221 protein-coding genes, 3 tRNA genes, 1 other RNA gene, 3 riboswitches and 1 other annotated feature (1 of these 229 cut by a window edge) are annotated in these 230,686 nt (G+C 36.6%); of the genes, 85 read left to right on the forward strand and 140 right to left on the reverse strand.

Features of this window, described 5'->3' with window-relative positions; genetic code table 11:
* Positions 1-255: 255 nt before the first annotated feature.
* From ACNTMY_RS04050 to ACNTMY_RS04075, 6 genes are all read left to right on the forward strand, one after another.
* Positions 256-1,278: a branched-chain amino acid aminotransferase gene (locus tag ACNTMY_RS04050; protein WP_423216745.1), complete on the forward strand. Its 1,023-nt coding sequence runs from the start codon at positions 256-258 to the stop codon at positions 1,276-1,278.
* Between the two features lie 64 nt (positions 1,279-1,342).
* Entirely contained in the window at positions 1,343-1,573 is a 231-nt protein-coding gene (locus ACNTMY_RS04055; protein WP_423216746.1) for a DUF2969 domain-containing protein, read from the forward strand.
* Between the two features lie 61 nt (positions 1,574-1,634).
* A tRNA-Tyr gene (locus tag ACNTMY_RS04060) sits at positions 1,635-1,715 on the forward strand.
* Positions 1,716-1,755: 40 nt separating this feature from the next.
* Positions 1,756-1,827, forward strand: a tRNA-Gln gene (locus ACNTMY_RS04065).
* Positions 1,828-1,954: 127 nt separating this feature from the next.
* Positions 1,955-3,151: a 30S ribosomal protein S1 gene (gene rpsA / locus ACNTMY_RS04070; protein ID WP_423216747.1), complete on the forward strand. Its 1,197-nt coding sequence runs from the start codon at positions 1,955-1,957 to the stop codon at positions 3,149-3,151.
* Between the two features lie 71 nt (positions 3,152-3,222).
* Positions 3,223-3,294: transfer RNA gene (locus tag ACNTMY_RS04075), tRNA-Arg, on the forward strand.
* A gap of 192 nt (positions 3,295-3,486) precedes the next feature.
* Here the strand turns inward: ACNTMY_RS04075 and ACNTMY_RS04080 are convergent.
* The 3 genes from ACNTMY_RS04080 to ACNTMY_RS04090 all read right to left on the reverse strand — a co-directional run bounded on the left by ACNTMY_RS04080 (position 3,487) and on the right by ACNTMY_RS04090 (position 5,304).
* Positions 3,487-4,182, reverse strand: coding sequence for an LrgB family protein (locus ACNTMY_RS04080; protein WP_423216748.1), 696 nt, complete (start codon positions 4,180-4,182; stop codon positions 3,487-3,489).
* Complete coding sequence (locus ACNTMY_RS04085; protein ID WP_074628757.1) at positions 4,175-4,555, reverse strand: CidA/LrgA family protein; 381 nt, start codon at positions 4,553-4,555, stop codon at positions 4,175-4,177. Before ACNTMY_RS04085 ends, ACNTMY_RS04080 begins: the two co-directional genes overlap by 8 nt.
* 134 nt (positions 4,556-4,689) lie before the next feature.
* A complete protein-coding gene (locus ACNTMY_RS04090) occupies positions 4,690-5,304 on the reverse strand; it encodes a TVP38/TMEM64 family protein (RefSeq protein ID WP_423216749.1) in 615 nt (204 codons plus the stop codon).
* 176 nt (positions 5,305-5,480) lie between these two features.
* Here ACNTMY_RS04090 and ssrA point away from each other — a divergent pair.
* Positions 5,481-5,831: a transfer-messenger RNA gene (gene ssrA / locus ACNTMY_RS04095) on the forward strand.
* A 236-nt stretch (positions 5,832-6,067) separates the two neighbouring features.
* Here the strand turns inward: ssrA and ACNTMY_RS04100 are convergent.
* The 3 genes from ACNTMY_RS04100 to ACNTMY_RS04110 are packed head-to-tail and all read right to left on the reverse strand — an operon-like array spanning position 6,068 to position 7,912.
* Complete coding sequence (locus ACNTMY_RS04100) at positions 6,068-6,835, reverse strand: ABC transporter permease (RefSeq protein WP_423216750.1); 768 nt, start codon at positions 6,833-6,835, stop codon at positions 6,068-6,070.
* Positions 6,836-6,843: 8 nt separating this feature from the next.
* Entirely contained in the window at positions 6,844-7,542 is a 699-nt protein-coding gene (locus tag ACNTMY_RS04105) for an ABC transporter ATP-binding protein (RefSeq protein ID WP_423216751.1), read from the reverse strand.
* A 1-nt stretch (position 7,543) separates the two neighbouring features.
* On the reverse strand, positions 7,544-7,912 hold the full coding sequence (locus ACNTMY_RS04110) for a GntR family transcriptional regulator (protein WP_423216752.1): 369 nt from the start codon (positions 7,910-7,912) through the stop codon (positions 7,544-7,546).
* Between the two features lie 183 nt (positions 7,913-8,095).
* Here ACNTMY_RS04110 and ACNTMY_RS04115 point away from each other — a divergent pair, with 183 nt between their 5' ends.
* From ACNTMY_RS04115 to ACNTMY_RS04155, 9 genes are all read left to right on the forward strand, one after another.
* Complete coding sequence (locus ACNTMY_RS04115; RefSeq protein ID WP_423216753.1) at positions 8,096-11,203, forward strand: DNA polymerase III subunit alpha; 3,108 nt, start codon at positions 8,096-8,098, stop codon at positions 11,201-11,203.
* Between the two features lie 90 nt (positions 11,204-11,293).
* Positions 11,294-12,310: a 6-phosphofructokinase gene (gene pfkA / locus ACNTMY_RS04120; RefSeq protein ID WP_039690839.1), complete on the forward strand. Its 1,017-nt coding sequence runs from the start codon at positions 11,294-11,296 to the stop codon at positions 12,308-12,310.
* A gap of 79 nt (positions 12,311-12,389) precedes the next feature.
* Entirely contained in the window at positions 12,390-13,892 is a 1,503-nt protein-coding gene (gene pyk / locus ACNTMY_RS04125) for a pyruvate kinase (RefSeq protein ID WP_423214585.1), read from the forward strand.
* 295 nt (positions 13,893-14,187) lie between these two features.
* Entirely contained in the window at positions 14,188-14,745 is a 558-nt protein-coding gene (gene lepB, locus ACNTMY_RS04130) for a signal peptidase I (protein WP_021142186.1), read from the forward strand.
* Positions 14,746-14,941: 196 nt separating this feature from the next.
* Positions 14,942-16,756 carry a glutamine--fructose-6-phosphate transaminase (isomerizing) gene (glmS, locus tag ACNTMY_RS04135; protein WP_423216754.1) on the forward strand — a complete coding sequence of 605 codons (1,815 nt, stop codon included), beginning with the start codon at positions 14,942-14,944 and terminating at the stop codon, positions 16,754-16,756.
* Between the two features lie 100 nt (positions 16,757-16,856).
* Positions 16,857-17,192 carry a zinc ribbon domain-containing protein YjdM gene (locus ACNTMY_RS04140; RefSeq protein WP_021142189.1) on the forward strand — a complete coding sequence of 112 codons (336 nt, stop codon included), beginning with the start codon at positions 16,857-16,859 and terminating at the stop codon, positions 17,190-17,192.
* Positions 17,193-17,376: 184 nt separating this feature from the next.
* On the forward strand, positions 17,377-18,018 hold the full coding sequence (locus tag ACNTMY_RS04145; RefSeq protein WP_004231457.1) for an amino acid ABC transporter permease: 642 nt from the start codon (positions 17,377-17,379) through the stop codon (positions 18,016-18,018).
* Positions 18,019-18,029: 11 nt separating this feature from the next.
* Positions 18,030-18,659 carry an amino acid ABC transporter ATP-binding protein gene (locus ACNTMY_RS04150; RefSeq protein WP_423216755.1) on the forward strand — a complete coding sequence of 210 codons (630 nt, stop codon included), beginning with the start codon at positions 18,030-18,032 and terminating at the stop codon, positions 18,657-18,659.
* 23 nt (positions 18,660-18,682) lie between these two features.
* Positions 18,683-19,525 carry an amino acid ABC transporter substrate-binding protein gene (locus ACNTMY_RS04155; protein ID WP_423216756.1) on the forward strand — a complete coding sequence of 281 codons (843 nt, stop codon included), beginning with the start codon at positions 18,683-18,685 and terminating at the stop codon, positions 19,523-19,525.
* A gap of 38 nt (positions 19,526-19,563) precedes the next feature.
* On the opposite strand, the gene ACNTMY_RS04160 is transcribed toward ACNTMY_RS04155, so the two are convergent.
* Together ACNTMY_RS04160 and ACNTMY_RS04165 are read right to left on the reverse strand one after the other, a co-directional pair.
* Entirely contained in the window at positions 19,564-20,769 is a 1,206-nt protein-coding gene (locus ACNTMY_RS04160) for a cation diffusion facilitator family transporter (protein WP_423216757.1), read from the reverse strand.
* Between the two features lie 162 nt (positions 20,770-20,931).
* Positions 20,932-22,272: an alanine/glycine:cation symporter family protein gene (locus tag ACNTMY_RS04165; RefSeq protein WP_423216758.1), complete on the reverse strand. Its 1,341-nt coding sequence runs from the start codon at positions 22,270-22,272 to the stop codon at positions 20,932-20,934.
* 377 nt (positions 22,273-22,649) lie between these two features.
* Between ACNTMY_RS04165 and ACNTMY_RS04170 the strand changes: the two genes are divergently transcribed.
* Positions 22,650-24,113: a glycoside hydrolase family 1 protein gene (locus ACNTMY_RS04170; RefSeq protein WP_423216759.1), complete on the forward strand. Its 1,464-nt coding sequence runs from the start codon at positions 22,650-22,652 to the stop codon at positions 24,111-24,113.
* Positions 24,114-24,169: 56 nt separating this feature from the next.
* Complete coding sequence (locus tag ACNTMY_RS04175; protein WP_423216760.1) at positions 24,170-24,778, forward strand: histidine phosphatase family protein; 609 nt, start codon at positions 24,170-24,172, stop codon at positions 24,776-24,778.
* 46 nt (positions 24,779-24,824) lie between these two features.
* Here ACNTMY_RS04175 and ACNTMY_RS04180 read toward each other — a convergent pair whose 3' ends face one another.
* The gene (locus tag ACNTMY_RS04180) at positions 24,825-25,481 is read right to left on the reverse strand and encodes a hypothetical protein (protein ID WP_423216761.1); all 657 of its coding nucleotides are present in this window, start codon (positions 25,479-25,481) and stop codon (positions 24,825-24,827) included.
* A 300-nt stretch (positions 25,482-25,781) separates the two neighbouring features.
* Between ACNTMY_RS04180 and ACNTMY_RS04185 the strand changes: the two genes are divergently transcribed.
* Positions 25,782-26,897, forward strand: a complete 1,116-nt coding sequence (locus tag ACNTMY_RS04185; protein WP_423216762.1) for an AI-2E family transporter — start codon at positions 25,782-25,784, stop codon at positions 26,895-26,897.
* 55 nt (positions 26,898-26,952) lie between these two features.
* Positions 26,953-27,633: a RadC family protein gene (radC, locus tag ACNTMY_RS04190; RefSeq protein WP_423216763.1), complete on the forward strand. Its 681-nt coding sequence runs from the start codon at positions 26,953-26,955 to the stop codon at positions 27,631-27,633.
* Positions 27,634-27,708: 75 nt separating this feature from the next.
* Here the strand turns inward: radC and ACNTMY_RS04195 are convergent, their stop codons facing one another.
* The 5 genes from ACNTMY_RS04195 to ACNTMY_RS04215 all read right to left on the reverse strand — a co-directional run bounded on the left by ACNTMY_RS04195 (position 27,709) and on the right by ACNTMY_RS04215 (position 31,580).
* A complete protein-coding gene (locus ACNTMY_RS04195) occupies positions 27,709-28,350 on the reverse strand; it encodes a redox-sensing transcriptional repressor Rex (RefSeq protein ID WP_004231474.1) in 642 nt (213 codons plus the stop codon).
* Positions 28,351-28,478: 128 nt separating this feature from the next.
* Positions 28,479-28,829 (reverse strand): DUF1831 domain-containing protein, encoded by a 351-nt coding sequence (locus ACNTMY_RS04200; protein ID WP_423214591.1) that lies wholly within the window; start codon positions 28,827-28,829, stop codon positions 28,479-28,481.
* A gap of 1 nt (position 28,830) precedes the next feature.
* On the reverse strand, positions 28,831-29,946 hold the full coding sequence (locus ACNTMY_RS04205) for a cysteine desulfurase family protein (RefSeq protein WP_423216764.1): 1,116 nt from the start codon (positions 29,944-29,946) through the stop codon (positions 28,831-28,833).
* A gap of 7 nt (positions 29,947-29,953) precedes the next feature.
* Positions 29,954-30,925 carry a ribose-phosphate diphosphokinase gene (locus tag ACNTMY_RS04210; protein ID WP_423216765.1) on the reverse strand — a complete coding sequence of 324 codons (972 nt, stop codon included), beginning with the start codon at positions 30,923-30,925 and terminating at the stop codon, positions 29,954-29,956.
* Positions 30,926-31,010: 85 nt separating this feature from the next.
* Entirely contained in the window at positions 31,011-31,580 is a 570-nt protein-coding gene (locus ACNTMY_RS04215) for a CYTH domain-containing protein (RefSeq protein WP_024344164.1), read from the reverse strand.
* A gap of 137 nt (positions 31,581-31,717) precedes the next feature.
* Between ACNTMY_RS04215 and ACNTMY_RS04220 the strand changes: the two genes are divergently transcribed.
* From ACNTMY_RS04220 to ACNTMY_RS04250, 7 genes are all read left to right on the forward strand, one after another.
* Positions 31,718-32,383 carry a GTP pyrophosphokinase gene (locus ACNTMY_RS04220; RefSeq protein WP_134775192.1) on the forward strand — a complete coding sequence of 222 codons (666 nt, stop codon included), beginning with the start codon at positions 31,718-31,720 and terminating at the stop codon, positions 32,381-32,383.
* Entirely contained in the window at positions 32,358-33,194 is an 837-nt protein-coding gene (locus ACNTMY_RS04225) for an NAD kinase (RefSeq protein WP_024344162.1), read from the forward strand. The genes ACNTMY_RS04220 and ACNTMY_RS04225 overlap by 26 nt, the downstream gene beginning before the upstream one ends.
* Complete coding sequence (locus ACNTMY_RS04230) at positions 33,191-34,081, forward strand: RluA family pseudouridine synthase (protein ID WP_423216766.1); 891 nt, start codon at positions 33,191-33,193, stop codon at positions 34,079-34,081. Before ACNTMY_RS04225 ends, ACNTMY_RS04230 begins: the two co-directional genes overlap by 4 nt.
* 17 nt (positions 34,082-34,098) lie before the next feature.
* Entirely contained in the window at positions 34,099-35,094 is a 996-nt protein-coding gene (gene pta, locus ACNTMY_RS04235; RefSeq protein WP_423216767.1) for a phosphate acetyltransferase, read from the forward strand.
* Positions 35,095-35,157: 63 nt separating this feature from the next.
* On the forward strand, positions 35,158-35,913 hold the full coding sequence (locus ACNTMY_RS04240; RefSeq protein ID WP_423216768.1) for an SDR family oxidoreductase: 756 nt from the start codon (positions 35,158-35,160) through the stop codon (positions 35,911-35,913).
* A 177-nt stretch (positions 35,914-36,090) separates the two neighbouring features.
* On the forward strand, positions 36,091-36,930 hold the full coding sequence (locus tag ACNTMY_RS04245; protein WP_423216769.1) for a Cof-type HAD-IIB family hydrolase: 840 nt from the start codon (positions 36,091-36,093) through the stop codon (positions 36,928-36,930).
* A gap of 161 nt (positions 36,931-37,091) precedes the next feature.
* Positions 37,092-38,510 carry a glycoside hydrolase family 1 protein gene (locus ACNTMY_RS04250; protein ID WP_423216770.1) on the forward strand — a complete coding sequence of 473 codons (1,419 nt, stop codon included), beginning with the start codon at positions 37,092-37,094 and terminating at the stop codon, positions 38,508-38,510.
* A gap of 39 nt (positions 38,511-38,549) precedes the next feature.
* Here ACNTMY_RS04250 and ACNTMY_RS04255 read toward each other — a convergent pair whose 3' ends face one another.
* A complete protein-coding gene (locus ACNTMY_RS04255) occupies positions 38,550-39,206 on the reverse strand; it encodes an ABC transporter ATP-binding protein (protein WP_423216771.1) in 657 nt (218 codons plus the stop codon).
* Between the two features lie 13 nt (positions 39,207-39,219).
* Positions 39,220-40,758, reverse strand: coding sequence for an ABC transporter permease (locus ACNTMY_RS04260; protein ID WP_423216772.1), 1,539 nt, complete (start codon positions 40,756-40,758; stop codon positions 39,220-39,222).
* 366 nt (positions 40,759-41,124) lie between these two features.
* On the opposite strand from ACNTMY_RS04260, the gene guaC reads away from it, so the two are divergent.
* The 3 genes from guaC to ACNTMY_RS04275 all read left to right on the forward strand — a co-directional run bounded on the left by guaC (position 41,125) and on the right by ACNTMY_RS04275 (position 44,341).
* Positions 41,125-42,108 (forward strand): GMP reductase, encoded by a 984-nt coding sequence (guaC, locus tag ACNTMY_RS04265; protein WP_039690816.1) that lies wholly within the window; start codon positions 41,125-41,127, stop codon positions 42,106-42,108.
* A 107-nt stretch (positions 42,109-42,215) separates the two neighbouring features.
* A riboswitch (purine riboswitch) is annotated at positions 42,216-42,311 on the forward strand.
* A 178-nt stretch (positions 42,312-42,489) separates the two neighbouring features.
* Positions 42,490-43,071: a xanthine phosphoribosyltransferase gene (locus tag ACNTMY_RS04270; RefSeq protein ID WP_423216773.1), complete on the forward strand. Its 582-nt coding sequence runs from the start codon at positions 42,490-42,492 to the stop codon at positions 43,069-43,071.
* Positions 43,064-44,341, forward strand: a complete 1,278-nt coding sequence (locus tag ACNTMY_RS04275) for a nucleobase:cation symporter-2 family protein (RefSeq protein WP_420544010.1) — start codon at positions 43,064-43,066, stop codon at positions 44,339-44,341. Before ACNTMY_RS04270 ends, ACNTMY_RS04275 begins: the two co-directional genes overlap by 8 nt.
* Positions 44,342-44,391: 50 nt before the next feature.
* On the opposite strand, the gene ACNTMY_RS04280 is transcribed toward ACNTMY_RS04275, so the two are convergent.
* From ACNTMY_RS04280 to ACNTMY_RS04290, 3 genes are all read right to left on the reverse strand, one after another.
* Positions 44,392-45,327: an FAD:protein FMN transferase gene (locus ACNTMY_RS04280; RefSeq protein WP_423216774.1), complete on the reverse strand. Its 936-nt coding sequence runs from the start codon at positions 45,325-45,327 to the stop codon at positions 44,392-44,394.
* Positions 45,328-45,446: 119 nt separating this feature from the next.
* The gene (locus tag ACNTMY_RS04285; RefSeq protein WP_002888803.1) at positions 45,447-45,632 is read right to left on the reverse strand and encodes a 4-oxalocrotonate tautomerase; all 186 of its coding nucleotides are present in this window, start codon (positions 45,630-45,632) and stop codon (positions 45,447-45,449) included.
* A gap of 95 nt (positions 45,633-45,727) precedes the next feature.
* A complete protein-coding gene (locus tag ACNTMY_RS04290; RefSeq protein ID WP_423216775.1) occupies positions 45,728-45,937 on the reverse strand; it encodes a hypothetical protein in 210 nt (69 codons plus the stop codon).
* A 550-nt stretch (positions 45,938-46,487) separates the two neighbouring features.
* Here ACNTMY_RS04290 and ACNTMY_RS04295 point away from each other — a divergent pair.
* The 9 genes from ACNTMY_RS04295 to ACNTMY_RS04335 all read left to right on the forward strand — a co-directional run bounded on the left by ACNTMY_RS04295 (position 46,488) and on the right by ACNTMY_RS04335 (position 56,075).
* Positions 46,488-47,069 carry a thymidine kinase gene (locus tag ACNTMY_RS04295; protein ID WP_039698428.1) on the forward strand — a complete coding sequence of 194 codons (582 nt, stop codon included), beginning with the start codon at positions 46,488-46,490 and terminating at the stop codon, positions 47,067-47,069.
* 40 nt (positions 47,070-47,109) lie between these two features.
* The gene (gene prfA / locus ACNTMY_RS04300) at positions 47,110-48,189 is read left to right on the forward strand and encodes a peptide chain release factor 1 (protein ID WP_039698280.1); all 1,080 of its coding nucleotides are present in this window, start codon (positions 47,110-47,112) and stop codon (positions 48,187-48,189) included.
* Entirely contained in the window at positions 48,189-49,019 is an 831-nt protein-coding gene (prmC, locus tag ACNTMY_RS04305; RefSeq protein WP_423216776.1) for a peptide chain release factor N(5)-glutamine methyltransferase, read from the forward strand. The genes prfA and prmC overlap by 1 nt, the downstream gene beginning before the upstream one ends.
* Positions 49,012-49,608 (forward strand): L-threonylcarbamoyladenylate synthase, encoded by a 597-nt coding sequence (locus ACNTMY_RS04310; protein ID WP_423216777.1) that lies wholly within the window; start codon positions 49,012-49,014, stop codon positions 49,606-49,608. The genes prmC and ACNTMY_RS04310 overlap by 8 nt, the downstream gene beginning before the upstream one ends.
* A gap of 108 nt (positions 49,609-49,716) precedes the next feature.
* Positions 49,717-50,967, forward strand: coding sequence for a serine hydroxymethyltransferase (gene glyA / locus ACNTMY_RS04315; protein ID WP_423216778.1), 1,251 nt, complete (start codon positions 49,717-49,719; stop codon positions 50,965-50,967).
* A 42-nt stretch (positions 50,968-51,009) separates the two neighbouring features.
* Entirely contained in the window at positions 51,010-51,987 is a 978-nt protein-coding gene (locus ACNTMY_RS04320; RefSeq protein WP_423216779.1) for a nucleoid-associated protein, read from the forward strand.
* Positions 51,987-52,589, forward strand: a complete 603-nt coding sequence (locus ACNTMY_RS04325; protein ID WP_074639139.1) for a lysozyme family protein — start codon at positions 51,987-51,989, stop codon at positions 52,587-52,589. Before ACNTMY_RS04320 ends, ACNTMY_RS04325 begins: the two co-directional genes overlap by 1 nt.
* Positions 52,590-52,613: 24 nt before the next feature.
* Positions 52,614-54,335 (forward strand): ABC transporter ATP-binding protein, encoded by a 1,722-nt coding sequence (locus tag ACNTMY_RS04330; RefSeq protein WP_423216780.1) that lies wholly within the window; start codon positions 52,614-52,616, stop codon positions 54,333-54,335.
* A gap of 3 nt (positions 54,336-54,338) precedes the next feature.
* Positions 54,339-56,075 (forward strand): ABC transporter ATP-binding protein, encoded by a 1,737-nt coding sequence (locus ACNTMY_RS04335; protein ID WP_423216781.1) that lies wholly within the window; start codon positions 54,339-54,341, stop codon positions 56,073-56,075.
* A gap of 72 nt (positions 56,076-56,147) precedes the next feature.
* Here ACNTMY_RS04335 and ACNTMY_RS04340 read toward each other — a convergent pair whose 3' ends face one another.
* Together ACNTMY_RS04340 and ACNTMY_RS04345 are read right to left on the reverse strand one after the other, a co-directional pair.
* Entirely contained in the window at positions 56,148-57,605 is a 1,458-nt protein-coding gene (locus tag ACNTMY_RS04340; RefSeq protein WP_423216782.1) for an alpha-amylase, read from the reverse strand.
* 111 nt (positions 57,606-57,716) lie between these two features.
* The gene (locus ACNTMY_RS04345; RefSeq protein WP_423216783.1) at positions 57,717-58,211 is read right to left on the reverse strand and encodes a TVP38/TMEM64 family protein; all 495 of its coding nucleotides are present in this window, start codon (positions 58,209-58,211) and stop codon (positions 57,717-57,719) included.
* Positions 58,212-58,617: 406 nt separating this feature from the next.
* Between ACNTMY_RS04345 and guaA the strand changes: the two genes are divergently transcribed.
* The 25 genes from guaA to xerS all read left to right on the forward strand — a co-directional run bounded on the left by guaA (position 58,618) and on the right by xerS (position 84,836).
* Positions 58,618-60,180: a glutamine-hydrolyzing GMP synthase gene (guaA, locus tag ACNTMY_RS04350; protein WP_024344141.1), complete on the forward strand. Its 1,563-nt coding sequence runs from the start codon at positions 58,618-58,620 to the stop codon at positions 60,178-60,180.
* Positions 60,181-60,576: 396 nt separating this feature from the next.
* A complete protein-coding gene (locus ACNTMY_RS04355; RefSeq protein WP_423215495.1) occupies positions 60,577-61,062 on the forward strand; it encodes an NUDIX hydrolase in 486 nt (161 codons plus the stop codon).
* 22 nt (positions 61,063-61,084) lie between these two features.
* The gene (locus ACNTMY_RS04360; RefSeq protein ID WP_423216784.1) at positions 61,085-61,585 is read left to right on the forward strand and encodes a GNAT family N-acetyltransferase; all 501 of its coding nucleotides are present in this window, start codon (positions 61,085-61,087) and stop codon (positions 61,583-61,585) included.
* 139 nt (positions 61,586-61,724) lie between these two features.
* Positions 61,725-62,186 (forward strand): LytTR family DNA-binding domain-containing protein, encoded by a 462-nt coding sequence (locus ACNTMY_RS04365; protein ID WP_420544021.1) that lies wholly within the window; start codon positions 61,725-61,727, stop codon positions 62,184-62,186.
* The gene (locus ACNTMY_RS04370) at positions 62,183-62,911 is read left to right on the forward strand and encodes a hypothetical protein (RefSeq protein ID WP_423216785.1); all 729 of its coding nucleotides are present in this window, start codon (positions 62,183-62,185) and stop codon (positions 62,909-62,911) included. The genes ACNTMY_RS04365 and ACNTMY_RS04370 overlap by 4 nt, the downstream gene beginning before the upstream one ends.
* Positions 62,912-63,036: 125 nt before the next feature.
* Entirely contained in the window at positions 63,037-63,858 is an 822-nt protein-coding gene (locus ACNTMY_RS04375) for a type II CAAX prenyl endopeptidase Rce1 family protein (RefSeq protein ID WP_423216786.1), read from the forward strand.
* A 15-nt stretch (positions 63,859-63,873) separates the two neighbouring features.
* Positions 63,874-64,617, forward strand: coding sequence for an alpha/beta fold hydrolase (locus ACNTMY_RS04380; protein WP_423216787.1), 744 nt, complete (start codon positions 63,874-63,876; stop codon positions 64,615-64,617).
* Positions 64,618-64,667: 50 nt separating this feature from the next.
* On the forward strand, positions 64,668-65,339 hold the full coding sequence (locus tag ACNTMY_RS04385; RefSeq protein ID WP_423216788.1) for a methyltransferase family protein: 672 nt from the start codon (positions 64,668-64,670) through the stop codon (positions 65,337-65,339).
* 198 nt (positions 65,340-65,537) lie between these two features.
* On the forward strand, positions 65,538-66,434 hold the full coding sequence (locus tag ACNTMY_RS04390) for a helix-turn-helix domain-containing protein (RefSeq protein ID WP_423216789.1): 897 nt from the start codon (positions 65,538-65,540) through the stop codon (positions 66,432-66,434).
* Between the two features lie 54 nt (positions 66,435-66,488).
* Entirely contained in the window at positions 66,489-70,820 is a 4,332-nt protein-coding gene (locus ACNTMY_RS04395; RefSeq protein ID WP_423216790.1) for a glycoside hydrolase family 70 protein, read from the forward strand.
* A gap of 198 nt (positions 70,821-71,018) precedes the next feature.
* On the forward strand, positions 71,019-71,654 hold the full coding sequence (locus tag ACNTMY_RS04400) for a type II CAAX prenyl endopeptidase Rce1 family protein (protein ID WP_423216791.1): 636 nt from the start codon (positions 71,019-71,021) through the stop codon (positions 71,652-71,654).
* 138 nt (positions 71,655-71,792) lie between these two features.
* Entirely contained in the window at positions 71,793-73,118 is a 1,326-nt protein-coding gene (locus ACNTMY_RS04405) for an MATE family efflux transporter (protein ID WP_423216792.1), read from the forward strand.
* Positions 73,119-73,265: 147 nt separating this feature from the next.
* Entirely contained in the window at positions 73,266-73,856 is a 591-nt protein-coding gene (gene dhaL / locus ACNTMY_RS04410; protein WP_423216793.1) for a dihydroxyacetone kinase subunit DhaL, read from the forward strand.
* Positions 73,849-74,226: a dihydroxyacetone kinase phosphoryl donor subunit DhaM gene (gene dhaM / locus ACNTMY_RS04415; protein ID WP_423216794.1), complete on the forward strand. Its 378-nt coding sequence runs from the start codon at positions 73,849-73,851 to the stop codon at positions 74,224-74,226. Before dhaL ends, dhaM begins: the two co-directional genes overlap by 8 nt.
* A 126-nt stretch (positions 74,227-74,352) precedes the next feature.
* Positions 74,353-75,039, forward strand: coding sequence for a LexA family transcriptional regulator (locus tag ACNTMY_RS04420; protein ID WP_423216795.1), 687 nt, complete (start codon positions 74,353-74,355; stop codon positions 75,037-75,039).
* A 1-nt stretch (position 75,040) separates the two neighbouring features.
* Positions 75,041-75,244: a hypothetical protein gene (locus ACNTMY_RS04425; RefSeq protein ID WP_021142260.1), complete on the forward strand. Its 204-nt coding sequence runs from the start codon at positions 75,041-75,043 to the stop codon at positions 75,242-75,244.
* The gene (locus ACNTMY_RS04430) at positions 75,245-76,660 is read left to right on the forward strand and encodes a Y-family DNA polymerase (protein WP_423216796.1); all 1,416 of its coding nucleotides are present in this window, start codon (positions 75,245-75,247) and stop codon (positions 76,658-76,660) included.
* Between the two features lie 4 nt (positions 76,661-76,664).
* Complete coding sequence (locus tag ACNTMY_RS04435) at positions 76,665-77,024, forward strand: hypothetical protein (RefSeq protein WP_423215509.1); 360 nt, start codon at positions 76,665-76,667, stop codon at positions 77,022-77,024.
* A 10-nt stretch (positions 77,025-77,034) separates the two neighbouring features.
* Positions 77,035-77,199 carry a hypothetical protein gene (locus tag ACNTMY_RS04440; RefSeq protein ID WP_423216797.1) on the forward strand — a complete coding sequence of 55 codons (165 nt, stop codon included), beginning with the start codon at positions 77,035-77,037 and terminating at the stop codon, positions 77,197-77,199.
* A 148-nt stretch (positions 77,200-77,347) separates the two neighbouring features.
* Entirely contained in the window at positions 77,348-79,081 is a 1,734-nt protein-coding gene (locus tag ACNTMY_RS04445) for a DUF2075 domain-containing protein (protein WP_423216798.1), read from the forward strand.
* Between the two features lie 15 nt (positions 79,082-79,096).
* On the forward strand, positions 79,097-79,885 hold the full coding sequence (locus ACNTMY_RS04450; protein ID WP_423216799.1) for a DUF4393 domain-containing protein: 789 nt from the start codon (positions 79,097-79,099) through the stop codon (positions 79,883-79,885).
* 349 nt (positions 79,886-80,234) lie between these two features.
* Entirely contained in the window at positions 80,235-80,933 is a 699-nt protein-coding gene (locus ACNTMY_RS04455) for a GntR family transcriptional regulator (RefSeq protein WP_014334717.1), read from the forward strand.
* A gap of 301 nt (positions 80,934-81,234) precedes the next feature.
* Positions 81,235-81,567, forward strand: a complete 333-nt coding sequence (locus ACNTMY_RS04460) for a putative DNA-binding protein (RefSeq protein ID WP_004231629.1) — start codon at positions 81,235-81,237, stop codon at positions 81,565-81,567.
* Positions 81,568-81,613: 46 nt separating this feature from the next.
* Positions 81,614-83,185: a signal recognition particle protein gene (gene ffh / locus ACNTMY_RS04465; protein WP_423216800.1), complete on the forward strand. Its 1,572-nt coding sequence runs from the start codon at positions 81,614-81,616 to the stop codon at positions 83,183-83,185.
* A 580-nt stretch (positions 83,186-83,765) separates the two neighbouring features.
* Positions 83,766-84,836 (forward strand): tyrosine recombinase XerS, encoded by a 1,071-nt coding sequence (gene xerS / locus ACNTMY_RS04470; RefSeq protein ID WP_423216801.1) that lies wholly within the window; start codon positions 83,766-83,768, stop codon positions 84,834-84,836.
* A 180-nt stretch (positions 84,837-85,016) separates the two neighbouring features.
* Here xerS and ACNTMY_RS04475 read toward each other — a convergent pair whose 3' ends face one another.
* The 12 genes from ACNTMY_RS04475 to ylqF form a co-directional block, all read right to left on the reverse strand.
* Positions 85,017-85,961 carry a sensor histidine kinase gene (locus tag ACNTMY_RS04475; RefSeq protein WP_423216802.1) on the reverse strand — a complete coding sequence of 315 codons (945 nt, stop codon included), beginning with the start codon at positions 85,959-85,961 and terminating at the stop codon, positions 85,017-85,019.
* Positions 85,958-86,620: a DNA-binding response regulator gene (locus ACNTMY_RS04480; protein WP_423216803.1), complete on the reverse strand. Its 663-nt coding sequence runs from the start codon at positions 86,618-86,620 to the stop codon at positions 85,958-85,960. The genes ACNTMY_RS04475 and ACNTMY_RS04480 overlap by 4 nt, the downstream gene beginning before the upstream one ends.
* 88 nt (positions 86,621-86,708) lie before the next feature.
* A complete protein-coding gene (locus ACNTMY_RS04485; protein ID WP_423216804.1) occupies positions 86,709-88,694 on the reverse strand; it encodes an FtsX-like permease family protein in 1,986 nt (661 codons plus the stop codon).
* Position 88,695: 1 nt separating this feature from the next.
* A complete protein-coding gene (locus ACNTMY_RS04490; protein WP_423216805.1) occupies positions 88,696-89,448 on the reverse strand; it encodes an ABC transporter ATP-binding protein in 753 nt (250 codons plus the stop codon).
* 435 nt (positions 89,449-89,883) lie between these two features.
* Positions 89,884-90,705 carry a TIM barrel protein gene (locus ACNTMY_RS04495; protein WP_423216806.1) on the reverse strand — a complete coding sequence of 274 codons (822 nt, stop codon included), beginning with the start codon at positions 90,703-90,705 and terminating at the stop codon, positions 89,884-89,886.
* 26 nt (positions 90,706-90,731) lie between these two features.
* Complete coding sequence (gene trmFO / locus ACNTMY_RS04500; RefSeq protein WP_423216807.1) at positions 90,732-92,069, reverse strand: methylenetetrahydrofolate--tRNA-(uracil(54)-C(5))-methyltransferase (FADH(2)-oxidizing) TrmFO; 1,338 nt, start codon at positions 92,067-92,069, stop codon at positions 90,732-90,734.
* Between the two features lie 184 nt (positions 92,070-92,253).
* A complete protein-coding gene (locus tag ACNTMY_RS04505) occupies positions 92,254-92,973 on the reverse strand; it encodes a DUF3307 domain-containing protein (protein ID WP_423216808.1) in 720 nt (239 codons plus the stop codon).
* A complete protein-coding gene (locus ACNTMY_RS04510; RefSeq protein WP_423216809.1) occupies positions 92,973-93,638 on the reverse strand; it encodes a SatD family protein in 666 nt (221 codons plus the stop codon). Before ACNTMY_RS04510 ends, ACNTMY_RS04505 begins: the two co-directional genes overlap by 1 nt.
* Before the next feature lie 140 nt (positions 93,639-93,778).
* Positions 93,779-95,917, reverse strand: a complete 2,139-nt coding sequence (topA, locus tag ACNTMY_RS04515) for a type I DNA topoisomerase (protein ID WP_423216810.1) — start codon at positions 95,915-95,917, stop codon at positions 93,779-93,781.
* Positions 95,918-96,169: 252 nt separating this feature from the next.
* Complete coding sequence (gene dprA, locus ACNTMY_RS04520; protein ID WP_423216811.1) at positions 96,170-97,012, reverse strand: DNA-processing protein DprA; 843 nt, start codon at positions 97,010-97,012, stop codon at positions 96,170-96,172.
* A 101-nt stretch (positions 97,013-97,113) separates the two neighbouring features.
* Complete coding sequence (locus ACNTMY_RS04525) at positions 97,114-97,893, reverse strand: ribonuclease HII (RefSeq protein WP_423216812.1); 780 nt, start codon at positions 97,891-97,893, stop codon at positions 97,114-97,116.
* Positions 97,880-98,734, reverse strand: a complete 855-nt coding sequence (gene ylqF / locus ACNTMY_RS04530) for a ribosome biogenesis GTPase YlqF (RefSeq protein WP_423216813.1) — start codon at positions 98,732-98,734, stop codon at positions 97,880-97,882. The genes ACNTMY_RS04525 and ylqF overlap by 14 nt, the downstream gene beginning before the upstream one ends.
* A 213-nt stretch (positions 98,735-98,947) precedes the next feature.
* On the opposite strand from ylqF, the gene ACNTMY_RS04535 reads away from it, so the two are divergent.
* On the forward strand, positions 98,948-99,355 hold the full coding sequence (locus ACNTMY_RS04535; protein ID WP_423216814.1) for a DUF4231 domain-containing protein: 408 nt from the start codon (positions 98,948-98,950) through the stop codon (positions 99,353-99,355).
* 206 nt (positions 99,356-99,561) lie between these two features.
* Here ACNTMY_RS04535 and ACNTMY_RS04540 read toward each other — a convergent pair whose 3' ends face one another.
* The 4 genes from ACNTMY_RS04540 to ACNTMY_RS04555 all read right to left on the reverse strand — a co-directional run bounded on the left by ACNTMY_RS04540 (position 99,562) and on the right by ACNTMY_RS04555 (position 103,329).
* Entirely contained in the window at positions 99,562-99,885 is a 324-nt protein-coding gene (locus tag ACNTMY_RS04540; protein WP_423216815.1) for a hypothetical protein, read from the reverse strand.
* A 330-nt stretch (positions 99,886-100,215) separates the two neighbouring features.
* Complete coding sequence (locus tag ACNTMY_RS04545) at positions 100,216-101,754, reverse strand: ABC-F family ATP-binding cassette domain-containing protein (RefSeq protein WP_423216816.1); 1,539 nt, start codon at positions 101,752-101,754, stop codon at positions 100,216-100,218.
* A gap of 160 nt (positions 101,755-101,914) precedes the next feature.
* Complete coding sequence (locus ACNTMY_RS04550; protein WP_423216817.1) at positions 101,915-102,472, reverse strand: ECF transporter S component; 558 nt, start codon at positions 102,470-102,472, stop codon at positions 101,915-101,917.
* A complete protein-coding gene (locus ACNTMY_RS04555) occupies positions 102,469-103,329 on the reverse strand; it encodes a pyridoxamine kinase (RefSeq protein ID WP_423216818.1) in 861 nt (286 codons plus the stop codon). Before ACNTMY_RS04555 ends, ACNTMY_RS04550 begins: the two co-directional genes overlap by 4 nt.
* Before the next feature lie 136 nt (positions 103,330-103,465).
* On the opposite strand from ACNTMY_RS04555, the gene ACNTMY_RS04560 reads away from it, so the two are divergent.
* The gene (locus ACNTMY_RS04560; protein WP_423216819.1) at positions 103,466-104,731 is read left to right on the forward strand and encodes a PLP-dependent aminotransferase family protein; all 1,266 of its coding nucleotides are present in this window, start codon (positions 103,466-103,468) and stop codon (positions 104,729-104,731) included.
* A 43-nt stretch (positions 104,732-104,774) separates the two neighbouring features.
* Here ACNTMY_RS04560 and dapA read toward each other — a convergent pair whose 3' ends face one another.
* The 4 genes from dapA to ACNTMY_RS04580 form a co-directional block, all read right to left on the reverse strand.
* Positions 104,775-105,710, reverse strand: a complete 936-nt coding sequence (dapA, locus tag ACNTMY_RS04565; protein ID WP_423216820.1) for a 4-hydroxy-tetrahydrodipicolinate synthase — start codon at positions 105,708-105,710, stop codon at positions 104,775-104,777.
* A gap of 86 nt (positions 105,711-105,796) precedes the next feature.
* Positions 105,797-106,873: an aspartate-semialdehyde dehydrogenase gene (locus ACNTMY_RS04570; RefSeq protein WP_423216821.1), complete on the reverse strand. Its 1,077-nt coding sequence runs from the start codon at positions 106,871-106,873 to the stop codon at positions 105,797-105,799.
* Positions 106,874-107,237: 364 nt separating this feature from the next.
* Complete coding sequence (cls, locus tag ACNTMY_RS04575; protein WP_423216859.1) at positions 107,238-108,836, reverse strand: cardiolipin synthase; 1,599 nt, start codon at positions 108,834-108,836, stop codon at positions 107,238-107,240.
* A gap of 106 nt (positions 108,837-108,942) precedes the next feature.
* Complete coding sequence (locus ACNTMY_RS04580; protein ID WP_423216822.1) at positions 108,943-110,613, reverse strand: formate--tetrahydrofolate ligase; 1,671 nt, start codon at positions 110,611-110,613, stop codon at positions 108,943-108,945.
* A gap of 345 nt (positions 110,614-110,958) precedes the next feature.
* Here ACNTMY_RS04580 and ACNTMY_RS04585 point away from each other — a divergent pair, with 345 nt between their 5' ends.
* The 4 genes from ACNTMY_RS04585 (at position 110,959) to ACNTMY_RS04600 (ending at position 114,787) form a co-directional block, all read left to right on the forward strand.
* On the forward strand, positions 110,959-111,645 hold the full coding sequence (locus ACNTMY_RS04585; RefSeq protein ID WP_423216823.1) for a phosphopantothenate--cysteine ligase: 687 nt from the start codon (positions 110,959-110,961) through the stop codon (positions 111,643-111,645).
* Complete coding sequence (gene coaC / locus ACNTMY_RS04590; RefSeq protein ID WP_423216824.1) at positions 111,638-112,177, forward strand: phosphopantothenoylcysteine decarboxylase; 540 nt, start codon at positions 111,638-111,640, stop codon at positions 112,175-112,177. The genes ACNTMY_RS04585 and coaC overlap by 8 nt, the downstream gene beginning before the upstream one ends.
* Before the next feature lie 102 nt (positions 112,178-112,279).
* Entirely contained in the window at positions 112,280-112,852 is a 573-nt protein-coding gene (locus ACNTMY_RS04595; RefSeq protein ID WP_423216825.1) for an ECF transporter S component, read from the forward strand.
* A 219-nt stretch (positions 112,853-113,071) separates the two neighbouring features.
* Positions 113,072-114,787 (forward strand): phospho-sugar mutase, encoded by a 1,716-nt coding sequence (locus ACNTMY_RS04600; RefSeq protein WP_074628665.1) that lies wholly within the window; start codon positions 113,072-113,074, stop codon positions 114,785-114,787.
* 169 nt (positions 114,788-114,956) lie between these two features.
* Here ACNTMY_RS04600 and ACNTMY_RS04605 read toward each other — a convergent pair whose 3' ends face one another.
* The 5 genes from ACNTMY_RS04605 to gyrA all read right to left on the reverse strand — a co-directional run bounded on the left by ACNTMY_RS04605 (position 114,957) and on the right by gyrA (position 121,151).
* Complete coding sequence (locus ACNTMY_RS04605; protein ID WP_423216826.1) at positions 114,957-116,216, reverse strand: NRAMP family divalent metal transporter; 1,260 nt, start codon at positions 116,214-116,216, stop codon at positions 114,957-114,959.
* 192 nt (positions 116,217-116,408) lie between these two features.
* Positions 116,409-117,377, reverse strand: coding sequence for a DUF1002 domain-containing protein (locus tag ACNTMY_RS04610; RefSeq protein WP_423216827.1), 969 nt, complete (start codon positions 117,375-117,377; stop codon positions 116,409-116,411).
* 79 nt (positions 117,378-117,456) lie between these two features.
* On the reverse strand, positions 117,457-117,870 hold the full coding sequence (locus ACNTMY_RS04615; RefSeq protein WP_423216828.1) for a VOC family protein: 414 nt from the start codon (positions 117,868-117,870) through the stop codon (positions 117,457-117,459).
* A 73-nt stretch (positions 117,871-117,943) separates the two neighbouring features.
* Positions 117,944-118,690: a class A sortase gene (locus ACNTMY_RS04620; RefSeq protein WP_074483526.1), complete on the reverse strand. Its 747-nt coding sequence runs from the start codon at positions 118,688-118,690 to the stop codon at positions 117,944-117,946.
* A gap of 7 nt (positions 118,691-118,697) precedes the next feature.
* Complete coding sequence (gyrA, locus tag ACNTMY_RS04625) at positions 118,698-121,151, reverse strand: DNA gyrase subunit A (protein ID WP_423216829.1); 2,454 nt, start codon at positions 121,149-121,151, stop codon at positions 118,698-118,700.
* Between the two features lie 274 nt (positions 121,152-121,425).
* On the opposite strand from gyrA, the gene ACNTMY_RS04630 reads away from it, so the two are divergent.
* Complete coding sequence (locus ACNTMY_RS04630) at positions 121,426-122,415, forward strand: L-lactate dehydrogenase (RefSeq protein ID WP_024344063.1); 990 nt, start codon at positions 121,426-121,428, stop codon at positions 122,413-122,415.
* A gap of 60 nt (positions 122,416-122,475) precedes the next feature.
* Here the strand turns inward: ACNTMY_RS04630 and nox are convergent, their stop codons facing one another.
* The 7 genes from nox to ACNTMY_RS04665 all read right to left on the reverse strand — a co-directional run bounded on the left by nox (position 122,476) and on the right by ACNTMY_RS04665 (position 130,639).
* Positions 122,476-123,843: a H2O-forming NADH oxidase gene (gene nox / locus ACNTMY_RS04635; RefSeq protein WP_423216830.1), complete on the reverse strand. Its 1,368-nt coding sequence runs from the start codon at positions 123,841-123,843 to the stop codon at positions 122,476-122,478.
* Positions 123,844-123,944: 101 nt separating this feature from the next.
* Entirely contained in the window at positions 123,945-124,901 is a 957-nt protein-coding gene (locus tag ACNTMY_RS04640) for an ABC transporter permease (RefSeq protein ID WP_423216831.1), read from the reverse strand.
* 1 nt (position 124,902) lies between these two features.
* On the reverse strand, positions 124,903-125,955 hold the full coding sequence (locus ACNTMY_RS04645; RefSeq protein WP_024344061.1) for an ABC transporter permease: 1,053 nt from the start codon (positions 125,953-125,955) through the stop codon (positions 124,903-124,905).
* On the reverse strand, positions 125,948-127,492 hold the full coding sequence (locus ACNTMY_RS04650) for an ABC transporter ATP-binding protein (RefSeq protein ID WP_423216832.1): 1,545 nt from the start codon (positions 127,490-127,492) through the stop codon (positions 125,948-125,950). Before ACNTMY_RS04650 ends, ACNTMY_RS04645 begins: the two co-directional genes overlap by 8 nt.
* Before the next feature lie 145 nt (positions 127,493-127,637).
* Complete coding sequence (locus ACNTMY_RS04655; RefSeq protein WP_423214639.1) at positions 127,638-128,693, reverse strand: BMP family lipoprotein; 1,056 nt, start codon at positions 128,691-128,693, stop codon at positions 127,638-127,640.
* Between the two features lie 187 nt (positions 128,694-128,880).
* A complete protein-coding gene (gene deoC / locus ACNTMY_RS04660) occupies positions 128,881-129,546 on the reverse strand; it encodes a deoxyribose-phosphate aldolase (RefSeq protein ID WP_423216833.1) in 666 nt (221 codons plus the stop codon).
* Between the two features lie 502 nt (positions 129,547-130,048).
* Complete coding sequence (locus ACNTMY_RS04665) at positions 130,049-130,639, reverse strand: class I SAM-dependent methyltransferase (protein ID WP_423216834.1); 591 nt, start codon at positions 130,637-130,639, stop codon at positions 130,049-130,051.
* Positions 130,640-130,752: 113 nt separating this feature from the next.
* Here ACNTMY_RS04665 and coaA point away from each other — a divergent pair, with 113 nt between their 5' ends.
* On the forward strand, positions 130,753-131,673 hold the full coding sequence (gene coaA, locus ACNTMY_RS04670) for a type I pantothenate kinase (RefSeq protein WP_423216835.1): 921 nt from the start codon (positions 130,753-130,755) through the stop codon (positions 131,671-131,673).
* A 75-nt stretch (positions 131,674-131,748) separates the two neighbouring features.
* Positions 131,749-132,000 carry a 30S ribosomal protein S20 gene (gene rpsT / locus ACNTMY_RS04675; protein WP_004231769.1) on the forward strand — a complete coding sequence of 84 codons (252 nt, stop codon included), beginning with the start codon at positions 131,749-131,751 and terminating at the stop codon, positions 131,998-132,000.
* Positions 132,001-132,084: 84 nt separating this feature from the next.
* On the opposite strand, the gene ACNTMY_RS04680 is transcribed toward rpsT, so the two are convergent.
* From ACNTMY_RS04680 to pdxS, 34 genes are all read right to left on the reverse strand, one after another.
* On the reverse strand, positions 132,085-133,410 hold the full coding sequence (locus tag ACNTMY_RS04680; RefSeq protein WP_423216836.1) for a sensor histidine kinase: 1,326 nt from the start codon (positions 133,408-133,410) through the stop codon (positions 132,085-132,087).
* Complete coding sequence (locus tag ACNTMY_RS04685; RefSeq protein WP_024344055.1) at positions 133,400-134,074, reverse strand: response regulator transcription factor; 675 nt, start codon at positions 134,072-134,074, stop codon at positions 133,400-133,402. The genes ACNTMY_RS04680 and ACNTMY_RS04685 overlap by 11 nt, the downstream gene beginning before the upstream one ends.
* 153 nt (positions 134,075-134,227) lie before the next feature.
* Positions 134,228-136,771 carry a M1 family metallopeptidase gene (locus ACNTMY_RS04690; RefSeq protein ID WP_423216837.1) on the reverse strand — a complete coding sequence of 848 codons (2,544 nt, stop codon included), beginning with the start codon at positions 136,769-136,771 and terminating at the stop codon, positions 134,228-134,230.
* Between the two features lie 202 nt (positions 136,772-136,973).
* Positions 136,974-137,627, reverse strand: a complete 654-nt coding sequence (gene phoU, locus ACNTMY_RS04695; RefSeq protein ID WP_423216838.1) for a phosphate signaling complex protein PhoU — start codon at positions 137,625-137,627, stop codon at positions 136,974-136,976.
* 31 nt (positions 137,628-137,658) lie between these two features.
* On the reverse strand, positions 137,659-138,417 hold the full coding sequence (gene pstB, locus ACNTMY_RS04700; protein WP_423216839.1) for a phosphate ABC transporter ATP-binding protein PstB: 759 nt from the start codon (positions 138,415-138,417) through the stop codon (positions 137,659-137,661).
* Between the two features lie 11 nt (positions 138,418-138,428).
* Positions 138,429-139,232, reverse strand: coding sequence for a phosphate ABC transporter ATP-binding protein PstB (pstB, locus tag ACNTMY_RS04705; RefSeq protein ID WP_134775268.1), 804 nt, complete (start codon positions 139,230-139,232; stop codon positions 138,429-138,431).
* A gap of 10 nt (positions 139,233-139,242) precedes the next feature.
* The gene (gene pstA, locus ACNTMY_RS04710; RefSeq protein ID WP_134775269.1) at positions 139,243-140,130 is read right to left on the reverse strand and encodes a phosphate ABC transporter permease PstA; all 888 of its coding nucleotides are present in this window, start codon (positions 140,128-140,130) and stop codon (positions 139,243-139,245) included.
* A complete protein-coding gene (pstC, locus tag ACNTMY_RS04715) occupies positions 140,120-141,037 on the reverse strand; it encodes a phosphate ABC transporter permease subunit PstC (protein WP_134775270.1) in 918 nt (305 codons plus the stop codon). Before pstC ends, pstA begins: the two co-directional genes overlap by 11 nt.
* A 10-nt stretch (positions 141,038-141,047) precedes the next feature.
* On the reverse strand, positions 141,048-141,914 hold the full coding sequence (locus ACNTMY_RS04720; RefSeq protein WP_423216840.1) for a phosphate ABC transporter substrate-binding protein PstS family protein: 867 nt from the start codon (positions 141,912-141,914) through the stop codon (positions 141,048-141,050).
* A 142-nt stretch (positions 141,915-142,056) separates the two neighbouring features.
* Positions 142,057-143,367, reverse strand: coding sequence for an RsmF rRNA methyltransferase first C-terminal domain-containing protein (locus ACNTMY_RS04725; protein ID WP_423216841.1), 1,311 nt, complete (start codon positions 143,365-143,367; stop codon positions 142,057-142,059).
* A 104-nt stretch (positions 143,368-143,471) separates the two neighbouring features.
* Positions 143,472-144,827 carry a glutathione-disulfide reductase gene (gene gorA, locus ACNTMY_RS04730; protein WP_423216842.1) on the reverse strand — a complete coding sequence of 452 codons (1,356 nt, stop codon included), beginning with the start codon at positions 144,825-144,827 and terminating at the stop codon, positions 143,472-143,474.
* Positions 144,828-144,840: 13 nt separating this feature from the next.
* Complete coding sequence (locus ACNTMY_RS04735; RefSeq protein WP_423215578.1) at positions 144,841-145,173, reverse strand: thioredoxin domain-containing protein; 333 nt, start codon at positions 145,171-145,173, stop codon at positions 144,841-144,843.
* Between the two features lie 13 nt (positions 145,174-145,186).
* Positions 145,187-145,510, reverse strand: a complete 324-nt coding sequence (locus ACNTMY_RS04740; RefSeq protein WP_033152672.1) for a putative quinol monooxygenase — start codon at positions 145,508-145,510, stop codon at positions 145,187-145,189.
* A gap of 105 nt (positions 145,511-145,615) precedes the next feature.
* Positions 145,616-146,440 carry a ZIP family metal transporter gene (locus tag ACNTMY_RS04745; protein ID WP_423215579.1) on the reverse strand — a complete coding sequence of 275 codons (825 nt, stop codon included), beginning with the start codon at positions 146,438-146,440 and terminating at the stop codon, positions 145,616-145,618.
* A gap of 101 nt (positions 146,441-146,541) precedes the next feature.
* The gene (locus ACNTMY_RS04750) at positions 146,542-147,306 is read right to left on the reverse strand and encodes an inositol monophosphatase family protein (protein WP_423215580.1); all 765 of its coding nucleotides are present in this window, start codon (positions 147,304-147,306) and stop codon (positions 146,542-146,544) included.
* Positions 147,296-147,571 (reverse strand): UPF0223 family protein, encoded by a 276-nt coding sequence (locus ACNTMY_RS04755; RefSeq protein ID WP_021142350.1) that lies wholly within the window; start codon positions 147,569-147,571, stop codon positions 147,296-147,298. The genes ACNTMY_RS04750 and ACNTMY_RS04755 overlap by 11 nt, the downstream gene beginning before the upstream one ends.
* A gap of 68 nt (positions 147,572-147,639) precedes the next feature.
* Positions 147,640-148,044 (reverse strand): Spx/MgsR family RNA polymerase-binding regulatory protein, encoded by a 405-nt coding sequence (locus tag ACNTMY_RS04760; protein WP_024344044.1) that lies wholly within the window; start codon positions 148,042-148,044, stop codon positions 147,640-147,642.
* 42 nt (positions 148,045-148,086) lie between these two features.
* Positions 148,087-149,019, reverse strand: a complete 933-nt coding sequence (locus tag ACNTMY_RS04765; protein ID WP_423215581.1) for a bifunctional riboflavin kinase/FAD synthetase — start codon at positions 149,017-149,019, stop codon at positions 148,087-148,089.
* Between the two features lie 13 nt (positions 149,020-149,032).
* Complete coding sequence (truB, locus tag ACNTMY_RS04770; protein WP_423215582.1) at positions 149,033-149,911, reverse strand: tRNA pseudouridine(55) synthase TruB; 879 nt, start codon at positions 149,909-149,911, stop codon at positions 149,033-149,035.
* 91 nt (positions 149,912-150,002) lie between these two features.
* Positions 150,003-151,340 (reverse strand): DUF2130 domain-containing protein, encoded by a 1,338-nt coding sequence (locus ACNTMY_RS04775; protein ID WP_423215583.1) that lies wholly within the window; start codon positions 151,338-151,340, stop codon positions 150,003-150,005.
* A 134-nt stretch (positions 151,341-151,474) separates the two neighbouring features.
* Positions 151,475-152,071 (reverse strand): restriction endonuclease subunit S, encoded by a 597-nt coding sequence (locus ACNTMY_RS04780; RefSeq protein ID WP_423215584.1) that lies wholly within the window; start codon positions 152,069-152,071, stop codon positions 151,475-151,477.
* Between the two features lie 105 nt (positions 152,072-152,176).
* The gene (locus ACNTMY_RS04785) at positions 152,177-154,813 is read right to left on the reverse strand and encodes an FtsX-like permease family protein (RefSeq protein WP_423215585.1); all 2,637 of its coding nucleotides are present in this window, start codon (positions 154,811-154,813) and stop codon (positions 152,177-152,179) included.
* A gap of 10 nt (positions 154,814-154,823) precedes the next feature.
* Positions 154,824-155,525 (reverse strand): ABC transporter ATP-binding protein, encoded by a 702-nt coding sequence (locus ACNTMY_RS04790; protein ID WP_423215586.1) that lies wholly within the window; start codon positions 155,523-155,525, stop codon positions 154,824-154,826.
* Positions 155,526-155,613: 88 nt separating this feature from the next.
* Entirely contained in the window at positions 155,614-156,273 is a 660-nt protein-coding gene (locus tag ACNTMY_RS04795) for a DNA alkylation repair protein (protein WP_423215587.1), read from the reverse strand.
* A gap of 110 nt (positions 156,274-156,383) precedes the next feature.
* The gene (locus tag ACNTMY_RS04800) at positions 156,384-157,664 is read right to left on the reverse strand and encodes an O-acetylhomoserine aminocarboxypropyltransferase/cysteine synthase family protein (protein ID WP_423215588.1); all 1,281 of its coding nucleotides are present in this window, start codon (positions 157,662-157,664) and stop codon (positions 156,384-156,386) included.
* Positions 157,665-157,776: 112 nt separating this feature from the next.
* Entirely contained in the window at positions 157,777-158,409 is a 633-nt protein-coding gene (gene thiE, locus ACNTMY_RS04805) for a thiamine phosphate synthase (RefSeq protein ID WP_423215589.1), read from the reverse strand.
* The gene (thiM, locus tag ACNTMY_RS04810) at positions 158,402-159,196 is read right to left on the reverse strand and encodes a hydroxyethylthiazole kinase (protein WP_423215590.1); all 795 of its coding nucleotides are present in this window, start codon (positions 159,194-159,196) and stop codon (positions 158,402-158,404) included. Before thiM ends, thiE begins: the two co-directional genes overlap by 8 nt.
* Entirely contained in the window at positions 159,197-159,994 is a 798-nt protein-coding gene (gene thiD, locus ACNTMY_RS04815; protein ID WP_423215591.1) for a bifunctional hydroxymethylpyrimidine kinase/phosphomethylpyrimidine kinase, read from the reverse strand.
* On the reverse strand, positions 159,987-160,667 hold the full coding sequence (tenA, locus tag ACNTMY_RS04820; RefSeq protein WP_423215592.1) for a thiaminase II: 681 nt from the start codon (positions 160,665-160,667) through the stop codon (positions 159,987-159,989). Before tenA ends, thiD begins: the two co-directional genes overlap by 8 nt.
* The gene (locus tag ACNTMY_RS04825) at positions 160,668-161,354 is read right to left on the reverse strand and encodes an HAD family hydrolase (protein WP_423215593.1); all 687 of its coding nucleotides are present in this window, start codon (positions 161,352-161,354) and stop codon (positions 160,668-160,670) included. It lies immediately after the preceding gene.
* Positions 161,354-161,932, reverse strand: a complete 579-nt coding sequence (thiW, locus tag ACNTMY_RS04830) for an energy coupling factor transporter S component ThiW (protein ID WP_423215594.1) — start codon at positions 161,930-161,932, stop codon at positions 161,354-161,356. Before thiW ends, ACNTMY_RS04825 begins: the two co-directional genes overlap by 1 nt.
* Before the next feature lie 162 nt (positions 161,933-162,094).
* Positions 162,095-162,184, reverse strand: a riboswitch (TPP riboswitch).
* Positions 162,185-162,274: 90 nt separating this feature from the next.
* Entirely contained in the window at positions 162,275-164,593 is a 2,319-nt protein-coding gene (gene pcrA / locus ACNTMY_RS04835; RefSeq protein ID WP_423215595.1) for a DNA helicase PcrA, read from the reverse strand.
* Between the two features lie 135 nt (positions 164,594-164,728).
* A complete protein-coding gene (pdxT, locus tag ACNTMY_RS04840; RefSeq protein ID WP_423215596.1) occupies positions 164,729-165,304 on the reverse strand; it encodes a pyridoxal 5'-phosphate synthase glutaminase subunit PdxT in 576 nt (191 codons plus the stop codon).
* An 8-nt stretch (positions 165,305-165,312) separates the two neighbouring features.
* On the reverse strand, positions 165,313-166,188 hold the full coding sequence (gene pdxS / locus ACNTMY_RS04845; RefSeq protein WP_423215597.1) for a pyridoxal 5'-phosphate synthase lyase subunit PdxS: 876 nt from the start codon (positions 166,186-166,188) through the stop codon (positions 165,313-165,315).
* Positions 166,189-166,294: 106 nt separating this feature from the next.
* Here pdxS and ACNTMY_RS04850 point away from each other — a divergent pair, with 106 nt between their 5' ends.
* A complete protein-coding gene (locus ACNTMY_RS04850) occupies positions 166,295-167,695 on the forward strand; it encodes a PLP-dependent aminotransferase family protein (protein ID WP_423215598.1) in 1,401 nt (466 codons plus the stop codon).
* A 181-nt stretch (positions 167,696-167,876) separates the two neighbouring features.
* A riboswitch (glycine riboswitch) is annotated at positions 167,877-168,052 on the forward strand.
* Between the two features lie 131 nt (positions 168,053-168,183).
* On the forward strand, positions 168,184-169,515 hold the full coding sequence (locus ACNTMY_RS04855) for an alanine/glycine:cation symporter family protein (protein ID WP_423215599.1): 1,332 nt from the start codon (positions 168,184-168,186) through the stop codon (positions 169,513-169,515).
* A gap of 34 nt (positions 169,516-169,549) precedes the next feature.
* Here the strand turns inward: ACNTMY_RS04855 and ACNTMY_RS04860 are convergent, their stop codons facing one another.
* From ACNTMY_RS04860 to ACNTMY_RS04945, 18 genes are all read right to left on the reverse strand, one after another.
* Complete coding sequence (locus ACNTMY_RS04860; protein ID WP_423215600.1) at positions 169,550-170,371, reverse strand: Cof-type HAD-IIB family hydrolase; 822 nt, start codon at positions 170,369-170,371, stop codon at positions 169,550-169,552.
* Positions 170,372-170,471: 100 nt separating this feature from the next.
* Positions 170,472-173,822, reverse strand: coding sequence for a GBS Bsp-like repeat-containing protein (locus tag ACNTMY_RS04865; protein WP_423215601.1), 3,351 nt, complete (start codon positions 173,820-173,822; stop codon positions 170,472-170,474).
* Between the two features lie 127 nt (positions 173,823-173,949).
* Complete coding sequence (locus ACNTMY_RS04870; RefSeq protein WP_423215602.1) at positions 173,950-175,452, reverse strand: glycoside hydrolase family 1 protein; 1,503 nt, start codon at positions 175,450-175,452, stop codon at positions 173,950-173,952.
* 95 nt (positions 175,453-175,547) lie between these two features.
* Positions 175,548-176,201 (reverse strand): SGNH/GDSL hydrolase family protein, encoded by a 654-nt coding sequence (locus ACNTMY_RS04875; protein ID WP_423215603.1) that lies wholly within the window; start codon positions 176,199-176,201, stop codon positions 175,548-175,550.
* Entirely contained in the window at positions 176,201-177,025 is an 825-nt protein-coding gene (locus tag ACNTMY_RS04880; protein ID WP_423215604.1) for a Cof-type HAD-IIB family hydrolase, read from the reverse strand. Before ACNTMY_RS04880 ends, ACNTMY_RS04875 begins: the two co-directional genes overlap by 1 nt.
* A complete protein-coding gene (locus tag ACNTMY_RS04885; RefSeq protein WP_423215605.1) occupies positions 177,022-177,840 on the reverse strand; it encodes a Cof-type HAD-IIB family hydrolase in 819 nt (272 codons plus the stop codon). The genes ACNTMY_RS04880 and ACNTMY_RS04885 overlap by 4 nt, the downstream gene beginning before the upstream one ends.
* A 149-nt stretch (positions 177,841-177,989) precedes the next feature.
* Positions 177,990-179,315, reverse strand: a complete 1,326-nt coding sequence (gene celB, locus ACNTMY_RS04890) for a PTS cellobiose transporter subunit IIC (RefSeq protein WP_423215606.1) — start codon at positions 179,313-179,315, stop codon at positions 177,990-177,992.
* 38 nt (positions 179,316-179,353) lie between these two features.
* A complete protein-coding gene (locus ACNTMY_RS04895) occupies positions 179,354-179,866 on the reverse strand; it encodes a hypothetical protein (protein ID WP_423215607.1) in 513 nt (170 codons plus the stop codon).
* A 22-nt stretch (positions 179,867-179,888) separates the two neighbouring features.
* A complete protein-coding gene (locus ACNTMY_RS04900) occupies positions 179,889-180,203 on the reverse strand; it encodes a PTS cellobiose transporter subunit IIA (RefSeq protein WP_004231937.1) in 315 nt (104 codons plus the stop codon).
* A 17-nt stretch (positions 180,204-180,220) separates the two neighbouring features.
* Complete coding sequence (locus ACNTMY_RS04905) at positions 180,221-182,194, reverse strand: BglG family transcription antiterminator (RefSeq protein ID WP_423215608.1); 1,974 nt, start codon at positions 182,192-182,194, stop codon at positions 180,221-180,223.
* Between the two features lie 50 nt (positions 182,195-182,244).
* A complete protein-coding gene (locus tag ACNTMY_RS04910) occupies positions 182,245-182,562 on the reverse strand; it encodes a PTS cellobiose transporter subunit IIB (RefSeq protein ID WP_021142392.1) in 318 nt (105 codons plus the stop codon).
* 219 nt (positions 182,563-182,781) lie between these two features.
* The gene (locus ACNTMY_RS04915) at positions 182,782-183,120 is read right to left on the reverse strand and encodes a hypothetical protein (RefSeq protein ID WP_423215609.1); all 339 of its coding nucleotides are present in this window, start codon (positions 183,118-183,120) and stop codon (positions 182,782-182,784) included.
* Between the two features lie 11 nt (positions 183,121-183,131).
* Entirely contained in the window at positions 183,132-183,458 is a 327-nt protein-coding gene (locus ACNTMY_RS04920) for a hypothetical protein (RefSeq protein ID WP_423215610.1), read from the reverse strand.
* A gap of 120 nt (positions 183,459-183,578) precedes the next feature.
* Positions 183,579-183,884 carry a hypothetical protein gene (locus ACNTMY_RS04925; RefSeq protein WP_423215611.1) on the reverse strand — a complete coding sequence of 102 codons (306 nt, stop codon included), beginning with the start codon at positions 183,882-183,884 and terminating at the stop codon, positions 183,579-183,581.
* 193 nt (positions 183,885-184,077) lie between these two features.
* The gene (locus ACNTMY_RS04930) at positions 184,078-184,317 is read right to left on the reverse strand and encodes a SemiSWEET transporter (RefSeq protein ID WP_004231953.1); all 240 of its coding nucleotides are present in this window, start codon (positions 184,315-184,317) and stop codon (positions 184,078-184,080) included.
* Between the two features lie 87 nt (positions 184,318-184,404).
* Positions 184,405-185,838: a 6-phospho-beta-glucosidase gene (locus ACNTMY_RS04935; protein WP_423215612.1), complete on the reverse strand. Its 1,434-nt coding sequence runs from the start codon at positions 185,836-185,838 to the stop codon at positions 184,405-184,407.
* 109 nt (positions 185,839-185,947) lie between these two features.
* Entirely contained in the window at positions 185,948-187,516 is a 1,569-nt protein-coding gene (locus ACNTMY_RS04940) for an ABC1 kinase family protein (RefSeq protein WP_423215613.1), read from the reverse strand.
* Between the two features lie 12 nt (positions 187,517-187,528).
* Positions 187,529-187,816 (reverse strand): phasin family protein, encoded by a 288-nt coding sequence (locus ACNTMY_RS04945; protein ID WP_024344011.1) that lies wholly within the window; start codon positions 187,814-187,816, stop codon positions 187,529-187,531.
* Positions 187,817-188,074: 258 nt separating this feature from the next.
* Between ACNTMY_RS04945 and ACNTMY_RS04950 the strand changes: the two genes are divergently transcribed.
* Entirely contained in the window at positions 188,075-189,001 is a 927-nt protein-coding gene (locus ACNTMY_RS04950) for an AraC family transcriptional regulator (RefSeq protein WP_423215614.1), read from the forward strand.
* An 84-nt stretch (positions 189,002-189,085) separates the two neighbouring features.
* Here the strand turns inward: ACNTMY_RS04950 and ACNTMY_RS04955 are convergent, their stop codons facing one another.
* From ACNTMY_RS04955 to ACNTMY_RS05025, 15 genes are all read right to left on the reverse strand, one after another.
* Positions 189,086-190,999: a beta-glucoside-specific PTS transporter subunit IIABC gene (locus ACNTMY_RS04955; protein WP_423215615.1), complete on the reverse strand. Its 1,914-nt coding sequence runs from the start codon at positions 190,997-190,999 to the stop codon at positions 189,086-189,088.
* Positions 191,000-191,335: 336 nt separating this feature from the next.
* The gene (gene licT / locus ACNTMY_RS04960; protein ID WP_423215616.1) at positions 191,336-192,175 is read right to left on the reverse strand and encodes a BglG family transcription antiterminator LicT; all 840 of its coding nucleotides are present in this window, start codon (positions 192,173-192,175) and stop codon (positions 191,336-191,338) included.
* A gap of 194 nt (positions 192,176-192,369) precedes the next feature.
* Positions 192,370-193,902 carry a chloride channel protein gene (locus ACNTMY_RS04965; protein ID WP_423215617.1) on the reverse strand — a complete coding sequence of 511 codons (1,533 nt, stop codon included), beginning with the start codon at positions 193,900-193,902 and terminating at the stop codon, positions 192,370-192,372.
* Positions 193,903-194,041: 139 nt separating this feature from the next.
* Positions 194,042-195,115 (reverse strand): ABC transporter substrate-binding protein, encoded by a 1,074-nt coding sequence (locus ACNTMY_RS04970; protein ID WP_423215618.1) that lies wholly within the window; start codon positions 195,113-195,115, stop codon positions 194,042-194,044.
* On the reverse strand, positions 195,108-195,899 hold the full coding sequence (locus ACNTMY_RS04975; RefSeq protein WP_423215619.1) for an ABC transporter permease: 792 nt from the start codon (positions 195,897-195,899) through the stop codon (positions 195,108-195,110). The genes ACNTMY_RS04970 and ACNTMY_RS04975 overlap by 8 nt, the downstream gene beginning before the upstream one ends.
* Complete coding sequence (locus tag ACNTMY_RS04980) at positions 195,896-196,687, reverse strand: ABC transporter permease (RefSeq protein WP_021142407.1); 792 nt, start codon at positions 196,685-196,687, stop codon at positions 195,896-195,898. The genes ACNTMY_RS04975 and ACNTMY_RS04980 overlap by 4 nt, the downstream gene beginning before the upstream one ends.
* Entirely contained in the window at positions 196,674-197,825 is a 1,152-nt protein-coding gene (locus ACNTMY_RS04985) for an ABC transporter ATP-binding protein (RefSeq protein ID WP_021142408.1), read from the reverse strand. Before ACNTMY_RS04985 ends, ACNTMY_RS04980 begins: the two co-directional genes overlap by 14 nt.
* A 27-nt stretch (positions 197,826-197,852) precedes the next feature.
* Positions 197,853-198,755, reverse strand: coding sequence for a UDP-N-acetylmuramate dehydrogenase (murB, locus tag ACNTMY_RS04990; protein ID WP_423215620.1), 903 nt, complete (start codon positions 198,753-198,755; stop codon positions 197,853-197,855).
* 173 nt (positions 198,756-198,928) lie between these two features.
* Complete coding sequence (gene folK / locus ACNTMY_RS04995) at positions 198,929-199,408, reverse strand: 2-amino-4-hydroxy-6-hydroxymethyldihydropteridine diphosphokinase (protein ID WP_423215621.1); 480 nt, start codon at positions 199,406-199,408, stop codon at positions 198,929-198,931.
* Entirely contained in the window at positions 199,408-199,767 is a 360-nt protein-coding gene (folB, locus tag ACNTMY_RS05000; RefSeq protein ID WP_423215622.1) for a dihydroneopterin aldolase, read from the reverse strand. Before folB ends, folK begins: the two co-directional genes overlap by 1 nt.
* Before the next feature lie 59 nt (positions 199,768-199,826).
* Positions 199,827-200,627 (reverse strand): dihydropteroate synthase, encoded by an 801-nt coding sequence (gene folP / locus ACNTMY_RS05005; RefSeq protein WP_423216860.1) that lies wholly within the window; start codon positions 200,625-200,627, stop codon positions 199,827-199,829.
* A gap of 33 nt (positions 200,628-200,660) precedes the next feature.
* The gene (gene folE, locus ACNTMY_RS05010) at positions 200,661-201,224 is read right to left on the reverse strand and encodes a GTP cyclohydrolase I FolE (protein WP_021142413.1); all 564 of its coding nucleotides are present in this window, start codon (positions 201,222-201,224) and stop codon (positions 200,661-200,663) included.
* A gap of 38 nt (positions 201,225-201,262) precedes the next feature.
* Positions 201,263-202,516 (reverse strand): bifunctional folylpolyglutamate synthase/dihydrofolate synthase, encoded by a 1,254-nt coding sequence (locus ACNTMY_RS05015; protein ID WP_423215623.1) that lies wholly within the window; start codon positions 202,514-202,516, stop codon positions 201,263-201,265.
* 196 nt (positions 202,517-202,712) lie between these two features.
* Entirely contained in the window at positions 202,713-203,573 is an 861-nt protein-coding gene (gene thrB, locus ACNTMY_RS05020; protein WP_423216861.1) for a homoserine kinase, read from the reverse strand.
* Positions 203,574-203,627: 54 nt separating this feature from the next.
* Complete coding sequence (locus ACNTMY_RS05025) at positions 203,628-204,914, reverse strand: homoserine dehydrogenase (protein ID WP_021142420.1); 1,287 nt, start codon at positions 204,912-204,914, stop codon at positions 203,628-203,630.
* 220 nt (positions 204,915-205,134) lie between these two features.
* Here ACNTMY_RS05025 and ACNTMY_RS05030 point away from each other — a divergent pair, with 220 nt between their 5' ends.
* Both ACNTMY_RS05030 and ACNTMY_RS05035 read left to right on the forward strand, forming a co-directional pair.
* Positions 205,135-206,067 carry a polysaccharide deacetylase family protein gene (locus ACNTMY_RS05030; RefSeq protein ID WP_423215624.1) on the forward strand — a complete coding sequence of 311 codons (933 nt, stop codon included), beginning with the start codon at positions 205,135-205,137 and terminating at the stop codon, positions 206,065-206,067.
* 207 nt (positions 206,068-206,274) lie between these two features.
* Positions 206,275-206,898 (forward strand): TetR/AcrR family transcriptional regulator, encoded by a 624-nt coding sequence (locus ACNTMY_RS05035; protein WP_423215625.1) that lies wholly within the window; start codon positions 206,275-206,277, stop codon positions 206,896-206,898.
* 29 nt (positions 206,899-206,927) lie between these two features.
* Here the strand turns inward: ACNTMY_RS05035 and ACNTMY_RS05040 are convergent, their stop codons facing one another.
* The 3 genes from ACNTMY_RS05040 to rplJ all read right to left on the reverse strand — a co-directional run bounded on the left by ACNTMY_RS05040 (position 206,928) and on the right by rplJ (position 208,353).
* Complete coding sequence (locus ACNTMY_RS05040) at positions 206,928-207,254, reverse strand: hypothetical protein (protein WP_423215626.1); 327 nt, start codon at positions 207,252-207,254, stop codon at positions 206,928-206,930.
* 158 nt (positions 207,255-207,412) lie between these two features.
* Complete coding sequence (gene rplL, locus ACNTMY_RS05045; RefSeq protein ID WP_004232036.1) at positions 207,413-207,781, reverse strand: 50S ribosomal protein L7/L12; 369 nt, start codon at positions 207,779-207,781, stop codon at positions 207,413-207,415.
* 68 nt (positions 207,782-207,849) lie between these two features.
* On the reverse strand, positions 207,850-208,353 hold the full coding sequence (rplJ, locus tag ACNTMY_RS05050; RefSeq protein ID WP_021142424.1) for a 50S ribosomal protein L10: 504 nt from the start codon (positions 208,351-208,353) through the stop codon (positions 207,850-207,852).
* A gap of 29 nt (positions 208,354-208,382) precedes the next feature.
* Positions 208,383-208,518 (reverse strand) — a sequence feature (ribosomal protein L10 leader region).
* A 393-nt stretch (positions 208,519-208,911) separates the two neighbouring features.
* On the opposite strand from rplJ, the gene ACNTMY_RS05055 reads away from it, so the two are divergent.
* From ACNTMY_RS05055 to ACNTMY_RS05065, 3 genes are all read left to right on the forward strand, one after another.
* The gene (locus ACNTMY_RS05055; protein WP_423215627.1) at positions 208,912-211,020 is read left to right on the forward strand and encodes an AAA family ATPase; all 2,109 of its coding nucleotides are present in this window, start codon (positions 208,912-208,914) and stop codon (positions 211,018-211,020) included.
* A 113-nt stretch (positions 211,021-211,133) separates the two neighbouring features.
* The gene (locus ACNTMY_RS05060; protein WP_423215628.1) at positions 211,134-211,781 is read left to right on the forward strand and encodes an endonuclease III domain-containing protein; all 648 of its coding nucleotides are present in this window, start codon (positions 211,134-211,136) and stop codon (positions 211,779-211,781) included.
* A 101-nt stretch (positions 211,782-211,882) separates the two neighbouring features.
* Positions 211,883-212,551, forward strand: coding sequence for a DUF1275 family protein (locus ACNTMY_RS05065; RefSeq protein ID WP_423216862.1), 669 nt, complete (start codon positions 211,883-211,885; stop codon positions 212,549-212,551).
* 35 nt (positions 212,552-212,586) lie between these two features.
* Here ACNTMY_RS05065 and mmuM read toward each other — a convergent pair whose 3' ends face one another.
* The 7 genes from mmuM to ACNTMY_RS05100 form a co-directional block, all read right to left on the reverse strand.
* Positions 212,587-213,531, reverse strand: coding sequence for a homocysteine S-methyltransferase (mmuM, locus tag ACNTMY_RS05070; RefSeq protein ID WP_423215629.1), 945 nt, complete (start codon positions 213,529-213,531; stop codon positions 212,587-212,589).
* Between the two features lie 12 nt (positions 213,532-213,543).
* Positions 213,544-214,920: an amino acid permease gene (locus ACNTMY_RS05075; RefSeq protein WP_423215630.1), complete on the reverse strand. Its 1,377-nt coding sequence runs from the start codon at positions 214,918-214,920 to the stop codon at positions 213,544-213,546.
* Between the two features lie 136 nt (positions 214,921-215,056).
* A complete protein-coding gene (yihA, locus tag ACNTMY_RS05080; protein ID WP_004232043.1) occupies positions 215,057-215,650 on the reverse strand; it encodes a ribosome biogenesis GTP-binding protein YihA/YsxC in 594 nt (197 codons plus the stop codon).
* Positions 215,651-215,659: 9 nt separating this feature from the next.
* Positions 215,660-216,889 carry an ATP-dependent Clp protease ATP-binding subunit ClpX gene (clpX, locus tag ACNTMY_RS05085; protein WP_423215631.1) on the reverse strand — a complete coding sequence of 410 codons (1,230 nt, stop codon included), beginning with the start codon at positions 216,887-216,889 and terminating at the stop codon, positions 215,660-215,662.
* 34 nt (positions 216,890-216,923) lie between these two features.
* Positions 216,924-217,094, reverse strand: coding sequence for a hypothetical protein (locus ACNTMY_RS05090; RefSeq protein ID WP_004232045.1), 171 nt, complete (start codon positions 217,092-217,094; stop codon positions 216,924-216,926).
* Positions 217,095-217,109: 15 nt separating this feature from the next.
* Entirely contained in the window at positions 217,110-217,604 is a 495-nt protein-coding gene (locus ACNTMY_RS05095) for a dihydrofolate reductase (RefSeq protein WP_423215632.1), read from the reverse strand.
* Positions 217,605-217,687: 83 nt separating this feature from the next.
* Positions 217,688-218,527: a thymidylate synthase gene (locus ACNTMY_RS05100; RefSeq protein WP_423213835.1), complete on the reverse strand. Its 840-nt coding sequence runs from the start codon at positions 218,525-218,527 to the stop codon at positions 217,688-217,690.
* A gap of 328 nt (positions 218,528-218,855) precedes the next feature.
* Here ACNTMY_RS05100 and ACNTMY_RS05105 point away from each other — a divergent pair, with 328 nt between their 5' ends.
* The 4 genes from ACNTMY_RS05105 to trhA all read left to right on the forward strand — a co-directional run bounded on the left by ACNTMY_RS05105 (position 218,856) and on the right by trhA (position 222,655).
* On the forward strand, positions 218,856-220,034 hold the full coding sequence (locus ACNTMY_RS05105; protein ID WP_423215633.1) for a hydroxymethylglutaryl-CoA synthase: 1,179 nt from the start codon (positions 218,856-218,858) through the stop codon (positions 220,032-220,034).
* Positions 220,021-221,295, forward strand: coding sequence for a hydroxymethylglutaryl-CoA reductase, degradative (locus tag ACNTMY_RS05110; RefSeq protein WP_423215634.1), 1,275 nt, complete (start codon positions 220,021-220,023; stop codon positions 221,293-221,295). Before ACNTMY_RS05105 ends, ACNTMY_RS05110 begins: the two co-directional genes overlap by 14 nt.
* 270 nt (positions 221,296-221,565) lie before the next feature.
* Positions 221,566-222,009 carry a DUF1836 domain-containing protein gene (locus ACNTMY_RS05115; protein ID WP_423215635.1) on the forward strand — a complete coding sequence of 148 codons (444 nt, stop codon included), beginning with the start codon at positions 221,566-221,568 and terminating at the stop codon, positions 222,007-222,009.
* Positions 221,999-222,655: a PAQR family membrane homeostasis protein TrhA gene (gene trhA, locus ACNTMY_RS05120; RefSeq protein ID WP_423215636.1), complete on the forward strand. Its 657-nt coding sequence runs from the start codon at positions 221,999-222,001 to the stop codon at positions 222,653-222,655. The genes ACNTMY_RS05115 and trhA overlap by 11 nt, the downstream gene beginning before the upstream one ends.
* Before the next feature lie 24 nt (positions 222,656-222,679).
* Here trhA and fni read toward each other — a convergent pair whose 3' ends face one another.
* From fni to ACNTMY_RS05170, 10 genes are all read right to left on the reverse strand, one after another.
* A complete protein-coding gene (gene fni, locus ACNTMY_RS05125; protein ID WP_423215637.1) occupies positions 222,680-223,678 on the reverse strand; it encodes a type 2 isopentenyl-diphosphate Delta-isomerase in 999 nt (332 codons plus the stop codon).
* Entirely contained in the window at positions 223,675-224,673 is a 999-nt protein-coding gene (locus tag ACNTMY_RS05130; protein ID WP_423215638.1) for a phosphomevalonate kinase, read from the reverse strand. The genes fni and ACNTMY_RS05130 overlap by 4 nt, the downstream gene beginning before the upstream one ends.
* Positions 224,660-225,610 carry a diphosphomevalonate decarboxylase gene (gene mvaD / locus ACNTMY_RS05135; protein WP_423215639.1) on the reverse strand — a complete coding sequence of 317 codons (951 nt, stop codon included), beginning with the start codon at positions 225,608-225,610 and terminating at the stop codon, positions 224,660-224,662. The genes ACNTMY_RS05130 and mvaD overlap by 14 nt, the downstream gene beginning before the upstream one ends.
* Entirely contained in the window at positions 225,592-226,470 is an 879-nt protein-coding gene (gene mvk, locus ACNTMY_RS05140) for a mevalonate kinase (RefSeq protein WP_423215640.1), read from the reverse strand. The genes mvaD and mvk overlap by 19 nt, the downstream gene beginning before the upstream one ends.
* Positions 226,471-226,624: 154 nt before the next feature.
* Positions 226,625-227,497 (reverse strand): cysteine ABC transporter substrate-binding protein, encoded by an 873-nt coding sequence (locus tag ACNTMY_RS05145; protein WP_423215641.1) that lies wholly within the window; start codon positions 227,495-227,497, stop codon positions 226,625-226,627.
* Between the two features lie 28 nt (positions 227,498-227,525).
* On the reverse strand, positions 227,526-228,281 hold the full coding sequence (locus ACNTMY_RS05150; RefSeq protein WP_423216863.1) for an amino acid ABC transporter ATP-binding protein: 756 nt from the start codon (positions 228,279-228,281) through the stop codon (positions 227,526-227,528).
* Entirely contained in the window at positions 228,278-228,955 is a 678-nt protein-coding gene (locus ACNTMY_RS05155; protein ID WP_423215642.1) for an amino acid ABC transporter permease, read from the reverse strand. The genes ACNTMY_RS05150 and ACNTMY_RS05155 overlap by 4 nt, the downstream gene beginning before the upstream one ends.
* Complete coding sequence (locus tag ACNTMY_RS05160) at positions 228,915-229,598, reverse strand: amino acid ABC transporter permease (RefSeq protein ID WP_423215643.1); 684 nt, start codon at positions 229,596-229,598, stop codon at positions 228,915-228,917. Before ACNTMY_RS05160 ends, ACNTMY_RS05155 begins: the two co-directional genes overlap by 41 nt.
* A gap of 220 nt (positions 229,599-229,818) precedes the next feature.
* Entirely contained in the window at positions 229,819-230,577 is a 759-nt protein-coding gene (locus tag ACNTMY_RS05165) for an amino acid ABC transporter ATP-binding protein (RefSeq protein ID WP_423215644.1), read from the reverse strand.
* A 20-nt stretch (positions 230,578-230,597) separates the two neighbouring features.
* Positions 230,598-230,686, reverse strand: partial view of an amino acid ABC transporter permease gene (locus tag ACNTMY_RS05170; RefSeq protein WP_423215645.1) — the 3' end only. Its footprint extends 592 nt past the window's final position; 89 of the gene's 681 nt are visible here — the last part of the coding sequence; the start codon falls outside the window, past its right edge — the gene reads right to left on this strand; its stop codon occupies positions 230,598-230,600.

Here is a 230,686-nt window from a genome sequence, read left to right on the forward strand (position 1 = left end):
TTAGGTACTTTTTGATACTTGCTTTGCAGGCTAGATTTCCAACCTCAAATAATTCTTAATTATTTGAGCAATCAATCTCTTTTCTACGAAACTACAGGTTCGCTTTCCAGTTTTGAGATTCATGAATAAAGTCTCTAGCCGAGACTTTATTTGTCTCATTCTTTTTGAATAAATTTTCAGAATTTTGTGAAAAAGTACTTGAAAAAAGTTTTAAAAAGCGTACAATAGGATAAAAATAAAGAAAGAGGAATCGTTATGACAGTAGATTTAGACTGGGAAAATCTAGGCTTTGCCTATCGCAAATTACCATTTCGTTATATTTCATATTACAAAGACGGTAAATGGGATGAAGGAAAATTAACAGAAGATTCAATGCTCCATATTTCAGAAGCTTCACCAGCTTTGCATTATGGACAACAAGCTTTTGAAGGGTTGAAAGCTTATCGTACAAAAGATGGCTCTGTTCAATTGTTCCGTCCAAATATGAACGCAGAACGCTTGCAACGTACAGCAGATCGCCTTTTGATGCCACAAGTACCAACAGACAAATTTATTGATGCTGCAAAACAAGTCGTTCGTGCTAATGAAGAATTTGTTCCACCTTACGGAACAGGTGCGACACTTTATCTACGTCCTCTTTTGATTGGTGTTGGTGACATCATTGGTGTTCACCCAGCAGACGAATATATTTTCACGATTTTTGCAATGCCTGTTGGAAATTACTTCAAAGGTGGCTTGGTTCCAACAAACTTCTTGATTCAAGATGAATTTGACCGCGCTGCGCCACATGGAACAGGAGCTGCTAAGGTTGGTGGTAACTACGCCTCAAGTCTTCTTCCAGGTAAGATGGCTCATGAACGTAAATTTTCTGATGTCATTTACTTAGACCCAGCGACACATACTAAGATCGAGGAAGTCGGTTCAGCAAACTTCTTTGGTATTACAAAAGATAATGAATTTATCACACCGCTTAGTCCTTCTATTTTGCCATCAATTACAAAATATTCACTTCTTTATTTGGCTGAACATCGTTTTGGCATGAAAGCTATTCAAGGTGACGTTAAACTTGATGAATTGGATAAATTTGTCGAAGCAGGTGCCTGCGGTACAGCAGCAGTCATTTCACCAATTGGTGGTGTCCAACATGGTGATGATTTCCATGTTTTCTATAGTGAAACAGAAGTAGGACCAGTGACACGTAAATTGTACGATGAACTTGTAGGCATTCAATTCGGTGATGTGGAAGCACCTGAAGGATGGATTTACAAAGTTGACTAATATTTTAAAGCTTGCTCTTGCAAGCTTTTTTGTTTTTCGGTAAAATATAGCGTGAGGTGGAAAAATGAGCAAAAAAGATAAAAAAATCGAAATTCAACTTGCTGATGCAAAAGTTGCTATTAACAACGCTAATGTTGATGGTTACAACTTGGCTGCCGGTAAAAAAGTTATCGGTGAAATTGCTGAGCTTGACAACAAGTTTGCAGTTGTAAAAAATGGTGAAGTTGAGTCACTTTTCAAGACATTAGAGCAAGCAATTGAAAGTATTATTGAAAATTACAACTTAAATCGCTAAAAAATCGCGAAAAGTACTTGTCAGAGAACAAAAACTATGCTAGAATAGTTTTTGTCGTAACGGAAGGGTAGCGAAGAGGCTAAACGCGGCGGACTGTAAATCCGCTCCTTCGGGTTCGGGGGTTCGAATCCCTCCCCTTCCATTCTAAGATTTAATTCTTAGATTAATTGAACATTCTTTTTTGGGGTATAGCCAAGCGGTAAGGCAAGGGACTTTGACTCCCTCATGCGTTGGTTCGAATCCAGCTACCCCAGTCAAAGGTATCGAGTTTCGGCTTGACACCGTCAAAGATAAAAGTTGTTGTCGTTGCGGGTTACCTTGAGAAATATTATTGTTGTCAAAAGCTAGCTTAAGCTAGCTTTTGTTGGAGGATTTTTTAGAATGAATGAATTTGAAGATTTGCTAAACAGTGTTAGCGAAGTAAACCCTGGTGATGTTGTCACTGCGGAAGTTTTAACTGTTGATAATGATCAAGCAAACGTTGTTATCGAAGGAACAGGTGTTGAAGGTGTTCTTACACTTCGTGAATTGACTAACGATCGTGATGCTGATATTAACGATTTCGTTAAAACTGGCGACACAGTTGAAGTTCTTGTTCTTCGTCAAGTTGTAGGTAAAGATACTGATACAGTTACTTTCCTTGTCTCTAAAAAACGCTTGGAAGCTCGCAAAGCTTGGGATAAACTTGTTGGTCGCGAAGGCGAAGTTGTTACTGTTAAAGGTACACGTGCTGTTAAAGGTGGTCTTTCAGTTGAATTTGAAGGACTTCGTGGTTTCATCCCTGCTTCAATGATCGATACACGTTTCGTACGTAATACTGAAAAATTTGTTGGTCAAGAATTTGAAGCTAAAATCAAAGAAGTTGTTCCAGCTGAAAACCGCTTCATCCTTTCACGTCGTGAAGTAGTTGAAGAAAAAGCTGCTGCAGCTCGTAAAGAAGTCTTCTCTAAACTTGAAGAAGGTTCAATCGTTAAAGGTAAAGTTGCTCGTTTGACAAGCTTCGGTGCTTTCGTTGACCTTGGTGGTGTTGATGGACTTGTTCACGTGACTGAATTGTCTCACGAACGTAACGTTTCACCTAAATCAGTTGTTTCTGTTGGTGAAGAAATCGAAGTTAAAGTTCTTGCAATCGATGAAGAAGCTGGTCGCGTATCACTTTCACTTAAAGCTACAACACCTGGACCATGGGATGGTGTAGAACAAAAACTTGCTGCTGGCGATGTTGTTGAAGGTAAAGTTAAACGTTTGACTGACTTCGGTGCTTTCGTTGAAGTATTGCCTGGTATCGATGGACTTGTTCACATCTCACAAATTTCACACAAACGTGTTGAAAATCCTAAAGATGTTCTTTCAGTTGGTCAAGAAGTTAAAGTTAAAGTTCTTGATGTTAACGCTGATGCAGAACGTGTATCACTTTCAATCAAAGCTCTTGAAGAACGTCCAGCACAAGCTGAAAACGAAGAAAAACGTCAATCTCGTCCACGTCGTCCAAAACGTGAAGCTAAACGTGATTACGAACTTCCAGAAACTCAAACTGGATTCTCAATGGCTGACCTATTCGGCGATATTGAATTGTAATTATAAATCATGAAAAGACTTACATTGTAAGTCTTTTCTTTTTGTTTTGATATGGTATAATAGAATAGTTGCCACCCTTAGTGTAATGGATATCACGCAAGATTCCGGTTCTTGAAATAGGGGTTCGATTCCCTTAGGGTGGAGTTATTGAGTGTAAAAAGAAAGCCATTTCTGGCTTTTTTCTTTGCGATAAAATCGATTCTAATTGCCTTGTAGCTGTTTTTATGAGGAAGTAGTGGTTTATCAGGATAAAATGTAAAAAGTGCTTTAAAAAGCTATTCTGTAGTGATTAGGGCGTAAAAAAGCAGTCTATAATTATTAGACTGCTTAATACATTATTTTAAGATAATTTGTGCGATAATTGGGCTAACGATAACATACATAATTCCGGTAACACCAATAGCAAGACCTGCCATAGCACCTTCAACTAGGCCATATTTCAGAGCTGTTCCAGTACCGATAGCGTGGCCTGTTCCACCAAGACTGAGTCCGATGGCGACCGGATCTTCAATTTTTAAAAGTTTTAAGAATACTGGGCCAAGTACACTGGTTAAAATTCCTGTGATAACAACAACAACTAGAGTTACAGTTGTAATTCCTCCCATTTTATCAGTAATACCGACTGCCATAGCAGTTGTAACTGATTTAGGGAATAATGAAATAGCTAGCAAATATTTAATACCAAAACTTTTAGCAACGATTGCTGTAAAAGTAGTATTTACCACACAGGCAATTAGAATTCCAGATAGAATACTTCTAATATGGTGTTTCATTAAATGAAATGAGCGATAGAGTGGAATACCAAGTGCAACCGTCGATGGAACGATAAGTGTATTTAGATAACTTCCTCCGACATAATAGTCTGAGTATGAAATTTTTGTGATTTTTAAAAATGCAATAATGAAAAATGTTGCAAGAAGTAAAGGGGTAGTAATAGGGTGTGGAAATCTTCGGTAAATCAACATTCCTATTAGATAGGCTAGAATCGATAACATGATACCAAAGATTGGATTAGATAGAATATTAGTCATGGTGTCCTCCTTTATCGACATAATCTCCTTCAAAACGTGTTTTGATGAATTGCACAACAAAACCGATTGTAGCGACGTTTAAAAAGATTGCTACTAGGATGATAATGGTGATTGGAAGCAGATAATCTTTGATATCATTAAATCTGTCCATAATACCAACGGCCGCTGGTAAAAATAGGATTGTCATATTATTGAGCAGAAAATTTCCGACTATATCAATATGCCTCAGACGAATGATTTTGAATTCGAGAGCAAGAAAAAGTAGCACTAATCCAATAATGCTACCAGGAACAGGCAAATTGAGTAAATTAGAAATCGCCTCTCCTATAAATGAAAAGATGAGAATAATCATAAATTGAACGTATAATTTCATTAGTAAACTCCTTCGTTATAAGTCTACTACTATAGATATTTTTTTCAAGACTATGAAACGTTTACATGTAAATTTTTTGAAAAATTACAAATGTCATCTTTTTTTAACATAAAAAAACTGAGTTAAACTCAGTCTTAATGATTTAATATCAATTTTAGGACGTTCCCTCCAAAAATCCAAATGTAGCTATATGAGATAATTGAAATGGGTTTTGTAAGTAAGATAATTAAGATGAAACGCTTCAGAGAAATTCTCGAAAGACCAGTAATCATAACGACAATATCTGCTGGAGAGACCGGCGATAACATACAAAGGATAAAGAAATTTTCGTAATTTTGTGTATCGAGTTTTTCTTCATACTTGTAAAATGTTTTTTCGTCAATAAACAGTAGAATGAATCTTCGACCGTATTGTCTAACGAGAAGGAAAAGTATGATACTACCAATAACGATTCCAAGGTAGTTATAAATGAATGCTAAAACAGGGTTAAAAATTAAAAATCCAGCTACGGTTGTAACTCCACCTGGAATAACCGGGAAAACAACTTGAAAAATTTGCACCAAAATAAAAACCAAGGGGCCGCAGAATCGGTGTTGGTTGACGAAATCTTTAAGGGTATTACTGTCATTTAAAATTCCTAAGTGGTAGAACCAGATAACTAAGGCAAAGGTTCCTAATAATGCTAGGATACCTAGGAATTGAATCAGTCGCTGGCAAAAAGCATAGCTGTCAAACTTCTTCATTTTCATATTTTTATGATAACATAAGACGTTATTTTTTTGAAATACAAACTGTAAAATGAAGATTTTTGAACAAAAATACTAGCTTATAGCTGTATAACAATCTATTTCAAAATTATTTTTTGCTATTTTGCATATTATTTGCTATAATAATTTTCGTAGCTTTTGATTACTTTATAATTTCTGGGGTCGTTACGGATTCGACAGGCATTATGAGGTACATTCTGCGACTCATCGGCAGATGTAAAAATGCCAGTTAAATATAACTGCAAAAAATACAAATTCTTACGCTGTAGCTGCCTAAAAACCAGCTCGCGTGATCTCTACAGGATTGCTTGTGTTTTGCTAGAGGTTTCATTGATTAACAAGCTACGTTTGACTATTGCCTAGCTAGTCAAAAAGAGATTTATAGGCTCGCTTAATCTAGGTTTGAGTTATGTATCGAGCTTGAGTTAAAATAAAGACATAACCTATGGTTGTAGACGAATGTATTGGCAGGTGTTTGGACGTGGGTTCGACTCCCACCGGCTCCATAAAAGCTTTTCATAGTTTAGCAAAGTTACGCAAAACGTTGATATATCAACGTTTTTTATTTTTACGTTTTGCTTAGTTTTGCCTTTTAGAGAAACACAAAAAGAGACCCAAAAACAGGTCTCTTTATCAAAAATCTATATAATCAGAAAATTGTTTCCCAATATCATCAATGATCGGTAGTTATTTTTGCGTATCAAAATTCTTAAAAACTCCCTTACCAATTGGTAGGGAGTTTTTATTATTGAATATTAATTTTGTTTTTTAGTAAGTAGTGGGTAGCAAGGTAGAAGATAATGCCTTCAATGAGATTTTCAACAATTGATAATGGAAGTAAGTCCCAGCTTAAATTGTTATCAATCAATTGTCCACTAGTTAGTTCAGAAATAATAATTAAAATAATGCTTAGAACACAGTATGAGATAAAAGCCACTAAACCTCGTTTGTTAGCGAACAGCTGTCCGATTGAAATAGCTAGATAAATCATCAATATTCCAGATAGTACTGATGTAATTTCAAGAAGAAGTAGCAAGAACCAATCTTTAAGTGTGAGCATTTTTCCAATTTGTGGGAGTATTGCTAAGAAATGTCCTAATCCAGAAATTGGTAGGATTAGTATTGTAATACCAATCAGCACAATCAAGAGATTAAAAGCAGTCCAAATCCCTGATGCGACAAGTTTAGATAAAATGATTTGGTGTGTTGATACAGGTAATGTCAGAGTGAGATAACCTTCTCGACCAAAGAGATTTTTATAGAAACGTCTAACGATGATAACTACAGTAGCAATACAAGCACTTGCAACTAGCACTCCAAAAATCAAAGCTAAAATGATTGGAATTAATTGTGCAAAGTTATTGGAGCTAATGTTTGAATGTTCTTCAGCAAAGTTTGTTAGAGATTTAATACTGAAGCCAAGGAAGAATGACATAGCAATGATTGAAGCATTAAGAGCAAAATACCACTTACCAACGGATTTTAGTTCATATTTTAAAAGTTTTGAAAACATAACTCCCCCTAAGCTTTGTAAGTTTCACGGAAAAGAGAATCGATAGATTTTCCGTGTTCTTCACGAATATCATCAGTATTGCCTTGTAAAATGATTTTACCGTCTTTTAGGAAAATAATCTCATCAAGAATTGGTTCAATTTCTGAGATTAAGTGCGTTGAAATAATGACAGAGGCATCTTCGCAATAATTATTGATGATAGTGCGCAAAATATAATCACGAGCAGCAGGATCAACCCCGCCAATTGGTTCATCGAGAATATATAGTTTTGCTTGGCGGCTCATGACTAAAATTAATTGGACTTTTTCCTTGTTCCCTTTTGATAAGTTTTTAAGAATATCCTCAGGATTAAGATTTAAATCTTTTAAAAGATGTTCGGCTTTTTCACGAGAAAAATCTTCATAAAAATCTTCGAAAAAAGTTAATGCATCTTTGATTTTCATATCATCTCTGAGATATGAAGTGTCAGGTAGGTATGAAATAATTTTTTTAGTATCAGCAGAAGGACGGTAGCCGTCAACAACGATTTCTCCACTTGTTGGGTGAAGAAGCCCGTTAATTAGCTTAATAAGCGTAGTCTTTCCGCTTCCGTTTGGTCCAAGTAACCCAATAATTTTTCCAGCAGGTAAACTAAGGGTCACATCATCAACAGCTACATGTTTTTTATATTTTTTAGTAACATGATGTAGTTGGAGTAATTGACTCATCCTATTTTATCTCCTTAATATACGATTCTAATACAGTCACAATGTCGTCGATATTATATCCCATTTTTTGCATGTTATTAACAAATGATTGAAGTTCTGCTTCAGCAACTTCACGACGTTTTTGCATAATCAAGTCTTTATCATCGGTAACAAAACGCCCAGAAGTTCGTTGGGAGTAAACCATTCCTTCGCGTTCTAACTCTGAAAAGGCACGTTGCATAGTGTTGGGATTGACGCCAGCTTCTTCAGCTAATTCGCGAACTGTTGGGAGTTGATCACCGCTTTTTATTTCTTGGCTAATAATTTGCATTTTAATGTGCTGTGCAATTTGGACATAAATAGGTGATTTTTCATCAAATTTCCAGGACATACGATAACCCCTTTCTATATTAAAATTAAAGAAGTCTTGTACTACATTCATGGTACAAAAATAAGTTTGAAATGTCAAGGAATCAGAAGCTCTCAACAATGATTTGGACTAAATCACAAATATGCTTTCATTTTTAGTGTATAATAGGATAGAAGAAGTAAATCGAGGAAAGGAGAGCACCTTATGTTTGCCCAATTAGACACCAAGACAGTCTATTCTTTTATGGACAGTTTAATTGACTTAGAAGGCTATGTTAAAGAAGCAAAAGTATTAGGCTACCAAACTGTTGGGATTATGGACAAAGATAATCTCTATGCCGCCTTTCATTTTATTGAAATAGCTAAACAGCAGGGACTGCGTCCAATTCTAGGTCTAGAATTGACTCTTGATGTTCAAGAAAATCTTTCAATGACGTTCTATTTGATTGCGCGTGATACTCAAGGTTATAAAAACTTGATGAAGGTATCCAGTCGTCAAATGACAACAGGAATTCAACTTGAAGATTTAAATGATTATTTGCAAGGGCTAGCAGTTGTCATTCCTTATTTTGAGGATTTAGAAAGTATTAGCATACCATTTGAATATTATATTGGTGTCAATGTTCATTCTGAGCAAAGAGAATATAATAAACCAATTCTTCCTTTACACACAGTTCGGTATTTCAATACTAACGAAGTAGAAACGCTGCATATGCTACATGCCATTCGAGATAATGTTAGTTTAAAGGATGCTCCGTTAGCACCACAAAACCAACATTTGGTAGCTTGTGATATTCTAACACAGGCTTTTGAACAGAGATTTCCAAAGGCATTAAAAAATCTTGAAGAGCTTGTTTCTACTATTCAGTACGATTTTAATAGTGAGTTGAAATTGCCAAGGTTTAACCGTCAAAAGCCTGCTCAAGAAGAGTTAGTCGAGTTGACTCAATCAGGACTTAAAGAAAAAGGACTTTGGCTACCAGAGTATCAAGAACGATTATCAAAAGAGTTATCTGTCATTCACAAAATGGGATTTGACGACTATTTCTTAATTGTTTGGGATTTATTGCGTTTTGGTCGTAGTCGTGGCTATTATATGGGAATGGGACGTGGTTCTGCAGCAGGAAGTTTAGTTTCTTACGCTCTTGATATTACAGGGATTGATCCAGTTAAAAATAACTTGCTTTTTGAACGTTTCCTAAACGAAGAACGTTATAGTATGCCGGATATTGATATTGACCTACCAGACGTTTATCGTAGTGAATTCCTTCATTATGTGCGCAATCGTTATGGAAGTCTTCACTCAGCTCAGATTGTGACTTTTTCGACATTTGGTGCCAAGCAGTCTATCCGTGATGTTTTTAAACGTTTTGGAGCGCCTGAACACGAACTGACTAATATTACTAAAAAAATCAGCTTTAGAGATAATTTGACGACAGTTTATGAAAAAAATCTTTCTTTCCGTCAGATTATTAATTCAAAAATTGAGTACCAAAAAGCGTTTGCGATTGCTAAGCGAATTGAAGGTAACCCACGTCAAACTTCTATCCACGCAGCCGGTGTCGTTATGAGCGATGACAATCTGACAGAACATATTCCACTAAAAGCTGGTGAGGATATGATGATAACTCAGTATGATGCTTCTGCAGTTGAGGCTAATGGTCTTCTTAAAATGGACTTCTTGGGCTTACGTAATCTTACCTTTGTTCAACGAATGCAAGAAAAAGTAGCAAAAGATTATGGTGCTAATATTGACATTAAATCCATTGATTTAGAGGATGAGAAGACACTTGCTCTTTTTGCAGCTGGAAGAACAAAAGGAATCTTTCAGTTTGAGCAAGCTGGGGCAATCAATTTGCTAAAACGTATTAAACCACGTAAATTTGAAGATATTGTTGCAACTACGAGTTTAAATCGTCCAGGTGCTAGTGATTATACTGAGAATTTTATTAAACGACGTTTTGGAAAAGAAGCAGTTGATTTGATTGATCCGCTAGTTGCTCAAATCTTAGAGCCAACTTACGGCATTATGCTATATCAGGAACAAGTTATGCAGATTGCTCAGGTATATGCTGGCTTTACTCTCGGAAAAGCGGATTTGTTGCGTCGTGCTATGTCTAAGAAAAAAGTTGAAGACATGAAAAAAATGGAAAGTGAATTTTTAGAGGGGGCACAAGCTCTAGGTCGTCCGCTTGATGTCGCAAAAGATTTATTTTCTCGTATGGCAAAATTTGCTGGGTATGGATTCAATAGAAGTCATGCCTTTGCCTACTCAGCATTAGCTTTCCAACTTGCCTACTTTAAGGCTCACTATCCTGCGGTCTTTTATGATGTCATGCTCAATTATTCAAGTGCAGACTATATAACTGATGCGCTTGAATCAGAGTTTAATGTCAATAAGATTGATATAAATACTGTTCCGTATAATGACAAGATTTCAGATGGACGTATTTACCTTGGATTGAAGAATCTTAAAGGTGTTCCACGTGACATGTGTTATTGGATTATTGAAAATCGTCCATTTTCAAGTATTGAAGACTTTTTAACTCGGCTACCTGAGAACTATCAGAAAAAAGAGTTTGTCATTCCATTGATTGAAATTGGTGCCTTTGATATTTTTGAAAACAATCGTCGTAAGATTATTGAAAATTTAGAACCATTATCTATGTTTGTAAATGAGCTAGGAAGTTTATTTGCAGAAGCTTCTTACAATTGGATTGAAGTAGAAGATTTTCCAAGTGCAGAGAAGTATCGTCAAGAACAAGGACTGCTTGGTGTTGGTATCAGCCCGCATCCCCTTTTGGAGATTGCCAAAAAATCATCAATTCCATTTACTACTCTAGCTGATGTGCATGAAAATACTGAGGCAACAATTCTTGTTGAGTTGAGCCAAATTCGTGTGATTCGAACAAAAACTAAAGGGGAACAAATGGCGTTTTTAAATGTTTCTGATACTAAGAAAAAATTTGATGTTACACTGTTCCCAGAAGTATTTGCCCACTATAAAGATAAGCTCCAAGAAGGTAGATTTTATTATTTGACTGGTAAAATCCAAAAGCGTAATGACAGATTGCAAATGATATTGAACCGTGTTCAAGAAGCAAGCAGTGAACGTTTATGGTTGCTGGTAGAAAATCATTTACACGACACAGAAATATCGCAAATTTTATCTCAGTTTCCTGGTAATATTCCCGTCATTTTGCACTATCAGGATAGTAAACAGACATTGCAGAGTCAAAAGCATCTAGTTCGCAAGGACGCTGAATTAGCACAGGCATTAGAACCATATACACTGAAAACGATTTATCAATAATTTTTTAGTAAAAATAAAATAAAGTAAAGCATTTTACAAAGTAATGTGCTATAATAAGAACGTTAGATTAATAAAAGGAGTATTAGCAAAATGAAACGTATTGCTGTTTTGACTAGTGGCGGCGACGCTCCTGGTATGAATGCTGCTGTTCGTGCAGTTGTTCGTAAAGCAATTAAAGAAGGAATGGAAGTCTTCGGAATCAACCGCGGTTATGCTGGTATGGTCGATGGCGACATTTTCCCATTGGACGCTCAAAGTGTTTCAAACATTTTGTCTCGTGGTGGTACGTTCCTTCAATCAGCTCGTTACCCTGAGTTTGCAACTCTTGAAGGACAACTTGCTGGTATCGAACAACTTAAAAAACACGGCATCGAAGGTGTCGTTGTTATCGGTGGTGACGGTTCTTATCACGGCGCTATGCGCTTGACAGAACACGGATTCCCAGCAGTTGGTATCCCAGGTACAATCGATAACGATATCGCTGGTACAGATTACACACTAGGGTTTGACACAGCTGTTAACACAGCTATGGAAGCTCTTGACAAAATCCGTGATACATCTTACAGTCACAAACGTACTTTCGTTGTTGAAGTAATGGGACGTAACGCTGGTGATATCGCTCTTTGGGCAGGTATTGCTTCTGGTGCTGACCAAATCATCATTCCTGAAGAAGAATATGATATCAACGAAGTTGTTGCAAAAGTTAAAGATGGTTACGAAAACAAAGGTAAAGAACGTCACCTTATCGTTCTTGCTGAAGGTGTAATGCATGCAGAAAAATTTGCAGAGTTGATGAAAGAAGCTGGTGATACTAGCGACCTTCGTGCAACAAACCTTGGTCACATCCTTCGTGGTGGTGCACCATCACCTCGTGATCGTGTTCTCGCTTCTTGGATGGGTGCTCACGCTGTTGAATTGCTTCAACAAGGTCGTGGTGGACTTGCCGTTGGTATCCACAACGAAGAATTAGTAGAAAGCCCAATTCTTGGTACAAAAGAAGAAGGTGCTCTATTCTCATTGGCAGAAGATGGTAGCATTATCGTCAACATGCCACACAAAGCACGTCTTGACTTCGCTAAATTGAATCGAGACATCGCTCATTTATAGTATAGTATTTATAGATTAAAAATTATTGTTATTAATAGTCGTTCATTCGGCTTAAAAATAAAGGGAGTTTCATATTATCATGAATAAACGCGTAAAAATCGTTGCAACACTTGGTCCTGCGGTAGAACTCCGCGGTGGTAAAAAATTCGGTGAAGACGGATATTGGGGTGAAAGCCTTGATGTTGAAGCATCAGCACAAAAAATCGCTCAATTGATTAAAGAAGGTGCAAACGTCTTCCGTTTCAACTTCTCACACGGTGACCACGCAGAACAAGGTGCTCGTATGGCTACAGTTCGTCGTGCAGAAGAAATCGCTGGTCAAAAAGTTGGTTTCCTTCTTGATACTAAAGGTCCTGAAATCCGTACAGAACTTTTTGAAGGCGAAGCTAAAGAATATTCATACAAAACTGGTGAACAAATCCGCGTTGCTACTAAACAAGGTATCAAATCAACTCGTGAAGTTATCGCTTTGAACGTTGCTGGTGGTCTTGACATCTTTGACGACGTTGAAGTTGGTAAACAAGTCCTTGTTGACGATGGTAAACTTGGTCTTCGCGTTGTAGCTAAAGATGACGCAACTCGTGAATTTGTTGTTGAAGTTGAAAACGATGGTATTATCGCTAAACAAAAAGGTGTAAACATTCCTTACACTAAAATCCCATTCCCAGCTCTTGCTGAACGTGATAACGCTGATATCCGTTTTGGTCTTGAACAAGGTCTTAACTTCATCGCTATCTCATTCGTACGTACTGCAAAAGACGTTGAAGAAGTTCGTGCAATCTGTGAAGAAACTGGTAACGGACACGTTCGTTTGTTCGCTAAAATCGAAAACCAACAAGGTATCGAAAACATTGACGAAATCATCGAAGCTGCTGATGGTATCATGATCGCTCGTGGTGACATGGGTATCGAAGTTCCATTTGAAATGGTTCCAGTTTACCAAAAAATGATCATCACTAAAGTTAACGCAGCTGGTAAAGCAGTTATCACAGCAACAAACATGCTTGAATCAATGACTGAAAAACCACGTGCAACTCGTTCAGAAGTATCTGACGTGTTCAACGCTGTTATCGATGGTACTGACGCAACAATGCTTTCTGGTGAATCTGCAAACGGTAAATACCCAGTTGAAGCTGTTCGTGCGATGGCTACAATCGATAAAAACGCTCAAACTCTTCTTAACGAATACGGACGTCTTGATTCATCATCATTCGCTCGTACTTCTAAAACAGAAGTTGTAGCTTCAGCAGTTAAAGATGCTACAAGCTCAATGGATATCAAACTTGTAGTAGCTCTTACTGAATCTGGTAACACTGCTCGTCTTATCTCTAAATACCGTCCAGATGCTGACATCTTGGCTGTAACATTTGACGAAAAAACTCAAAAATCATTGATGATTAACTGGGGTGTTATTCCAGTTGTAACTGAAAAACCTGCATCAACTGATGACATGTTTGAAGTTGCTGAAAAAGCTGCTCTTGAATCTGGATTGGTTCAATCAGGTGATAACATCGTTATCGTCGCTGGTGTTCCTGTTGGTTCAGGTGGTACAAACACAATGCGTATCCGCACTGTAAAATAAGGTGGTAAGTCAGAAATCTTTGATTTCGTTGACGCACCCCCGTCAGGAATGCTAGGATGGTCACAGTTCTTTGAACGAAGAGCATCCAGCAGTCTACGACGAAAATAAGGAGTCCTATCATATCAAGCTTTACAGCCTGTTTGATAGGGCTTTTTTTATGCCAAAATAGTAGCAAGGGGCACAAAAGGGGCAAAAGAGTTCTACATAATTTCGGTTTAGCTCTGTGTTAAAATTCACATGCATACTTTTTTTATACTTCAAAACATGTTATAATAGAAAAAGAATAGGAGAAATTATGGTTAAACGCGATTTTATACGAAATATTATTATAGTTTTAATTGCCATTTTGGTACTCTTTCTGTTGCGAATTTTTGTATTTTCAACATTTAAGGTGCATAAAGATGCTGCTAATTCTTATTTGTCGAATGGCGATGTAGTAGTAGTTAATCGCAATCGTGAGCCGCGTTATAAAGACTTTATCGTTTATAAGAAAGATGATATCTTTTATATCAGTCGTGTTGTTGCGACAGCTGGACAAAGCGTGACCGTAATGGATGATATTCTTTATGTTAATAATGAAGTTAAAGAAGAACCTTACATTGGTAAAATTAAATCTGAGTATTCTTCAACATCAGATACTCAGCAGCCATTTACTTCTGATTTTTCTGTAAGTACTATTACCAACGGTAAATATGATAAAATTCCTAAAGGTTATTATTTGGTATTAAATGACGATCGTCAAAATACAAATGATAGTCGTGATTTTGGTTTAATTAAAGAAAGTCAGATTCGTGGTGTTGTAACGTTTAAGATTTTGCCACTTAATAAATTTGGATTTATTACAACAGAGTAGTTTAGCTGCTCTGTTTTTTGTAACTTGTACCAATCTATAATTGGTATAGTTAAAATCATACCAATTAAATTATTGACAATGTTATATCAAAGTTATATACTGTTCCTGTAAGGTTTTGGAGAGTCTTTATTAGACTATACCAATTCAATTTTTTAAGAAAGAGATAGCAAGATTTTTCTTGCTAAAGGTAATAAATATGTGTGGTATTGTTGGTGTTGTTGGAAATAAAAATGCAACAGACATCTTAATGCAAGGTCTTGAAAAACTTGAATATCGTGGCTATGATTCAGCAGGAATCTACGTAACTAACGGTTCAAATCAAGGACGTTTAATTAAATCAGTCGGACGTATTGCTGACCTACGTGCTAAAATCGGGATTGACATGGCAGGTTATACTGGAATTGGTCATACTCGTTGGGCAACTCATGGTCAACCAACTGAATCAAATGCTCACCCACATACATCTGAAACTGGACGTTTTGTCTTGGTTCACAATGGTGTTATTGAAAACTATCTACAAATTAAAGAAACATATCTTTCAAATCACCATCTAAAAGGTGAAACTGACACTGAAATTGCGGTTCACTTGGTTGGTGAATTTGTTGATCAAGGTCTTTCAGTTCTTGAAGCTTTCAAAAAAGCTTTGAACATTATTGAAGGTTCATATGCTTTTGCGCTTATTGACGCTGAAGATTCTGATACTATTTACGTTGCTAAGAACAAATCACCACTTTTGATTGGTTTAGGTGATGGCTATAACATGGTATGTTCTGATGCTATGGCGATGATTCGCGAAACAAGTGAATTTATGGAAATCCATGATAAAGAGTTGGTTGTTTTAACAAAAGATTCTGTATCAGTTATGGATTATGATGGAAATGCTGTAGAACGTGATTCTTATACAGCTGAGCTTGATTTGTCTGACATCGGTAAAGGAACATATCCTTACTACATGTTAAAAGAAATTGACGAACAGCCAACTGTTATGCGTAAATTGATTACAGCTTACACAGATGAAAATAGCAACGTTACTGTTGATCCTGAAATCATCAAAGCAGTTCAAGAAGCTGACCGTATCTATATTTTAGCTGCTGGTACTTCTTACCACGCTGGTTTTGCATCAAAATCATTCCTTGAAACATTGACAGATACTCCAGTTGAGCTTGGTATTGCTTCAGAATGGGGTTATAACATGCCATTGTTGAGTAAAAAACCACTGTTTGTGATGATTTCTCAATCAGGTGAAACTGCTGATAGCCGTCAAGTTTTGGTTAAAGCTAACCAAATGGGAATTCCAAGTTTAACAATTACAAACGTTCCTGGGTCTACCTTGTCACGTGAAGCAACTTACACAATGCTTTTACATGCTGGCCCTGAAATCGCTGTTGCATCAACAAAAGCTTATACAGCTCAAATTGCTACACTGGCTATTTTGGCTAAAGCAGTTGGTGATGCTAATGGAAATAAAGCTGCTGCAGAATTTGATTTGGTACACGAACTTTCAATCGTTGCGCAATCTATCGAAGCCACGCTTTCTGAAAAAGATAAAATTGCTGAAAAAGCAGAAGCACTTCTTAAAGAAACACGCAATGCGTTCTACATTGGACGTGGTTCTGATTACTATGTTGCTATGGAAGCAAGCTTGAAACTAAAAGAAATTTCTTATATTCAATGTGAAGGTTTTGCTGCTGGTGAGTTGAAACACGGTACAATTTCATTGATTGAAGAAGGTGTTCCTGTTATTGCTCTTATTTCTAGTAATCCTGTCCTTGCTTCACACACTCGTGGTAATATCCAAGAAGTCGCAGCACGTGGAGCAAGTGTTCTTACAATTGTTGATGAAAGTCAAGCTCGTGAAGGTGATGATATTATTGTTACGACAGTTCACCCATTCTTGTCTGCTATCGCCATGGTTGTGCCAGCTCAATTGATTGCTTACTATGCAACACTTCAACGTGGTTTGGATGTTGATAAACCACGTAACCTCGCAAAATCTGTAACCGTTGAATAAAGTTCTTGCCAAATTTTACTTTCTAAGGTAGAATGGATAATGTAACTTTTTGCTAAAGGACAGCTAAGAAAGTTATAGCTATTTTTGATAAGGAGAAATTATGTCTTTACCAAATTGTCCAAAATGTAACTCTGAGTATGTTTACGAAGATGGATTAATGTTAGTTTGCCCAGAGTGTGCTTATGAATGGAACCCAAGTGATTCAGTTGAAGAAGAAGATGGCTTGGTTGTTCTTGATAGCAACGGTACTCGTCTTGCTGATGGTGATAGTGTTACTATCGTTAAAAACTTGAAAGTAAAAGGTGCACCAAAAGACCTTAAACAAGGAACACGCGTGAAAAACATTCGTCTTGTTGAAGGTGATCACAATATTGATTGTAAAATCGATGGCTTTGGTGCAATGAAATTAAAATCAGAGTTTGTCAAAAAACTATAATGAATTTTAAAGCTACGAGCTTCTCTGCTCGTAGCTTTTTTATAAATATGTATCTACATAGATATATTTATGTAAAATCTTTTTATTTTTATTAGATGTAGTGAGAAATTATTCTTGATTACTCCCAATTTACTGTAAAATCTGATATAATAAGAAGTACTATCAATTCTTTTTAGGAGAAAATATGTCATATATTTCACAAATTCTGCCTAGCTTGTTAGATGGTGCAGCAGTGACATTGCAAGTTTTTTGTATTGTTATTGTGTTATCAATTCCATTTGGTGCTATCTTAGCTTTTTTGATGCAGATTAAATTTAAACCGTTGCAATGGTTGTTGACTCTCTACGTGTGGATCATGCGTGGAACTCCATTGTTACTACAATTAATTTTCTTTTATTACGTTTTGCCAAGTGTAGGCGTTGTTATGGATAGACTTCCTGCAGCTATTTTGGCTTTCACGTTGAATTATGCAGCTTATTTTGCTGAGATTTTCCGTGGTGGTATTTCAGCTATCCCTAAAGGGCAATATGAAGCTGCTAAAGTTTTGAAATTAAATCAACTTCAAACGATTCATTACATCATTTTGCCACAAGTTTTCAAAATTGTTTTGCCAAGTGTTTTCAATGAAATCATTAATCTCGTTAAGGATTCTTCACTTGTTTACGTGCTTGGTGTTGGTGATTTGTTGCTTGCTAGTAAAACAGCAGCCAATCGTGATGCTTCTTTAGCACCTATGTTTGTAGCGGGAGCTATTTACTTATTGATGATTGGTATTGTAACACTAATTTCAAAACAAACTGAGAAAAAATTTGATTATTACAAATAAGAGGTGACCAGATGTTAGAATTAAAAAATATTTCAAAACAATTTGGTCAAAAAAAGATTTTTGATCAATTTAATTTGACCATTGAAGATGGGAAAATTTTGTCATTAGTAGGTCCTTCAGGTGGTGGTAAAACAACTTTGTTGCGCATGCTTGCTGGTCTTGAAACAATTGATTCAGGTGAAATCATTTATAATGGAGAAGTTGTTCCAATTGATCACTTGGAGACGCTTAACTTATTAGGATTTGTTTTCCAAGACTTTCAATTGTTCCCACATTTATCTGTATTAGATAACTTGATTTTATCACCTGTAAAAACAATGGGAATGTCAAAAGAAGAAGCAAAAGAAAAAGCTTTAGGTCTTCTTAAACGTCTTGGCTTAGGTGAACATGCGGATGCTTATCCTTATTCATTGTCTGGTGGTCAAAAACAACGTGTGGCTCTAGCACGTGCGATGATGATTGATCCTCAGATTATCGGATATGACGAACCGACTTCAGCGCTGGATCCTGAATTGCGCCAAGAAGTTGAAAAATTGATTTTACAAAATCGTGAAGCAGGAATGACACAAATTGTGGTTACCCATGATTTGCAATTTGCTGAAACAATTTCAGATCACATTTTAAAAATTAATCCAAAATAACAGAAAGTTTATTAGGTGTGTTTATGAAAATCAAAAAAATTCTTTTAAGTGCTTTGGTGCTAGTTTCGACTGTAGCGCTAGCTGCTTGTGGTTCATCGACTTCTAAAAAAACTGCTAAAACAGATCAATGGAGTACTTACGAAAAAGACGGTAAGATTACAATTGGTTTTGATAATACCTTCGTTCCTATGGGATATGAAGACGAAGATGGTAAAAATGTAGGTTTTGATATCGATCTTGCAAATGCTGTATTTGCTGAATATGGCATTAAAGTCAAATGGCAATCAATCAATTGGGATATGAAAGAAACTGAATTAAACAATGGGACAATTGATTTAATTTGGAATGGTTATTCAATCACAGATGAGCGTGCTGAAAAAGTTCTTTTTACAAAACCATATATGGTTAACGAACAAGTTCTTGTAACGAAGAAATCTTCAGGAATTACTGATTTTAAAGGCATGAAAGATAAAGTTCTTGGTGCTCAATCAGGTTCATCAGGTTACGATGCTTTTAACGCTAACCCTAAAGTTCTGAAAGATATTGTTTCTGGCGGGGATGCAACACAATATGAAACGTTCACACAAGCATTGATTGATCTAAAAAATGGTCGTATCGATGGTTTGTTGATTGATAAAGTTTATGCTAATTACTATCTTGAACAAGAAGGAGATCTTGACAAGTATAATATTATTTCAAGTGAGTTTGAAGGTGAAGACTTTGCTGTTGGAGCTAGAAAAGCTGATAAAACACTTGTTAAGAAAATCAATCAAGCATTCCAAAAACTTTATAAAGACGGTAAATTCCAAGAAATTTCAAATAAATGGTTTGGAGAAGATGTCGCAACTGATGCCGTCAAAAATTAAAAAAGAAAGTTCTAAGTTTTTACACTTAGAACTTTTTCTTATTGTTGTTGAGAATCATTTTGCGGTGTGATTTGATGGAAAACAAGGAACCAATTTTCCTTACGTCTCCAAATACTTGTATGGGTTTGTCCATCAAGTTTATAGGTGATGAGTTTTGTTTTTTGGCTAATTGAAGTCATCTCAAAGCCTTCAAAATTACTCATGTAATGTTTGGCACGTGAAACCATTTCATATTTTGTATAAGATTGCCCATCAGCATCAACGAGTTTGAAGTTATCTGAAATCAATTCTTCGTAATCAGGGATTTTTGCAAGAATGGTTTTCTCTGCTTTAAATAGTTTTCGATAGACATTATCCCAAATTTCATCTTCTGGGATAGAACCAGGCTCAACGTGAACATCAGTATCATAAACTGAAAATTCTTTTCGAAGAATATCTTCGATTTGTTCAGTGACTTCATGGCTTTCATAAACTGATAAATCTGGGTTCATTTCAACAACGATGTCAAGGTAGATATTGCTTCCGTATGAGCGACCGCGTTGAGATTTTACATTTGAAACTTTTGGAAGTTTTAAAATTGCTTCCTTGTATTTTTTTAGTTCTTTTTGATCAAAACCATCTGATAAACTAAAGGCACTTTCCATAAAGATATCGTAGGCTGTTTTCAAAATGAAGTAGGTAATAACGATAGCAGCCAGTCTATCAATGATAACTAGATTAAATGAAGCGGCTAGAATAGCGATAGAAGTACCGATTGATGTTACGGCATCAGATAAGTTATCTTTTGAAGCGGCGAGAAGAGCGCTTGATTTGACACGTTGAGAGAGGCGCTTATTGTGGAGATAAACACCATACATGATTAAAGCAGAGATGACTCCGATAATGGCACCTTCTGGATCAAGTGGTGTTAGGCTGCCTGTGATAATTTTTTCGATGGTTTGAAAGAGAACTTTAAAACCAATGTAAAACATGATAAAGGAAGTGATTAAGCTTGAAAGATCTTCGATTTTCCAATGTCCAAAACGATGGTCTTCATCAGCGGGTTTACTAGCTAAATGCAAACCGATTAAAAGGACAACATTTCCTAAAATATCAGACAAGTTGTTAAAACCATCAGCGATTAAAGAAGATGAATTTAGAAAATAACCAGTGATTAATTTTAATAAAGTAATGACAAAGTATGCGACAATACTGACAATTGGTCCACGCTTAGCTAAGCGAAGATTTTCTTCTGGTGTTGACATATAATGCCTCCTTTGCTTGAAATGGCGGTATGTATATTAAATTAAGGCTACCTTCTATTATATCACTAAAAGTAGTTCATGGGACAAAAGAATACTGTCAAGAAGCGCTTTCTTAACAGTATTCTTCTGAATTTGAATAGAATAAAAGACTAGGTTTTATTCCTAGTCTTTATTTTGGAAATTACTAAAATATTGTTTAGTTTCTTTGATAATAATTGGTGAGAGAGCAAGTAGGGCAATCAAGTTTGGAATGGCCATCAAACCATTAACGATATCAGCGATAACCCAGATTGTTTCAAGACTAATGTATCCACCCAAAGCAACCATGATAATAAAAATAATACGGTAAATTAAAATTGCTTTTGTACCAAAAAGAAATTCGAAACAACGTTCTCCGTAGTAGCCCCATCCAAGAATTGTCGTAAATGCAAAGAGAATCAAACTAATTGTCAATGCATAAACACCAAAGTTTCCAAAGACAGTAGAGAAAGCTGATTGCGTTAGAGTTGCTCCATTGAGGTTGCTTGTCCAGCCACCAGTAACGATGATTGATAGACCTGTTAGTGTACAAATAATGATGGTATCAATGAAAGTACCAGTCATAGAAACAAGACCTTGTTCAACGGGTTCTTCGGTTTTGGCAGCAGCAGCAGCAATTGGTGCAGAACCAAGACCAGATTCATTTGAGAAGATACCACGCGCAATACCAGCTTGGATTGCTGTAATAACAGTAGCTCCTGCAAAACCACCTGTGGCAGCTCTACCAGTAAATGCTGATTTCATTACTAAAGCAATACTTGGAATGATTTGGTCGTAGTGAAAAGCAAGGATAGTAATAGTTGCAAGAATGTAAATAATTGCCATGAATGGTACAATTTTTTCAGCAACTTTTGAAATTGATTGAATACCACCAAAGATAATAATACTAACTAAAACAGCTAGAACTAAGCTAATGATTTTTGGTGACCAACCAACAGTATTACTGAGAGAATCGGTAATTGAGTTAACCTGAGTAAATGTACCTGAACCAAATAGTGCAACCATGACACCAAAGATTGAAAAGGCAATTGCTAGAGGTTTCCAGTGTTTTCCCATACCATTAACGATATAATGCATTGGACCACCAGCAATCTCACCATTTGCGTCTGTTGTACGGTATTTAATCGCCAAGACACCTTCTGAGTATTTAGTTGCCATACCGAAGAAAGCGGCTATCCACATCCATAGAAGCGCACCAGGACCACCAAGTTTAATAGCTGTTGCTACACCTACGATATTTCCGGTACCAACTGTAGCGGCAAGAGCTGTAGCAAGGGCTGCAAAACTTGAAATATCACCTTTTCCTTTCGCTTCAGATGCGAAAATAAGTTTTAGAGCTTTTGGAAGTCGAAAAACTTGCAGCAGGCCTAAGCGAATAGATAGATAGATTCCTGTTCCGACAAGCAGAACAAGAAGAGGCGGTCCCCAGACTAGACTGTCTAAAGACGATAGAAAATTATACATAATCAAACTCCTAAGTCAGTCATAGTACTATAATCATTGGTTAAAGGGTAAATCTTCAAATGATTCTTTATCTTTTAGCCATTAAATAAGTACTACTTAATTAAAATTTTCTTCCCATTTTCAGAAAAAATAGAATAATTTCAACTAATTAATTATATAGATAGAATGGGGTTTTGTCAAATTTTCTTCTATAGAATGTGTCAAAAATGGGTCTATTTTACTGCTATTTTGGACAATTTCAAGAAAAAGTTTCAGATAAACTGAGATTATTTCGCTGATATTTTGTTATAGTATCAGTTATTAAGATTATAGTGATAGAAAACACTTACATTTCCAGTTATAATACAAGAGTAAACTAAAGTATGAGGTGAAATAATATGACAAAACAATTTCCAAAAGATTTTTTGTGGGGCGGTGCAACAGCTGCTAATCAATTTGAAGGAGCATGGAATGTTGATGGACGTGGGCCAGCAACCTCTGATACTTCACGCGCTGTAGCTCCAGAAGAACGAAAATCAATGGGAAGTGAATTTAATACACCAATGAATCGTGCAAAATTGGATGCTGCCTTAAATGATAAAGAAGGTCTTTATCCAAAACGTTGGGGTTCTGATTTTTATCACCGTTATAAAGAAGACATTGCTCTTTATGCAGAAATGGGCTTCAAGACTTTTCGTATGTCAATTGCTTGGTCACGTATTTTCCCAAATGGTGATGATGCAACACCAAATGAAGCTGGTTTAGCTTTTTATGATAAAGTTTTCGATGAGTTAAATAAATATGGTATTGAACCACTTGTAACACTTTCTCATTATGAATTTCCAATTCATTTAATTACAGAATACGGCGGTTGGAAGAATCGTAAGGTGATTGATTTCTTTGTTCGCTACGCAGAAACTGTTTTTAATCGTTACAAAGATAAAGTTAAATATTGGTTAACGTTCAATGAAATTAACATCATTGGAATGACTGGTTACCTTTCTGGTGGACTTTTGTTTGAAGATGGAAAATTAAATCTTCAAGAAATGTATCAAGCAGCACACCACCAATTTGTGGCATCAAGTCTTGCTACAAAAGTTGGTCATGAGATTAATCCTGACTTTAAGATTGGTTGTATGTTAGCTCGTATGCAAGCTTATCCTGCAACATGTAATCCTGACGATGTCATGGAAGAAATTAAAAAAGACCATGAAAATCTATTCTTCTCTGATGTTCAAGTTCGTGGTAAATACCCTTCATACGCAAAACGTTTCTTCAAAGAAAATAATATTAAACTTGATATTGCTGAAGGTGATCTTGAAATCCTTGAAAAATACCCTGTTGATTTCATGTCATTCTCATATTATATGAGTTCAATTGCTCGTAAACAAAAAACTGGTGAAGCAACAGCTGGGAATTTAATCTTAAGCGAACCAAATCCATATCTAGAAGCATCTGATTGGGGTTGGCAAATCGATCCAGTTGGTCTTCGCATTACACTTAATAAACTTTATGATCGCTATCAAGTGCCACTTATGGTTGTCGAAAATGGCCTTGGTGCCCTTGATAAAGTCGAAGAAGATGGTTCAATTCACGACCAATACCGTATTGATTACCTTCAATCACACGTTAAACAAATGTATGAAGCAATTGAAGATGGTGTTGATTTGATGGGTTACACTTGGTGGGGTTGTACAGACCTTGTTTCGGCATCAACTTCTGAAATGTCAAAACGTTACGGATTTGTTTATGTCGATGCGGATGACCAAGGAAATGGTAGCTTTGACCGCTCACGTAAGGATTCATTCTTCTTCTATAAAGATTTGATTGCGTCACGTGCTGCCAATATTTTAAATGATTAATAAAGTTAAACTCAGCTGCGAACGTCAGCTGAGTTACTTTGCTGTAAGGAGTAGAAATGGTAAAAACATTTTATTTAATGCGACATGGACAAACGCGTTTTAATGTACAGGGACGAATTCAAGGAGCGTGTGATTCTCCTTTGACAGAACTTGGTATTGAGCAAGCAAAAGCAGCAAGGCTTCATTTTGAGGAAGAAGGAATTACCTTTACTCGAATTTATTCTTCAACGCAGGAGCGTGCTTGTGATACCGCAGAGCTTGCAACTGGAAGAGATGATTACATTCGTTTAAAAGGAATTAAAGAAATGGATTTTGGCTCTTATGAAGCTCATCAAGAGTATTTAAATCCACCTGTTCATCGTGAAGATGGTTCTGGTTATCGTGATTTCTTTGTGCGTTATGGTGGTGAGTCAAATATTCAGGTTTACGAACGTATGAATCGGACGATTCGTGACGTATTAGAGCAAAGCAATGATGATGAGACACTCTTATTTGTCAGTCATGGTGGAGCTATTACGCAGTTTTATCTTCATGCAACAAAAAATCCGCCTGTTTTAAAGAAACGCATGTCAAATTGTGCAATTCTGGAGATTGCTTACGATGGCACAGACATGGAAGTTAAATCGATTTACGACCCAGTTGAACGTGAGTATATTTTTAGATAGAAAAAGAGCCCTTGTTATTCAAGGGCTTATTATTTATTTAAATGATTTATAATGTTTTCCAAGTTGCATTTTGATATCTTAAGGTAAAGTCTTCGGTTTCTGATAGGAATGAGTTAGAGCCGAAAACAACAGTGAAATTACCTTTTGAATTTGGATTAACTGTGATTAGTGACCCAGTATTTGATAGCGTACTGTCTGAAGCAAAAACAGAATCATATGCCAATGAGTTTTGTTTTGAGTCATATAAAAAGAATTCCTTAGTGTCTATGGTCACAGGTGTTGCGCTGTTGTTAGTTACAGAAATTGTTACCGTTGCATTATAGTTACTAGTGCTTTTTGTAACAATCATATCAGTATGTTTTACATCAGGTTCATTAGCAAAAAGAACCAGTGGAAGTGAAGTCACTTTGTCTTCAAAATAAGAAATTTCATCATCACGGTTTGCCCAGAAGTTAACGGCATGTTTTGTGATGCTATCATTTCCAAGCCTTTGAGAATATTGGAATAATGTTTGGTACATAGAGCGATTGTTCTTTTCCTCTATGAGTGTGTTATTTTCATTTCTCAAGGTTAAAATTTCTTTTCTTAAACCAGAGACAGTTTGATGAACTTGGAAAGCATTAAATGAAAAAGCAAGCAAAGCTATGCTTAGTATTGTAATGATAGTTGGATAATGTTTTTTCTGAAAAGACTTTTTAAACATGTAAAAAGCATTCCTCCTAGTTTTTGATGATAATGCTACTAGTAGAAGCATTATGAGGAAGTCATCTCGCATGGCTTAACATCAATTAGTTTTGGGGCAAATGATGTTGCTTTAGAGATAACTCAAATGTGCTACATTTTGCGGCAAAAAATTTACCTTCTGCAACAGAAAGTATTCTATCACAATACTATAGACAGTACAATATGATAAAAATTAGAATTTTCTAATCATGACGGTCAATAAACAAGAATGACTTACTTTTTGGTATAATTAATTAAAATAAAACTAGTAGGAGGCGCTATGAAAATTGAGAAAAAACATGTTTATTATATAGTGATTGCTTTTGCAATTTGTTATGCAATTCAGGCCTATTGGAACGCTGGTGCATCAATTATTTCTACGATTTTTAAGGCAAGTCAACCCTTTATGATTGGCGCAGGTATTGCGTATATTGTCAATATTGTGATGAGCCTTTATGAGATGATTTTTACATATCTGATTAAAAATAAGCACCTATTAAAATTAAAACGTGCAGTTTCGATGATTCTAGCTTATCTCACGTTCATCTTGCTTATTAGCTGGCTATTTTCAATTGTATTACCTGATTTGATTGCAAGTATCAATTCTCTTTTGAAGATTGACACTAGTGGTTTTTCAAAATTTATCAAGGAAACAAGTGACAATAAAGCTGTACAAGATTTTCTTGCTTATTTCGGGTCTTCATCAGATATTACGGAAACCATATCAGATTACAGCAAGCAAATTTTGAATCAGGTTTTAGCTGTTCTAACAAATATTTTAACTTCGGTGAGCACCATTGCATCGACTTTGTTAAATGTCTTCATTAGTTTTGTCTTTTCAATTTATGTTTTGGCAAGTAAGGAGCAGTTAGGACGTCAGTTTAATCTTTTGATTGATTCTTACCTTGGAAAATACGCTAAAACTGTGCATTATGTTTTGGATATTTTGCATAAGAGATTTCATGGTTTCTTTGTCGGTCAGACTTTAGAGGCTATGATTCTTGGAAGTTTAACGGCTATTGGTATGTTTTTGTTTAAATTGCCATATGCAGCCACAATTGGTATTTTAGTATCTTTTACGGCGCTAATTCCAGTTGTAGGAGCCTATATTGGTGTGACAATCGGATTTATCCTTATTGCGACACAAGACGTGTCACAGGCGATATTCTTTGTTATTTACCTGGTTGTTCTACAGCAATTCGAAGGAAACGTAATCTACCCACGCGTGGTGGGTGGTTCAATTGGATTACCTGGTATGTGGGTACTGATGGCAATTACCATTGGTGCGTCACTATGGGGAGTTCTAGGAATGCTTGTTGCAGTACCGTTAGCAGCAAGCTTATATCAAATGATTAAAGATAACGTCGCAAAACGTCAGAAAAATCGGCTACAATAACTAAAAATAAAAGGAAATACCTTCAACTTACGAATAAATAAGTGGAGGTATTTTTATGTACACAATTGAGATGAAAGCAGATGCCATGCTACCGCGTGAGCGTTTGAGAGATTTGGGTGCAGAGCAATTAAGTAATCAGGAATTATTGTCGATTTTATTACGTACAGGCACAAAGACCAGACCTGTTTTAGAAGTAGCAAATGATATTTTAAAACATATTGATAGTTTGGCTGATTTTCAGCATCTATCCTTACAAGAATTGCAAAAAATTAAGGGAATTGGTCACGTTAAATCTATTGAAATTAAGGCAATGCTTGAATTAGCTAAGCGTATCAGTAAGGCTGAATATATTCAAAAAGAGCGTATTATGAGCAGTGAACGCTTAGCTAGAAAAATGATGCTAGAGCTTAGCGATCAAAAGCAAGAGCACTTAGTGGCAATCTATTTAGACACTCAAAATCGAATTATTGAACAACGCACTATCTTTATTGGGTCTGTTCGACGTTCGATTGCTGAACCACGTGAGATTTTGTATTATGCTTGTAAAAATATGGCAACTTCAGTTATTATTGTCCATAATCACCCCTCTGGTTCGCCAGAGCCAAGTGAAAATGATTTGCGTTTTACTGAAAAAATTAAGCGTTCTTGTGAAGATCTTGGTCTTATTTGTTTAGATCATATCATAGTAGGTAAATACCAATATTATAGCTTTAGAGAAGAAACCGATGTTTTATAGACAAATAAAAGAGCCTGAGAAAAACTCTCAGACTTTGAAAAAAGTATTTAAATACTAAATTTCTTAGGCAACATACTATTGATTTGATTGACTCATAAAATAAAGAAGTGTTTGTAGTTCGCTAGTCAAATCAACATATTGAACGATAACATCTTTAGGGACATTGAGGTGTACAGGTGAAAAACTTAGAATTCCATGGATTCCAGCTTCAACCAAAATATCGGCAACTTCTTGAGCTTTAGTACTTGGTACGGTTAAAATTGCTGTTTCGATCCCTGCTTCTTGAGCATGTTCTTTAAGAGAAGAGATGCCATAGATTGGAATACCGTCAGAAGTTTGATGTCCGACAATCTCGTTATCATCTGTATCAAAAGCCATTGCAATTTGCATTTTATTACGGTCATGGAAACGGTAATGAAGTAGTGCACGTCCGATATTTCCGCATCCTACCAAAAGCACATTTGTTGTAGAATGGTCATTTAAAATATCAGCAAAGAAATTCATTAATTTTTTGACGTCATAGCCAAAGCCGCGTCGTCCGAGTTCACCGAAATATGAAAAATCTCGACGAACTGTTGCAGAATCAATTCCCATAGCATCCGCAATTTGTTTTGAACTTGCTTTTTCAACATTATCAGTATTAAAACGTTTGAAAATACGATAATAAAGCGAGAGTCGCTTAGCTGTTGCTTTAGGAATAGATTTCTCAGTAGTCACAATACCATCTCCCTTTCACTTACTACATCTATTGTAACAAAAACTTTGTGAAATTAAAAACAAATTTTTGAAATAATTAAAAAAACAACTCTTTATCTACTCGGAAGCAGATGAAGAGCTGTTCTTTTTTATTTAACTTCTTTTTTTGTGAAAATATCACGTTCAACGAGACTATCCATCAAGAAGTAGAATTTTTCTTGGAGGATTTTGTTGTCTTCAGATTTGAAGATGTTGACAAAACGTAGTCCAGATTTATCGGTAATGCTTAATTTAAATCCTGTTAAATCTTTGTTGATTGTGATTTTCAACGGAAAACCATCGCCTGAGTTGGGAACTTTTTCCAATAGGCGAGTTAATTCGTAATTTCCGATACGGTTTTGAGTAAAGGTTGTATCACGAAGTGTATATTTTTTGATGTTATTGCTAATAGCATAGCTGTAAAGACAGTCTTGTAATGTGATTTCTTTTTCAAATGCCATCCTAGTTTCCTACGATTTCTTTTAATTTTTTTGCGAGTTCTTGAACTTCTTCGATAGTATTGAGTTCTGAGAAGCTAACTCGGATTGATTCAGTTAAACGATGTGAGTCGTCACCGTATAAGCTTGCCAAAACATGACTTGGATCAACGGTACCAGCGGTACAAGCAGAACCTGTCGAAACGGCAATTCCTTCTAAGTCAAGACGTGTTAGAAGCATACCGTTGTTTTGATTTGGAAAACCAATGTTAAGCACGTGTGGCATTTTATTTTGGCTACCATTGATATAGTAATCTAATCCAGAAATGCCATCAAGAAAGGCTTGATTAAGCTCTTCAACGTGCTCAAAGTTTTTGTCTTTGTTAGCAACGGCATCTGATAAGGCTTGTGCCATACCAGTAATACCAATCATATTTTCAGTGCTGGCTCTTCGTTTGTCTTCTTGTTCACCACCATGGAGTAAGTTATCAAAATGTTGGGGTGTTGTGTAAAGGATACCGACACCTTTTGGTCCATGGAATTTGTGAGCAGAAGCAGAAAGAAAGTCAGCTTTAATGTCTTCAGGGAAAACATCAATTTTTCCGATAGCTTGAACAGCATCAACGTGAAAGGCTGCTTGGTGGTCTTGAAGGAGTTCACCAATTTCTTTAACTGGAAGTAAATCACCAGTTTCATTATTTGCAAACATTGTGCTGACTAAGATTGTGTCATCACGCAAAGCGTCAGCAACTTGTTTAGCAGTAATCTGGTTATTTTCAGGTTTCAAATAAGTGACTTCAAAACCAAAGCGTTCTTTCAAGTACTCCACTGTATGAAGTACAGAGTGATGTTCAATAGAAGTTGTAATAATGTGCTTACCTTTAGCTTGATTAGCAAGGGCATAACCCTTGATAGCTGTATTGTTGCTTTCAGTAGCACCTGATGTAAAGATAATGCGGCGTGGGTCAGTTTTTAAAGCTGAGGCAATGGCTTGGCGAGCTGAACGAAGACGCTGATTAGCGCGACGTCCAATGCCATGAATGCTTGATGGATTACCAAAGTCATTCGCCATAATTTCTGTCATTGCATCAATAACAGAAGGAGTGAGAGGGGTAGTTGCAGCATTATCAAGATATATCATATATTATTTAGTCCTTTTTAGCGTTATATGAGAATAGTGGGCTGAGCGGAGCTTTTTCGTGGATACGAGTAATCGCGTCAGCAATCAATTGGCTTGCAGAAAGGTATTTAATATTTTTAGGCAAGCGTTCTTTAGTATCGACAGAGTCAGTTACTAAGATTTCTTTGATTGGAGCAGCATCAAGGCTATCAGCAGCAGCGCCAGCAAATAGTCCGTGACTTGCTACTGCATAGATTTCTGTTGCGCCACCACGTTCAACGATTTTCGCTGCTTCAGCAAATGTTTTACCTGTATTTAGGATATCATCGATAAGGATTGCTTTTTTACCAGCAACATCACCAATGATGTAACCTTCTTCGCGGTGTGAGTCATCTTCAGCGTAGTCGATGATAGCGATTGGTGAATCAAGAGTTTGAGCTAAGCTACGAGCACGTTTGATACCAGAGTTTTTAGGGCTGACAACAACAACGTCTTCACCTTTCAAACCTTGTTCGCAGTAGTATTTAGCAAACAATGGAACAGTAAAGAGGTTATCAACTGGGACATCAAAGAAACCTTGTACTTGGACAGCGTGAAGGTCAAGAGTCAAAAGACGGTCAACACCAGCTTTTACTAGCATGTTTGCAATAAGTTTAGCTGTGATTGGTTCACGTGATGCAGCGATGCGGTCTTGACGTGAGTATCCGAAGTAAGGGATAACGACATTGACAGTGTGTGCGCTGGCACGTTTACAAGCGTCTACCATAATCAATAGTTCCCAAAGGTTATCATTAACAGGGTAGCTAGTTGATTGGATGATGTAGATATCATCTCCACGAACTGTTTCTTCGATGTTAATCATGATTTCGCCGTCTGAAAACTTGCGTGTTGATACTTTTCCAAGAGGGACACCTAAAGAATCCGCAATTTTTTGTGCAATCTCTACGTTAGAAGATAGAGAAAAAAGCTTGAATTGTTTGTCGGCGTAAAGTTCTGCCATGATATAAATAAACTCCTTTAAAATTAATACTTATATTTTACCAAAAAAAATGAAATAATTCAGCATTTTCTAAGGAAAAGCGTGTTTAATTTCGCTTAAGTGTTGCACTAAAGCGAGCGACTTTGCTTTTAGCATACTTGAAATCAATGTCATGCTGAGCTAGAAACTCATCAAAGTCTTTTTTGCCTTTTTCGGCATTTTCAACTTCGAGTTCAAGTTCATAGTCTTTGATATCAGCATATTGGTTGCTATCAAGTGCCATAAGGCCAATGTTTGTCATCGTTTCTCGACGTGTTGTTGTAAGGCTACCGAAGTTTTTTAAGCTTGATAATTTTACACCGTTTTCTTCGATAAGCTTAAGAAAGTCAACGTCAGGAAATTTTCCAGACTTAATAATACTTTTTGCTTCTTCGACGCTTAAATCATAGTTGTATTCCAAATTTCCGACTTCTTTTGGAATTTTTAGGGTGATTTCAGCACGATTTGGCAATGTCCGGATACGAAGTGACATGCGGTGAGCTTTCATGTCAAAATTATCTGAATCAAAGTAATAGTTAGTCTGCGTTACAGGTGTAACATGAGACAATTGACTGTTGAGACGATTGAATTCGTCTTTAGTGAGTAACGTTTTGTACTCAATTTCAAGGTGTGTCATAAAAATTTTTTCCTTTTTTCACCATTAGGTTTTATGTTATAATAAGTTCGTTATATTAATTCTATACAAAAGTCAATTTTTTGACAAGGATTGGTTATGTCAACGTGACAAGCCCATCCCATTAGGAAGGAAATGTGATGGACTGGGAGAAATTTTTAGATCCTTACATACAAACAGTTGGGGAGTTGAAGATTAAACTTCGCGGAATTCGTAAGCAATTTCGTAAACAAAATCGACATTCACCAATTGAATTTGTAACTGGTCGCGTAAAATCTGTTGAGAGTATCAAAGAAAAAATGGTACTGCGCGGAATTAAGCCAGAAAATATTGAACAAGATTTGCAAGATATAGCAGGTCTTCGTATTATGGTTCAATTTGTTGATGACGTTGATGAAGTTTTAGCACTTTTGCGTAGTCGACAAGATATGAAAATCGTTCAAGAACGTGATTATATCACTCACATGAAAGCAAGTGGTTATCGTTCTTATCACGTGATTATCGAATATCCTGTTGACACAATTGATGGTCAAAAAGTAGTTCTAGCTGAGATTCAAATTAGAACACTTGCGATGAACTTCTGGGCAACAATCGAACATTCATTGAACTATAAATATAAAGGCGAGTTTCCAGATGAGATTAAAAAACGTTTGGAAACAACAGCCAAAATCGCTCTTGAGTTAGATGAAGAAATGCGAAAAATTCGCGAGGATATTAGGGAAGCACAGCTTTTGTTTGATCCCGCAAGTCGGAAATTAAATGATGGTGTAGGAAATAGTGATGACACAGACGAATATTACAGATAAGGCGACGCGTGTCGCTATCATAGCAAACGGGAAATATCAGAGTAGACGAGTAGCTTCAAAGTTATTTGCAGCTTTCAAGGAAGATAAGGATTTTTATTTATCTAAGAAAGATCCAGATATTGTCATTTCCATTGGTGGTGATGGCATGCTTTTATCTGCTTTTCATACTTACGAAAAAATCCTTGATAGAGTTCGTTTTGTAGGAATTCATACAGGTCATCTTGGTTTTTACACTGATTATCGAGATTTTGAAGTTGAAAAGTTGATAGAGAATTTGCGTGCTGATAAGGGGAGAAAAGCTTCTTATCCGGTTTTACGTGCTAAGATAACACTTGATGATGGACGTGTTGTTAAGGCGCGTGCGCTTAATGAAGTAGCCATTAAACGTATTGAAAAGACAATGGTTGCTGATGTGATTATTGATAAAGTAAAATTAGAACGTTTCCGTGGTGATGGTATTTCGGTATCAACACCGACAGGAAGTACAGCTTATAATAAATCTTTGGGCGGAGCTATTTTGCATCCAACGATGGAAGCAATGCAACTGACCGAGATTTCTAGCTTGAACAATCGCGTTTATCGCACTTTGGGATCTTCAGTGATTGTTCCTAAAAAGGATAAAATTGAAATTATTCCTAAGCGCCAAGGCGTTTATACTGTGTCAATCGATAACAAGACGATGCACTATAAAAATGTGTCGAAAATTGAATATTGCATTGACAATAAAAAAATTAGTTTTGTGGCAACTCCCTTCCATACAAGTTTTTGGGAGCGCGTGAGAGATGCCTTTATAGGAGAAGTAGATTCGTGAGATTTGATTTTGTTGCGGACCGACGAACAAAAGTAAAAACATTTTTAAAGGGACATGATGTCTCAAAAGGCTTACTTGCAAAAGTAAAGTTTAAAGGTGGAAATATTTGGGTAAATGGCGTTGAGCAAAATGCCATTTATTTATTGGATGAGGGAGATGTCGTAACGATTGAAATCCCTGATGAGCAAGAACATGAGACTCTGATTCCAGTCAAACATGATTTGAATATTGCTTATGAAGATGAGCATTTTTTGATTTTGAATAAGCCGCATGGCTACGCTAGTATCCCAAGTATTCTACACTCAAATACCATTGCTAACTTTGTAAAAAATTACTATCTTGAGCAGAATTATCCTAACAAACAAGTTCACATTGTAACGCGTTTGGACAAGGATACAAGTGGTTTGATGCTTTTTGCCAAACACGGCTATGCGCATGCAAGACTTGATAAGCAACTACAAAATAAAACAATTGAAAAGCGCTACTATGCTTTGGTTTCTGGGCAAGGTGAATTAGCAGATGAAGGTGAAATTATTGCACCGATTGCTCGAGACGAAGATAGCATTATCACACGTCGTGTGCACCCTTCAGGGAAATATGCTCACACAAGTTATAAAGTTGTTGAGAGATTTGGTGATGTGGCTTTAGTAGATATTCGCTTGCATACTGGACGTACACACCAAATTCGAGTGCATTTCTCTCATATTGGTTTCCCGCTTTTGGGAGATGATTTGTATGGTGGTCGTATGGATCTTGGTATTACTCGTCAGGCACTGCATTGCCATTATCTACGTTTTGTTAACCCTTACACAAATGAGGAGATAATTCAAAGCACAAACTTGACAGATGACTTTGATAGCGTTATCATGGAGCTACAACATAATTAGATGGAAGGTTAATTTATATGGGAATTCGATCTTTATTTGGTAGCTTGAGGGAAAAAATTATTGGTAAAAACCTTAAAATTGTTTTTCCTGAAGGAAATGACGAACGTGTCCTTCGTGCCGCTGCTCGTTTGAAATTTGAAGGTTTGATTGAACCGATTATTCTTGGTGATGCTACAGAAGTTCGAGAGTTATTGGCTAAGTTTGGTTTTGCTGATCAAAATTATATTGTCATCAATCCCCAAAATTACGATAAACTTGATGAAATGAAAGAAGCTTTTCTTGAAATTCGTAAAGGAAAAGCTACTCCAGAAGATGCTGATCGTTTATTACAAGATGTTAACTACTTTGGTGTAATGCTTGTTAAGTTGGGCTTGGCTGATGGTATGGTTTCTGGAGCGATTCATTCGACAGCTGATACTGTTCGTCCAGCCCTTCAAATCATTAAAACAAAACCTGGCATCTCTAGAACATCTGGTGTTTTCTTGATGAACCGTGAAAGTACAGATCACCGTTTGATTTTTGCTGACTGTGCTATCAATATTAATCCGAATGCTCAAGAATTATCTGAAATTGCTCTAAATACAGCTGAAACAGCTAGAATTTTTGATATTGATCCTAAAATTGCTATGTTGAGTTTTTCAACTAAGGGGAGTGCAAATGCTCCTGAGGTTGAAAAAGTTCGTGAAGCAACTCAATTGGCAAAAGGTCGTCAACCTGAATTAGCTATCGATGGTGAATTACAGTTTGATGCGGCATTTGTACCAAGTACTGCAGCTGTTAAAGCACCAGGTAGTAAAGTAGCTGGACAAGCAAACGTCTTTATTTTCCCAGACCTTCAGTCAGGAAATATTGGGTATAAGATTGCACAACGTCTTGGTATGTTTGAAGCAATCGGTCCAATTCTTCAAGGACTTAACAAACCTGTGAATGATTTGTCACGTGGTTCAAGTGCTGAAGATATTTATAAATTAGCTATTATTACAGCAGCACAGGCTGTAGATGACATTAAATAAAAGAAAATCAGTTGGTTAATTGCCAACTGACTTTCTTATATAGAGTTTTAGAAAGAGAATAGAATGACAAAAATTGCATTAGTAACAGGAGCTTCGGCTGGATTCGGTAAAGCTATCGTTAAAAAGTTAGTATCAGATGGTTATCGAGTTATCGCTAGCGCTCGTCGTTTGGAAAAATTGCAGAGCTTACAAGCTGAATTAGGTGAAGGCAAGGTTTATCCGCTACAGATGGATGTTTCACAGACTGACTTGATTGACAAAGCTTTAGCAAGTCTTCCAGAAGACTGGCAGACAATTGACCTTTTAGTCAATAATGCTGGTTTAGCACTTGGTTTAGATAAAGCATATGAGGCTGAAATTTCAGACTGGATGACGATGATTAATACAAACATCGTAGGTCTTGTTTATTTAACACGCCAAATTTTGCCAAGCATGGTTAAACGCAATTCAGGTATGATTATCAATCTTGGTTCAACAGCTGGAACAATTCCATATCCAGGTGCGAATATTTACGGTGCTTCAAAAGCATTCGTGAAACAATTCTCATTGAACTTGCGTGCTGACCTTGCTGGTACTAAGATTCGTGTGACAAATATCGAACCAGGGCTTTGCGAAGGAACAGAGTTTTCAAATGTACGCTTTAAAGGTGACGACGAGCGTGCTGAAAAACTTTACGAAGGAGCGCATGCCATTACGCCAGAAGATATCGCAAACACTGTCTCATGGGTGGCTAGCCAACCAGAACACGTAAATTTCAATCGTATTGAAATGATGCCAGTGTCTCAAACATATGGAGCACAGCCAGTTTACCGTGATTAATCTTTATATGAGTTAAAGAGCCAAAAGGCTCTTTTTTATTTTTATGAAATTTTGAAAAAACTTGAAAACAAGACTTAGAAATAGAAGAGAAAAGTATCACTTTTTCATAAGATACAACTATCGTTTTTAAAAAGTTCTTAGTAAAATGGAGAAAATAAGATTGAAGAGGGTATTGTTGTGTGTAAAATTGTGTTTTTAGATGTTGATGGAACTTTGGTTGATTATCACAATCGTATTCCAGAATCTGCGGTAAAAGCAATCCGCAAAGCGCGTGAAAATGGGCATAAAGTATTTGTGTGTACAGGGCGTAGCCGTGCAGAAATGCAGCCTGAACTTTGGGAGATTGGTCTTGACGGCATGATTGGTGGAAATGGTTCATATGTCGAATATGATAATCAAGTTATCATGCATCAGATGCTTTCAGAAGAAGATTCAAAAGCAATTGTGGATTGGTTACATGAACGTGGCTTAGAGTTTTATTTGGAGTCAAATAATGGCTTGTTTGCTTCAGAAAATTTTAAAGAAACAGCGCGACCAATCATGAGACAATACGCTCTTCAAAAAGGTAAAACAGCAGCAGAAGTTGAAGGCATGGAAGCTGAAGATGCCCTTCATGGCTTGGTTTATGGTGAAGAATTATATCGCAACGACCTCAATAAAGTTAGTTTCATCTTGAATTCTTACCAAGACCATTTGGATTCTGCCACAGCTTTTCCAAATCTTAAAGCAGGAACTTGGGGCGGACGTGGTGAGACGGCACTTTTTGGCGATTTAGGTGTTAAAGATATCACTAAGGCGCATGCGATTGAGGTTTTACTTGAACATTTGCAGGCTAGTCAAAAAGATACCATTGCTTTTGGAGATGCAAAAGTCGATATTCCGATGCTTGAGTATTGTGATTTTGGAGTTTCTATGGGAAATGGTGGCCCTGAAATCTTGGCAATGGCTGATATGGTGACTGACGATGTTGAAGAAGATGGCATTTATAATGCCTTTGGAAAATTAGGTCTGATTTAGTAAAAGAGTGCTTGGCAGATGTGCTGAGCATTTTTTTGATATTTTTATCTGCTTTTTAATATTGAATCATATGATAGTATAAAGAATGCATTGGATAACATTAGTATTTCATAAATGATAGCGCTATAATGAAGTCAATGAAAAGTGAAAGGGAGATTTACATGTTACACAAAACTTTAAAACCATTTCCAGAACATTTCTTGTGGGGTGCATCAACTTCAGCATATCAAGTTGAAGGCGCAGCTTTAGAAGATGGTAAAGGACCTTCTTGTCAAGATGTCAAAGAACTACCTGCAGGAACTGCAGATTTGTCAGTTTCGGTGGACCATTACCATCACTACAAAGAAGACATTGCCTTGATGGCAGAAATGGGATTTAAATCATATCGTTTTTCAATTTCGTGGTCACGTATTTTGCCAAATGGGACATGCGAAGTGAATCCAAAAGGAATTGAATTCTATAATAACTTGATTGATGAATGCTTGAAATATAATATTCAACCAATCGTGACAATGTTCCACTTTGATATGCCAGCAGCGCTTGATGAACGTGGTTCTTGGTCAACACATGAGTCAGTAGATTGGTTTGCCGAATACGCGCGTGTTTTGTTTGAAAACTTTGGTGACCGTGTCAAATATTGGTTAACCATTAACGAACAAAATATGCTAACTTTGGTTGGTCCAGTTATCGGTACACTTCATGTGCCAGAAGGAACAACAAATCTCACTAAAGAAATTTACCAACAAAACCATCACCAATTGGTTGCGCAAGCAAAAGCAATGCAACTTTGTCATGAAATGTTGCCAGATGCTAAAATTGGTCCTGCTCCAAATATTTCTTTGGTCTATCCAGCGTCATCAAAACCAGAAGATGTTATTGCTGCTCAAAACTTCAACGCGCTTCGTAATTGGCTTTATTTAGATGCTTATGTTTTCGGTGAATACAATAACCTAGCTTGGGCATATTTGGAAGAAAATGATGCTTTGCCAACGGTTACTGATGAGGACCGTGCTATCATGAAAGCAGCTAAGCCTGATTTTATCGGATTTAACTACTACAATACCGCAACCGTTGAAGCTTCTGACGGTAGCGAGGCAGCAGGAGCAAATGGTGATCAACAATCAAATCAAACTTTCCCTGGTTTTGCCAAAAGCGTTGATAATCCAAACCTTGTCAAAACAGAATTTGGTTGGGAAATTGACCCTGTTGGATTCCGTGCGACAGTTCGTGAAATGTACAGTCGCTACCGTTTGCCACTCTTAGTTACTGAAAATGGCCTTGGAGCGTATGATACCTTAACAGAAGATGGCAAAATTCATGATGACTATCGTATTGAGTATCTTCGTCAACACATTGCTCAAATTCATTTAGCAATTTCTGATGGTGTTGATATGCTTGGTTATAATCCTTGGTCAGCAATCGACCTTATCTCAACACATGAAGGTATCCGCAAACGTTACGGCTTTATCTACGTAGATCGCACAGATGAAGAAATTGGAAGTCTTAAACGTTATCGCAAAGATTCATTCTTCTGGTACAAGAAAGTTATTGCCACAAACGGTCAAGATTTATCTGATTAATAATATTAGAAGCACTCAGCTAATTGCTGAGTGCTTCTTTTAAATTTGTGTGAATTGTTTTTTCTTGAGTTCGAAAATAACATCAGTTTCTTTAGCGACGGCTGTTTCGTGAGTGACGATAATGACTGTTTTATTTTGCTGATGTGCGATTTCTTTGAAAATTGAAACGATATCTTGCGTGGTTTCTTCGTCCAAATTTCCTGTCGGTTCATCTGCGATAATTAAATCATGTCCAGTTGCTAAGGCGCGTACGATAGCAACACGTTGCTGTTGACCTCCAGAAAGTTTGAGAACTGGCTTATCAATCATTTCTTTAGGAATGCCAACGAGTTCGAAGAGCTCTTCGATTTTAGCATTATCAACGGATTTATTAGCAATTTCTAGCGCCGTTTGCACATTTTGACGAGCAGTCATGTAGGTCATTAGATTATAGGCTTGGAAAATAGTCGATACTGCATTTCGACGATAGTTGGTCAAGCCTGATTTGTTAATATCTGCGTCATCTAAGTAGATTTGTCCAGTTTTAGGACTGTCAAGTCCAGCTAGTAGTGAAAGGAAAGTTGTTTTTCCGCTTCCTGACTGACCAAGGATTGAATAAACTTTTCCCTTTTCAAAAGTTAGATTCACATCTTTAAAAAGATAATCGTCGGGATTATTGGTGTACCAGTAGCCGATATTTTTAGTTTGTAACGTCATGTAATTGTCCTTTCTAGTTAGAAGTCAAGATATCTTTAGGTTTCATTCGGATAATACCGATACTTGCTAAAATCGTTGACACAAATGAAATAAGAAGAGCAATGCCACCAAGTTTTGCAACATCTGTTCCTGTTAATTTGATATCAAGATCGTCAATTTCTTGGCTAGAAGATGTAGCCATAGCAACCATGTTGCCCATGCCACGACCTCCACCGTTTTCTGGCTCAGATGGCTTTTGATTAGAATTAGTGTCTGTGTCGTTGCCAGATGATTTAGTATCTTGTCCAGGTCCGCCAGCCCCAGGTCCAGCATTTTGAGTTGTTTGTTCAGTAGAAGTTGATGACGATAGCAATTGATTTCCAAGGGCATTACCAACAAAATTACCTGCAAATGAAGCAATGACAAGCGAAACCACAGTTACCATAAGAAGTTCTGTGAAGAATTGACCGATAATCTTCAAACGATTTTCACCGAGACTCATCAAGACACCAATCTCATAGCGGCGTTCACGGATGCTTAAGATGACGATAAGTGTCAAAATAACGGCACCTGCAACAGCAACTAAAATCACGATGTTTTGTGCGATTGATGAAATGTTATTTAATGGTGAAAGCATTTGTTCATAGATTTCATCACTTGAAGTTACTGAGTAAGAATCTGTGTCGATGTCAGACTTGATTTCTTTGACGAAAGCATCCATATTTTTAGGATTTGAAAGTGTGTAAACAGCTGAATCAAGCGTGTCAGTTTCACCTTTCATGGTATTTGCAGTTGTAAGATTTGTGTAGATGTTATTTTGCGGATTGGACGCATTTGACATCATTTGTGCTGTTGTGGCAGTAGATGAATTGTCATAAATACCGACAACGGTAAGTGTGTAGCTTGTTTCAGTATCGTCTACAGTTGTTGATACTGTAAAAGTATCTCCAACACTCAAATCATTTTCGTCTGCTAAATCTGCTGAAATAACAGCTGAATTGTCTGTGGTATCACTTGTAATACCTACACCTTTTTTAACCTCACTTGTGCCTGATGTAAAATCAGCAACGTAATCTGTATTGTTGACACCAGTAATCGTAAAGTCTCCTGATGCCATCATACCACCGCGGTCAGGTTGATTAGAGTCTGTTGAAGCGCTATCGCTTGCGTCATCAGAAGATGAAGAAGTTGAAATTGCTGAGATTCCATCACCGGCAGTTGCTGTTGTAGTTGTTGTGAAGAGATAAGAAGCAACATCATCTTTTTCTGCGATTGATTTGGCTATTGCGAGATCGACAGAAGTTATTGTTGAGCTATCGTCACTTGATTCGCTGCTGTCTGAACTGTTTTCGCTATCAGGTTTGAAAGCTTTCATCATTGCTTCTCGGTTAACTGATAAAGTGACAGTAGCGCCAGCTTTACTTTTTGCGGACTCCACAGCAGCATTTGCTGCATTTTTAATGGTTAGACCAGCTAACACAAAAATCAATATAGCACTAGTTACTAGAACCAGTAATCCAGTTCGTCCTTTTTTAGCTTTGGTCACAAGCCAAGCTCTTTTAAAAAAATTCATATAAAACTCCTTTGCGTTTGTTACAAAAAAGTTTAGGTAAAATTACTTAACAGAAACTGAAAGAAAACTAAAATAAAACTTAAAGTTATAAAATTCAGACATTAGACAATGTACGTAAATAACGAACGTTGCAAAAATGTATTTTAAAAAGAGTTGACATAAAACGAATAAAGATATAAAATAACAATGGAAGGGTAAGGAATTACCTAGCGATGCTCTGCTATTTAACAGGAGTAGGAGAGTTATAGGAAGGTCATTTTTTAATGAAAGAGTCGATGTATTTTTGGCTACTCTATTAAGTGAAAAGTGATTGCTATTATTCCTAAACTGAGTTGCCAATGATACAAAGACTATGGAGAAACTTATATGTATAATGAAATGCCTGTCTTTGATTACGAAGATATCCAATTGATTCCTAACAAATGTATCATTAAGAGTCGCTCAGAAGCTGATACGCATGTGACACTCGGTGATTATACTTTTAAGTTGCCAGTTGTGCCAGCAAATATGCAAACGATTATCGATGAAGATATTGCTGAACAGCTTGCTAAGGATGGCTATTTTTACATCATGCACCGTTTTGACGAAGCTTCTCGTAAGCCATTTGTTAAACGTATGCATGACCAAGATTTGATTGCTTCAATCTCAGTAGGTGTTAAAGATTATGAGTACGATTTTGTCTCAAGTTTAAAAGATGACGCTCCAGAATTTATTACTATTGATATTGCTCATGGACATTCTGACAGCGTGATTAACATGATTAAGCATATTAAAAAAGAATTACCAGATACTTTTGTTATTGCTGGTAATGTTGGAACACCTGAGGCTGTTCGTGAGTTAGAAAATGCTGGTGCAGATGCTACAAAAGTCGGTATCGGTCCAGGTAAAGTTTGTATCACAAAAGTGAAAACTGGTTTTGGTACAGGTGGTTGGCAATTAGCTGCGCTTCGTTGGTGTGCAAAAGCAGCACGTAAACCGATTATTGCTGATGGCGGCATCCGCACACACGGTGACATTGCAAAATCAATTCGATTCGGTGCCACAATGGTTATGATTGGTTCACTTTTTGCTGGTCATTTAGAAAGCCCAGGAAAATTGGTAGAAGTAGATGGCAAACAGTACAAAGAATATTATGGCTCTGCTTCTGAATACCAAAAAGGTGAGCACAAAAACGTTGAAGGTAAAAAAATCTTGCTACCTGTTAAAGGTCATTTGAAAGATACGCTTGTGGAAATGAAAGAAGATCTTCAAAGTTCGATTTCATACGCTGGCGGACGTGATCTTCATGCCCTAACACGAGTAGATTATGTTATCGTTAAAAATTCAATTTGGAACGGTGACTCGATTTAAAGGAGGAAGATGTCAGTATCTTCAGAAAATTACTTCTTTAATAAACAGAGCGATTTCATCTTGAAATCCCAAATTAAAATGATACAATATCTATAATATTAAAGTGATAGTTAAAATTTAATAAAGCTTATTTATGCTACGAATGGGCGTAGCGTTTCTACAAGACACCGTAATGTCTAACAATAAGTCAATTCTCAGTAAGTCACTGAGAAGCGTTTTTACGTAACTGTAAAAGCGAGACCGAGTTTTACAAAAGGTGTTTACATACATTGTAAACACCTTTTTTATATATTTGTCTTCGTTTAGATTGCCCTTAAAAGCTTCATAGTAAGTTGTTAGTTTTGACAATCCATTTTTAAATAAGATTTAAAAGGAGAATCCATGAAATTATTGGAAGAGCGCATCTTAAATGATGGGAATGTTTTGGGTGAGGATATCTTAAAAGTAGATAGTTTCCTTACACACCAAGTTGATTTTGAACTAATGCAAGAAATTGGTAAAGTTTTTGCTGAGGCTTATAAAGAAGCTGGTATCACAAAAGTTGTTACAATCGAAGCATCAGGTATCGCGCCAGCTCTTTATGCAGCACAAGCTCTGGGGGTTCCGATGATTTTTGCTAAAAAAGCTAAAAACATCACAATGACAGAAGGCATTCTAACTGCAGAAGTTTATTCATTTACTAAGCGCGTGACAAGTACAGTTTCAATTGCAAGTAAATTCTTGTCAGAGGATGATAATGTTCTTATCGTTGATGATTTCTTGGCAAATGGTCAAGCAGCTAAAGGTCTTCTTGAAATCATTGGTCAAGCAGGTGCCAAAGTTGCTGGTATTGGTATCGTTATCGAAAAATCTTTCCAAACAGGTCGTCAATTGCTTGAAGAAGCAGGAGTTCCTGTAACATCACTTGCTCGTATTCAAGAATTTAAAGATGGAAAAGTCATCTTTACGGAGGCAGATGCATAAAATGGAAATGAATGAACAAAAACACTCACAAGCAGCTATTCTAGGTTTGCAACACTTACTTGCTATGTATGCAGGATCAATCCTCGTACCGATTATGATTGCAAGTGCACTTAATTATTCAGCTGAACAATTAACTTACTTAATCTCAACTGATATTTTTATGTGTGGAGTTGCCACTTTCTTACAGCTTCAATTGCGTAAGCATTTTGGAGTAGGGCTTCCAGTTGTTCTTGGTTGTGCCTTCCAATCTGTAGCACCACTATCAATCATCGGTGCAAAACAAGGTTCGGGTTACATGTTTGGTGCTTTGATCGTTTCTGGTATCTATGTAATTTTGATTTCAGGTATTTTTTCAAAAATCGCTGATTTCTTCCCACCTGTTGTAACAGGATCAGTAATCACTACAATTGGTTTGACATTGATTCCAGTTGCGATTGGTAATATGGGTGATAACTCTGATAAGCCAACAGCTCAATCTTTGATTTTAGCACTTGTGACAATTGCTATTGTGCTTGTGGTTAATATCTTTGCTAAAGGTTTTATTAAATCAATTTCTATCTTGATTGGTTTAATTGGTGGTACGATTGTAGCAGCATTTATGGGCTTAGTTGATACTTCAGTTGTTGCTAACGCACCGCTTGTTCATATTCCACAACCATTTTACTTTGGTGCACCAAAATTTGAAATCACATCAATCATTATGATGTGTATCATTGCAACAGTTTCAATGGTAGAATCAACAGGTGTTTACCTTGCTTTGTCAGATTTGACTGGCGAAAAATTGGACAGTAAACGTCTTCGTAACGGTTATCGCGCAGAAGGTGCAGCTGTTCTTCTCGGTGGTATTTTTAATACTTTCCCTTATACAGGATTCTCTCAAAACGTTGGTTTGGTTCGTATTTCTGGAATCAAAACACGCCGTCCAATTTATTACACTGCATTGTTCCTTGTTATCCTTGGTCTTCTTCCAAAATTTGGTGCAATGGCACAAATGATTCCAAGCCCAGTTCTTGGTGGTGCTATGATTGTCTTATTTGGTATGGTTGCCCTTCAAGGGATTCAAATGTTAAATAAAGTTGATTTTGAAAATAACGAATATAACTTTATCATTGCTGCAGTCTCAATCGCTTGTGGTGTTGGTTTTAACGGAACAAATCTCTTTGTTAGCCTTCCAAACACAGTTCAAATGTTCCTAACAAACGGTATCGTCATTGCCGCATTATTCGCTGTTGTTCTTAATTTGATTTTAAACGGGAAACCAAAAAAATAAGCGTTTAGATATAAATAAGCCATTCTAGAATTATCTAGGATGGCTTTTAATTATCGTAGTAACTGAAAATGCGATTTTAATCCGCTGGTAATGGCTAGGCGATTGTCTTTTGTGATGAGAATGCCTTCGATATTTGGCGTACTTTGAATAGTGGTTAGAGCTTGCATGATTGGTAGCCCAAAGAGTTTTGTCGTCCATATTTCACAGTCAACAGACAAATCTGAAACAATGGTTAGACTTGCCATGTCAGTTTCAATTGGATAGCCAGTTTTCCGATCAAAAATGTGGTGATAATCTTTGTGACCAACTTTCAAATGTCGTTCGTAGATGCCTGAAGTGACAACTGACTTATTTTTCAGAGATAAAATACCGATGTTATTACCACGAGTGGTTTTCGGATTTTGGATACCAATTCGCCAAATGCCGTTTTCTTGTTTTGGATTGTCACCGTAAACGAGAACATTGCCACCGAGGTTAATCATGGCAGAAGTGACCTTTTCAGATTTTAGATAATCCATGACTTTATCAGAGATATAACCTTTGGCTAGAGCACCGAGGTCAATTTTCATTCCTTTTTGGTTGAGGAAAATACTCTTCGTGTCAGGATTTAGAATAATATTATTAGGATTTGACAAAGCTAGCGCTTTTTGAATTTTTTCAGGATTTGGGACATTCGCATCGTCAAAACCAATGCGCCAGCTTTGCACCAATGGACCAATAGCAATATTGAGATTTCCTGGATAAGCGAGGCTGTGCATTTTACCAAGCTGCGTTAGCTCAAATAAATCTGGGTGAACACTGACAGGAGCGATACCAGAGTTGTTATTAATCACCATAAGCTCAGAATCATCGTCATTTGCGCTGAAACGATTTTTATAGATGGTTAATAGTTGGCAGACGTCATTGATATGCTTTTCAGGAGTATCAGACTCAATAAGGATATCGATGATTGTTCCCATCATTTTTATGCTATGACTTAATTGCACGTGTTCACCTCCAAAAATCTTTCTTAGTTTAGCATAATGTTTTCTAGTTTAAAAAGCAATTATTTAATGATGATAAAAAAACCACCTATAAAAGGTGGCTCGTTAGTTATAATGAAAAATTAGTTTTTCTTTTTCATTTCGCCGTGTGGGTAGTAAGTACCTTCAGGCATATCGTTGATGAAAACGTGGATAGCTTCTTTTGGAGCTTTAGCGATACGTGAAACAACTTCAGTTACTTCGCGAGCAAGTTCAACTTTTTGTTCTTGAGTACGACCTTCGAATAAATCGATTTTTACGAATGGCATAAGAATCTCCTTTAAAATAAATTAACACTACAATTTTAGCACATTTAGCAGTAAAATTCAGTGTTTATCAGGAAAATAAGGAATGTTTTTTTATTCTATTTAAAAAGTTTTAAAATATCAGATAAGCTAAATGTTGTTTTATGATAAACCTTATTGTAGGCTGCTTTTTTAGGATTTTTAATCCAGCCAGATCCTTTTTTGCCATATCCTGGAATAATAGCCTTTTTGGCTTGCCTTTTCCATTTAGCAGTAGTGCGAGCTTTCAAGCTCTTTTTTAAACTTGGTTTTCTAAATCCGATTTTCATGATTTAAACTCTCCTAGCTGATTTCTTTTTCAATTTTGATGTCATAGAAAACTTCTAATTATTGTCTCCTGCATATAGAGCAATAAATATTGCTAGCATTGCAACGATTACAATTGGTTTCATTTTTTCCTCTTCTTAATTAGATAATTATTTACATGATATACGATACTTCAAACTTCTTTTTCCGTCAATAAGTTTTGAAAATTTGTATACACATTCTCGTAATACAATTGTGATTCTTTTAATGAAATGTTATCTAATTTACATGGGTGCTATGCTATAATATAACCAAGCTTTAACAACTTAACCGCAGGATGGGTGACGTTTTGTCGCTCTTTAATGCGTTAGGTATTTTTTTGTGTTGGTTACTGATTTTTTATGAGTAATAAGGGCTAGTAGTGTGTTGCTACTAGCTTTTTTTGTGCTTTCAAATGTTACTCGTGTCGCGTTTATTAAGCAGATACTTTTTGAATTGCTGGTTACCTGGTTTAATCCACGGTGATTTTATGGTAAAATAGTAAAATATTAGTAGAAGGTAGGATTGTCACTTTTGGCTCAACTCTATTATAAGTATGGAACCATGAATTCTGGTAAAACCATCGAAATTTTAAAAGTAGCTCATAACTATGAAGAACAAGGAAAACCTGTTGTTATCATGACATCAGCTCTTGATACACGTGACGGGTATGGTATTGTTTCAAGTCGTATCGGTATGCGTCGTGAAGCTATTGCAATTACAAATGAGATGGATGTTTTTGAATACGTCAAAGCTTTGCCAGAAAAACCTTATTGTGTTTTGATTGATGAATGTCAGTTTTTAACGAAAAAGCACGTTTATGAATTGGCACGTGTTGTTGATGAATTGGAAGTCCCAGTAATGGCTTTTGGGTTAAAAAATGATTTTCAGAATGAATTATTCGAAGGTTCAAAATATCTACTTTTATTAGCAGATAAAATTGATGAAATTAAAACTATTTGCCAATTTTGTTCTAAAAAGGCAACTATGGTATTGCGAACTGAAAATGGAAAACCTGTTTACGAAGGTGACCAGATTCAAATCGGTGGAAATGAAACTTACATTCCAGTGTGTCGCAAGCACTATTTTAAACCAATGATTTCAAACGAAGATTAAGAAATTAAACGTATTTTAAAGAGAGGATAATCAAAAAAAGATGAACATTTATGATCAGCTACAAGCGGTTGAAGACCGTTATGAAGAATTGGGAGAATTGCTAAGTGACCCAGATGTCGTTAGTGACACAAAACGCTTCATGGCTTTGTCTAAAGAAGAAGCAAGCACACGTGAAACTGTAGCCGTTTACCGTGAATACAAAAAAGTTCTTCAAAACATTGAAGATGCCGAAGAAATGATTAAAGATGCTGGTGGTGATCCAGAACTTGAAGAAATGGCAAAAGAAGAGCTTAAAGAATCTAAAGCAGCAAAAGAAGAGTACGAAGAAAAACTAAAAATCCTTCTATTGCCAAAAGATCCTAATGATGATAAAAACATCATCTTGGAAATTCGCGGTGCCGCTGGTGGTGATGAAGCTGCTCTATTTGCTGGAGACCTTCTTCAAATGTATCAAAAATATGCTGAAAGCCAAGGTTGGAAATTTGACGTCATGGAAGCTTCTTACAATGGTGTCGGAGGTATCAAAGAAGTTGTTGTTATGGTTTCAGGTCAGTCAGTTTACTCTAAATTGAAATATGAATCAGGTGCTCACCGTGTTCAACGTGTCCCTGTAACTGAAAGCCAAGGTCGTGTTCACACATCAACAGCTACTGTCCTTGTTATGCCTGAAGTAGAAGAAGTTGAATACGAAATCGATCCAAAAGATTTGCGTGTAGATATTTACCACGCATCTGGTGCTGGTGGACAAAACGTCAACAAAGTTGCGACTGCCGTTCGTATGGTCCACATTCCAACTGGTATCAAAGTTGAAATGCAAGAAGAACGTACACAACAAAAGAACCGCGATAAAGCCATGAAAGTTATCCGTGCGCGTGTTGCTGACCACTTTGCTCAAATCGCTCAAGATGAACAAGATGCAGAACGTAAATCAACAGTCGGAACTGGTGATCGTTCAGAACGTATCCGTACATATAACTTCCCACAAAACCGTGTGACTGACCACCGTATTGGCTTGACATTACAAAAACTTGACAGCATTTTGTCTGGTAAACTAGACGAAGTTATCGATGCGCTTATTTTGTTTGATCAAACTAAGAAACTAGAAGAGTTGAATAAATAATGAATTACGCTGAAACAATCAGCCAATTGGAAAAACAATTACAAGAAATTGGTGAGGATCCAGAAAATTTGGCTTACGTTTTTCGTGAGCTAAAGGGCTGGAGTCTGCTCGATTTCATCTTGCATCAAAATAAAGAAGTTTCTGCTCAAGATCAAGCTCTGATAGACGACATCATGAGCCAGTTAAAAGAGCATCGTTCGCCTCAGTACATCACTGGAAAAGCTTATTTTCGTGACTTAGAACTCGCTGTTGATGAGCGTGTTTTGATTCCGCGACCTGAGACAGAAGAGCTAGTTGATTTGGTTTTGAAGGAAAATAGCAAAGCTGACTTGCAGATTTTAGATATTGGTACGGGTAGCGGAGCAATTGCGATTTCACTTAAGTCTGCGCGTCCTGATTGGCACGTGACAGCATCAGATATCTCACCAGAAGCTCTGCAATTGGCAAAAGAAAACAGTGAGAAAAATCAAGCACCCCTTGATTTTATTGAGTCAGATGTTTTTAATCAGATTTCAGGAAAATTTGATGTAATTATCTCAAACCCTCCTTACATCGCTTATGATGACGAGGATGAGGTTGGTGTCAATGTTCTTGCTTCTGAACCACATTTGGCGCTTTTTGCGGATGAAGATGGTTTTGCGATTTATCGTCGTATTATCGAAGGTGCAAGTAGTCACTTGACTGAGAATGGAAAACTTTATTTTGAAATTGGATACAAGCAGGGAGATGGTATGCGTCGTTTGTTAGCGCAGCATTTTCCTGAAAAACGTGTCCGTGTTTTACAAGATATATTTGGTAAAGATAGAATGGTCGTGATGGATAATGGCTAATTTGGAAGAAATTCTTCAGTCAGGTGGGGCAGTGATTCTGCCGACAGAGACTGTTTATGGATTATTTGCTCAGGCGATGAATGAGGGGGCGGTAGATCATGTTTACCAACTCAAGCGTCGTCCAAAGGAAAAAGCCATGAATTTAAACGTGGCAGATTACGAAACCATCTTGGAGTTTTCGAAAAATCAACCTAGCTATTTAAAAAAACTATACAAAACTTTTTTACCTGGTCCGCTGACGATTATCTTACAAGCAAATGACCGTGTGCCAGCTTGGATCAATTCTGGCTTATCAACAATTGGTTTTAGAATTCCAAAACATCCACAGACTCTAGAATTGATTAAAAAGACAGGTCCACTGATTGGTCCGTCAGCTAATATTTCTGGACAAGAAAGTGGAAAAATATTTGCTGATATTAAAAAGCAATTTGGTAATAATGTAACAGGGATTTCTGACGATGCGGCGCTTACAGGTGTTGATTCGACGATTCTTGATTTATCTGGTGAGTCTGCTCGTATTCTTCGTCAAGGTGCTATCACTAAGGAAGAACTTCTAGCTTGTGTGCCAGATTTGACTTTTGTAGATTAGATATTTTTGGATAATTCTTCATTTACTGTTTCGGCTTTTACAGACTTTAAAGAGTGATTTTTACGATTTAAGGAATGTGACGTGATCTTATCAAAAGGAGATAAGGATATGATTTTTGACAAGGAAAACTACGAAGCATTTGACCCAGAACTTTGGGCGGCAATTTCTGCTGAAGAAGTTCGTCAACAAAATAATATTGAGCTAATTGCCTCAGAAAATGTTGTCTCTAAAGCTGTTATGGCAGCACAAGGAAGTTTACTAACAAATAAATACGCTGAAGGTTACCCTGGTAAACGCTACTATGGAGGAACCGACTGCGTGGATGTTGTCGAAAATTTGGCTATCGAACGCGCAAAGCAACTATTTGGAGCTAAATTTGCTAATGTTCAACCGCACTCAGGAAGTCAAGCTAATGCCGCTGCTTATATGGCTTTAATCCAACCAGGTGATACTGTGATGGGGATGGATTTAGCAGCAGGTGGACATTTGACACACGGTGCTGCTGTGAGCTTTTCAGGAAAAACGTATCATTTTGTCTCTTACACAGTTGATCCTGTCACAGAATGTATTGACTATGATAAGTTAGCTGAGCAAGCAAAAGAAGTGAAGCCAAAACTTATCGTTGCAGGCGCGTCAGCTTATTCACGTATCATTGATTTCAAACGTTTCCGCGAAATCGCAGATAGTGTCGGTGCGTACTTGATGGTTGATATGGCACACATTGCTGGTTTAGTTGCAGCAGGTCTTCATCCAAGTCCAGTTCCTTATGCGCATGTCACAACGACAACTACTCACAAGACTCTTCGAGGTCCTCGTGGCGGTTTGATTCTGACAAATGACGAAGCTATCGCTAAAAAAATTAATTCCGCTGTCTTTCCAGGACTTCAAGGGGGTCCGTTGATGCATGTCATTGCAGGGAAGGCTATCGCTTTGAAAGAGGCCCTAGACCCAGCATTTAAAGAATATGGCAAACATGTGATAAAAAATGCTGCAGCTATGGCTGAAGTGTTTGCAAACCACTCTGATTTTCGTGTCATTTCAGGTGGAACAGATAACCATGTCTTTCTTGTAGATGTGACAAAAGTAGTTGAAAATGGGAAATTAGCCCAAAATATCCTTGAGTCTGTAAATATCACACTTAATAAGAATTCAATTCCATTTGAAACACTTTCTCCATTTAAAACTTCTGGTATCCGTATCGGGACACCGGCTATCACAAGCCGTGGTATGGGAGAAAAAGAATCACGAGCTATCGCTGAGTTGATTGTTAAAACTCTTGAAAATTATCAAAATGAAACTATTTTAGAGGAGGTTCGTCGTGAGGTTAAAGCATTGACTGATGCTTTCCCACTTTATTAACGAACAGCTGAGCCTAACTTTTAGGCTCGCTCGCAAATAACCATGATTGATTTATATATAAAACGTATCGTTATCCATCAATTTACTCCGAATGATACTGAGCTAATTTTGTCAGATCAGTTATTGACAATTACACCTCGTATTGATGAGTATTTTCGTAAAAAATTAAGCAAAGTTTTTTCTGATGAAGCTAAACGTGGAACTTTTTCAGAAGACAATGTCTTTCTTAGTTATTTGAGTGATGATTTGATGGAATCATCAGTTAAGATTGCACAGCTTTGGAAAGAAGAATTTGTTATTTCTGATAACCAAAAGACAAATGATTTGGTTTTTATCCAATTTGATAAAGACGGTGTTGAACATTTTGCTTTTCTTCGTGTGGCATTGAGAGAGAACTTTACTCACATTTCAAGTGATAGCGAAAGTCCAATCAAAGTGACACAAAATAATTTTCCATCAGCAGCGCAAACACCTGATGAAGCTTTAGTCATTAATCGTAGCAATCACAATTATTATCTGATTGAAAAACGTATTAAGCATAATGGAAACTTTGCTAATTATTTTTCAGAGAATCTGTTGCAAGTTCAACCAGAGCAATCCGTCAAAAAATCGATTAAGATGGTTGAACAAACCGCACAAAAAATCGCTGAAAACTTCCAGCAAGATGACTTTGCTTTTCAATCTAAAATGAAAGCAGCCATTTACAAAAATCTGGAAGAAGAGCAAGAATTGTCACCTGAAAAATTGGCTGATCAGCTTTTCGACAATAATTTAACGGCTCGTTTGACTTTTGTCGATGAATTGAAAGAAAGTATTCCAGAGCCTATTCAGGTATCGGATATCGACCATTCACGTCAGACAAAAAAATTAGAGAACCAGAAACTTTCTCTGTCAAATGGGATTCAGTTGATTGTTCCTAATAATGTTTATGAGGATGCCGAATCGGTAGAGTTCATTCAAAATCCAAATGGAACTTATTCCATCTTGATAAAAAACATAGAGGATATTCAAAATAAATAATGTTTAAGTTCTTAAAACGTCTGATTGTCCTTGCTTTTGTTCTTTTCTGTGGCTACCAAGTTTATGTCACACACGAAAATGTCAAAAACGTTTTGCAGTACAAAAGCATGGTTAAAGAGATTTTAGATGACAATGACACAACAGCAAATGTCGAGCTGGTTTTAGCTATGATTTATACGGAAACTAAAGGAAATGATGGTGACGTGATGCAATCAAGCGAAAGCTCTGATGGGGTTGTCAATTCCATTTCTGATAGTAAAACCAGCATTCGTCAAGGTGTCACTGTTCTTTCGGAAAATCTTTCCCTGGCTGATGAGGCAGGAGTTGATGTTTGGACTGCTGTTCAGGCATACAACTTTGGAACATCATACATTGATTATGTTGCAAAACATGGTAGTAAAAATACAATTGCTTTAGCTAAAACTTACTCGCGCGAAGTAGTAGCCCCAAGTCTTGGTAATACGACTGGTGAATCTTATTTTTACTATCATCCACTTGCGTTGATTTCAGGCGGACAATTATATCGAAATGGTGGGAATATCTACTACTCGCGTGAAGTTCATTTTAATCTTTACTTGATTGAATTAATGAGCTTATTCTAACTAGTAAGGTTTAGAGATAGAAGTATGAGAGAATTAAGTCGTTATTTTAAAGGGTACCTTAAGGAGACAATCCTAGGTCCCCTTTTCAAATTGTTTGAAGCATCTTTAGAACTATTAGTCCCAATTATTATTGCAAGGATTGTTGATACAATCATTCCAAGTGAGAATAAAGGCAGTCTTGTTTTGATGATTGGACTTTTGTTCTTGTTTGCGATTATTGGTGTCATTGTTGCACTTACTGCACAATATTTTTCTTCAAAGGCCGCAGTTGGCTACACTCGTCAACTGATAAAGGATTTGTTCAAAAAAATCATGGGCTTGAGTAAAGAAGACCGAGATAAGTTGACAACATCAAGTTTGGTGACGCGTCTAACTAGTGATACCTATCAGATTCAAACTGGAATTAATCAGTTCTTGCGTTTGTTTTTACGAGCACCGATTATTGTTTTTGGTGCTATCGTTATGGCATTTAACATCAGTCCAAAGATGACCATTGACTTTTTAGTTATGGTTGTGATTTTGTTTGCTATTGTTTTTGCCATGTCACATCTATTGAATCCAATTTATGCTAAGATTCGTCAGGCAACGGATAAAATTGTTAATATGACTCGCCAACAATTAGAAGGTGTTCGCGTCATTCGTGCCTTTGGTCAAGTTGATAAAGAGGAAAAAGAATTTGCTGTTGCCAACCAAGATTATACAGATTTGCAGTTAAAAGCAGGGCGTCTATCAAGTCTAGTAACGCCGCTAACCTATCTTGTTGTTAATAGCACGCTTATCCTAGTTATCTGGCAAGGAAATCTTCAAATTGGAAAAGGTTTGTTATCTCAAGGGATGTTAATTGCCCTGGTTAATTATCTTTTACAAATTCTGACAGAGTTGCTTAAGATGACGATGCTTGTGACATCTTTGAATCAATCGTTCATCAGTGCAAAACGTATTACTGAAGTTTTTGAGAAAGAGTCTGAAGATTTAGCGATGGATTTAGAGCGAGTGTCATCTGATTATGCGGTTTGTGTTGATGATATGAGTTTTACTTACCCAACAGCAGCAGAGCCATCATTGTCACATATTGATTTTAAATTAAATCCTGGTGACTTTTTAGGCGTTATCGGTGGAACAGGTTCAGGGAAATCTACCTTGGTTGATTTACTTGTACACCTTTATACACCACAAGCTGGTAGCTTAGCTATTTTCCAAAATCATAAATCTCCTAAAACACTTGGTCAGTGGCGTTCTTGGGTTAATGTCGTGCCGCAAAAAGCAGAGCTTTTCCAAGGAACAATTCGTTCTAACTTGATGTTAGGAATCACTCGTGAAGTCAGTGATGATGAGCTTTGGCGTGCTTTGGATATTGCGCAAGCGAGTGATTTTGTTTCAGAAAAAGAAGGGCAGTTGGATGCAGTGGTTGAAGCTTTTGGGCGCAATTTTTCTGGCGGGCAGCGTCAACGTTTGACGATTGCGCGTGCTTTGGTTCAAAAAGCTCCACTATTGATTTTAGATGACTCAACTTCAGCACTTGATTATTTGACAGAAGCAAAGCTGTTGTCTGCTATTCATGAAAACCTCAGTGATGTGACGCTTATTTTGATTTCACAACGTACTAATAGTCTAAAAGCAGCTGATAACATTTTGCTTTTAGATAAAGGACAACAACTTGGTTTTGCAAGTCATGAAGAATTGTTAGCTGACAACGATGTTTATCGAGCAATTCACTATTCGCAACACCAAAAAGAGGAGGTCTAGAGCATGAAAGCAAGAAATCAATCAACTACAACTCGTCGCTTGTTTAAAGACCTCTTTTCTCAAAAAGGACTTGTTATTGGAGCAACGCTTGGTACGATTGCCCAAGTCGCATTGACTGTTTACCTTCCTGTTTTGATTGGTAACGCAGTCGATGTCGTTCTTTCTCCAAAATCACTGACTTTGATTTTACCAATCATCTTGAAAATGATTATCGTTGTCGCGCTTAATACCTTAATTCAATGGCTTAATCCTTTGATTTACAATCGTTTAACCTTTGGTTACATTTACGGTTTGCGCCAAAGAGTGATGGAAAAATTAAATCAAATGCCGATTGCTTACCTTGATAAGAAAAGCTCTGGAGATTTGGTTAGTCGTGTGACGACTGATGCAGAGCAATTAAGTAATGGTCTTTTGATGGTCTTCAATCAGTTTTTCATTGGTGTTTTGACCATTATCATTACCATTATTACGATGGCTGATATTGATCTTCTGATGCTTGGTTTGGTATTGGTTTTAACACCACTTTCTCTTTTCTTGGCACGATTTATTGCTAATAAGAGTTATCACCTTTACCAAAAGCAAACCAAATCTCGTGGTCGTCAGACACAATATATCGAAGAGATGATTCGTCAAGAGAGCTTATTGCATGTCTTTAACGCACAAGAAGCAGCGATTGATACTTTCACTGAAATCAATGATACCTACGCAGATTATTCACAAGGTGCAATTTTCTACTCATCAACCGTCAATCCTTCAACGCGTTTTATCAATAGCTTGATTTATGCGTTGCTTGCAGGAGTGGGAGCGTTGCGCATCATGTCAGGTGCCTTTACGGTTGGTCAGTTAACAACATTTTTAAACTATGTTAACCAATATACTAAACCTTTCAATGATATTTCATCAGTCTTGTCAGAATTACAAGGAGCTATCGCCTGTGCAGATCGGCTGTATGCTATTTTGGACGAAGAAAATGAGCCACTTCCAGTGACCGCACAGCTTGATGAGGACAAGATTCAAGGACAAATTGAATTTAAAGACGTGTCATTTGGTTACACTCCTCAGAAAACATTGATTAATCACTTGAGTTTGTCTATTCCAGCAGCTTCAAAAGTGGCTATTGTAGGTCCGACAGGAGCAGGAAAATCAACGTTGATTAATCTCTTGATGCGTTTTTATGAAGTAAATAGTGGAGCCATTTATTTGGATGGTGTATCGATGGCTGATTATTCTGTTGAGGAACTTCGCAAGCAAATTGGTATGGTTCTGCAGGAGACTTGGCTAAAAGTTGGAACAATCCATGACAATATTGCTTATGGTAATCCTCAAGCAACACGAGAAGAAGTTATCCAAGCAGCAAAAGCAGCTAACGCAGATTTCTTCATCCGTCAATTACCAAATGGCTATGACACATATCTTGCTGATGCTGGAGCTTCACTATCTCAAGGACAACGTCAGCTTTTGACGATTGCACGTATTTTTGTGAAATTACCAAAAATTTTGATACTTGATGAAGCAACGTCATCTATTGATACACGTACAGAAGTGCTAGTTCAAGAAGCCTTCGAAAAATTGATGCAAGGCCGTACAAGCTTTATCATTGCTCACCGCTTATCAACTATCCAATCAGCTGACTGTATTCTAGTTATGGTTGATGGAGATATTGTTGAACATGGCACACACGCAGAATTAATGGCAAAACAAGGTGTCTACTATCAAATGCAAACAGCACAAGCTGGATGATCTAATACATAAAAATAATTATGTAAAAACGATTAGATTTAAAGTCTAATCGTTTTTTTGTTTTATAAGATTTTATTGATCTTGTGGAATATAAGCAGAGACAGATTCTGCGCCAACTGGAAAACTGCCGTAACCTTCTTCGTCGATAGTGATAGTAGCAGTTTGATTTCCGAGATAATCTGTAAAAGTTTTTCCTGCCCATTTTTTGCCAACAAACATTCGTTTTGCTGTAGAATGAGCGTTGTTGATTAAAACAGCAAGAGAAGTAGGATGCTCTTCATTTCCAAGATAAGTCCAACCAACACAATTTGGATTGTCAAAATAGTTCATTTCTTTACCATAAACAGCCGTTTGTCTTAAGAAAAGTAATTTATCAATATCATCTTGAAAGTTTTGTTTCGCAAATTCACCTGAAATGCCGTAGTAGTCACCGTAGAAGATGCATGGAAGACCAGTTTGGCGAAGTAAGATGAGAGCGTAAGCTGCAGGCTTAAACCATTCTTCAATTGTAGATTCAAGTGCTTGCCCTCGTTGGGTATCATGATTGTCAACGAAAGTAACAGCAGAGTTAGGCTGATTTTTCACCAAAGTATGATTAAAAATTTGTCGCAAGTCGTAATAAGCTTTTTCTTTGCTTGCTTCAAAAAGATTTTGGTGGAGTCGAACGTCGATTAGGTCAAAGCGGTGTCCAGTCGTTGCGAGGTAGTCATTGTTAATTTTTTCATCACCATTCCAGAATTCGCCAAAAACATAAAAGTCTTTACCGTATTTTTCCTTCATATCGCGGATGAAATTGCTCATAAAGAATGAATCGATGTGTTTGATAGCATCCAAGCGAAAACCACAAACCCCTGTTGTTTTGACGAACCATTCTGCCCAGTCATAGATATTTTTGATAACTTCTGGGTGTTTAAAATCAAGGTCAGCATACATAAGATAGTCGTAATTGCCATTTTCGCCATCAACCAAATCTTGATTTGCCCAGCCTTTGTTGTCACCCTGAATTTGGAAAATACCGTTTTTACCAGTTTTTACATCATAATCCGTTCCAGTAAAGTGGTACCAATGCCATTCAAAATCATTGTAAGCTTTATGTCGACCATCAAAAGTGAAGTTTGTCCAGCCTTCAATGTCAAAAGGTTTACTGATGATTTTTGTACGGTCATCGGGGGCAACTTCGACAACGGAAAAAGTTTCAGTATGGTCAGCAGCAGCTTTGTGATTTAAGACAACATCAGCTAAAGGCGCAATATGATTTTCTTTTAAAGCAGAAATTGCATGTAGATAGTCAGCTTTTGTTCCGTATTTTGTTCGGATAGTCCCTTTTTGGTCAAATTCACCGAGGTCAAAAAGGTCATAGACGCCATAACCAACGTCGCCATCATGCGTAGCCTTAAACGCTGGGGGCATCCAAATTTTTGTGATACCTTTTTGAGCAAGTGTAGGAGCATCAGCCGCTAATCGCTTCCAGTGTTTACCGTCGTTTGGCAGATACCATTCAAAGTATTGCATTAAAGTTTCATTTGTCATTAAAAACACCTCAAAAGGAAAGTTCTTTCTATCATTTTACCAAAAAAAGGAAATTATGCAAACGTTTGCGCCACAAAAAAATAAAATAAGCCTGAGATTTTTCTCAGACTTTTACATAATATGTAAAAACCATTCACCACCATAAAAAAGAAGTAGAATGTGGCCAATGATTGAAATAGGTTTGCAGATGACAATGATTTTTGAAAATGTTTTGAGTGACATATTACTCAAAGCTGCTAACATGACAAGTAAATCTGCTGGCGCAAAAGGCAATGTCATACCAATAATAAAGATTACTGTAAATGACTTATGTTGTTCGATTAAATCTTCGTATTTTTTTAGTGTGCTTTCTTTAATAAAGAGAAGACAGAAGCGTTTGCCGTACCAACGAGTGAGTAAGAATAAGATTGTTGATCCTAGGATAATACCAATGCAACTTGTTAAAACACCAATTACGGGGTGGAATGTCATAACGGCAAGCATCATGGTCAAGCTAGCAGGAACAATAGGGACGACGACTTGCATCATCTGAAAAACAGTAAAGAAAATTGCGCCCCAAACTTTGTCTTGACCGATAAGCATTTGTATTTTTTCTTGGTTAGTCAAATAGCCGTGCTGATAAAGCCAGAAAATACAGACACATGATATGATAAAAATAGCTGCTGACAAAATATGAATTAGCTTTTGAATAAGTTTATAATGTTGAAACAGAAAGCGCCATCTCCAATCTATTTTTCATGATATTATTGTAAAACTTTTTCTAAAGATATGCTAATGATTTTTTCAAAATAGGTCTTAAGACGGATGAAGATGAAAATGAAAAATCATATAATATAATCATCCTAAAAACTTTTCATATAACTCCTAAGCAAGTGGTTTTCCCGGTCACTTGCTTTTTGTGCTTTAAATTTTAATAAGATGCCTAAAATCTACTGCCAAATGTGTAAATTTATGCTACAATTAAAGTGAATACTGTTAGCCAAAGGGGCTGACGTTAATAGAAAGGGTAATAATGACTGACAATTCTACTTTGAACGATGTTCAAAAAATCATTGTTCTTGACTATGGTAGCCAGTACAACCAATTGATTGCTCGTCGTATTCGTGAGTTCGGTGTCTTCTCAGAATTACGAAGCCACAAAATCACAGCAGACGAAGTTCGTGAAATCAACCCAATTGGTATCGTACTTTCAGGTGGTCCAAATTCAGTTTATGCTGATAATGCTTTTGGCATTGACGAAGAAATTTTTGAATTGGGTATTCCAATTCTTGGTATCTGCTATGGTATGCAATTGTTGACTGATAAACTCGGTGGTAAAGTTGTCCCTGCTGGACAAACTGGTCACAGTGAGTATGGCCAATCAACACTTCGCTTGAAAGCAAAATCAGAACTTTTTGCTGAAACACCAGAAGAGCAAACTGTTTTGATGAGCCACGGTGACGCCGTTACTGAAATTCCTGCAGGCTTCCACTTGGTTGGGGACTCTGCCGATTGCCCTTACGCAGCAATTGAAAATACTGAGAAAAACATCTACGGTATCCAATTCCACCCAGAAGTTCGCCACTCAGTATATGGTAACGATATTTTACGTAACTTTGCTTTCCGAATCTGTGGTGCTAAAGGCGATTGGTCAATGGATAACTTCATTGATTTGCAAATTAATGAAATCCGTCAAAAAGTTGGTGACCGTAAAGTTCTTCTTGGACTTTCAGGTGGTGTTGACTCATCAGTTGTAGGTGTTCTTTTGCAACGCGCTATCGGTGATCAATTGACATGTATCTTTGTTGACCACGGTCTTCTTCGTAAAGGAGAAGGTGACCAAGTTATGAACATGCTTGGTGGTAAATTCGGTTTGAACATCATTCGTGTTGATGCTTCAAAACGTTTCTTAGACCTTCTTGCTGGCGTTGATGATCCAGAGAAAAAACGTAAAATCATCGGTAATGAATTTGTCAGTGTATTTGACGACGAAGCAAGCAAACTTAAAGGTGTTGACTTCTTAGCACAAGGTACTCTTTACACAGACGTTATCGAATCAGGTACTGATACAGCACAAACAATCAAATCACACCACAACGTTGGTGGTCTTCCAGAAGACATGCAATTTGAATTGATTGAACCACTTAACACACTTTTCAAAGACGAAGTTCGTGCTCTTGGTACAGCTCTTGGTATGCCAGATGAAATCGTTTGGCGCCAACCATTCCCAGGACCAGGTCTTGCTATCCGTGTTATGGGTGAAATCACAGCAGAACGTCTTGAAACTGTTCGTGAATCTGATGCTATTCTTCGTGAAGAAATTGCTAAAGCAGGTCTTGACCGTGATATCTGGCAATACTTCACAGTTAACACAGGTGTTCGTTCAGTTGGTGTTATGGGTGACGGACGTACTTACGATTACACAATCGCTATCCGTGCTATCACATCAATTGACGGTATGACTGCAGACTTTGCTCGCATCCCATGGGATGTCCTTCAAAAAATCTCAGTACGTATCGTAAATGAAGTTGACCACGTTAACCGCATCGTCTACGATATTACAAGTAAACCACCAGCAACGGTTGAGTGGGAGTAGTACTAGATTTTTAGCGACAAAGTCGCAATAAAAATCTTTAGTGCTACCCCTGCGATAGCTGTCTCAGAGCAAGGAGCGGAAGCGACGATGTGATGAGGTAACAGCGAACCGCTGGAGATAAAGAAAGCTAGTCAGATTAGACTAGCTTTTTTAGTTTAAAAATCCAAGTACACGAGAACTGATGCATTACCCCTGCAATAGTGGCCTAAGAGCGAGGAGTGAAAAAGACGGAACGATTAGCTAGCCACGAACTGCAGGAGGTTTAAATGATAAAAGCATTTAGAAGTAAAACTTCTAGGTGGTTTTTATGTTTTTCACTGCATAAAATTTTCTTGTATGATATAATGTTTTAACGATTTTGTACTTTTTATTTTCGCTTTTTAAAGGAGTGGTGAGATGGAACTGTGGGATGCTTATGATGCGCATTTGAATATTATTGATGGTCAAACTTTGATTCGTGGGGAGAAGATTCCAAATGGAATTTATCATTTGGTTAGTGAGATTATCGTTAGACATCAAGATGGAACATTTCTGCTGACACAAAGGGATGATCGGAAAAATTTTGGTGGCATGTGGGAAGCAACTGCAGGTGGTTCAGCTCTTCAAGGCGAGAGTCCTCTGGATTGTGCAAAGCGAGAATTGTATGAAGAAACAGGTATTTCATCAGATGATTTTATTGAAGTCGGTCGAATTTTACATAAAGACTATCAGACTTATTATGTTGAGTATCTATGTCTAACAGACATTGATAAGAATGATATTGTTTTACAAGATGGGGAAACATCAGCTTTCAAATGGGCTACTTCAGATGAATTACGTCAGATGTCTAGAGACGAATTAACCACGCAACGAATACAAAATTTTATTGAGGATTTGCGCTAAAACTTTATCACATGGAGAAAAGATGAGAATACGAAAAACAGAAGAAAAAGATTTAGTACGTCTTATGGAATTGTATGCCAGTGCGAGAGAATTTATGGCTAAAAATGGAAATCCCAATCAGTGGGGGCCTACGAATTGGCCACCGAAAGATTTAATCTGTGATGACATAAAAAATGGTAGAAGTTACGTTTGTGTAAACGATGGGGGACGAGTTGTAGGAACTTTTGTTTACGTTTATGGAGAAGACATTGAACCAACTTATCAGGTCATTTCAGATGGGCAGTGGATTGGAGAGAACAGGTACGGCGTCATTCACCGATTAGCTGGGGATAGTTCAGAAAAAGGTATCGGTACTTTTTGTATTAATTGGGCACTTAATCAAAGTGGGCATCTTCGTATTGATACACATCAAGATAATGTTATCATGCAAAGACTTTTGCAGAAATTAGGATTTTCATATTGTGGTACTATCTATGTAGAAGAGGATGATTATCCACGCTTAGCCTACGAAAAAATTATTTAATAAGCAAGCTGGCTCTTTAGCTGGCTTTTTTATTAGATAAATTCCGCACCACTTATCACGTCATTTTTACCTCTTATCCCAAACTATTGCGAATTAATGTTGAGTATGGTTTACTATAATCAAAAGGAGGGTTAGGGGATTGAAAATTACTATTGATGTGGATGATTCTTTGGAGCAGGATTACATAACCATTCATTGTAAAGAATTGACAGATGATATATTAGAGCTTCAAAAAAGCTTGATTGGCAAATCGTCGAGCGATTTACGCATTTCAGCGTTTCAAGATGATGTTGAGCATTTTTTGGAGCTTAGAGCAATCATTTTTATGGAATCTGATGGCAATTATATCCTGATTCATACAGAAAAGGATATTTACAGAACCAGGCGAAAACTTTATGAGCTAGAAGAGCTTCTTCCGCGGGATTTTATCAGAGTTTCACGTTCGACTATTGTAAATACAATACGTATTTCTGGTATAAAGAAAAACATTACGGGAGCAAGTGAAATCTCATTTGGAAATTCTAATAAAAAGGCTTACGCTTCAAGAAATTATATTAAATTGCTTATTGAAATTATGGATGAAAAGAGGTTAAAGAGATGAAAAAATACAGAATTAATTCAGTTATCACAGGGCTTTTATTAATCACCTTTGCAGTAATGTTGTTGCTTAATAAAATGGGACTCTTTACAGAATTTCCAGTGATGAAGTACACGATGAAACTTATTTTAACTGCCGTAATGCTTTATATTATGGTATTTAGTGGTTTTCTTAAAAAGAATTTTTTAGGTGTGACAGTCCCTCTTGGAATTATTGCTTGCTTGTTCTCTGATTGGCTTGGTACTAGCATGGTTTCACCGTTTATCATTATTTTGGTCTCAGTTTTGATAGGGATTGGCTTATCGTTGGTTTTTGGCTTTGGTAAGCAATCAAGTGTTAGGCATTATTTTGGAGGTAAATACGCTTCAAGTACTAAAGAGTATTCGGATGTTGACGGGACTTTTAGCATAGAAAATAGTCTTGCTGAAAGAACGGCTTATATGTCTGTTAACGACTTAAGATATGGTGAAATTGAAAATGGTTTAGGTAGTTTAACAGTTTATCTTAATGGAACAACACTGGACTCAGAAGGTGCAACTATTGATATCGATAATGGCTTAGGTAGACTTCAACTTTATGTACCAAAAGAATTTAGAGTTGTGCAAAATATTGACAACGGTCTTGGTAGTGTTAATACACATGGAACGTCATCAACGGACGCCAACTCACCATTATTGAAACTTGATATCGATAACGGTTTAGGAACAGTTGATATTTATTTTGAGTAAAAGATGAGAGCTCTGAAGAATTTCTTTGGGGCTTTTTGATTTTCTCTTGAAATGCTTTTTTGGGTGACGTATAATAAAAATGTTTTGAAAATTTAATGAAATACTAAAAAATAGAAAGAGTCGTGATGGAAAATAATCGTGAAAATGTTAAATTAGGTTTCGTTTGGTTGTCTTTTATCATTTATTTGGCCTTGTTTTGGCTTGGTAGTGTCATACTAGAACAAAAACAACTTGTTTGGTTACTTTTAGAAATTTATGTTTTAGGGATTGATGCTTTTATTCTTTATAAGTATCGTTTCCCAAAACAAAATAGTTTGCTAGTGGCTGTGGTTCTAAGCGGGATTTACGCAGTGTCAGAAATAATTCATTTGAATCCCTTGTCAATTTTTAATATTGGTCTTGTCTTTTTATCGATTTGCGCAGTGAATGTCACTTTTGAACGATTTCCAAATAGCGCTTTGAAATGGTTTAAAGAATTTTCAAAAAATGGTATTTTAAAAAGTATTAGTATTGGAATACTATTTGGCTTAATCTGGGGTGCTATCAATTATTTATTGATGGTAAGTAGTAATCAACTTCAGCCTGCAAATGTTTTAAAAGCATTTGTGTTGTCGCTGAGTCCGGCGATAATTGAAGAAATTGCCTATCGTACGGTTTTCTATGCTTTCTGCTTAATCGAGCTTTGTGGTCGAGTACAGACAAAATGGCAGACATTTACGATTTATGTGATGATGACTATTCCACATATTTTGCCGCACACTGTGGATTGTTTTAAAAATGGTTTCTTGTCTGGTTTGATTGAGTGGGTGATAACGACAATTTTATATTTGTTAGTCTTTGGTCTTGTTTTTGCGATGCTGCAGAGAAAGCGTGATATTAGTTCAGCAATGATTGCACATGGGGCAGTTGATTTTATGAGATTTTGTTTGTTCGGTTTACCGTTTTAGCTTAAGGAGATTTTTATGTATTTTCATGAATTTGGTGATTCTTCACAACCTAAAATTATTCTTTTGGCACCGATGATGATTTCTGGAGAGAACCTTTATCATCTTGTAAAACCTTATCTTAAGGGTGAGTATTGTATTATTGCACCTGATCAAGGTGGTCACGGACAAGCTGGAAAATACATCAGTGTCGATGATGAATACAGGCAGTTGAAAGCTTACTTGGAAGAAAAAAAGTATTTTAATATCAAATTGGTTTATGGTGCTTCGCTGGGCGTAGCGCTTGGATGGCGTCTTTTCATGGATAAGTCTTTTAATGTTGAGCACGCTTGGTTCGATGGAGTAGCTTTGAAGAAAAATGCTTGGTTGACAGAAGTTTTCACGCGCGTGCTTTTTAGAATTAAAAAGAGAATGCTCCAAAAATCAAAAGAATCTGCCTCACAAAGTCTCGTTAAGTGGTACGGCAAGGATTTAGCAGAATTAATGACTAAAAATTTTGAGAGAATATCGCATCAAGAAATCGATGCAATCTGCCATGCTTGTTGCCACTACGATTTGCATGTTTTGACAGATGAACAACAAGCAAAACTTCATTTGGAGTATGGCGAAAAAGATTTTGATTTAGGTATTTCGAAAAAAGCTTTTAAAAAATATTTGCCAAAAGTTGATGTGATTATCCGAGAAGGGTATCCTCATTGTGGTTATTTTTCAGCTAATACTAAGGCTTACATCGAAGAGTTAGAAGCATTTATGAGCAATTAAATCATGCTATAATGATACTGTAAGAATAACTGTAAAAAAGGAGTTGTCAGATGTCAAAAAAACTCTTTATTCAAGCTATTGCGAAATTTTTATTAGGATTTTTACTGGTCTTTTTACTCTTATTTTTGCCTGCTGGAACCTTAAAGTATTGGAATGCTTGGCTTTTGTTAGCGATTCTTTTTATTCCGATGTTCTTGGCAGGGCTTGTCATGATGATTTTTAGTCCAGAATTGCTTAAAAAGCGTCTTAATGCTAAAGAAAGTGAGAAAGAGCAGCAGCAGGTAATTAAGTTCAGCGCGTTGATGTTTATAGCGGCTTTCTTGTCAGCTGGCTTTAGTTTTCGTTTTCATTGGCTACGCTTATCACCTAGTATCAGTTATATTGCAGCAGTTATTTTTCTGTTAGCTTATTGCATGTATGCTGAGGTTTTGCGTGAAAATACTTATCTTGCTCGGACAATCGGCGTAGAAGAAGGGCAGAAGGTGATTGATACAGGTTTGTATGGTGTGATTCGCCACCCAATGTATACGGCAACTCTATTTTTATTTTTATCAATGGGATTAGTTTTAGGGTCATGGCTTTCTTTTATCGTTTTACTTTGCTACCTTCCGCTAATCATCAAGCGCATTCGCAATGAAGAAACAGTGCTAGAAAAAGATTTAGATGGCTATTTGGCGTATGAGAAAAAAGTTCCGTACAGATTGTTTCCATTTATTTGGTAAGTCATTTCTTTTGAAATGGCTTTTTTAATAACCAAAAGTCGTTTGATTAATCAAAGTAAGACTTTGCAAAGCTGCAAATTCCGAATGATAATTGAATTTTTCTGAAATTTTCTTGAAAATATCCAAAAATTACTTTTCACAATTCAAAAAATGGAGTAATATAGTTACTGTTCTATTTTTATGGGAAAGGGATACAACATGGAAAACAATTTAGGAAAATGCTTTAAACTTTTAAGGGAGTCAAAAGGTTTATCGCAAAAGGAAATAGCCGGGGAAGTTATTTCGATTGCACAATTGTCGCGCTTTGAGCGTGGTGTAAGCAACATAAACGCTGATACACTTTATCACTGCTTAGAGAATATGAATGTCTCTATTGCCGAATTTCAGTGCGTTTGTCGCAATTACTCACAAAATCAAAAACTCCTTTTTCAAGACGAGGTAGCTAAAGCCTATCTTGAAAAAAATATACTGACTTTGAAACATTATTTGGTTAAATGTCATCAGCTAGAAGCAATTTTTCCAAGTCAAAAATTTTATAAACTCAATACGATTATTGTCAGAGCGCTGATTTATCAATGTAATCAACAAGAAAAGGTTGCTAAAAAAGATGTCCAATTTTTGGTTGATTATCTGTTTTCTGTTGATGAATGGGGGCGTTATGAACTATGGCTATTCACTTACGGCGCTTCTTTGATGACTAACAGTATGGTGGAAACTTTTGCTTGCGAGATGATTAGCAGAACGCAGTTTTATCAAGAAATCCCAGAAAATCGACATTTGGTGAACCAAATGTTATTCAATATCATTAACGTTTGTATTGAAAGAAGTCACTTTTCACTGGCTTTCAAGCTGTTAAATTACGCTGATAATTTAAAACAGAATGAAACAGATTTATTCATGCGAAATGCCATAAAATATTGTCGTGGTTATTACTTGTTCAAAACTGGTAATTTATCAGGTTTGCAGGTCATGGAAAAATGCGCTGAAGTCATGATTTTTTTGGATTGCCACAGCATTGCTCAGCAAATGCTAGATAGAATTTCACAATTAAAACCAGAAACATCACATATGCAAAAAGAATTAACCCATTTATAATTTTGAGTAAACTAATAGCTGTAATCTTTTTATGGAATTTATTTAGGAGGATTTATGGAAAAAAAGATTCGCTATAAGCTACACAAAGTTAAAAAGCAATGGGTAACTATTGCCGTTACAAGTTTGGCACTTGTTGCAGGAGTAGGCGTGGGAGTTGCTAGCTCAACACAACAAGTATCTGCCGATGAGTATGCTGTCACAAGAGGAAGTGACATGCCAAGAACAAGCAGTAGTCAAACTCAAACAAGTAGCACAGCTGTCGACACTCAAGAGTCATCAACAGAAGCTAGTTCAACAGTAAAAGAAGAGCCAAATACTGAAACTACAACTGAAGATGCTACTCAAGAAACAACTGAAAGTTCAGTAGAAAAAGCAGAAACTACAGAAACTTCAACAGAAGAAACTCAAACAGAAGCTGAATCAACTGAACAATCAGAAACAACTGATGTTGAAGATGTTGCAGACGACAGTCAAAAAACATCTGAAACTGATGTTCGTGATGACAAAACAACAAAAGCAGCTGAAGATGAAACTCAAAAAGCTGAAGATGAACAATTGAGTTTGGACAACATCAAAAAAATTGATGGTAAATATTACTATGTTCAAGAAGATGGTACTATTAAGAAAAACTTCGCCATCACTGTAAATGGTCAATTGCTTTACTTTGATGCTGAAACTGGTGCTTTGTCATCAACTTCAACTTACTCATTTACAGAAGGTTTGACAAATCTTGTCGATAACTTCTCAAAAAATAACCAAGCTTACGATTCAACAGAAAAAAGCTTTGAATTGGTTGATGGGTATTTGACTGCAAATTCTTGGTATCGTCCTACTAAAGTTTTGGAAAATGGTGAAAAATGGATTGATTCAACAGAAGACACTTATCGTCCATTGGTAATGGCATGGTGGCCTGACGTTGATACACAAGTCAACTACCTTAACCATATGTCTGAATACTTTGGTATGGGTAAAAAATACTCAGCAACTGACAAACAATCAACATTGAATGTTGCAGCAGAAGCTATTCAAATTAAAATTGAACAAGAAATTGCACGTCGTGGTAATGTTGCTTGGTTACGCGATATCATTGCTTCATTTGTAGCTACACAAGACAAATGGAATATGAATTCTGAAGACCGTGACACTGACCACTTGCAAGGTGGTGCACTTCTTTATGTTAACAGTGATTTGACTGAATGGGCTAATTCAGATTACCGTCTTCTTAACCGCGCACCGACTTACCAAAACGGTCAAACAAATTACCACAAAGCTGACCGCACAGGTGGTTATGACTTCTTGCTTGCAAATGACGTCGATAACTCAAACCCAGTTGTTCAAGCAGAACAATTGAACCAACTTTATTACCTTATGAACTGGGGTAAAGTTGTCTTTGGTGATGCTGAAGCTAACTTTGATGGTGTTCGTGTTGATGCTGTAGATAACGTAGATGCTGACCTTCTTCAACTTTATACAGACTTGTTTGAAGCAGCTTACGGGGTTAATAAAACAGAAGCACAAGCTCTTGCTCACATTTCTATTCTTGAAGCTTGGAGTTTCAATGACCCTGATTATAACCATGATACAAATGGTGCAGCCCTTGCTATCGACAATGGTCTTCGTATGGCTTTCCTTGATGTTTTGACACGTCCAGAAGGTAGCCGTTCAAACTTGGAATCATTGATTCATAATTCTCTTGGTATGACTGACCGTACGGTAGATAGTGCTTATGGTGATACTATGCCATCATATGCCTTCGTTCGTGCACACGATAGTGAAGTACAAGGTATTATCGCATCAATTATCGCTGGTCAAATCAATCCGAAAACAGATGGTTTCACATTCACACTTGAAGAATTGCAAAAAGCCTTTGAAATCTATAATGCTGATATGAACAGTGTTCACAAAAAATACACTCATTTCAATATTCCAGCAGCTTATGCTCTTCTTTTGACAAATATGGAATCTGTTCCACGTGTTTACTATGGTGATTTGTTCACTGACAATGGTCAATACATGGCAGTTAAATCTCCATATTACAACCAAATCGTTGCACTTCTAAAATCTCGTATTAAATACGCAGCTGGTGGTCAAGCAATGAACGTTCAATACCCAGCAGGAGCAAATGGTGGTATTTTAACATCAGTTCGTTTCGGTAAAGGTATCATGACTGCTGACCAAAAAGCAACAAACGAATCTGTTCCAACTTCAGGTATTGTCACAATCATCTCTAACAATCCAAATCTTAAATTAAATGGTTCTGATGTGATTGCAGTACAAGTTGGTATCGCACATGCTGGTCAATACTACCGTCCATTGCTTTCACCAACTGAAAATGGCTTGCAAGCTTATCTCAACGATTCAGATACTAATATTACTAAACTCGTTGATGAAAATGGATTTATCTACTTCACAGGTGATGAAATCAAAGGTTTCCAAACAGTTGATATGAATGGTTTCCTTACTGTTTGGGTACCAGTTGGTGCAGCTGCTGACCAAGATATTCGCGTGAAACCAAGCACAGAAGCTAAAGAAGCAGGTAAATTGACTTACGAAACTTCAGCAGCTCTTGATTCACAAGTTATCTTTGAAGGATTCTCAAACTTCCAAGACTTTGTAAAAGATCCTTCACAATACACTAATAAAGTTATTGCTGAAAATGCTGATCTCTTTGCATCATGGGGAATTACATCATTTGAATTGGCACCACAATACGTGTCATCAACTGACGGTACATTCCTTGACTCAATCATCCAAAATGGTTATGCCTTTAGCGACCGTTATGACTTAGCAATGAGTAAAAACAATAAATACGGTTCAGCAGAAGATTTGCGAAATGCTATCAAAGCTCTTCACAAACGTGGTATCCAAGTTATTGCTGACTGGGTTCCAGACCAAATCTACGCTCTTCCAGGTGAAGAAATCGTAACAGCAACTCGTGTTAACGACTACGGTGAAGAACGCGAAGGCGCTCAAATTAAGAATAAACCATATGCCGCAAACACTAAAAGTAGTGGTAAAGACTACCAAGCACAGTATGGTGGTGAATTCTTAGAATACCTTCAAAAAAATTACCCATCAATCTTTGAACGTGTCATGATTTCTAACGGTCAAAAAATCGACCCATCAACTAAGATTAAAGTTTGGAAAGCTGAATACTTCAACGGAACAAATATTCTTGGTAAAGGTTCAGATTACGTTCTTAATGACCAAGCAACAGGCACTTACTTCACAGTCACTGAAAATGGTGCCTTCCTTCCAAAACAAATGACATCAGATGATGCCAAAACTGGTTTCTACTATGATGGTAAAGGTATGACATACTTCTCAACAAGTGGATATCAAGCTAAATCATCATTTATCGTGTACAACGGAAATCGTTATTACTTTGACGAAGAAGGTCACATGGTGACAGGTATGCGTGAAATCAATGGCGAAACTTACTTCTTCTTGCCAAATGGTATCGAACTTCGCGACGCTATCTATGAAGATGCTAACGGAAATCAATATTACTTCGGCAAATCAGGTAGTTGTTATGCAGGTGGTCACTATTATGCCTTTGATTCAACTGAAACAGTTGACGGTGTGACTAAGAAAGTTACTAACTGGCGTTACTTTGGTAAAGATGGTGTTATGGCGCGTGGTCTTGTCAACATCGGCGGAAGCTATCAATACTATGATGAAAATGGTAACCAAGTTAAAGGTCAACTTGTCAAAGATAAAGATGGTAACACTCGTTACTTCAAAGGTGATTCAGGTGCAATGGTTGCCGGTGAATTTGCCCTCATCAATGGCGGATGGTATTACTTCAATGAAGATGGTGTAGCAGTTAAAGGTGCCCAAACAATCAACGGTCAACAATTGTACTTTGACGAAATGGGTGTCCAAGCCAAAGGTATTTTTGTAACAACCGAAGACGGTACACGTAGTTACTATGATGCTAAATCAGGTGAAAAACGTGTTGGTGGTTTCTTCACAACAGGTGACAACCACTGGTATTACGCTGATGAAAATGGTAACTTGGCAACTGGTTCACAAGTTATCAATGGTCAAAAACTTTACTTTGCTGAAGATGGTCTCCAAGCTAAAGGTATCTTTGTGACTGATGCAGAAGGAAATCGCCACTTTTATGATCCAGATTCAGGTGATCTTGCCACAAATAAATTTATCGCTGACGGTAATGATTGGTATTACTTTGACGAAAATGGTCAAGTGGTGACTGGTGACCAAGAAATTAATGGTCAAACATTGCACTTTGATGAAAACGGTGTTCAAACCAAAGGCGACTTTGCAACAGACGTTAACGGAAATGAACATTACTATGATGCCGAATCAGGTGACATGTTAGATGACTCAGAACTTAGTATTGTAGCCAAAGCAGAAGCTTAACTACACATTTTATAACTTTGGTATTTAAATACTAAGTGTCAGTACAGTCGTTAAAATGCATTAACTCCATAATATAAAGAAAGCTTGCTAGTCTTAGTATTCTAATACTAAGACTTGGCAGGCTTTTTTATGCTGTATTTTTCGTTATATTGTTATATAATTTTCTTATATATAAAGTTTTAGGAGAAGAAAAAGGATATGTTTTTAAAATACATCAAAGCAAATAGAATCCCGCTTATTATCGAGATTCTATTTATCATCTCATACTATATTGTTCCGAAAGATGATTTTGTTTATGCGAATGCCTTTTTTTATATTTTGCTGTTTGTTTATTTTCTTATCTCTAAAGATCTTAATCTGAAAGAATGGTTTTTGAGTTTTAAAAGTGGTAAGAAGTATTGGACTCAGGTCTTGCTTACTTTTTTAGGATTTATGCTGGCTTTTATTCTTACGACGATTTTGGAAGGTATTTTTCCTGGACTTGAGACTGGGACTATTAATCTAAGAAGAGATACTTGGCTGACCCTAGGTGTGTTTGCCATTTCAACGATTTTATTTCCTGCAGTTACTGAAGAAACATTTTATCGAAAAAATTTGATTCTTTTTGATAGCAAAAAAGCACTCATCATTACAACGATTTTGAGCATGTTTTTATATGCCTGTGAGCACTCGTTAGCGCCGTGGGGAATTTTTCTGACTATGATTTGGGCGCTGCCGTTGAGCCTTTCTTATATTAAAACTAGAAATATTTATGTTGTTATGACGGCGCATTTTCTTGGAAATCTTCTTGGAAATGGAGTAGATGTGATATTAACTCTGATTCATTGGCTGTAGTCTAAAAAGCACCTCTAGCTAGAATAGCTAGGGGGATTTTTATGTTCTAAATGCCTAAAATAATTGTGCAGACTTACTACTAGCTTTATGCAAGCGCTTGCGATATAATTCAATTATCATATTTTACGGAGAATGCTCATGAAGAAGAGAGAAGGATTTTTAAAAGAGGCAATGATGATTGCCATACCAGTAGCGCTGCAGGCGATGCTTCAGTCATCGTTTTCGATGATTGATCAGCTGATGGTTGGACAGCTTGGAAAGACAGCCATAGCAGCTGTAGAAGTCGGTGGAAAGCCGCAATTTGTCTTTGCTTTTGTCAGCGGAGCTATTGCCACGGTTACGGGTATCATGGTTTCCCAATACATGGGGAAAAATGACCAGAAAAAGATTAATACCAGCATGTCTGTCAATCTCTTAGTGATGCTAGTATTGGCAGCATTTACTATGGGGCTTTGTTTGCTGTTGCCAGGTGAGTTGGCAGGAATCTTCACCAAGGATACTAGGGTTATTCACGCTGCAAGACCTTACGTGCAACTGTTAGCTTGGGTTTATCCGCTATCTGGGATTTCCTCGTTGTTAGCAGTTCAATTGCGCTGTCGAAATCGAGCAAAATATCCTCTTTACATTAGTGCGATTGCTGCTGTGGTCAATACTGTATTGAACTATACCTTGATTTTCGGGCATTTTGGAGTTAGTCCAATGGGGATTAAAGGTGCTGCACTTGCTAGCTTGTCATCTCAAGTGGTGAATCTGCTCTTAATGGTTTATTTTTACCAAAAAATGTGTCGATTTACTTTTGACTTACATCTACCAAAAGCAGAGATTTGGCAATATATTTTCATGCTGTCACCAATTGTTGTTAATGAGTTATTGTGGACTTTAGGGCAAAATGTCAATACTTACATTTATGGGCATATGGGAACGAGCGAACTCGCTGGTATGTCTCTAACTGGTCCAATCCAAGGGCTTTTTATCGGAGCTTTATCAGGTTTATCTCAAGCAGCGGGAATCTTGATTGGTCGACGTCTTGGTGAGCACGATTACGAAAGTGCCTATCGAGATTCAAAAAGGCTTTGTTTGTATGGATTTGTTGGTTCTTTGATTTTATCTGTGATTCTTATTTTGGGAGAACGTTTCTATATTGGTCTGTACAATGTTGGTGCAGATGTTAGTCTAGTGGGCACGCAGTTGCTGCTAGCTTTTGCGATTTTAGCACCTGTTAAAGTGCAAAATATGATTTTAGGCGGAGGCATTATTAGAAGTGGTGGTAGAACCAAGTACATCATGATAATTGATATTATTGGGACATGGTGTATTGGTGTGCCTCTAGGACTTTTGACTGGTTTAGTTTTAAAACTTCCGATTGTCTGGGTGTATTTCATCCTTTCTCAAGAAGAACTTTTCCGTTTTATCGTTTCAGTCTTTATGTTCCGCAGTAAAAAATGGATGAATACGATTCATTAACTAACTTAGAGATACTTTTTGCGAAAAAATATATCTTTTTCAACTTTCTTTTAGAACTTTTATTAAAAAAGTTTTATAATTAAGGAGAAGGAGATTTTGATAGCGTTTTCTATATAGCAGTGTTTAGGATATAAAAGGGGTGCTTATATGAAATTAGAGACTGCAAAAAGGTGGCTCATCTTGTTTTATGAAAAAATCCAGGAAAATGAGAAGGTTTTAGCTGAATTGGATTCTTTCATGGGTGGTGATGGTGATCACGGTGAAAACATGCTGCGCGGTATGACAGCCGTCGTCAACGAAGTCGAACCGAGAGAATTTGAATCAACAGCTGATTTATTTAAGAATGCGGGAATGCTTCTTTTGACAAAAGTCGGAGGTGTCTCCGGAACCCTATACGGCTCAGCATTTTTTGGAATTGCGCACGCTGAAAAAGAAGATGGTACGCTTTACCAAGATATTAAAGAAGGTCTAGAAATGATTCAAAGACGTGGTCAAGCAAAAGTCGGCGATAAAACCATGGTTGATGTTTGGGCACCTGTCGTAGATGATTTAAAAGAAAATCAGCTAACACCTGAACGTATCGACGAGTACGTTTTAGCGACAGCTCTTTTACGAGCAGCCAAGGGACGTCAAGCGTATCTAGCAGATGGTTCATCTGGTCTTGTCGATCCGGGTTCATTTTCATCGGGGTTGTTATTTAAAGCTTTAATAGAAGCGGAGGAAGTAGAACATGGCTAAAAAAGTTGGTATTGTTATTGCATCACATTCAAAAGACATTGCTAAAGGAACAGCAGAATTCATCTCTCAAGTTGCTTCAAATGTGCCAATTACATTTGCTGGAGGAACGGACGATGATAGAATCGGAACAAGTTTTGAACGCATCAAAGATGCTATTGACGAAAATGAAGGTGAACTTCTTTTGGGATTTTATGACCTTGGTTCTTCAAAAATGAACCTTGAAATGGCTGCTGAAATGTCTGAAAAAGACGTGCTTTTACAAAAAGTTCCAATCGTTGAAGGTGCTTATACAGCAGGCGCATTGCTACAAGCCGGACTTCCTTTCGAAGCTGTTCTTGAACAATTAAAAGATCTTGAAATCGACAAATAAGCATAAATTATAGTCGTATCATTTTAAAGTGGACATCAGTCCACTTTTTTTATATAATAAAGTCAGTTATATAACTGACTAATAAAATCAGCAGTTATTATCTAAGATAAAAAAGAGGTGAGTTTGATGTATTATCCTGAAAAATTGAAGAATCGTCGTTTGGAGCTTGGACTAAAACAGACCGAGTTAGCGAAGAAATTAGGCATTTCAAAGCAATCTTACTTTGCTTGGGAGAAGGGAACATCACAGCCAACAAAGGCTAATTTACTAAAGTTAGAAGAGCTTTTGCAGGTGTCGCATGGCTATTTTAGTGAGCTTGAGATTGCGACTTTATACAAGCAGCTAACTGAGCAAAATCAAGAACATGCATTGACTTACGTTAGAGATTTGTTGGAACAGCAATCAAAAGTTGTCTCTATCGTGCCAGAGCCACGTTTTGCCTATAAGGTTTACGAGCGTTTGTCAGCTGGTGTCGGGACTAATATCTATGACGATATGGACTATGATACGGTTTATTTTGATAAGGATTTGGCGCATGATTTTGCATCGTGGATTGACGGAGATTCGATGGAGCCTACTTATCAGAATGGTTCTGTAGCTCTTATTCGTGAGACCGGTTTTGACTACGACGGTGCAGTTTATGCGGTCGTTTGGAACTCACAGACTTACATTAAAAAGGTCTATCGCGAGGAAAATGGGCTGCGCTTAGTATCAATTAATAAAGATTATGATGATAAGTTTGCGCCATATGATGAAAATCCACGTATTGTTGGAAAAATTGTTGGCAACTTCATGCCAATCATAGGAGGATAAGATGCATTTAAAAGATATTTTAGATTTGGATTCATATGATTTAGCACCAGATAGTAAGGTTGAGATTTTTGATATGGATGATTTTGCGGATTCTGTCATGCACCAGCGTTTTACTAGAGTTTATTTACCAGAGGATAAAGAAAGTGAACTCTCACCCTATGCTTTCTTGGTTAATGATTCAATTTTAATTACTATGGAGGCTTAGATGGGCTATTTTGATTATTCACGAGAGCCGCGTTCTGATATCGCCTTTGTGGATATGAAGTCCTTTTATGCTAGTGTGGAGTGCGTGGACCGTGGCTTGCATCCTTTGAAGACTTCGCTTTGCGTTATGAGCCGTGCTGAAAATGCTAGTGGCTTGATTTTAGCATCTTCACCGACATTTAAGAAAGTTTTTGGAACGTCAAACGTTAGCCGTGCTTATGATTTGCCGTTTGATGTTCACACGCGCAAGTTTTCTTATTATAATGCCAAACGTCAAGGTTTGCCTACAACGCCTGAATATGTCGCTTACATCGAAAATTGGGCAAAGGCAACTTGGATTGTGCCGCCGCGAATGGACCGTTACATTGAGAAAAATCTAGAAATTCAGCATATCTTTCAAAACTATGGCAGCATCGAAGACATCCTGCCTTACTCTATCGACGAAGGTTTTATTGATTTAACTTCATCGCTGAACTATTTTATCCCAGATAAGACCCTAGGTAAGAAAGAAAAGCTGGATAAGGTTTCTGCTATGATTCAGCGAGAAATTTGGCAAAAGACAGGCATCTACTCAACAGTTGGTATGTCAAATGCCAATCCATTACTTGCAAAGCTTGCTCTTGATAACGAAGCCAAGCACAATCAGAACATGCGTGCCAATTGGTCTTATGAGGATGTCGAGACTAAGGTTTGGGCGATTCCTAAGATGACTGACTTTTGGGGGATTGGCAGCCGTATGGAAAAGCGTCTTAATAAGCTTGGTATTTTTACCATCAAAGAACTCGCTAATTTCAATCCTGATGTTCTTAAGAAAGAGCTTGGTATCGTTGGGGTTGACCTCTTCTTTCATGCTAACGGCATTGATGAAAGCAACGTTCACCAGCCCTACAAGCCTAAGTCTAAGAGCATTGGCAATTCTCAGGTTTTGCCACGCGATTATCGCAAAAAAGCCGATATCGAGTTAGTTTTTAGGGAAATGGCAGAGCAGGTTGCCATTCGCTTGAGAAGAGCTCACAAGAAGGCGACAAATGTGTCGATTTATGTCGGCTTTTCAAAGCAAGAGAAAAAGCATCGCATTCAGGCGCAGATGAAAATCGAGCCTAGCAATAACACCAAGCAACTGACTGAGCACGTTTTAACTCTGCTACGCAAAAAATACGATTCAGGTGCTGTCAGACATATCGCGGTATCTTATTCAGGCTTAGTCGATGAATCGTACACTACGTTTTCTTTATTTGATGACATTGAAAAAATAGAAAAAGAAGAAAGGCTCCAATCAGCCATTGATGCCATCCGAGACCAGTTTGGCTTTACAACTATTCAAAAGGCTAATGCTCTGCAGGAAGCCTCACGCAGTTTAGAGCGCAGCAAATTGGTCGGAGGGCATTCAGCAGGTGGATTGGATGGATTAAGTTAAGAAGATGATTGACCGTAGTTATTTACCATTTCAAGCGGCGCGTGAGCACTACGACAGAGGCATGGAAAAATGGATGGGCTTTTTCTTATCAGAACACACCAGCTCACTAAAAGCTGACAAAACCAAAGAACTCCTACACACCAACCTTACCAAAGACCAAAAAGCCCTTCTCCTAAGCCAACTCTACACCAGCCACCTCACTGGTGTTTTTACAACCGCAAAAGACAAAGACCACAGCCAACAACTCAGAGGTAAAATCACCGAAATCACACCACAAGAAATCACTATCAAAACAAAATCCCACTACCACCTCATCAAAGTCAAGGACATTCTAGCAATCGGCGTCGAAGTCGAGGGAGTGTGAGGAGACTACAATGACCACAAAGGTAGAAGTAAAAAGAATAGTTGATAAATATAACGAAAGCTTTTCAGAGTTATCTAACAACGGCACTGCAAAAGAATTTACAACTGTTATGAATACAATCGCAGACCAAGCCAGCAAACGCCAACGACAGTTAGTGGGGTGGAAGACTAAGTAAATAAAAAAATAAGACAGTGCACGCTACCTAGACATTATTGTTAGATAGAGTGCTTTTTTGTTTGATTAATCAAGATTTTTTGATTTTAAGTGATATATAAGTGATATAATAGAAAGCAACGAAACGTTTTCAGAAAAGGATTGAGATTATGCCACTTAAAGATAATATTTCACCAATCATTGAAAAGGTGAGTTATAATTCTTTCTCGGTAAAAGCTATTAAGGATAAGAACCTCTCTGAGAAAGAGGAACAATTACTTTTAGATTATCCAACGGTTTATATCATTGATGATGAACTACCTAATAAAAAACACAATTACAGTGTTTACGTCGGGGAAACTTCTGATATTAAACGTCGGACAAAACAACATTTAAATGACGAGACTCGTGAAGATTTTAAAAAATTAAAAGGGTCAACAACTTCTGAGATGTATATCATAGGTCATCGTTATTTTAATAAATCGCTGACGCTAGATATTGAAAACAAACTCCTACAATACTTATTAAGTTCAGAATCTGTAAAAAATGTTAGTAATAGAAGAGGAAATCCTCAAAATGATTATTATACAGCTGACATGATGGATTCAATTTTTTCAAAGGTATGGCGTAAGTTACATTCGTTAAATAGTGTACTTTTTCCATTAGAATCTGTTATTCGTGATTCGGCACTGTTTAAGGCATCACCTTTTCATAAATTAACAAGGGAACAAGACGATGCTAAAAATAATATCCTTCTTCAAATAATTTCAATTCTAGGTAAAAAACTTGAAGGAAAATTAATCTTAGTCGAGGGAGAAGCTGGGTCTGGGAAGACTGTTCTAATGAGCAGTTTGCTTTATGAATTGTTTAATTCAGACGAGCTTCCTATTGATAAAGATAAGGTGTCTGTCCATCTTTTGGTTAACCATGAGCAGCAATTAACGGTTTATCAGCAATTGGCTAAGAAATTAGGATTGAAGAATAAAAATGGCGTTGATGTTGTTATGAAACCAACAAGCTTTATTAATTCACAGTCTAAAACTAATTCAAAAGCTGATATTGTTATTGTTGATGAGGCGCACTTATTATTAACTCAGGGGAAACAATCATATCGAGGAAAAAATCATTTAAAAGATTTATTAGCAAACGCCAAAGTTGTTGTAGCTGTTTTTGATGAAAATCAGATTTTGACAACTGAACAAGTTTGGGAAAGTGATGATTTTGCAGTAATCAAATTAAATGCTGAATATGTAGTATCGTTACGTAATCAAATGCGAATTAATGCCCAACAATCAACTATTGATTGGATTAGAAGCTTAGTGGATAAGCAAGTTATTTATCCATTCAGAAAAGATGATAAATATGATTTTAGAGTATTTGATTCTCCACAGGAAATGTATGATGCCATCAAGGAGAAAAATCAACATCAAGAAAATGGTATTTCACGAATGTTAGCAACTTATGATTGGAAATATAAGCAAAATGCTAAACCAGAAGATGACCAATATTGGAATGTGACAATTGGGAAATTTTCAATGCCTTGGAATTTACAGTTACCAAAAGATAAAGCAACAAAAAATCTTTCTTGGGCAGAACAGAAACAAACAATTGCTGAAGTTGGTTCAACGTATACCATCCAAGGATTTGACTTAAACTATGCTGCAGTTATTATTGGGCCATCAGTAAAATATCGTGATGGAAAAATCATTTTTGATCCAAGTGCTAGCTGTAACGAAAAAGCCATTCGCAACAGAACACTAGCCGATGGAACTAAAATGAAATTCGGTGAAACATTATTAAAAAACGAATTAAATGTCTTGTTAACACGAGGAGTAAATGGATTGTATCTGTTTGCTGTCGATGAAGAATTGCAAAAAGTGTTGAAAGAGATGATGAGAAAATAGAATAAGGAGAATTGAATGGAAATTGACGATTTGAAATTAATGACAGAAGCAACTAAAGAGGTAGCTCCAGAGGCTTATAAAGATGGCTTGAAGCCCACTGTTCAGGAAATTGGAAAATTTTTTGGGCGTATTCCTAGAGCTATAAATAGTATATTTTTACCTATTGATATTTGGCTAACTAAAAGAGAATATAAGTTAGAAGAAGTTAAGGCTATTTTAGCGAAAAAATTGGGAGATATTTCTGAAGAAAAATTAACTACTCCGGAGCCGTATATCGCAGTTCCAGCTTTAGAAGCAATATCATATTCAATGGATAATGAACAATTGAAGAATATGTATGCCAATCTATTAGCTAGAGCTATGTTAAAGTCAGAGCAAAGTAAAGTTCATCCATCATTTGTAGAAATAATCAAGCAACTAAGTCCAAATGATGCTCTTCTATTCAAAGAAATTATGGAGCGTGAAGCTTCTCCAATAATTCATTTGTCTGTTGTTCAAGATATAGGTAATAATGAATATCATTATAATCTTAATTGGAAAGACAATTATAATGAGTCTAATGTCTCTCTATCAAATCTTCAAAGATTGGGGCTGATTGAAATTCCAAACAATAAAAAGGCTTACTCTCCTGATGATGTATATAATATTGTTCGTGAGTCAAAAGGATATAAAGAAGTCTATCGAGAATTAAAAGAAAAATATCCACAAAATGATATCCATGAAGATAAAAGTTTTGTAAATACTAATGCACTATCACGGTCATTTTATGAAGTTTGTTTAGATGATGATATAAGGTATTATTAAAAAATCTAGATCTGACATGCTGAAGGGAGGAATGTGAACGAATTACATTGAAATCTTGATGAATTTCATCAGGCAGAGCGTTATTGTAATTTGTATGCGTAATTAGTGTAATCAACTGTATAGAAAAAGTACTAACCTAACAGTTAGTACTTTTTCTTTTTCTCCCCAATTCTTCCAGCGCTAGCTAATTTTATCCACACTTACAAAAATTCAAAACAAGCATTGTTCTCTCAAAATCTTTTATACAGCTCCGCCATTTTCCAAAAGAAATGATACCGTGACTAAAAACTTCCTTGATTTTATGCTAAAATAGAGCTAAGTTATTTAGAACAGAACGGGAGTAGAGGTTATGATTCCAGCGTATATTAGAATTCATGATGCGTTAAAGAAAAAGATTGACGATGGTTTTTGGGAGATTGGTCAGCGTTTGCCGAGTGAGCGTGATTTGGCGGATGATTACGAGGTGAGTCGTATGACGCTTCGTCAGGCGATTACGCTTTTGGTGGAAGAAGGGATTCTTGAGCGCCGTGTGGGTAGCGGGACTTATGTGGCGAGTCATCGTGTGCAAGAGAAGATGCGCGGGACAACGAGTTTCACAGAGATTGTGCGTTCGCAAGGCAAGACCCCGTCATCTCAGGTGGTTTCTTATCAGCGTAAGCCTGCCAACGAGACTGAGATTCAGCAGTTGCAACTGAAGCCTAGTGATTATGTGGTTCGCATGGAGCGCGTGCGTTATGCGGATAATATGCCGCTTGTTTTTGAGGTGGCGTCAATACCAGAGAAGTTGATTCGTGAGTTTAAGCGTGAGGATATCACGGAGCATTTCTTCCAGACTTTGACGGATAATGGCTATGAGATTGGTAAGAGTCAGCAAACCATTTATGCCAAAAATGCGAGTGAGCGCGTGGCTAACTACCTTAAGGTTCCAAAAAATCATGCCGTACTTGCTTTGACACAGGTCTCATATTTCACAGACGGCAGACCATTTGAGTACGTACACAGTCAGTATGTCGGCGACCGCTTCGAATTTTATTTGGAGAATAATTAAAAATAAGAGAGCAAGTTTTCTTGCTCTCTTTTGTCATCAAATATAAAAAGGTTGAGAACCCTCGGGGATTTTCCTTGAAAAAATCAAGGTGGCAGCACCTTTAGCTAGTGCAAATGCACTCTTCGGATAAATCGTCACCGATTTAAACTCAGTCTCAACCTTGCTTTATTGTATCATTTTAAAGAAAGTTACACTAATTTTTACTTCTGAAATGATATCGCTTACGATTTTTGTGACTTATTGGGTGAGATTAACTAATTCTGACTATTAAAATTAGCTAAAATATGGTAAAATAAAGGCTATGGAAATTGAAAAAACCAATCGTATGAATGCTCTTTTTGAGTTTTATGCTGCGCTTTTGACAGATAAGCAGATGAATTATATCGAACTGTATTATGCGGATGACTATAGCTTGGCTGAGATTGCTGAGGAATTTGGTGTTAGCCGTCAGGCAGTTTATGATAATATCAAACGTACTGAAAAGATTTTAGAAGCTTATGAGATGAAGCTGCACATGTATTCGGATTATATTGTTCGCAGTCAGATTTTTGATGAGATTTTGGATAAATACCCATCAGATGATTTCTTGAAAGAAAAGATTGCCATTTTGAGCAGTATTGATAACCGAGATTAATTTACAGATAATTGATAATTTATAGATTTAGGTAGGAGAATTTATTATGGCTTTTGAAAGTTTGACAGAACGCCTGCAAGGGGTTTTTAAAAATATTCGCGGAAAGAAAAAGCTATCTGAAAAAGATGTTCAAGAAGTAACTAAAGAGATTCGTTTAGCTTTGCTTGAAGCTGACGTTGCTCTTCCGGTCGTTAAAACATTTATCAAACGCGTTCGTGAACGTGCTGTTGGTCATGAAATCATCGATACACTTGACCCAACACAACAAATCGTTAAAATCGTTAACGAAGAATTAACAGAAATCCTTGGTTCTGAAACAGCTGAGCTTGAAAAATCACCTAAAATTCCTACAATCATTATGATGGTCGGTCTTCAAGGTGCTGGTAAAACGACATTTGCTGGTAAATTGGCTAACAAGCTGATTAAAGAAGAAAATGCACGTCCAATGATGATTGCGGCTGATATCTATCGTCCAGCAGCCATCGACCAATTGAAGACTCTTGGTAGCCAAATCAACGTTCCAGTCTTTGATATGGGAACTGACCACTCAGCCGTTGAAATCGTAACAAACGGTCTTGCACAAGCTAAAGAAAACCACAACGACTACGTTATCATCGATACAGCCGGTCGTCTGCAAATCGATGAAGCTTTGATGCAAGAACTTCGTGATGTCAAAGCTCTTGCTAAACCAAATGAAATTCTTTTGGTTGTTGATAGCATGATTGGTCAAGAAGCTGCCAATGTCGCTGACGAATTCAACAAACAATTGGATATCACAGGGGTTGTCTTGACTAAGATTGATGGTGATACACGTGGTGGTGCGGCGCTTTCTATCCGTGAAATCACTGGTAAGCCAATCAAATTCACTGGTACTGGTGAAAAAATCACTGATATCGAAACATTCCACCCAGACCGTATGTCAAGCCGTATCCTCGGCATGGGTGATTTGCTCACATTGATTGAAAAAGCAAGTCAAGAGTATGATGAAAAACGCTCAATGGAACTCGCTGAAAAAATGCGTGAAAACACCTTTGACTTTAACGATTTCATCGAACAACTTGATCAAGTGCAAAATATGGGACCAATGGAAGATCTTCTTAAGATGATTCCTGGTATGGCTAATAACCCTGCACTTAAAAACTTTAAAGTTGATGAAAAAGCTGTCGCTCGTAAACGTGCTATCGTGTCATCAATGACACCTGAAGAACGTGAAAATCCTGATTTGCTAACACCTAGCCGCCGTCGTCGTATTGCAGCTGGTTCAGGAAACAGCTTTGTAGATGTCAACAAATTCATCAAAGATTTCAACCAAGCAAAACAAATGATGCAAGGTGTTATGTCTGGTGACATGGACAAAATGATGAAAAAAATGGGTATTAACCCAAATAACTTGCCTAAAAATATGCCTAACATGAATGGTATGGATATGTCAGCACTTGAAGGAATGATGGGCGGAAACGGTATGCCAGACCTTTCAGGACTTGGTGGAGATATGGATCTTAGCCAAATGATGGGTGGCGGATTAAAAGGTAAAATCGGAGAATTTGCCATGAAGCAATCTATGAAACGCATGGCAAATAAAATGAAAAAAGCCAAGAAAAAACGTAATAAAAAATAATAAAGTAAAAAAGTCACGATAATTCGTGGCTTTTTATGTTCTTAAACATCAGCAATTATAAATAGCAAGGGTTCAAACGAAGTATCCGCTTACATTGATGAAAAACAGTTTGAAATGACTAATAGAAGGTCATTTTAGAACGTTTTTACGGATAATTAGCCATAAAATATTCTAAAAAAGTGTCAGAAAGGTGAATATAAACAATAATTTCAGAAAAACACGGAAAAATTATTGAAAATCACCTAAAAGTAGATAAAATAAGGATTTATGTAAAAAATTAATAAATGCCATGATTTAAGATTTTTGCTAAATGATTTATTGTTTATCTGTCATAAAAAAAGAAAAAATTTTTTCGAAAAAAGATTTTTTAAATAAAGAAATTGAAGAATAAGTAGTTGCTAAAAATTATTAGTAGCAAAAAATGCATGAAATCGGGTGTTTGAGATAAATATAAAAATCAATATAAAGTACTTGTTCCTAAAATTTACCATTACATCTTTCCGAAAAACTGTAATTTTCTTGAAAAACAAATCAGTCTATGATAAACTACTATTATAAAGACATCTGTGGAGATTTTTAGATGAAACGCGAAAAATTACTTGAAAAAATTGATGAATTAAAAAAAATAATGCCTTGGTATGTCCTTGACTATTACCAATCAAAACTTTCTGTGCCATATAGTTTTACGACTTTATACGAATACCTCAAGGAATATCGACGATTTTTTGAATGGATTCTTGAATCAGGGATTTCAAATGCTGAAAAAATTGCTGACATTGAACTAACAACTTTAGAGCATTTGTCTAAAAAAGACATGGAATCCTTCGTTCTCTATTTGCGTGAACGTCCTTCGCTCAATACCTATTCAACTAAGCAAGGGGCTTCTCAGACTACTATCAATCGCACATTATCAGCGCTTTCAAGCCTTTTTAAGTATCTGACAGAAGAGGTCGAGGATGAAAATGGTGACCCCTACTTCTATCGAAATGTCATGAAAAAGATTGCAACTAAGAAAAAGAAAGAAACTTTAGCTGCACGTGCGGAAAACATCAAAGGCAAGCTATTTTTGGGTGATGAAACAATGGCCTTCATCGAATATATTGACAAAGAGTACCAAAACAAGCTCTCTCACCGTGCCCTCTCCTCCTTCCAGAAGAATAAGGAGCGAGATTTAGCTATTATTGCACTTCTTCTTGCTTCTGGTGTTCGTCTTTCTGAAGCAGTTAATCTTGATTTAAAAGATTTAAACCTTAATATGATGGTTATCGAAGTCACTCGTAAAGGTGGAAAACGAGACTCTGTTAATGTTGCTGGTTTTGCTAAACCATATCTCGAAGAATACTTAAAAATTCGTGCACCTCGGTATAAAGCAGAAAAACAAGATCAAGCATTATTTTTGACAGAGTATCGTGGTGTTCCAAATCGAATTGATGCATCAAGTATTGAAAAATTAGTAGCTAAATACTCACAAGACTTTAAAGTTCGAGTGACACCCCACAAGCTACGTCACACGTTAGCAACAAGATTGTATGGTGCTACTAAATCACAAGTGCTTGTTAGTCACCAGCTTGGTCATGCAAGTACACAAGTTACTGACCTGTATACTCACATCGTCAACGATGAGCAGAAAAACGCTTTGGATAAATTGTAATATTAAACCTGGTCAATCAAGGGCCAGGTATTTTGTAGAAATATAAAGCTAGAATTTAGATTTTACATAAATAGAAATATGTATTAATCTATAGTTTTTTAGAAACTTATAATTGTAATTACATCTTCGAAACATCAACACTATCAATAATGTTAAAAACCAAGACATTTTGTCTTGGTTTTATTTTTGAGGTGTAATGAAAACTTGAGTCCCTTGGTCGATTTGACTTTTGATAGAAATATTTAAATTAAGACTATCTAAGACTTGTTTTGTCATGTAAAGACCAAGACCAGTAGCTTTTTGATGTTCGTGACCATTAAAACCAGTAAAACCTTCTTCAAAAATTCGTGGCAAATCTTCTTCTAGTATGCCAATACCATTGTCTGATATTTCAATACAACCTTTAGATATTTGAATAGAAATCTTTCCACCATCTTTTGAATACTTAATGGCATTATCAATAAGCTGTGTCAGAGCAAAATTTACCCATTTACGGTCTGAGTTAAGTAGCCAATCACCACTAACTTCTACTGAAAGATGTTTTAGTAGGCATGAAACTCGGTATTTTTTTACAATTTCAGTTACACAATCTTTAACTGAAATTTTTTCAAAACGAAAATCATCTTTATTCTGATTAAACTTCAAATAGTTTAATAGAGTGTCTAAATAATTTTGGAGTCGATTTAGTTGCTGTTCAACCTCTTTTTGGTGGAGTTGATTTGTTTGAGCCATAAGAGATAATGCTGACAAAGGAACTTTCATCTGATGTGACCACATTTTAATCAGATTTTGGGTGTTTTCGATTTGTGTTTTAAGATTTAAAACCTCAGTAGCCTGTTCTTCTTTTTGCTTAAAAATAATGTTTTTAAATGCTTCTTCAGATGGTAAGTTAAAGTCGTCTAACTCTTTTACATAAATAAATTGTTGTAAAATTAATTGTTTCTTCTTAAATTTGTTGTATTGCCAGATGCTAATAAAAATTAGTATTGTAATATTAAGACTTAAACTTACTTCAAAATATGCAAGTGGCAAATGAAATAGGAAAAATGTTATTAGAAATAGACTGGCTAATATAGCATAAGTTAAATACCAAATACTGTATTCTTTAAAAAAATTTCGAATCATTTTAGAAGGTACCCTACTCCTCTCACGGTATGGATGCGATCAAAGCCAATTGGTTGCACTTTTTTACGTAGGCGTGTCATATTAACACTTAGAGTATTTTGATCGATAAAACTTTCATTCTCCCATAGTTTTTCTAGCAATTCTTCTTTTGGGACGACTTGATTTTGACGCTCAAACAAGATGCTTAGGATTTTATTTTCTGTTGGAGAAAGATTAATTTGCTCGCTTCCATTTGACAAAATACCATCACGTGACAGTGAAAATTCATCAAGTTGATAGTTGTCAGAAGTGAACTGGTATGCTCTACGCAAAAATGCTGAAATCTTGGCATCCAAAATAGTTAGAGAGAATGGCTTAGAAATAAAGTCGTCTCCGCCCATGTTAAGTGCCATGACAGTATCCATTTCATCATCACTTGAAGAGATAAAGATAATAGGTAAAGTCATAGTTTTACGGATTTCAGTCGTCCAGTAAAAGCCATTAAAGTAAGGCAGTGTTATATCCATCAAGATGAGATCTGGCTTTATTTCTTCAATCTCTTGCTTAATAGCACGAAAATTATTAACGCTAAAAACGTCGTAAGATTTAGTCAAGTGCTGTTTTAGTAAAGTCACGATAGTTTTATCGTCCTCGACAATGTAAATTTTTCCTTGTTTCATATTTTTAATTGTAGCAAAAAATGGTCATTACGACCATTTTCAGCTGAACTTTCTTATCAAATTTTTGTAGTTTAGAGTAGTTTTATAACTAGCGTTCGATTGCTTTATAGTATGTTCGGCTAGTAAATTTATAGATTAGGAAGTAAACGATAATGAGGGTTAGTATTGTAATACCACTCACTACAATCATACTTGAGCCAGTAACCCCGAAAAGTAATAGCATTTGTTTTAACATTGTTAATGCAAAGATAAAGTGTACAATTGCAACTCCAAGTGGCATGAAGAAAACAAGTAATGTTTGCGAATTGATGGCTTTTTTCACAGCTTCTTTGCTCATACCTACTTCTTGTAGAATCTTGTATGATTTTTTATCTTCGATACCTTCTGTTAATTGTTTGTAGTAGATAATTAAAGCTGCTCCAAGTAGGAAACTAAGTCCAAGTAAAAATCCTGTAAAGAGAAATCCTCCAGTGATAGCATACATTTCATTTCGGAAGTTTTCTTTAGTTTCGATAGTACCTTGAACTTCTTTATGGATTTGATCCTCAGGCAATACCATATCATTTGAAATGCTATTAATTTCATTTTCTGTCAAATTACCATAAGCGATCAAATTTTCCTGTATTTGCATATTATGTTCTTTAAAAAGAGTTTCAACTTCTGTCATTACAGAATCATCGCTAAAGACAATGACGCAGGGATTATATGAATTTCCAAATTCCGGGAATGTTGCTGACTTGAAGTTTTTCACATTTTTAAATGTCTTATCAAATAAAGTTAATTCTTCAAGTTGGCTATCTCCTTTTTGTTTATAAAAAGCAATTTCATTGTCTTTTAGTATTGGAATATCATTTCCTAGTGCTCTGAAATCATCTTGTGTTGTCATATAAACGGATCCAAATGCACTAACGTTTGGGTGTTTAACATCATGGTCTGTAAGTGTCATTGTTTTTTCTGTTGGAACAGAGAAAGCTGCCATATCGGATTGATAAGTTAGAAAATCATCATTTGATTTTCCGAGTTTATCACTAACTTGTCTTTTGAGAATATCAGTGAAATCGCCCTCAGTGAGCGTTTTTGAATCGTCATTTGAGTTAATGTAATTAGTCAACGTAATCTGTGTGTGTTCAGGAAACAAGGTATCAAGTTGATTTTGTCCACTGACGTACAATGACGTTGTTGTCGCAATCGCTACAAAAGACATGATGGCAAGTAACGTGATATTAGCTAGACCAACTGCATTTTGTTTCATTCTGAAAATCATTTGTGAAGTTGTTACAAAATGTTCGGGCGTGTAAAAATATTTTTTATTCTTGCGACGGCGTTTTAAGAACCATGTTATAAAACTAATGTAAAAGAAATAGGTACCAACAATGACTAATACTACTGCGATAAAGAATCGATATACCACGACTAGCGCAGATATTTTTTCAGAAGTCACTGATAAATAATAACCAGAACCAAGGCAGATAAGGCTTAGTAAGGCAAGAATGATATTACCTCGAGGTTCTTTTTCACCTTTTTCTTGACGTTTAAATAAGTTAAGCGGTGATGAACGAAAAATGGTAACGAGATTGACAATCTCTAGGAAAACAAATATTACGGCAAATGCAACGATATTTAGAATAAATGCTATCGGAGTTAAAGATAAAATGAGTTTATCATAATGTAAAAGATTAACAAAAATGAGGTAGAAAAGCTGAGAAAAAATTGCTGATAACACACTACCTAGTATGACAATACCAAGAAATGCCAGAATCAATTCAATCGTTGATACTAAGCTAACCTGCTTGCGATTCATTCCTAAAATGTTATACAGACCAAACTCTTTACTTCGTTGTTTAAGTAAGAAATTATAGCTGTATATTTCCATAATGATTGTGAAAATCATTAAGATAATGATAGCAAGTCCAAGAACGGTATTGCTATACATCATGTCTTCAGAGATTGGACTATACAGTATCAATAGTGTGGAACAATCTAGAATAAATAGTACAATACTTGCTAGTAAAAATGGCGCAAAGATGTTAAATGATTTTTTTAGATTTGACCAAGCTAATTTAGCATAGAGCATTTTACTCACCTCCTAGAAGGGCTGTCATAGCAAGTGAAATGTCTTTACTGAATTCTTGATTGGTTTTATTTCCACGATAAATCTGATGGAAAATACGACCGTCTTTGATGAACAGCACACGCTTTGCATGACTTGCTGCATTTGCTGAGTGAGTTACCATAAGAAGTGTTTGACCATCGTTATTAATTTCTTCAAAAAGATTTAAAATGTCTTCTGAATTTTTGTAATCTAGCGCTGCTGTCGGTTCATCAGCTAAAAGTATTTGTGGATGTGTGATCAAGCTACGAGCGATAGCAACACGTTGCTTTTGACCACCAGATAGTTCAAATGGACGTTTTTCAAGCAACTCTTCAATGTGTAATTTAGGAGCGAGTGTTGCAATGCGCTTTTCCATTTCTTGATAGTTAATACGACCAAGCACCAAAGGTAAAAAGATATTATCCTTAACAGACAATGTATCAAGCAGATTAAAATCTTGGAAAACAAATCCCAGATTTTTCAAGCGGAAATCAGCTAACTTACTTTCTTTTATTTTTGTAATTTCTTGACCGTTTAGAAACACAGAGCCGTTTGTTGGCTTTTCAAGCGTTGCCAAAATATTTAGCAAAGTTGTTTTACCTGATCCTGATTCTCCCATGATTGCGATGAACTCTTTTTCATCGACCTTAAAATCAACATCTTGCAGTGCGCGTGTCACTTCTTTTGAAAAGCGCGTGCGAAATACTTTTTCTAAGTGATTGATTTCTAGTAACATAATTTCTCCTTTGTTTCATTATATCTTTTTTGGTTTTGAAACTCTACTTCTGCTTTTATTTTTCAAGTCTTTTTTAGTGGTCTTCTACCGCTCCAGTACCAAAGAGCTAAGCTAACTACTCCTCCTACAATGACCGATAGAATTGTTACTAAACTATAGAATTCAACCATAATAACCTCCCCCTTCTACCTTTTAATGCCAAGTACATAGAAAATGATGTAAATAATCGAACCTAAAAAGAGCAACATAAGCCAAACGATAAAAGTATTTCCTAAAGTGATGTACCTTTTAATATTATTAGTCACTTTGCTACTCCTTTCTTCTTGACATCTTTATTCTATCGAAAACAAAGTCTTTTATTCTTACACTTTTCGGGAGAAAACTTACAAAAATGTAAGAAAAAAGTCCAAGACTTTAATAGTCCTGGACTTGTCATTATAGCTGACTAGCGATTTTCTTGAGATAGTCATGACTTTCTAGTTGTTCAACTGGGTTTGTCAAATCTTTTAGATTAATTTCATATATGCTACTTGCCTTTTCATTAAAGAATGGCAGAGCTTTCGCCCAATCAATTTTTCCATGTCCGAGCGTCAAGCTGTCGTGCGTTTTTCCAAATGAATCTACTAAATGATAATGAACAATATTATTTTTCAATACTCTTAGAGATTCTTGCAAGGCTTTGTTGTCACCATGAAGAAAGATAAAAGCATGAGAAATATCGTAAGCAAGTTGGTAGCCCTTTTTAGCAATGATTTGGTCTAACTCTGGATTACCATATGAATATAGTATTGAAATACCATTTTCAAAAATAATGTGTTCATGCCCAATCTTGTAAAAATAATCCATACGAGAAAATAGATATTCTCTTGCTCCTTCAATGGTTTTAAATGGTTCTAACAAATCTTTTTCTTGAAGTTCGTACGAACCATGAACTAAAACTTTACAATCGTATTTTTCAGCGATTTCCAACAATTTTTCTGTCGAAAAATCAATAAAATCAACTAATTCAGCGTTATTTGAAGGGTGGGCAACAAGTTCTAAAAAGCGTCCATGATATTTCATTGGATGGTGAAGTACGATTGTTTTAACACAAGTATCTCTTACGGTATGAACAGCATTTTCAAGTTGTACAAGTCCTTCAGGTGTAAAATCATCCTCACTTGTGAAAAATTCAAAAACATCTGGCTGATATTTCAAACGTGTCATCATTTGTTCTGGATTGCAACTTGCTTTTAGTCCTAATTGAATTGGAAACATTGTGCACCTCTTCTTTGATCAATAGGTTATACGTTAAGGTATTCTTCTAAGTCTTTCAAAGCACGTTCAGCAACTTTTTCATAACGTTCTTTTTTATCGCGGATACGTGGTCCTTCAAGTTCTTTAACGATACCAAAGTTAACATTCATTGGTTGGAAATGTTTGCTTTCAGCATGAGTGATGTAGTGTGGCAATGCACCAATAGCTGTTGTTTGAGGGAAGATAACAGGTTCTTCACCTTTGAAACGACGCACAGCATTGATACCAGCTACAAGACCTGATGCAGCAGATTCTACATAACCTTCAACACCAGTCATTTGTCCAGCGAAGAAAAGATTTGGATTTTGACGTGTAGCAAATGTTTCTGTCAAAAGATTTGGAGAATCCATGTATGAGTTACGGTGCATAACGCCGTAACGGACAAATTCAGCATTTTCTAGACCTGGAATCATGCGGAAAACACGTTTTTGTTCACCCCATTTAAGGTGAGTTTGGAAACCAACAATGTTAAATAAGCTGCCAGCAGCGTTATCTTGACGCAATTGAACAACGGCATATGGTGTTTTAAATTCACCATCACGTGGACCTTTGTAGTCGTCTGGATACTCAAGACCAACTGGTTTCATTGGACCATAAAGCATTGTTTTAATGCCACGTTTTGCCATAACTTCAATTGGCATACAACCTTCGAAGTATTTTTCTTTTTCAAATGAATTAAGCGGAGCTTCTTCAGCGTTGACAAGAGCTTCATGGAAAGCCATGAATTCTTCTTTTGTCATTGGGCAGTTAAGATAAGCAGCTTCCCCTTTATCGTAACGTGATTTAAGATAAACTTTGTCCATGTCGATAGAACTTTTATCAACGATTGGTGCTGCCGCGTCGTAGAAATAGAAGCCGTCTCCACCATTTAATTCGTGGATTTTTGCAGCCAAGGCATCTGAAGTAAGTGGTCCACTAGCGATGACTGTGATAGCATCGTCAGGAATTTCAGTGATTTCTTCACGGATAACTTCGATAAGTGGGTGGTTTGTAACTTCATCAGTTACCATTTGTGAAAATCCGTCACGGTCAACAGCAAGAGCACCGCCAGCTGGTACACGAGTGCTTTCAGCAGCTCTCATGATGACAGAATCCAAGCGACGCATTTCTTCTTTCAAAAGACCAACAGCATTTGTTAAACTGTCACCACGAAGTGAATTTGAGCAGACAAGCTCAGCGAATTTATCAGTTTTATGCTGAGGAGTTGGTTTAACGCCACGCATTTCGTAAAGTTTAACTGGAATACCGCGCTTAGCAATCTGATAAGCTGCTTCAGAGCCAGCTAAACCAGCTCCAATAACGTTAATGTATGATGATTGAGACAATATACTAATACCTCCAAAACGACGTCAAAATGGCTAAATAAGCCAATCTGCCATCGCTTCCAGACATGGGGATTTCCCATATCTGAATCTTTCTATTTTTAATACTTGACTATCATAACATAAAATCATTGAAATACAAACAAATATTTAAAGTTGTAAACATAATTAAAGTTATGTAAAAACGCTAAAACAAACAAATCCAAGCAGCTAGCAAAACACTTAAAATACTAAATAATGATCCAATCAAATAATATTCTGCAAATGTTGGACTTTCTGAAATTTTGTTATAACGTGCAATAGATTTTGCTGTAAAGACTAAGCCAATTGAGGCGAACTGATTAAAAATGATACAAATACTCATTACAATACGTTCTAAAAGACCAATAGTAGCTCCTGCTCCCGGGATAGTATCCATTTTTTGATTGTCTTGTGGCTGATATTTTTGAAAGAAAATCTTAAAAAAGACATTAGTCGGTTTAGTAATCAATACAAGAAACAAAATCATATTGAAGCATTGCCCTATTTGTTCGCTTGCTATGAAGCTGATAGGGGGATTTTTCATTAGAAAAAGGATAATTACTATATGAAGTATCTGGTCAAAAAGAAAAGTTACCATGTCACTTAAGCTCAACCACTGGGCTACATAAGATTTCCCAAAATCAATAAGAGCGTGACTAAGGAGAATAGTCATGCTAATCACCCAGAGGTTTGGTAAAAGACAAGTCACAAGAATTAGCGGAAATGCAACGCCAAACAAGTGAATCATAAGGTATTTTATATCCGAATTTTTACGGTCTGCGACAGTTTGACTTTGAAGTTGAAAATCAGATAAAAAGTGACAAATCAATAGTAAAGTCAGTGTAGGATTTTGGATTAAATAGTGTGACAGTCCTATAATTGGCATTAATATAGCTCCTCTCCGATGTGTTTTAGTGCCTGTAGTGCAGCATTTCGAGCACGTAAGTATATTTTGATGTTGCTGCTTTTTAAGCGTTTTGAAAGAGCACTAGTTGACAATTCTAGACGTTTAGCTAATTGTTTTTGGTCAAAGTGTTCATCATATATTCCCATGCTTAGAAGTTCTTTTAAAACCACTTTCTGACTTGCTCGCCAGTCAGATTTGATAGCTTCGCTGCTTGCAATTAAGGTGTTGATGATACTAATTTTCTCTTCATTATCAGAATAAACAGCGATTTGCGTATTACCATAATCATTTTTCTGGTGAATATAATTAATCGCTTTTCTAGCATGCCAATACGCCGGACCATCTGCACCAATACTTAGTTCTGGGTTGATATCCGTTAGAATCTTTCCTACGCCAACTCCAAACCGTACTTGATAAGGTTGCATAGCTAGATTGATACGGTCAATGATTTGAAATACTGGAGCATCAAGACTAAGTAATCCTTGGAATTCATCACCAAGTGTGATGGAGAATTTGGATACTAAAACGGCTTGATATTCATTATTTAAATCATTTAAGCAAGTTTCTAACGTTTTTTGGACTTGATAGCGGTTATCGATTTTCTTTGAATCAATAATATCGCCAATTACTGCAAAATAATTCATAGGCTACCTCTCTTATAGGTCTATTATAACAGACTTATCAAAAAAAGTCTGTTATAACGGAAATTATTTAAAAAGTCTATTATAACAGCAATGAAATATGTATAAAAAACCTTGCAAAAGAAATTGCAAGGTTGATTGTTTTATTTAACTTTTGCTTCTTCGTAGTCACATTCTTCATTGCTGCAGACGACTTGTTTACCGCCGCCACGAATTTTCTTCTCAACAAGGAATTGACCACATTTTGGACAAGAACGTCCGACTGGTTTGTCCCATGAAGTGAATTCACATTCTGGATATTTGTCGCAACCATAGAAGATACGGTTACGTTTGGTTTTACGTTCGATAACTTGACCTTCACCACAAGTTGGACAAGTAACACCAATTTCTTTGGTAATTGCTTTTGTGTTGTGGCACTCAGGGAAATTACTACAAGCGTAGAATTTACCGTAGCGCCCCAACTTGATAACCATTGGGTGTCCGCAGAGGTCACAATCAAAACCAGCAGGTTCGTCTTTGATTTGAATTTTTTCGATTTCTGTTTCAGCTTTTGCTAGTTCTTTTTCAAATGGTTTGTAGAAAGCGTCAATAACTTTTTGCCATTGTTCTTTACCTTCTTCGACTTCATCAAGCTTACCTTCCATATCGGCTGTAAATTTGACATCAACGATATCAGGGAAGAATTCAACGATTAGATTATTGACAATTTCACCGAGTTCAGTTGGCTCAAAACGTTTTGAAACCAAACGAACATAGTAACGTCTTTGGATGACATCAAGCGTTGGCGCATAAGTTGATGGACGACCAACACCATTTTCTTCCAATGTCTTGATAAGAGTTGCTTCAGAATAACGTGCTGGTGGTTGAGTGAAGTGTTGTTCAGGATTTGTAGAAACTTTCTTAACAACATCGCCTTCAACCATATCAGGTAGCATCTTGTTTTTATCAGAGTCGTTGTAAACGGCTAAATAACCATCGAACTTGACTTTACTACCATTTGCTGTAAAGCGAACACCATTTTGCTCTAAATTAACTTTCATGGTATCAAAGATAGCTGCAGTCATTTGACTTGCAACAAATCGATTCCAAATCAGTGTGTAAAGTTTTAACTGGTCTTTATCTAAGTGTTTTGCAATTGATTCAGGTGTTAAATTAACATTTGAAGGACGAATTGCTTCGTGGGCGTCTTGTGCACCAGATGCGTTCTTAACGCGACTACCGTGTTTAGAATAGTTTTCGCCGAAACGTTCAGTAATAAAGCTTGCAGCATCATTTTGAGCTACAGGACTGATACGTGTAGAGTCAGTACGCATATAAGTGATTAAACCTTGAGTACCACTCTTACCGAGACTAATTCCTTCGTACAATTGTTGAGCGACCATCATAGTCTTACGTGTACGGAAGTTGATTTTGTTAGCAGCATCTTGTTGAAGAGATGATGTTGTATATGGAAGTGGTGCATTACGACGACGTTCTTTCTTTTCAACTTTGGCTACATTGAATTCATCACTAGTAAGTCGAGCAAGAACTTCTTGAACTTCTTCGTTAGTGTTAAGTTTTAATTTTTTGCCGTCAATGCCATAAAAAGCGGCTTGAAATTTTTTAGTTCCTTTTTTGAAGAAACCATCGATTGTCCAGTATTCTTCAGGTTTAAAGGCTTTAATTTCATTTTCACGGTCAATAATCAATTTCAGTGCAACAGATTGTACACGTCCTGCTGAAAGACCTTTTTTAACTTTTTTCCAAAGTAGTGGTGAAATAGAATAACCAACAATACGGTCAAGTACACGACGAGCTTGTTGTGCATCCACTAAATCCATGTCAATTTGACGTGGTTCGACAAAGGCATTTTTGACAGCATCTTTAGTGATTTCGTTGAAAACAACACGGTTTTTATCATTTTCATCAAGACCTAAAATATGTGCTAAATGCCATGAAATTGCTTCTCCCTCACGGTCCGGGTCACTTGCGAGATAAACTTTTTTAGATTTTTTAGCCTCTTTTTTCAAATCATTGATTAAAGGACCTTTACCACGGATGTTGATGTATTGCGGTTCATAATTGTTCTCAAAATCAATAGACATACTTGATTTTTTCAAATCGCGGATATGACCAACCGAAGCGACAACTTTATAGTTGCGTCCTAGATATTTCTCAATTGTTTTTGCTTTAGCTGGTGATTCCACAATAACCAAGTTTTTCTTGGCAGCTGTTTTTTTCTTTGTTGTTTTTTTACTAGTTTTTTTAACAGCTGTTTGGGCTTTTGTAGTAGTCGTTGCCATAAGCTCACTTCCTATCAGTAATAAACTTATAACATGATACCCCGCTTTTTTAAAACTGTCAATAAAAAAGTTGTATTTAATAGAAAAGATTTTAAAAAATTCAAATAAAATAATTCTCTAAACCCTTGCTATGACAGCGCTTAGCTAATTATCTGAAAAATCCATATTTTTCTATATAACAGAGTGAAAATAAAGAAATCTCTGTAGCAAAAAAGCACCAAATAAGGTGCTTAATATCTAGTGCTTAAAAAATTATAATTGGTATTCTGATAGGACATCCATGCCTGAGGTGATGCATTTTGCTCCTTCTTTTATCAGATGATGACAGCCATCGGATTTACCATCTAAGATATTTCCTGGAATTGCAAAAACATCTCGTCCTTCTTCTAATGCTCTCTCACAAGTAATCAAACTCCCTGAACGCATTTTTGCTTCTGCTACGATAACACCTTGAGACAATCCTGCAATAATGCGATTGCGCTCTGGAAAATGGAATTTTAGTGGAGCCTCTCCTACAGCATACTCACTTAGGATTAGGTGGTTTTTACCCAAATATTCTTGCAGTAACTTGTTCTCTTTAGGGTAATGAACGTCTAAGCCACAGCCAATCACAGCTATAGTCGCTCCACCATTTTTTAACGCTGAAATGTGTGCACTTGTGTCAATGCCACGCGCCAACCCACTAACAATGACAAATTGATTTCCGAGTTCACTAACAATCTTTTGAACAGATTTTGTCCCCGTTTGAGATGCTGTCCTCGCTCCTACTACTGCCATTTTAGGACGCTTAAGTAAATCTACGTTTCCTTGGTAAAAGAGCAAAACAGGTGGATTATAACAATTCTTTAATTCCATTGGGTACTCATCATCTAGTATTGAAATACTAGGGTACTGATTAAAAATTTTGCGCAACGACTTGCTATCAAGAGATTTGTATTTTTCCAAGAAAAGAATTGGATTCTTACACTTTGAAGCTACAGCCATATCTCTCAGGGACAAAGATTTTTCTTGTTTACTCTGATAATCCAAAAGAGCTAAAATATTAAGATTAGTCAGTCCAGCTTGTTTTAATTTAAATAATTCAAAATTGTTCATTTTATACCTCACTACTTTATTATTCGAAAAAAAGCCCTGAAAACAGGACTTTGTGAGATATTTTTGATTTTTATAGGGTTACTTGCCGGTTTTGATTAGTGCTAGTTTTCCTTTAACATAGACTTAATCGGTTCAAATGTTTTACGATGAATTGGTGTAACACCCAGTTTTTTGAGACCTTCAAGGTGGTCTTTTGTTCCGTAGCCAACATTTTTTTCAAAGGCATACCCTGGGTATTCTTTAGCGTAATCTGCCATCATGCGGTCACGTGTTACCTTAGCGACAATAGATGCGGCAGCAATTGACAAAGAATTAGCGTCTCCTTTAATAAGAGATTCTTGCGGAATATCTGTATCTAAGTGCATAGCGTCGATGAGGAGATAGTCTGGTCTTGTAACCTCTCCCTTTAATTGGTCGATTGCCTGTAACATACCGACTTTAGTAGCTTCGTAGATATTGATGTCATCAATGACATTATTATCAATAACACCAATCCCTACTCCTAAAGCACGCGCAAGTACTTCTTCATAGATTTCCTTATGGTGCTTTTTAGGGATTTTTTTAGAGTCGTTAAGATGCTTGATTTTACAATTTTTCGGAAGAATAACACAAGCTGTCACTACTGGTCCTGCTAGCGGGCCTCGACCAACTTCATCAATTCCGCCAATAGCTTGATAGCCTTGCTTGTAAAGTTCTTTTTCATAGCGCAGCATATTTTCCAAACGCAAATCTTCATCAATATCAGCTTGAATAGCTTTTTTTCGCTGTACTATCGCTTTTTGAACCCCTGCACGGCTATCTGATTCATAATCAATCCAACGACTGTCATCAAGGCTATCGATAGCTGCTAGTGCTTCTTTTACTTCTTTAACGGTCGCCATTTTCGATTTCTCCTACGACATCTAAAGTATAACGACCAAGTTTACCTTCACGCACGTCTTTAACAAATAAAGCATAGAAACGGTCGTAGTCATCACGGAAACCTAGTTTTTGTGTCATTGCCATAATAATTTCAGGTGCTTCTTCTTCTAGGTCAATTCCTTTATAACGCTCAATCAAACGTTCTGGATAGTGTTCTTTGAAGAAATTAAGCCCGAAGATAGTTACTTCATCCATTGGTAATAGTTGGTCTTTAATAGCACCTGTAAGAGCAAGTTTTAAACCAACGACTTCGTCTTCAAATTTTGGCCAAAGAATCCCAGGTGTGTCAAGGATTTCTAGGTCTTTATTAGATTTTAGCCATTGTTGGCCTTTAGTAACGCCTGGTTTATTACCAACGACAGCAATTTTCTTACCAGCCAAACGGTTCATGAGTGTAGATTTACCAGCGTTTGGAATTCCAATAATCATAGTACGTAGTGTTTCTTTTTGAATACCACGCTCACGTAATTTTGCTAACTTATCAGCCATTAATGATTTTGCGGCTTCAGTTACTAATTTAACCGTTGATTGCTCTTTTGAGTTAACAGCTAGTGTTTTAATGCCTTGGCTTTCAAAATATTTGCGCCACTCATTTGTACGATTGCTGTCAGCAAGATCTGCTTTGTTTAAAATCATTAGTTTTGGTTTATCACCAACAATTTTAGTCAACATTGGATTTTGACTTGAAAGTGGCAAACGTGCATCCACTAAAATAGTCACGAAGTCAACGTGCTTAATATTTTCTTGAACTTGTCTACGGGCTTTTGACATATGCCCTGGAAACCATTGAATAGTTGCCATAAAATCTCTCCTCTATTAATGAATCTATATTTTAGTATTTAACAATTAATTTCTATTCACAATTGTGAAAATCCATCACGTAATATTATATCATAAGTCTTTTTATTATGGGAAAAAGCTGAATAATCATAGAACTTACTCTATTCTTGACTATCATATCTTAAGGCGATACAATGATATCAAATACGAAAAGGCTTACCTCAAGGAGATTATATGATTGATTATAACGAAATGTCAGTAGAAACATATGTAAAAGAACGTTTAGAAAAAGCTATCGATACTTATAGCAAAAAAGCAAAATTCCATCGTGCATGGTTTATTGTATTTAAGGTAATTCAAATCATTGCACTTGCGCTAATTCCTATTTTAGCCAGTTTACCCATTCCTTGTTTTAAACTTTTGGTTGTGATTATTTCGTCTATTGTACTTGTTCTTGAGGCTCTTATCGCTCTTTCAAGTCATAAAGAAAAATGGCAACTTTATCAAGAAATCTCAAAAATGATTACTTCAGAGAAATTTGCTTTTCAAACTAAAGCTGGTCTTTATCAAAATAAAGATGATGATAATTGCTTTTCACTTCTTGTTGAACGTTGTGAAGCTATGATTAAATATCGTGATTAAAAAGAACCCCGTGTTTATAAACATGGGGTTAATCTTTTTTATGCGAAAATAGTATTGGAATACTCAGCATCACAAAATAATAAGGTAAAAAATGCCAATACTGTGTTCTATGTGGATCTAAATAGGTGATTATTAAAATAAATAAGCACCAAGATATCCAAAGTATGGTTACTAATTTACGCTTTTTCAGAATAAAATCTTTGAATTTATTTTTCAATAACCTGATACTCTTTATGAAATCTTTTCTCAGAAATAATACGATGGTTGGTGCAATCAAGATAATCTCCTAAATAGCCAATCTGATACATGCCATAACCAGCAAAGCCTCCACCAAGACTTCCAACTGCACCAAGTTTAAGGTTTCTTGCTGTGGAAGGATTTAATCCTGCCATTAAAATACGTAAATGATTGTCTAACCAATACAAATAATTCTTCTCGAAAGCTTCCTTTACCCAATTTGGATAGCTTTCAACATTTTCTTTACTGATTTTCCAAACATCAGCCGCTTTTTCTTTATAAATTGCTTTCATACCTCTCCTTTAACTCCCTTATAACTAAAAAATAAGTGCCACTACTAAGCGTGTCAAAATAGTAATGACCAATAGTTTTTGAATACAACATTTAGTATCTGCGGGCCAGTCTGTTATTTGAACAATGCAGACACATAGTATCAAAATACTAATAAAACTAAAAAATAACATTTTTCCTTTCCTTCAAAATCCATGCATGCAATGCATGAAACTGTACGACATCAGTATACCAGATTTTTGAGCAAATTTTCGAAAATGTCGTAAACGGTCGTTTTTTTGTCGTAAACGGTAAAAAAATAAGAGCCTTTTAACAAGACTCTTATTTTTATCTTACATTAGTTCGTTAAAATCCCAAACTTCTGTCCAACCTTCATAGAAGTCAGGTTCGTGGCAAACCATCAAAATACTTCCTTTGTAGGCTTTCAAAGCACGTTTGAGTTCTTCTTTAGCATCAACATCCAAGTGGTTAGTTGGTTCGTCAAGAACAAGAACGTTGTTTTCACGGTTCATAAGCAAGCAGAAACGGACTTTAGCCTGTTCTCCACCTGAAAGCACTTGAATTTGACTTTCAATATGTTTTGATGTTAAACCGCAACGAGCAAGAGCGGCACGTACTTCTGCTTGGTTAAGAGCAGGGAAAGCATCCCAGACAGCTTCAAGTGGCGTTTGGCGGTTGCCAGCAGCAACTTCTTGTTCAAAGTAACCAAGCTCGATGTAATCACCACGTTCAACACTACCTGCTAGTGGCGGAATGATTCCTAAAAGACTCTTAAGAAGAGTTGTTTTACCAATACCATTGGCACCGATGATAGCAACTTTTTGATTTCGTTCAAAAGTTAGGTTAAGTGGTTTTGTCAATGGACGGTCGTAACCAATTTCTAAGTCTTGAGTTTGGAAGATGAAACGACTTGGTGTACGAGATTCTTTGAATTCAAATGATGGTTTTGGTTTTTCAGCCTGCAATTCAATGCGATCCATCTTGTCTAATTTTTTCTGACGTGACATAGCCATATTACGTGTTGCAACACGCGCTTTGTTTCGGTTAACGAAATCTTGCAAGTCAGCAATTTCTTTTTGTTGACGTTCGTACGCTGCCTCAAGTTGTGCTTTTTTCATAGCATAAACAGCTTGGAAATTATCATAATCACCAGTGTAACGAACCAAGTCATGATTTTCTACGTGGTAAACAATATTAATAACATCATTTAAGAATGGAATATCGTGTGAAATCAAGACAAAGGCATTTTCATAGTTTTGAAGATAACGTTTCAACCATTCAATGTGTTCAGCATCAAGGTAGTTAGTTGGCTCGTCAAGAAGTAAGATATCTGGTTTTTCAAGCAAAAGTTTTGCTAAAAGGACTTTTGTACGTTGACCACCTGACAATTCGGTAACATCAGAATCCATCCCAAAATCCATAACACCAAGGGCGCGTGCGACTTCATCAATCTTGGCATCTAGCGTGTAAAAATCACGTGACTCTAGACGGTCTTGTAGTTCACCAACTTCTTCCATAAGTGCATCCATATCAGCACCTTCATCTGCCATTGACATGTAAATATCATTGATACGAGCTTCTGTTTTGAAGAGTTCGTCAAAAGCTGTACGCAAGACGTCACGGACTGTCATACCTGCTTCAAGTACAGTGTGTTGATCAAGGTAACCTGCTGTTACATATTTTGACCATTCAACTTTTCCATCATCAGGTTGTAAATGTCCTGTAACGATGCTCATGAAGGTAGATTTTCCTTCACCGTTTGCCCCAACAAGACCGATGTGCTCACCTTTTAATAGTCGGAAAGACACATCTTCGAAAATTGTACGTTCACCAAAACCATGGCTTAAATGTTTAACTTCTAAAATACTCATTCTTTATTTACTTTCATTATTTTTTTTGAAAAAATAGCAGAGCTTTATAGCCTGCTTCATACATAATCTTTTCAATTATAGCATGACTTTAAGAAGTAAAGCAATGACTTTATACCATTGAAAGCGCAAAATAAAAAGCTCTTGTCAAAGAGCCAATTATTTATTCAGAAATGGTTTTGGTATGAGCGTGCTCATAATCAAAAACTTGTTTTAAAATCGGGTAAAGAATTGGAACTGAGATGATTGTCACTAATGCAGAGCCAAATGTTCCGCCAATTTTAACCAAGGCTGTCAAAAATGCAACATTCAATTGTAGACTACCAACCACGCTGTTGATGATAGTATATTTAACCAAATTGCTGATGATTTTAGTAATAGCAGCTACAACACCAACAATAATGACGTTGTGTGGTTTAGTTTCAGAATGCATCAGCTTTTCAAAAACTAAATGAAGAACCAAGCATACAATCAAAGATTCTAAAATAGTAATCCAAACCTCAGCAGCGTACCCATTAATGACATCAAATAGCCCAAGACCAATTGAAGCTACCAAAGCTGCAATCTTTGAACCGAATAATAGTACAGCAACTACTACCAATGCATTTCCAAAATGGACAAACTGTGCGCCCAGCGGAATTCGTAAGAATTGTACACTGATAAAAATCAAGGCTGAATAAAAACTAAGTTCAACAAGTTGACGTGTCGTAAGATTGTTCATGCTTTTTCCTCCATTAATCGTGTAATGTTATTTGTTAATTCTGGCAAAAATGGCTCGAAAGATAGTCCAAATCGCAAATCACGGTTTAGGACTTGAGTTCGTTGAAGCGTTTTATCAATAAAGTCTAGCGCAACTTCTGCCACATCATCTAAAGATAAATCATGAAAATAACCAGCTCCGAGAATTGCAGTTATTAAATCGCCAGTTCCAAAAAAGTGGTACGGGTAAGCTTTTGAAAAATGGTAAGTAATGTTGCCGCTCTTACGATTAAAATGGGCAAGCCCGATTTTACCATCCTCAAAAGAGATACCAGTCAAAATAATGTGTTTATTATTGAACCTCACTAATGCTTGACACAGCTGCTCGATATCTGTCTTTGAATAATTCTCACCCAAGTAAGGTAAGTCAGCTAACAAGCAAGCCTCAGTTAGATTAGGAGTAATAACGTCAGCGTCTTTGCAAAATAGCTTCATTTTTTCAACAAATAACTCTTGGTACCCAGCGTATAAGTGACCATTATCAGCCATAATCGGGTCAACAAAGCGTGGCAATTGGTGTGCATGAGCATATTCAGTTAGTATTTCCAACTGTTTCTGTGTTTTAAAATACCCTGTAATGATACCTTGGCAAGGAAAATCTAAGGTGTTCCATTGTTTAACGAAGCCTTCTGTTACTTGAGTCAAGTCAGTAATGTGAATATCATTAAAACCACCTGTATGAGACGATAACAGTACAGTCGGCATCGGAATAACTTCGATTAGGCACGATGATAATACCGGTAAAGCACTAGATAAGGCTACTTTTCCTAAACCAACAATATCGTTAGCAACGATTACAGATTTTGTGAGTTCTTCCATAATAAACAACTTTCTAATCTCATATAAAAACAAATCAGCCTGCTTGAAAAGGTTTTATATGAAAGTTTAAAAATATTGTAAGAAAATTCAATTTATTATACAATAGGTATTATCTAAAACTGTATGGGGACAGAATATGGCAAGTAAATATCAAGAAATTATCACGTCACTCATTAATCAAATTGAAACTGGAAAGTTATCAAAAGGTGATAGAATTCCTTCTATCCGTAGCTTGAGTCAAACCTTTCACTGTAGTAAAGATACTGCTCAGCGCGCTTTGTTAGAATTAAAATATCAAAATTATATTTATGCTGTTGAAAAAAGTGGCTATTATGTCTTAGAAAATAAACAGCAGAAAGAAGCGCCTTTAAATCTCAGTTTAAGCGATTATAACAATATGGCATACGAAGATTTTACGACTTGCTTGACAGAAACGCTAGTTAATCGCGAAAATTATCTGTTTAACTACTACTATCAACAAGAAGGACTCCAAGAACTTATTGACTCATTGCAAAAATACTTAGAAAAAAGTGCTATTTATGCCAAGAAGGAAGATATTTTGGTCACTTCAGGGACTCAACAGGCCCTTTACATTCTCTCGCAAGTGATTTTCCCAAATCAGAAAAAAACGATTCTGTTAGAGCAGCCAACTTATCATCGTATGATTGATTTAGTGCGGTCGCTTAACCTTCCCTACCAGACGATTAAACGCCATTTTAATGGCATTGATTTAGATGAACTCGAAGAATTATTTAAAAGCGGCGACATTAAATTTTTCTATACAATTTCTCGCTTTTCAAATCCACTTGGTCTGTCTTATTCAAATGCTGAGAAGCAAAAGATTGTTGAGCTAGCAAAACGTTATGATGTTTACATCATTGAAGATGATTATATGGGCGATTTTGCAAAAACTACTGATTTGCCCTTGCACTACTATGATACTTCAGACCATATTATTTACTTAAAGTCGTTTTCAATGACTATTTTTCCAGCTTTACGTTTAGGGACGATTATCCTGCCACGAACGCTGACAAAAGCCTTTTTGAACCTTAAAAAAATGATTGATTACGATACTAATTTAATCATGCAAAAAGCTTTATCGCTTTATTTAGACAGTGGGTTATTTGAAAAGAATGTCACATATTTGAAGCAAGTATTTCAAAAACAAATTTCCAAATCTCATGAAGTACTTGAACAATTTCCTAATTTTCAGCATTACAACACATCGTTTCATGGAGTTGTTCTTGAATTACCAGAAAATCATCACCTCGGTAGCTTAACTTTTACTGAGGATATCAACTATTTAGAAGATAATTATATCGATATGTGCGAAAAACATTTTATCCGAATTCCAAATGATGACAACCTTCAAAATCATCTCACCTTGATTGCTGATAAATAAACATAAAAGCCACGGAATTTCTTCTGTGGCTTTTTATTTCTGATTAATAGTCTGGACGTAGAACACCTGTAACAGTTTCTTTAGTTGCTTTTACATCACCGTCGATAACAACGTCAATGATACGTTTAGCATCTTCTGGCGGACAGCAAACAAGCGGCAAACGTAAAGGACCAGTTTCAAACCCAAGATAATTGAGTACAGCTTTGACAGGAGCTGGACTAGGATATGAGAATAGAGCATTAACTTTTGGAATAAATTGACGCTGAATAGCTGCTGCTTTCTTAATATCATTATTTTCAATGGCAGTAAGCATTTCATGCATTTCATCACCATTGACATGTGATGCTACAGAAATAACACCATCTGCACCAAGGTTCATAGCATGGAAAGCATCACCATCTTCACCAGTGTAAATCAAGAAATTGTCAGGCTTGTGCTCGATAAGATAGGCCATATTAGCAAGACTTGTACACTCTTTAACACCAATGATATTTGGATGTTCGGCGAGACGTAGCATTGTTTCTGGTGTCATTTCAACGACGACACGACCTGGAATGTTATAAATAATAATCGGTAAATCACTCGCATCAGCGATTGCTTTAAAATGCTGATACATGCCTTCTTGTGATGGTTTGTTGTAATAAGGGACGATTGCAAGCCCTGCAGCAAAACCTCCAAAGGCGGCAACTTCACGCGCAAATTCGATTGAATCTCGTGTATCATTTGTACCTACACCTGCAATCAAAGGTACGCGACCTTTAACAATCTTTTGGACAGCTGCAAATAATTGCAATTCTTCGTCGTGAGTTAACGTTGGACTTTCTGCTGTTGTTCCTGCTAACAAAAGGGCATCTGTATGGTGTGCTAACAAATGCTCGATAAGTTTTGGAAGAGCATCAAAATTAATTGAACCGTCTGCGTTAAAAGGCGTAACCATCGCAGTAATAATTTTAACATCTTTTAAATCTTCAATAGACATAATAAACCTCTCTCTTTGTCTAAGATTTCAATACACAATACAAATATGGCTCAAACCAGCTTCATGAGAAACTGGCTTGAGAATCATTATTTAAGTTCGAATTTTAGCTCTTTTGTTGGATGAACAAGACCACGTTCGTGAAGTGTTTCTGCAATTTGCACGGAGTTCCATGCAGCACCTTTTAGAAGGTTATCAGAAACGACCCACATGTGAATACCGTTTTTGACATCCAAGTCTTTGCGGATACGTCCAACAAATGTTTCTCGTTTTCCGACAGCATTTGCAGCTTGAGGATAGACTTGGTTAGCTACATCATCCTCTAGTACTGCACCTGGGAAGGCTGCGATAGCTGCTTTCACTTCTTCGATTGGAGCTACTTCTTTTGTTTCAATGTAAACTGATTCTGAGTGTGAGAAAAGAACTGGCACACGAACACATGTTGCTGAAACAGGAAGTTCAGGTTCTTCCATAATTTTCTTAGTTTCGTTTGTCATTTTCATTTCTTCATATGTGTAGTCGTTATCAGTGAAGACATCGATTTGCGCAAGAGCATTAAATGCAATTGGAAAGTGTTTTTTATCACCGCCACATGGCAAAATATCTGCATGAACATCTTTAGGAGCTACACCATCATTGACAACTTCTTTAATTTCTCGAAGTGTTTCATTGATAGCTGATTGACCTGCTCCAGATACAGCTTGATAAGTTGATACAATGATACGACTCAAGCCCCATTTTTGACGAACTGGTTCTAAAGCAACCATCATCTGAATAGTTGAACAGTTTGGACAAGCAATGATACCATTATGAGCATCTAATGCATGAGCATTAACTTCTGGTACAACAAGTGGTACATCAGGATTTTGACGGAAATAAGATGTGTTATCAACGACGACAGCACCTGCTTTAACAGCGTAAGGAGCGAATTTTGCTGAAACAGAACCTCCAGCAGAGAAAAGTGCGATATCAACGCCTTCAAAAGAATCTTCTGTTGTTAACTCAACGGTAACATCTTGTCCCTTATACTTTAATATTTTCCCGGCAGAACGTGAAGATGACAAAAGACGTACTTTGTCAATAGGGAGTGTTGATTGTTCTAATTGTTGAATCATACGTGTTCCAACGGCACCTGTGGCGCCAACGACAGCGACTGTATAGCCCATTTCAATACCTCTTCCTGGAAAATAGTATAATCTATTCTCAATTTTCTAAAAATTTTATAGTAGCTACATTATACAATTTTTTAAAGTAAAAGAAAAGACTCAATTTTGTGAAATTTTAAAATATTTAAAAGAATTTTTGCAATTTTTTGACAAACAAAAAATCCCTACCAAAATGGTAGGGATAGAGGCACTCAAGAAAGAGTGTGGCAAAAAGGTTCACACAGATTGCCAAAGTCCGCTCCTGCGTTTCTAGTCGAACTAGAATGACCTCCTCTTGCGCAAATAAACTCTCAAATCGAGTTAATTCGGCTCATCGCATGTAATTAGTATACCATAGAAAGTAAGATTTGCAAACACTTCTTTTCTACATCAACGGTGCGATGGTTTTAACAAGTAGTCCGATGAGTTTTTCGTGAGTTGGACGTTCATCAAGCATTTCTTGAGTTACACGTTCACTTTTTCGCATTGTTTGGATGCAATCATCATAAATATCACGAATTGCTGCAACTTTGTATAGGTAGGTCGCACATTCGAAATGATGATACAAGCTACGATAATCAAGATTAATGGTTCCAACAACTGCTTTGCTATCGTCACTGATAAAGACTTTAGCATGGATAAATCCAGGAGTGTAATAATAAATCTTGACCCCTGATCGCATGAGTTTTCTAAAATAAGTTTTAGCAAGCATATAAGGTACTTTTTTATCTGGAATACCTGGCATAATGATTCTAACATCTACACCACGCTCCGCCGCAAAACAAAGTGCATGCTCCATTTCACTATCTAAAATCAAGTAAGGTGTCATAATATAGACGTACTCTCTTGCGTGATTGAGAATATCAATGTAGACATTTTCCCCAATTTTATCTGTATCAAGTGGTGAGTCGCCATACGGTATAACGTACCCTTTAGCTTTTCTCTCCTTGTCATGTTTTGCAAGATAGGGTTTTACAACCATCTGTCTTTCAGTGATTGACCACATTTGTAAGAAAAGCACCAAGAAACTATCTACTGCTTCACCTTCAAGCATAACCGCAGTATCTTTCCAATGACCAAAGCGTTCATACTTATTGATATATTCATCAGCTAAGTTAACACCACCTGTGAAGCCAACTTTACCATCGATTACTATAATTTTGCGGTGATCTCGATAGTTATAATAAGTTGAAATAAATGGTGAAATTGGCGAGAATGCTTTAGCTTTAATGCCAATTTTTTCAAGGCGTTTGGTATAGTCAAACGACAACGTAGAAAATTCAATCATGCCATCGTAAAGGACACGAACTTCTACTCCTTCTCTGACCTTCTGTTCCAAGATGCGTAGAATTTCACCCCACATAACACCTTCAGCAATGATGAAAAATTCCATGAAAATGTATTTTTCTGCTTTAAGCAGTTGCTTTTTCAACTCTTCGAAAAATTCTTCCCCTGTTGGGAAATAAGTGACTTCAGTATTTTGGTAGGCTGGGAAATCTCCTCGGCTACGGTCAAAATATTGAACCAAATGGTAGGTTGTCGAAGTATTTCCTTTTAAAACTCTCAAAGTCTCAAGATTATCTTGCAAGTATCTGCTACTAGCGTCCATCAAAAAATTCATTCGCTGCTTCAGACCACGATATCCCCAATCAAGTTTTGTATAAATGAGGAAAAGTGACCCAAGCAAGGGTGCAATCATTACCAAAATCAACCATGTGACACGTGATAGAGCATCCATTTCACTGTTAACCAAATAAAGGACAGCAGCTATTGCTAATGCTCGTTCAACGATAGCCACCCAAATTCGATACTGGTCTAACCAAACAAATGAAGCGATAATAAAGAGCAATTGTAGGATTAAAAGAATCGAAATAACAGTCGTTCGACTAAAAATTCCTCGAAGAAAACTGCGTCGGCTTTTATCTAATAAGCTTAGTGCTTTTATTTTATTAATATTTTTGTTACTGATAAGCTTGACCTCCACATAAACTTTTTTCTTCAATCGCTACTATTATATCATAAGTTGTGGTAAACTCTCTTGTTTGACGAATACGAAAAAAAGCCAGCTACTAAGCTGACTTTTGTATTAATTAGAATAATCCGATAGCTGTACCGTCTTCAGCAACATCCATATTAAGCGCAGCTGGTTTCTTAGGAAGACCAGGCATTGTCATCACATCACCAGTTAGAGCAACGATGAATCCTGCACCAGTTTTTGGAACGAATTCACGAATTGTGATATCAAATCCCTCAGGAGCACCGAGCAATGTTGGGTTATCAGAGAAACTGTATTGAGTTTTAGCCATACATACAGGCAATTTATCCCATCCAAATTGAGCAAATTGTTTTAATTGGTTTTTAGCTTTTTTACCGAAAATAACTTTGTTACCACCGTAAATTTCAGTAACAATTTTAGTGACTTTTTCTTCAAGTGAGTCATCATCAGAGTAAAGGCGTTTGTAGTTTGCATTTCCGTTTTCAACAGCGTTTACGACAGCTTTAGCAAGGTCAACACCGCCATCAGCACCGTTTGCCCATACGCTAGCAAGTTCAACAGGAACATCGATTTCTGCACAAAGCTCTTTAAGGGCTGCGATTTCAGCTTCAGTATCAGCTACGAATTCATTAATTGCTACGACTGCTGGAATACCGAATTTGCGGATATTTTCGATGTGACGTTTAAGGTTAGCAAATCCTGCACGCACAGCTTCAACATTTTCTTCACCAAGATCAGTCTTAGCCACACCACCGTGCATTTTAAGTGCGCGAATTGTTGCAACGATAACAACAGCGTCCGGTGTTGTTGGAAGGTTTGGTGTTTTAATATCAAGGAATTTTTCAGCACCAAGGTCAGCACCGAATCCAGCTTCTGTAATTGTGTAATCAGCTAAATGAAGTGCTGTTGTTGTGGCAAGAACTGAGTTACATCCGTGTGCGATATTTGCAAATGGTCCGCCGTGAACAAAAGCAGGTGTACCATAGATTGTTTGGACAAGGTTTGGTTTGATAGCATCTTTAAGAATAAGTGTCAAAGCACCTTCTACTTTGAGGTCACGCACATAAACCGGTGTACGGTCATAACGATAAGCAACGACAATGTTTGCTAAACGTTCTTTCAAATCTTTGATGTCAGTTGCAAGACAAAGAATTGCCATGATTTCTGATGCAACAGTGATATCAAAACCATCTTCGCGTGGAATACCATTAACTGGGCTACCAAGACCGACTGTTACATGACGAAGAGCACGGTCGTTAAGGTCAACGACACGTTTCCAAATGATACGACGTTGGTCAATACCAAGTTCATTACCTTGGTGCATGTGATTATCGATAATTGCTGAAAGAGCGTTGTTAGCTGTTGTGATTGCGTGCATATCGCCTGTGAAGTGAAGGTTGATATCTTCCATTGGAAGAACTTGCGCATAACCACCACCAGCAGCACCGCCTTTGATTCCCATAACAGGACCAAGCGAAGGCTCACGCAAAGCTAACATTGTTTTCTTACCGATTTTATTAAGAGCATCAGCAAGACCGATTGACATTGTTGATTTACCTTCACCTGCAGGTGTTGGGTTGATTGCTGTTACAAGAACTAATTTACCAGGTTTGTTTTCTTGAACTGATTTGATTTTATCAAAAGATAATTTTGCTTTGTATTTGCCATAGAGTTCAATATCATCAAATGTGATACCAACTTTTTCGACAATTTCTGTAATTGGTTTAAGCTCGACGCTTTGTGCAATTTCGATATCTGATTTCACGGGAAACTCTCCTCTGATAATTTTTGATTGATAAAAACATTATAACACACTTTTTTAAAAACGCACGATTTTTCTTAAAATATTTGTCAATGTTCGTGTTTAGTGTTTGGACTGGATTCTTTTTTATTACAAAATATAGTTTAAAACTATATCAAACAACAACTGTCATAGCAGCGTTTTTAGCAACCCAACTAAACATTTCAAGATCATAAAATCTTTTTGTTAGATAAAAAATAATAAATAAACGTTCGCTTTTTACATCTGTATTCAGTGAAAAGTCCTCTCTTTATTTTCAAAACAATGCAAACAATTTACGAATTTTTTGTTTTTGTGTACAATAAATCTATGAAAATTTTAATTACATCCGGTGGAACAACCGAAAAAATTGATTCTGTCCGTGGTATTACAAATCACGCAACAGGGTCCCTTGGAAAATATATTGCTGAAATCTTTCTAGAAAATGGTCACGAAGTGACTTTGGTTACTACCAAAGAAGCTGTTAAACCAGACAACCATCCTAACTTGGCTGTTTGTCTAATCACAAATGTTGAAAGTCTAATATCGACACTTGAGCCACTTGTAAAAACTAGCGATGTTTTTATTCATAGTATGGCTGTGTCTGACTATACTCCTGTTTATATGACAGATTTACATGAGGTTGAACAAGCTGAGCACGTTTCTGATTTGTTAAAACGTCAAAATGTGGAATCTAAAATCTCTTCTAAAGAAGATTATCAAGTGCTTTTTCTGAAAAAAACGCCTAAAGTGATTTCTCTGGTTAAATCATGGAATCCTGATATCACGTTAATTGGTTTTAAACTTCTTGTTAATGTTTCAAGAGAAGAATTGTTTGCAGTGGCGCGTGACAGTCTTCGAAAAAATAAAGCACGATATATTGTTGCAAATGACTTAACAGAGATTAACGGAATGCAGCACCATGCTTATTTGCTTGATGCTGAGCACAGTTATGAAGCAAATGACAAGAAAGAAATTGCCAATTTGATTTATGAAAGGGTGGTAAATTATGACTAAAACAATCTTATTAGCTGTATCAGGCAGTATCTCTGCCTATAAATCAGCTGATTTAGCTAACGAATTAACAAAATCTGGTTATGATGTCCATATCCTAATGACAAAAGCTGCGACGGATTTTATCACACCACTAACACTTCAAGTACTATCTAAAAATGCTGTGCATCTTGATGTTATGAAAGAAGATGATCCAAAAATCGTTAATCACATTGAATTAGCTAAAAAAGCTGACCTCTTCGTTCTTGCCCCTGCTTCTGCCAATACATTAGCTAAACTTGCACATGGGATGGCTGATAACATTGTCACAGCTACTGCTCTGGCTCTTCCAGCAGAAACACCTAAGTTGATTGCTCCAGCAATGAACACAAAAATGTATGACAACCCATTAACACAGCGTAATATTAGTATCTTAAAAGAAGTAGGTTATCAGGAAATCGAACCACGTTCTAGCCTTCTAGCCTGCGGTGATGTCGGTCGCGGTGCCTTAGCTGAGCAAGATACCATTTTAGAGCGTATTATAAAATCGCTTTAAATTTTACACTTGTCAAGACACCTGCAAACATGTATAATGTATTGGGTTTTTATAGAGAGAACTAAAGCTCTTTAACCAAAATATCATCCTTTAGGAGGAGTTATGAAAAAAAATAAAGCAGCAAGTAATATTGCAACTATCGCAATTTTCTTTGCTATCATGATTGTCATTAACTTTTTAACAAGTCTTGTATTCAATCTTTGGCCTGTGCCAATCAAACCAACGCTTATTCACATTCCAGTTATCATTGCATCAATTGTCTACGGTCCAAAAATCGGTGCGACACTAGGAACTTTGATGGGGGTAATCAGTGTAACAGTTAACACTCTGACTTTACTTCCAACAAGTTACCTCTTCTCTCCATTTGTTGAAAATGGTAATCTTTCATCATTAATTATCGCTATGGTTCCACGTATTTTAATTGGTATCACACCATACTTTGTTTACAAATGGCTTCATAATAAGACTGGTATTGTGATTGCTGGTGCTGTAGGTTCAATGACAAATACGATCTTTGTTTTAGGAGGAATTTTCTTTTTATTTGCAAATGTCTATAGCGGAGACATTAAAGCGTTACTTGCGGTTGTTTTCGGTACTAACGCTATTGCGGAAATGATTATTTCAGCAATTTTAACACTTGCAATTGTTCCAAGTTTACAGAAAATCAAAGCATAAAATAATGAAAGGCACGTGAAAAAGCGTGTCTTTTTTGTTCACATGAAGTTAAAAATGAGTTAAAATTTTACTTTACGCAAACGTTTGAGTAGAAACCGAAAAAGTCCTAAAAACCTTGATTTAACAGCATTTTCAACAATGTTAAGTTTTTACTAGAATTTTTTTTAACAAAGTGGTATAATGAAAGCGTTTATAAGATCATAAAAAGGAGTTCCATTAATGACTTACACTGAAAACTATCAAAAATGGCTTGATTTTGCAGGTCTTCCGGACTATCTTCGTGAAGAATTGCTTGCCATGGATGAAAAGACAAAAGAAGATGCTTTCTACACAAACCTTGAGTTTGGTACAGCTGGTATGCGTGGCGTTATCGGCGCTGGTACTAACCGTATCAACATTTACGTTGTACGTCAAGCAACTGAAGGTCTTGCTAAACTTATCGAAACTAAAGGTGAAGATGTTAAAAAACGCGGTGTTGCAATCGCTTATGACTCTCGCCACTTCTCACCTGAATTTGCATTTGAATCAGCTCAAGTGTTAGCAAAACACGGCATTAAAGCTTATGTTTTCGAATCACTTCGTCCAACTCCAGAATTGTCATTTGCTGTTCGTCACCTTGGCACTTTCGCAGGTATCATGGTAACAGCAAGTCACAACCCTGCTCCATTTAACGGATACAAAGTTTATGGTGAAGACGGTGGACAAATGCCACCTGCTGATGCTGATGCTTTGACTGACTTTATCCGTGCAATCGAAGATCCATTCTCAATCGAGTTAGCTGATCTTGAAGAAAGCAAAGCTTCAGGTCTTATCGAAGTTATCGGTGAAAATGTCGATGCTGAATACCTTAAAGAAGTTAAAGATGTTAACATCAACCAAAAATTGATTGATGAATACGGTAAAGACATGAAAATTGTCTACACTCCACTTCACGGTACTGGTGAAATGCTTGCACGTCGTGCACTTGCTCAAGCTGGTTTTGAATCAGTTGAAGTTGTTGAAGCTCAAGCTGTTCCAGATCCAGACTTCTCAACTGTAAAATCACCAAACCCTGAAAACCAAGAAGCATTCGCTCTTGCTGAAGAACTTGGACGTAAAGTTGATGCAGATGTTCTTGTTGCAACTGACCCTGATGCTGACCGTCTTGGTGTTGAAATTCGTCAAGCTGATGGCTCATACCGTAACCTTTCAGGTAACCAAATCGGTGCAATCATCGCTAAATACATTCTTGAAGCTCACAAAACAGCTGGAACTCTTCCAGAAAACGCTGCCCTTGCTAAATCAATCGTATCTACTGAATTGGTAACTAAGATTGCTGAAAGCTACGGCGCTAAAATGTTTAACGTTTTAACTGGTTTCAAATTCATTGCTGAAAAAATTCAAGAATTTGAAGAAAAACACAACCACACTTACATGTTTGGTTTCGAAGAAAGCTTCGGTTACCTTATCAAACCATTTGTACGTGATAAAGATGCCGTTCAAGCCGTTCTTATCGTAGCTGAAATCGCTGCTTACTACCGTTCACGTGGTTTAACTCTTGCAGATGGTATCGAAGAAATCTACAAAGAATACGGATACTTCGCTGAAAAAACTATCTCTGTAACTCTTAGCGGTGTTGACGGTGCTGCCGAAATCAAGAAAATCATGGATAAATTCCGTGACAATGCTCCTGCTCAATTCAACTCAACTGATATTGTTAAAACAGAAGACTTCTTGGCACAAACTGCTACTAGCGCTGCTGGCGTTGAAAAACTTACAACACCACCAAGTAACGTATTGAAATACACACTTGCTGATGATTCTTGGTTGGCTGTTCGTCCTTCAGGAACTGAACCAAAAATCAAATTCTACATTGCAACTGTTGGTTCTGACTTGGCTGATGCTGAAGCTAAAATCGCTAACATCGAAAAAGAAATCAACGCTTTTGTTAAATAATTACTATAAACACCTTCTACAATACCCAGAAGGTGTTTTTTCTTTTTCTTTACTATCAAGCTCCTGCCTTACATAATTATATTTACGAATACAAAAAAAGAGCAACACCAGGGAGAAAGTGTTGTTCTTTTTGTATTTTAAGAGAGTTTATAATTATATGAATAATTCTTTAAATCTTACCTGATAACCAAGCAAAGACAAAGAATAGCGCAAATCCAAATAGATAAATCAAACCAATAATCGATAGAACTTTTAACCAAGGCTTGATTTGATGTTCTTTGTTATTGACCAATGAATAGTTCAAATAAGCAAAGAATGGTGTTGTGATAAATGATGCAACCATGGCAAAGCGTAGCATTGTAGCAACATTACCAGCAAATAGATAAACAATCACAAGACCAATTGCTGCTGTCAAAGAAACCCAAATCGGTAATGCTTTTGGAGACAATTCTTTTTTGCCAAGAAGTAATCGAAGAGATTCGTTGTTAGCACGTGAGTAACCATCAATTACGGTGATTACTGTACCAAAGATACACAAGAAAGCAATCAAGGTAATCAAAATACGTGACCAGCAACCAAAGACTTTAGCATACATGTTTACAAATTGTGAAATGTAAGCTGCCGATGCTGCCTGTACTTCTTCTCCTGACCCAAATTGAATCAAAGCACCCAAAGCACAGAAGATAAGTGCTAAAAGGGCAGTGCCAATGTATCCAATATTAAAATCAAAAACAGCATCTTTTTCAGACATATTGACTGTTTTTCTCTTCTCAACTGACCACATTGAGTTAATTGCTGAAATTTCAATTGGACAAGGCATCCAGCCCATCAAAGAAACGATAAATGGAAGTGCAGCCATGCGCCAAGGTGTAGGTGCTTCAAAGTTTGGAGCGTATTCATGGTGTTTAAAAAGAGCGATGACAACTGCTAGTACTGTTGCAAGCGTCAAGGCTGTCATAACACATTTTGCAAGTGTATCAAGGAAACGATAACCTCCGATTAACAACATTGCCCAAATAATGACAATTATAATTGTTGTTAACTGTGAAATACTCAATCCAAGTCCATTTGGAAAAATATCAAATAAAATAGCTGCACAAAGGATACCAACACCTGCTGTATTAACGATTGCTGAAAAAACATTCAGCACAAAGAAAATCGTAAGCCAGACTTTTCCTTTTTCAGCATAACCTTCAATAAGACTTTTATTATTTTCCAGTGTATACTGAGATCCAAAACGGAAAAATGGGTATTTAAAAATATTTATCAAAATAATCAGCAAAGCAAGTTGCCAGCCATAAATAGCCCCTGCTTGTGTTGAAGATACGATGTGTGAACCACCTACAGCCGCTGAAGCCATTAGGATACCAGGACCTAGGGCTTTAAGCTTGGTGTGCCAATTTGATTCTTGTTCTATGTTTTCAGTCATAAAACAAACCTCTTTCTAAATAAACTTTCAATTTTCAGATAATTCTGAAATATGTAAACTTTATTTTACAACTCAAACGGACTAAAGTCAATATATTTTTGTAAATTTTCTGAAAAAACTGAAAACGTCTTGTTTTAGAAAGAAAAAACGAAAGGACTAAAAATAGTCCTCTCGTTACTAAAACTTCTATGCTTAGTTAAATAAGTTGCTAAAGAAATTTACGATTGCTTGCCAGATGTTTGCTAAAAAGCCTTTACTTGATTCCAGAGCGTTTGAGGCGTCAAAATTCAAATTGATTCCCTTAAATGATGATCCGGCATTTGATACAATACTATCTTTTAAAGATGACAACGCAGATTTGAAACTGCTACTGTTAATAATATTTGAATTTGAAAGGTTAAAGGCAAAGTTCACAATCATATTAATTTGATTGTTTGATAAAACATCTTTGAGTTTATAGTTTTCAAGCGTATCATCAACAATTTGACGAACTTCGTCCTTAGTGACATCTGATCCAGCGTCTGCTACTGCTGATTTGATATCAGCAAGAGCGACGTTTAATTTATCAGCATCATAGCCGTCTGTTCCTTGATTTTCTGAGTTAATAGTCGATAGTGTGTTCAACTCTTCTTGAGCTAATTGTTTACTTTCATCTGAGACTTTAGCACCATTTTCTTCCAAAGAGTAGTAAATACCAGCAAGTGCAGATTCACCTGTTACAGGGATTGGTGATGCAACGGTAATTGCTGCGTGTTCAATTCCTAGTGTCACAGCTGCATTTCGATACATATCTGAAGTAACTTTTGTGATATTTTCAGGTGTCACAATGTTAACAGTCAGTGTTTCTGATGAACCTAATTTTTGAATCTTAACAGATGAATACAATTGTAAGCTTGGATCATCTGCGACGTCCATAATATTAGCGTAAGCTGTTGTCGTGATAGTCTTCAAATTAGTATCTTTAGAACTATCATATCCAAGCAAAGAAAGAGTTTGATTACGTTGGTCTTCAGATAATGAATATCCTAGAACATAATCGGGTTGAACATAAGTTTCATCAATAACATTTTGAACAGAATTACTTGCTGCTTGTACGTTTCCCATAGTAAAAACTGAAAATAGGGAAAGCGCGCAAGCTGTTAAAGTTTTCTTAAATTTCATTTCTAATTAATTCCTTTCACTTAGGTATTTAATTATATCACTTATCATTTAAAGCGTCAGAAAAAAACTGTTTTTCAAGTTATTCATGAAGTTCTAGAGGCAAGCCATCTGGATCAAAGAAGAATGTCATTTTTTTACCTGTGTAGTCATCATGACGAATTGGCTCAACATAAATCCCCATTGATTCGAGTTCTTCCTTGTATGCTTCAATATTTTCAACATGAAATGCTAAATGACGAAGTCCACAAGCTTCCATGTGGTATTCAGGTTTACCAACACGTTTTGGCGGAGCAACATATTCTGGATCAGATAGTTTATTACCAAAAATTTCTAATTCAATAGAACCACATTTCAAGTCAAGTTTGTAATCATGACGTTCTGGACGATGATTTTCACGAATGATTTCAAAACCTAATTTATTGACGTAGAAATCGCGTGATTTATCATAATCAGAAACAATTAAAGCAACGTGGTGTACAGCGTTTAACTTCATATTAGTAAAATCTCCTCACTTTAGAGTATTAATCGCAAAAAGCTGAGAATAAATCTTACTCCCAGCTTTTTCTTTAAAATGTCATTTGATTATAAGAATAAGCAAAGGCTTTATGGATATCATCTGAAGCTTGATCATAAGCAACAGATGATTCTAAGTTACCTTTAACAACAATCCGACCAGTTGCCTGCTGGTCGGTACAAGTCACCAATGTGACCTCTGCTTGACCAGAATTGTCATTTAAAACATCCGACCGATCAGGTGTTACTGAAAAGACCTCAGAAATAACATAAGTGTATATATTTGTTTTATCTGTAAGATAAATTTTCATACCAACTTTAGCGTTTTCTAGGGGTGAAAACAGCATTTTCGAAGAACCTGTAATACCAAAAACATGGTGGCTGGCAAGCGCATAATTATTTTGCCCACCCATAACTTGTTCTTCTTTCATCGTTCCTGCACCGTAAGATAATTCTACATTGCCAAGTCCCTTAAAAATTGGTAGGTTAATACCAACATCTGGTATCGCAATACCACCAATTACAGGGAGATTTGCAACTTGTGATTGAGATTCAATAACAGATTGTACTGACATAGGTTCAACAGCTGAAAAATCGTAAGTGACGTTAGCTGATTCGTTCTTCTTGATTTTCTTTTTAGAAACTTTAGTGATTTGATAATTATTAGATTGATGACCAATCAAAAAATTACAAATCGATTTGTTAAAAATCAAAGCAAGACCTACAAGCAGTAAAATCAAGCATACTAGAATTCTTATGAAGTTAAAAAAACGATGTGTTTTCTTCTTTTCTTTTTTCATTCGCTTATTATTCTTCTACTTCTTCAGTTTCTTGTTCTTCTTCAGCTTGAACAAGGGCGAGTGTCATAATTTTAGCATCTTCATCAAGGCGCATAATCTTAACACCGAGTGTCGCACGACCAGTTTGTGAAATATCAGCAACGTTTGTACGAATCATTACACCAGTATCAGTGATAACCATGATGTCTTCGTCGCCGTTAACAGTTACTAGACCAGCTAGTTTACCGTTCTTTTCAGTGATATTTGCAGTTTTAATACCTTTACCACCACGGCCTTTTGTTGGATATTCAGAGGCTAATGTACGTTTACCGTAACCTTTTTCTGTGATAACCAGAACTTCTTGATCATCAGTAATACGAGAAGCTCCGACAACTTCATCACCCTCACGTAGGTTAACACCACGAACACCTGTAGCTGAACGACTCATGCTACGAACAGATGATTCATTAAAGCGTACGCTGTACCCTGTTTTCGTACCGATAATGATGTCGTCATCACCATTTGTACGAATAACATTAATCAACTCATCGCCTTCTTTAAGGTTAAGAGCTTTCAAACCATTTTGACGGATATTGCTAAATTCAGATTCTTTTGTACGTTTAACAACACCTTGACGTGTTACAAAGAATAGATAATTTTCTGTTTCGTCATTACCTTTTTCACTGATAATCGTTTGAACAGTTTCACCCTCATCAAGTTTTAGCAGGTTAACAATTGGTAAACCTTTAGCTGTACGACCGTACTCAGGAATTTCATAACCTCTCAAACGGTATACGCGACCTTTATTTGTCATGAAGTAAACATGATCATGTGTATTGGTTGATACTAGCTCACGAACAAAATCATCATCGTTAACACCGGTACCTTGAACACCACGTCCACCACGTCTTTGAGCACGGAACTCATCTTGAGCCAAACGTTTGATGTACCCTTTGTTAGAAAGAGTGATTAAAACATCTTCTTCTTCGATCAAGTCTTCATCTTCGAGAGAAAGGACTTCACCGACCATCAATTCAGTACGGCGTGGGTCAGCGTATTTACGCTTAATTTCATCCATTTCTTCTTTGATGATTGTAATGACACGTTCTGGTTTAGCTAAAATATCAGCCAAATCAGCAATCAAAGCAAGAAGGTCATCATATTCAGCTTGGATTTTCTCACGTTCCAAACCTGTCAATCGACGAAGACGCATATCAAGGATTGCTTGACTTTGACGTTCAGACAAATTGAAGCGGCTCATCAACTCGCTTTGAGCAATTACATCTGTTTCGCTATTACGGATAATGCTAATAACTTCATCAAGATGGTCAAGTGCGATTAACAAACCTTCTAAAATGTGCGCACGTTTTTCGGCTTTAGCTTTATCAAATTCAGTGCGACGAACAATGACTTCTTTTTGGTGCTCAATATAATCAACGATGATTTGTTTCAAAGAAAGAATTTTCGGAACACCGTTTTCAATAGCAAGCATGTTAAAGCTAAAGTTAGTTTGCAAGCTTGTCAATTTGAATAAGTTATTCAAAATAACATTTGCTGACGCGTCACGACGAACTTCGATGATGAAACGAATCCCTTCGCGGCTTGATTCATCACGGACAGCTGTAATTCCTTCGATACGCTTTTCTTGTGCTAGACGAACAATGTGTTCGTGTACTTTAGTTTTGTTAACACCGTATGGGAATTCTGTAACAACAATACGTTCACGACCACTCTTAGTTGTTTCAATTTCTGTACGTGAGCGAAGAACGATGGAACCTTTACCAGTTTCGTAGGCTTTACGAATACCTGATTTTCCCATAACAAGTGCTCCAGTAGGGAAGTCAGGTCCAGGCAACACTTCCATCAATTCACGTGTTGTAACATCAGGGTTATCCATAACCAACTTAACAGCATCAATTGATTCTCCTAAGTTGTGTGGTGGGATATTTGTTGCCATACCAACGGCAATACCTGTGGCACCATTAACTAGCAAGTTTGGAAAACGTGCTGGCAGTACCAATGGTTCACGCTCACTACCATCATAGTTGTCTTGGAAATCAACAGTATTTTTGTTAATATCACGAAGCATTTCTAGAGCAATCTTGCTCATACGAGCTTCTGTATAACGTTGTGCGGCAGCGCCGTCACCATCCATTGAACCAAAGTTTCCGTGTCCGTCAACTAGCATGTGGCGGTAACTCCACCATTGTGCCATACGAACCATTGCTTCATAAATTGATGAATCACCGTGTGGGTGATATTTACCCATAACATCCCCGGTGATACGTGCAGATTTTTTATGTGGTTTATCTGGCGTTACACCGAGCTCATTCATTCCATAAAGAATACGGCGGTGAACTGGTTTTAATCCATCGCGTACATCAGGAAGAGCACGAGCAACAATAACAGACATGGCGTAATCAATAAAACTTGTCTTCATCTCTGAAGTTAGATTAACGTCAATTAAATTCTTATCCTGCATTAAGGAAAAACACTCCTTTTCTAGTTGTAAAACTCAAGTATATTATATCACAAATCAGACATTAAAACCACACCATGACCACCTGCTTTTGTTTGTACAAAGTCATAATTTTAAGGCCGATTTTTGACTTTTTAACGCGGATTTTATTCCTTTTTAAAATGCTTTCTTATTTTTTCAAATTTTTCCAATTAGTTCGTGACATTTCTCACTTAACGTGTTAAAATATTATTCGTATGGGCGTCAGCCTAAAAAAATTAAGGAGATGTTTAGATAAATGACTGCAACTAAACAACACAAAAAAGTTATCCTTGTTGGTGACGGTGCCGTAGGTTCTTCTTACGCATTCGCACTTGTAAACCAAGGAATCGCTCAAGAACTTGGTATCATCGAAATCCCACAATTGTTCAACAAAGCTGTTGGGGATGCTGAAGACCTTAGCCACGCTCTTGCTTTCACTTCACCTAAAAAAATCTACGCAGCTAAATACGAAGACTGTGCAGATGCTGACCTTGTAGTTATCACTGCAGGTGCTCCACAAAAACCAGGTGAAACTCGTCTTGACCTTGTTGGTAAAAACCTTGCTATCAACAAATCAATCGTAACTGAAGTTGTTAAATCAGGATTCAAAGGAATCTTCTTGGTTGCTGCTAACCCAGTAGACGTATTGACTTACTCTACATGGAAATTCTCTGGATTCCCTAAAGAACGCGTTATCGGTTCAGGTACTTCACTTGACTCAGCTCGTTTCCGTCAAGCATTGGCTGAAAAACTTGATGTTGATGCTCGTTCAGTTCACGCATACATCATGGGTGAACACGGTGACTCAGAATTCGCTGTATGGTCACACGCAAACGTTGCTGGTGTAAACCTTGAAAGCTACCTTAAAGACGTTCAAAACGTTGACGAAGCAGAATTGGTTGAACTTTTCGAAGGTGTTCGTGACGCTGCTTACTCAATCATCAACAAAAAAGGTGCTACTTTCTACGGTATCGCTGTTGCGCTTGCTCGTATCACTAAAGCAATCCTTAACGATGAAAACGCAGTTCTTCCACTTTCTGTATTCCAAGAAGGTCAATACGCTAACGTAACTGACTGCTACATCGGTCAACCAGCTATCGTTGGTGCACACGGTATCGTTCGTCCAGTAAACATTCCATTGAATGACGCTGAACAACAAAAAATGGAAGCTTCTGCTAAAGAATTGAAAGCTATCATCGACGAAGCTTTCTCTAAAGAAGAATTCGCTTCTGCTTGCAAAAACTAATTTCTAGTTTTTGATTAGTAAAAGCCATCCTTTTGGATGGCTTTTTTGTGTTGTTTCTAATTATTTTGCATTCAGCGCAGCCATTGTAATGTAGTTGTATGGCTTATTAAAATGTGGTAAGAAGAATAAATCAGTGAGAGCCAATTTGTCAATCGTTAGTCCTTCTTGGATAGCTAGTGAGAAGAAATGAATGCCAAGCGAAATATCTGCCATAGCTAGCATCTGAGCCCCTAATATTCTTCTAGATTTTTTATCATAGGTTATTTTTAGGGTAACTTCATAGTTATCTTTTTTGATAAAATCAGGCTTCTGCTTATCAGAGTATTCTATTTCTTCTGCATCGAATCCTTTTGATTGAGCTTTTTCAAGCGTCAATCCAGTAGAAACAAGATTAAGTCCATAAATTGAAATTCCATTTGAGCCTTGTACTCCAACACCTTCAAGACTATGTCCACAAGCATTGTGTGCAGCGACAATACCAGTTCTTACAGCGTTAGATGCAAGTGCAATATAGTCTATTTCCTGCGAAGCATTGTTATAAACTGTAGCACAGTCACCTATAGCGTAAACTCCAGAAACACTTGTTTCCTGCTTCTTATCAACAAGAAATGCGCCATTTTTATACAGTTCAACACTTCCATTTGATAGACTAGTGTTTGGTTTAAAACCAACAGCTAGGATAACCATATCAACCTTGTAACTTGCTTTATCAGTAATAAGTTTCTCAACTTTTCCATTACCAGTAATCTCTTGTACAGTCTCACCAAAAGCAAGTTTAATGCCGTGTGCTTGAAGATTTGCTGCCATTATATCACTAAAATCATCAGCGTAATAACCTGAAAGACAAGTTCTAGCGACATCAATTAGCGTAACCTCTTTTCCCTTGCGCTTGAAGGCTTCAGCAAGCTCGACACCAATATAACCTGCTCCCACTACTGCAACTCGTGAAATCTCTTTATCACCTAACTTTTGAATAACATCTTGAGCATTCTGATACAATTTAACAAATTGAATGTTTTCTAGTTCTGCTTGAAATTCCCTTGAATCTTCTTTAAGTTTAACACCTTTAATCGGTGGAACGATTGGCTGAGATCCTGTCGCAAAAATCAACTTTTCGTAAGTTTCAACGTGCTCTTTCCCATCAACTATGGCTGTAATTAATTTTTCATCATAATCAACAGCTATTACAGGAGAATTCATGTAAATCCGTGCACCTAATGCTTCAAGTTCTTCCTTACTTGAGTAAAAAAGTCCTTCTGGACCAGAAATTTGATCTCCAATCCATAACGCCATGCCACATCCTAAAAAGGAAATATTTGAATTTTGATCAAAAACTACGACCTCATTTTCTGAACCATAGTTAGTTAAGATTGTTTTTATGCAGGCTGTACCAGCATGGTTTGCTCCGATTACAACAATTTTACTCATAAAAGTAACCTCACATTATTTATTTAGTTCAATATATCATATATTTGAAGCGCTTACAACTTTTATGCTTAAAAAAGCTGGTAAAATACCAGCTCATTTTATTACTTAGATTTAATATAATTGATACCATCTGCTTTTGGAGCAACAGCTTTACCAAAGAATGCTGCCAAGACAACGATTGTCAAAACATATGGAGCAACTTTCAAGTAAACTGATGGAATACTTGAGAAGAATGGCAATTGTGCACCAATAATAGCAAGTGATTGTGACAAGCCAAAGAATAGACTTGAAAGCATAGCACCGATTGGATTCCAACGACCGAAAATCATTGCAGCAAGCGCGATGAAACCAGGTCCAGCAATAGTTGTTACTGCAAAGTTGTTAGAAATTGTTTGGGCATAAACTGCACCACCGATTCCTCCAAGGAAACCAGAAATCATAACTCCTGCATAACGCATGAAGTAAACATTGATTCCAAGTGTATCTGCTGCTTGTGGGTGTTCACCAACTGAACGAAGACGCAATCCAAAACGAGTTTTAAAGATGATAAACCATGAAATAAATGATACCAAAATTGCAACATAAGCAACTAAAGATGTATTGTTAAAGAAAATTTTACCAATAACTGGGATATCTTTCAAAATCGGGAATGAAAAACGACCAAAAGTTTGAGTAATCGTATCTGTTTGCCCTTTACCAAACATATGACGACATTGGAAAACAGCAAATGCTGGAGCAATCAAGTTAAGTACAGTACCAGAAACGACGTGGTCAGCGCGGAAATTAATTGTAGCTGCAGCATGGATAAGAGAGTAAACAATACCAACGAGACCTGCTACAATTGAAGCAACCCAAGGAGTTGCATGTCCAAAAACAGCGGCGTATTTCAAGTTGAAAACAACACCAGAGAAAGCACCCATAACCATGATACCTTCTAGACCGACGTTAACGATACCACCGCGTTCTGAGAATGTACCACCAATACTTGTAAAAATCAAAGGTGCAGAATAAATTAACATGGAAGAAACTAATAGGGCTAACGTTGTTGAAAAACTCATCTTACTTTCCTCCCTCTTCATTTTTAGTTTTAATAAATTGACGAATCATATAATCTGCTCCAACAAAGAAGATAATGAAGGCAGACACAACATCGATAACTTCTGATGGGATACCAATCATACCTGTTTTACCGATAGCCAAAACGGCATACAAGAATGCTGCAAATGGAATACCTAAAGCAGTGTTTACTGCCAGAAGTGAGACGGCCATACCATCCCAACCAATACTTAGAGAACTTGTTTGTGAGTATACATTTCCAAATGTACCAAGCCCTTCTACAGTACCACCAAGACCAGCAAGGGCACCAGAGATAATCATTGAAACAACGATTAAACGTTTAGCTGACATACCAGCGTATTCAGCAGCATGTGGGTTGATACCTACTGAGTTAATTTCATAACCCAATGTTGTTTTACGCATCATAAACCAGACAACAACAACGGCAATCAAGGCGATGAAGATACCGATATTGATACGAGAGTTATCTGTCAAAGCTGATAACCATTCTGTTTGATAAGAAGCATTTTCAGAAACTTTGATAGTTGCTTCTGTTGTACGCATGATTTTATCAGAGAACACATCTTGAATAAGATACTGTGTACCATACAAGATAATGTAGTTCATCATGATTGTAACGATAACTTCACTTGTACCAAGGAAGGCACGAAGAATACCTGGAATCGCACCAGCAATACCACCAGCAATAAGACCAACTAAAACAGTACAAATTACTGAGATTGGTTTTGGAAGGCCAGGGAATGAAAGAGCAAACCAAACTGACATTACCCAACCGATCAATGCTTGACCAGGAAGACCAACGTTAAAAAATCCAGCTTTTGAAGCAACTGAGAACCCAAGCGCAATAAGGATTAGTGGACCCATTGCACGGAAGATTTCACCAATATTTTTAACTGAACCAAATGCTGTATAAAGCAAATCGTTGTATGCCCATAAAGGATTGTAACCAAAAGCTAGCATAAGGATAGCTCCAAGCAACATTCCAAGGAAGACTGCAATCAATGGCACAGCCCATTTTTGAGTTTTCTTAGACATTAACATTAGAATCCTCCTTTTCCACTTTACCACCAGCCATCAAAATACCAAGTTCTTGTTTATTGGTTGTGGCAGCGTCTAAGATACCTTGAATTTTACCATCGTGAATAACGGCAATACGGTCAGAAACATCAAGGATTTCATCTAATTCAAAGCTAATTACTAAGACTGCTTTACCTTTATCGCGTTCTGCAACCAAGCGTTTACGGATATATTCAATCGCACCGACGTCAAGTCCACGTGTTGGTTGACTAACGATAAGTAAATCAGGATTACGGTCAATCTCACGAGCGATAACAGCTTTTTGTTGGTTACCACCTGACAATGCACCACCTGAAACGAGTTCACTGGCTGCACGAACGTCAAATTCTTTCATCAACTTACGAGCATGTTCATTTAATTTGTTGTAGTTCATGAATCCATGTTTGCTGAGTGGCTCTTTGTAATAAGTTTGAAGAGCAATATTTTCAGCAATTGTCATATCAAGAACCATACCATCACGGTGACGATCTTCTGGCACGTGACCAACACCCAATTCAGTAATCTTACGAGGACGTTGGTTAGTCATGTCGACACCTTTAATGAAGAAGTGACCTGATTCCACTTTACGCAAACCAGTCAAAGCTTCTACCAATTCAGTTTGACCGTTACCGTCGATACCTGCGATACCAACGATTTCACCAGCACGGACATCAAGTGACAATTCTTTAACAGCTGGTACACCTCGGTTTTCGTTAACAACCAAATCTTTAACTGACAACACAACATCTTTAGGATTTGCTGGGACTTTATCAGTTTTAAATGAAACTGCACGACCAACCATCATTTCGGCAAGTTCACTACTTGTTGAATCAGCAACCGGAACTGTTTGAATTGATTTACCGTGACGAATAACAGTAACGCGGTCAGCGACAGCGCGGATTTCATCAAGTTTGTGAGTAATCAAGATGATTGATTTTCCTTCTTTAACCAAATTACGCATAATGTCAAGTAATTCAGTAATTTCAGAAGGTGTCAAAACAGCAGTTGGCTCATCAAAGATGATAATATCAGCACCACGATAAAGTGTTTTTAAGATTTCAACACGTTGCTGTGCACCGACAGAGATATCTGAAATTTTAGCAGATGGATCAACAGCCAAACCGTACTTTTCAGATAATTCTTTGATTTCTTTACTTGCTTTTTTGATATCAAGAATGCCAGCGCCTTTTGTCACTTCATTACCTAAAATAATGTTTTCTGCAACAGTAAATGCTTCAACAAGCATAAAGTGTTGGTGAACCATTCCGATACCCATCTTAGCAGATTTAGAAGGTGAATCAAGAGTTGCTTCTTCACCTTTCACCAAAATTTGACCACTTGTTGGTTGTAGTAGACCAGCAAGCATATTCATTAAAGTCGATTTTCCTGCACCATTTTCTCCAAGAAGCGCATGGATTTCACCTTTTCTGACTTCTAAATTAATATGGTCATTCGCAACGAAATCACCAAACTTTTTGGTAATCTCACGCATTTCAATGACGTTTTCTTGTGTCATGTGTGATCCCTTTCAGTCTAATAATAAATTTTTAGGTCAGTTAAGCCCACCAAAAATAACTTTAGTGAACTTAACTGAGATAAAAATATTTTTATCTCAGCTCGGAAAAAAGGCGACCGTGTGGTCGCTTTTTCCTAAAGAGCGATTATTTTTCGTCTACTTTGATTTCGCCTTTGATGACTTTTTCTTTTGCAGCTTCAACTGCTGATTTAATGTCATCAGAAAGGTTTGTTGTTACGATATCGATACCACCGTCTTTAAGACCATAAGTACGAGTTGTGTTTCCTTCGAATTTATCGCCTTTAACTTGACCGTTAGCAATATCTTTAACAACTTCTCCAACTTCTTTGATAGTTGAAGTCAAAACAAAGTTTGATTTAACTTTATCAGATGAAGTGTAGTTACCTTCTTCAGTTTGGTCACGGTCTACACCGACAACCCAAACTTTTTCATCGCTATCAGCTGGCAATTTTTCGTTGATTTCTTTTGCTTGTGAGAAGACACCTGTACCAGAACCACCTGCAGCATGGTAAACAACATCAGCACCACCTGCATACATAGTTGCAGCGATTGTTTTACCTTTAGCTGAATCAGAGTAAGAACCAACGTATTGAACATCAACTTTGATAGAGCTATCAACTGATGCAACACCTTCTTTAAATCCAGTTTCAAAGCGAGTGATTGTGTCAGATTCAACACCACCTACAAAACCAACGTGTTTTGTTTTAGATTGCATTGCTGCTGCGATACCAGCAAGGTAAGCAGCTTCATTATCTGCAAATACAACACTTTCAACATTTTTTTGATCTTTAACAACGTCATCGACGATAACATAGTTTGTATCTTCATTTTGTGGGGCAGCTTCTACAACTGCATCGTGAAGATTGTAACCAATTGCAAAAATTAAGTTGTAACCATTTGAAACAGCTGAGTCAAGGTTTGTTGCGTAGTCTGACTCACTATCTGATTGGAAATAAGTGTAGTCAGTATCTTTTTTCAATTTGTTTTCTTTACCCCAAGCTTGCATACCTTCCCAAGCAGATTGGTTGAATGATTTGTCATCAACACCGCCTGTATCAGTAACGATTGCAGCTTTTACGCTAGAATCTGAGCTAGAGCTAGAAGAATTTGAACGGCTACATGCGCCAAGAGCTAGAGTTGCTACTGCAGCAAGTCCAAGACCAACAATTTTCTTGTTCATGAAAATGAACCCTCCTAAAAAACTTATAAGCAACCTTCGTTGCTAAAAATCTATCACAAGCCAAATGGCTTAATGAACAACTTTAAGAACAGACTTCTGTGAGTCCCAAAACTGTGGCAATGTCACCACCTGACCATCATCGCGACCGTCAACAATCAAAAAATGTTCTATTCTTCTTAACTAATGATTAGTAGCTGCCTTCTGCTGCTGTTTCGCCATTTACAATAGCGACACCTGAAGAAGCACCGATGCGAGTTGCACCAGCTTCAACAAATGCTTCAGCATCTGCATATGTACGAGCACCACCTGCAGCTTTAACACCAACGTTTGGTCCTACTGTTTTACGCATTAAGGCAACGTCGTGAACATTTGCTCCAGCAGTTGAGAAACCTGTTGAAGTTTTAACGTAATCTGCACCAGCAGCTACAGAAAGTTGACATGCTTTTTCTTTTTCTTCATCAGTTAGTAGACAAGTTTCGATGATAACTTTAACTAATTTATCACCACTTGCTTCAACAACAGCACGAATATCATTTTCAACAAAATCATACTGTTTAGCTTTCAATTGACCAATATTGATTACCATGTCAATTTCATCAGCGCCGTTTTCAATCGCATCTTTTGTTTCAAAAGCTTTAACACGACTTGTATTTGCTCCAAGAGGGAAACCAATAACAGTACATACTTTAACTTCAGAATCTTTCAAAGCTTCAGCAGCGTGAGAAACCCAAGTTGGATTTACACAGACACTTGCGAAGTGATATTCTTTAGCTTCTGCAATGAGTTTATCGATTTGCTCTTGAGTGCTTTCAGGTTTTAACAATGTGTGATCAATATACTTATTAATAGACATTAAACTAGTTTATTCCTTCCTGAGAATGAATTTTATCATTCTGATTAATATTTACACCTCATCTATTCTACCATTTTTTCGACACAATAAAAGGTTTTTTGAGTATTTTTTTAATAATCAACAAAAATGGCAAAACCCGAAAATTAATTTTAAAGGAATTATACAAGGCAAAGTCAACAAAAAGCTTATTAAAGCATATCATACACGATATATATGACATATATGTCATATGTCATATTCGTTATTTCTGAACTATTTTACACAAAAATATACCCATTGGCAAGTTTTTCTAAAATAAAAATCGGTTTTCACTTTTGTTTGAAAACGGTTATAAAGGTTATTTTTATCAATATAAGCAGGATAATTATTCACGATTATATGACTTATGTGTCATAATTATTCTATGACATTTGTCACAAACGTTGATATATCAAGGATAAAATAAAAAACTTTATTAAATGAAAATCGTCTCCTCATTCAATAAAGTTTCATAAATATTTTTTTAAATTTTTTTACTTTGAAGGATATAATAGCCTTTATCGCGTTTTAAAATCTCAACATTTCCGAAAATTTCTTCCATTTTTGCTTTTGCGCTTGGGGCACCTTGTTTTTTCTGGATAACAATTGTTAAATCACCACCATCATTCAAATAGTTAATACTTTCAGAAATAATTGTATGAACCACTTGTTTCCCAGCACGAATCGGTGGATTACTAATGACGTGGTCAAAAGTTCCTGTAACTTTTTCGTAGATGTTTGATTGATAAATATCGGCATCAACACCATTTTTGTTCGCATTTTGCTTAGCCAAATCAATCGCACGGTTATTGATATCAACCATTGTTGGTTTTATTCCTTGGACTTTAGCCAATGAAATTCCTAACGGTCCATACCCACAACCTAAATCCAAGAGTGTTTCACCTTGATTAAATTCTAAACTATTTAAAAGAACTTGGCTTCCATAATCTACCATTTTTTTAGAAAAAACACCTGAGTCAGTCAAAAATGTGAATGATTGACCAAGTAGTGTGACTTTTAATTCATGAATATCATGAGCACTATCAGGGTTTTCAGCGTAATACATTTTAGTCATTCTTCTATCACTTTCTCTTATAATGCATTTCTATTTTAGCATACATTGTAACTGTTTTCAATCTATCTTTAAAATGCTATAATAAAGTACACAACCTCTTTAAGGAGTTTCGTATGACTAACGAATTTATTAATTTTGATCTTATTTCTCGTGAGAAATGGAAAGAATTTCACCAGCAGACACATCCTCCTCTTACGGCAGAGGAACTTGAGTCCATTAAAAGTTTGAACGATAATATTAGTATTCAAGATGTTATTGAAGTCTATCTTCCGCTGATTAGTCTGATTCAAATTTACAAAAACTCACAAGAAAATTTATCTTTCTCTAAAGGGATTTTTCTAAAAAAAGAAGCTAGTAAACGACCTTTCATTATTGGTATTTCAGGCTCAGTTGCAGTTGGAAAATCAACAACAAGTCGTCTTTTACAACTTCTTTTAGCTAGAACATTTAAAGATAGTAAAGTTGAAATGGTCACAACTGATGGTTTCATCTATCCAAATGAAGTTCTGATTGAGAAAAATATTTTAGACCGCAAAGGTTTTCCTGAGAGCTATAATATGGAACTTCTCTTAAACTTTTTAGATACGGTCAAAAACGGAATGACTGCTCATATTCCAGTTTATTCACACGAAGTTTACGATATTATACCCGACCAAAAACAAACCATCGAAGCTCCAGACTTCTTAATCGTTGAAGGTATTAATGTTTTTCAAAATCAAAAAAACAAACGCATTTATATGACAGGATATTTCGATTTTTCAATTTACATCGATGCCGAAAACGATTTAATCGAAAGATGGTACTTAGAACGTTTTGACAGTCTACTAGAATTAGCTAAAACAGATAAAACAAACTACTATAATAGATTTGTCAAAATGTCTCATAACGATGCGATAGAATTTGCTAAAATGATTTGGAAAACAATCAACCTTGTAAACCTTGAAAAATACATTGAGCCAACTCGTAATAGAGCAGAGTTAATCTTACATAAGACCAACAATCACAGAATAGACCAAATTTACTTGAAAAAATGAGTAAATTTCACTGAAACGACGATTAAGACTTGCCAAATCGCAATAAATTCTATATAATAATGTAGTTAGATTAATTTGGAGGTGAAAACATTGGCAAATATTAAATCAGCTATCAAACGCGCTGAACTTAACGTTAAACAAAACGAAAAAAATTCAGCACAAAAATCAGCTATGCGTTCTGCTATCAAAGCATTTGAAGCTAACCCATCTGAAGAGCTTTTCCGTGCTGCTTCTGCAAGCATCGACAAAGCTGAATCAAAAGGTTTGATTCACAAAAACAAAGCTAGCCGCGATAAAGCACGTCTTGCTGCTAAATTGGCTAAATAATATCCAATGAAAACTCCAAATGGAGTTTTTCTTTTTAACAATGAACACTCTTACATGAAAAAGGCGCTGTAATCAGCGTCTTTTTTATTTACCAAAATTATGTCGATTAAAACGAACTTCAAAAATTGTTCCTTTTGGTTTGTTATCCTTAACTTGAATATCACCCTTCAAAGCATCAACAATCTGTTTTGCAAGAGACAAACCTAAACCAAAGCCACCTTGTTGTCGTGTTCTTGCTTTGTCAACGCGATAAAAGCGATCAAAAATCTTTCGCTTATCCGCATCACTAACACCAGGTCCGTTATCAGTAATAGTTAAAATTGTTTGACGTTCTGTTGTTTTAATGGTGAATTCAATAACACCATCATCACCAGTATATTTGATAGCATTATCAAATAAAATAGTCATTAGTTGTTTCAAAAGAGTCTTATCTGATTTTATCGGACGATTAACCAAGTTATGTGCAGTAAACTTTTTATTATTTTCGTGAGCAATCATCTGATAATTTTCAAAAATCTCGTTAAAGGTTGATGGATGAATCTCTTCCAATTCAACTTTCAAACCATCATCACGTCTAGCAAGATTCAAAAGATTTGTTGTCAGAATGCGCATATTTCGCACTTCATCAAGACTTGCAGCGATACTTTCGCTATTATCTAGAATTGTTGCGTCTGGACGTCTAAACAAGCTTTCAAGACGATTTTGCAAAACAGCTAACGGCGTTCTCAATTCATGACTGGCATTCTCAACAAAACGTTTCTGCTTCTCATAACTTTCAAGAATCGGTTTACGAGTCCAGTTAGCAAGATAAACACTTGCCAAAATCGAAATAATCCAAAAAATGGCCATAACTGTAATAGTGATTGTCGCATACCTCTCATTTGCTTCATCAAGTTGATGAACACTAATTAGAAAGGTTGCGTATTGAATCGTTGGATAATCACTGCTATAAACTCTGACAGTCAAAACATGATACTTTTCTGTTTGACCAAAAATCGTGGTCATTTTTTCTTCGCTTATTTCACCGATTTTATCATCATTAACACTCGTCGTTAGTGAACCAAATTGAATAAACGCATCTAAAGCATTAACAATTTTACCATTACAATCGTATAGAAGGACACTAACATTACTCAAGCCATCATTAGAACTTGGTTTATTTTTTCCCGACTCATTAATCGTATTATCTGATTGAATCGAATCACTTCTCTCCATCGTTCTCGTAACATAGTCACTGGCATTATTAGCAGCATTTTGTAACGTCGTGTCGACAGAAGAATATAAACCATATCTCATGATTTGCAGGATAATAAATGTCATAATGACGAAAATCCCTGTAAACACAGCAAAAAAATGGAAAAAGTGTGAAAAAGTCCCAGTCGATAATTTTTTCTGTATATTATTCAGCATCTTTCAATATGTAACCTACACTACGCAGTGTTTGAAGATTATTGGCAAAGCTAGTGCCTTTGAGTTTTTTACGAATTTTTGAAACATATACTTCAACAACTGAAATTGTTGTATCACTATCAAATCCCCAAATACGGTCAAAAATTTGTGATTTTGGCAAAATGACATTTTGGTTTTGTAAAAAGTAAACTAACAAATCGAACTCTTTACCTAGTAATTCAACCTTTTCACCATTAACTGTTGTTGTATTTGTTGAGGTATCTGCAGTTAATTCGTGATATGACAAAGTATTGTTATTAAATTTACCAGAACGTTTTAAAAGGGCTTGAATACGCATTTTAAGTTCTTCAAGATAAAATGGTTTTGTTAGGTAATCATCTGCACCTAATTCAAATCCGTGTCCTTTATCGTCGAGGCTTTCTTTTGCTGTCATAATCAAAACAGGTGTTGAAATACCCTTTTCACGTAATTCTTTAAGGACTTGAAAGCCATCTTTTTCTGGCAACATCAAATCGAGCAAAATAAGGTCATAAACCCCACTTTCTGCTTCATATAAGCCTTCTGCACCATCAAAAACTTGCATGACATCTGCAAAATCATCCAAAAAATCAAAAATTGAATTTGACAAGCTCAAGTCGTCTTCTACTAATAAAATTTTAATCATATATCTGCTCCCTTATTCACTTTATTATATCATGACTTATCTCTTAGGTCTAAGCATTTTACACAATTTATTAATAGAAAAAGGATACCTTAAAGAACTTAAGATATCCTAAAAAAAGCATCTGAGATGACCTCAAATGCTTTTAAATTTATATTATTTTACAGCTGCAAGAGCTTCTTCAACTGCGACTTTACTTGTGCTAATCAAATCAAGACGAGCAGAGATTTCTTTGATACCCATTGTGATATTACGGCTGATTGCCATATCATCAAGTTGTGGCTCAAAGAATGCTTTGTATTCATCAAGACGTTCGACTGTCTTGAATGAATTAGCTGGGTAGATAACAAATTTATCAAAGCTCATGTCACCACCAAGTGCTGCTTTAATCCAATCCCAGTTTTCACGTGCCCAAGTCCAGAATGCTCCTTGAGAGAATGGTTTGTCAAGGAATGGACGATACCAACTCATAGCAAGGTCTTGAGGTTTGACAACATCTTTATTTTTCAACTCAGCTAAGACACGTTCAACTGTTGCTTCAGATTTTGTATTTGACAAAGCTGAGGCTAACTGACGTTTGAAGTTTCCATCATTTGTCTTAACGTAAGTATCAAGATAAAGTGAGACTAATTCTTCAGTTTCAGCGTGTTTAATTTGGTTAGCTAGAACTGACATACGGATTGATGCTGGAATTGCTTCAATATTATCCTTGTGTTGATGGAAGATAGCTTCTGCTTTTGTTACTGCATCTTCATTATCAGCGTACAACATCAAAGAAATTGTATTTTGACGAACCATTTCATCTTCATCAGATTCACCAGTTTTTGGTTCAAATCCAAGACGATCATAGTTTTTTTGCATCAAATGACTAATCAATGCTTTGAATTGAGCTTGTGCTTGACTGCCTTCTTCTAAGAAGATATCTAAACCATCAACAACTTGTGAAATAGCTTCTGCAACTAGATAAGATGTTTCATCAGCAAGTTTAGTCAACAATGGTACTAGCTCAGCGTATGAAATTTCACCACTTTCAGCCAACAAACGACGTTCTTGGATGACTTGAAGTTTTGAAACAGTATCAAGTTCAGTTAGTTGGTCAAGAACTGTATTTAGCAACTCACCTTTATAATTAGTAATGTAATGTGCTGTGTTTTCAGTGTTTAGACGGAAAGCACCTTCATTAGCAGCAGCCAATTGACTGTAATTTGAAATTTCAAGACGTGCATCTGTAAGAATATCTGGCAAACCTTTCCAGTTGCTATTGAGTGGAATTGGCCAAATACGATTTTGGTCTACATTTTCACCGATGAAGAATTGTTTTTGACTAAGAACAAGTGTGTCATCAACAACTTCAGCTGTCACGACTGGGTAACCTGGTTGTTCCAACCATGCATCCATAAAGGCTGCGACATCTTTTCCAGAAGCTTCAGATAACGCATTCCACAAATCACGACCAATTGTATTTCCGTATTGGTGTTTTTCAAAGTAAATCTTAAGACCTGCACGGAAGTCATCATCACCTAACCAGCGACGAAGCATGTGCATCAAACGACTACCTTTAGCATAAACGATCGCTGGGTCAAACAATGTATTGATTTCATCTGGGTGTTTAACTTCAACGTGAACTGATTGAACACCATCAGTAGCATCGCGTTTAAGTGCCAATGGAAGTCCACCAGTTTGGAAATCTTCGAAAATATTCCATGATGGTTCGATAGCATCAACTGATACATATTCCATCATGTTAGCAAATGATTCATTTAACCATAGATCATCCCACCATTTCATTGTAACAAGGTTACCAAACCATTGGTGAGCCAACTCGTGAGCAACGACAAGAGCTACACTTTGACGGCTTTTAACAGTTGAATTTTCATCAACAAGAAGGTAAACTTCACGATATGTTACCAAGCCCCAGTTTTCCATAGCACCAGCTGAAAAGTCAGGAAGAGCTACATGATAAGACAAAGGAATAGGATATTTAACACCGAAGTATTCTTCGTAAAAGTCAATAACGCGAACAGCAATATCAAGTGAGAAATCAAGTGATTTAAGTGCGTGAGCTTTTGTTGAGAAGACACCAACTTCAGTACCATTTTTAGTTTTTGCTGTTTTTCCTTGCAAATCACCAAGTGCAAAGGCAAGCAAATAAGATGACATACGAGGCGTAGTATCAAACGTCCAAAGCCCTGTTTCTTGACGACGCTCAGCATCAACTTCTGGCATATTTGAAAGAACGATTTCACCCTCAGTTTGGTCAAATTTGATACTTAAATCAAAAGTAGCTTTGGCTTCTGGTTCATCAATACATGGGAATGCTTCACGCGCAAAGTGGCTTTCAAACTGTGTTGAAATAACTTCTTTTTTAACACCGTCCACTGTGTAATATGATGGGTAAATACCTGTCATATTATCAGTGATTTTACCAGAGAATTCAAGAACCAATGTCATTGTTCCAGTTTCTGGTAATTCAACGTGAACTGCTTCATTATCGTTATCAATCGTAAATTCAAGATTTTGATTGTCTAACAAAATTGATGCAATTGTCAAATCTTTTTGGTGGAATGAAATGGCATTATCCAAAGCCTCACCATTAATGGCAACATTTCCTGAAAAAGTTTTATCTTGACGATTGATATCAAGAAAAATATTGTAATTCTCAGGAACAAACTTTTCAATAAAATGTTCTACAGTTTTCATATAACTCCTTTAAAACGTAGAATGAGGACTTTCCTCATATCATCTAATCTCTAAAAATTTGAATCCGGTGACAGTCTCTATATCAGAGGGCAATATAATAGATATACAAGACCATCAAACTTCATCATTATATCACAAAATATGATATATGTCAGTTTAAAAAAACTAAAAAAAGAGAAGGAAATACCTTCTCTTAAAAGTCTTATAATTCGATGATTTTACCTGTTTTAAGGTAAACAACCCACTCGCAGAGGTTACGTGCATAATCACCGATACGTTCTAAATAAGTAATTACTTGAAGATATTCCTTACCAGCAAATACTGTATCAGGTTGTTGACGAATTGACTCAACAGCCATATTCTGGATTTCTTTAAAGTAGCTATCAATCACTTCATCTGAAGCAGCAACTTCATAAGCACGTTCTTCATCACCTGTTACGTAAACGTCCAACGCTTCTTCGACCATATTACGAACAGCTTTACCCATTTTTTTGATTTCAGCTTCTACTTCTGGAAGACGTTCTTCACCTTTAACACGAATAGTCGCTTTTGCAATTGATGCAGCGTGGTCACCCATGCGTTCAACGTCACTTGAAGCTTTCAAAACAGTAATTACAGTACGCAAGTCTTGTGAGACAGGTTGTTGTAAAGCAATGATTTCAAGAGATTTTTTCTCTAGCTTTGTTTCGAAATTATTGACAATTTCGTCGCCTTCAATAACTTCTTTTGCCAGTTCACGGTCATGACTGATAAAAGCACGGACAGTTTTATTGATTTGTGACAGCACTTCAGTTCCCATCGCATAGAACTGATTGTGCAATTTTTCTAATTCATCATCAAACTTTGATCTTAACATAATATCATCTCCCTTTTGAAGGTTCTCATCATTATCCAAATTTACCAGTGATGTAATCTTCGGTTTCTTTGCATTTAGGGTCCATAAACATTTCATGTGTTTTACCATATTCAATAAGTTTTCCATCTAGGAAGAAACCTGTACGATCTGAAATACGTGATGCCTGTTGCATTGAACGAGTAACAAGTAGCATCGTGTACTTATCTTTCAAACCATAAAGTGTGTCTTCAACTTTACCAGCTGAAATTGGATCAAGTGCTGACGTTGGCTCATCAAGCAAAATAATTTTTGGACTTGTCGCAAGAACACGAGCAACACAAACACGTTGTTGTTGACCACCTGATAAACCAAGTGCAGAATCATGCAAACGGTCTTTAACTTCATCCCAAATTGATGCACCGATTAAAGACTTTTCAACCGCTTCATCAAGTACTTGCTTGTCTTTGATTCCTTTTAGACGCAATCCATAAACAACATTTTCATAAATTGACATCGGAAACGGATTAGGTTGTTGAAATACCATTCCAATTTCTTTACGAAGTTCAACAGTGTCAGTTCGAGGGCTATAAATATTGTGTCCGTTGTACACAATTGACCCTGTTAAAGTTACTTCAGGATTCAAATCCCCCATACGGTTAATTGAGCGCAACAATGTTGATTTTCCTGAACCAGATGGTCCGATTAGAGCTGTAATTTCATTAGGATAGAAATCCATAGAGACATTATCAAGAGCTTTTTTCTTATTATAGTAAACAGATAAGTCTCTTACTTGTAAAATAGGTTCTGTCATGTTATGCCTTCCTAACCAAAATGTCCTGATACATAGTCGCTAGTTGATTGTAATTTAGCATTTTGGAAAATGTTGTTTGTCTTATCGTATTCAATCAAATCTCCCAAGTAAAAGAATGCTGTGTAATCACTAGCACGAGCAGCTTGTTGCATGTTGTGAGTCACGATGATAATTGTATAATCTTTTTTCAACTCAAACATTGTATCTTCTAACTGCATTGTCGCAACAGGGTCAAGTGCTGAGGCAGGTTCATCCATCAAAAGGATATCAGGTTTAACCGCAATAGCACGAGCAATACACAAACGTTGCTGTTGACCACCTGATAGCGTAAACGCAGATTTATGTAAATCATCTTTTACTTGATTCCATAGCGCAGCTTGTTTTAGAGAAGTTTCAACAATTTCATCTAAGAATTGTTTATCTTTGACACCTGCACGTTCATAGGCAAATGTGATATTTTTATAAATTGATTTAGCAAATGGATTTGGTCTTTGGAAAACCATTCCGATGTGCTTACGCATTTCGTATACATTAATGTTTTTAGCATTAACATCGATACCTTCATATAAGATTTGACCTGTTACTTTAGCGATATCGATGGTATCATTCATACGATTTAGGCTACGAAGGAAGGTTGATTTTCCGCATCCTGAAGGTCCGATAAGTGCAGTGATTTTATTTTTCTCAAACTGCATATCAATCCCTTTGATAGCTTCTTTTTGTCCATAATAAACATGAAGGTCTTTTGTAGAAAGTGCTAATTTTTCTTCAGGAAAAGTAATAATATGTCTTTCGTTCCAATTATATTTTGTCATCTCTTCTCCTTTATTTTGCTGATGTCAACTTAGCGTGAAGTTTTTTACCAATGTAGCGTGCTGAAAGGTTGAAAATCAAAATGAAAACTAATAGAACGGCAGCACTACCTTGAGAAACTTGGGTTGCATCAGGAATAGTTCCCTCACTATTAACTTTCCAAATATGAACAGCCAATGTTTCAGCTTGACGGAAAATAGAAATTGGACTTGTAACACTTAGTGGATTCCAGTTTCCCCAGTCAAGAGCTGGTGCTGACTGACCAGCTGTATAAATAAGCGCAGCTGCTTCACCAAAGATACGACCTGATGCTAGGACGATACCAGTGACGATACTTGGCAGTGCTTCTGGAATAACCACGTGAACAACTGTTTCCCAGCGTGACAATCCAAGAGCAAGTCCAGCTTCACGTTGTGTATGGTGAACATTACGAAGTCCATCTTCAACATTACGTGTCATCTGTGGCAAGTTAAATACAGTAAGTGCTAATGCACCTGAAAGGATTGAGAATCCATATTGGAACTGAACAACAAAGATAAGATAACCAAACAAACCAACAACTACAGATGGCAAAGATGAAAGAATCTCGATACAAGTTCTAACAAAGTTTGTTAAGCGCCCTTTTTTCGCATATTCAGATAGATAAATTCCTGCCCCCATTGAAAGTGGAATAGAAATGACTAATGTGATCACCAAAAGAAAGAGGGAATTATACAATTGAATTCCGATACCACCACCAGCTTCATAAGATGATGATTTTCCAGTCAAGAACGACCAATTAACATGTGGTAATCCATTAACCAAGATATATAGTAGTAATGATGCCAAAATTGCAACAATGATTCCAGCGATTGTGTAGAGAATTCCTGTTGCCAACTTATCAAATTTCTTAGCGTGCATAGTTTCTCTTTCTTTCTCTTGTAATAAATTTAACGAGCATGTTAAATCCTAAACTCATAATGAGCAAGACTAATGCTAGTGACCAAAGAACATTATTTTGAACAGTTCCCATAACTGTATTACCAATTCCCATTGTAAGAACTGATGTTAGGGTTGCAGCTGGAGTTGTTAGAGAAGTTGGTACAACTGCTGAGTTACCAACAACCATTTGAATAGCTAAGGCTTCACCAAAAGCACGTGCCATACCGAAAATAACAGCGGTAAAAATACCTGGTCTTGCGGCGTTTAGAATAACACGCCAAATTGTTTGCCAACGAGTGGCACCCATAGCTAAGCTTGCTTCTTTATAATGTCTTGGTACTGCTTTTAAACTATCAATTGTCATGAAAGTCACGGTTGGCAAAATCATGACAAATAACACACAGACACCAGATAAAATACCAAAACCAGTTCCACCAAAGATTGAACGAGTGAATGGTACGATAACCTGCAAACCAATGAATCCATAAACAACAGATGGAATACCTGTCAATAATTCAATAGCTGGTTGTAAAATTTTGGCTCCATATTTTGGAGAAATTTCTGTCATAAATACTGCTGCACCAATAGCAATAGGTGTTGCTATCAAGGCAGACAAAATAGTTACAATAAATGATCCTAAAATCATTGGTAAAGCACCAAATGATCCTGAACTTGGATCCCATTTACTTCCAAATAGGAATGTGATTGGATTAACACCATCGACAAAGAAAGTTGATAATCCCTTTTGAGCAACGAAGATTAAAATCATTGCTACAATGAAAACAATAAGTACTAAACAAAAGAATGTAATGCTTTTTCCAAATTTCTCAAGACGAGAATTCTTCGAAGGCGTCGTTAACTGTTTTTCAAGATCTTGATTTCTCATAGCATCTCCTTTATTTCGTTGTAACTGTGCCATCAGCTGCTTTTGTAACACGCATATCATTAACTGAAATATAGCCCATATGCTCAACAATACCTTTTTGAACTTTATCACTCATAACAAAATTCAAAAATTCTTTAGTCAAGCCAGTTGCTTTACCTTTGGTATACATATGTTCGTACGCCCAAAGTGGCCAATTATTTGTTGTTACATTTTTAGCTGTTGGTTTGTACCCGTTTAAACGAATTGTTTTAACAGAAGTATCAACGTAAGCAAAAGCAAGATAAGAAATAGCTCCTGGTGTTTGCGAAACGATTGACTTAACCATACCATTTGAATCTTGTTCCTGACTTTGGACAGCTGAATCACCTTTCATGATGATGCTATCAAATGTCGCACGCGAACCTGAACTTGCAGCACGGTTAATGATTGAGATAGCTAAATCTGGCCCTCCAACTTCTTTCCAATTGGTAATTTCACCGGTAAAAATCTGGTGAAGTTGGTCTGTTGTCAAATTGTTAACTGAAACTTTTTTGTTAACAATCACAGCAAGTCCTGCCACAGCTACTTGATGGTCAACTAGCTTGTCAGCATCAATTCCTTCTTTTTCCTCAGCGAAAACATCGCTATTACCAATTTGTACAGCCCCTGATTGAACTTGTGACAGACCTGTACCAGATCCACCGCCTTGAACATTGACTGTCTTTCCAACATTTGTCGAACCAAATTCATCCGCGGCAGCTTCAACCAAAGGTTGTAAAGCTGTCGATCCGACACTAGTAATCGACTGCCCTTTGTCAATCCAACTTGCACAGCCAGATAGAGCAAAAGTAACTGAAGTAACTAGCAATAAAAAGCTAATAATTTTCATTTTTTTCATTTGCGATTCCTACTTCTTTTGAAAATAAAAAGTAAATTCTATGAAGTATTAGAAATACCTCACAAGGAAATAGTAACACATCACAGAAACCTTGAAAAGTGCTTTTCTACCTATATAAGGTAAAAATTGTACCTGTAACAGTTCACGGATTAAAGCGAAGACCTTTTGGAAAATAATTTTTCAAAATATTTCCAGTAACTTTTGCAAAACCTATTCCATTGCCATTTATAGAAATTAAATACCAGCCATTTTTGTACTTCTCATTCAAGTTTATGACATTTCCAGTGACATAAACCTTGAACTGTTCTATATCAATTTCTACAGACTGTACTACTTCTTTTGGAGAAAGTACCAAGCCTAAAGCAAACGAAGGCTCAAAACGATTTTTCTTAAATGTTCCAAGATGGAGTCCATTTCGAGCAATTTTTAATTTTTTCAGATCTGGCAGACCTTCTGGCAATAAATACAAATTATCACCAAACGTTTGCAAGAGTCCTTTCAGCTCAACCTTAATATGTTTTTTTGCAAAATCTTGCCATAATGACAACCGATCTTTTGTTAAATTAGACTTAACTGGCTTAACTTTTGAACGAGAAACTTCTCTTGTATCATGCAATTTAGCAACGAATTGTCCTTCGCCTTTAAAACGATGCGGATACATACGAGCAACTTCTGGCATATCAATTCCCTCAGCCATGCCATTAACTTTTTCGATAGGAACAAGTTCTAAGTTATCATAAGTTGACAATAGCCATTTAACAACACCTTCATTTTCTTCAGGCGACCAAGTACAAGTTGAATAAACTAATGTTCCTCCAGGCGCTAGCATTTTCATGGCTTCTTCCAAAATTTCTTTTTGGAGACTCGCACATTCTGCTGGGTAACCTTCATGCCAGTACTGAGTCGCTTGAGGGTCCTTACGGAACATTCCTTCTCCAGAACATGGACCATCAAAAACAATCAAGTCAAAGTATTCTTTGAAAACTTTAGCTAACTTACCAGAACTTTCATTAGTTACCACAACATTTCTAGCACCAAATCGTTCAATATTTTCAACCAAAATTTTACTACGTTTGCTTGAAATTTCATTGCTGACAAGCACACCAGTATTATTCATATAACTGAGAAGGTGAGTAGATTTTCCACCCGGCGCTGCTGCTAAATCAAGCACTCGCATGTTTTCTTTTGGTGATGCGACTTGGGCAACCATCTGTGCAGCTGGTTCTTGAGAATAAACAAGACCCGAAACGTGCTCAGCTGATTTTCCAGAAACTTTTCCGTAGTGCCCCCAAAGAGTATTTGGAATTGGTGAGTCAAACTCTTGTTGAGCATTTTTTAGAGGATTTACACGAAATCCAGAGACCGCTTCTTCATCAAATGTAGCAAAGAAATCATCTGCTTCTTGACCAAGAAGATTACGATATTTTTCAATAAACTTATCAGGTAATTTCATAACTCTATGATATCAATTTCACATATGATTTACAACTTTCAACTAGCCTTAAAAACCTTTAAATAAAGAAAAAAGTAGCTATAAAAACTACTTTTACCCTAACTTTATCTCATCGTCACGAACTCTTCTGCTCCTGTTGGATGGATGGCTACCGTACTATCAAAATCCTCCTTAGTTGCCCCCATTTTTATGGCGACTGCAAATCCTTGAATCATTTCATCAACACCGTATCCAATTCCATGAAGTCCGATGATTTTTTCTTCTTTGCCAAGGGTTACTAATTTCATCTTACTTGGCTGACGGTGGTTGCCTAAAGCAGTATACATCGGAGTAAAACTTGAACGATAAACTTTTACGTTATCGGCACCGTATTTCTCAATAGCTTTTTCTTCCGAATAACCAATTGAACCTATTGCTGGATGACTAAAAATAACTGTTGGCACATTATGATAATCGAGCTTCGCATTTGGCTTATTGTTAAAAAGTCTTTCAGATAGTTGACGTCCAGCTTTAACAGCAACTGGAGTTAATTCCAATTTACCATTGACATCACCCAAAGCATAAATACCTTCAACTGAAGTATTCTCATATGCGTCAGTTTCAATAAAACCATCATCAGTTAGTGTAACACCTGTCTTTTCGAGTCCAAAACCAGAAGCATTGGCTTTGCGTCCAATTGCCCAAATAATAGCATCGACCGTGTGCGACTTACCATTTTCTAAAACTAATGTAAGTGAGTCATCAGCGTTTTTAATAACTTCTTTTGGAATAGAGTAAGTGTGCAGACACGGACCATCTTCAACCATCATATTCACAAGAACATCAACGATTTCTTTATCAAACTTACGAAGTGGTCGGTCTTTTCGAACAAATAAATCTGTCTGTGAACCAAGAGCGTGTAAAACTCCAGCAAGTTCAACAGCAATATAACCTGCTCCAACAACAGCAGTGCGTTTTGGAAGCTCATCCAACTCAAAAAAGCCATCCGAAACCATGCCATACTCAGCACCTGGAATATCTGGATAGACAGCGTGACCACCAGTTGCAACTAAGATATGTGGAGCGGTGTAATATTGTCCAGCCGCCTCAACCGTGTGTGCGTCAACAAAACGAGCATACTCATAAACACGTTCAACACCATTACTATCAAATCCACGTTCATAAGAAGCATGAATCCGATTAATATAGCGTTGTCGATTTTCTTTCAATTTTTTAAAATCAAAAGTTGTATTTTCAACTTGAAAACCGTACTCTTCAGCATACGTATCCAGCGTTTCGGAAACTTGAGCACCGTACCACATTACTTTTTTAGGAACACATCCTAAGTTCACACAAGTCCCACCAACTTGCTTTGCCTCAAAAAGAATAACTTTTGCGCCATGCATAGCAGCTCGATTTGCTGAAGCGATACCTCCAGAACCACCACCAATCACAATATAATCGTATTGTTTAATTTCCATAAAATCTCCGAATCTAATTTTTGATAAAATTCAGAATTTCTTCCTCTGACAATGAAGAATCGCAAACTACTTTAACTCTGCCACCTTTAGCCACTAAAAGGCCTGGCACTGTAGCGACATTATAAGTAGAGCGAAGATTATCTAATTCAGGTGAAATTTCATCACTGTTAATGTAATAAACATCAAGTTTATTCTCTTTAGCAACCTGAGTTAATTTTGGCTCAAAACGTCGACAATAAGGACATGTAGGGCGCCCAATAAATAGAATAAATTCTTCAGCGTTTTGTAACTGATTTTCTGCTTTGGCTACGTTTATTGGTGTAAAAAAATCTGCAAATGTAGTCATATAATTCTCCTAATTATTTACGAATAAATTCACTATCGATATCAGTATCATCTGACACATAACGTTCTACCGTCATATGCAAATCATACTTGTCACGAAGTTTTGCTAGAGTTGCCATCATCGGTGAAGCATGGTGAACGTCGATAGCTTCTTGATTTTCCCAACTATCAATTAAAAGAACTGTCTCAGGGTCTTTGGCGGGAATAAAGTAGTCATATCTTAGGTTCCCTTTTTCTGCACGAATAGCATCTGCTGTCCCTGAATTTTCCATCTCTTCCATGAATTTTCTAGCATTTCCATTAACGCCTTTATAGTATAAATTAACTGTAATTGACATTTTAATACCTCTTTCTTTTTTACTATTTTATTAAATTTTGAAAACAGTTTCAAATAATCAGCACGCAAAAAAAGCTAGCAAGACATGCTAGCTTTTTACCTTTTATCACCCTAAGGCGACATCCATCACCATCATAATCACAAAACCGACCATTAAACCAAGTGTGGCAACATCAGTATTTCCATTAGTTTGTGATTCTGGAATTAGCTCTTCAACAACAACGAAAATCATCGCACCAGCTGCGTAAGCAAGGGCATAAGGAATAATCTGCAACATGACGATGACAAGAGCTGAGCCAAGGACAGCTCCAATAGGTTCAACAATCGCTGACATAGAACCAAAGAAAAATGCTCGTTTTCGAGAGCTACCATCCGCACGAATTGGAATTGATAAGGCTGCTCCTTCAGGGATATTCTGAAGACCAATCCCAATAGCAAGACCAATTGCTCCTACAAGCGCAGCGGTTGTCATATTTCCAGAAGCAAGTGCACCAAAAGTAACCCCTACTGCTAATCCTTCCGGAAAATTATGAATAGTTATTGCTAAAAAGAGCAAAGCAGTTTTTGACAATTTCTTTTTAGGCTGAATCCCTTCTGCCTCTGAAACATCCTTTCCAAGATGTAGGTGAGGAACAACCGCATCAATCAAGCGCAGACTAAAACCGCCAAGAAGAAAGCCAACAGCCGCTGGAATCCATGCGTAACTTCCGTAATCAGCTTTGGCATAGGCAAGTGCAGGGTCAAGCAAAGACCAAAATGATGCAGCAATCATAACTCCAGCTGCAAATCCCATCATCACATCAAGCAATTTACGACTTACTTTGGTAAAGAAAAAAACTACTGCAGAACCAAGAATCGTACAGCCCCATGTAAATAGTCCAGCTAGCAAGGCTAAAAAGACAACATTCTGCGTCAATAGCCAATTCATCATAAAAATTTCCTCTTCAATCTATATAATATTAGTCATCTAAACGTTTTCTCAAATTAAACCTATTTTACCACAGAAACAAAATAAAAACCTAGTAAAACATACTAGGTTTCTTTCAAATAAGCTTGTATTTCTGGTAATTTTTCTTTTGGAACAAACATAACCTTCTGACGATTAACAAAATCAGGTTCTTTTCCATCAATGGTCAATAAAGTATAGCCAAGTTTTTCCCCCATGACCTTAGCCGCTGCATAATCCCATGGTTGAATATAAGAAAAGTAAGCCATTAGCTGACCTTCCATGACAGCAGCCATACTTATACCTGCTCCACCGTACACGCGAATCCCTAAAGTTTGCTCAATCATATCTTGAAGGCCATGATAATTAGTCGCATACATGCAAGCATTACAACCAACTAAAAAACGATTAAGAGGTCGATTCTGGAATGAAGGTAATTTTTGATCATTTTTATAAACATCAAATTGGCCACCACCAGAATACAACAAATCATTCATCACATCATAAATAAGGCCAAATCGTCCTACACCATTTTCGTAGTAGCCAATCATGACAGCAAAATGCGTTCCTTGAGCCACAAAATTAACTGTTCCATCAATTGGATCAAGAACCCAAACATTACCGTCAGAAATGCGGTGTCGTAAGCCGTTCTCTTCAGCAAAAATATTATCATTAGGATAATATTTTTTTATTTTTTTAACTAGTAATTCCTGAGTCGATTTATCAACGTTTGTTACTAAATCGTCAAAACGCGTTTTTTCTTCAACTTGAAGGTTACTTGCCATACTTGACTTAATCAAATCGCCTGCTTCACGAATAATTTGTTTAGCAAATTCAAACTTATTTTCCAAGGGAAATGTATCCTTTCTCCTTAGCTTTAGCAGCTTTTACAGCTTGATAAGTGGAATAGCCACTACTTTGCTGAAATTCACGATCAATTTGCTTTTCTTGAGCTTTGCTTTTTACGATTGTCTTGAATTCAGCATAGCTATTTAATAAATCACTCACTGAAACTTTTGTTTCGTATGCGGCTTCAACTTGATTCAAAAAATGAAGCACTGATGCTATCTCTTCAGTGCTCCAAGACAAATCAAGCGGATAGCTGTAATTTTTCATACAATAATATCCCAACTCATCAAAATCATGTAACTTCAGTACAAGTAATAACGATGAGTCATTCCTTTCTATCCTTCAATCTCTGCTTTAATTGTTGCTTCACGCAACTCTTGTTTGCGATAATCGCGCGGCAAAAATGCACGAATCTCGTCTTCGTTAAATCCAATCTGCATTCGTTTGTTATCCAATATAATTGGACGACGAAGCAAGCCTGGATTTTTTGCAATCAAATCAATCAAATCTGAAACAGATAACTCATCAAGATCAATATCTAATTTTTGGAAAACTTTTGAACGAGTTGAAATAATGTCCTCTGTTCCATTTTCGGTGAATGCTAAAATATTCATCAATTCATCGCGACTAAGAGGGCTGGTAATGATATTGTGTTCTTGAAATTTAACATCATGTTCATTAAGCCAAGCTCGCGCTTTTCGACAGCTCGTACAACTTGGTGACAAAAATAAAGTAATCATAAAACCACCTCTCTCATCTTCTTATCTTAATTATACAAAATTTTAAAAAACTTTGCTATTTTTTCTCCAATTTTGAGCAATTTTTTTATCATTTTTTAGCTGCTCAACTAGCTCATCAGCACCAGAGAATTTTTCCATACCACGAATTTTATCTAACCAAATTATTTCTACATTTTCTCCGTAAATATCTTCTTCAAAATCAAAAATATTAGCTTCTAGACGTAAATCTTGGCCGCCAAATGTAACATTTTTTCCGACACTAGTCATTGAACGATAGCGTTTTCCAGATACGATAATATCTGTCACATAAACACCATCACCTGGAATATAGACACGATCTAAAACAGCAAGATTTGCGGTAGGAAATCCGATAGAACGTCCTCTAGCATCCCCGTGAACGACAATTCCCTTTGTTGAAAATTCATACCCTAAGAGGCGATTAACCTCAGAAACATTTCCTGACAAAATCTCTTTACGAATTCTGGTTGAGCTGATTTTCTCACCATTATCTTGGACTTCTGATACGACAATAACTTGCCCATCAAAAATCTCTGAAAGATATTGTGCATCTTTACGGTCATGACCGAATTTATAATCAAAACCAACAACAATTGTTTTGGCACGTAAAGATTTAATATACGTTTCAAGAAATTCTTTTGATGAACCTTTTGAAAATGATGATGTAAAATCAATCAAATAAAGATTGTCAACACCATACTCAGCGAATTTATCATATCGTTTTTGTGGTGCCGTCAAATTCAAAAGTAATTCTGGCGTAAATCGAGCAAGCGCCAAACGTGGTGACTCATTAAAAGTTAAAACCGTCAACTCTAATTGTTCACGCTGTGCGATTGCTTTTGCTTTATCAAATAATGCTTTGTGGCCTCGGTGGAGACCATCAAAGTATCCCAATACTAAAACACTATCTCGAGTAGTTTTTATATCTCGAGCATCATTTATATGTTGAATATTCATATTTTCCAATCTATTATAAAAACACTTTATTAGGTTTATATAGGTCATCGCGTGGAATCAGAATAGCTACAACTTTGTCTTGATAGAAGGCTGCTATTTGCACTTCATCTCTATCAATGGCAATCTTTCGACCGAAAGAAATTTCAGTAACTTCCTCTTCAGTCAAGTCAATACGAGGCAAATCCATGACACCGTATTCGATTGGCAAAAGGAATGAGAAATCATCTTGCGCAACTTTATCAGCAATTTCAGATAAAGTTAAAGCGTCTTCCAATTGCAAGCCTGCTGAAGCTTGGCGTTCTAGGTAAGACATATGACTCGCATAGCCAAGTTCTTTTCCTAAATCAACTGACAAGGTTCTGATATAAGTACCCTTACTACAAGCAACTTCAAAATCGAAATAGCAACACTCGTTTTTAAATGATAACTGACTAGTACGTTTGAAATCGTGAATAGTTACTTGACGTTTTGGACGTTCGACTGTTTGACCAGCTCGAGCGTACTCATACAAACGTTTACCATTGACTTTAACAGCCGAATACATCGGCGGAACCTGAGTAATATCTCCAATGAAACGAGATAAAGCCTGATCTACCTTTTCTTCAGATAAGTCAGTAACTGGAGTTTTCTCAAGAATCTCACCACTAGCATCTTCTGTCGTTGTTGAGAAACCTAGACAAATCTGCCCACGGTAAACTTTTCCAGCTTCGGTCATATATTCAATCACGCGAGTTGCTTTTCCAACAGCGATTGGTAAAACACCGACAACATCAGGGTCTAGTGTTCCACCGTGACCAATTTTCTTTTCATGTAAAATTTTTCGAAGCTTGAAGACTGCGTCATGGCTAGTCATTCCTGCTTCTTTTTTTAAGTTAATAATTCCGTTAATCATAACTACTATTATAACCGTTTTCAGCATTAAAAGACAAGCTAAAACTTTGATTTTGGTTCAACTTGTCAATATTTTATTACTAAAAAATAAATCAATCTTTTAATGCTTCAAATTTAGCACGCATAGTAGGGTTTTTTCGAGTTAATTTTTTTACCGAAACATCGTCCAATTTATTATTTGCAAGACGAAGCTGGTTTTCACTAGTAGTTAAGAAACGCTTAACTTCTTCCATACGACGAATGGATTTATCAATTTCATCAATGGCTTTTTTGAAGTTGTTGCTTGCTGAGTTGTAATTCTTAGCAAAGGCATTTTTGAAGGTTTCAAGGTCATCTTCAAAGTGAGTGATATCAATATTTTGCTCACGTACCAAGGCTAATTCTTGCTTGTACTTAAGCGAATTAAGCGCAGCATTTCGCAAAATACCAATCAATTGAATGAAAAGTTGCGGACGTACAACATACATTTTTTCATACTCATGACTAACATCAACAATCCCAGTATTGAAATAATCATTTTCCGCCTCTAACATGGTTACTAAAACGGCATACTCACAATTTTTCTCGCGACGGTCTTTATCGAGTTCTTTATAGAAATCCTTGTTTTTATGCTTTGTTTTAGTCTCATCAGCCTCGTTTTTCATTTCAAACATGATTGATAGTATTTCAACACCATTTTCATCTGTTTCACGGTAAATAAAATCACCTTTCGAGCCACGACTTGAAACTTCATTATCTTTTCCAAAAGTAGCATTTGGAAATGCATAGGCACGAACTTTGTTAAATTCAGTTTCTGCATAGACTTCCAAACTTTCACCGATAGCTTTTGTTGATTGCTGAGCCTTAAAGTTTTTGTAGAACTCAACCTGTTCGTTGGCTGCTTTTAACTGTGCTTCATAATCACTTTTAACTGAAGCAAGTGATAGCTCTGCTTCTTTTTCCTGCAAAGCAAGCTTAGCCTTAGCATCATCCCGCTCTTTTTCAACACTTGCAACTGCCTCAACCAAACTTGTTTTGTTTTCAAGCGATAAACGTTCAATTTGATTATTAAGGTCAACAAGTTCTTTATCTTTTTCAGCCAAAGCTTGTGTTAATTCTAGTTGTTTAACTGAATTAAGATTATCTAGTTGAGATTTTAAGGTAATGATTTCTTGATCTTTCTGGCTCAACTGGCGTTGATTTTCTAGTTCAAGAGTTTGCTTTAACTGCTCTAATTGAGCTGACAATTCAGCGATTTCTTGGTCCTTGATACTAACTTGAGTTTGTAAATCATTTTTAGATTTTTCTTCCATCAAGGCTTTTTCTTTTGCTAAACGTTCATGTAATTCCTTGTCAAATTCACTGCTACGAACTTGCGCAAGTAATTGACTATATTCTGTTTCATTAATAGTAAAAACCGTTCCACAATGTGGACATTTTATATTACTCATAATTTCCTCGCTCATTTGATAATAGTTTTATTATAGCAAATCTGTGCCATAATTCTGCTAAAAATGTTTCATCATCAGATTTCACGCAGATAAAGAGGCTAGGATAAAACTGTCCTAACCTCACCAGTTAACTTTTAAAATAAGTTCTTTTCAACTTCATCACGGATGTGTTGCCATTCTTGCTGTGCTCTGGCCATTTTACGTTTATAATCTCTAAGACCCTGCTCGTAGCGTTGTAAGAGATAGGCTTGTTTAAGAGCTGGAAGCCTTGGTATTTCAATACTAACGATTTTTTGAGTATTTAAATTCATAACATTCTTGCCTGTATTAGTCTCTTCAAGAAGTTCTTGACCAAGTTTTGAATCTAGAAATAGTTTGATGTAACCACCTGCAATATCAGCAATAGGTCTCAAGACAGTAATATTAGCTGATGCGATGACCGGATAATCTTGCTCATGAAAAATAGCTGTTTTTTTGACTGTACCCTTTGAAGCAATCAAAACATCCCCTTCTTGTAGTAGATAGCGCTGGACGCTAGATTCATCTGCTTCAATTTTTTTCAGATTATCATAATCTATGCCAGTTTCAAACATATCACTAAGATTAATAACAGCAATATTTCCTTCGTTACTTAAATTTGAAACAGCCTTACCTTTGAAATGTTCGGTTACTTCCTTTAAGGGAATTTTTGCTATATTATTCACTTGATATTTTTCAATTGCTTCGCTCATAACTATCTCCTTTACAAATAGTATTCTAATACTAAGATATAATTTTGACAAGTAAAAAGAGCAGCCATAGCTACTCTTCTGCTATAATATTCGTATTTTTTACTACTAATCTACAGACTTCAACGCCTCCAACATATCAACAGTTTTCAAGATGTGATTAACTAAGAAGCCTAGAAGTAATAAAATACCAACAACTACTACAACTGGTATAATATAAATTTCAACTCCGACTTCTGTACCAAATTTAATCGCATCTGAACCAATCATATTCATAATGATTTGGTGAAGATATTGTCCTCCAACTAATCCAACGACAATTCCAATTAGGGATAGCACAATCGTCTCACGATAAATGTACATAGTTACTTCTTTATCGTAAAAGCCCAGTACTTTAATCGTTGACAATTCTCTGATACGTTCAGCAACATTGATGTTAGTCAAATTATAAAGAATAACAACCGCTAATAGTATTGAAATAATAATTAAGATTGTCATAGCGCCATTTAAAGATTCAACAACTGAATTGACATTTTTGACAAGTGTTGCATTTTGGCTAACAGCAGATACCTCATCCATTGCTAGCAATTTTGTCGCCATATTTTCAATGTTCTTACTTGAATGATTTTTAAGAATCACAAGATATGCATTGTTTGAAATAGAGTCATCGAATGTTTTTTGATATGATTTTTTCGACATAAACAAATAATGACCAACATTCATCTCTGCAACTTCTGAAACTCTAATAGAACGTTTACGACCATTTTGATCTTTCAGAGTAAATTTATCACCTGCTTTTACATCGTATAGGTCTGCTAATGTTTCTGATATAACAGCGCCATCATCAGATAAAGTAAGTTCTTGTTTTGTTTTAGCATCTTTAAGGTGGATGAAATCCCCAAAATCATTATCATCACTCACAAGAATTGAAATATCTTGCTTATCAGTCGAACCAGAAATTTTTTCCGTTAGATGTGACATGAATACACTTTGGTATTTGGATACTTTTTTAGAATCCATGAATGAACTTAATTCTTTTGAAGTAGCACCTTCACTATTTTTGACGACAATCATATCATACGGCATCAATCGTGAAAATTGATTATCAATAATTTTACCTAGTGACGATTGAATACCGAGACCAGCAAATAGCAAAGCAACTGAACCAGCGACACCAAATATCGTCATTAACATACGTTGCTTGTATCGAAAAATATTTCGAGCAGTTACTTTATGAGTAAATGACATTCTGCTCCAAATAAATCCGATTCGCTCTAAGAGAATTTTTGAACCTTTAACTGGTGGTTTAGGTAGTAGCAACTGTGCTGGTTTTTCACTAAGTTCACCTCGAGCAATAATGAAGGCAGGTAAAACTGCACTGACAAAAGCAAATACAAATGCTATTAGAGTGTATGACCAGTAGAAATACAAGTGTGTACTTCCAAGAGTTGTATCACCAGTAACGATTTCAGCGATAACTTGCGACAAGATATAATGTCCAGCAAAAACACCAATAATCGTTCCAGTCATACTTGCGACAAAACCATAGATAACAAATTTTTTAATAACATCACTATTGCTATATCCGAGGGCTTTTAAAACCCCTGAATTGGTACGCTCTTCATCAACAAATCGTGTCATCGTTGTAAATGTCACAAGCGCAGCTACTACGTACAAGACAACCGGAAAGACATTTCCAATACTTCCGATACTTGAAGTACTTGATTCATAAGTTTGGTAACCGCCACCACCTGGGAAAGATGAACGCGTATAAATCGAATAAGTTGGTGCCTTCATTGCCTCAACCTGCGCTTTAGCTTCTTGAATTTGGCGTTCGCTCTCTGCAATTTTAACTTTAGCGTCATTAATTGAGCTTTGGGCTACTGCTTGTTGCTCTGCAGGTAATAAAGAAAGTGCAGCTTCTTGCCCCGCTAACTGTGATTTAGCAGTTGTTACTTTTTCTTGATTCGTATCAATATCAGACTGAGCATCTGATTTTAATTGATTTAAACGCTTGTCAGCATTATCAGATAACAAATCATCTAAAGTATTTTCCTTAGCTGCTAATTTTTCTTTATAACTTTCAGAAAATGGATTTAAGCTTTTCAACTCATCATAACGAATTCTAGCAATAGTGTAGAATTGGCTATCAAAAGCAGACTCGCTTGTGACAGCATAGTATTTTAATACTCCATTACCAGCAGTTGATGTGCCTAGACTACTTTTAGAAAGAATTTCTGATGAATTAAGAAATCCAACAACTTTAAATGTTGTTTTTTTCAACACTCCGTTTTCACTTGGTTGCGTGAATGCTATCTCATCACCAACATTGTATTTTTTTTTGAGTGTTGATGCTAATGCAATTTCGTTATCTGCTTTTGGAAATTTTCCCGATACAAGCTCGTAAGTTGAAATGGCCTTGCTCTTTGAAAAAATCCGGATAGCGTCATCGGTATTTTTTATAGTCACATCAGTTAAATAACCAAATTCAACCTGACCTTTTTTTACAGATGATAATTCCTTTTTGTCATCATCACTCAGACCGTAGCTTGCAATAACAGACAAGTCCATCGTGTTGTGTTTTTTAAGGTAATCACTTGCTGTTCTTTGCATATCTGGTCCAGTCACCTTCAAAGCAACAAACGCAAATGCTCCTAGCATCATCAAAAGCATAATAGATAAGAAGCGACCTTTAGAACTGCCAATTGATTTTCTGATATCTTTCCAGTACGTTTTCTTCGACATATCAGCCACCTCAATATTCTAGAGTTTCAATGTCTTGCGGATGCTCATTAACCTCAATACTAGAGACTGTCGCATCGTGCATGTGAATAACACGATCAGCAATTGGAGCAAGAGCTGAATTATGCGTTACAATAATAACAGTTGAACCTTTGTGACGTGACATATCTTGTAAAATTTTTAAAACTTGTTTTCCTGTTTGGTAGTCCAATGCACCTGTTGGTTCATCGCAGAGCAATAATTTAGGATTTTTAGCTACCGCACGCGCAATTGAAACACGCTGTTGCTCACCACCTGAAAGCTGCGCAGGAAAATTATTTAGACGTTTTCCTAGACCAACATCAGCCAAAGTCTGTTCAGCATCTCTAGCGTCTGGAACAATTTCAGAAGCCAATTCAACATTTTCTTTAGCAGTTAAGTTAGGCACCAAATTGTAGAATTGAAAAACAAAACCAACATCATTACGACGATATGTTGTCAATTCCTTTGCGTTGAATTTAGCAATATCAACACCATCAATCAAAACCTGACCCTCGTCATTGGTATCCATTCCACCGAGAATATTTAAGACCGTTGATTTTCCAGCACCAGATGCACCAAGAATGATAACCAACTCCCCTTTTTCAATTGCAAAATTGATATCATTATTGGCAACAATCTCAGTCTCACCTGCTTGATAGCGTTTATAAGAATGTTTCATTTCAATATATGACATTTAACTAACCTCTTTATAATATTTAAGAAAACCCTTTCTCTCTATTCTACCGAAAAAATAGAAATTAGACGAAAGATATGCTCAAAAATCACAAATATTTACTGGCTTCTCTGATTGTCAAATTAGACAGATGATCATTATATTTAGCTAAAAAATCTCTCACCCAATCAGGATTTGTTTTTGAAAAATCACGAAGTGCCCAACCTATTGCTTTATTGATAAAGAATTCCTTTGAATCAATATTATTTAGAATAATATTTCGTAATAAGGTAACATTAGTTGCATCTTTTCGTCCAAGTTGATGTAGAATAGCTAATCTTCGAACCCAAAAATCATCGACTTTTGACCAAGTAAGCATTAACTCTTCAACGCTGTCATCGACTAAACCAATCTGACCAATAACTTTGGCTAGTATGTCAATACTATCCCACCACTGCTTACTTCTGATAAATATTTCAATCTTAAAAATATCATTATATGTTAAATACTTATTTAAAGCACTCAAATAATCTAATACTAAATACTGACTTTCACGGTGATTATCATGCCAAGCTTGCTCTAAAAAATCCCAATCAATACTTCGCCGTTTTTTCTCTTCTTTTAAAAAAGCCTTATAAATGTCACGTCGTTTTGGTGTTTGAATACCATAAAAATAAAATTGATTTTTCATATAAGCAGACATTTCATTTGCTTTTTTAAAATCAGATTCTTTTTCAAATTTTTCTCGAATAAGATCAAATCTTCCCATTCAGATTTCTCCTTTTTTCGACGTTATTGTCAAATTCATTCTAACAAAAAAAGTCTGAGTTATCTTCTCTCAGACTTTTGCTTTTACCCTATATTGACACAATTTTTACCCTAAATCTTATCCAAAGCTAATCGTAAGTCTTCAATCAAATCTTCTGCGTTTTCTAGACCAACTGAAACACGAATTTGGTTGCGTGTGACTCCGCAAGCTTGCAAATCTTCTTCAGACAGTTGTTGGTGTGTTGTTGTTGCTGGGTGCACAACAAGTGATTTAGCATCAGCAACATTTGCCAAATCAGAAAAAATTTCAAGATTATCGATAAATTTGTGAGCTTCTTCTTGACCACCTTTGATATGGAAAGTGAAGATTGAGCCTGCTCCTTTAGGGAAATATTTTTGAGCTAACTCATAGTAAGGGCTAGATGGCAAGCTTGGATAGTTAACCTTTTCAACTTTAGGATGATTATCCAAAAATTCAACAATTTTTTTCGTATTTTCAAGGTGTCGGTCAATACGAAGAGACAATGTTTCAAGACCTTGTAGCAGTAAAAATGCGCTAAATGGTGATAAAGCCGCACCAGTATCGCGTAGCAATTGAACACGAAGTGCAGTGATGAAGGCTGCCGCACCTACATCACGTGTATAACTAATGTTATGGTATGATGGATCTTCATCAACAAATTGTGGGAATTTGCCAGAAGCTTCCCAGTCAAAGTTTCCAGAATCGACTACCACACCCGCAATCGTTGTTCCGTGTCCACCAATAAACTTAGTTGCAGAATGAACTGAAATATCAACACCATGTGAGAAAACATTAATAAGATACGGTGTTCCAAATGTATTGTCAGTAACTAATGGAATTTTATGAGCGTGTGCAACATCAGCAATTTTCTCGATATCAGGAATATTAATAACAGGATTACCAAGCGTTTCAATCAAAACTAACTTAGTATTCTCTTGAATAGCATTTTCGAGTTCTTCAAGATTCGAAACATCAACAAAAGTTGTTGTGACGCCATAACGTGGCAATGTTTCTTTAAGCAGATTGAAAGTACCGCCATAAAGTGTTGTCGCGGCCACTACATGATCTCCTGCATGAGCTAAACCAAGCACAGCGTATGTGATAGCTGCCATACCAGAAGCTGTCGCTACAGCACCAACACCATTTTCAAGAGCAGCAATCCGCTCTTCAAAAACAGCCACTGTCGGATTTCCAATTCGAGAGTAAATATTACCTGGTTTCTTCAAGCCAAATAAATCTTCTCCTTCTTGGGCATCATCAAAAACATAAGAGGTTGTTTGGTAAATTGGAACCGCACGAGATTTTGTTGTCGGATCAACTTCTTGACCTGCGTGTAATTGTAACGTTTCAAAATTATATTTTCGTGTCATGGCATGTACTCCAATCATTAAATTTTCTGAATGTACGTACAATTTTACACTTTTTTAAAAAACTTGACTAATACTTATTAAAAAAGACTAGATATAGTTTCAAACTATACCCTTAATGAAAGGCATCTGCAAACCGTTGAGTATCTAATTCGATCTGAGTTGATTTTGCTAAAGCCGAAATGACTGCAACGCCATCAGCGCCTGATTCACAAATGGCTGGAACATCTCCAATTGTAATTCCACCAATGGCTATAATCGGAATTGCTTTATCCAATTCACGAATTTCTCTCAAGCCTTTTAAACCAATAACTTCTCCAGCATCTGACTTAGATGGAGTCGGGAAAATCGGACCTACCCCAATATAATCAACCAAATCTATCTCAGATAGTTGGTATTCCCTTACATTTCCAACTGATAGTCCTATAATTTTGTTTGAAAATAGTTTGCGGGCTTCAGTGACTGGCATGTCATCTTGCCCAATGTGAATGCCATCTGCACCAATTTGTAAAGCTAAATCGATGTCATCATTGATGATAAAAGGAACGTGATACTTATGACAAAGTTCCTTAACTTTGAGAGCCAAATCCAGTTTTTCTTTTCCAATCAGAGCCCCATTTCCTTTTTCACGAAGTTGGAAACAAGTCACACCTGATTTTAATGCAGCCTCTAAAGTCTTAAAAAACATTCCTTTTGAACAATTTGGTGTACCACAAATAAAATAGACTTGTAATTCTTCTTTATTCACAATAATTCTCAACCTTTTTCATTTTTTCAACGTCATCATTCGAAATTTGATGGAGTGCATCTACGAATGCTACTTGAAAACTTCCTGGTAGCCCAATACCAGAATTTTTTTCGGCAATTTCACCTGCGATATTATAGACAGACATTGCTTCTTCAAGGCATGAAAATAAATCATCACCAGCAATACCAATAAACGCTGCTAATACAGCACCAAGTAAACAACCAGTTCCAGTCACTAAAGGCATGAGACTACTGCCATTATGCAAAAGTTTTACATGACCATTTACAGCGATAGCGTCTGTTTTTCCTGTGATAACAATTGGTAGTTTTAGCTGTTTATGTGCTTTTAAAGCAAGTTGTCCAATGTTCGCAACGTCAGCTGAATCTACACCTTTGCTTGCTACATCTTCTCCAATAAGCGCAGCAATTTCACCCGCGTTACCACGAATTAATGAAAGTTTGTGATTTTTAATTAAATCATTTGCAACTCGTTTTCGATATGGTCCAACACCTGCAGCAACAGGGTCAAGTACCGTAGGGACACCATTTTTTTCGGCAATATCTAAGGCATCCTTGTACAGCTGCCAAGTTTTATCACTTAGTGTTCCGATATTGATAAGTAACCCACTGGCATTTGGCAAAAAATCTTCTAAATCCTTTTGATACTCACTCATTGCTGGCGAAGCACCAAGTGCAAGTAGTCCATTAGCTGTAAAATTCTTCACAACACCATTTGTAATGCAAATCGTTAGCGGATTTTGTTTTCTCAATTCATCTAAATAACTCATTTAGTCTCCTTTGTAGCTGACATGGTTGACCGGGCCATTTCCATGACCGAGTTCTGGTGCAGTTTTTATCGCTTCAGTAATAAAACGTTTAGCAGTTGCAACTGCTTCTTGAACACTTCTGCCTTTAGCAAGCTCTGCTGTGATGACTGCCGCATATGTGCAACCAGTACCGTGCGTATGCTTTGTTGGAATACGTTCAGCTGAAAACGTGACGACTTGTCCGTCTTCTAAGAATAGAAAATCCTTAGCGTCATTATCTAAGTGCCCTCCTTTAATGACGACATTTTTGACACCGAACTCTGATTGGATAACTTTCCCTGCTTCAAGAATAGTACCCTCGTCTTTTAATTCTTTTCCAAAAAGAACTTCAGCTTCTGGCAAGTTTGGTGTAATTATAGTAGCAAGGGGTAGCAATTTTTCTTTAAGAGCTTCAACTGCTTCTGTACTAATCAAGCGGTCGCCACTAGTTGCTACCATAACTGGATCTAACACATATGGACAAGAAATAGTATTCAAGTACTGACTTACTCTTTCAATTGTCTCAACTTCAGCTAACATCCCTGTCTTGATTGCATCTGGTGTGATATCTGAAAAGACACTTTTTAACTGCTCATCAAGAATTGTTTGACTGAGGTTACAAATATCTTGGACGCCTTGTGTATTTTGAGCTACAACGCTTGTTACGACCGCCATTCCATAAGCGCCACGCGCCTGAAAGCTCTTTAAATCCGCCATAATTCCTGCACCACCACTCGGATCTGTTCCTGCAATTGTTAATGCTACGTTTAATTTAGACATTTTTGACCTCCTCTGGCCAGTCTTCTTGATCATATACCATTTGGAAAAATTGACGTTCATGCTGACAACTTTCCAAAAAGACTCGAATAATTTCATTTTCTTTATCTTTTGGTAGTTGGCTACTATATGTTTTTAATAGCTCAAAATAAGTTGGTAAACAAGCAGCTGCTTCGTCTTTAGCATAAAAATCAAACCAAGCTTTAAACGGATTCTCATCTGACAATTTTCCACTTTCCAAAACTTTTTGAGCCACTTGCTGATAAATCAAAGGGCACGGAAGCATAGCTGCTAAAATATAAGCTGGATTATCTTGATTAAGTTGATAATACATATGCTTAATATAATGATCCGAACTTGGATACCAAGCCTTATCTACAATGATATCATGGTACTCTTTACCAGCAGCTTTAGCCAAAATATGATGGGCACCAACTTCATGGTTAAAAATAAAATCAATTTGTCCTAAGAAAAAGTTCTTACTTACTTTATCAGGTATTCTTGCAAATAAAAGAGCATAGATATCTGCAAATTTTTCTAAATAAATTGCATCTGCTTTTAGATAATGACAAATCGCCTTTTCAGACAGTGAGCCATTTATCATATCCTGAATAAAATCATCTTTAGAAATCTTATCAATAAAGACAAGGCTTCGTTCTTTCATTTCATCAATCATTTACTTTTCCTTTACTATCTCTATAAATTCATCTAATGTTTGAATGGTTTTAAAATCGTGTTCAAAACTATCTTGAGGGTTATCTAGATTTGATAAAAACACACCACTTATACCACACTTTTCAGCCTTTTTGAGATTTCTAAGACTGTCTTCCAGGTAATATATTTTTTTGCCTTGCAATTTTTCCTTCTCTAAAAGGCAATGATAAAAATCCTCAGTTTTATCGGGAAATCCTATTCCAATACAAGAAATGATCTTAAAAAAGTATTTCAATACTCCTGAAGATTTCAAACCAAGCTGAGCTAAATATTGATAATTTGATGTCACGGCATAAATCAAAAATCCTTGTTGGTGTAAGTCAGATAACATCTCATCAGCCTTAGGCATTAAGCCAACTTGTCGATAAGCATCCACCAGAAGACTCTTTAGTAAGTTTTCTTGAAATTCCAGATTTTGTGATACAAAAAACTCTGCAAGATACAACTCCGCTTCTGGCATATTTAACCGCCAAAGATGTTTTTTAATTTCATCAGTATAATCAACATTTGCCATAGCCAAAAACTCTTTAATCACATCATCCCATAAGCTGTATGAATCAAAAATCACTCCATCCAAATCTAGAAAAATTACCTTATTAGATTTCTTTTTGGAATCGAGCAATAAACTATCTAAACTTCTGAATCCCATTATTTGATATCACCACTTTTTCTATTACTTGTGTATAACGCTTCAAGGCTCATAAAATATCTTGAAAACCTTAACCCTCGAAGAACAAGCATAGCTATTGCTCCACCGATTAACGTTGCCAAAACAAATCTCGGTGTAAATAAAAATAATGACTGTGCTTGTGATGCTTTTGCTAACAATTCACTATCACCATTTGCTGAGTAAGTCCAAAACCACACCATAACTGGTGCTGAAATAAATGAGCCAATCAAACCTGTTCCAAGAAATTCGCCAAACCAAGACATACTAACTTTTCTGGTCAACCGATAAAAATAAGAAGCCAAAAATGCCCCAGGCACTGAACCTACGATAGCCAAAGGTGCAACACTGGCAACACCAGGCTGTGTTAAAATCCGCATAATAGCAACAATAAAGGCCATTGACACAGCATATAGCGGTGTCATAAAAGTTCCTGCTATAACGTTCATAACGCTTGACATAAATACCATTCCTTCAATTCTAAAAATCGGTGTTAGTAAATAGTCCAAAGCTATCATAATAGCTAAAGCAGATAAACGGTGTACACGATTACTCGTCATAAAAAATCCTTTCTCGACACCAAAAAGCACACAAAGCTCACAGAAAAATAAAAAACACCATCTGAAAAAATTCAAATGGAGTTTAATTATAATACTGCGAAACAGCTCTCTTGAATGAACAAAAGAACTATCAAATATCGATTTTCACGTACAACAAAAAACGTTGTAACTCACACATTTCCCTTCGTCAGTTCTAACTGCATCAGGTTCAATGGGTATAATCTCAGCTTTTACGCACCCCAAATGTCATATTTAATTACACAGATACTTTACCACAATCTTTTTTATACTGCAAGTGCTTTCAGGAATATTTTAAAAAAATAGAGACTAATAAAGTCTCTATCATTTTGATTTTTTCTCAATTGGTGCGACACTAGCCAGTAGTTTTTTGAGTCCGACTTCTGGGAAATTAATTTTAAGTTCTTGTGTTTTACCTATTCCAGAAACAGCAAGGACAGTTCCATCACCCCATTTTCTGTGATGAGCGATATCTCCAATTTGCCAGTCGACCGCTTCTTTTGAAGCGCTAGCTGATTGACCAAATGGAACACCTTTAACAGCTTTAGAATATGGCTGTGCTCCTCGTGATGTTGGCTGAACTTTTGCTTTACGTGCTTGAAGAGCTTGTTGAAGACTCATGCCTTTACCAAACGACATTGAGTTATCATTGCTATTGCTATAGCGTACCCCAAATGATGAATTAGCCGGGCGAGCTAGACCTTGGTATTGCAATAGCTCATCATCAATCTCACGAATGAAACGTGATGGGCGGTTATAACTTGTTTTACCAAACAAAGTGCGTGTATTAGCATTTGTCACAAAAAGTAATTGCTCTGCACGAGTAATACCAACATAAGCTAAACGACGTTCTTCTTCCAACTCATCTTGGTCTTCAGCAGCTCGAGAAAGTGGGAACACTCCTTCTTCCATACCAATCAAGAAGACAATTGGAAATTCCAAACCTTTGGCAGCGTGTAAAGTCATCAAAGTTACTTCTGCTGTTTCAGTATCACCATCATCAGTATCAGCAATCAAAGCCAAGTCATTTAAGAAACGGCTTAGTTTGTCAATACCAGATTCATCTTCTGGAGCATCATCTTGATTTTCATCAAAGTTTTTCGTAACTGTCAAGAATTCTTCGATATTTTCAATACGCGCTTGGCTTTCAAGAGTATTTTGTACGCGAAGGGCATCCAGATATCCTGTCTTGTCAAGGACTGCTTCAACTAATTCAGTCACGCTGTATTTATCTAAATCATCACGAAGATTCATGAGCAAGTTAGACAACTCCCAAACAGCTTGCGCTGCTTTTCCTTTAACACCAGAAAGCATGATATTAGCCGATGCATCAAGCAAACTCATATTTTGTTGGTTAGCAAAAGTACGAATTTTTTCAAGTGTACCAGGACCAACACCACGTTTTGGTTCGTTAACGATACGTTCATAACTGATGTTGTCAGCAGTATTTGCAATGACATTCAAGTATGAAATTACATCACGAATTTCTTTACGGCTGTAGAATTTAGTACCACCAACCATTGTATAAGGAATATTAGATTTTAGCAGAGCTTCTTCAATGGTACGTGATTGCGCATTGGTACGATAAAGAACCGCAAAATCTTTAAAGTTTTTACCTTGTTCACGAACAATATTATCAATAGTTGATGCCACAAAAACGGCTTCTTCACGTTCATCACGCGCACGGTAGTAAACAATCTGCTCACCATCAGCATTTTGTGTCCAAAGTTTTTTAGGACGACGATTGCGGTTATTATTGATAACGGCATTTGCTGCTTGAAGAATCTTCTTAGTTGAACGATAGTTTTCTTCAAGCATGACAACTTTAGCTTCCGGATAATCTTTTTCGAAATCAAGGATATTTTGCATGTCAGCACCACGCCAACCGTAAATAGATTGGTCAGCATCACCGACGACACAAATATTTTTAAAACGAGAAGCTAAAAGTTTAACCAATTGATATTGTGCGTGGTTAGTATCTTGATACTCATCAACGTGAATGTATTGGTAGCGTTGTTGGTAGTAAGCCAAGACATCAGGATTTTGGTCAAACAAACGAAGCGTCAGCATGATGAGGTCATCAAAGTCCATAGCTTCACTTTGACGAAGTTCCGCTTGATAAGCTTTATAACATTTGGCTACAATTTGCGTATACATATCACCTGCTTGATTTTCATAAGCAACTTCATCAAGAAGATCATTCTTAGCATTTGAAATTGTCCCTAAAATCGCACGTTCATTCCATTTTTTAGGATCAAGATTAAGCGTTTTAAGAATTCGTTTCATAAGCGTACGTTGTTCACCAGGATCAACAATCGTAAAGTTGCGATTATAGCCAATATGGTCAGCATCACGGCGCAAAATACGAACACACATACTGTGGAAAGTTGCAATCAAAGTATCTGCTGTTGCTGGATTTAAAGCCATCGCACGTTCACGCATTTCACGCGCCGCTTTATTGGTGAAGGTAATCGCTAAGATATTCCAAGGATTGACAAATTTTTCATCAATCAAATAAGCGATACGGTGTGTCAACACACGTGTCTTACCTGAACCAGCTCCTGCCATAATCAAAAGCGGACCTTCAGTTGTTTTTACAGCTTCGGCCTGCTTGTCATTCATACCATTTAATAAAGGATTCATCGTATACTTTCACGGACATGTATTCTAGAATAAACAGCTAAAATCTCCGTGATTTATTCCTCTCTATATCAATAATTTCATTTTTAAATAATGCTTATCTATTGTACCATTTTTTGGAGAAATAGTCTTTGCTGCTTATTCTTTGTTTTGACAAATCTTTAAGAAATATGAATGAATGCTATTATCGTTATCAACTTCTGGGTGATAGGCTAAAGCAATTTGATTTTGATAGCGTACTGCAACGATTTTACCATGGTGCTCAGACAAAATCTCGACACCATTTCTAACTTCACTAATGTATGGAGCTCGAATAAAAGTTGCAGGTACTTGACCAATGTTTTTAAAATCCAAATAAGTAAAAAAGCTTCCTAACTGTCTTCCGTAAGCATTTCTTCTAACCGTTACTGGCAAGGTTGCTAAATACGCTTTAGATTGATTTTCAACCCGCTCAGATAGCAAAATCAATCCAGCACAAGTTGCAAGAACAGGTAAACCTTGTATAATCTTCTCACGCAAAGGCTCTAAAAGAGACAAATCATTCAATAATTTTCCTTGAACTGTTGATTCACCACCTGGTAACACAATGCCATCCAAAGGTTTGTGTAAATCATCAAATTGCCTAATATCAACTGTCTCAGCTCCTAATGAAGCTAATTTTGCTTTATGCTCTGCAAAATCACCTTGCAAAGCTAGTACTCCAATTAAAACCATTATTCCTCCTAAATGCCTCGTTCAGCCATGAGCAACTGAATTTCTTCTTCATTAATCCCAACCATAGCTTCGCCGAGATTTTCTGATAAATTAGCGAGTAAATTTTTATCTTGATAGTTTGTCACCGCTTGAACGATAGCACGAGCGCGCTTTTGAGGATTTCCAGATTTAAAAATTCCTGAACCAACAAAAACTCCTTCTGCTCCAAGTTGCATCATAAGCGCAGCATCAGCAGGCGTCGCTACACCACCTGCAGCAAATAAAACCACAGGTAATTTTCCAGTCTCATGAACTTCTTTTACTAAATCATAAGGCACTTGAAGTTCTTTAGCAGCTTGGTACAATTCATCTTCACGAAGAGATTGTAGACGATGAATTTCTTTGTTTAATTCACGTAAATGTCGAACAGCTTGAACAACATCTCCAGTACCGGGTTCCCCTTTTGATCGAATCATGCTGGCACCTTCGGAAATACGGCGAAGAGCCTCACCTAAATTTTTTGCCCCACAGACAAAGGGAACATTAAATGTTGTCTTATCGATATGGTAAAGGTCATCAGCTGGTGATAACACTTCGCTTTCATCAATGTAATCAATCTCAATCGCCTCTAAAATTTGTGCCTCAACAAAATGCCCAATTCGAACTTTTGCCATAACAGGAATAGAAACAGCTTCTTGGATTTCTTTAATCATTTTAGGGTCACTCATGCGAGATACTCCACCTGCAGCACGAATATCTGCTGGAATTCTTTCAAGTGCCATAACGGCACAAGCTCCTGCTTGCTCAGCTATTCTTGCTTGTTCAGGTGTTGTCACATCCATAATAACGCCACCTTTTAACATTTGCGCTAATTGTTTGTTGAGCTGATAACGTTGATTTTCCATAAAAAAACACCTCATTTACATTTTTATTGCTTTTCATTATAATAAAAACTGACATGGTATCAAGCACCAAATGAAATATTTTTTATAGGGTCAGATTGGAGATTTTATGCTTACATATTCACTAGAAAATCACGGAAATATTCCGCTATATGAACAACTTTATCGGGCAATAAAACAAGATATTACAAGAGGTACTCTATCAGCTAATGACAAGCTTCCCTCAAAACGAAATTTAGCCAAACATCTTGGAATATCAATGGTCACTGTCGAAAACAGCTATCAACAGCTTAAAGCCGAGGGCTATATTTACAGCTTACCTAAAAAGGGATTTTTCGTATCTGAAATCAATCTGCACCACCCGCCTGTTGAAAAAACAATAAGGCTACTTTCACATCCAGAAACCATGCCAGATGAAAATAAGTCTTTTTTGCGATTAAGCAACAATCAAACTAATTCAGAAACTTTCCCATTTTCAACCTGGTCAAAAATTGTTCGACAAGTTTTAAATAATTGTCAAAACGAACTTGTCCAACCATCTCCTAGTAAAGGTATTCTTTTACTTCGACAAGCAATTGCAAAGCATCTTAACGACTATCGAGGAATGGCTGTCGATCCAAGACAGATTATCATTGGTGCTGGGACAGAGTATTTGTATACTATTCTCATTCAATTACTTGGGCTTGATAAAATAATCGCCTTAGAAAATCCAAGTTATCCTAAAATTCGAAAGATTTACCAGCAATTTAATATTAAGCAAACCTACATTGATATGGAAAAAGACGGCATTAGTATTTCAAAACTAAAGCAAACAAGAGCTGATGTTATTCATTTGTCACCCTCCCATCAATTCCCAACTGGGAGTATTCTTTCAATTGGTAAACGCTACGAGCTTCTTAGCTGGGCTAATCAAGGAAATCGTTATATTATTGAAGATGATTACGACAGTGAGTTCCGTTTTCAAGGTCTTCCTATACCCAGTCTGCAAGAAATCGATACACTTGGAAAAGTGATATATATTAATACTTTTAGTAAAAGTCTTTCTTCTACGCTGCGAATTAGTTATATGATTCTTCCACCACAGTTACTTGAGCAATTTGAAGATAAGCTAAATTTTTACAGCAATACTGTATCGAATTTGCAGCAATACACTCTTGCTTATTTTATAAAGGACGGCTATTTTGAAAAACATTTAAATCGTATGCGTTTGTTTTATCAAAGAAAGCGCGATAGCTTGGTTCATAAATTACTTTCTAGTCCACTTAAAAATCACATTACAATACATGAGGACGAATCTGGTCTGCATTTTATCATGACTATCACCAGCGACTTATCAGAAGAAAAAATATGTCAGGTAGCATTAGAAAATCACTTGCTCATGACTCCAATTTCACATTACTATCACGGAAAAAATAGACTATTTGAGAAAAGTTTTATTGTTAATTATGCTAACATAACCGAAAAAGAAAGTGATTACATCATTAATGTTTTAGCAAAAATAATTCTCTGATTTTTTAATTTTTTATATTTTTCCCAAACAATTCAAAAAATAGGCTTGACAAAGTTCGGTTTTTACTTTAATATAGTAAACAAATCAAATAGCGAACCGAATGATGTCATTCAGGAGAAGAAAGCTTGCCTTTCGCCGAAGGAGTTACGCTCTCAGGTGTCATAGACAGGGACTGGGTGATGGACGGACTTCTGGAGAGACCTAGCCATTTTTAATGGCACTGGTATTCTTTAGTTAGTATGTTTTTAAGGACTAAGTATTATAATACTAACTTTGAATACTAGATAGGCGCCGAAGGGGCAAGGCTGAACTTTATGTTTAGCTCAAACTCTCAGGCAAAAGGACAGAAGATAAGAATCGATTAACAGGTAAGGTATATTATCTTTGTCAGTCTTCTTATCACTTTTCAGGAGTTATCTTAATGATAGCTCCTTTTTCTTTTTTTTAATGGCATCATAGGCGCTATATTAGTAGGAGACTATTCATATATGCTTAACTTTTTTACAATGCTTGATGATATTGTCTGGGGTGCCCCACTATTAATTTTATTGGTGGGAACAGGAATTTACTTGACTATTCGTCTTGGTTTACTTCAAATCCTAAAACTCCCTAAAGCATTCAAATTAATTTTTGCTGACGATAAAGGACAAGGAGATATTTCAAGTTTCGCTGCTCTTGCAACAGCTCTAGCTGCGACAGTTGGTACTGGTAATATTGTTGGTGTTGCAACAGCTATCAAAGCTGGTGGACCTGGAGCTCTCTTTTGGATGTGGATTGCTGCATTCTTTGGAATGGCTACCAAATACTCTGAAGGACTTCTTGCCATTAAATACCGCACTCGTGATGATAACGGAGAAGTTTCTGGTGGACCAATGTACTACATTTTAAATGGTATGGGAAAACGTTGGAAACCACTTGCTATCTTCTTTGCCGTTGCAGGAATTCTTGTAGCTTACTTTGGTATTGGTACTTTTTCACAAGTTAACTCAATCACTTCATCTCTTGAAAATTCTTTCGGTCTAGCACCACAAATTGTTAGTATTGTAGTCGCGGTTGTGGTTGCTATTATCATTTTTGGTGGTATCAAATCAATTTCTAAAGTTGCTGAAAAAGTGGTTCCTTTCATGGCAATTATTTACATTCTTGCTACTCTTGCTGTTATTTTCTGTAATGCTAACCAAATCATTCCAGCCTTTGGGCAAATTTTCTCTGGTGCATTTACAGGGACTGCTGCTGTCGGTGGTTTTGCAGGTGCTGTTGTAAAAGACGCTATTCAAAAAGGTATTGCGCGTGGTGTTTTCTCAAACGAATCTGGACTTGGTTCTGCTCCGATTGCCGCTGCTGCCGCTAAAACTGAAGAACCTGTAGAACAAGGGCTTATCTCAATGACAGGAACTTTCATTGATACAATCATTATCTGTACATTAACTGGACTTTCAATCATCGTAACTGAAAAATGGACAGTTGCAGGTCTTGAAGGTGCTCCGTTAACACAAGCTGCCTTCTCTTCTCTTTTTGGTACTCCAGGAGCGCTAGCTCTTACATTCTGTCTTGTTCTATTTGCCTTTACAACTATTCTTGGTTGGTCATATTACGGTGAACGTTGCTTTGAGTTTCTTTTTGGAACAAAACACATTAAACTTTACCGAGTAGTTTTCGTTATCATGGTTGCACTTGGTGGTTTCTTGAAACTTGAGCTTATCTGGATTATTGCTGATATCGTCAATGGTCTTATGGCATTGCCAAATCTGATTGCCCTCTTAGCACTTTCACCAGTTATCATCCGTGAAACTAAAAAATATTTTACTCGTATGAAATAAATTAAACTCCTGAGATTTCTCAGGAGTTTTTGTGTTAACGAGATTCTAAATATTTTTCAATAACTTGAAAAACACCAGATTTAGTATTTGCAGGAGCAATAAAGCGTGCTGTGCTTTTCACACGGTCAGTTGCATTTTCCATTGCATAAGAGTATTCTGCTAACTCAAGCATGGCTAAATCATTATCACCATCGCCAAATGCCATAAGTTGACTGCTTGAGATATTTTGCAATTTCATTAGTTTTTTAATACCAAACGCTTTATCAACACCTGGCAAGACAACATCAATGGCGCCAAAACCACTAGCCATAGGTACTAAATCTGGAAATTCTTTTTTGAATTCTTTTGTTACATCTTCTTCCAACTTTTCAGGCAACTGCATGGTTAGCTTATTAATCGGCTCATTCGGAAGCTCAGACATTGAGTCAAGAAGAATTACATTTGGGAAACTCGCGTTATAATAAGCAAGTCTTTCAGGATTTCCTAGATTTTGACAATTATAAGCACCCTTTGTCATATATGAATGGTTAGGCGACGAGATAACCATATGATAATCATTAAAATGATTTTGATAAAAGGTCAAAAGATGGTCGAGCTGCTTTGGTGTAAAATTTTTTAAGTACTTCGTTTCATCTTTTACAACCAAATGGCTACCATTTCCCACAACGTAAGCAAGACGCTCTGCTTGTTTTCCAAAAGTGAGTCTCATTCGAGAAATTTGATTTCCAGTAGCTACAACAAAAATTATCCCGCGTTTATCTAGCTCGTTAAGAATTTTTTCAAATCTTTCAAAATCATACTCACCTTTTCCGTCCAGAAAAGTACCATCCATGTCCACTGCAATCATTTTTATCATATTTTTCACCATTTCAAAGTATTCTAATACTATGATAGCAGTTTCAAAAATCTTTCGCAAAATAAAAACTGGAAGTTGCTTAAACTTCCAGTTTTAGTTATTATGCATCAGTAATTTTTACAAATGGTCGTCCTAAACCGTTAACGTCACCTTCTTGAGTACTTTGTTCTTTCCAAAGTAATTCAACTGGATACCAACCATTATTTGAAGCTTCATATGGGTCGTAAACATAAGTATTACCATTTGAAAAACCTTTGAGAACTATCTCATGACTAGTTCCCCATCCCCAAGGTGAGAATTTATCCATTTGAACAGCAGCCACAACATAATGACCTTCCTTCAACGTTGCTGCTAGCGCAGACTGAGATTTTAAGACTGTCGTTTTTAAGCCCCACTGGCGAGAAGCATATATGATTCCCATTCCAGAAGTTCCTTCTCCGCCTCTATTGTACTCAATTGTGTTGTTGTAAAGGTAACTTCCTACTGTAGTTGGCAAAACTTCAGTTCCTGTTAAAGCTGAGAAGACCATTGATAAGCTAGTTGGAACACATCCTGTTGCAGCAAATCTATAGTAACCAAAGCGAGTTTCTGCCCAACGTCCATCACGTTGGTTATAGTATGGTGCACTGAAGTCTGTACGTTTTACTTTAAATTCAGTTTCACCAAGGAAGAACATTTGACCATTATCAGATTGGTAAACATGCACGTGATAAATTCCCTTACCTGAGTGATTAGCTACGTTGATTAATCCGGTAGCTGTTGCTCCACAAGTAGTAGCATCATACCATCTAATATCATCTTGTCCATTTACATCAGACCATACCGCATATTTTACTGTTCCGTTTGAATAAACACCTGAAACAGTAACACCGTACACACCTGTACCTTTATAGCTTGCTGAAACGCTTGTAGTAGCTTCAGTATTATTGAAAGCAAATTGACCTAAATTAATACCAATCACTTCGTCGTCTGCCGTTGTCACATAGACATGGACAGTGTAGTTTCCAGCAATATTGTGATGATATTTTTCATCAACAGTAATGATTACTTGACCATTTACAACTTTTGCAGAACTATACCAGTGAAGATTTTTTTGATTTGGGTCTGACCAAGCTGCAACCGTTACGTTTTGAATATCTTTTGTTGTTTGAGTTTCAGAAACAACAACTTGCAATACCCCTTTGTTAGCATCATAATTATCAACAACAACAGTTGGGTGTGTCAATTCTTCATCAAATACTAAATCAATACCATCTGAACCAGAAAGACCAACCAACGAATGTGTTACTTCACTTATTCCGTAAACGTGAACATTATAGTGTCCTGATTCGAAGTTATGATTTTTGGCATAGAAGGTATAGATATAAGAACCATCGGCCTGCTTAGTAGCATGATACCATCTGATATCATCTTGTCCATTATTGTTTGTCCAAGTTGGTAACTGAACATCATGAATATAAATCGGAACACCCGTGACAGTTACTTGGGCAGAAAAGTCTGTTAATTTTTGAATTTGAACAGATACTTCTGGTTTTGGAACATCAATACTTGTCGCACTCAAGCAGACCATATTTCCTTTAATAACACCGTATGTGTGAATGAGATATGTACCATATGAACCTGTAAACTTAGCTGTCATTTGACCATTTGCCGGAACTTTGTACCAAACAAGGTCATCTTGATCATTTTCAGCTGACCACACCGCGTGATAAACAGTCATATCTGAACTTACATCACTCGGCATACTGATGTTGATACCAGTTTTACCAAGACATGTACGAACTTGTACATCACCAAATTTATAATCACTTTCAAAGCGCGTACCAAGCAAACCGGTAAAACCGTTCTTCACATGGTTATTACCATAAATATGGACATTATAAGTACCGGCTTCCATATTATGTTCGGCTTCGCTAATGATGACATAATATGAACCATCAGCTGCTTTAGTAGCTTTATACCATTTAATATCATCTTGGCCGCCTTTTTCAGTCCAAGTTGGTACTTGAATACCATCCATGTAAACTGGAACATCAGTAATAGTTACCTTGTAAGTCGTAGTACTTTCTTTGGTAATTGTAGCTTTGACTTCTGGTTTTGGAATATTAATACTTGTCGCACTCAAGCAGACCATATTTCCCTTAATAACACCGTATGTGTGAATGAGATATGTACCATATGAACCTGTATATTTAGCTGTCAATTGACCATTTGCTGGAACCTTATACCAAATAAGATCATCTTGATCATTTTCAGCTGACCACACAGCGTGGTAGACTGTCATACCTGAACTTACATCACTTGGCATACTGATGTTAATACCGTTTTGACCAAAACTAGCTTCAACATGCACGTTACCGAAATTATAATCTGATTCAAAATGAGTACCAGTCAAACCTGTCAAAGAGTTTGTTACGGCACTTGTACCATAAACGTGGACATTGTATAAACCGCTTTCCATATTGTGTTCAGCAATGCTAACAATTCTTGTAAAAGTACTATCAGAATTTTGAGTTGTGCCATACCAGATAATATCATCTTGGCCATCTTTTTCTGTCCATGTTGGTAGCTGAATACTAGTGATATAAACAGGAACATCCGACACAGTTACTTTATAGGTTGTACCATCTAATTTTGTAATGCTAACTTTTGCACTTGGTTTTGGAACATCAATAGTTCGTCCATTCAAACCAATCATCTTTCCATTTAGATTTTGATATGTGTGAATGTTGTATGTTCCATATGAGCCTGTATATTTAGCTACTGCGTGACCATGACTGTCAGCAGTATACCAAATAAGGTCATCTTGGCCATTAGATTCTGACCAGACTGCAAACATAATTTTTGCACCGGCAGTAATCGGTTGATTATACTGGATATCAAAACCTTTATTTGTCAAAGTTGCGCTAGTTACTTCGTCAACTGCACTACCTGTTGCACTACGTCGCGTAACTGAACTATCAGCTGGAGCTGTAGCAACTTGCGAAGATACTTTGCTTTCTTCAACTTGCGTTTGAGAAGTTGCAACTAAAGAAGTTTCTTCATCCTTGTGATTTTCAACAAGAGTACTTGGTTCTTCTTGTGAAGAATTTTGACTTTCATTTTGTACTGTTGTAGTATCTGTTGCTACTCCTTGATTTCCAGAAGAAACAGCTGGCGAAGCAGCTTGTTCGTCAACTGCTGGCGAAGCATCAACTGTCACTTCATTGTTAACTTCAGCTGATTCATTAGCTATGCTTTCATCACTTGCTGTTAAATCTTGTGATTGCAGCTCTTCTTTGTTGTTATCGCTTACAACATTTTCAACATTAATACCATTTTCTGAAGTAATTTCATCTGCACTAATTGAAGTTGTACCTAAAGCAAACGATAAACTTCCTAATAAGATAAGTGTACCAATAGCACCATAGGCTTTGGATTTTTTAATTGTTCCGTGTCCTTTTACTTTCATTGCCATCTCCATAATTTTTAATTATAAGATAATTGTAATACAATTTTAAGAAAATATCATTTATAAACCGTCAAATTAAAAGTAAAACTTCCGCCAAAAGACGGAAGTCTAAAAAGTATTTATAATGTTACTGATTAGTTGCTTCTTCAATAGCCTTTTGTCCATTTGATGCAATCACATCTTTGTACCAATAGAAGCTATCTTTTGGTGTGCGGTTAAGAGTACCATTACCTGCATCATCCATATCAACATAAATGAAGCCGTAACGTTTACGCATTTCACCTGTACCTGCTGAAACGATATCGATACATCCCCAAGTTGTGTATCCGATTAGCTCAACCCCATTAGCAATAGCATCTGCCATAGCATTGATATGAGCACGGTGGTAATCAATACGGTAATCATCATGAATTGAACCATCTTCTTCAACGGTATCAAAAGCGCCTAGACCATTTTCAACAACCATCAATGGAATTTCATAACGGTCATAAATTTTTTCAAGATAGTATTGAAGGCCAACTGGGTCGTGTGCCCAACCCCAATCAGAGTATGTCAAATAAGGATTTTTAGCACCAGTTGAGAAGTTTCCTGCTACTTCTTCGACACCAGTGTGAGTTGTTACGTTATTTGACATGTAATAAGAGAATGTGTACATATCAACAGTCCCACGTTTCAAATCTTCGAGGTCTTCTTCAGTAATATCTAACTCAACGTTATGTTCTTTCCAGAGACGTTTTGCATAAGTTCCGTATTTACCTTTTGCTTGAACATCACCACAGTAGTAAATGCCTGATTGCCATTTGTGTTCATTAGCCAAGATATCGGCTGGGTCACAAGTTCCAGGGTAGAATGTAATTCCACAAATCATGTTACCAATCATAAAGTCTGGATTGATAGCATGTCCGATTTGGACTGCTTTAGCTGATGCGACAAATTGGTGGTGAAGAATTTGATAACCTTCCTGATAATCAGCATCGGTTGCTTTTGCACCAAACATATCAAGGAACATAGTTGTATTGTTGATTTCGTTGAACGTCAACCAATATTTAACCAAGTCTTTGTATTCGTTGAAAATCACTTCACAGTAGCGAACATAAAAATCGATAAGTTTACGATTCTTCCAGCCGCCATAATTTTCTTCAAGAGCAAGTGGTGTATCAAAATGCCAAATTGAAACAAGTGGTTCAATATTGTATTTACGACATTCTTCAAAAACTGAACGGTAGAAATCAAGTCCAGCTTGGTTTGGTTCTCTATCATCACCATTTGGGAAGATACGTGCCCAAGAAATTGACAAACGGAAAACTGAATATCCCATTTCAGCAAACATTTTTATATCTTCTTTATAGCGGTGATAAAAATCTACCGCTGTATGGTTTGGATAATGTTCAGTATCAAGAACCGCATGTTTTGCACCTTCTGGAATTTTCCCATTGTGTCCCATAGCTGGTACTTTACCAGGATTACCATCTTTATCAATATATGTCATATAACGAGGTGAATTAACACTACCACCAGTTGTTACATCTGTTGCAACTAGTCCTCGACCATCTTCATTGTATGCTCCTTCGGCTTGGTTTGCAGCAATTGCGCCACCCCAAAGGAAATTTTTTGGAAATGTTTTTGTCATCTATTCATTCCTTCTTTCAATGTTTTACAATAATATTATACCGTCATTTGAAAGCGCAATCTTGCATTATTATCTTAGAATCTGATACTATCTAACTATAAATAGTGTTGGATAACTTTAGAAATGATAGCATAACCATCTATCGTCAAATGAAGCCCATCAACCGTTAAATCACGACGTAATTGTCCAGATTCATCACAAAGCAAGTCATGAACGTCAATCCATTTCACTTTGTCGCTTGCCAAATGGCTGAGAAGCTCATTTAGTATTGAAATACTTTTATTGTTTCGAAGACTTGACGTGCGAACAAATTCAGGCGATTCATTCATCGGAAAGACTGATAGTAGGAAAATCTGGGTTTCTGGCAATTTTTGATGAATTTTATCAATGATATCACACACAGTTTCACAGACTTCCTCTGGTTGTCGATTTTTCAAATCATTGACACCAACCAATAAAAAAACTTTACTTGGCTGCAAGTCTAAAATTTGACTGTCGATGTGTTCTAATAACTGTAGACTATTGATGCCATGAATGCCACGGTTGTAAACTTTCAAGTCTGATTGAAGCATTTCATGGACTGGGAAAAATTCGGTAATTGAATCACCAGCAAAAACAATGTTTGGTTGTGAAGCAAGCTTATTAAGCGCAGTGTATTTTTCCCATAACTGCTCCTGCTGATCCTTTAGAACATAAGCTCGAAATTCTTTAACATCATCTTTTTGGTACAAAACTTGAAAATCCGTCATTAGATTCCTCTTTCTAGTATGTTTTCAATCGTATTGAGCACTCCATCTCTAGCATTTGATTGAATAATGTAGCGAGCAACCTTTTTAATCTCATCTGAAGCATTAGCAACTGCATAAGAATGTCCAGCTAATTCAAGCATTTCACGGTCATTACCGCCATCACCAAAAGCAGCAACCTCTTCTGGTTTAATGTCATATTTAGACATTAACGTTTGCACTCCCCAAGCTTTATGAATGCCAGTTTTGATAATATCAACAGCACCATAACCACTTGCGACTGCGCGTAGCTCACCTTTAAAAGCTCGGTTAAATCGTTTTGTGACCTTTTTAGCAGACTTTTCACTAACGGTCATCGTGATTTTAACAATCGGGTCAGCAGGGCGTTTATGAAAATCATCAACTTGAACCATATTTTTGAAAAATTGTTGTACATCTTCTAATTCGAAATCAAAGGCTTCCATATCAAAATCAGTTCCAGTCATAACGTAAGCTGAATCAATCCCTGAAAGTACAATACGATAATCTTGAAATTTACCATCAAAAAAATCAAGAACAGCATTTACCTGTTCTTCTGACATAGACTCACGCGCAATCACTTCACCATGATCAATAACAAGCGCTCCATTTTCAGCAACAAAATCAATGTTGCCAGAAATTCTTGAAAAAATAGCATTCAAACGGTCCATGCGATTACCGCTTGCTACTACAAAAGAGATGCCTTTTTCAGTCATTTTATCAAGTAATTTTTGGAAACGTTCTTTGTCATATGCCCCTTTTGGATTTAAAAACGTTCCATCCATATCACTAACAATTAATTTAATCACAATCTATCCCCCTTCAAGAAATAATCTGACAAGACTCTCAGTACCCCATTTTCCTGATTTGATGGTGCTTGATAACTAGCAATATCTTTAATAGCTTGCGGTGCATTAGACATAGCAAAAGAGTACTTAGCTAATTTCATCATTTCAATATCATTACCACCGTCACCAAATACCATAAGGTTTTCTGGACCATATCCCCAATGATTGAGTAAAAAATCAAGCCCAGTTCCTTTATGAACATGTGACGGAATTACATCGATACAACCAAATCCACTAGACGTTGCTGTTAGCTCATACTTTTCAAAAAGTGTATTGATTTCATCGCAAACTTGAAATGTTAATTCATCACGAACAAGCAAGGTCACTTTGAAAAATTCATCATTAGGAATTGGATGAAGATTATCAACGTATTTTAAAACTGGTAAATAGTATTGCAACATATTCTTGGCTTTAATTGGAGTTGATTTTAGAAGATATGATGAGCTCTTGCCAGCTAAATTTATAATAGCATCAGGATACTCTTTCTCAATGTGATTCACCAAAGCTGACACAGCTTCTGTCGTTTCAAATTCTTCCTGTAACGTTCTTCCATTTTCAACAATGTGACCACCATTTTCGGCGACAAATGACATCAAATGTTTGTGTTTTGGAAATTGCTTGATAATCTGACGATATTGATTACCACTTGCTACCACAAATTTAATGCCTTCTTCAAGAAAATGATCAAAAAGACGTTCAAAGAGATCTTTGTCGTATGTTTTTGAATCTGTTAAAAACGTTCCATCCATATCTGTTGCAATTACTTTTACTGTCATATGAGTCTCCTTTACTTTCATTATACGATAGATTCCTGAAAATTTCTTTGAATATCTTCAGAAAAAATAATACTATCGTATGAAATAAATCTTATTATTTTTCATTTCAACATAAAAAAAGAACGGGAACACCCGCTCTTAATTTTTTATTAAGCTTCTACGCCTTCTTCTTTGAGAAGTTTCAAATCATACATTTTAAGGAATGGGAACCAAACAAAGAATGCTGCAAGGGCACAAACTAGAGATGTAATAACAGCACCGATGTTACCACCTGATCCGATGTAAGCACCAAGACCGATTGGTGTTGGCCATGGAGTTTGGATGATAGAAACAGCTGCAAAACCAAGTTTGATTGACCAGTATGCAATTGAAGCACTCACGATTGGTGCTAAAATGAATGGAAGGGCAAGAACTGGGTTGTATACAACTGGAAGACCAAAGATAAGTGGTTCGTTGATATTGAAGATTGCAGGACCCATAGCTGCACGACCAAGCATTTTAAGTTGAGATGATTTAGCTGCTACTGCAAGCCATACACAGGCAAGAAGCATTGCACCAGAACCACCCATGATAACGTATGAGTTTGAGAATTCACCGGCAAATGCGATGTGAGCTCCATCAACGTTTTCTGCCATATTTGACAAAAGGATTGGGTTAACAAGACCCATGACAATGTTAGCACCGTGAATACCAACAATCCACAAAGCATGAACAAGAAGGTAAATAACAACAATACCAAGCCAAGAGTTTGCGATATGTTTAACGAATCCAAATGGAATAGCAACAACGTTGTAGATATCAGTACCAAGTGAAATGAAGACACCATTGATGATAAGAACAACAAAAGCTACAACTGCTGCTGGAATCAAAGCTGAGAATGAGCGAGCAACACCTGAAGGAACAGCTTCTGGCATTTTTACAACCCATTGACGTTTAATACAAGTCTTGTAAAGTTGTACAGCAAGAAGTGCCATCAAAATAGCTGTAAACATACCTGAAGTTGACAAACGATCAAGGCTGTTACCACCGACAGTCCAACCATTGATTGTTGCACCTTTAACATTCAAGTATTCAAATGCACCATTTTTGACAAATAGTTGTGGAATTGTCAAGAAGTACGCAAATACTGAAAGCAAAGCACCGTAAACTGGATCTACATCAAGTTCGTCTTCATCAGCGAAGATTTTTGTGTATTCATAACCAATAACAATGGCAAAGTATAGAGACAAGATACCCATTGTACAGTTGTAAGCTTGCAAGTATAGTGGTGCAATCTTATCAACTGAGTTTGCCCAAATAGTGGCTAAGGCAGGAATTGGAAAGGCTTGTGGAATAATGCTCAAGACAAGGAACATTGACCCCACAATAGTAAATGGAATACTGGCCATACCAGCGGCAACAATTGCACGGACAGGACGCCAATTAGACACTTTAGCCATTGGCCCCATCAAGTACTTTTCTAAGAATTCAAACATTTTCTTCTCCTCCTAAAAACTGTTGAATTTTTTATAAACTAATTAATTGATGCCAAATATTGTTGAATGCGGTAATATTGTTTGTCAGAATTTCGATTAATACGTCCAAGTTTTACTAACATCCATGATGCAATCATAATCCCGAGTAAAAGCACCACAAGTAGGAAAATCTGAGTCGTACTATTTTCAGACAAGAATGGATAAAAGTATGGATATTGATTAAATAAAGTAGCAATCATTAAAATGACATTTAATGCAATAATCGTTTGGAAATAAAATTGCGTTTTAACCGCAGGTTTTTGCTCCCTTGAATACATCCTCGACTGTTCCCACATACAAACAGCACCAAAAATCGCCATAAGAACTGGGATGATAACTAGACTGATTCGGCTGGCTGATAGGAACATCAAAATCCAGTACAGATTTACGAAAAAGAAGAAGGCAACCACGTAACGAATGAGAAAGTAACGTGTGTAATACATGTTTTTAATCCCATTTTCACGTCTTGTAGCATCTAATTCTCTTTTTTCTTTTTCTGTTAATGCAGCCATAGCTATCCCCTTTCTTGCCTAACTAACCAAGTTTTTTGTATAGATTTAACATTTCAAGTGCCACTTCACGAAGTGTCATTGTTGTCATCAAATGGTCTTGGGCATGAACCATAATGATTTCAACATTAATTTCTTTACCACCTGCATATTCTTGTAACAAGTGGGTTTGTGATTGGTGGGCTTTTAGCAGTTCATCATTTGACTCTTTCAACTTTTCTTCTGCTAGCGCGTAATCTCCATCACGCATAGCATCGAATGCTTCGTGCACAATGGAACGAGCATTCCCAGAATTTAGAATAATTTCAAATGCTGCAACTTGCAATTCTTCTGAATTCATATAACTCCTACTTCCTTTTAGATGGATAAAAATATTTTTTTAAATTCATCAAATGATTGGCAAGCTAACATTTGGTCTTGAAGTTTTGGATTATCAACCAAATCTACAATGGCAGATGTCAACTCTGGTAAGCCATCATTATCATGAATTGACATTGACATTAAAAAGATTATTTTAATTGAAGAATATTGTTCATCCCATTTAACACCATCCTTGACAATGGCTACTGCAAAGTGATGTTTGCTTCCAACGGCTTTTAGTGGATGTGGCACAGCGACATTTTCTCCGAATACAATCGAACTCATTGCCTCACGTTGTTTCATCATATCCAATAAACGCTTTTGAAATTGAACATTTTCATTAATTGAAATACTCTCAGCCAATTTTCTCAGAACATCTTCTTTTGTCGCATTTGACATTAAGAAGAAATAATCTTCTGAAAAATAATCGTCAAAAACATCCTTAACACTAAGTTCAGCTTGATGATCTTCGACATTTGCCATAGAGGTATTCAAATGAGCGATTCCATGTTTAATATCTTTCAATTCCTCATCATTTAAAAATACTGAAACCGTAAATACTGGAATGTTGAACATCAGATTTGATAAATCGATGGAAGATACGATGAAATCGATCCCTTTTAACTTTTCATCATTGATTTCATAATATCCGATAACATCTGTAATTGAAACTAAGTTCCCGAGCTCATTTTCAATTCTGCTCTTAAGCATTTGAGCGCTTCCGTAACCTGTGGCACAGATAACAAGAACATTGTACTTACGCTGTTCTTTGTAACGCTCTTTTGCCGCCATAAAATGCAGAGCAATGTATGCGATTTCATTCGGTGACAAAGTATAAGGACTGAAAGTTGGCATATTTGACACCACGCGCTCTGCTAGCTGATACATGTCACGATAGTTGGCTTGGATTTCTGCTGTTAAAGGATTTTCCATAACAACCTTTCCTTGCAAACGAATGTACATAGTAGACAGATGAGCTAAAAGCCCTTCAATCAGTTGAAAATCATTTTTCACTGATGGGTTTATGTGGTCGATACCGTCAACCAATTCCTGACGAATTTGTTCCTGCAAAATCTCAGAAATGTGACAAGAGTTCCCGTGACCTTTTGACACCAAGTGAAGTGTAATGTAATCAACTTCTTCAATCGGAAAATGAATTCCTGTTGAAACTGAAACACGTTTTAAAATATTTTCAGCAACACGTCGTTCTGCCAAACCTCTCAGCACCACTTCATCATCAGACACCTTACTGATGCGAAAACCTTCAGTAATACGTCTAATAGCTAAAGCAATATGGATGACCAAATTTTGAATCACAAAATCTGATAATTTAAGACCACCCTCCCGGCACTCATCAAGAACGATAATCGTTAACTCTTCAAAAGAAATCCTTTGATTTAGCAACTCATTATCAACATATGAATGCATGGTATTGATGAAACCAGAATCGATAAAGTAATCCATAATGAATCGACGTTTATCACGTTCTTGCCCCATCACGTAAACACCCTTATTGGCTTTGCTTTCAATTTTTAAATGATACGGTTTAAACTTTTCTCTAATCTTTTTAAAGTCACTGGATAAAGTTGATCGACTAACAAATAATTCATCTGCTAAATCATCAAAATAAATTTCGTTTTGTTCAAACAACAATTTATTTAACAGAAAATTGTAGCGATCATTGATATCCGTTACACTTTGATAATTAAAATGGTGATCATTGATGTGATTTTCTTCCAAGAAATCAGCATAAGCATCGTCATCTAAGATATCAAGCTTATAGCCGTATCCTTGTTTAGAAATCAAATCAAGTCCAGAATGATTATCTAATTTTTCAACTAGTGTTTTATAGTAAGTTCTAATTGTTCTATCCGAACATCCCATGTGAGCTGCTAGTTCTTTACTAGTTACAAATTGTTCTTTATCTTTTGTTAGATATTGAATAATTTGCTTTTCTTTTTTGTTTAACACAGAAAAGGACACCTCCAAACAACAATAGAACTATTATATCACATTAGGCGTTAGATGTTTTCTTTCACCAAAGCTGCCATTTTTTCAATTCCCATTGGGATTGGAATGTAAGCTTGTGGTGGAATTTGAACGATTGGTTTGTTTTTCTTAGCAGCTGCATCTGCCAATTGTTTGAAGTTCATTTTTGTTTGTGGGCTGACAAGATACAAATCATATTTATCAGCTTCAATACGTTTTTGACCTTCTGGAACACCAACAGCGTCCATTTCAATGTCTTCACCTTTTTCTTGAAGGTATGTCATAGTTTTTTTAGCAATCATTGATGATGACATACCGCCTGCACAGATAATTAAAGCTTGTTTAGCCATAATGTGAATCTCCTTTGTTTTTTGTTTACACTGATATTATATGAAAACGCATCCATTATGTAAACGCATTCTTTTTCCTTTGCAATACGGAAAAAATTCCTAACATTGCGGAAATTACTGTAAAAATAGTCTTTTTTCCGCATTAAAAAATTTCCGCTACGGAAAATACTTGATTTTTTTAGAAAAAAAGAGACAGACTAGAAAACTAGTCTGACTTCTCTAAAAGAAAGCTGGAATAAATAGTTTTGTGTAAATCACAAAAACTTGATTTTCTTGCAAACCTAACTCATTGATAATTAGCTTTTTAAGTTTTTCATCATTCACCTTAGAATATACACGATAGCCTTTAGAATCCTTATGAAGCAGTTGAATTGTTTCAGCAATTTTTTGATTTGTTAAAATATCTGGCTGCTTATCAAGATTTGAAAACTTGATAATATAGGGACCTCCCATTTGTTCACCTTGATTATCATAATTTTTTCGATATTTACTTGTTCCAAACCAAGCAGCTGCAATTGCAACCAAAAAAAGTACAAGCCATAAATTAAAACGAAGCATTTTTACATCTCCTACATCATACCAAGTGCACCAGATAGTTGTGCAGGGCGAATATAGACCTGCTCATCTGATAAGTGATAGTCTGCCATTAAAATCTTTTTCAATTCCACATCGTTGAGGTGTGATTGAACACTGAAAGTGTCGTCTGATGAGCCAACGACTCTAAGTTTTCCTTTAAGATGTGAATTATTTGCTAAATCAGGCAATGTTACTTCGTCTTTCACCACTATCACGTAATTATATCCAAAGTTTTTTGTCACCCATAGTTTCGCATGAACTGTGTAAATAGCAGCCGCAATAAAAGCAAGCATTACAATAATTCCTATTGTTTCTAACATCGTTAATCTCCTTATGCCTTTTATTCTGAAGCGTTTCTTAAGACTTCATTGGCATTATAAGACATTTATACAAAAAAAACAATTATTTTTTAAAACAAAATGTCACAAATATTAACTTTTTTATTTTTGAACTTCTTCGACAAGTACCTGAGTTGAATCCAAACCATAATCTTTCATCAAGGTTGTTTTCAGCTCAGTATCATTAATCTTTGATTGTACTATACAAGTGTCATCTGTCACTGAAATAATCTTAATCTTTCCTCTGAGATTATGATTTTTTCTCAAATCTGGCAACTTCAGGCCATGCTGCATAGCAATCGAATAATGGTAAATTGGACCTTTGGTAAGACCGAGTTTAATCTGGGCAACACGAATGATTGCAAAAATTAACAAGAGTCCAAAAATAATTGCTAGAATCGTCACCATAATACCTTAAACACCTCCTTGTTCCTAACAGGAACACTCGAATTATACGATTACTATAATCTTTTTTTGAAAGCCCTGTCAATTATTTTCTGTAAACCTTATTCCTGTGATTAAATAGGAAGATTGCACGACATTTCCCTTGTAAAAAAGCCTTTAAAACATCGACTTATCAACGTTTTAAAGACTTTTAAGTTTATTTATAAATGATTTTACAAATTAGGATAATTCCTGCTAGAGCAACAGAAATGGAATTAGCTACGATTAGAGCTGGATCTGAAACAGAAATGCCATGAGCCAACCATAATGCCATACCAGATACTGACATGGTATACATGCCTAGTGAAATAGACTCAACATCTTTTGTTTTTAAAACTTTAATCATTTGTGGTAAAAAACCAAAAGTTGTCAAACAAGCCGCAATATATCCAATCATAAACTTCTCTCTTTCTTACAACCATCTAAAAACCTTCGTGAGGTAAGAGATTACACCCTCACAAAGGTTATCAATTCAAATCAAACGTTAAATGTCTTCACCATTAGATGCAATGACTTTCTTGTACCAGTCAAATGACAATTTTGGTGTACGTTTGTATGTGCCATTACCTTCATCGTCTTTATCAACGTAAATGAAACCATAGCGTTTACGCATTTCACCCGTACTTGCTGAGACAAGGTCAATACAACCCCATGGTGTGTATCCCATCAAATCAACACCGTCTTCGTCAACAGCTTTAATCATTTCTTTGATGTGAGCACCAAGGTAATCAATACGGTAATCATCGTGAACCATACCATCTTCTTCAACTTGGTCAATCGCACCAAAACCATTTTCTACGATGAAAAGTGGCAAGTGATACATATCAGTAAACCAGTTCAAGCTATAACGAAGTCCTTCTGGGTCAATTTGCCAACCCCATTCAGAAGCTTTGACGTATTTATTTTTAATCAAATCTTCTGTTTCAAGGTAGTCAAAGTGAGGGTTATTTTCACGGTGAGCATCAATTGCAAATGACATGTAATATGAGAAGCCGATATAATCAACAGTTCCTTCTTTCAAATCAGCCAAGTCTTCTTCTGTCACATCGACATCAATGCCTTTACGTTCCCAATATTTAAGAATGTGATTTGGATAGAAGCCATGCACATGCACATCAGCAAAATAATAGCGTTTTTCCATTGCCTTTTGTGCCATCAAGATATCTTTTGGATTGCATGTTGCGGGATAAATTGGACACATAGCAATCATACAACCAATTTGAAAATCAGGATTGATTTCACGACCAATTTTAACCGCACGCGCTGACGCTACCAATTCATAGTGAGCTGCTTGATACATAATTGCTTCACGATCATCACCTTCTTTGTAGACGATACCAGAGTTTGTAAATGGAGCAAAATCTTCTTGATAGTTAGCTTGGTTATTAATTTCATTGAATGTCATCCAATATTTAACTTTATCTTTGTAGCGACGGAAACAAGTTTCAGCAAAGCGAACAAAGAAGTCAACCAATTTACGATTTGTGAAACCACCGTATTCTTTAACCAAGTGATATGGCAATTCAAAGTGAGACAAAGTCACAACTGGTTCAATACCATGTTTCAAACATTCATCAAATAAGTCATCGTAAAATTGCAAACCAGCTTCATTTGGTTCTAATTCATCCCCATTTGGGAAAATTCGTGTCCATGCAATTGAAGTACGGAAACATTTGAAGCCCATTTCAGCAAACAAAGCAATGTCTTCTTTGTAGTGGTGATAGAAATCAATCGCTTCATGGTTTGGATAATATTTTCCTTCAACAACACCATCGGTGATTTCACGAGGAACACCATGACGTCCTGCTGTCATTACGTCAGCAACACTGAGTCCTTTTCCTCCTTCTTTCCAACCACCTTCAAGTTGGTGAGCAGCAACTGCACCACCCCACAAAAAATTATCTGGTAACTTAGCCATTACATATCCTCCTTGTTTTTTACAATGCCATTATAGCAAGCGGTTACAAAAATAGAAATAGAAAAAATTTCCTAAGTCATTAGGAAATTCTATCTATCTTGTTTCAGTATTATTTTTTCAAAATGAGAAGTAAATCCCACATAAAAAGCAAGCCTGCTACAATAAATAACCCTATCGATACTGGTGTCATTTGGAGATTAAAACTCAAAATAGTTGCCGCCATTAAAACAGCAAAAAAGAGAATGCTTACAACAAACCGATTAGCCACTCGATTAAAGAACTTGATGCGATTTGTGTAGTCGTACAGGTCATGATTAACCAAGATACGTCCATTTAGCACCTGCTCTAAAAGTTGATTGAGCCTACGTGGAATATTTTTACCATTTTTGAGTTGGTAGAATAGCTCAATAAGCAAAGTTTCTTTATTCAAGGCTTGTTTGAGCATATCTGGTCCCATATTTTCCAAGAAATAATTCTTAGCAAGAGTCATTAAATCAACTTCTGGCGCTAATTCTCGAAAAATCCCTTCAATTTGAAGTGCAGCTTTTTCCAGAATAGTAATCTGTGGCGAAGCCTTTAGACCATTTTTGACAAATACATTAAGCAAATCTTCAATTAAATCTGTGATAGATAAAGCACCGATGTCAAGGCTAGAATACTTGGCAAGCATGCGTTCAACATCTTGAGCTAACGCCGTTTTGTTCATCGATGTATCAAAGCTTGTGACCGCAAGAATTCCTTGCATCATTCCTTCAACATCTTGAGCCGTAAAGCTATATAAAATATCGTTTAAAGCCACGCGCATACCATTTTCAAGCTTTCCCATGATACCAAAATCAATGAAATAAATCTTTCCATCAGAAATAAAAAGATTTCCTGGGTGTGGATCACCATGGAAAAATCCATCTTTAAAGACTTGCTTGATAAAGCTTAACATGAGCTTTTTACCAACATCTTCAAGGTCATAACCAGCTTTAACCAACTCATCATAATGATTAATTGGAATACCTGAAACGTAGTCTTCAACAATCATTCGAGGAGTTGTAAATTCATCATAAACTTCTGGAATGGCGACACATTTAACGTTTTGATTGAGTTCAGCAAAAGTAATCATAGCTTGCGCTTCATTGCGAAAATCAATCTCACGTGTCAAGCTTTCCTTTATCTGTTGTAGAACTTCAGGTAGATTAACCATCGGTAGCATGGCTTTTGGAACACGTCTGGACAATCGAATTAACAAAGTCAAGTCTTGTTCAATGATTTCAGGTAAATTTGGACGTTGAATCTTGATAATAACATCTCGGCCATTTAACAATCGAGCGCAATGTGTCTGAGCTACTGAGCCACTTGCCAAGGGCTCTGGTGTAATTTCAGTAAAATAAGCTGAAACTGGACCAGAAAGCTCAGCAGAAATAGCTTCCATCACCAATTCAGTTGGCAATGGAAGCACATTACTTTGCAGTTTACTCAATTCTTTGACATAAGCTTCAGGAAATAAATCACTTCGTGTTGATAAAATTTGACCAATTTTTACAAAACTTGGCCCTAATTTTTCAAAAGCAAGACGTAGTTTTCTTGGCGTTGATTTATCTTCTGCTGCTTTTCCTTTTTCGATTATAGACGTTAATCCAACTGAACTAAAAGCACCAATGATTTCTCGTAAGCGTCTACCTGACATACTCCACCTTTTCTAATTTAGGATATTTGACTTTTTCAACAGTGCATCAATCTTGTCTTCAAGACGAGAAACATCTTCCTTGGTAGCGTATTGAATTGGCTTTGTTTTTCTATCAAGATCAGTTAAGAATTCTTTTGCTTCGTCTTCACTTCGTCTCTTGAGTTCAGACTGTAATTCCTTTCCTTCGTCAACAGTGAGGCGTCCTTTTTCGACTAACTCTTTAACAAAAGCATCAGCTTTTTCCAAAGTCATTGACGTCAAACCAATACCAGCTAAGAGAACTTTTTTCAATTCTTCCATGATAATTCCTCCTTGAACGACTTTTATTAACATTATGTTTACCCTTCCATTCTACTACTTTTGAGTCAAAATAGCTAAAAAGAAGGGCACCCTTTCATGAAAATATCGCTAGCGCTTTTCCAACCGATAATACTTTAATCTTGATATTTTTTGGAAAATCTATGAAAACCTTTTCTAGAATACGCTTCCATTTTTCAAAAACTTTTGATATAATAAAAGGGTATTATAATACTATGATATGATTAGAAGGATTGTTATATGAATAAGATTAATTCTGCTCATGAAGTAAAAATAGATGAAAGTAAACATCTATTGCCTTACGACTATTACAGTACAGTCGTTGAGAACGGCCGTCCTGACGTACTTTTTCACTGGCATCCAGAGGTTGAAATCAATTATATCTATGAAGGTTCTGCACGTTTTCACATTGACTATGATTATTTCAATAGTCAAGCTGGTGATATTATCCTCATCAGACCTAATGGAATGCATTCTATTCACCCGCTTGAAAATCAAAAGCATGTGACTGATACTTTCCGCTTTCACTTAGATATGATTGGCTATTCAATCGTTGACCAAGTTAGTCTAAGGTATTTGCAGCCTTTGCAAACAAGTCTTTACAAATTTGTTCCCCGCATTCAACCTGGTATGGAAGGATATGAAGAAATCAAAGAATGTCTCTTTACTATTTTTGAACTTTCAAAAAACGAAGGACGTCACTTTGAATTAATGTTAAAATCAAAACTTAACGAATTTCTTTATCTACTTTTTTACTATCGTTATGTCTTACGCAAAAACACCGATGATACTTACCGTAAAAACGAGCAAATTCGTGAATTGATTGATTTCATTAATAACAATTACCAAAAGAATCTTTCAATTGATTATCTATCGAAGTTCATGGGATACAGCAAAACGCATTTCATGGCTGTTTTTAAGCAACATACTGGAAGTTCATGTACTGAATTTATCATTCAAGTTCGACTTAGTAAAGCATGTGACATGCTAATCAATACTTCAAATCCAGTTCTTGAAATTGCAACAGCCGTTGGTTTTAATAATTTATCTAATTTTAATCGTCAGTTCAAGCGCTACTATGAGTTGACTCCAAGCCAATACCGCAAACAATTCAGCAAAAGAAAAGAAAGCCGAATCTTAATTAATCCAGCTAAAAATACTAAATAAACTAAGCCAAAACGGCTTAGTTTTTTTAATTAATTTTCGAGTTTTACAGCAACAAAAAAGAGCGCTTTTCGCGCTCCCTTTTTGCTAGGCGAGTGTAGTGAGGAGATAGTCGCCTGTAGTAATTTGTTTATCTTGAGTTGTCAAAACATCTTCATAATCTGATGAATTTGTCACAATAATTGGTGAGATTACTGGAAGATTTGCTTTGCGGATAGTATCTAAATCAAACTCAAGTAACTTTTGACCTGCTTGAACTTTATCGCCAACTTTAACAAGAGTGTTGAATCCATTACCTTCAAGTGATACAGTATCCATACCAACGTGAATCAAGATTTCTGCACCATTTTCAGTACGCATACCAATAGCGTGTCCTGTTGGGAAGACAAGAGTGATTTCACCAGATGCTGGTGCTGCTACTACACCTTCAGCTGGATCAACAGCAATACCTTTACCCATAGCTCCAGAAGCAAATACTTCATCAGGAACATTTTCAAGTTTGATAACTTTACCAGAAATAGGGCTAGCAATGATTTCTTGTTTTAATTCTTTGAGTTCAGCAACTGGTTGTGCTGGTTTTTCTTCAGTTTTTGGAGTTTCATCTTTTGGTCCACCGTAAAGGTAAGGAACTGGAGCAACCATTTGGATAGCAAATGAGATAAGAATTGCAGCAAGTGTGAATGCAAGACCAATCCACATTGGAGTCATGCCATCAGTTGGGCTAACCCATGCTGGGAATTGGAAAATACCCATTGCACCGAAAGCGTACATCTTAATATGGAAGAGTGATAGACCTGCACCAATCAAACCTGAAACTGCACATGAAATGTAGAATGGAGTTTTCATTGGTAGTGTAATACCATAAATTGCTGGTTCAGTGACACCAAAGATTGATGAAATGAATGCTGGCATTGCAATTGTTTTAACTTTTTGTTCTTTTGTTTTAAGCATAATCGCTGCAAGAACACCTGTTTGTGTAAAGTTTGGAAGAGCTGCAGCAAGAAGAATATCAGTCCATCCATTTTGTGAGAATTGAAGCATTGCAAGTGGAACAAGTGCCCAGTGAAGACCAAACATAACCATAACTTGCCACAAAGCACCAAGTAACAATCCATAAACGATTGGACTAAAGTTCATAATTGATGTAAAGGCATTTGAAATTAAATCAGATGCGTAATTTGCAACTGGTCCTACAACCAAGAAAGTCAATGGAACAGTTACAATAATTGTAACAAATGGAACGACAAAAACTTTAACAACATCTGGAGTGATTTTCTTCATCCATTTTTCAATCAATGAAGCAACCCAAACTGCCAAGATAACTGGCATTACAGTTGAAAGGTATGAACCTGATGAAGGTAATTCAAAAGGAATACCTAAAACGTTATTGATCCCTGCTTTTGTCAGAGTCGCAACTGTTGTTGCAATATCAGGATAAACTAGTGCTGTAGCAATCGCTGCTGCTGTCCATTCGTTCATCTTGAATTTTCGAGCTGAAGTAAATGCGATTAAAACTGGTAAGTATTGGAAGAAACCATCACCAGCAGCATTTAAAATAGCATAAAGTGCATTATTATCTGCTGACCATCCAAGAGTTGCCCCCAAAATAGCAACTACACCTTTAACAATACCAGCGGCAGCAAGTGGTCCAAGGAATGGTTGGAAAATACCTGAAATCAAATCAACAAATCTATCAAAGAGATTTCCTTTTGGTCCGTCTCCTTCATCGATATCAAGACTTCCCCCAGCAGCAATGCCACCAACTTTAAGAACTTCATCGTAAACATCTGGAACGTGATTTCCGATAACAACTTGGTATTGACCTCCGGCTTTAACAACCGTTACAACACCGTCGCGTTGTTTGAGATAATCATCATCTGCTTTTGATTCATCTTTCAAATCAAAACGAAGACGTGTGACACAATGTTTTAAGCTGTTGACATTTTCTTTACCACCAACGTGTGCTAAAATGTCTTGAGCTAATTCAGTATATTTAGCCATAATTGGCTCCTTTCTAAGTAACAGAAAAAACCTAAATAAACACCAAACAACTTCTTGCGCCCAATCGGTAACGCCGAAATTATCTCGTATTTATTTAGGTTTTGCCTGCTTATCAGTAACAATCCTTTTAACAATTCTTAGTATAGCATGCGCTTTCATAAAATGCAAGCGCTTTTACGAAAGTTTTTTAGAAAATTTAATCGTTTTCACTGAAATGAAAAAGAAAACTTTCTCCAATCATTGGTGCATCAAGGTCTTTCATTTTTTTCCAATATATTTTCATCGTGAATTTTTTTCAAAAAAATCTTCTCAAACTGAATTCGAGAAGATTTAAACTTAATTACTACTAGTTTCTAGACGTTGAATATGAATGGTAATATAGACCTGCTCGTCCTTGCTCATTGGAAAATCGTAGCTACTTTCAACATAGTTTTTAATCTTTTCAGAACACGAAAAAGCTACAGGATAGTTTAATTTTACTTGTTCATACAAAAAACTGTCATTTTTCCCTTGAACAACACCATTAACAACACGTTGGGCAAAATACTGAATATGAGTAATGAAACGATTATAACTAACCGAATCCTCATCAACAACCTTACCATAGAACAATCGTACAATTCCCAAAATATCTGTTACAATTTTTGACATTTGATAATTTTGTTCTATCATGCCAGAATCCTTCTGAGCATTGATAAAATGAAGTGCAATTGATGAGATTTCATCATCTGGAAGAATGACACCTAATTTTTCAAAGACAATCTTCAAAGCATCACGTCCCAATTGATACTCTTTTGGAAAAAATTTTCGAATTTCCCAAGATAGTGGATTTTGAATCGTTAAATTCTCACGATTTCGTTGAAGTGTGTAATGGAGGTGATCAGCTAGTGCTATATAAAAAGCTGTGTCAAAAGTTGTACTAAGAACTTTTTGTCCATGCTTGATAATATCAAGAACTACTTCAGTCTCTGCTGGAGACAAATCAACATAGACTCGTGTTAATTCGTTAGTAGCTTTGCTATCTTGCATAACAAATGTTTTTTCAATTAAGGATGCATCAATCTCATCATCTGGTCTCTTTTGAAAACCAAGACCTCTCCCCATTACGATGATTTCTTCGTTGTTGTCACCTTTAACTAAAACAACGTTGTTATTATAGACTTTATCAATCCTCATTATCTACTACTCCCTCAAAAAAATTCGGAAAGAAAAGGCAAAACTAACGTACACAAAAGGCAATGTCAAACTGACATTTCTTTACACTGTACATTAGGTTTTGCCTGCTTAACCAGTAACAATCCTCTTACTCTATCCATTGTATCAAAACTTTTAGGAAAATGAAAGGGGATACAAAACTTTTGCTCAGTAATTTACATTAATAATTGACGAATTTTTCCTATTTCTGGTTCGTTGACGACCAAGAAAATGGTATCTCCAGCATTGAGAATCGTATTTCCTCGTACAACCTCTGATTTTTGACGGTGAATTTGTGTGGTAATTAAAACGTTTTTTGGTAACGTCAAATCACAAACACGTTTACCTGCGATTTTATCAGATACAGTTAATTCAATAAGCGTTGGTTCAATGACTTCACAATCTTTAGGAATCGATAGCTTAGCTAGCATTGCTTCATAGATTGGTTCACCCTTTAATAAATCCATGACAATATACGCAACCAGAGTAACCACTGCAATCGTCATGAGTTGACGAAAATCACCAACCATTTCTGTTACCAAAATCATAGCAGTTAGCGGAGCTTTAGAAATGGCACCAAAATAACCAGCCATACCGAGCACAAGAAAATTAATCAAGGCTGCTGTAATAATAAAACCAAGCTGATTAACACCTAGACCGAATCCAAACCCAAGAAGAGACCCCAAAGTTAAAATCGGAAGAAAAATTCCCCCTGGGAGACCACTCGCATAACTAAAAGTACTCCAAATAAATCTGATAACAAAGTACAAGCAAACTACTGCAATCGTCAAATGACTTGTCGCCAAAGATGTGATTAAGCCATTACCACCGCCAAGCAATTGGGGATAAAAATAACCAATCGGTAAAATCAAAACTGCAGCAAAAATGCCATAAAAATAATTCGGAATATGGCATACTTTTCCTAAGAAATCATAGACAGCACCTGCATTTAACGTTACCTTTTCATAAAGATAACCCATAGCGCCTAAAAAGGCTCCTAAAATCAGCAAAAGCCAATAATCTTTCAAAGGTAGGATAACAAGTTCACCTGGCATGTCAAGAACTGGGGTCAAGCCAAAAATATTTAAAGAAATAAAGTTAGCAACTAAACTTGCAACCAGAGCTGATATCCAAACCAAGCGTGAAAACTGGTGATATATTTCTTCAACAACAAAAAGCAAACCAGCAATTGGGGCATTAAAGGCTGCTGAAAGTCCTGCTGCTGCTCCGCTAGCAATCAAAACACGCTGTTCCATACGCTGTGCCTTCAACGTTTTTGCAACACCTTTTCCTGCCATTGCTCCCAATTGAATGCTAGGACCTTCACGACCTAACATAAATCCCATTGAAATTGCTAGAGTACCACCAAGGAATTTTTTCCAGAGAACCGACCACCAATCAGGGTGAAGAAGCCCCTTTAACTCTCCTTCCACGTGAGGAATACCAGAACCCTTAATATCAGAGTCAGATTTCACCAAAAATCCAATTGCAACAACCACAATCACACTTACTAGCAAAATCAAACCTAGCAAAGCAGGATTTTCATGTGATAGTTGGTAATATTTGACAACTTGGGCAAAGATTTTTGCAATCAAGAGTCTAAAAAGGCTAACCACAATTCCTGCAGCGCACCCAACTACAATTCCTCGCCATACGAAACTCAAAATCGAGGATAGAGAAAACTCATACTCCCTACGATAACTTTCCATTTACTACTCCTTACTAAATCTTATTAAGTTCAAACTGTTATTAAAGATTTTCAAAAAACTCTCATTACTATTTTATCAAATCTTAGTGATGATTTCGAGCTCATTAAAAAAGAGCTTGGAAATTTCCAAACTCAATTTATCATTTACGATACATTTTAAATTGTAAGTATAAATCGTTATAAATGCCAAGCCATTTTTGACCAAGATTGTCATAAACTTCTAGATTTTTAAAAGTTTCGGTTGATGGATAGAATGCCTCGTCATTTTTTACATCATCAGGTAATAACTTCTTAGCCTCATTATTTGGTGTTGCATAGCCAATGTACTCAGCATTCTGCGCAGCATTTTCGGGTTTTAGCATAAAGTTAATGAAAGCATAAGCTTCTTTAATGTGTTTTGCCGTTTTTGGAATAACAAGATTATCAAACCAAAGATTAGAACCTTCGCTCGGAACGACATAATGTAAGTCTTCATTAGAATCAAGCATTTCACTTGCTTCACCTGAGAAAGTGACACCGATCGCCGCATCACCATTAATCATATAGCCTTTCATTTCGTCACCGACAACTGCTTTGATATTCGGTGTTAAACCATCTAATTTTTCAGATGCCGCATCAAGTTCAGCCAATGATTTTGTATTCAGGCTATAACCAAGTGTTCCAAGACCAATTCCCATTGCTTCGCGGGCACCGTCAACAAGCATAATGTCATTAGCGTACTCAGGCTTCCAAAGATCTGACCAATGCTCAGGTGCATTTGCAACCATAGTATCATTATAAACAATACCAAGTGTTCCCCAAAAATATGGAACAGAATAATCATTGTTTTTATCAAAGCTTAAGCCGAGAAATTCTTTTCCGATGTTATCTAAGCCATTAATCTTTGATTTATCAAGCTTGATAAGAAGATTTTCTTTGCGCATCTTATCAATCATGTAATCAGATGGAACTGTAATGTCATAAGTTGTCCCACCTTGCTTGATTTTAGTGTACATAGATTCATTAGAATCAAAAGTCTCGTATTGAACCTCAATGCCAGTTTCTTTAGTAAATTTTGTAATCAGATCCGGGTCAATGTAATCACCCCAGTTGTAAATGACCAATTTATCAGACTGGCTAGAAGAACTTGACGTCTGTTGCATATAGAATGAGACACCAAACAAGACAAAAGTTACCGCAATTATTCCGAAAACAAACGAATATAGTCTACGCATCGCGAGCCTCCTTCTTATCTTGTGAGATGAAGTAATAACCAATCACGAGCAGAATACTAAAGATAAAGACAATCGTTGAAAGAGCATTGATTTCTAGAGAGATTCCGCGTCTTGCACGTGAATAAATTTCAACTGAAAGTGTTGAGAAACCATTTCCTGTAACAAAGAAGGTTACCGCAAAATCATCCAAAGAATAGGTAAATGCCATGAAGAACCCTGAAATAATTCCAGGTGTTAAATATGGCAGCATTACTTCTTTCAGCATTTGCCATGGAGTTGCTCCCAAGTCATAGGCTGCATTAATCATATCGTCATTCATTTCTTTAAGTCGTGGTAATACCATAAGCACCACAATCGGAATTGAAAACGCAATGTGACTTAGTAAAACAGTCATAAAGCCTAGATTAAAGTGAAAAATATCAGCCAAACGGGTGAACAGAATCAAGAAACTTGCACCAATCATAACATCTGGCGCCACCATCAAAATATTATTCAAAGATAAAATAGATTGCTGACGTTTCTGACGTGATTGATAAATGTAAATTGCTCCAAAGGTACCGATTGCTGTCGCTAAAATCGAACTCAAAAATGCTAGGAAAAATGTTTGAATCAAAATTAACATCAAACGACTATCCGCAAACATTTCTGAATAATGCTCTAAAGTAAAACCTGTAAAGCCATTCATATCTCCCCCTTGATTAAATGAGTAAAAAATCAAGTAAAAAATAGGGATATAAAGGATAACAAAGACCAAGGCTAAATATAGATTTGCAAATTTTTTCATTTTCGTCTCTCCTTAGTCATCCACATAATCACAAGCATTGCCATGATTAAAATCACTCCAATAGTAGAACCCATTCCCCAGTTTTGTGTTGTTAGGAAATGTTGCTCAATTGCAGTACCAAGTGTTATTACTCGGTTACCACCGATCAAACGTGTCAACATGAACAGACTTAAACTTGGAATAAAGACAGACTGAACACCACTTCTAACACCGTTTAATGACAATGGAAAGACAACCTTTGTAAAGGTTTGAAAATTATTTCCGCCCAAGTCATGACTAGCATTAATCAAATTCTCATCAATATCATCAAGCGCATTAAAAATCGGCAAAATCATAAATGGAATTTCAATGTATGATGCAACAAAGATAAATGAAAAATCAGTGAACAAGATTTGTTTTGGACCAATACCGACAAATGATAAGAAGGCATTGACACCACCCTGTTGGCCAAAAATACCCATAAAAGCGTAAGCTTTTAACAAAAGGTTAATCCAAGTTGGCAAAATAACCAGCATTAACCAGAGTTGCTTGTGCTTAAGTTGCGTCAAAAAATAAGCAGTCGGATAAGAAATGACCAAAGTTACCAAAGTAATAATAGCCGCATACAAGATTGAGTTAAAACTCATTCTAAGATAAGTCCAAGAACTAAAGAAAGTCTTGTAGTTATCAAGCGTAAATTGACCTTGGATATCAAAAAATGATTGCCACAAAATCAAAATAACTGGCGCAATGACAAACAGCAACAACCATAAAATATATGGAATGGAGAAGAAACTATTTTTCTTCATTTCGCTCCTCCTCGATAGCATGAATCAAACCATCTTCATGCTCTTCCATTTCAACATACTCTTCAAGACGAGCATCAAATTCTTCTTCTGTCTCATTTAGACGCATGATGTGAATATCTTCAGGCGTAAAATCAAGACCGATGACTTCTCCTTCAATCGCCTTGCGTGTTGAGTGAATCATCCATTCATTGCCAAGTTCATCATGAGCCATAATTTCATAGTGAACACCACGGAAAAGTTGTGTATCAACTTTAACACGAAGTTTTCCTTCTTCTGGCATTGTGATTTGCAAATCTTCTGGACGAATGACAACTTCAACCGCTTCATTTGGTCGCATACCACCATCAACTGCTTCAAAACGTTTGCCATTGAACTCAACTAAATAATCTTCAATCATTGTTCCAGGCAAAATGTTTGATTCGCCAATGAAGGTCGCAACGAAGTGATTGATTGGTTCATCGTAAATATCAACAGGCGTACCAGATTGGACAATTTCGCCATCATTCATGACAAAAATCCAGTCAGACATAGCTAGTGCTTCTTCTTGGTCGTGAGTGACAAAAACAAAGGTAATACCAAGACGTTGTTGCAATTCACGAAGCTCATATTGCATCTCTGTACGAAGTTTTAAATCCAATGCTGACAAAGGTTCGTCAAGCAAGACTACTCGTGGCTCATTGATAATCGCACGCGCAATCGCCACACGCTGACGCTGCCCACCCGATAATTTTTGAATTGGGCGCTTCTCAAAGCCAGCCAAACGCACCATTTTAAGTGCTTCTTCTACACGACGCTCAATTTCTTTTTTGTCGACTTTTTTTAATTTTAGAGGAAAAGCGACATTTTCAAAGACATTCATATGTGGAAATAGAGCGTAATTTTGAAAAACAGTGTGGACATCACGTTTATTAATTGGAATTTCATTAATACGTTCACCATCAAGGAACACATCACCAGTCGTTGGTTGTAAAAGACCAGCAATGATATTCAAAATGGTTGATTTACCTGAACCTGATGCACCAAGAAGAGTGTAAAACTTTCCTTCTTCAAGTTCAAAGTTAATGTCCTTTAAAACAACTGTACCGCTGTCTTCAAATACTTTTGATACGTTTTTAAATGCAATAATTGGATTAGTCAATTCTCATAAAACCTCCATGGAGCTTCTTTAATCTTTTTTCTCACCGATAATTCGAACTTCGCGTTCTAAGCGAACACCTGAGTTTTTCTCAACGGTATCAATAACATAAGCAATCAAATCTTCATAATCTTGTGCTGTACCATCAGCAACATTCACCATAAATCCAGCGTGTTTCTTACTAACTTCAACACCACCGATACGGTGTCCTTTTAGATTTGCCTCAGTAATCAATTGTCCAGCAAAGTGACCAACAGGTCGTTTGAATACTGAACCACATGATGGGTATTCAAGTGGTTGTTTCAATTCACGTAAATGTGTTAAACGAGCCATTTCTTGCTCGATAAGAACATAGTCACCTGGTTTAAGGGCAAATTTTGCTGAAATAACAATATCACCACTGTCTTGAACTGCAGAATGACGATAACCAAACTTCATGTCACGTGCTTCGATTGTCTTAACTTTTCCTTCTTTTGTAAGCACTTGTGCAGAAACTAAGACATGTGAAATTTCACCACCGTAAGCTCCAGCATTCATGAAAACAGCTCCACCGACACTACCTGGAATACCACAAGCAAATTCAAAGCCTGTTAAACTGTGGTATTTAGCAATACGTGTTGTTTCTGCTAAGTTTGCACCTGCTTCTGCTTCAATAACATAACCGTTAACAGTAACGGTATTTAATTTATCAAACATGATGACAAAACCACGAATACCACCATCACGAACGATGATATTACTTGCATTACCAAGCACCATCCATGGAATGTCATTTTTATTGGCGAATTCTACGATACGAACCAATTCATAGCGGTTACGTGGAAAAGCGAGATAGTCTGCTGGACCTCCCACTTTTGTAAACGTATATTTTTTTAAGGGTTCATTAACGCGAATATCAATTCCTTTTAGTTCTTCATTTAAAAATTCTAACATTTTCTTCCAACTCTAAAACTATTTAATCAAAATCGTAGTTACCTTTTGATTAAAATCAACTAATCCATCAAAAAATGACTAGTTCATTTATGATCAAATGATTGTATCAACTACTAAAAAATCGGCATAAAGCCGACCTTAATTATAACAAAAAAATCAGCTTTTGACGATATTTAAGACTGAAGTTTTCGCACTTCTTCAAGATTTAATTTTTTTAAATAAGACGTAATAGATTTGCCACAAATGTTAAGTGACGGTGCAATATCATACAAAGGCACCAAAACAAAGGCACGTTCTGTCATATAAGGGTGCGGAACTTTCAAATTTTCTTCATTGATATGGTCATCACCATACAAAAGAATATCAATATCAATTGTTCTTGGTCCCCAATGTTCATGACGAACACGGTCTAAATCTTTCTCGATTTGTTGACAATTTACTAGTAACTCTTGCGCAGGTAAACTAGTTTCCAACTCACAGCACAGATTTAAAAAATCATCTTGATCTGTTTTACCCCAGGCTGCTGTTTCATAAAATGGCGAAACAGACGTTACCTGAGTTTTTGGCAATTGATTTAGCTTATTAAGAGCAGATTCCAAATATGCTTTTTTATCACCAATATTACTACCAAGACTTAAAAATACTTTTGTCATTAGCGCTCCCGTTCTAACTCAATGCCGACCGAGTCATAATGCCCGTTAATTGGCGGATTTTCTTTTGAAATTTTGATTTTAATGGCTTGAACAGCAGGAAATTGCTCAAAAATATCTTGGCATATTGCACCACCCAAGCGTTCAATCAAAATATATTTATGTTCTTCGACTTGTCTTTTAATCACTTCAAAAGCTAAACCATAATGGACGGTATCTTCCAAGCGATCACTTTGCGAAGCATTTTGCAAATCAACAGACAACGTGCAGTCAACGACGAAAATTTGACCTAGTGTCTGCTCCTCTTTGAAGGCACCATGATAACCATAAAATCGGCAACCTTGCAAATAAATTTTATCCATATACCTTTATACAACAAAGAAGCTTTGCTATATAGCAAAGACAACTTTTATTACTCCTTTCAAGCGAGTTGACTAATGACATTAACAATATCTCGGTTAGCTTCTACATTGTGCACACGAACAATCTTACAACCTTTAGCAATAGCCCATGCAGATAACGCTGCTGTTCCCATGTCTCGCTCAGTAGCTTTTGTTCCACCACCAAGCAAAAAGTCAACTGTACGTTTACGTGAAATACCAAAAAGAACTGGGTATCCTAATTGACAAACGGCTTCTAAGCCCTTCAAAAGCTCAACATTTTGTGTTTCATTTTTAGCAAATCCAAAACCTGGGTCAATCCAGATATTTTCTTTAGCAACGCCAGCGGCTAATGCTGCATCCGCTCTTTCTTTCAAGAATTCACAAACTTCACTAGTGATATTATCGTATTTTTCTTCTTTCTGATTATGCATTAAAATAATCGGAACATTCTTTTCGGCAGCAAGCGCTAGCATTTCACCATCATAAAGACCTGCCCATACATCATTTAAAATATCTGCGCCAGCCTCCAAAGCAGCACGAGCTGTTTGAGTTTTATAAGTATCAATGCTCACTAGTACATCAAATTTGGCTTTGAGAGCTTTGATGACTGGAACAACACGTTTGATTTCCTCTTCAGCATCGACAAAAGTGTACCCAGGGCGTGTTGATTCACCACCGACATCGATGATTTTAGCGCCTTGTGCAATCATTTTTTCTGCTTGATTAAGCGCTTTTTCAACGGATGTATAAGAACCGCCATCTGAAAATGAATCAGGAGTGACATTTAAGACACCCATGATACACGCTTTTCCAGCAACACTATGCTTACCAATTTTCATCATTCTCTCCTTTTACCAATGCTTAACTAGCTATTATTTCCCTAAAATAAGTGACAAAATTTCTTTTCGTTCTTCACGATTTTCTTTAAAAATACCACGAGCAACTGTTGTTACAGTCTTACTACCTGGCTTTTTAATGCCGCGCATTGTCATGCACATGTGCTCTGCTTCTACCATCACAAAAACACCTTTTGGATGAAGTGCTTCTTCGAGGGCAGTCGCTACTTGATCAGTTAAGCGTTCTTGCAATTGTGGACGTTTACTTGCCACTTCAACAGCACGCGCTAATTTGCTAAGACCAGTTACGCGACCATCACTTGGCAAATAAGCAACATGCGCTTTTCCATAAAAAGGAACCAAGTGGTGCTCACACATTGAATAAAAAGGAATATCCTTCACAAGCACAACCTCGTCATGATTTTCAGAAAAAACTGCTGTAAATTGATCTTTTGGATCTTCGTTTAAGCCTGAAAACATCTCTTGATACATCTTTGCAACACGTTTAGGAGTGTCAAGTAATCCTTCACGTTCAGGGTTTTCACCCAGTGCTTCTAAAAGTTGATATACTGCTGCTTCAAGTTTTTCTTGATTTGCCATTATCTTTTCCAATCTTTTTATATTTTTTCTATTATAGCTTAATTTTCCTGTCTTGACAAAAGTACAGGACGTACTTGTGAAATAAAATAAAGTGAACCAGTGATTAAATAAAAGTCATCTTGACTATTTAGGTTAATGTTATCAATCCACTCTTTCCAATCAGCAACTTTATGGTAGTTGCTTGGGTATTTTTCAAGTGGTAGTGAATTATGATAAACAAAGGTTGTCACATCAACATCAGCTAGTTGACTGAGCAATTCCAACATGGAATCAATAGGTTTGGTATCAATTGCTGCAAACAAAATGTGAAGATTCTTATCTTTGTATTTTTGCATAACATCAACCAAAGCTTTGACACTTTCATTGTTATGCGCACCATCAATCATAACATTTGAAAACATGAGTTCAGTACGTCCAACCCAGTGTGTCTCCTCAAGACCCTTTTTAATAATATCATTAGTTACTTTTGGATAGCCCTTTTTCAACAGCAAAGCTGCTGTAATTGCTAAACTTGCATTGCTAACTTGGTGTTTCCCAGGCATTGAAAGATTAACATTTTTTAGATTTTCAAGACCTTGATAATCAAAACCATTTTCATTTTCTTGAGCGTAAAAATCCTTTGAGAACTCAAATAGACGACTATCACAATCTTGTGCTTTATTAATAAAAACATGACGAACATCTTCTTGTTCAGCCGCAAAAATAAACGGCACATGCTCTTTTAGAACGCCAACTTTTTGCGCAGCAATTTCCGCATAAGTCTCTCCCAAAACATTTTGATGATCTAGTCCAATCGACGGACAAACCACAGCTAAAGCTTTGAAAACATTTGTCGAATCATAAAGCCCACCCATTCCTGCTTCGATGATGGCAATATCAACTGGGTGCATGTGTCCAAAATATTCAAACATCAGCACAGTAATTACTTCAAATTCTGTTGCTGGTTCTAAATCAGTTTCGACTGATAAACGCTCAACAACAGGACGAACACGTTCGACCAAGTCAAGAAAATCAGTTTCTGAAATCATTTGACCATTTAGACTGATACGTTCACGAAAATCAACGATGTAAGGTGATGTAAACGTTCCAACTTCGTACCCAGCTGATGAAAAAATATGCTGTAAATAACTTGTGACAGAACCTTTGCCGTTTGTCCCAACAACGTGGACAGCTGCTAAATTTTTTTGAGGATTTCCAAGTTTTTCTAGCATCCATGCCATTCGTTCTAAACCAGGTTTAATTCCAAATTTTAACTTGCCATGAATCCAATTCAAAGCTTCTTGATAATTCATTAATGAACTTCCCAATATGACCAAAATTGCTTACGTAAAAGAAAATGCTAAAGAGCAATTTCCGAACAAGATCTTTTAGTAAAGCAATTAAAATCTATGTTTTTCCTTTCTTTCTTAACTTTACAATAACAGCTCTATTATATCATAGAGAAATTACCAAAAAAAGCCAGCAAAGCTGACTTTCTTATTATTATGATTATTCTACACAAATTCCCTTAGTATCTACTTGTAGTGCAACGACTTCTCCATCAAGCTCAAGTGAGCGAATACGTTCAACAAGCTCTGATTCTTTTTCCTTTGAAACTAAAGTCATGATAGTCGGACCAGCCCCAGATAAGTAAGTCGCATAAGAGCCAACTTCATGGGCTACTTCTTTAATCTCAGCGAATTCTCTGACTAATGTTTGGCGGAAACGTTCATGGAAAAGATCTGCTTCAATCGCTTTTCCTGCTTTTTCTAAATCACCAGTTAAAAGTGCAGCAATCGCCACATTAGCAATTGACGAAGCAGCAACAGCCTCTTTATATGAAAGCTCTTTTGGCAATACATTGCGACTATCACTAGTTTTCAATTCATAATTTGGAATGAACGCGACAAATGAAGCTTCTGGGAAAGGAGCAACAATGCTGCTTACTTTTTCTTCGACATACGATGAAACGACAAGATTACCAAAAATCGCTGGTGCAACATTGTCAGGATGCCCTTCAATTTTAGTTGCTAAGTTCAATTTTTCATCCTTTGACAAATTTAAATCAGCCAACTGATTAGCTAACTCAATACCTGCTACAATAACAGAAGATGAAGAGCCCAAACCACGCGCTAACGGGATATCTGAAACCATCTTAATACGATGAGGAGTGAGGTCAGCACTCACTTGCAAAGCTGTTGCAATCAAAAGATTATTTTCATCACTAGGCACATCACCTAATTCATGTAAAACTTCCCATTTGTCAGCAGGTTCAAGTACCTCGATTGTAAGATACTTAGAAACTGCTACACCAACTGAATCAAAGCCAGGGCCGATGTTAGCAGATGTCGCTGGTACAGTTATTTTCATATCTCTATCAACGCTCATTTAATATGAGCTTTCCTTTCATTTACTAAGTAATTCTTATTCGCCCAAAACTTTAAGTGTATTTAATACTTTGAAATCTTTTTCAGCTTCAAGTTTTTCAGTAACTGCTGCCAATTGTGTCTTACTCATTGAGTGAGTGATAATGACAACACGTGCACGTGTTCCATTTGCTTTTTGTTGAAGTACTTGTTCAAATGAAATGTTTTCAGAGTTAAAGATTTCAGCTAAGCGAAGCAATTGACCTTTTTTGTCTGGCGTATTAATTGCAAAATAGTAATGACTTGTCACATCTGATGGATTTGCCATTTTTGTCTCACGAGCAAATTCATTGAAAGGTTTACCAACATTTCCATCTTTGATACGACGGCAAATGCGGATAATATCAGCTGTAACTGAAGTTGCCGTAGGTTTTTGACCAGCACCAGGTCCGTAGTACATTGATTCACCAATACCGATTGACTCAACAAAGACTGCGTTCATCACATCATTAACACTAGCGAGTGGATGTGATTTTGGCAAGAAAGTTGGAGAAACTTCTGCTGAGATTCCTGATTCAACTTCACGGATATCACCAACAAGTTTAATGACATAACCAAGTTTTTGAGCAACTGCGACATCGTCTGGAGTGATTGTCGTAATTCCTTTATGAGCAACATCGTCAAAATCAATTGTCATACCAAAACCAAATTGACTCAAGATGACTGCTTTATAAGCCGCATCAATACCTTCAACGTCATTTGTTGGGTCACTTTCAGCGTAGCCAAGTTCTTGAGCTGTCTTAAGAGCATCATCGTAAGTCCAACCTTCATCAACCATTTTAGTCATCATGAAGTTTGAAGTACCATTGAGAACACCCAAAATACGAGTGACTTTATCAGAAGTGAGTGAGTTAGCTAGAGTACGAAGAATTGGAATACCCCCGGCTACTGCTGCTTCATAATAGAAAGCAACGCCTTTGTCTTTAGCAAGGGCAATCAATTCTTTACCGTGAGTCGCAATCAAATCTTTGTTAGCAGAAACAACGTTTTTCCCAGCTTCAAGTGCTTTTGTAATAAATGTACGAGCTGGTTCAATACGTCCCATTAATTCGATAACAATGTCAATAGTTTCATCACTCAAAATCTCATCAACATTTGTAACAAAATTATAGTCGTTCCCAGCAGCCAACAAACGATTCTTTTCATCATCGTCTTTAACGAGAACTTTGGCGATTTCAATGGTATCATGAGCTGCTTCCGTAATTTTTGTTTGATTTTCTTTCAAAAGGAAAGGAACACCACTAGCAACTGTACCAAAACCGAGCAAAGCAATTTTTATTGACATCTTATTCTCCTTAGTAAGTAATTTTGAATAGAAAAGCAGTCCCGAAAACCAACAATTCTAAGTATAAAAACATTTTCTACATTATACCACAAAATTATTCAGAATTTACAGAAAATATAACAAACCATGAAAATCTTTTTCTAATTTAAGGCAAATTCTTTATTTTACTTTCAAAAAACAGTACAATGGAAGAAAGATTTTATTTTTGGGAGAGATTTTTATGAAAAAACGTTACAAGCACGAAAAGAATTCAAAGAAGCCTTTTGCAATTATTAACATCATTCTTTTATTAGCTTGTATTATTGCTAGCGCCTTACTCTTCTTTACTTTAAAGGATAGACAGTTGAGTCTATCAAATTTTAAAACCGAGCGAGTGACGAAGAAGAAATCACCACAGCAAACAGCATCGTCTTCAACTGAGGTTCCTCAACCAGAAGAACACACAGAAGAGGTAAATTGGATTCCACAAGAATCAGAAGTATCTCTTCCAATTTTGATGTATCATGCAATTCATGAAATGGCTCCTGAAGAAGAATCAAATGCAAACCTAATTGTTGATCCCGCAACGTTTGAAAGTCATATTCAGCGTCTGTCTGAAGAAGGTTACTATTTCTTAACCCCAGAAGAAGCTTACAAAGTCTTGACTGAAAATGTTTTACCGAATGGAAATTCAAAAATCATTTGGTTAACTTTCGACGACAGCCTATGGGATTTTTACACCAATGCTTATCCAATTTTGAAAAAATATGGTGCAAAGGGCACTAATAATGTCATTACAAGCACCGTTGGAGATAGCGGAAACCTAACCCTTGATCAAATGTTAGAAATGAAAGAACAAGGAATGTCTTTCCAAAGTCATACTTCTACCCATCCTGATTTGTCAGCAAGCGATGACGACACTCAGAAATCTGAAATGGAAGATGCTAAAAATTATCTTGATAGTAATTTGTCACAAGACACAATGACAATCGCCTACCCTGCTGGACGCTATTCAGATACAACTCTCCAACTAGCTAGTGATCTTAATTATAAGATTGGTATTACTACCAACGAAGGTATCGCTAATAAAGAGGATGGTCTTCTATCATTAGATCGTGTTCGAATTTTACCAGAGACTACTGCGGATAGTCTCATGGCAAGCATCAGCCAATAAAAAGAATCCATTTGGGTTCTTTTTATTTTGTCAGATTTTTAAATAATCTTAAATTTCAAGGTTAAAAATCAACTTAATAGTATCTACCTGCTATATTACATGACTATATTTTTTAGAAAGCGTTTTAGATTTCAGTTTTTTCCCGACTATTTTCTTTAAGAGTGCTATAATAATTTTGTTTATTATATAATAAAGGTAGTTGATAGCATGATATGTGAAAAATGTGGTAAATTACAACAAATAAATGATACAAAAAGTAGACTTTTTGTCGCGCTCATCTGTCTGATGAGAGATGAAAAATACGAAAACATCACAATTAAAGATATTCTAGAGTATGCAGAAGTTTCTAGAAGAACTTTCTATCGTCATTTCAAAAACAAGGATGACCTCTTAAATGATTATTTTGATAAAATAATCAATGAATACTTAATCGAGCGTAAAAAATTTGCACAATCAGAAAGTTTCGAAAAAATGTTAGCTGGTTCATTTAATTTTTGGTACAAACAACGCGAAGTACTATCAATTATAATGAAGCATCAGCGACCTGAACTGCTATTTCATCAGATGAAAAAATACTCAAAAGATATTTATGATAGCATTACGCTTCCTTGGTTTGCCTACAACGGTGACGTTGCGAAAATAAATTATGCTATGTCGTTCATTATAGGTGGATATTATAGCGTATTGTGTAACTGGTTGGTAAAAGACGAACCTGAAGATCCGAGTGTTATTGCCATCGAAGTGAAGAAAATGATAATAAAATTAACTGGATTTTTCAACCTTGACACTGAACAAAATCCTCAAGATTTAAAAGAAATCAAAAAGCTTTGAAATAATTCAAAGCTTTTTAATATTAATCTTTAGAGGAATTTTTGGAAAATCACGAGTATAAAAATCAAAATCATTACAGAATAACTCTGAATAAATTTTTTCTCTGTCTCAAGCAAAATCGGAAAATCTCTCAAATTAGCTTTTTTTCGGTACCATTTTGACCAAAGTATACTGACCTCGCCAATAATAATTGTAATAAAAGAAAAAAGGAAGAGAGAATCTTTATGAGGATAGCTATAAAACGTTCCTTCTTTAAGTTGATTTAAAGTTGAGCTTGGCGAAAGAAAAAAGAAAGCAAACGTCATAAGGAAAAATATGAGGTACAAAATTCTAACATATAAAGCCATTTTTTTCATAAAACTGCGCTCCTACTACATTCTCAATCACAATCATAGTCTTTAAAATGGAAAATGTCAATTTATCTTACGACTTTGCTTTTTTGCAACAAAAAAACCGCTAGTCCTAAGACCAGCGGTTTTATCAGCTTTATTAAGCTACTTGAGTAATAACTCTATTATTTAAGAGTGATTGAAGCTCCAGCTTCTTCAAGTTTAGCTTTGATTTCTTCAGCTTCTGCAGTAGCAACGCCTTCTTTAACGTTAGCAGGTGCACCATCAACAAGAGCTTTAGCTTCTTTAAGACCAAGACCTGTAACTTCACGTACAGCTTTGATAACAGCAACTTTTTTGTCACCAGCTGAAGTCAATTCAACGTCAAATGAGTCTTTAGCAGCACCAGCGTCTGCAGCACCAGCAGCAGCTACAGCTACAGGAGCAGCTGCAGTTACACCAAATTCTTCTTCGATAGCTTTTACAAGATCGTTCAATTCAAGGATTGAAGCTTCTTTAATTTCAGCAATAATGTTTTCAATGTTCAATGCCATTGTAGATTCCTCCAAAAATATTAATGTTTTATTAGATAATTGTTTGTAGCGCTAGGCTACCATACGCATTAAGCAGCGTCGTCTTCTTTGTTGTCTGCAACTGCTTTGACAGCAAGTGCAACGTTGCGAACTGGCGCTTGAAGAACAGAAAGGAGCATAGAAAGAAGTCCTTCGCGGCTTGGCAATGATGCAAGGGCAACAATTTCTTCTTTAGAAGATACAGCGCCTTCGATTGCTCCACCTTTGATTTCAAGTGCTTCAGCATCTTTAGCAAAGTCGTTAATAACTTTTGCTGGTGCAACAACATCTTCGTTAGAAAATGCTACTGCAGATGGTCCTACGAAAAGATCTTTCATTCCGTCAAGACCTGCTTTTTCAGCTGCACGAGTCAAGATTGAATTTTTGATAACTTTAAATTCAACACCGTTTTCGCGAAGATTACGACGAAGAACTGTATCTTGTTCAACTGTAAGACCACGTGAATCAACAACAACGATAGATGCAGCAGCTTTCATTTTTTCAGCAACAGCATCAACTTGTTCAGCTTTTTTAGCAATAATTGCTTCACTCATTAGTTTTTACCTCCGTTATTATTTTTGGGCTAGGTACAAAAAAATTCGCACCTAAACCTAGACACGAAAGTACAAATACGTTATTTCATCATTACGTTTTGTGCCTCGGCAGGAATATTATGAGCACTGCTCCCCTGCTGTCTTAGGTCAGTTTCATTACAAAACCTCATTTATTATAACTTACATTTTCGACTCTGTCAACACTTTTTTATTATTTTTTTCAAAATTAATTACTTTTTATTGTTTCTACTATTAAATTATTTTATAATTCTTCTTTTATGATGACTGTTTTTTTCACCGTTTCAGATTATAATATCACAATTGCAATTAATAAAACGCTATCTAAGAAAAATAATCATATTTTCTGCGTATAAATCTTTGACTTTTACTGACCAATGAGTTATTATATCCTCAGAAGGTGATTGATAGGAACAATCGAAGATTTCTTTAAATACGACCTCTCTACTCTGATATGTAAAGACTAAAGAAATCCTACCTTTTATCAAATCGTATCATTTTGGTTTGATTAAATTTCACAAATAAAGCGAGGTAATTAATATGGCAAACAATCAATTTTACGGAAGAGATCCTTTTGGAAACATGGATGACATTTTCAACCAACTTATGGGAAATATGGGAGGATATAACACAGAAAATAAACGTTATTTGATTAACGGACGAGAAGTCACTCCTGAAGAATTTGCCCAATATCGTCAAACTGGTAAACTTCCTGGAAATACTGAATACCAAGAAGGAACTCCTACTTCTGCTCCAAAAGAAGGTGGCATCTTGGCTAAGCTAGGAACTAACTTAACTGAACGAGCTCGTAATAATGAACTTGACCCAGTTATCGGACGCAACAAAGAAATTCAAGAAACAGCTGAAATCTTGTCACGTCGTACAAAAAATAACCCAGTTCTTGTCGGTGATGCTGGTGTTGGTAAAACAGCCGTCGTTGAAGGGTTAGCACAAGCTATTGTCAACGGTGATGTGCCAGCTGCTATCAAAAATAAAGAAATCATTTCAATTGATATCTCAGGACTTGAAGCTGGTACACAATACCGTGGTGCTTTCGAAGAAAATATCCAAAACATGATTAAAGAAGTTAAGGATGCAGGTAATATTATCCTCTTCTTCGATGAAATTCATCAAATTCTTGGTGCAGGCTCAACTGGAGGTGACTCTGGTTCTAAAGGTTTAGCAGATATTCTTAAACCAGCCCTTTCCCGTGGTGAATTGACTGTCATCGGTGCAACAACTCAAGATGAATACCGCAATACTATTTTGAAAAATGCTGCGCTAGCACGTCGTTTCAACGAAGTTAAAGTTAACGCTCCTTCTGCTCAGGATAGTTTCAACATCTTGATGGGTATTCGTGACCTTTACGAAAAACACCACAACGTCATTCTCCCAGATAATGTCTTAAAAGCTGCTGTTGATTTTTCAATTCAATACATCCCACAACGTAGCCTTCCTGATAAAGCAATCGACTTAATCGATATGACTGCTGCTCACTTGGCTGCACAACACCCTGTGACTGACGTCAAATCTTTGGAAAAAGAAATTGCTGAACAAAAAGAAAAACAAGAAGCCGCTGCTGCCAAGGAAGATTACGAAGCTGCGCTTAATGCTAAAGTCCGTATCGAAGAATTGCAAAAACAAATCGGCAATCACACAGAGGATAAAAAAGTCACTGCAACTGTCAACGACGTAGCTGAATCCGTTGAACGTTTGACTGGTGTTCCTGTTTCAAATATGGGAGCTTCAGATATTGAACGTTTGAAAGAATTGGCTAGTCGTTTGAAAGGTAAAGTCATTGGGCAAGACGAAGCTGTTGAAGCTGTTGCACGCGCCATCCGTCGTAACCGTGCTGGTTTTGATGAAGGTAACCGTCCAATCGGTAGTTTCCTATTTGTCGGACCAACTGGTGTCGGTAAAACAGAACTTGCTAAGCAGTTAGCACTTGATATGTTCGGCTCAAAAGATGCTATTATCCGCCTAGACATGTCTGAGTACTCTGATCGCACAGCTGTTTCTAAATTAATCGGTACTACTGCCGGTTACGTTGGTTACGATGACAATAACAACACACTTACTGAACGTGTTCGTCGTAATCCTTACTCAATCGTCCTTCTCGATGAAATTGAAAAAGCTGACCCTCAAGTTATCACACTTCTTCTCCAAGTTTTGGATGATGGTCGTTTGACAGACGGTCAAGGTAACACCATCAACTTCAAGAATACTGTCATCATTGCTACTTCAAATGCTGGATTTGGTAATGAAGCCTTGACAGGTCAAGAAGACAAAGATGTGAAGATTATGGATCGTATCGCTCCATACTTCCGTCCTGAGTTCCTCAACCGTTTCAACGGTATCATCGAATTCTCACATTTAACTAAAGATGACTTAAACGAAATTGTTGACTTGATGTTAGCTGAAGTTAGCAAGACTATTGCTAAAAAAGGTATTGACTTGGTTGTTAGCGACGATGCTAAGAAACATCTTATCGAAGAAGGATATGATGAAGCAATGGGTGTTCGACCACTCCGCCGTGTTATCGAACAAGAAATCCGTGATAAAATCACTGACTTCTACCTTGATCACACTGATGTTAAACACCTTAAAGCTGATATGGTTGACGGAGAACTCATCATCAGCGAAAGATAATGTAATCCTACTCCTATTTTCCACTCCTTATATAGCTCAACTCAAACTAATGAGTTGAGCTTTTTTATGATATTTTGTTACAATAGCAACACATAAAAAATGAAGGATATAAAATGACTCTAACACTCTACGAACTTTATCAAAAAATGCTTTCTCACATGGGGCCTACAAATTGGTGGCCAGCTGATACCAAGCAACAAATCATCATCGAAGCTATCCTAATTCAAAATACTACTGAACTCAATGCAACTAGAGCTTCACAATTAATAAAAGACGCAACCGCTTATGATTTACAAAAAATTATAGCTCTCTCTCAAGAACAACTTCAAGAACTTGTTCGACCAGCTGGTTTTATGAAAAATAAAAGCAAGGCTATTCATACCCTAGCCAAATGGTATGTTGACCACAATGAAGACTCTACTAGTATTGCAAAAAAATACGGTACCAAGCTTCGAAAAATATTACTTTCTCTTCACGGTGTTGGGCCAGAAACGGCTGATGTTTTACTAACTTATGTTTTTGATCAACCACAGTTCGTCTCTGATAAGTACGCTAGAACTTTATTCACTCAGTTAGGTGTCAAGGATTTAACTGACTATAAGAGCTTATCTATTAAATTGTCAACACTCCCTAATCCATTTACCTTTACTGATGCACAAGAATTTCACGGGCTCATCGATGAGTTTGGTAAAAAATTTTTTCACCCCATTGAGGATTTCAAAAAAAGCTTCCTTGCAGGTGAACAATTAAAACTTGATTAGTTTTTTCACAAATCTCCCCTAGTACCTGACTTAATAAAATGTTACAATATGACTGTTGACTCTATTAGAAAGAAGGACATGGTGTGAATGATTTAGAATACATGCCTCAAAATAGTCGTTTTGAAGCTGTTTTACTTGGATTTTTAGGCGGAGCTCTTGATGTCTATTGTCAAATTCAATTTGACACCTTAGTTGCTACTCAAACCGGAAACATTCTGTTTCTTATCGCTGATATCAGCCATAGTTCACTTCATCAAACACTAATCCGTTTTTATTCAGTTTTCTTTTTCTCACTCGGATTTATGTTTGGCTTGCGTGTTCGAGCTAGGGCTAAAACAGCATTCTGGCGTGTCTATGCAATCTTACCATTGTTATTTGTAACAGTTGCTCTACCTTTGCTACCTGAAAATCGACTTTTATGGGTAATTCTGTTAGCATTAGGAACTGGTTTATTAACCTTGACCTTCTCTGGTAGCCAAATCGAATCACATGCCTACTCAATTTTGATGACTTCCGGAAATTATCGTAAGATGATTACTGCGTGGCATAACTACCTTACTACTGAAAATAAATCCTCTAAGATGAAACGACAAGCTGTCAATTATTCATTGGTCGTTGTTAGTTTCGTTCTTGGTGCAATCTTTGTGGCAATCATTCACCACTTCATTCAAGTAAGAACTATTTGGATTGTATCATTGTTATTATTAGGAATCATTTATCACTATACAAGCGTCGTTATCCGCTATCGCTTACAAACAGCAAATATTTAACAAAAAAACGTCTAGAAATTTTCTAGACGTTTTTACTATCTAAGATGATTAGTCAAACAAGCTATGTCATCAGGTGTAGTTCTACAACAACCACCAACAACTTTAGCCCCGAATTGGTGCCAAATCTGACTGTTTTCAAGTAAAGTATGAGTGTGATCAGGAAGAGATTTCCAAGTCTGCGTAGCCCCATCATAAACTTCTCCTGAATTAGGATAAGTAACCAGTGGTTTTTGTGACACTGTTCGAATTCTCTTAAGTAAATTTGAAATGACAACTGGGCTACTGCAATTGATCCCAAAAGCTAAAATTTGCTCACTAGCATCACACAAAGCAGCTACTGTTTCAATCGATGTGCCATCAGAAATACACCTATCATCTTGTGCTGTAAATGACATGTAGGCTTCAGTTTCTGGAAATTCATCAGCTAATAATTCAACTAATGCTTCAGCTTCAACAACATTTGGAATTGTTTCAATTCCTAAAAAATCACAGCCAGCTGACAATAGTGTCTTGATACGAGAACGATGAAAATCTTTGAACTCTTCCTTAGATAGATGATAGTTTCCATTGTATTCAGAACCATCAGCTAAATAAGCAGCGTAAGGTCCAACGTCACCAGAAATCAAAGGATAAGGACGTTTATTCTTTTCATCATCAGACAAACTACTCCAAACATTTTCTCTTGCTTTTTTTGCTAAATCCACCGTTAAAGCAATGATGTCAGTAGCTTCTTTTTCCGTTAAACCATAATCCTTAAGTCCTTGAATCGTTGCTTGATAACTAGAAGTTGTGATGATATCTGCACCAGCTCGCAAATAAACTTCGTGTAAATCTTGAATCACTTGAGGATTTTCAAGTAAATACTTAGCAGACCAAAGTTTTCCTGACACATCATAGCCACGATTTTCTAATTCTGTTCCAAGCGCACCATCTAAAATAACATATTCATTCTTATTTAATAAATCCTTAAATTTCCCCATAACTAACCTTTCTTACCATTTTTTATAACGAAGGTAATGATACAAATAACACAAAACAATAAATGGAATCCCAAAATAAAGTCCTGCTCTTTGCGAAGCATCCCAAGCAATCCCAACAATTGAAATCAATAATAGAACTATGGTAACATACGGCAGAACAGGTGTAAAAGGTGTTTTGTACGACAGTTCAGAAATAGAGTGCTCTTTTAAAAAGACTTTTCTAAAATTAATCTGCGCCAAGGGAATTGATAGCCAAACCACTACTACAGCAAAACCTGCAATAGATACTAGAGCAAGATAAACCGTATCTGCAGCATAAATACTTGAAAAAAGTGACAAAATCACACCAAGCATTGATAGCAAGAGTGCGCGCATTGGAACACCATGCTCATTAATCTTAACAATCTTTTTAGAAAGCATGCCTTCATTTGCAAGAGACCAGAGCATACGGCTTGAAGCATATAGACCTGAATTGCCTGCAGATAGAATAGCTGTCAGAATAACAAAATTCATCACATCAGCTGCAAACGGAATTCCCATTTTATCAAAGACATCAACAAATGGTGCACTCGATACTCCTGCTTCTTTCATTGGTAACAAAGATGCTAAAACAAGAATTGTCAAAACAAAGAAGATGACCAGACGACCAATCGTTGTTTTAATAGCCTTTGGCACTGCTTCTTTCGGATTATCAGTTTCGCCTGCAGCGATGCCAATTAATTCAGTTCCAGAAAAAGCATAATTGACTGCTAACATTACTGAAACAACTGCAGCAAAACCTTTTGGAAATGCTCCATTAGCAGTTAGATTTGTAAATAAAATAGCTTTGTGCTGACCTTCAAAACTAACTATTCCAAGCATTGCGCCTAACCCAAGAATGATAAAAATAATGATAGCAATGACCTTAATGGATGCAAAAAAGGACTCCGCTTCCGCAAAACTTTTTACACTTAAAGCATTAATGGCAAAAATAACCAAAGCAAAAAATGTTGCAAAAGCCCATGTCGGAACACCCGGGAACCATCGTCCCATAAGCATTGCTGCGCCTAAGAATTCAGTCCCCAAGGCAACCGTCCAACAAATCCAGTATAGCCAGGCAACTGTAAATCCAGTTCCGGGACTGATGAATTTTGTAGCATACGTGTGAAATGAGCCAGTAACCGGCATCGCTACAGCTAATTCACCAAGAGATAGCATAACAAGATAAACAACAACTGCCCCTACCAAGTATGATAGTACTGCTCCCAAGGGACCAGCTTGTGCAATTGTGTACCCAGAACTGAGAAACAATCCCGTCCCAATAACACCACCAAGCGACAACATAAAAAGATGTCTACTCGTCATCTTACGTTGAAATTGACCTTCGTTTTCAAAATTATGATTTTCCATAAAAACCTCTCAATACATAGTAGGTCTATGATATCACAAGATTTTAAGAAACGGTAATAGACTTTAACTATCGATTTCTTAGTTTAAAACTATAGCATTGAAAAAAGCTTGAAATTTTCATCTCAAGCTTTCAATATTACAATTCTTCTAAGATACTATCCCATGACTCATCAAGACCAGTACGATCAACAGATGAAAAGATAATAAATTTATCAGTTTTATCGAAGTTCAATTTTTTCTTGATAGCTGATTCGTGCTTATTCCATTTACCGCGTGGAATTTTATCTGCTTTTGTCGCAACAACGATAACAGGAATTTCATAATATTTTAGAAATTCATACATTTGGATATCATCGGCGCTTGGGTCGTGACGAAAATCAACTAAGCTGACAACTGCACGAAGATTATCACGACTTACAAGATACTCCTCAATCATTTTGCCCCATTTAGCACGCTCAGATTTAGAAACTTTGGCATAACCGTACCCTGGAACGTCAACAAAACGCAATTTGTCATCAATGTTATAGAAATTAAGCAACTGCGTTTTTCCTGGCTTACTTGATGTACGTGCCAAGTTTTTACGCCCTAAAAGTGTGTTGATAAAACTAGATTTTCCAACATTCGAACGACCTGCAAGAGCAATTTCAGGCAGATCATCTTGTGGGTAATGTGATTTATTAGCTGCACTTAGTAGAAGTGAGGCATTATGGGTATTTAAATACTCAGTCATTTTCTCTCCTTATGCAGTTTCTAAGATAGGTTTATCAGTACCTTCGACAGCATTTTTAGTGATGCGAACTTTGGTAACTTCTTCGCGACTAGGAATTTCAAACATGATATCCATCATTGTTTCTTCAATAATTGAACGAAGTCCACGCGCACCTGTCTTACGTTCGATAGCTTTATTGGCAATGGCTTGAAGAGCATCCTCATCAAATTCCAATTCAACACCATCATAAGATAAAAGTGTTTGGTATTGTTTAACCAATGCATTGCGAGGTTCAGTCAAGATACGAACCAAGTCATCCGCAGTCAATTGTTCAAGCGCAGCAACTACAGGCAGGCGTCCGATAAACTCTGGAATAAGACCAAATTTTTGAATATCTTCTGAGATGATTTCTTGCATATAAGATGCATCTTCATCAATTTTACGGTTATTTTGACCAAAACCAATAATTTTTTCACCAAGGCGTTGTTTAACAATATCTTCAATACCGTCGAACGCACCACCAACGATGAAAAGAATGTTCTTAGTATCAATTTGAATCATTTCTTGGTTAGGGTGTTTACGTCCACCTTGAGGTGGTACGCTAGCAACAGTTCCTTCAATGATTTTAAGAAGAGCCTGTTGAACACCTTCACCTGAAACGTCACGAGTAATTGAAACATTTTCACCTTTTTTAGCGATTTTATCAATTTCATCGACGTAGATAATACCACGTTCAGCACGTTCGATATTAAAATCAGCTGCTTGAATCAGTTTCAAAAGGATATTTTCAACATCTTCACCAACATATCCTGCTTCAGTCAACGATGTCGCATCTGCAATTGCAAATGGGACGTTAAGACTTTTAGCCAATGTTTGAGCTAAGAAAGTTTTCCCTGACCCAGTTGGTCCGATAAGCAAGATGTTTGATTTTTGCAATTCAACATCTTCTTCATCACGACTTTCAGCAAAAGATACACGCTTGTAGTGATTGTAAACTGCCACTGCAAGGGCACGCTTTGCACGTTCTTGACCAACAACATATTCATCAAGAGTAGCTAGTAATTCTTTTGGTTTTGGAACTTCTGCCAAATCTGCAAGAACTTCTTCTGCTAACTCTTCTTTAATAATCTCTTGGGATAAAGCCACACATTCATTACAGATAAAGACATTATTTCCTGCAATAATTTTCTTTACTTCGTCTTGGCTTTTTCCACAAAATGAGCAATAAACTTTTACATCATTTGTTCGATTTCCAACCATTTTGTTCTCTCTAACTTTATTTTTTCTCTATATATTAAAACAAGGTACCATACACGGCATGAATGGTATTTACAATATTAGTAAATGCATTCAAAAATAAAAGGACAGCTAAACCATAGCGTTTTTTACGAAGTGCTGGAATTGCACACAAAACACAGATAACTGCAAGCAGAGCCGTGAATACACCGAAAATACTTCTTTGCATTCCTATCTCCATGTGTTATTTTTCAAAAACAGTAATTGTAAAGTCATAGGCATTTTTGTCATCTTTCTCATAAAATGACTCAGACACCTTTGTAAATTGTTCTAAATCAACGTCTGGGAAATAAGTATCTCCTTCAAACTCGCCATGAACTGTTGTTTTTATAATCTCATCACAATAAGGCAAAAAGGCTTTATAAATACTTGCACCACCAACAACATAAAGGGTTTTATCGTGATTTTTAAACCATTCAAATACTTGATCCATATCATGAACGACCGTCACACCATCAGCTTTAAAAGCTTTATCTCGAGTTAAAATTAGTGTTTCACGGCCTGGTAAGATGCGACGTTTCATGCCATCAAAGGTCACTCGCCCCATTAAAAGAGCTTGCCCCATCGTTGTTTCTTTAAAATGCTTCAGTTCCTTTGGGAGTCGCCAAGGCAACCCATCATTCACACCGATTAGATGATTTTCATCTTCGGCCCAGATAGCAACGATTTTCTTTGTCATATTGTCCTCTCATTCATTACTTTCATTTTATCAGATTTCCTGTAAAAATGCAGAAATGCGATACGAAAAAGCCATGAAACAGATTAAATGGCTAAGTCAAATTTTAATTGTGGTTTGACTGGATCATAATCGACTAATTCAAAATCTTCAGGCTTAATATCAAAGAAATCTGTCCCATCTGGCACATTCAGAACCAAACGAGGTTTGCAATCAGTAGGTTCGCGACGAAGCAATTCTTTTGCTTGCTCAAATTGATTGTCATAGATGTGCAAGTTATTAACGAAGTAGAAGAATTTTCCGACTTTCCATCCGAAGTGTTTTGCAATCATCATTTGAAGAGCAACATATTGCATGGCATTGATATGGTGTGAAACTAGCATGTCATTTGAGCGTTGAGTCAAAGTGGCATCAAGATAAATGTCACCATCAACACGACGCACATCATACATCGTTTGGAAAGCACATGGTAAAAGACCATCTGTATTTTCAAAAGCTTCGTAATCCCAAAGTGAGATAACGTTGCGACGATTCCATGGGTTTGCTTCTAGTTGTTTTAGAATTTTACGAATGATATCATGCTTCTTAACAACTGCTCCATAACGCTCACCGATTGTACCAGTTCCATCGACTTCCCAATCGTTCCAGTATTTAACATTGTATTTATCGTTTAGAACTGAAAGTTCGTTGGTTTGATCTTGATAAATCCAAAAAATTTCGCGAATAGCACTTTTAATTGGAATAGGACGAAGGGTTGTAATCGGGAATTCACCTTTACTCAAATCATATTCAGCAAAAGCACCTGTTACATATTTAGAATTTGCTTGCCCACCACTTTGGTAAACAGGGCGTGCATTTTCTGAAAAGACACCTTCGTTCATAATTCTTTTGATATTTTCTTTAAAAATAACATCTGCTTTTGTCATGCTATCCGCTCCTTACATTTTTTAGCCATAAAAAATGGCTCAGTACTCCTATTTTATCTGAAATCAGTTAAAATTACCAGCATTTTAGTAGATTTAATAAGTTTTTCTTATTTACTTTGAAAGATTAAATCAATATTTTTTTATAGAGTAATTAGGCTACTTTATGGTAAAATTATCAATGGACGATTAGTCACGCCGTAAATTTACTAAAAAAAGAGTTTCTTATTTAAAAGGATTTCCCCGCCTTTTAAAAACTTGTTAGGCTAATAAGAAGAAAAATAATGCACCTAACATTTATTGGAAATTCAATAAAAAGAAAGGTTTTTTCATGAACATTGGTATTGATAAAATTGGATTTGCAACAGCACAATATATGCTGAATATGGACGACTTAGCCGAGAGCCGAAGCGTTGATCCAGATAAATATAGCAAAGGTCTTCTATTAAATAACCTAAGCATTACCCCTGTTAACGACGACATTGTAACACTTGGTGCTTCTGCTGCCAAAAGTATTCTTAGCGACCAAGATAAAGAAGACATTGATATGGTCATCGTAGCAACAGAATCATCTGTTGACCAAAGTAAAGCTGCAGCTACTTGGATTCATCACCTTTTAGGTATCCAACCTTTTGCTCGCAGCATCGAAATGAAAGAAGCTTGCTACAGTGCAACAGCTGCACTTGACTATGCTCGATTGCATGTCCAAAAACATCCTGAATCAAAAGTACTAGTTATCGCTGCTGACGTAGCTCGCTATGGTGCAAACACACCTGGTGAACCGACTCAAGGTGCTGGAAGTATTGCTATGTTGATTTCAAAAGACCCACGCATTATGCTTTTGAATGATAATTCAGTTGCTCAAACGCGCGATATCATGGATTTCTGGCGTCCTAACTACTCTACAACACCTTTTGTTAATGGTATCTACTCTACAAAACAATACCTCAGCATGCTAAAAACAACTTGGGAAGAATTCCAAAAACGTTTTGAAACATCACTAGCTGATTTTTCAGCCTTTTGCTTCCACTTGCCATTTCCAAAACTAGCCCTCAAAGGCTTTAATAAAGTAATGGATAAAAATTTACCAGAAGAATTGCAAGCAAAACTCAAAGACAACTTTGAAAAATCAATTCTCTACAGTAAGCAAGTCGGTAACATGTACACTGGTTCACTCTACCTTGGGCTTCTATCGCTTCTTGAAAACTCTAAAAATCTTACTGCTGGTGACAACATCGCACTCTTTAGTTATGGTAGTGGTGCCGTAGCAGAAATTTTCACAGGAACTTTGGTAGATGGATTTAAAGACATGCTTCAAACAAGTCGTCTTGAATCACTAAAAAATCGTATCAAACTTTCTGTTGAAGAGTATGAAAAACTCTTCTTTGAAGAAGTTGCAGTCGACTCAGAGGGTAATGCTACCGTTGCAGATTACAAAACTGGTGCATTTGCCCTCAAAGAAATTCGTGAACATCAAAGAATCTATGGTGAAGTAAATGACAACAAATAAAGTGACTTGGGGAGGTTTCTCCAAAAAAACGTTGGCTGAACGCCTTGAACATCTCGAAAAAAACGAACTAATCAACTCTGAAAATCTTGATCATTTAAAATCAAATGAGCTACTCTCACTTGAAACAGCTAATCAGATGACAGAAAATCTTATTGGAACATTTTCATTGCCGTTTTCATTAGCACCCGATTTTCAAATTGATGGTACTATTTTTAATGTTCCAATGGTAACTGAAGAACCTTCAGTGGTTGCTGCAGCTAGTTTTGCTGCGAAAATTATCAAACGTTCTGGAGGCTTCAAAACTCAAGTTCACTCTCGCAAAATGATTGGACAAGTTGCGCTTTACGATGTTCCAAATAAAAGTGCCGCTAAAAAAGCAATCATCGAGCATACAGACCAATTGATTACTTTAGCAAATGACGCTCACCCTTCTATCGTAAAACGCGGGGGTGGTGCTCGAGAATTGAGTATCGATGAAAAAGACGATTTCCTTATTGTCTACCTAACCGTTGACACCCAAGAAGCAATGGGCGCTAACATGGTCAACACCATGATGGAAGCTTTAGTACCAAGTCTTGAAGAACTCTCTGGCGGAAAAAGCTTAATGGCAATTCTATCAAACTATGCGACCGAATCTTTAGTAACTGCTGAATGTCAAGTTGACCTACGTTACCTCAGCCGTAATAAAGATGAAGCTAAAGAGTTAGCTCGAAAATTCCACCTAGCAAGCAAACTTGCTCAAGAAGATGTTTACCGAGCAAGCACACATAACAAAGGTATTTTTAATGGAATTGACGCTGTTGTTATGGCGACCGGAAATGACTGGCGTGCCATCGAAGCTGGTGCAAATACTTATGCTTGCAAAGATGGTCAATACCGCGGTCTTGCCACTTGGATTTTTGATGAGGATGCTCAGGTGCTTCACGGTCAGCTAACACTTCCTATGCCAATTGCAACTCGCGGAGGATCAATCGGTCTTAATCCAACAGTCAAAATCGCTCATGATATTCTTGGACACCCAGATGCTCGTCAATTAGCGCGAATCATCGTTTCCGTTGGTTTGGCACAAAACTTTGCTGCCGTTAAAGCTTTGACATCAACTGGTATTCAAGCTGGTCATATGAAACTGCAAGCAAAATCACTGGCACTTCTTGCTGGTGCTAAAGATAAAGAGGTCGCTGAAGTTGTAAAAACTTTGCTTGAAGCACCACATATGAACCTTGAAACAGCACAGCACATCTTACAAAACATTAGAAATTAAGAAATCGAGCTATGGCTCGGTTTTTTATTTTTAAACTCTGAATAACTATCTAACCCTTTTATTTCTTGGATTGTAAAAAACTGTCCACTGGACATAACGCGCTTCTTAATTTCCTGGCTCATGAAAAAACTGTCCACTGGACCTAACTCGCTCTTTTATTTCTAGGCTCGTGAAAAAACTGTCCACTGGACAGTTTTTTTCCTTGACTTCGATTATCGATAATTATATAATCTAGTTATCAATACTAGATGAAGAGGTGGAGATAACTTTATGAGTACTACTTATCCAAAATGGTCTGAGTTACCACAAATTGATTTATACTTAGACCAAGTTCTTCTTTATGTTAATCAAGTTGGTCAGGCTAATCAGCAAGATGCAAAAGGCTTGACTGCTTCTATGATAAATAATTATGTAAAACATGGTCATCTTGAAAAACCAATTAAAAAGAAATATAGCCGTAAACAAGTTGCTAGACTAATCGTGATTACAGCATTAAAAAATGTTTTTTCAATTCAAGAAATTAGTCAAACCTTGGCGCTCTTAACTGCTGATGATCAATCACAAAAACGTTACGATGATTTTGTGTCATGTATGAATGGCGAGAAAGTTGATGACTTACCTCCTGTGGTCGTCTCTGCTTGTCAAACTTTGAAACTTTATTTTCAAACACACGAATTAGTCCAAAAATTAGAAGGAGATTCTCATGAAAGCTAGCATGACTTTAAAACTCAGTAAACGTCTTTCTTTTGGTGAAGAGGTTGCAAATAGTGTTACTCACGCGGTTGGTGCGGTAGCAATGCTTGTACTGCTTCCTATCACTGCTATTTATAGTTATCATCACTATGGCATGCAAGCTGCTGTTGGAATGTCAATTTTCGATATTAGTTTATTTTTGATGTTTCTGTCATCGACAGTTTATCACTCAATGCAATATGACTCACCACAAAAATTCATTCTACGAATCATTGACCACAGCATGATTTACATTGCCATTGCTGGTTCATACACACCAGTTGCGCTTTCTCTTGTAGGTGGTTGGCTTGGTTATTTAATTATCATTTTGCAATGGGGCGCCACAATCTTTGGCATTCTTTACAAAATTTTTGCTAAAAAAATCAATGAAAAATTCTCGCTTTTTCTTTACTTGCTCATGGGGTGGTTGGTCATTTTCATCATTCCAAGTATTATAAGTAAGACTGGCGTCGTCTTTTGGGCTCTGATGCTTGCTGGCGGTCTATCTTATACTATTGGTGCAGTTTTCTATGCTAGAAAACGCCCTTACGACCACATGATTTGGCACATCTTTATCTTGATTGCTTCAGTTCTTCATTACATTGCAATTGTTTATTTCATGCTATGATACAAAAAAACACTGATATTAAAATCAGTGTTTTTTATTTGCTTCGCTTAATTTCCCGTATAAAAGATAATCAACATTTCGTAAGTCTGCAATTGTTTTACAATTAAGAGCACACATAATAAGACGCAAATCATCTTTCCAGCCATTTACAATATTAATGACTTGCTCAACTGGATATTTCTCAACAAGCTCTAAAACAGTTCGTGAAAGACCAACGCCTTTTGCACCAAGAACAAAGCATTTCACCATGTCAAGAGGATGACGTACACCACCTGATGCAAGAACTTCGACGGTATCAACAACATCTTGTAGATTTAAAAGGCTTTGAACGGTTGTTTGTCCCCATTCATTCAAATATGAACGGTCGCCGCCACGTTGGTTTTCAATAAACGCAAAACTTGTTCCGCCACGTCCTGAAATATCAAAAGTTTTAATGCCAAATGCGTGTGCCATCTGAACTGTTTTTAAATCCATTCCGAATCCGACTTCTTTTAAAATGACTGGCACCGGCATTTTTACGGCATAGTTTTCTAAATTCTTCTTCCAAGAACGAAATTCTCGTTCTCCCTCAGGCATCAAGAGTTCCTGCATCAAGTTCACATGAACTTGCAAGAAAATGGGCTGCATTTCATCAATAGTCTTCAATCCTAGTTCGTATGGTTTGTCGATACCAATATTTGTCGCAAGCAATAAATCAGGATAGTCTTTCTTGCTTGGATAAGAGTCGTCTTGCGGATTTTTTAACGCTGCACTATACGACCCAGTCACCATGACAAGTCCAATAGCTTGAGCAACTTGAGCTAATTTACGGTTAACTGCCTTTGCTTTTTCTGAACCACCTGTCATCGCATTGATATAAAACGGAAAATCAAAATCGCGCCCCGCAAAATGCGTGTGCAAATCAATCTCACTCAAATCATAATCCGGAAGAGAATGCTGAATCAATTCCATCTCATCAAAGGAATTATAAGGAGATTGGTATTTCAATGCATACTTAATATGCTCATCTTTACGATTCATCATGATAATTTCTCCAAATCTAGTAGTTCAATACCAAGATTTTGCCAGCGTGTGATAAGTTCTTTCGTGCCATTGCTGTCAAATGATATTGCAATACCACAGTCACCACCACCTGAACCAGATGATTTAGCAATCACGTCCAGACCTTCTTCTGCTGCCTTCAAATCTTTCAACTTATCAATATAGATAGCTGAGCTAAGGCTGAGTAATAAATCACTGACATTTTGAAGCGCAGATTTAACTTTCGTTTTATCACCACTCAAAAGAGCTTTTTTGCAGCTTTGAACTTGGCGTTCAGTTTCCGTCAAAAATTCTTCTGAAATAGCTGATTTAACAAGATTAATCATATCTTTTGAGATTGACGGTTGCTTAGTCCAACCAACTAAGAACTCACACGGCAAAACAGGTTTGATGACTTCAATCTGATATCCCCAGTCTTTATCAAGAACAGCCTGAATCGGCTCATCCGCAATCCATCTAGCAACCTTTTGTCGATTAAATGAAGTAAATGCAACTAAGTCATCATAAGCAATACAAGCAATATCTCCCATCGAACCATTGTCACCGAGTTTTAAAAGCGTGTAAGACGCCAATTTAAAAAGAAGGTCGGCTGACAAATTCAAATCATAAAAAGCTGATAAAGCCTTGAGTGTTAGGACAGTGACTGAACCACTTGAACCAATACCAAATTTTTTCCCGTCACGTTCCATTTTGCCTGTGATTTCAAGTGAAAATGGTACTAATGTATCAATTGACTTACCAAGATAATCAGCTAAAGTCTGAACACTTGCTTGAATTAGTGCATAATTTTTATCTTCAGACATTGTAGCTGAGTAATCAAACATATCAGAAAAAAGCTTGATTGTAGAATTCTCTTTAACAACCGCTGTCATATGAATTGGAATATTTTTAATGATTGCTGTCTGTCCTGGTGTCAGCACAGCATATTCCCCAGCGATGTAGAGTTTTCCACCTGTCTGGACTTTAGTCATTTTCATCTGGTAATTCCTTAGTACGTGATACGATTACACGATAGTTTTCTTCAAAACGTTTTGTCAATCGCTCTAAATCTTCTTCTAGACAAAGCACTTTTACATTTGGTCCAGCATCCATTGTGAAGTAACATTTTTCACCTTCAGCACGAAGCTGTTTGACAAAGTCCATTGCCTTATAACTTTCTTCTGTTAGGTAATTAAAAGGTGGATTTGCATGTGTGTTTGTGTCATGCATTGCAAGTGCATTACGTTCAGTTAACTCACCAACACGTTCAAAGTCGTTATTTTTAAGATAACTTAGCATATCTTTGTAATCTTGTTCAGATTGTTTCACCCAACTCTCAAATGTTGTTGATGTTTCAACACAACGCTTCATACCTTCTCGACTAGAGATTGGTTTCTTGCTATCACTCAAAACAAGCATAATCATGCCAAGTTTGAGGTCAGTTTCCACTTGATATACCTCTCCAGTATCTTTATCCCAAGCAGCAAGTGGTCCAAAGAATGAGCGTGAAGATGAACCAGAAGCAAATTTTGCTTTTTGAGCCAATTCAGCCTGAGTCAAACCTGTTTCAAAAAGTTCATTACATGCCTTAACAAGCGCTGATAGTCCACTAGAACTTGATGACAATCCTGCTGCTGTTGGCATGTTGTTGCTTGTTTCCACTTTAACAAACTCAGAACGCTGCCCACGATATTGATCAATGATGGCAGAAATTTTAGCGTGTTCTTTTTCATCTTGTAAAACACCATTGATGTAAAACTCGTCATGTGTTGCTGAATCTGGTAAAAAGGATACGCTTGTTGTGGTAAACATATTTTCCAGTGTCAATGAAATACTGCTGGTTGCTGGAATCATCTTAGCTGCGTCAGCTTTCCCCCAGTATTTGATAATAGCAATATTGGCATATGATTTTACCGTTACAATTTTTCGATCCACGTTTGAACCGCTCCTCCTTCTGTTAATGCTTTACTAATTTTTTCTGCTTGAGCTTTAGTCTGTGCAAGTGCAATAATACATCCACCAAGACCTCCGCCACTCATTTTGGCACCGAGGGCACCATTTTCTAAAGAAATCTGAACTAATTGGTCAGCTTTTTCAATGCTAACTCCAATTGCTTGTAAGTGACTGTGTGCTTTTGTCATCAAAGGACCGATTTCAGAAATAGCCTTGTCTTGAATAGCTCTTTGGACCATCTCCGTCAAGTCACCTAAAGCAGCAAGATGTGGCAAATTAGCTTCCTCAGCTTGTGCAACTTTTTCAACTGCTTCACGAGTATTTCCATAAATACCTGTATCTGCGATAACAAGATAAGCATCCAAATCTAAGTCAAGTGTACTAAAGCCAACATTTCGAATAAAGGTAATCGCCTTGTCACTCAAACATGTCTTGGCATCAAGTCCACTCGGATTTGAATGTGCAATAATCTCTGCTTTATTTACTAAAATTTCAAGAGTATCTATGTCAATACTTTGCTCAAAATAATCAAACACGGCACGAATAGCTGCGATTGAAACCGCTGCTGAGGAACCCATACCTCGTTTTTGAGGAATTTCTGAGCGAATATCATAAGTGATTGAAACATCAGTATGATTTAGGTACTCAAGTGCCGCATAAACGGCTGTTGATAATGTATCATAATAATCAAAGTGAATTTTTTCATCAGCTGGATAAATACGACATTCCACTTCAATGCCTTGAAGTGGAATTGCAATGGCAGGATAGCCATACACCACTGAATGTTCACCCATCCAAATAATCTTACTATGCGCCTTTCCGACGCCAATTTTCTTAGTCATTTTCTTCTCTTACAATTTTTAGTTTACACTCCATTTTATCATTGTTCCGCAAAAAAAGCGACTCTTACTAAAAAATGTTATAGCATTCAAATAAATCACGAAAAAATCTGAGATAATCAATCTCAGATTTCTTAATTTTGATATTGTTGATTTTTTAATCAACTTCACCACTCTCTACGACCAAGTCATCTGCTTTTGCAGCATCGCCGTAAACTGGGGCTAATGTCTTGTCGTAGTCTTCGTGGAAGAAGTTTTCATCGCCTAATGTTTTAATTTCATCATTAATCCAATCAAGAAGCTCAGTATTTCCTTTTTGAACTGCTGGGGCAATGGTATCTGTGTCACCCAAACTTGTAATGCCAACTTCGTAACCTTTATTTTCCAAAGCCCATGCTAGTACTTCAGTATTGTCAGTTGATAGTGCGTCACCTCGACCATCTAACAATGCTTGATAAGCCTCGCTGTATTGGTCAAATTTTAAAAGATTTACTTTTGGATAATGTTTTTCAAAGTATGTTTCAGCTGTTGTTCCTTTGCCAACGATCAAAGTTTTTCCTTCTAAAGCATCAACGTCAGAAATTAATTGACTACTTGGCGATACGACACCTAACGCCACTTTCATGTATGGCAAAGCAAAATCAACTTGTTTTGCACGTTCATCAGTCACTGTAAAGTTGGCAAGAATAATATCAACTTTAGCTGATGTCAAATACTCAACACGACTTGCTGGGTCTACTGAAACATATTTAACTTTAACACCCAAATCTTTTGCTAAGCGGTTTGCAAAATAAACATCATATCCTTGGTATTTTCCTTTGTCATCAACATAACCAAACGGTTTTTTATCTGAGAAAACTCCAATTTTAATGGTACCGCTCTTCTTAATTGCATCAAGAGAGCGAGCTTTGGCTGTTGACGTAGCTGAAGATGAAGTTTTAGTTGTTGAGGATTTTGAAGTTGAGCATCCTGCAGCAAAAACAATTAATAAAAGACTAACAATCGCTAAAAAACGTTTTACAATTTTCATACATAACTCCTTAAAATTTTATTACCTATTAACCAACTGTTGAAAAATCAAAGACATTCAAGAAATCATGAGCACGTTGAGATTTTGGTTGACTGAAAAATAATCTCGCATCACTTTCTTCTACAATTTGTCCCTTTTCAAGAAAAATCACACGATCTGCTATCGCTTTTGCAAACTGTAGCTCATGCGTCACAATAATCATTGTCCTACCTTCGTGTGCAAGTTCCCCAATCAGCTCTAAAACTTCTCTGACCATTTCAGGGTCAAGTGACGCTGTAACTTCATCAAATAGAAGCACTTCAGGATGTAAAAGTAAACTTCTTACAATAGCAACCCTTTGCATCTGACCACCAGATAACTCGTGCGGATAGCTATTTTCTTTTTCTTCTAAACCAACACGCTTAAGTAGTTTTAAAGCTTCAGTTTTCACTTCCTCTACCGACCTTTTTTGAACCTTTACTGGTGCTAATAAAAGATTTTTCAAAACTGTTAAGTGCGGGAAAAGGTCGTAGGATTGAAATACCATTCCGATTTTTTGGCGAACAAGAGGAAGACTTTTAGAATCTTTCAAAATTTCCTCGCCTTCAAGTTCAATACTTCCTGCTTGAATTGGTTCCAAGCCATTTATACAACGAAGTAATGTTGATTTTCCACAACCTGACGGACCCAGAATGACCAAAACTTCTCCTTCATCAACAGAAAATGAGACCTGATTGAGAATCTTTTGCTCACCGTAAGATTTTTCAATATCTTTAAGCTTCAAAATTGTTGTCAAATGATTCACTCCTTCCAACGTTTTTCCAAATAAACTGACAATCTCGAGATTGGAAAACAAACAGCAAAATACATCATAAATATTAAGCCATAAATCCAAATTGCGGTGCTAGGTACCGTCAAACGATTAGCCTCAATAATCTCTTGACCAACTTTTACCACTTCAACAACACCAATTAAAACAATTAACGACGTTGTTTTAATCATTCGTGTCATTAGGTTAACCGCTTGAGGTAATAGTTGACGCAAAATTTGTGGCATAACAACGTAAATGAATAACTGTCGATTGTTTAATCCCAGAGCAAGACCACTTTCAATTTGGTGTTTTGGTAGTGATGTCAACGCTCCGCGAACAAGATCTCCCATCTCAGCTGTCCCCCACATTGAAAAGACAATAGGTGCTGCTACTTCGCCAGATAAATTGAGATTAAAAGTTCTAGCTAAACCAAAATAAACAAGAAAGAGCAAGACTAATTGTGGCATGATTCGAATGAATTCTAGATAGATTTGTGAAATAAAGCGAATCACTCTAAAGCGTGAAATCATTATAAGACCAAACAAGAATCCTAAAACCACTGAAATAAGAATAGACACTAAGGAAATATTAATCGTAACTAGTAGTCCTTTAAGGAGTCGCAAAAAATTATTTCCCTGAAACAGCACCTGGAGTCCTGAAACCTGCATGATGCAACCTCCTTTCTAGTACCCTTGCCAATGTCGAAATCGGTAGAAGAACAATCAAGTAAGCAACTACCAACATTAACAACGCCTCATCAGTCTCATAATACAGTCCAATCAAATCCTTAGCTACATACATCAAATCAGCAAGTGCAACAATTGAAAAGACAGACGTCTCTTTGACAAGAAAGATGATATTAGCAACCAACGACGGAAGTGCAACTGCGATTGCTTGAGGAAGGATGACATAAAAAACATTCTGAAGATGTGATAGTCCGATACTCAAACCAACCTCGTACTGTCTTTTGGACACTGCTTCCAAACCTGAACGAAATGACTCCGCCATATAAGAACCACCTAAAAAGATTAAACCAACAATCGCACAAAGCTCCGATGGTAAAACCACTCCAACTTTAGGCAAACCATAATAGAGAAAATAAAGCTGTATCAAAAGCGGCGTGTTACGAGACAATTCAATATAAATCTGGCAAATTTGACTTAAAATCACTATATTGTAGTACTTAATCAAACTAATGAAAAAGCCTAAAATAATTGCTCCTAAAATGCCAAATAGAGCTAAACGGATCGTAAGCACCAAAGCTTGTTGATACAAGGGAATATTCTCATAAACAAAGCCCCAATCTAACATAATATCCCTCCAAACGTTATAAAGGTATTATAAAGAATTCTTCTATAGTCGTGTACTCTAAATATTTTATGCTGTGCCATAAGTATTTTTTATAGTACAACACTTAAAAAGAAGCTGAAATGTATCAGCCTCCTTTTGTTTAAGTAGTTAGTTCAGTTGATAAATCTAGTCATAATGTAACTTTGTACTTTTTCTTTTTCAATATTCTCATAAAATCCATCTATATCACCGGATCAATATTTAATTCTGGAATAATACGTGTCAAAAATTGTTTGGTACGTTCTTCTTTTGGTCGTGTGAAGAATTCTTTCGGTTCACCTTCTTCGATAATATGCCCACCTTCCATAAAAATGACATGCGTTGCGACATCACGCGCAAAGCTCATTTCGTGGGTAACTACCACCATTGTCACACCTTCTTTAGCGAGTTCTTTCATGACATCAAGAACATCACCGATTAATTCTGGATCAAGTGCAGACGTTGGTTCGTCAAAAAGAATCACCTCTGGTTTTACCGCAATAGCACGCGCGATTCCAATACGTTGTTGCTGACCACCTGATAATTGACTTGGGTAAAAATCTCTTTTTTCTAACAAGCCAACCTTTTTTAACGCACTCTCAGCAATCGGAATGGCTTCTTCTTTTGGAACTTTTCTCGCGATGACTAAACCTTCTAGGATATTTTCAAGCGCTGTTTTATTGGCAAATAAATTATAATTTTGAAAGACAAATGCTGTTTTTTTACGGATTTCAAGTACATCTTTACGGTTAATTTTTGCCAAGTCATATGTCTTTCCATCCAACTCTAACTGACCTGAATCAGCTGCTTCAAGGTAATTTAACGTTCTCAAAAAAGTTGTCTTCCCAGAGCCAGACGGTCCTAGAATGGCAACAACATCTCCTTTATTGACAGTCAAACTAATCCCATCTAAAACTTTCTTTTCTCCAAAGGATTTCTCAATATTTTTAACTGTTAGCATAACTCCTCCTATCTTTTCTCTCACCCAATCTGAGCTCGTCTTTCCAGCACTTTAAAAGCATATTGAACCACACCACAAATCACAATATAAATCACAAAAATAACAAAGT

This window comes from Streptococcus equinus, assembly GCF_049393735.1.
GTDB lineage: Bacteria > Bacillota > Bacilli > Lactobacillales > Streptococcaceae > Streptococcus > Streptococcus equinus_G.

Coding starts and splice junctions, on each gene's coding strand:
- ACNTMY_RS04050 (WP_423216745.1), top strand. CDS start 256: ATGACAGTAGATTTAGACTGGGAAAATCTAGGCTTTGCCTATCGCAAA.
- ACNTMY_RS04055 (WP_423216746.1), top strand. CDS start 1,343: ATGAGCAAAAAAGATAAAAAAATCGAAATTCAACTTGCTGATGCAAAA.
- rpsA (WP_423216747.1), top strand. CDS start 1,955: ATGAATGAATTTGAAGATTTGCTAAACAGTGTTAGCGAAGTAAACCCT.
- ACNTMY_RS04080 (WP_423216748.1), bottom strand. CDS start 4,182: ATGACTAATATTCTATCTAATCCAATCTTTGGTATCATGTTATCGATT.
- ACNTMY_RS04085 (WP_074628757.1), bottom strand. CDS start 4,555: ATGAAATTATACGTTCAATTTATGATTATTCTCATCTTTTCATTTATA.
- ACNTMY_RS04090 (WP_423216749.1), bottom strand. CDS start 5,304: ATGAAAATGAAGAAGTTTGACAGCTATGCTTTTTGCCAGCGACTGATT.
- ACNTMY_RS04100 (WP_423216750.1), bottom strand. CDS start 6,835: ATGTTTTCAAAACTTTTAAAATATGAACTAAAATCCGTTGGTAAGTGG.
- ACNTMY_RS04105 (WP_423216751.1), bottom strand. CDS start 7,542: ATGAGTCAATTACTCCAACTACATCATGTTACTAAAAAATATAAAAAA.
- ACNTMY_RS04110 (WP_423216752.1), bottom strand. CDS start 7,912: ATGTCCTGGAAATTTGATGAAAAATCACCTATTTATGTCCAAATTGCA.
- ACNTMY_RS04115 (WP_423216753.1), top strand. CDS start 8,096: ATGTTTGCCCAATTAGACACCAAGACAGTCTATTCTTTTATGGACAGT.
- pfkA (WP_039690839.1), top strand. CDS start 11,294: ATGAAACGTATTGCTGTTTTGACTAGTGGCGGCGACGCTCCTGGTATG.
- pyk (WP_423214585.1), top strand. CDS start 12,390: ATGAATAAACGCGTAAAAATCGTTGCAACACTTGGTCCTGCGGTAGAA.
- lepB (WP_021142186.1), top strand. CDS start 14,188: ATGGTTAAACGCGATTTTATACGAAATATTATTATAGTTTTAATTGCC.
- glmS (WP_423216754.1), top strand. CDS start 14,942: ATGTGTGGTATTGTTGGTGTTGTTGGAAATAAAAATGCAACAGACATC.
- ACNTMY_RS04140 (WP_021142189.1), top strand. CDS start 16,857: ATGTCTTTACCAAATTGTCCAAAATGTAACTCTGAGTATGTTTACGAA.
- ACNTMY_RS04145 (WP_004231457.1), top strand. CDS start 17,377: ATGTCATATATTTCACAAATTCTGCCTAGCTTGTTAGATGGTGCAGCA.
- ACNTMY_RS04150 (WP_423216755.1), top strand. CDS start 18,030: ATGTTAGAATTAAAAAATATTTCAAAACAATTTGGTCAAAAAAAGATT.
- ACNTMY_RS04155 (WP_423216756.1), top strand. CDS start 18,683: ATGAAAATCAAAAAAATTCTTTTAAGTGCTTTGGTGCTAGTTTCGACT.
- ACNTMY_RS04160 (WP_423216757.1), bottom strand. CDS start 20,769: ATGTCAACACCAGAAGAAAATCTTCGCTTAGCTAAGCGTGGACCAATT.
- ACNTMY_RS04165 (WP_423216758.1), bottom strand. CDS start 22,272: ATGTATAATTTTCTATCGTCTTTAGACAGTCTAGTCTGGGGACCGCCT.
- ACNTMY_RS04170 (WP_423216759.1), top strand. CDS start 22,650: ATGACAAAACAATTTCCAAAAGATTTTTTGTGGGGCGGTGCAACAGCT.
- ACNTMY_RS04175 (WP_423216760.1), top strand. CDS start 24,170: ATGGTAAAAACATTTTATTTAATGCGACATGGACAAACGCGTTTTAAT.
- ACNTMY_RS04180 (WP_423216761.1), bottom strand. CDS start 25,481: ATGTTTAAAAAGTCTTTTCAGAAAAAACATTATCCAACTATCATTACA.
- ACNTMY_RS04185 (WP_423216762.1), top strand. CDS start 25,782: ATGAAAATTGAGAAAAAACATGTTTATTATATAGTGATTGCTTTTGCA.
- radC (WP_423216763.1), top strand. CDS start 26,953: ATGTACACAATTGAGATGAAAGCAGATGCCATGCTACCGCGTGAGCGT.
- ACNTMY_RS04200 (WP_423214591.1), bottom strand. CDS start 28,829: ATGGCATTTGAAAAAGAAATCACATTACAAGACTGTCTTTACAGCTAT.
- ACNTMY_RS04205 (WP_423216764.1), bottom strand. CDS start 29,946: ATGATATATCTTGATAATGCTGCAACTACCCCTCTCACTCCTTCTGTT.
- ACNTMY_RS04210 (WP_423216765.1), bottom strand. CDS start 30,925: ATGGCAGAACTTTACGCCGACAAACAATTCAAGCTTTTTTCTCTATCT.
- ACNTMY_RS04215 (WP_024344164.1), bottom strand. CDS start 31,580: ATGACACACCTTGAAATTGAGTACAAAACGTTACTCACTAAAGACGAA.
- ACNTMY_RS04220 (WP_134775192.1), top strand. CDS start 31,718: ATGGACTGGGAGAAATTTTTAGATCCTTACATACAAACAGTTGGGGAG.
- ACNTMY_RS04225 (WP_024344162.1), top strand. CDS start 32,358: ATGACACAGACGAATATTACAGATAAGGCGACGCGTGTCGCTATCATA.
- pta (WP_423216767.1), top strand. CDS start 34,099: ATGGGAATTCGATCTTTATTTGGTAGCTTGAGGGAAAAAATTATTGGT.
- ACNTMY_RS04240 (WP_423216768.1), top strand. CDS start 35,158: ATGACAAAAATTGCATTAGTAACAGGAGCTTCGGCTGGATTCGGTAAA.
- ACNTMY_RS04250 (WP_423216770.1), top strand. CDS start 37,092: ATGTTACACAAAACTTTAAAACCATTTCCAGAACATTTCTTGTGGGGT.
- ACNTMY_RS04255 (WP_423216771.1), bottom strand. CDS start 39,206: ATGACGTTACAAACTAAAAATATCGGCTACTGGTACACCAATAATCCC.
- ACNTMY_RS04260 (WP_423216772.1), bottom strand. CDS start 40,758: ATGAATTTTTTTAAAAGAGCTTGGCTTGTGACCAAAGCTAAAAAAGGA.
- guaC (WP_039690816.1), top strand. CDS start 41,125: ATGTATAATGAAATGCCTGTCTTTGATTACGAAGATATCCAATTGATT.
- ACNTMY_RS04270 (WP_423216773.1), top strand. CDS start 42,490: ATGAAATTATTGGAAGAGCGCATCTTAAATGATGGGAATGTTTTGGGT.
- ACNTMY_RS04275 (WP_420544010.1), top strand. CDS start 43,064: ATGCATAAAATGGAAATGAATGAACAAAAACACTCACAAGCAGCTATT.
- ACNTMY_RS04285 (WP_002888803.1), bottom strand. CDS start 45,632: ATGCCATTCGTAAAAATCGATTTATTCGAAGGTCGTACTCAAGAACAA.
- ACNTMY_RS04290 (WP_423216775.1), bottom strand. CDS start 45,937: ATGAAAATCGGATTTAGAAAACCAAGTTTAAAAAAGAGCTTGAAAGCT.
- prfA (WP_039698280.1), top strand. CDS start 47,110: ATGAACATTTATGATCAGCTACAAGCGGTTGAAGACCGTTATGAAGAA.
- prmC (WP_423216776.1), top strand. CDS start 48,189: ATGAATTACGCTGAAACAATCAGCCAATTGGAAAAACAATTACAAGAA.
- ACNTMY_RS04310 (WP_423216777.1), top strand. CDS start 49,012: ATGGCTAATTTGGAAGAAATTCTTCAGTCAGGTGGGGCAGTGATTCTG.
- glyA (WP_423216778.1), top strand. CDS start 49,717: ATGATTTTTGACAAGGAAAACTACGAAGCATTTGACCCAGAACTTTGG.
- ACNTMY_RS04320 (WP_423216779.1), top strand. CDS start 51,010: ATGATTGATTTATATATAAAACGTATCGTTATCCATCAATTTACTCCG.
- ACNTMY_RS04325 (WP_074639139.1), top strand. CDS start 51,987: ATGTTTAAGTTCTTAAAACGTCTGATTGTCCTTGCTTTTGTTCTTTTC.
- ACNTMY_RS04330 (WP_423216780.1), top strand. CDS start 52,614: ATGAGAGAATTAAGTCGTTATTTTAAAGGGTACCTTAAGGAGACAATC.
- ACNTMY_RS04335 (WP_423216781.1), top strand. CDS start 54,339: ATGAAAGCAAGAAATCAATCAACTACAACTCGTCGCTTGTTTAAAGAC.
- ACNTMY_RS04340 (WP_423216782.1), bottom strand. CDS start 57,605: ATGACAAATGAAACTTTAATGCAATACTTTGAATGGTATCTGCCAAAC.
- guaA (WP_024344141.1), top strand. CDS start 58,618: ATGACTGACAATTCTACTTTGAACGATGTTCAAAAAATCATTGTTCTT.
- ACNTMY_RS04355 (WP_423215495.1), top strand. CDS start 60,577: ATGGAACTGTGGGATGCTTATGATGCGCATTTGAATATTATTGATGGT.
- ACNTMY_RS04360 (WP_423216784.1), top strand. CDS start 61,085: ATGAGAATACGAAAAACAGAAGAAAAAGATTTAGTACGTCTTATGGAA.
- ACNTMY_RS04370 (WP_423216785.1), top strand. CDS start 62,183: ATGAAAAAATACAGAATTAATTCAGTTATCACAGGGCTTTTATTAATC.
- ACNTMY_RS04375 (WP_423216786.1), top strand. CDS start 63,037: ATGGAAAATAATCGTGAAAATGTTAAATTAGGTTTCGTTTGGTTGTCT.
- ACNTMY_RS04380 (WP_423216787.1), top strand. CDS start 63,874: ATGTATTTTCATGAATTTGGTGATTCTTCACAACCTAAAATTATTCTT.
- ACNTMY_RS04385 (WP_423216788.1), top strand. CDS start 64,668: ATGTCAAAAAAACTCTTTATTCAAGCTATTGCGAAATTTTTATTAGGA.
- ACNTMY_RS04390 (WP_423216789.1), top strand. CDS start 65,538: ATGGAAAACAATTTAGGAAAATGCTTTAAACTTTTAAGGGAGTCAAAA.
- ACNTMY_RS04395 (WP_423216790.1), top strand. CDS start 66,489: ATGGAAAAAAAGATTCGCTATAAGCTACACAAAGTTAAAAAGCAATGG.
- ACNTMY_RS04400 (WP_423216791.1), top strand. CDS start 71,019: ATGTTTTTAAAATACATCAAAGCAAATAGAATCCCGCTTATTATCGAG.
- ACNTMY_RS04405 (WP_423216792.1), top strand. CDS start 71,793: ATGAAGAAGAGAGAAGGATTTTTAAAAGAGGCAATGATGATTGCCATA.
- dhaL (WP_423216793.1), top strand. CDS start 73,266: ATGAAATTAGAGACTGCAAAAAGGTGGCTCATCTTGTTTTATGAAAAA.
- dhaM (WP_423216794.1), top strand. CDS start 73,849: ATGGCTAAAAAAGTTGGTATTGTTATTGCATCACATTCAAAAGACATT.
- ACNTMY_RS04420 (WP_423216795.1), top strand. CDS start 74,353: ATGTATTATCCTGAAAAATTGAAGAATCGTCGTTTGGAGCTTGGACTA.
- ACNTMY_RS04425 (WP_021142260.1), top strand. CDS start 75,041: ATGCATTTAAAAGATATTTTAGATTTGGATTCATATGATTTAGCACCA.
- ACNTMY_RS04430 (WP_423216796.1), top strand. CDS start 75,245: ATGGGCTATTTTGATTATTCACGAGAGCCGCGTTCTGATATCGCCTTT.
- ACNTMY_RS04435 (WP_423215509.1), top strand. CDS start 76,665: ATGATTGACCGTAGTTATTTACCATTTCAAGCGGCGCGTGAGCACTAC.
- ACNTMY_RS04440 (WP_423216797.1), top strand. CDS start 77,035: ATGACCACAAAGGTAGAAGTAAAAAGAATAGTTGATAAATATAACGAA.
- ACNTMY_RS04445 (WP_423216798.1), top strand. CDS start 77,348: ATGCCACTTAAAGATAATATTTCACCAATCATTGAAAAGGTGAGTTAT.
- ACNTMY_RS04450 (WP_423216799.1), top strand. CDS start 79,097: ATGGAAATTGACGATTTGAAATTAATGACAGAAGCAACTAAAGAGGTA.
- ACNTMY_RS04455 (WP_014334717.1), top strand. CDS start 80,235: ATGATTCCAGCGTATATTAGAATTCATGATGCGTTAAAGAAAAAGATT.
- ACNTMY_RS04460 (WP_004231629.1), top strand. CDS start 81,235: ATGGAAATTGAAAAAACCAATCGTATGAATGCTCTTTTTGAGTTTTAT.
- ffh (WP_423216800.1), top strand. CDS start 81,614: ATGGCTTTTGAAAGTTTGACAGAACGCCTGCAAGGGGTTTTTAAAAAT.
- xerS (WP_423216801.1), top strand. CDS start 83,766: ATGAAACGCGAAAAATTACTTGAAAAAATTGATGAATTAAAAAAAATA.
- ACNTMY_RS04475 (WP_423216802.1), bottom strand. CDS start 85,961: ATGATTCGAAATTTTTTTAAAGAATACAGTATTTGGTATTTAACTTAT.
- ACNTMY_RS04480 (WP_423216803.1), bottom strand. CDS start 86,620: ATGAAACAAGGAAAAATTTACATTGTCGAGGACGATAAAACTATCGTG.
- ACNTMY_RS04485 (WP_423216804.1), bottom strand. CDS start 88,694: ATGCTCTATGCTAAATTAGCTTGGTCAAATCTAAAAAAATCATTTAAC.
- ACNTMY_RS04490 (WP_423216805.1), bottom strand. CDS start 89,448: ATGTTACTAGAAATCAATCACTTAGAAAAAGTATTTCGCACGCGCTTT.
- ACNTMY_RS04495 (WP_423216806.1), bottom strand. CDS start 90,705: ATGTTTCCAATTCAATTAGGACTAAAAGCAAGTTGCAATCCAGAACAA.
- ACNTMY_RS04505 (WP_423216808.1), bottom strand. CDS start 92,973: ATGCCAATTATAGGACTGTCACACTATTTAATCCAAAATCCTACACTG.
- ACNTMY_RS04510 (WP_423216809.1), bottom strand. CDS start 93,638: ATGAATTATTTTGCAGTAATTGGCGATATTATTGATTCAAAGAAAATC.
- topA (WP_423216810.1), bottom strand. CDS start 95,917: ATGGCAACGACTACTACAAAAGCCCAAACAGCTGTTAAAAAAACTAGT.
- dprA (WP_423216811.1), bottom strand. CDS start 97,012: ATGAACAATTTTGAATTATTTAAATTAAAACAAGCTGGACTGACTAAT.
- ACNTMY_RS04525 (WP_423216812.1), bottom strand. CDS start 97,893: ATGGCGACCGTTAAAGAAGTAAAAGAAGCACTAGCAGCTATCGATAGC.
- ylqF (WP_423216813.1), bottom strand. CDS start 98,734: ATGGCAACTATTCAATGGTTTCCAGGGCATATGTCAAAAGCCCGTAGA.
- ACNTMY_RS04535 (WP_423216814.1), top strand. CDS start 98,948: ATGATTGATTATAACGAAATGTCAGTAGAAACATATGTAAAAGAACGT.
- ACNTMY_RS04540 (WP_423216815.1), bottom strand. CDS start 99,885: ATGAAAGCAATTTATAAAGAAAAAGCGGCTGATGTTTGGAAAATCAGT.
- ACNTMY_RS04545 (WP_423216816.1), bottom strand. CDS start 101,754: ATGAGTATTTTAGAAGTTAAACATTTAAGCCATGGTTTTGGTGAACGT.
- ACNTMY_RS04550 (WP_423216817.1), bottom strand. CDS start 102,472: ATGAACAATCTTACGACACGTCAACTTGTTGAACTTAGTTTTTATTCA.
- ACNTMY_RS04555 (WP_423216818.1), bottom strand. CDS start 103,329: ATGGAAGAACTCACAAAATCTGTAATCGTTGCTAACGATATTGTTGGT.
- ACNTMY_RS04560 (WP_423216819.1), top strand. CDS start 103,466: ATGGCAAGTAAATATCAAGAAATTATCACGTCACTCATTAATCAAATT.
- dapA (WP_423216820.1), bottom strand. CDS start 105,710: ATGTCTATTGAAGATTTAAAAGATGTTAAAATTATTACTGCGATGGTT.
- ACNTMY_RS04570 (WP_423216821.1), bottom strand. CDS start 106,873: ATGGGCTATACAGTCGCTGTCGTTGGCGCCACAGGTGCCGTTGGAACA.
- ACNTMY_RS04585 (WP_423216823.1), top strand. CDS start 110,959: ATGAAAATTTTAATTACATCCGGTGGAACAACCGAAAAAATTGATTCT.
- coaC (WP_423216824.1), top strand. CDS start 111,638: ATGACTAAAACAATCTTATTAGCTGTATCAGGCAGTATCTCTGCCTAT.
- ACNTMY_RS04595 (WP_423216825.1), top strand. CDS start 112,280: ATGAAAAAAAATAAAGCAGCAAGTAATATTGCAACTATCGCAATTTTC.
- ACNTMY_RS04600 (WP_074628665.1), top strand. CDS start 113,072: ATGACTTACACTGAAAACTATCAAAAATGGCTTGATTTTGCAGGTCTT.
- ACNTMY_RS04605 (WP_423216826.1), bottom strand. CDS start 116,216: ATGACTGAAAACATAGAACAAGAATCAAATTGGCACACCAAGCTTAAA.
- ACNTMY_RS04610 (WP_423216827.1), bottom strand. CDS start 117,377: ATGAAATTTAAGAAAACTTTAACAGCTTGCGCGCTTTCCCTATTTTCA.
- ACNTMY_RS04615 (WP_423216828.1), bottom strand. CDS start 117,870: ATGAAGTTAAACGCTGTACACCACGTTGCTTTAATTGTTTCTGATTAT.
- ACNTMY_RS04620 (WP_074483526.1), bottom strand. CDS start 118,690: ATGAAAAAAGAAAAGAAGAAAACACATCGTTTTTTTAACTTCATAAGA.
- gyrA (WP_423216829.1), bottom strand. CDS start 121,151: ATGCAGGATAAGAATTTAATTGACGTTAATCTAACTTCAGAGATGAAG.
- ACNTMY_RS04630 (WP_024344063.1), top strand. CDS start 121,426: ATGACTGCAACTAAACAACACAAAAAAGTTATCCTTGTTGGTGACGGT.
- nox (WP_423216830.1), bottom strand. CDS start 123,843: ATGAGTAAAATTGTTGTAATCGGAGCAAACCATGCTGGTACAGCCTGC.
- ACNTMY_RS04640 (WP_423216831.1), bottom strand. CDS start 124,901: ATGAGTTTTTCAACAACGTTAGCCCTATTAGTTTCTTCCATGTTAATT.
- ACNTMY_RS04645 (WP_024344061.1), bottom strand. CDS start 125,955: ATGTCTAAGAAAACTCAAAAATGGGCTGTGCCATTGATTGCAGTCTTC.
- ACNTMY_RS04650 (WP_423216832.1), bottom strand. CDS start 127,492: ATGACACAAGAAAACGTCATTGAAATGCGTGAGATTACCAAAAAGTTT.
- ACNTMY_RS04655 (WP_423214639.1), bottom strand. CDS start 128,693: ATGAACAAGAAAATTGTTGGTCTTGGACTTGCTGCAGTAGCAACTCTA.
- deoC (WP_423216833.1), bottom strand. CDS start 129,546: ATGTCTATTAATAAGTATATTGATCACACATTGTTAAAACCTGAAAGC.
- ACNTMY_RS04665 (WP_423216834.1), bottom strand. CDS start 130,639: ATGACTAAAATGTATTACGCTGAAAACCCTGATAGTGCTCATGATATT.
- coaA (WP_423216835.1), top strand. CDS start 130,753: ATGACTAACGAATTTATTAATTTTGATCTTATTTCTCGTGAGAAATGG.
- ACNTMY_RS04680 (WP_423216836.1), bottom strand. CDS start 133,410: ATGCTGAATAATATACAGAAAAAATTATCGACTGGGACTTTTTCACAC.
- ACNTMY_RS04685 (WP_024344055.1), bottom strand. CDS start 134,074: ATGATTAAAATTTTATTAGTAGAAGACGACTTGAGCTTGTCAAATTCA.
- ACNTMY_RS04690 (WP_423216837.1), bottom strand. CDS start 136,771: ATGAAAACTGTAGAACATTTTATTGAAAAGTTTGTTCCTGAGAATTAC.
- phoU (WP_423216838.1), bottom strand. CDS start 137,627: ATGTTAAGATCAAAGTTTGATGATGAATTAGAAAAATTGCACAATCAG.
- pstB (WP_423216839.1), bottom strand. CDS start 138,417: ATGACAGAACCTATTTTACAAGTAAGAGACTTATCTGTTTACTATAAT.
- pstB (WP_134775268.1), bottom strand. CDS start 139,232: ATGACAAAATATAATTGGAACGAAAGACATATTATTACTTTTCCTGAA.
- pstA (WP_134775269.1), bottom strand. CDS start 140,130: ATGCACGCTAAGAAATTTGATAAGTTGGCAACAGGAATTCTCTACACA.
- pstC (WP_134775270.1), bottom strand. CDS start 141,037: ATGAGAAATCAAGATCTTGAAAAACAGTTAACGACGCCTTCGAAGAAT.
- ACNTMY_RS04720 (WP_423216840.1), bottom strand. CDS start 141,914: ATGAAAAAAATGAAAATTATTAGCTTTTTATTGCTAGTTACTTCAGTT.
- ACNTMY_RS04725 (WP_423216841.1), bottom strand. CDS start 143,367: ATGAAATTACCTGATAAGTTTATTGAAAAATATCGTAATCTTCTTGGT.
- gorA (WP_423216842.1), bottom strand. CDS start 144,827: ATGGAAATTAAACAATACGATTATATTGTGATTGGTGGTGGTTCTGGA.
- ACNTMY_RS04735 (WP_423215578.1), bottom strand. CDS start 145,173: ATGACTACATTTGCAGATTTTTTTACACCAATAAACGTAGCCAAAGCA.
- ACNTMY_RS04740 (WP_033152672.1), bottom strand. CDS start 145,510: ATGTCAATTACAGTTAATTTATACTATAAAGGCGTTAATGGAAATGCT.
- ACNTMY_RS04745 (WP_423215579.1), bottom strand. CDS start 146,440: ATGATGAATTGGCTATTGACGCAGAATGTTGTCTTTTTAGCCTTGCTA.
- ACNTMY_RS04755 (WP_021142350.1), bottom strand. CDS start 147,571: ATGAAAAATTACAGCTATCCGCTTGATTTGTCTTGGAGCACTGAAGAG.
- ACNTMY_RS04760 (WP_024344044.1), bottom strand. CDS start 148,044: ATGATTACTTTATTTTTGTCACCAAGTTGTACGAGCTGTCGAAAAGCG.
- ACNTMY_RS04765 (WP_423215581.1), bottom strand. CDS start 149,019: ATGAATATTCAACATATAAATGATGCTCGAGATATAAAAACTACTCGA.
- truB (WP_423215582.1), bottom strand. CDS start 149,911: ATGATTAACGGAATTATTAACTTAAAAAAAGAAGCAGGAATGACTAGC.
- ACNTMY_RS04775 (WP_423215583.1), bottom strand. CDS start 151,340: ATGAGTAATATAAAATGTCCACATTGTGGAACGGTTTTTACTATTAAT.
- ACNTMY_RS04780 (WP_423215584.1), bottom strand. CDS start 152,071: ATGAGCGAAGCAATTGAAAAATATCAAGTGAATAATATAGCAAAAATT.
- ACNTMY_RS04785 (WP_423215585.1), bottom strand. CDS start 154,813: ATGTCGAAGAAAACGTACTGGAAAGATATCAGAAAATCAATTGGCAGT.
- ACNTMY_RS04790 (WP_423215586.1), bottom strand. CDS start 155,525: ATGTCATATATTGAAATGAAACATTCTTATAAACGCTATCAAGCAGGT.
- ACNTMY_RS04795 (WP_423215587.1), bottom strand. CDS start 156,273: ATGGGAAGATTTGATCTTATTCGAGAAAAATTTGAAAAAGAATCTGAT.
- ACNTMY_RS04800 (WP_423215588.1), bottom strand. CDS start 157,664: ATGACACGAAAATATAATTTTGAAACGTTACAATTACACGCAGGTCAA.
- thiM (WP_423215590.1), bottom strand. CDS start 159,196: ATGAGTTATTTAGATGAATTGAGAAAACAAAATCCGCTAACGATTTGC.
- thiD (WP_423215591.1), bottom strand. CDS start 159,994: ATGTCTAAATTAAACGTAGCATTAACAATTGCAGGAACAGATCCGAGT.
- tenA (WP_423215592.1), bottom strand. CDS start 160,667: ATGATTGATGAAATGAAAGAACGAAGCCTTGTCTTTATTGATAAGATT.
- ACNTMY_RS04825 (WP_423215593.1), bottom strand. CDS start 161,354: ATGGGATTCAGAAGTTTAGATAGTTTATTGCTCGATTCCAAAAAGAAA.
- thiW (WP_423215594.1), bottom strand. CDS start 161,932: ATGACGAGTAATCGTGTACACCGTTTATCTGCTTTAGCTATTATGATA.
- pcrA (WP_423215595.1), bottom strand. CDS start 164,593: ATGAATCCTTTATTAAATGGTATGAATGACAAGCAGGCCGAAGCTGTA.
- pdxT (WP_423215596.1), bottom strand. CDS start 165,304: ATGGTTTTAATTGGAGTACTAGCTTTGCAAGGTGATTTTGCAGAGCAT.
- pdxS (WP_423215597.1), bottom strand. CDS start 166,188: ATGGAAAATCAACGTTATCAGCTCAACAAACAATTAGCGCAAATGTTA.
- ACNTMY_RS04850 (WP_423215598.1), top strand. CDS start 166,295: ATGCTTACATATTCACTAGAAAATCACGGAAATATTCCGCTATATGAA.
- ACNTMY_RS04855 (WP_423215599.1), top strand. CDS start 168,184: ATGCTTAACTTTTTTACAATGCTTGATGATATTGTCTGGGGTGCCCCA.
- ACNTMY_RS04860 (WP_423215600.1), bottom strand. CDS start 170,371: ATGATAAAAATGATTGCAGTGGACATGGATGGTACTTTTCTGGACGGA.
- ACNTMY_RS04865 (WP_423215601.1), bottom strand. CDS start 173,822: ATGAAAGTAAAAGGACACGGAACAATTAAAAAATCCAAAGCCTATGGT.
- ACNTMY_RS04870 (WP_423215602.1), bottom strand. CDS start 175,452: ATGACAAAAACATTTCCAAAAAATTTCCTTTGGGGTGGCGCAATTGCT.
- ACNTMY_RS04875 (WP_423215603.1), bottom strand. CDS start 176,201: ATGACGGATTTTCAAGTTTTGTACCAAAAAGATGATGTTAAAGAATTT.
- ACNTMY_RS04885 (WP_423215605.1), bottom strand. CDS start 177,840: ATGACAGTAAAAGTAATTGCAACAGATATGGATGGAACGTTTTTAACA.
- celB (WP_423215606.1), bottom strand. CDS start 179,315: ATGTTTGAATTCTTAGAAAAGTACTTGATGGGGCCAATGGCTAAAGTG.
- ACNTMY_RS04895 (WP_423215607.1), bottom strand. CDS start 179,866: ATGGCTGCATTAACAGAAAAAGAAAAAAGAGAATTAGATGCTACAAGA.
- ACNTMY_RS04900 (WP_004231937.1), bottom strand. CDS start 180,203: ATGAATTCAGAAGAATTGCAAGTTGCAGCATTTGAAATTATTCTAAAT.
- ACNTMY_RS04910 (WP_021142392.1), bottom strand. CDS start 182,562: ATGGCTAAACAAGCTTTAATTATCTGTGCAGGCGGTATGTCATCATCA.
- ACNTMY_RS04915 (WP_423215609.1), bottom strand. CDS start 183,120: ATGCTTCGTTTTAATTTATGGCTTGTACTTTTTTTGGTTGCAATTGCA.
- ACNTMY_RS04920 (WP_423215610.1), bottom strand. CDS start 183,458: ATGTTAGAAACAATAGGAATTATTGTAATGCTTGCTTTTATTGCGGCT.
- ACNTMY_RS04925 (WP_423215611.1), bottom strand. CDS start 183,884: ATGGTGACGATTCTAGCAATTATTTTTGGACTCTTGTTAATTTTTGCA.
- ACNTMY_RS04930 (WP_004231953.1), bottom strand. CDS start 184,317: ATGATTGGATATATTGCGGCTTGTTTGACAACTTTTGGTTTTTTACCA.
- ACNTMY_RS04935 (WP_423215612.1), bottom strand. CDS start 185,838: ATGGCTAAGTTACCAGATAATTTTTTGTGGGGTGGTGCAGTTGCTGCT.
- ACNTMY_RS04940 (WP_423215613.1), bottom strand. CDS start 187,516: ATGTCAGGTAGACGCTTACGAGAAATCATTGGTGCTTTTAGTTCAGTT.
- ACNTMY_RS04945 (WP_024344011.1), bottom strand. CDS start 187,816: ATGGAAGAATTGAAAAAAGTTCTCTTAGCTGGTATTGGTTTGACGTCA.
- ACNTMY_RS04950 (WP_423215614.1), top strand. CDS start 188,075: ATGAATAAGATTAATTCTGCTCATGAAGTAAAAATAGATGAAAGTAAA.
- ACNTMY_RS04955 (WP_423215615.1), bottom strand. CDS start 190,999: ATGGCTAAATATACTGAATTAGCTCAAGACATTTTAGCACACGTTGGT.
- licT (WP_423215616.1), bottom strand. CDS start 192,175: ATGAGGATTGATAAAGTCTATAATAACAACGTTGTTTTAGTTAAAGGT.
- ACNTMY_RS04965 (WP_423215617.1), bottom strand. CDS start 193,902: ATGGAAAGTTATCGTAGGGAGTATGAGTTTTCTCTATCCTCGATTTTG.
- ACNTMY_RS04970 (WP_423215618.1), bottom strand. CDS start 195,115: ATGCGTAGACTATATTCGTTTGTTTTCGGAATAATTGCGGTAACTTTT.
- ACNTMY_RS04975 (WP_423215619.1), bottom strand. CDS start 195,899: ATGAAAAAATTTGCAAATCTATATTTAGCCTTGGTCTTTGTTATCCTT.
- ACNTMY_RS04980 (WP_021142407.1), bottom strand. CDS start 196,687: ATGAAGAAAAATAGTTTCTTCTCCATTCCATATATTTTATGGTTGTTG.
- murB (WP_423215620.1), bottom strand. CDS start 198,755: ATGTTAGAATTTTTAAATGAAGAACTAAAAGGAATTGATATTCGCGTT.
- folK (WP_423215621.1), bottom strand. CDS start 199,408: ATGACAAAAGTATTTTTAAGTCTTGGTAGTAATATTGGTGATAAAAAA.
- folB (WP_423215622.1), bottom strand. CDS start 199,767: ATGGATAAAATTTATTTGCAAGGTTGCCGATTTTATGGTTATCATGGT.
- folP (WP_423216860.1), bottom strand. CDS start 200,627: ATGAAAATTGGTAAGCATAGTGTTGCTGGAAAAGCGTGTATCATGGGT.
- folE (WP_021142413.1), bottom strand. CDS start 201,224: ATGGCAAATCAAGAAAAACTTGAAGCAGCAGTATATCAACTTTTAGAA.
- ACNTMY_RS05015 (WP_423215623.1), bottom strand. CDS start 202,516: ATGAATTATCAAGAAGCTTTGAATTGGATTCATGGCAAGTTAAAATTT.
- thrB (WP_423216861.1), bottom strand. CDS start 203,573: ATGAAAATAACTGTACCAGCGACATCTGCTAACATCGGCCCTGGCTTT.
- ACNTMY_RS05025 (WP_021142420.1), bottom strand. CDS start 204,914: ATGTCAATAAAAATTGCTTTGCTCGGTTTTGGTACAGTTGCTAGTGGT.
- ACNTMY_RS05030 (WP_423215624.1), top strand. CDS start 205,135: ATGAAAAAACGTTACAAGCACGAAAAGAATTCAAAGAAGCCTTTTGCA.
- ACNTMY_RS05035 (WP_423215625.1), top strand. CDS start 206,275: ATGATATGTGAAAAATGTGGTAAATTACAACAAATAAATGATACAAAA.
- ACNTMY_RS05040 (WP_423215626.1), bottom strand. CDS start 207,254: ATGAAAAAAATGGCTTTATATGTTAGAATTTTGTACCTCATATTTTTC.
- rplL (WP_004232036.1), bottom strand. CDS start 207,781: ATGGCATTGAACATTGAAAACATTATTGCTGAAATTAAAGAAGCTTCA.
- rplJ (WP_021142424.1), bottom strand. CDS start 208,353: ATGAGTGAAGCAATTATTGCTAAAAAAGCTGAACAAGTTGATGCTGTT.
- ACNTMY_RS05055 (WP_423215627.1), top strand. CDS start 208,912: ATGGCAAACAATCAATTTTACGGAAGAGATCCTTTTGGAAACATGGAT.
- ACNTMY_RS05060 (WP_423215628.1), top strand. CDS start 211,134: ATGACTCTAACACTCTACGAACTTTATCAAAAAATGCTTTCTCACATG.
- ACNTMY_RS05065 (WP_423216862.1), top strand. CDS start 211,883: ATGCCTCAAAATAGTCGTTTTGAAGCTGTTTTACTTGGATTTTTAGGC.
- mmuM (WP_423215629.1), bottom strand. CDS start 213,531: ATGGGGAAATTTAAGGATTTATTAAATAAGAATGAATATGTTATTTTA.
- ACNTMY_RS05075 (WP_423215630.1), bottom strand. CDS start 214,920: ATGGAAAATCATAATTTTGAAAACGAAGGTCAATTTCAACGTAAGATG.
- yihA (WP_004232043.1), bottom strand. CDS start 215,650: ATGACTGAGTATTTAAATACCCATAATGCCTCACTTCTACTAAGTGCA.
- clpX (WP_423215631.1), bottom strand. CDS start 216,889: ATGGTTGGAAATCGAACAAATGATGTAAAAGTTTATTGCTCATTTTGT.
- ACNTMY_RS05090 (WP_004232045.1), bottom strand. CDS start 217,094: ATGCAAAGAAGTATTTTCGGTGTATTCACGGCTCTGCTTGCAGTTATC.
- ACNTMY_RS05095 (WP_423215632.1), bottom strand. CDS start 217,604: ATGACAAAGAAAATCGTTGCTATCTGGGCCGAAGATGAAAATCATCTA.
- ACNTMY_RS05100 (WP_423213835.1), bottom strand. CDS start 218,527: ATGACAAAAGCAGATGTTATTTTTAAAGAAAATATCAAAAGAATTATG.
- ACNTMY_RS05105 (WP_423215633.1), top strand. CDS start 218,856: ATGAACATTGGTATTGATAAAATTGGATTTGCAACAGCACAATATATG.
- ACNTMY_RS05110 (WP_423215634.1), top strand. CDS start 220,021: ATGACAACAAATAAAGTGACTTGGGGAGGTTTCTCCAAAAAAACGTTG.
- ACNTMY_RS05115 (WP_423215635.1), top strand. CDS start 221,566: ATGAGTACTACTTATCCAAAATGGTCTGAGTTACCACAAATTGATTTA.
- trhA (WP_423215636.1), top strand. CDS start 221,999: ATGAAAGCTAGCATGACTTTAAAACTCAGTAAACGTCTTTCTTTTGGT.
- fni (WP_423215637.1), bottom strand. CDS start 223,678: ATGATGAATCGTAAAGATGAGCATATTAAGTATGCATTGAAATACCAA.
- ACNTMY_RS05130 (WP_423215638.1), bottom strand. CDS start 224,673: ATGAAAATGACTAAAGTCCAGACAGGTGGAAAACTCTACATCGCTGGG.
- mvk (WP_423215640.1), bottom strand. CDS start 226,470: ATGACTAAGAAAATTGGCGTCGGAAAGGCGCATAGTAAGATTATTTGG.
- ACNTMY_RS05145 (WP_423215641.1), bottom strand. CDS start 227,497: ATGAAAATTGTAAAACGTTTTTTAGCGATTGTTAGTCTTTTATTAATT.
- ACNTMY_RS05155 (WP_423215642.1), bottom strand. CDS start 228,955: ATGCAGGTTTCAGGACTCCAGGTGCTGTTTCAGGGAAATAATTTTTTG.
- ACNTMY_RS05160 (WP_423215643.1), bottom strand. CDS start 229,598: ATGTTAGATTGGGGCTTTGTTTATGAGAATATTCCCTTGTATCAACAA.
- ACNTMY_RS05165 (WP_423215644.1), bottom strand. CDS start 230,577: ATGCTAACAGTTAAAAATATTGAGAAATCCTTTGGAGAAAAGAAAGTT.